The organism is Brevibacillus parabrevis (assembly GCF_022701015.1).
In the GTDB taxonomy this organism is placed as follows: Bacteria; Bacillota; Bacilli; order Brevibacillales; family Brevibacillaceae; genus Brevibacillus; species Brevibacillus parabrevis.
This window is the reverse complement of sequence record NZ_CP064090.1, coordinates 1,338,871-1,567,500: the sequence shown is the minus strand read 5'-3', so window position 1 is coordinate 1,567,500 and position 228,630 is coordinate 1,338,871. Positions and strand designations below refer to the sequence as shown.

The following is a 228,630-nucleotide window of genomic DNA, read 5'->3' as shown; positions in this document are numbered from 1 at the left end:
CCAAAATCGCGATGCCAATCGTCGCTGTCCGCGTGACCGGATTGACATTGCGATAGTCACAATTGCCAATGTGAACACCTTCAAGCGTGTAAATCGAAAAAGCGAACCGATTCCATTTATCATCCAAACGAGACGTTCTCACGCTTTCCTCATACAAAGCCCGCAGCGTATCAAGCGAGACATTGCTGTACACCGCCATAGACGTTCCGGCGGCCAATGTTGCTGCCTCTTCGTCATTGCGCCACAGATACATTCTCTCCATATCCTCCGCCGCTACCGGGCGCAGTTCCACTACATTTCCTTTGATCAAATCGTTCCCTGCCTTTCAATCGGTGATTGTTTTCGTTACCAAGTCGTTCATGCTTGACGCTTGTTGTCTTCATAAGACATCACACCTTTCGAAAGTCAGATATTGGAATCTTAACAAAAAACCACCCTACTGTACATAGAGTGGCTTCCAAACAAACTCAGGTGAGCGCCTGGAACGCTTAACGCCTGCCCCGCAACTCAGCAAGCACATCATCCAAAGGCAGCTTCTGTTCCCGCAACAAGACAAGCAAGTGAAAAAGCAGGTCGGAAGCTTCGTAGCGCAATTCCTCGTGGCTGCGATTTTTGGCCGCAATAATGACCTCCGCTGCCTCTTCCCCTACCTTTTTCAAGATTTTGTCGACGCCTTTTTCAAACAAGTAAGTCGTATACGAACCTTCCGGCCGCTCCGCTTCACGCTTCGCGATCAATTCCTCCAATTCGCCCAGAATCGCAAACCGCTCGCCTGCTTCTCCCTTTTCAAGCTCCTTTTCTCCTGCCAAAAGCTCTCCGGAAAAACAGCTGTAGGCCCCGGTATGACAAGCCGGACCATTCGGCACTACTTGCACGACGAGCGCGTCGCTGTCGCAATCCACCTGCATGGAAACAATCCGCTGGGTATTTCCCGACGTCGCTCCCTTATGCCACAGCTCTTGCCTGGATCGGCTCCAAAACCACGTTTCTTTCGTCTCCACCGACCGCAAAAACGACTCCTCATTCATATAGGCAAGCGTCAAAACAGCCTTGCTCTGTGCATCTTGAACAATGACAGGAATCAATCCGTTTTCGTCAAACCGCAACTTCTGCGCTGCAAGTGCAAGTTCTACTGTCATGGCCGCACGACAACTCCTTTTGTCTGGAGATACTCTTTCACCGATTGAATCGATGTCTCATCATAGTGGAAAATCGAAGCTGCCAAAGCAGCATCGGCCTTCCCCGCTGTCAGCACATCGTAAAAATGTTCCTTCGACCCCGCTCCCCCAGAGGCAATCACCGGAATGTTTACCGCTTCCGAGACTTGCTTGGTCAATTCAATTCCAAAGCCTTTCTTCTCGCCATCATCATCCATACTGGTCAAAAGAATTTCGCCAGCTCCCAACGCTTCTGCTTCCTGCGCCCAGCTGATGACATCTTTTCCCGCAGAATTGCGCCCGCCGTGCGTATACACGTCCCAACGCCCTTCTCCCACCGCTCTGGCGTCGATCGCAACCACGATGCACTGGGAACCGAACACACTCGCCCCTTCGCGAACCAGCTCCGGTCGAAGCACCGCAGCCGTATTCAACGAGATTTTATCCGCACCCGCCCGCAAAATCCGCTTCATGTCCTCCACGCTGTTGATCCCGCCGCCAACGGTAAAAGGAATCGTAATATTCGCTGCCGTCCGCTCGATGACGTCCACCATTGTCTTGCGCCCTTCGTGGGAAGCGGAAATATCGAGAAAAACAAGCTCGTCCGCCCGCTCCCCGCTGTATTTTTTCGCCAGTTCGACCGGATCTCCGGCGTCGCGCAGCCCTACAAACTGAACCCCTTTTACGACACGACCGTCTTTTACGTCGAGACAAGGGATGATTCGTTTAGCCAACATTGCTTTCACGTCCCTCCATCCGACCAAGCGCTTCTTCCAATGTAAAAGCGTCCGTGTAGAGCGCTTTTCCGACAATCGCCCCGGAAACACCGTCGGCTGCGTGCTGGGCCAACACCAGAAGATCGTCAAGCTGGCTTACTCCTCCCGATGCGATCACCGACTTGCCTGTCGCTTGCGCAAGTGCAGCAATTTCCGCGACATTCGGCCCTGTCATCGTACCGTCACGGGCGATATCTGTATAAATGAACGTTTCCGCGCCATACGTGACGAGCCGCTTGGCCAGCTCAGTCGCTGACACGTCAGTCGTCTCCAGCCACCCCCGCGTCGCCACCATGCCGTTGCGGCAGTCCAGCCCGATGGCGATTTGGTCGCCATAAACTTGCAAAATCCGCTTGGTAAAAGGCTCGTCTTCAATCGCCGCCGTACCGACGATCACCCTCGCCACACCTGCTTCAAGGTAGTCCTTGATCTGCTCTTCCGTGCGGATGCCGCCGCCGACTTGCACAGGTACGGAAATCGTGCGGGCAATTTCCTTGATGATCGCAGCGTTGACCGGCTTCCCTTCCTTGGCGCCGTCCAGATCAACGAGATGTACCCAGGATGCTCCCTGATCCACCCAACGCTTTGCCATGGCAAGCGGAGAATCGGCGTACACCGTTTCCTTTGCATAATCTCCTTGAAACAACCGCACGCATTTTCCACCGCGAATATCAATAGCTGGATAAATGATAAAACTCACGCCAAAACCCCCTCGCATTGAACGGCAAAATTGCGCAGCAGCCGCATTCCGGTCTCGCCGCTTTTTTCCGGGTGGAACTGCATCCCGTACACTTCGCCCTGCGCCACAATCGCTGTCACATCCTGATAGTAGTCGCTCGTCGAAAGCAGCGCCTCTGGTTTGCACTTCACATGATAAGAGTGGACAAAGTAGACATAATCGCCTTCTGCAACTCCCGCCAAAAGCGGATGCTCGCGGTGCAGACGCAACTGATTCCAGCCCATATGCGGCACCTTGTAATCCCCTTGGAAGCGGACTGCTTCTCCGCCAATCAAGCCAAGCCCGGTATTTTCCCCATGCTCCTCGCTTTTGTCGAACAAGAGCTGCATCCCCAGACAGATGCCCAAAATCGGCCTGTTTGTAGCCGCGTACGAACGGATGGCTTGATCCAGCCCCAGCTCTCTGATGTTCGCAATAGCGTCGCCAAAAGCCCCTACTCCGGGCAAAATCAACCCGCTATACTCCTGCAACCGCTCAGGGGCGGACACAAATTCGTACGAATAACCGAGCCGCTCCAGAGCCTTGCTCAAGCTGTACAAGTTGCCCATGCCATAGTCGATGATGCCAATCATGCTACAAAACCCCTTTGGTAGACGGGACCCCTTTGACACGCGGATCGATCGTCGTCGCTTCGTCCAGAGCGCGGCCGAGCGCTTTGAAAATGGCTTCGATCATATGGTGCGTATTGTGGCCGTAATGCAAAATTACGTGCAGGTTGATCCGCGCTTCAAGCGCCAGCTTCCATAAAAACTCGTGCACAAGCTCAGTCGGAAATTGCCCAACCATGTTCGTCGGATAGGCAGCCCGATACTCCAGATGCGGCCGATTGCTAATGTCGATCACCACTTGGGCCAGCGCGTCATCCATCGGAACAAAAGCGTTGCCGTACCGTTTGATTCCTTTTTTGTCCCCCAACGCCTCGCGGATGCAATGTCCGAGACAAATGCCGATATCCTCCACCGTGTGGTGATAGTCGATCTCGATATCCCCTTTTGCTTTTACCGCCAGATCGAAATGCCCGTGACGCGTGAACAAGTCAAGCATGTGATCCAAAAAGGGTACGCCTGAAGCCTGACTGCTTTCCCCGGAACCATCCACCCCAAAGGAAAGGGCGATTTGCGTCTCATTTGTGTTGCGCTCTATTTCTGCTGTACGCAGCGTACGTTCACTCATCATTTGTCACACTCCTGCTCTTCGCGTTCAAAGTCGCGCAGCCTTTCCGCTATGGCGCGCCCATGTCCTGCCAACCCTTCCTGTTCAGCCAGGGTAACGATCTTTTGTCCGTTTTTTCGCAAATCATGCTTGCTGTAGGAAATGACACTGGACTTTTTAATAAAGTCATCCACTGACAGAGGAGAGGAAAAACGCGCAGTGCCATTGGTCGGAATGACGTGATTCGTTCCGGCAAAATAATCCCCGACAGGCTCCGAGCTGTACGGGCCGAGAAAAATAGCCCCGGCATTTTGTACCTTCCCAAGCTGTGCGAATGGCTCGGCAATCATGATCTCCAAATGTTCGGGAGCGATCTGGTTGATGACCGCAAACCCTTCGTCCAAATCCTTGACAAGCAAAATGGCTCCGTAGTCGCGAATGGCTGCCGCGGCGATCGCATGGCGGGGCAAATCCGCCAACTGCCGTTCTACCTCAACAGCTACCTGCTCGGCCAACTCCTGCGACGCAGTGACCAGGATGGCAGCAGACATCGGATCGTGCTCAGCCTGCGACAGCAAATCCGCAGCTACATAACGCGGATTGGCCGTTTCGTCAGCCAATACGGCAATCTCGCTCGGTCCTGCCACCATGTCGATACTGACCAGACCAAACACTTCCCGCTTTGCCAGAGCGACAAAAATATTTCCCGGTCCGACGATCTTGTCTACCGCCCTGATTTGCTCCGTTCCATAGGTGAGTGCCGCAATGGCTTGCGCTCCGCCCACTTTGTATATTTCCGTTACCCCCGCAATTTGCGCTGCGACGAGAATCGCCGGATTTACTTTGCCGTCCGCTCCGGGAGGCGTTGTAATCACTACTTCCGGAACGCCCGCAATTTTTGCCGGAATCGCATTCATCAGCACACTGGAAGGATAGGCTGCCGTGCCCCCTGGCACATACAGTCCCGCCCGCTGCAATGGACGAACCAGCTGCCCCAGCATCGTGCCGCTTTCTTTTGTCACAAACCACGACTGGCGCACCTGACGACTATGATAATCGCGGATGTTCTCTGCCGCTTCCTCCAGTGCAGCTTTGACCTGTGCAGATACTTGCCCGTTCGCTTCGGCAAATTCCGCCTCCGTCACCCGAAACTGTTCCAATCGCACGCGGTCAAATCTCTCTGTATACTCCCGCAATGCTTCATCTTTGCGCTCCCGAACATCCGTCAAAATGGCTCTGACAGCTTCTTGCTGTTCTCTCGTACCCGACTCCACTGACCGCTTCCCGTCAAACTCGCTGGCTGCCATAATTCGCATGGTCGCTCTCCTCTCCCCGTCTCTATTTTCTGCCTGGAATGACCTCCAGAAATTTTCCGGCGATGTCATCGACCGCTTCACTTTTCATCCGATAGCTCGCTCGATTGGCAATCAGCCTTGTCGTAATCTCGCAAATATGCTCCAGCTCCACCAAGCCATTTTCCTTGAGCGTCCGCCCCGTAGAGACAATATCCACGATGCGGTCAGCCAGTCCGATCATCGGAGCCAGCTCAACCGAGCCATTCAGCTTGATAACTTCGACCTGCTGCCCTTGCTCGCGAAAATAACGGGAAGCAATCTTCGGGTATTTCGTCGCTACTCGCGGCGAGTCGGTCGGCTTCCAATCGGGCAATCCTGCCACCATCATGCGACAGTAGCCAATCTGCAAATCCAGCAGCTCGTACACATCCCGTTCTTCTTCGAGCAAAACATCCTTGCCGACTACACCCACATCAGCAACTCCGTACTCCACGTATGTCGGGACATCGGCAGGTTTTGCCAGGATGAACTCAAGACTGGCATTTTCCACCGGAATGACCAGCTTGCGCGAGTCCTGCAACTCAGCCGTTACTTCCAGCCCAGCTTGCTGCAAAAAGTGCACAGCCTCTTCAAAAATCCGCCCCTTGGGCATGGCAATCGTCAGCTTTTGCTCATTTGCGAAAAACGCCATCTGCTAATCCTCCTGTTCCGTCATGCAAATCACCCTGCTGTATCCTTGACCATTTTCTGCCGCGATCTCTGCCCTGCCGCCAACGAGTCTCGTGATAACCACGACTCCCTCCGCCCTCAGTTGCTGTGCCTTTGCCAGCGCTTTCTGGCGCCGTTTTTCCGTATACAGCAGCAAAATTCGTTCGGTAGTTTCCCCTTTTACAGAGGGAGTAACGGTCAAAAGCCGATCCATTTTAATCGCAAACCCGGTGGCAGGAGCGGAACGTCCGAATTGCGCCAAAAGCTGATCATAACGGCCGCCACCCAACAGCGGAGAGCCGAGATCGGCTGCGTATCCTTCAAACACGACACCCGTGTAGTAATTCAGATTGATAATCAAATTGAAGTCCAACAGCAAATCTTCGGTGACGCCGTAAGCTTCCAGTGAGTCCCACAGCGAAGCAATCGTTTCTACCGCCAGCCCCGCTTTTCCATCCCCTGCTAAGGCTCTCGCCTCGGCAATCTTGCCTTTTCCGCCGCGCAAACGAAGCAAGGCATCCAGCCGTTTCTTCGCTTCGAAATCGATCCCGATCGTCTCCAGCAATTGGCGAAAACCAACAAAATCGCGTTCGTACAAAAACTGGCGGAATTGCTGGCGCGTGTCCTCATCGGCAATCACATCCTCCAAAAGCCCGTCAACAAAATCAACGTGACCGATGGCAATGCGGAACGTCTCTACCCCTGCCGCACGCAGACAAAATACAGCAAGCGCGATGGCCTCGGCATCCGCATCAACTGAGCCATCCCCGATCAGCTCAATTCCCGTTTGAAAAAACTCCGCATTCCGGCCAGCTTCCTTTTCCTGCGCCCGAAATACATTGGCCTGGTAAAACAGCCGGATCGGCAGCGGCACATCCTTATATAAAGAAGAAACAACGCGAGCGATTGGCGTAGTCATATCCGGCCGAAGCACAACGGTATGCCCCTGTTTATCCAACAGCCGGAACATTCGGTCCGTCAATGTTGCGCTCGCCGTCCCGACCGTATCGTAATACTCCAGAGAAGGCGTGGAGATTTCCTCGTATCCCCAACGCTCGATACAATGTCGCAACGACCGCTCCAAATGCCGTTGTTTCGCCAGTGATTCCGGTAATATGTCCCGCATCCCCAGCGGTTTTTCAAATCCCAACGGCTTCGCCATCGTCATTCCCTCCACCCATTCGCTTTACTCTGCTAATATGGTAACAAACTAAAGTATTATGAAGAAGATTACCACGAAGCTCCGTTTAAGGTCAACAGAGATAAGAATAGTCGAAAAATTCTTTACTACGATCTTGCGCTACATAAAAATAGAAAAGAAGCCCGCCAATCAACGGACTCCCTTTTCTACCTAATTCTTCTACTCGCTGACGAACAACCCTACTCCCTAATGATCCGCAAGCCCTCCGGCGCGGATCACTTGCATCGGATTGCCGCCGACAAAAGCCCCCGGCGCTACGTCTTTATGTACCACGGTTCCTGCTGCTACGATCGCTCCGTCCCCAATCGTCACTCCTGGCAAGATAGTCGTATTGGCTCCAATCAACACTCTGTCGCCGATGATTACTTCGCCCAAGCGGTATTCCTCGACCAGATACTCATGAGCGAGGATGGTCGTATTGTAGCCAATCACACTGTTCTTGCCGATTTTGATCAACTCCGGAAACATCGTATCCATCATGACCATCAACGCCACGGCAGTCTCATGCCCGACCTCCATACGCAAAAAAGTACGGTACATCCAGTTTTTCCAGGCCGGAAAAGGCGTATAGCGGGCAAGCTGGATGACAATGAAGTTTTTCATGACTTTCCAAAAGCTGACCGTGCGATACATTTGCCAGAGAGGGTTCGCTCCCTGGACCGGATAACGTGTTGTCTTTCTCATGCGCTGCTCCTCGTCCTACAAGTCCGAATCGGCATCTTCCAAAATCGCGTTGGACTGCTTGCGCGAGAAGTGCATCGCCGCATTGTAGCCCATCCGCTTCAAGCGGAAGTTCATCGCCGCCACTTCGATAATGACAGCCAGATTTCGTCCTGGGCGCACTGGAACGGTAATGATCGGAATTTCCGTGTCCATGATCTTCAACGTTTCTTCGTCCAGCCCCAGACGTTCGTACATTTTGTGTGGCTCCCACAGCTCCAGTTGAACCACCATTTCAATATTTTTCACATTGCGGACCGCACCTGCTCCGAACATGGTCATCACGTTGATGATCCCCACCCCGCGAATTTCAAGCAGATGCTGAATCAGTTCGGGGGCGCTGCCGCTAAGCTGACCACCTTGCGTCTGGCGAATCTCGACAGCGTCGTCTGCAACCAGGCGATGCCCGCGCTTGACCAGCTCCAGAGCCGCTTCGCTTTTCCCGATTCCGCTCGATCCCATAATCAGAACCCCGACGCCGTAAATGTCTGTGAGCACCCCGTGAATCGTGGTAGTAGGCGCGAGGCGATTCTCCAGAAAGTTGGTCATTTTGCCGACAAGCGTAGTCGTAGCCAGAGGGGATTGAAGTACAGGCACGCCCCAGTTGTTCGACGCCTCGATCATTTCCTCAGGTACAGGCTGGTTGCGGGTGACGCAAAAACATGGCGTCTGCCCTTGCATCAAAAAGTTCATCCGCTCCAGTCGTTCATCTCGGTTCAACGTTTGGAAAAAGTTGATTTCCGTCAAGCCAAACAGCTGAATCCGCTCTTCCGCGTAATAGGAGTAGTAGCCAGCCAGCTGCAATCCGGGACGGCTCAAATCCGTCACTGTAATCTCGCGTCCCAGCCCTTCCTCGCCACTCAAAATCGTCATATTGAAATGATCCACAATGTGGCTTACATTTGTCCTTCGCATCAAAGCTTCCCCCTTGTCTGGGATAACCGTCCCCGGTAGTTCTTCTATTGTATCGAAACCGTCTTGCCTCCGACAACCTTTGCCAGGCAAGTCCTCGTGTCTATCGGATCAATTTGTCGTATCATTTACATTTTTCTTGTTATTTCATAAGATAGAAAATGAGGTTGGTATCAGGCAAAATCCGAGTTACAGTTCATATATAGACTGTTTTTCCGAATGTCGGACAAAAAGAGGAGGCAACAACTTGGACTTTTTACTCCGTTTCTTACTCGTAGACCTACCCGAAGCCTTCTTGCTACTGACGATTAGTTTAGCTTTTTTCAACCTGTCGGTGTTTGAGAAGAAAAAACAAGCTATTCTCTTTAGCCTGTTGTTTGCCGTGACTGGTGAACTGCTCACTGTGTTGGAGGTATTGTATCAGCCGAAAGTGATGCTGATGTTTGTATGTACAGTTGTTCTCCTTGTTCTTTTCTACCACTTCAATCTTCTCAAAGCGGTTTTTATGGGAACAGTTGCAATCGGTATTATGCTTCTAACCGAGTCAATTATCATTGCCATTTTTAACAGTCAGCAATTATTTTTAGAGGAGATCATGTCCTCTACCACTCTGGCTGTCGTAGCACGTATTTTGTACCTCGGCGTCTTTCTGGCCGTTTGCATACTGTTACGAGCAAATAAGTTCGATATTCGCCAGATGTTCCAGTACAACAATTTGAATCGGTTAAATCGATATCTGTTCCTGCTGATCTTATTGGGCAGTATTGAATTTTTCCTTATCTTGTTCATGAACACATCGTTTTTTCTACGAGGAAACAATTCATCCATATTCGCTCTTTATACTCCACAGTTTCAATTGTTTTTTCAACTGGCCATTTTGGGGCTATTTATTGCCATTGTAATTTTGTTCCGTATTTATTTAAACCTGACTATCAATCGGGTAGAAGAAGAAACAGGCACACCTTATTTGAGCAGCATTCAAGATTTATATACGGCTGTTCGCTCTATCAAGCATGACTCCTTGAACCATTACACTGCCATCAACGGCCTTTTGAAAAAAGAATTGCATAGTCATGCGAAAGAATACGTGGAACAACTGCTGAAGGAAACCGTTTTGATCGAAAAATCTGCGGATTCAAGCTCGCAAATATTGGAGCAAATCAAAAATCCTGCAATCGCCTCTTTGTTGCAATCCAAAATGGTAGTCTGCCTGGCTGAGCGGATCTCGCTCACGATGGAAATAAAAGAAATCAGCCAGTTCTCACAATATAAGACATATGATCTGATCAAAATGTTAGGCAACTTACTCGACAACGCCATTCGCGCAACCTCCTTTGAACTGGAGGAAAATCGTTACATACGCTTGGAATGGGGCCAAACAGACAGCGAGCATTACCTCTATATCGAAAACAGTGGCCCAACAATTCCCGAGAACAAGCTGAATGGAATCTTCCAAATGGGCTATACCACCAAAAAGAATGGAGAAGGCGGACTTGGACTCGCGATTGTCAAAAACGTAATAGAACGACACAATGGCAAAATTCAGGTTAAATCTGCTGATGGCATCACCAGTTTTCGCATTTCGTTTGTAAATCGATAGCAGGGAGGCCCCCAATATGACCTGGACAGGGAAAATGTCAGGGAAAATTGCCCAACGCATCAAGACAGACGATACGCCGTATACTGTGGGACAACTCGCACACGGAATCGAACTTTTCTTGCTTAATGCTCTTAATCTTTTCATCATTCTGCTCGTATCTGCTGCATTAGGATTACTTGTGGAAGTTGTTCCTCTTCTATGCAGTCTCTTTATACTCCGAACGTTGACGGGCGGCGTTCATTTGAAAAACCCGTGGTCATGCCTGGGAGCAACACTCCTACTCCTGTTAGTCGGTGGCGCCATTATCAAATATGTTCCCATGCCTTCTCCCCCTGCCTTGTCACTCCTGACACTTATTACTGCAGGGGCAGGCGCTCTGATCAATTACTTATACGGTCCAGCAAAACATACGTACATGCCTGACAATCCTGCAATTCAAAAAAGACACCGGAAGATCGCAATATTACTAATCACAGTCGGTTGCATTCTTTCACTATTGTTGGTAGAATATTCCTATAAGCACTCTATGACTTACATCCTAGCAGTTTTCTATCAATCTTTATTTCTTACGCCTGCTTCGTTTCGGCTCGTATCTGTTCTGGAAAAAACTTTTTCGAGAGGATGATACTCATGAAGAAAGTGCTTTCGACTGTTTGCAAGTTCTTTGGCGGTCTGTCTAATTTGAATTCCTCAGGCGCTTTAAAAGCTGCCATATTCCATGAACCTCTTCCGCCGCACATGAGAGAAGAAGAAAAATCAAAAGTTCAAGCATGATCCCCTATCACTAACAAACCCGCGCACTCCTCAACGAGCACGCGGGTTTTTTGATGCTTGCTACCTTTTCTCTTTTTTCATGCCGACGACCATTTCAATCAGCCAGCCGAAAATACTCATCAGCGCAGCGGCTACCATCACGATGCCGATGTTGTCTGGCCACGGTCCTACCTCGAAACCGTCGATGAAGTAGGCTGTCAAAGCAAACGTCAGGGCGTTGATGACGAACCAGAACAGCCCCATCGTCAAGATCGTCAGCGGCAAGGTGAAAAACGTCAAAACGGGGCGGATCAACGTGTTCACGACACCCAAAATCAGAATGGCCCACAAGGCCACGGTGAAATTGGCAACATAGATAGACGTAAACCATTTGCTGATCAGAAGCAAGGCCGCGCCGTTCAGCAGCATTTTGATTATCCAACGGATCATTCTCATTCCTCCTTTGGCTGGCGTCACCAGTGTCTACAAGAGCCCTTTTCCTTCCAAGTCCCAGCGCTCAAAAAATCGAACCATGAACTCGTGACGCTCCTCGGCAATTTGCCGGGCTGTTTGCGTGTACAGCCTGTCTTTGATGCGTCTCAGCTTCCATTCGTATTCTTTTGCCGGAGTATGCTGCTCCTCGTCGTCGGATTGGATAGGACCTCCAATAACACCAGTATAAGCAAAAACTCTGGCGACTCCAATAGCGCCTATTGAATCGAGTTTATCTGCATCAAACAAAATTTTCTCCTCCAACGATGCCGGAGGACGGTCTTTGCGAAAGCGATGAGCCAATATAGCCGACTGCACCCGCTTGATCTCTGCTTGCTCTATTCCTCGCTCTTGCAGCCATGCTCCTGCTGCCCTAGCGCTGATCTCGGCATGGCATTCGCTGGTTGCACGCTCTTGTGCCCTTCCGACATCGTGCAGCAACGCTGCCAGCCGCAGTACCTGCATGTCCGCTCCTTCCTCGCAGCCAATCCGCTCGCACATCGCCATGACGCGCAGATTATGCTGCCAGTCATGAGCCGGGTCCTGCCCGTCAAAACAGCGCTCGGCCTCCTGAACCAAATCGGCCGGAAGCGCAGCTATCGCTTGCTTTGCGTAATCCATAGCTTCTCCTCCTCCGTCTCGCCCTTGCATTACCGCACGACCATGTGCCAGTTGCCAGTCACTCGTTTTCTTTTTTAAACAGCAAAAGACGCCCCCCTGAACAATCAGAGAGGCAGTCTTTGGTTTACTTCGATACCAGCTGTTCCAGCTTGGCAATCGTTCTCGCTTTGTCTCTTTCCAAAATCGGCTTGAGGTATGTTCCGGTATACGAGCCTTCCAGCTTCGCCACTTCTTCCGGAGTACCCGATCCGACGATCTGACCGCCGCGCGTACCGCCCTCTGGCCCCAGATCGACGATGTAGTCAACTGTCTTGATGACGTCCAGGTTGTGCTCGATGACCAGTACCGTATCGCCATTTTCCACCAGACGCTGCAACACCTTCAACAGACGATCAATATCGTCTGTGTGCAACCCTGTCGTCGGTTCGTCCAAGATGTACAGCGTACGCCCTGTGCTGCGGCGATACAGCTCGGATGCCAGCTTGACACGCTGCGCTTCACCGCCGGAGAGAGTCGTCGCAGGCTGTCCAAGCTTCATGTAGCCAAGACCTACATCCACGATCGTTTGCAGCTTGCGCTCGATCTTCGGCAGGTTGCGGAAAAACTCCACCGCATCCTCAATCGTCATCTCCAAGACGTCGGCGATGCTCTTGCCTTTGTATTTCACATCGAGAGTCTCCCGATTGTAGCGCTTGCCGTGGCACACTTCGCAAGGCACGTACACGTCCGGCAAAAAGTGCATCTCGATTTTGATAATCCCGTCACCGCTGCACGCCTCGCAACGGCCGCCTTTGACGTTGAAGCTGAAACGGCCCTTTTTGTAACCGCGCACCTTGGCTTCGTTCGTCGAGGCAAACAAATCGCGAATGTCATCAAAAACACCCGTATACGTCGCCGGATTAGAACGCGGCGTCCGGCCAATCGGCGATTGGTCGATGTCGATTACTTTGTCCAAATGCTCCAGCCCGACGATTCGGCGGTGTTCGCCCGGTTTTACTTTGGCGCCGTTCAGATCGCGCGACAGCACCTTTTGCAAAATCTCATTGATGAGCGTACTTTTCCCGGAGCCTGATACCCCTGTCACAGCAACGAACAGCCCCAGTGGAAATTTGGCCGTAACGTTTTTCAGGTTGTTTTCCTTCGCGCCTTCGATCTTCACCCATTTGTCAGATGGCTTTCTGCGCTCCAGCGGAACAGGAATGAACTTTCTGCCGCTCAAATAAGCGCCTGTCAGCGAGTTCTCATCTTTCATCACTTCTTCCGGCGTGCCGGCAGACACTACTTGACCGCCGTGAATACCTGCTCCCGGACCGATATCGATAATATAATCGCAAGCCATCATCGTATCTTCGTCGTGCTCGACGACGATCAGCGTATTCCCCAGCTTGGTCATATGCTCCAACGTTTTGATCAGACGGGCGTTGTCCCTCTGATGCAGTCCAATGCTCGGCTCATCGAGAATGTAGAGGACGCCCATCAAGCTGGAGCCGATCTGGGTAGCAAGCCTGATCCGCTGCGCCTCTCCCCCCGACAACGTCCCTGCCGCACGGCTCAAGGTGAGATAATCCAGTCCGACATCAATCAAAAAGTTAAGCCGTGCCTTGATTTCTTTCACGATCAGATTGGCGATCTTCGCTTCCCGCTCCGTCAGCTCCAGTCCGTCAACGAACTGATGGGCATCGAGAATAGACAAAGTCGTCAGCTCCGAAATGCTGCGCTCGCCGATCTTCACAGCGAGGCTCTCCTGGCGCAAACGATGCCCTTTGCAGACAGGACAAGGCTTTTGGCTCATGAAGCCTTCGATTTGCTCGCGAATGTAGTCGGAGCTGGTCTCCAGATGACGCCTTTGCAGGTTGGGCACGACGCCCTCGAATGGCACGACTGCTTCCCGCACTTGCCCGAACTCATTTTCATAGCGGAACTGGATTTTCTCTCCTTCGCTGCCGTACATCAAAATCTGCACCTGCTCAGGAGTCAGCTCCTCGTACGGGATATCCATGCGAATATGGAAGTGGCGGCAAGCCGATTCCAACAACTGCTGGTAATACGTCGACGACTTCGGCTCCCATGCGCCGATCGCCCCTTCGTGCAACGTCTTGGTGGCATCCGGAACAACCATATCCGGGTCTACTTCCAGCTTTACTCCCAATCCGTCGCACTCCGAGCACGCACCGAACGGGCTGTTAAAGGAGAAAATCCGCGGCTCCAGCTCGCCAATGGAAAATCCGCAAATCGGGCAAGCGTGCTTCTCGCTGAACAACAGCTCCTCTTGTTCCATCACGTCGACGATGACTTTGCCATCTGCCAGACGCAAGGCCGTTTCCAGGGAATCCGCCAGGCGAGACTGCACATCCGGCTTCACGACAACGCGGTCCACCACAACCTCAATGTTGTGCTTCTTGTTTTTCTCCAGCTTGATGTCCTCGGACAAATCGGTAATCTCGCCATTTACGCGCACGCGAACAAAGCCTTGCTTGCGGATATCTTCCAACAGCTTGACGTGCTCGCCTTTGCGCCCCTGAACCATCGGAGCGAGAATTTGCATTTTGGTGCGCTCCGGATACTCCATCAGGCGATCGACCATCTGTTCAATCGTCTGGGATTGAATCTCGATGCCGTGTTCGGGACAAATCGCCCGGCCGACACGCGCATACAACAAGCGCAAGTAGTCGTAAATCTCCGTGACCGTACCAACCGTAGAGCGCGGGTTGCGGCTCGTTGTCTTCTGATCGATGGAGATCGCAGGAGACAGCCCTTCGATCGAATCGACATCCGGCTTGTCCATCTGCCCGAGAAACTGGCGGGCATAAGCGGACAGGGACTCGACATAACGGCGTTGTCCCTCTGCATAAATCGTGTCAAAAGCAAGCGAGGACTTCCCCGAACCGGACAAACCCGTCAAAACGACGAATTTGTCCCGCGGGATCACTACATCAATATTTTTCAGATTGTGGGCACGAGCGCCCTTGACGACAATATGTTCCAATGGCATGAAAATACCTCTCCTTAGAGTTCCGCCTTCAGTTCCAAAATCAAATCACGCAGTTCGGCCGCACGCTCGAACATCAAGTTGCGCGCCGCTTCCTTCATTTCTTCTTCCATACGCTCGATAACAGCCAGTCGATCCTTCTTCGGCATCTTCTTGAAGTCCGCATGTGGCAAATAGTCCGCTTTTTCCTCTGCCACCTTGGTCGCCTCGATCACTTCGCGCACGGCCTTTTTCACCGTTTGCGGCGTAATTCCGTGCTTCTCGTTGTAAGCGATCTGAATGGCGCGCCTGCGTTCTGTCTCGCGAATCGCGGAGTTCATCGAATCTGTCATTTTGTCGGCGTACATGATGACGCGCCCCTCAGCGTTACGGGCTGCCCGGCCGATCGTCTGAATCAGCGAACGTTCGTTGCGCAGGAAGCCTTCTTTATCGGCATCCAAAATCGCCACAAGCGATACTTCCGGCAAGTCCAAGCCTTCCCGCAGCAGGTTGATCCCGATCAGCACGTCAAATTCGCCCAAACGCAAGGAACGCAAAATTTGCATCCGTTCGATCGTCTTGATGTCGGAGTGCAGATAGCGTACCTTGATTCCGATTTCCTTGAGGTAGTCCGTCAAGTCCTCGGACATTTTTTTCGTCAGAGTCGTGACCAGTACGCGCTCGTTTTTGGCAATCGTCGTCTGGATTTCCCCGATGAGATCGTCAATCTGTCCTTTGATCGGGCGAACCGAGATCGTCGGATCGATCAGCCCTGTTGGACGGATGACTTGCTGCACCACTTCCGGGCAATGCTCCAGCTCGTACGGGCCGGGTGTTGCAGAAATGTAGATAGCCTGGTTGACCTTTTCCTCAAACTCCTGGAATTGCAGCGGTCGGTTGTCCTTCGCAGACGGCAGGCGGAATCCGTGCTCAACCAGGACGTTTTTGCGCGCCTGGTCGCCGTTGTACATCCCCCGCACTTGCGGCAAAGTCATGTGCGACTCGTCGATCAGCAAAAGGTAGTCCTCCGGAAAGTAGTCCATCAAAGTGTACGGAGCGTGCCCTGCTGGCAGCCCTGTCAAATGTCGCGAGTAGTTTTCAATCCCGGAGCAAAAGCCCATCTCCAGCATCATTTCGACATCGTAGCGCGTACGCTGTTCCAGTCGCTGCGCTTCCAGCAGCTTTCCCGCCGCTTTAAGCTCGGCCAATCGCTCTTCCAGCTCCACTTCGATGCTTTGAACGGCCAGCTTCATTTTTTCTTCGCGGGTGACATAGTGAGAAGCAGGGAAAATGGCTACGTGGTCGCGCTGTCCCAAAATCTCTCCGGTCAACACATCGATAGAGGTAATCCGCTCAATTTCGTCCCCGAAAAACTCCACACGAATAGCCTGTTCGCTCTGCGACGCGGGAAAAATTTCCACTACGTCTCCACGAACCCGGAAGGTCCCGCGTGTGAAGTTGATATCATTGCGCGTGTACTGAATGTCGACCAGGCGATGCAAAATCTCGTCTCGGCCTTTTTCCATCCCCACTCGCAGCGACAGCAACAGTTCCTTGTACTCTTCAGGCGAACCCAAACCGTAAATACAAGAGACAGAAGCGACAATGATGACGTCCCTCCGCTCAAACAACGCACTGGTCGCCGAGTGACGCAGCTTGTCGATCTCGTCGTTGATGCTGGAGTCTTTTTCAATAAATGTATCCGATTGGGGAATGTATGCTTCTGGCTGATAGTAGTCGTAGTAGCTGACGAAGTATTCCACCGCGTTATTCGGGAAAAACTCCTTGAACTCTGCGCAAAGCTGGGCAGCCAGTGTCTTGTTGTGCGCCATCACCAGCGTCGGCTTGTTCACCTGGGCAATTACTTGGGCAGCCGTAAACGTCTTTCCCGTACCTGTTGCACCGAGCAGTGTCTGGTGCCGCTTGCCTGCCTGGATGCCTGCCACCAGTTCGGCGATAGCGGTCGGCTGGTCACCGGACGGTTGATACTCCGATACCAATTCAAAACGCTCCATTCCCTCGTTCATCTCCTCGTTGCAAGACTGTTCTATTTCCATTATAACACAATTTAAGCTCTGATAAGCCAGAAATTCGAACAAATGTTTGTCTTCATCCTTCGACAGATTATACCGATAATAAGTAGTAGTGCACAAGTATGTACGGTTAGACTCGCCACCTTCAGGGAGGATCGACATGTCAGATATCGGAACCACCGTTAAAAATAATCCTTATATACAGCCACACATGAGCTACCAGGGCAAAAAAGAGTTCTCGGCAGAGCTGGATAACAATGCGTTCATGAAGCTTTTGCTGGAACAGTTGAAGCACCAGGACCCTACATCCCCGATGGATAACTCGCAGTTCATTCAGCAAACGAGCATGATGACCATGGTGGAGCAAATGAAAAAGATGTCCACCTTGATGGAGCAATCCAACAACAGCATGCTGACGCTGGAAAAATACGAAGCGCTGACGGGTCGCACCGCAACCTACTCCCTCACGACCAAAGACGAAGTAACGGGAGAAACTGCGACTCAAACAAAAGAAGGCGTGCTGGAAGCCGTCTACATGGACAAAGGCAAAATATACTTCCGCATTACCGGAGAGACTAACCCGATTCCGCTTGCAGACATCAAAGGACTGGAGTCGCAAGGCATGACGGGGAATGCGCTGGACAGCAGCCTCAAGTTCATGAACATGATCGGCAAAGACGTTTCGTACAAAACGACCAAAGAAATAGACAAAGACGGAAACCCGGCTACTACGGACGACATCACGAAAGTCGACGAAATCGCCAACGCCGTCATCACCGGGTTCACAACAAAAGACGGAATCACTCAGTTCTCGCTGAACAACGGTCAGACGGTCAAGCTCGATCAGGTCGTCGGCATGAGCGTGAAGCCGGAAAACAATGCCATGAGCAACTCGTTGCAATATGCGCAAATGATCGGTTTCAACGTCACTTACACAGAAAGCCAAACCAACACGGACGGTTCAAGCTCAAACAACAGCCTGAATGGCGTCATCAAGGCTGTCAGCATGAAAAACGGCATCGTAGAGTTCGTCTTGGCTGATGACAAAAAAATTGCGCTGAATCAAATCACCGGATTTGAAGCGAGCGCCTAGTCTAGTTACACACAAAAGCCGCCTCTTCTGTAACGCAGAAAGAAGGCGGCTTCTTATTTTTGCTTATTCTTTGATAATGGTCTGCCCCGTCAAAGCATCAACGTACACCGTCGTGTCAATCTTGGCATTTGCTCCGCAGAAGCAGTGCGAGCGAGTTTGCCGGAAAGACAGGTCGTAGCCCAGTTTAAAGGTAATCGCATTCGTCTGCGCATCCCGCTGGTGAATGTAGTTCAGTTCAAGCGGCAATACGCCGAGCAACCGATCCATGGCAGCCTGCTCCTTGATCGCCTTGGAGCTTGCAGGGTACACCACGTTTTCCGGACGGTTTATGCTGACTTCTTCGATTTTGCCCGTCCATGAATTTACTTTGACCGTATACATGCCAGCTTCTTCACTCTGTCCGATTCGGTAGACCGGGACATTTCCCAGCAGTGGATCAAGAGCCAGCGAGGTGTACTTCTCGTCGCCGATATCCGTCACTCGCAGCTGGTTGCTGCCGGAAAGAACAAGCCGCTTCAACAGCATTTCCACTGTTTTGCGATCGCGGTTTTTGTCGGTTTTGGCAGCAGCCCCTGGTTCATTCGCCTGTCTGTAAATAAACTGCTGCATCTGTCCCGTCTTGGCATCTGTTACGAGCATGATGTGCTGCCCCTCAGCCTTACTGACGCCCTCTGGGAACTGGCCGATTTGGTATTTCTTGTCCTGGTCAGTTGCGTCCTTTTGGAAGTGGCCCCAGATAAAATAGCGCACAGCCTCACCGTTGTCGTGTTTCTCCTCCAAAATGGTCATCGGCAATCTTGCCGTTTCCAGTTTGAACAGGATGCGCAGCAAGTTGCGTGCCTCTTTCTCCGTTTGCGCCGTCCATTTTTCTCCTGTACCGGTTACATTTAAAATTTGCGGCAATTTGTCAGGTGCGGCCAACTTTTTACCGCTCGTGGCATCCACTGCGCTTCCTGTATGTTCATTCGCAATGATGCCGCCTTTAACGATATAGGCAAGCTTCGCTTCCGTCCGGTTTGGCTGGTCCTGCTCCGGCAACAAATAGACCAGCTCCAGCGGTCGGCTCGCCTTCCATTGCGTCAGAGCTTGTGCAGGAGACAAGACGCGTTGCGCGGAAGGAATCGTCGCAGGATTTATTTTTTCGTACAAGCGTCCGTCAAATGTTTCAAACGCGATGATCCGTCCCGCTGCGTCAAAGCTGACAAAGTTGTCGTAGGCGTCGTCCAACGCTACATTGTTTACTTTGCGGACGAGTCTGACCGTGAGTTTGCCGCCTGCGTTCGTCACTTCTCTGGCCTGATACGTGCTGCCTGATGCAGCCAAGCCCGCGACAAACGCCTGCGCCCGAGCCTTCGCCTGCTGCTCGGTAGGAAAAGCCGGCTTCGTAGCCGCTTTGGGAGCAAGTTCGAGTTTGAGCAAATTACCTGTGGCCGAATCAAAGATGGCTCCGTCTACTGCCTTGTTTGCCTCAGCAGCGGAAAGCGCAAAAGAAACCTTTGCTCCACTGACTCCGGGACCATCCACATCCCCAACGTACACAACGTGCCGTGCAGACAGTTCAGGCAAAAGGCGAACCAGTGTTTGAACCCCTTTTGTTACAGGAACAGGGACAGCAACAACTTCCTGGGCACGCGCTACTGCTCCTGACGCAGCCGCCTTGTCAGGGCTAGTGCTGGCTCCCGCAAGTGGCACCACGATCAGACTTGTCGCGGCTAATGCTCCAGTCAAGACACACAGGACCGTTTTTTTGATTTCGGACAAATGCCTCACTCCCCTTTTTTCCTCGTACATTAAGACGTTCCAGTTCCGCATAAGTTTCTGAATAGACAAACACATCAAGAAAAAAATTTTTATCGAATCCGTCCCTTTTATGAAAAAAAGGCGTGCAACATCTGTCGCACACCTTCTCTTCCCCTTTGCTCAAGCGCCTACATTCAGTTTTTCAAGCTTTTGCTTGATCAGCTCAACTACGCTGGAGCGTTTCAAATCGACAAATACGCGAGTGGCTGCATCCGGCACTACGATAATGCCCAACTGATGATGGTTGCCAGCGTAGACTGCACACTGCACGAACTTCAGCTCTCCATCGCGCGTGAGCACTTCCATTTTGCAAAAAGCCGAGTTGGCTTGCAAGGCCGGATACAAATCCGTCTTATCCCGCACTGGAATGCCGTTCACTTTGACGATGATCTCCCCTGGAGCAATCCCGATTTCTTCCGCCCGCGTGCCCGGAATGACTCCCATCACCTTGATGCCGCGCGAGGATTGGATGAAATACGGTGACCGCTGCCGCTCTTTTAGCTGACTCCAGAAAAACAACGCTTCGTGTCCGAATAACGCGAACAAAGCGGCGAGCAGAACAAGCGGCATAAACAACACCGACAAGGCACAAAGCGCCAAAAGCCCGATAGCGTACCAGATGAGGCTTTTGGAAATTTGCTTTGCCTTGCTGCGTGGTGTCATCGTTTGGGTCATATCGGAAAAACCGGTGACCGTAGGCAACAGCAACAAGCCAAAGGAAGCAAGCTCACCCGAAAAAAACGGCCAGCCCGGATACAAAGTGCCGCTGATCGTTCCCGGCTCGACCTGAACAAACAGGGCAAGCGGAGTCAGCCAGAAAGAATGCAACAAATACGCACCGACAATGCGCCCGCGCTGCCCTTCGACAAACAGCGGCGAAGCATCTCTGCCTCCGTTCCAGCGGACGAGCATCGCTTCCATCAAATGCATGATCGCCACCAAGGCAAGCAGCGGCACTGGCTTGGCTTGCAGCAACATTGTCCAGACAGGACCGATGACCTCGACGTCTTTCAGCCCCGGAGCTACTTGGGCAATTGTGTGCAAAATCGCGAGCAAGCCTGCGGCATACGCGAAGCAAAGAAAACGTAAACGAATCAGCGCCAACAGCAGAGCCAATCCCCATAAAATCCATAAATCTTGCGCCTGTACAGCTACTCCCAGTCCTGCGGCGAGAAGAGAGATGCAAAGCCCCCCTACTACGCCCATGCCTGCCGCCCGGATTGTCGAAAGGAGCGGTGTTTGCATGCGTGCGGCAAACAGCTGCCTTTCCAGGTTCATTTGCCTGCGATAGTGCAAGTAAATGAAGCCGAGAAACAGGTAAAAGACGGGGTTGAGAAAAAACGCGGCAAAGCCATATGCAATGGAAAGCATATCTGCCTGAATCGCCAAATGCCTCACCTCAAATAGAAAAAAGAAAACCACGACATGTGATTTGCCGTGGTTATCATTTCTACGGAAACAAGGGGATTCCCTGCTTCCATATTCTTGTTATTTTCATTACTTGCCGCTGACAACGTCCAGAGCCTTTTGCAATTGCAGGTCATTCTCCGGTTTGCGCATGGTCTCGCGCAAGCTGTCTTCCAGTTGACTGCGCGTGGCAGCGTCCACTTTCCCGGTTACAGGAAGCTTCTTCGCGGTTTGGAACTGCTTGATTGCCTGCTCCGTCTTCTCATCGAAGTAGCCGTCATCACGACCTGGCGACAAATTCAGTCCGGTCAGGATCAGTTGCAGATTCTTCACGTCGTTGCCCGCCATGTCCTTGGCAAGCTCCTTGTCCGCTGGCAGTTGCGTCGCATTGAAATACTCAGGCTGCGCGACTTTGAAGTCCGGTTCGATCCCTTTTTTGTGAATCCATTCGCCGCTTGGCGTAACCCATTTGGCGATAGTCAGCTTCAACTGGCTCTTGTCTGTCATTTCCATCGTGCTTTGGACAGTTCCTTTGCCGAAGCTCTTTTCACCGACCAGCTTGTAGTGTCCGCTGTCGCGCATCGCGCCCGCCAAAATCTCCGAGGCGCTTGCGCTGCCCCCGTTGATCAGGACGGTGATTGGATACGGTTTGGCCGCATCTGTCGTAGAACGATACTCTTCTTTTTGCTGTCCGCCAGTACCGTACTCAATGGCGACGATGACTCCTTTTTTCGGCACGAGCACTTCGCCGATTTCCTTGACTGCGAGCAAGTAACCGCCCGGATTGCCGCGCACGTCGATGACGAGTCCGCCAATCCCCTTTTTCTCCAGGGAAGCCAATTGATCTTTGAAGTGTTTCGCTGTCTCCGTCGAGAATTGGGTAATGGCGATCACGCCAACCTTTACGCCGTTTTTCTCAAGGATTTGGCTGTTCACTGTCTCGATCGGAATATCGTCACGGATGCACACGATGTTCAGCGGTTCCGCTACGCCTGCCCGAACGACTTTCAGTACAGCCTTCGTACCTTTTGGCCCGCGAATTTTCGTCACGGCCTGGTGCAAATCCAGACCCTCCAGCGATTCGCCGTTGACGCTCAAAATCTGGTCGTTTGGTCTGAGACCTGCCCGTTCAGCCGGGGAGCCTTTGAATGGCGAGACGACGGTAACCCGTCCATTTTGCATCGTTACCTCTGTCCCGATTCCCTGGAAGGTCGAATGCAGTGTAGAGGTAAACTCTTCGGCCGATTTCGGGTCCATGTAATCGCTGTACGGATCTTCCAAAGCCCCAACCATGCCGCCGATTGCGCCTTCTACCAACTGATCGTTGGTGACGGTTTGAATGTAATCTTTTTTAATCGCTGTAAAAGCTTCGTACAGCTTTTTGAACTCCTGCGGATATTCCGAGCTTCCCGAAAACACTGTGCTGGTAGAAGCCGTCAAGGCGCCACTCTGTGTTGCGTTCGCGCTGGCTGAAGTCTTCATCAACGCTATGGTCAAAAAGCTGCTGGCTACCATCGAAATGAGCACAAGCGCTAATACAGTACGTCCTTTCCATCTCACTACTCACGTCACCATCCTTTGTGCTACCGGCAAAAAGATATGCTGCTAGTGTATGCATTCCCCGTTAGCAATATTTGTCTGGCTGCCCGCTGCATGACTATTTCAGGTACGGCATTGGGTTGACAGCAACGTCATTTTTGTAGACGGTAAAATGAACGTGATTTCCGGTAGATCGGCCTGTGGAGCCGACTTCTGCGATCTTCTGGCCTCTCGATACAGACTGTCCCGTAGACACTTTGATTCCGCCCTCGCGAATGTGTCCGTAGAGAGTGACCAGATCAGCGCTGTGCCTGATCATGACCGTATTGCCAAAACCATTGTAATACCCGGCATAAATTACGACACCGTCAGCCGCAGCCATGATCGTCGTTCCTTTATGAGCTGCCATGTCTACACCATTATGCCCAGCTGAACGTCCTGTAAACGGGTCGGTTCGCACCCCGAAGCCCGAGCTGAAGCGAAATTGTCCGTCTGCAACCGGCAAGGCCAGCTTGCCGCCCTTGTAACCCGTGCTAGATGCGCTCATCGCCCGCACACGCTCCGCGTACTTGGCGGATTCTTGCTTCGTGAACTCGATCAACTGCTGTCCATACTGCTCCAGGTCTTCTTCCAGAGCAGCTTCTTTCTTCTTCAGTTCAGCCTTGACCACGAGACTGTGCTTGTACTGCTTGTCCAGTTCGGCTTTGAGTGCTTCCGCCTCGTCAAGCATCCCTGCATAAACAGTCAGCTGGTGCTCGATCTCTTTCTTTTTTGTCTCGACTGTTTCTTTGTCGCGAATATTGTCTTCTAGAATACGCGTATCCTGCTCAAGAATCAACTGCAAACCCTCCATGCGGGTCAGGAAGTCGCCGAAATCGGACGATCCGAGAAGAACGTCCAGATAGGAGACATTTCCGCGCTCGTACATGGATTTTACCCGGGTTTTCAACAAGGTTTCCCGTTTTGCCACCCGATCTTTTGCTTCATCCAGTTCATCTTGCGCATTGGCAGCCTTTTCCTTCGTTTCATTCATTTGCTGCTCCAGCTTGTCCAACTTGCTTTGTGTTTCATTGCGGCGCAAGTCGATCGTCATGAGCTGTGTCTGCAAATCTTGCTGCTCCTTTTGCACGGCACCGATTTGCTGCTCAGCTTGCTTCATTTGCTGTTGCTGCTGCTTTTTCTTCTTTTGTATTTCCTTCAACTCTCGATTGATCTTGTCCAAAGATGCTTTGCTGGCTGCCCAGCTCACGTTAGTCGGGATCGCTGAACCGGCCAAAAGGCCAGTGATCAAGAGTGTTGCTAGGATCATCCTCTTTCTCATGATACTCCTCCCACGTTTTCCAATGTTAAACTCGCAGGAAGCGGCGAACTGACACCAGGCTTCCCCAGATTCCGATAAACGCGCCAATCGCCAGCAAAGCGAGGGCTACCTGATACACCAATGGGAACAATGGCAATAGATTGAACAGTTGGGAAGCTTCAAAGCTGGAATGAATGGCATCCAGCAGGTAGTAGTAGCCAACTGCCAACAAAATGATCGGGATTAATGCCCCGGTTACACCCATGAGCAATCCTTCTACAAAGAACGGCCAGCGAATAAACCAGTTCGTGGCGCCAACAAGCTTCATGATCTCGATTTCTCTGCGCCTTGCTACAATGGTCAGCTTGATTGTGTTGGCAATCAGGAACATGGCGGTGAAGCCCAGACCGATAATGAAGGCGATCCCTACGTTTCTTACCGTGTCAGTGGCAGCAAACAGCTTTTCGACTGTTCCTTCCCCGTAGTTCAAGCTTCTGACCGATTTCATTTGCTTGATTTGATTGGCGACAGCAGGCGTGTCCTGCGGCAGCTTCGTCTTGACGACAAACGAGTCGGGAAGCGGGTTCCCTTTTTCCAAGCCGTCAAAAAGGTACGCCTTGTCCCCCATACTCTCCTTGAACTGCTTCAAGCCTTCGTCCTTGGAAATAAACTCGACAGACTCCACTGTCGGCATGTTGCGCACGCTTTGTTCAAATTTTTGCAAGTCTTCCTTGGAGGTAAGATCCGCCATGAAGACCCTGATTTCCACTTGTTTTTCGACTGATTTCGCAAAATAGTTGACGTTCATCGCCAAAATCAGGAAGACGCCAAGAATGAACAGAGTAAACGTAACGGCACTGACTGACGCGAACGACATCCAGCCGTTCCGGTTGAGGTTTTTGACCCCTTCACGGACGTGGCGTCCCAGCGTTCTAATCTTCATAACCGTAATCCCCTCTCTGCTCATCACGGGCAATTTGTCCTGCTTCGATGGCAATGACCCGTTTTCTCATGGTGTTCACAATCTCCCGGTTGTGCGTAGCCATGACGACTGTTGTGCCGCGCTGATTGATTTCCTCAAACAGCTTCATGATCTCCCACGACGTCTCGGGATCGAGGTTCCCTGTCGGCTCGTCGGCAATGATGATGCCAGGGCTGTTCACCAGCGCCCGTGCCAGTGCCACCCGCTGCTGTTCGCCACCGGACAGCTCGCTTGGCAACATTTTCGCCTTGTGCTTCAATTTGACCAGACCCAGCACATCCATGACACGCGGCTTGATCTGTTTTGGATTGCTTTCAATTACTTCCATCGCAAATGCGACATTTTCGAATACAGTGAGTGTCGGCAACAGTTTGAAATCCTGGAAGACAACCCCGATGCTGCGGCGAACGAGCGGAATTTGCCGCTCCTTGATCCGGCTTACGTTGAAGCCGCCCAGAAAAATTTGCCCTTTGGTCGGTTTCTCTTCGCGGTACATGAGCTTGATAAACGTGGACTTCCCTGCTCCACTCGGCCCAACCACATACACAAATTCGCCTTTTTCAATCCGAATGTTGATACCCTTTAGTGCATTCGTGCCGTTCGGGTACGTTTTCCAAACATCAAACATCTCGATCAAGCAAATCACATCCTACATAGTCAGATCCTTCTATATTCTCTTGATCCTGATTTTTATTTCTCTGCCGAAATGCTGCTGATTCAGGCAAAATCGACAAAACCCCTCTTCCCTCTGGCAACCTCTGTTGTTCGATGTTGAAAAACAGCGAGATTACCCATCTTATTTATTATACCACCCTGTTTCGCGGATGGTATCCACTAAATCGCTTATTTCTTGTCGAAAGCGTCGCGTTTTCTCTTCCATCCGACACGATTTGTTACCGAAAAGTTTACGAAACGCCACCAAGCCAAACTTTTTTGGCTAAGCCTCAGCACATCGCTGGCTGGCATGCATCCGGGCAGTTCGTTAAAATGTAGCTATCTATGCAAGACGATGAAGGAGCTGACGTGATGGAAAACTTCGTTTACTATAACCCGACTCAACTCATTTTCGGCCGAGGCCAACTGGCCCAGCTGGAAGATAAAGCGAAGCAGCTTGGCAGCACGGTTCTGCTCGTGTACGGCGGTGGCAGCATCAAGCGCTCCGGCCTGTATGACAAGGTTGTCTCGCTGCTTCAAGCTGCTGGCAATCGCGTGCTGGAGCTTCCAGGCGTAGAGCCAAACCCGCGTCTTGGCACTGTGCAAAAAGGGATCGACCTGTGCCGCGCTGAAGGCGTCGACTGGATTTTGGCAGTGGGCGGCGGCAGCGTGATTGACGCAGCAAAAGCAGTTGCAGTCGGCGTTCCTTACGAAGGCAACGTGTGGGATTTCTATACGCGCAAAGCAGTAGCCGAAAAAGCTTTGCCGCTCGGCACCGTCCTGACGCTCGCTGCGACCGGCTCGGAAATGAATCGCGGCAGCGTCGTAACCAACTGGGACACACAAGAAAAACACGGGGCTGGAACTACTTTCCCGACCTTCTCCATTCTCGATCCGGAAAATACGTTCAGCGTCCCGCGCGATCAGACCATTTACGGAATCAGCGATATTTTGTCACACGTTTTTGAGCAATACTTCACGCACACGAGCGAAATTCCGCTCCAAACCCGTTTTGCCGAGGCGATCATGAAAACCGTCATCGAAAACGCCGAGCGCGTTCTGGACAATCCGCAAGATTACGACGCGCGCGCCAACATCCTGTACAGTGGGACGATGGCTTTGAACGGAACGTTGCCTGTCGGCGTGACGACTGACTGGGCTACGCACTCCATCGAGCACGCCGTAAGTGCCGTGTACGATATTCCTCACGGCGGCGGCCTGGCGATCATTTTCCCGAAATGGATGCGGTATGTGTATAAGGAGAACGTGGCGCGATTCGTCCGTTTTGCCGTGGAAGTATGGAATGTCGATCCCGCCGGAAAAACGGATGAGGAAGTGGCGCTTGAGGGAATCGCTGCTGTAGAAGCGTTCTTTGCCCGAATCGGAGCCCCTACCCGTCTCGCTGACTATCAAATTACGGACGAGCATCTGGAACTTATGGCCCAGAAAGCAACTCCTTTTGGTCCGATTGGTCAGTTCAAAACATTAACCAGTGCAGACGTCCACGAAATTTTGCGCATGTCTCTGTAAAAAATCATAGCTGCCGACCAAGGAAAAACGCCGCGCTCTCGCAAGAGTCGCGGCGTTATTGTTTCGTGTCGTGGATTTGCGGCCCGGCCAATTTGCTCCTCCACTTGTACACAATCAGCATCAGCACGGGAAGCCCGATCGAATAGGTAAAGTCGTAATACGGCCAGTATTGCGAGATGATGCTGCCATACACAACCATGTTTGGCGTAAAAATATTTGCCATGACCAACAGCATGACCATGTACGGCAACGTAAGCACAGGCATATCTTGAATGCGGAAAACGTGGCGAAGTCCCAGTTGAAAAAACACACTGTAAATCGTGATCTTGGCGTTCACAGCGATGAACCAGACCACGGCGAGAATGACTTCCAGCCGCTGAATGAACGTCCCGATCTTTATTTGCTTCGCCAGGACGTACGACGGGTACATATGGCGCGCTGTCTGGTCAGCGCCCAGTACGAGGATGCACATAAAAATAACGATCGCAAGCACCATCCCGCCCAAAAAAGCCCCTTTCAAAAAATGCCGCATCCGCTTTTGAATGGGTGAAACGTACGGCAGAATCGCCAAAAATATAACCAACTCTGAAAAAGGAAACGCAACGGAAGGGATGGCACCTGCCACAATCGGCTTCCAGCCATTTTCCATCACAGGCTGTAGCCGGGAAAGATCAGCTTGCGGAATCAGGGAAAGGATGAGCAGCACGAACAGGAAAAAGAAGGTGTAAAAATAAATTTGCGCAGAGTAGGCCACCGTTTGCAGCCCGAGCCGCACTCCGAACATGATGAGAATAACGAGCAACAGCTGAATCGCGATGCTCGGCGTGTCATTCAAAAGATACGTCCCGACAAAATCTCCTGTTTCCAAGACGTGAGCTGAGGCTGAAAAAAACGTGTACCAGACGAAGGAGAGCGTAATCATGGTGCCCAGGACACGCCCGAATAATCGATCGATAAACGAAAAAAAGCTTACATTCGGATAGCGCTTGCCCACTGCGATCAGCAGCAGCACATTGCCCAGTCCGATGACAAGCCCGATCATGACTGCAATCCAGGCGTCCTGTTTCGCGAGATCGGCTGAGATAGCCGGCAGGACAAGTACAGAATCTCCAATCGTTACGAGGGTAACCAGCATCATAAATTGTCGGGGACTGATTTTGTAATTGTCCAGCATGATGATTTTGCCCGCTTTCGACCTTATGACCTTTTCACAATTATTTCCCCATACGCCCCCAGCTAAACGCCAAGCCCCGCCTCCGCTCCCCTCAAATTCATTTTTGCATGAAAAAAACGGACAGGCTCGCTGCCTATCCGTCCTCATGCTTTAGTCAAACTGCTCGATTATGCGGGTGATCCGACATCGATCAACGATTCAATCATCACTTTTTGACTGTTTTTATCTACCCAGACGTGCGTCTCTTTTAGCTTGTTCTGGAACCAGGCAATCTGTGCTTCTACCTGATTGCGCGCTGTACCGCCCAGCACGTTGCGGGCATTTACGACCGTCTCTACTGCCAGCGCATCGTACACGTCTGCCCCGATCACGCCCGAGAAGCTTTGGAACTCCTCCAGAGTCAAGTCGAGCAAATATTTTTGCTGCTCGATGCAGTACAGAACGGTTCTGCCCACGACTTCATGCGCCTGGCGGAACGGCATGTTTTTGCGCACCAGGTAATCCGCCAAATCAGTCGCATTGGAGAAATCGTTGGTGACAGCCTGACGCATGCGTTCTGTTCTCACCTGCATGGTCTGGATCATCGGCGTGAGCAGAGCAAGAGCGCCATGAATCGTCGCCACGGTATCGAACATGCCTTCCTTGTCTTCCTGCATGTCTTTGTTGTACGCCAGCGGCAAGCCTTTGAGCACGGTCAACAAACCAAACAGATTGCCGTACACACGGCCCGTTTTTCCGCGCACAAGCTCGGCGACATCCGGATTTTTCTTCTGCGGCATGATGCTGGAACCTGTGCAAAAGGCATCATCCAGCTCGACAAACGAGAACTCCTGGCTGCTCCAGATGACGAGTTCTTCACACAGACGGGACAAATGCGTCATCAACAGCGAAGCGTCAGCCAAAAACTCGACGATGAAATCGCGATCGCTAACCGCGTCCATGCTGTTTTGATAAATGCCGTCAAATTGCAGCATCTCAGCCACAAACGTACGGTCGATCGGGAACGTCGTGCCTGCCAGGGCACCGGCGCCAAGCGGCAGCACATTCACGCGATTCCACGTCTCGGTCATCCGCTCGATGTCACGCTGAAGCATCGAAACATACGCCATCAGGTGGTAGCCGAACAGGACAGGCTGCGCACGTTGCAAATGCGTATAACCCGGCATGACGGTATCAAGGTGCTGACTGGCTTGCGCAAGCATCGCTTCCTGCAGGTACATCGCCAACTGGATGATCTCCATCAGCTTCTCTCTGAGGTACAGGTGCATATCCAGGGCAACCTGATCGTTGCGGCTGCGTCCGGTGTGAAGCTTGCCCCCCACCGGACCGATTTCCTCAATCAGCATTTTCTCGATATTCATATGAACATCTTCGTGCGCGACCAAAAACTCGGCCTGCCCACGCTCGATTTTGTCTTTTACTTTTTTCAAGCCCGCGATGATTTGACGTACTTCCTCCATCGGCAGGATGCCGCACTTGCCCAGCATGGCAACATGAGCCAGGCTGCCGACGATGTCCTGACGCCACATCTTCTGGTCAAAAGAGATAGAAGCTGTATACTCTTCTACGAGCTGATTCGTCGGCTTCGTGAAGCGTCCTCCCCACAGTTTCATTGCGTGATCGCATCCTTTTCATCCAAAATCTTGATCGCCGTATTTTTGTTCTCATGCAATACGCCTTCGTTCACTTGCGCGTATACTTTTGTCGGCAATCCCCACAGCTTGATGAAACCAAGCGCTGCTTTGTGATCGAACTGATCGCCTGCATTGTAAGTAGCCAGCTCGTGGCTGTAGAGTGTCGAAGCAGATTTGCGGCCCACTACAATCGCATGTCCTTTGTGCAGCTTCACGCGAACGACGCCTGTTACGTGCTTTTGCGTTTCTTCGATGAACGCCTGAACGGCATTGCGGATTGGCGAATACCACAGACCTTCATAGATCACTTGCGCCATTTTTTGCTCCACAATCGGCTTGAATTGCGCTACTTCACGAGGCTGCGTCAAAAATTCCAGCTCGCGGTGCGCGAGAATCAGGGTAGTCGCAGCAGGTGTTTCGTACACCTCGCGGGATTTGATGCCCACCAGGCGGTTTTCTACGTGGTCGATGCGGCCTACGCCGTGGTTTCCGGCAATTTTGTTCAGCTTCAGGATCAGTTCGGACAATGGCAGTTCCTCGCCGTTCAGCGCAGTTGGCTTGCCCTGGACAAACGTGATCTCGATTTCTTCCGCTTCTTCTGGAGCGTCTGCGATTGATTTCGTCAGATCGTACGCACCTTCTGGCGGCGCTGCCCACGGATCTTCCAGAACGCCGCACTCGCAGCTTCTGCCCCACAAGTTTTGGTCAATGCTGTATGGATTGTCCAGATCAATCGGGATCGGGATATTGTTCTTTTTCGCATATTCAATCTCTTCGTCGCGAGTCCAGCCCCATTCGCGAACAGGCGCCACGATTTTGATATCAGGATTCAAGGCAGTGAAGGATACGTCGAAACGCACCTGGTCGTTTCCTTTTCCTGTGCAACCGTGCGCTACCGCTACAGCGCCTTCTTTTTCTGCGATCTCAACCAGCACGCGAGAAATAAGGTAACGCGACAAAGCCGACACGAGCGGGTATTTGCCTTCGTACATCGCATTTGCTTTCAGGGCAGGCAGGACAAATTCTTCTGCGAATGCTTCCTTCGCATCAACAACGATGGATTTGAGCGCTCCTACTTGAAGTGCTTTTTTCTGAACGAAATCGAGGTCTTTGCCTTCCCCTACATCCAAAGCAACCGCGATGACGTCAAAATTGTACGTGTCTTGCAACCATTTAATTGCTACCGATGTATCTAAACCGCCAGAGTAGGCCAAAACAATTTTATCTTTTGCCATTATTCTCTCTCCCCGTTTCAAGTGATCTCTTATGTGAGTAATTATACAAACGAGTTAATAAAAATACAACCACTTTTCGCATTTATTTGCGAGATTTTCACAGACAAAATTAGTCAGCCGTTTTTTACCCGAAAAAGCGGCAAGCTACCCGCTTTTTTCACATGTGCCATTCGCCAGTTCCCATCGCATAGGCGTTTTTCGCCATTTTATCGCGCTCTGATCCGATCCAGACTTGCCGCTTGTGCCTTTTGTATAGGCGGAAAATTCTGTTTATTCAAAACCGAATCTGTGTTGCCTCCCGCTCGCTTCTTGCCCGCTTTTTGGCGTGTATAAAACTGTATTTATGCATAGAAAAGTGTATTCATGCGAAATGAAGCTGCGGCGACGATAGGAATGACTCCCATTCAGGGAGAATCCATATAGTTATACGCTTTGGGACTTTCAAAGCCGGATGGGAGGAACAGATGAAGCAAATTTTTCTGGTGCGCCACTGCCAGGCTACAGGCCAAGAACCAGAAGCGGCGCTCACTGAACAAGGAGCGGCCCAAGCCGAGCAGTTGGCATCGTTTTTTGCCGCTTACCCGATCGACCGCATTATCTCCAGTCCGTATCGGCGGGCGCTGGCTACGATCGAGCCATTTGCTCGCAAGCAAGGCATCCTGATAGAAACGGACGAGCGCCTGGAAGAACGCGTGCTTTCCAGCGTGCCTCGCCCTGACTGGTATGAGCGGTTGCGCGATACGTTCGCTGACCTTTCTCTCAAGCTGGAGGGTGGCGAGTCCAGCCAGGAGGCAATGGATCGGGCCTGCGCAGTCATCCACGAACTGTTGCAAAGCGAAAGCGACCAGACTTTTGTGCTTGTCACACACGGCTGTCTGCTCGCCCTCGTCCTGAAAGCTTTCGACGAGCGGATTGGCTTTTCCGACTGGGAGCAGCTTCGCAATCCAGACGTATTTCACCTCACACAAAGACGGGAAAAATGGCAGCTAACCAGGATCGAGCTGTAGCTGAGCGTGCGTCCAAACAAAAAACAGTTACAAGGGCCAGGTTCAAAACACTGTGCCTCTTGTAACTGTTTTTTTTAGTTTGCCGTTTCTTCGGCAAGCGCAAATCACAAATTCACGGCCTGTTCGGCTTCATTACGCGTATCTCTACACGAGCGCTGCCAAAACGGCTTTTTGTGCATGCAAGCGGTTTTCAGCCTGATCGAAAATAACCGAGCTTGCGCCGTCAATGACTCCCGCGCTCACTTCTTCGCCACGGTGCGCTGGCAAGCAGTGCAGGAACAAGTAATGGCGATCCGCGTGTGCTACCAGTTGCTCGTTCACCTGGTACTCGGCGAATGCCTTCAGGCGCACTTCGTTTTCTTCTTCAAAGCCCATACTGGTCCATACGTCTGTGTAAACAGCGTCTGCCCCCGCGACTGCCTCTACCGGGTCATGCGTCACGATCATTTTTCCGCCGCTCTTTTTCGCGTACTCGACCGCTTTTGCTACGATGGCAGCATCCATCTCATAGCCAACCGGCGTTGCCACGCGCACTTCGAGTCCGAGCAAAACGGCTGCCAGAACGAGCGAGTTGGCTACGTTGTTCCCGTCGCCCACATAGGCGAGCTTGACGCCTTTGAGCTTGCCTTTGTGCTCCCAGATCGTCAGCATGTCAGCCAGTGCCTGGCATGGATGGTACAAATCCGTCAAACCGTTGATGATCGGAATAGAGGCGTGTTCAGCCAACTCTTCCACGTAAGAGTGCGAGAACGTGCGAATCATGATCGCATCGACGTAGCGCGACAATACTTTTGCCGTATCGCTGATTGGCTCTCCGCGTCCCAGTTGCAATTCCTTGCCGCTCATGAACATTCCGAGCCCGCCAAGCTGGTGCATCCCCACTTCAAAGGAAACGCGCGTACGAGTCGAAGCCTTGTCAAAAATCATGCCCAACGTCTTGCCTTGCAAAGGCGTAAACGGCTGTCCCAGCTTTTGCAGCTGCTTGATGTGCGCCGCAAGATGGAGCAACTCCATCAATTCTTCACCGCTGAACTCATCGACACGCAAAAAGTCTTTTCCTTTATGCTTTTGCAGGGGCAAGTTTTGAAAGTGTTCCAATATCTTCACTGGCTGCATGAGAGCCACCTCTTTTCATCATAATGGACTTCACATATAACGAGAATGTATCTGTTGCACAGAACAGCGGAACTCCTTGCTGCACCATGCGGCTGCGCAAGGCAAACCCTCTTCTGCCCTGTTGGTTTCCTTTTGTAGCGGTAATCAGCGCAAAGGCTGCCTGCTCTTTTTGCAGCAATTGATTCCAGGCCGCTTCGTCTTCCACGACATGTTTGACCGAAACGCCAGACGCTGCCAGCCATTCGGCCGTACCAGCCGTTGCCGCTAGAGCCGCTCCTTCTGCTTGCAGCTGTCCGATCAGCTTGCCGACTTCTTCCTTTTTGTCCGCGTCAGTTAGCGAGACCATGACCAGCTTGCCTGTTTGCCAGTCGCCGTACAGATTGTCCTTGAAGGCAAACGCTTTTCCGGCCGCTTCCTCAAACGTCCGTCCCAGTCCCAACACCTCTCCGGTAGACTTCATCTCAGGACCGAGAACCGGGTCCACGCCATTCAGTTTGATCGTGGAAAAGACAGGTGCTTTGACGACGGCAAATGGAATGTCCGGCAGCAAGCCTGTTCCGTATCCCATATCCGCCAGCTTTTCACCCAATTGAGCCTTTACAGCCAACTGGACCATCGGGATGCCTGTCACCTTGCTCGTGATTGGCACCGTACGCGATGCACGCGGGTTTACCTCCAGCACATACACGGTATCCGTGTCGATGACGAACTGGATGTTGATCAGACCAACCGCTCCCATTTCACGGGCGATCGCTTCTGTATAGCTGGCGATTTTGCTCTTGATTTCAGCAGATAGGGCTGGAGCCGGGAAAAGCGCCACACTGTCACCAGAGTGAATCCCCGCTTTCTCCACGTGTTGAAAAATTCCCGGGATCACGACAGACTGCCCATCGCAAACCGCATCAACTTCGGCTTCCCGACCTGGTACGTATTTATCGACCAAAAGCGGGAAAAACGCGCTGCTTTGCGGATGATTCAGCCATTCACTGATCGTCGCTTCCAGCTCTGCGATGTCGTGTACAACCACCATTCCTTGTCCGCCGATGACGTACGAAGGCCGCATCAAAACAGGGAAGCCAATCTCTTCTGCGATCGCGGTCGCATCTTCCAGAGACGACACCCCTTTGCCCGGGATGTGCGGAATGTCGAGCTTGCGCAGCATGGCGTAGAACAGCTCGCGATCCTCTGCCCGTTCAATGGCAGCCAGTGACGTGCCCATTACCTTCAGCCCGGCCTGTTCCAGCTTTGCCGCCAGGTTGATCGCTGTTTGCCCGCCAAACTGAACCATGACTCCTTCCACCTGTTCACGTTCGGCAACGTGCAGCACATCTTCCACATGCAGCGGCTCAAAGTAAAGGTGGTCAGCCGTTTCATAATCCGTACTCACAGTTTCCGGGTTGTTGTTTACGACGACAGCGGAAATTCCGCTTGCTTGCAAAGCTTTCGCGGCGTGGACAGAGCAGTAGTCGAACTCGATGCCTTGCCCGATGCGGATCGGGCCGGAGCCGAGCACCAGAACTTTTCGTCCGGTCAATGTCTCGACTTCATCTACTCCTTGCCAATCCGAATAGTAGTACGGTGTCTGTGCGTCGAACTCTGCCGCGCACGTATCCACAATTTTATAAGTAGGCGTAATGTTCGCTGTCTCGCGCTGTTGTTTGATTTGCAAAGGCGTTGCTCCGGTCAGCGAAGCGATTGTTTCATCCGCAAAACCGAGACGTTTGGCAGCCAACAGCAGCTCTGTGGAGAGTGTGCTGCTGTCGTGAGCAGACAGCTCGACTTCCATGTCGACGATTTTGCGCAAGCTCCGCAGGAAAAACGGATCTACCCCTGTCAGGCCGTGCAACTGTTCTTCTGTGAACCCTTTGCGAATCGCTTCGGCAAAAACGAACAAACGGATATCAGTCGCATCCTGCAAAGCTTGAGCCAGCTCTTCATTCGTCCAGGAAGCAAGCTCCGGGCGAGACAGGTGTGTGCAGCCTTGCTCCAGCGAGCGAACGGCCTTCAACAAACCAGCCTCCAGATTGCGGGCGATGGACATGACTTCGCCCGTTGCCTTCATCTGCGTACCCAGCTTGCGGTCAGCGTGCGGGAACTTGTCAAATGGAAAGCGCGGGATTTTTACCACGATGTAGTCCAAAGCAGGCTCAAAGCTGGCATACGTGTAACCCGTAATCGGGTTGATCACTTCGTCCAGCCCATAGCCCAATGCCAGCTTGGCAGCGATCCGCGCAATCGGATAGCCTGTCGCCTTGGAAGCCAACGCACTCGAGCGGCTCACCCGCGGGTTGACTTCGATCAGCACGTAGCGGTCAGAATCGGGATCGAGGGCAAACTGGATATTGCAGCCGCCTACTACGCCCAGCGAGCGGATCACTTTTGTCGAAGCGCTGCGCAACATTTGATACTGGCGGTCTGTCAAAGTTTGCGATGGCGCCACGACGATGCTGTCTCCCGTGTGGATACCCACCGGGTCCAAATTTTCCATATTGCAGACGATGATGCAGGTGTCGTTGGCATCCCGCATGACCTCGTATTCAATCTCTTTCCAGCCTTTTACGCTCCGCTCGATCAGCACTTGCCCGATCGGGCTGGCTGCGATGCCGCCCGCCGCAACTTTGCGCAGAGCAGCTTCGTCCTCGGCGATGCCGCCCCCTGCTCCACCCAATGTATAGGCAGGACGGACGATGACGGGATAGCCGATGGAGTTGGCAAATTGAATGGCCGCTTCTACGGATTCCACTGTGTCGCTCTCGGGAACCGGCTCTCCGATTTGTTGCATCAACTGCTTGAACAGTTCACGGTCTTCCCCGTTTTGAATGGCGGCAAGCGGCGTTCCCAGCAGCTGTACCTGATACTTTTCCAGGACTCCCGCTTCCGCCAGGGAAACGGCGAGATTCAGTCCGGTCTGTCCGCCCAGTGTAGGCAAAAGGCCGTCCGGGCGCTCCTTGGCGATAATCTCGGTCACCGATTCCACGGTGAGCGGCTCCAGATACACTTTGTCTGCTACTTGCTCATCTGTCATGATCGTCGCCGGGTTGTTGTTCACCAGCACGACCTGCACGCCCGCTTCTTTCAACGAAAGGCAGGCTTGTGCTCCGGCGTAATCAAATTCGGCCGCCTGACCGATAACGATCGGGCCAGAACCGATAACCAAAACTTTGTGAATGTGTGGCAATTTAGGCATATCTCTTCGCTCCTACTACACGCATCGATTGCAAGAATTGGTGGAATATATGGGAAGTATCGCTCGGTCCGGGATGCGCCTCCGGATGGTACTGCACGCTGAACACGGGCAGACTCACATGGCGCAGCCCTTCTACCGAGCCGTCATTTACATTTCGGTACGACACGGCCAACTGGCGTTTGTCCAAAGCTTCTTCCTTGACGACGTATCCGTGGTTTTGCGAGGTCATGTATACCTTGCCCGTCATCATGTCCTTCACCGGATGGTTGCTTCCGCGGTGGCCGTAAGCAAGCTTCTCTGTTTTGCCGCCGTACATCAGCGCCAGCACTTGATGGCCCAGACAGATGCCCAGTGTCGGGTACTGCTCAACCGCTTTTCGCCATTCGCTGCAATACGCGAGCAGATGCTCCGGATCTCCAGGGCCGTTGGAAAACAGCAGTCCGTCTGGCGCAAGCGCGTTGATTTGGGCAAATGTCGTATCAAACGGCACCACCGTGACACGGCATCCCAGTTCCAGCAGCGAATCGAGAATCGATTTTTTCATTCCGAGATCGACCAGCACGACATGCTCGCCTGTACCCGGGTAACGCTCGATTTGATTCGTGGAAACGTTCGCTACCAATGATTTTTTCGCATGCTTGTAGCGCAGTGACGCCACTTCAGCCGCTTGCATAGGCTGATCGGAAATCACACCGAAGACCGGACCATTTTGCCGCACGCGCTTCGTAATGGTTCGGGTATCGATTCCGGCCAGGATCGGAAAGCCGAAGTCTTCCGCCGCCTGGGCCAGTGTCTTGGTCGACTCGTAATGGCTAGGCTCTGTGCACAGCTCGCTGACGATCATTCCCGTCAATGCCGGCTTGGCTGCTTCATAATCTTTTTCATTGATCCCGTAGTTCCCGATCAATGGATATGTGAAGGTGACGATCTGTCCCGCAAAGGAAGGGTCAGTCATGACTTCCTGATAGCCCGTCATCCCTGTATGAAAAACCACTTCTCCGAATCCGTTAATGGGAGCACCGTAAAGCTGTCCTGCGAATACCTCGCCGCTCTCCAACGTGAGGTATCCCGTTCCCAGTGATTGATTCTCTCTGTTCATCCGTGAAGCCACTCCTCTCCAATAGGCACGTCTAGACGCCAACTGGCGCATATGATCAGGTGAATAATTCATTCACTTGTATACCGTTCATACCGAGAATTTATGCAACTCTTTGTATTAATATACATTCAGCATTATAAAAATGCAACGAGTTTTTTGACTTCCGCAACTCGTTGCATTTTGGCAGAACATGCAATCTTTGCTGTTAGGCTTGCTCCAAAGCCTCTCCGAATACAGCCATTGCCTGCTTTACTTCCTCGTCCGTCGTAACGAAGGAAGGGAGCAGACGCAAAACTTGCGGCCCTGCCGTCAGGAAGATGACTCCTTTTTCCCGTGCATACGTCACGATATCGCCCGCCGGGATGGTCAGCTCTACGCCCAAAAGCAGCCCTTTTCCACGCACGGTGACGATCTTGTCTGGATGCTCGGCCTTCAATTTTTCCAGCTCTTGCGTCAACACTTGATGGATATGCGCTACCTGATCGAGGATTTGTTCTTCTTCCATCGTCGCAAGCGTAGCGATTCCTGCTGTCGCTGCCAACGGGTTTCCGCCGAATGTCGTTCCGTGCGTCCCTGGCGAAAATGCTTCTGCCACTTCTTTTGTAGCAACGACTGCGCCGATCGGGAAGCCGCTGCCCAAGCCTTTTGCCAAAGAAATCGCATCCGGCTTGACTCCATATTGTTGAAAAGCGAACCATGTGCCGGTTCGGCCAATGCCCGTCTGAATTTCGTCGACCAAGAGCAACAATCCGTGCTCATCGCACAAGTCACGCAGTGATTTCACCCAGGCTTCCTCTGCCGGGTGCACGCCGCCTTCGCCCTGAACCAGTTCCAGCATGATCGCGCACGTCTTGTCGTTAATCGCGGATTGAACCGCCGCGAGATCGTTGTACGGTACTGTGACGAAGCCCGCAGGCAAAGGCAGGAAACCATCCTTGACCTTGTCCTGGCCTGTCGCTGTCAAAGTCGCCAAGGTACGTCCGTGAAAAGACTGCGCAAACGTAATGACCTCGTAGCGATCCTCGCCTTTCACTTTTTGCGCATAGCGGCGAGCAAGCTTGATCAAGCCCTCATTCGCCTCGGCCCCGCTGTTGCAAAAAAACGCCTGATCCAGCCCTGACAGGCGGCTCAGCTTTTCCGCCAAAATTTGTTGCTGCGGAATGTGCACCAGATTAGAACAATGCCACAGCGTATCCAGCTGTTCGTGCAGCTTGGCTGTCACTTTTGGCGGGACATGCCCCAAAGAGGTGACCGCGATGCCTGAGGTAAAATCGAGATAGGCTTTCCCCTGATCATCCCACACTTGATTTCCTTTGCCTTTTACCAGGCTGATTGGCCATCTTGCATAGTTATTCATAACATGCAATGGCGCTGTCACTGTACTCATGTCTTTGCCCTCCTTAATTGGCGTGATTTACATTCATTCTGACCGTTGTACCGACTGTCTCCCCTGTGCAGACGCCGAGCAAGTCTTCCGCTGTTCCCCTGCAAATGACGACCTGATTGACGCCTTGACCGAGTGCATCCAGTGCTGCCTGAACCTTCGGAATCATTCCGCCGGTAATGATTTGAGCCTGGATCATCGCTTGAATCTCTTCTGTGCTTGTTTGCGCGACAACTTCTTTGGTGCCGTCTGCTTGCGGCCGCATGATCCCTGGCACATCTGTTACCATGATCAGCTTTTCCGCAGAAAGTGCTGCCGCGATTGCGCCCGCTGCTACATCCGCGTTGACGTTGTACGTATCCACCCCGCTATCGCTCACGGACAGCGGAGCAATGACCGGAACGTAGCCTTTTTCCAGAATCGCAGCCGGAATGGCCGTATCGGCTTTCGTAATCTCTCCTACCCAGCCCAGCGGTTTGGACGTTTTTTGCGCCACGAGTGTCTGTCCGTCGATTCCGCTCACGCCCCATGCCTTGGCGCCCGCTTGGGTCAAGCGCCGCACGAGTAGCTTGTTGATGCTTCCGCACAAAATCATTTCCACGACGCGCAATGTATCTTCGCAAGTCACACGCAACCCGTCGACAAACTGCGGCGTGATTTGCACGCGGTCCAGCATGCTGTTAATCGCAGGCCCCCCGCCATGCACGATAACGATCTGCTTGCCTTCTTGTTGCAGCTTCGCAATCGCCTGAAAAAAAGAGTCCGGCAACTGATCCATCGTGCTGCCGCCGCATTTGATAACGACTATCCCCTGCATCGCTTTTCCTCCTCTACGGGAATACCGGAACGAGCGGCAAACCCGTTTTTTCTGGCATTCCGAACATGACGTTCATATTTTGCACCGCTTGGCCTGCTGCCCCCTTCATCATGTTGTCGATCACGGACAGCAAAACGACCCGACCCGTACGCTGATCTACATGAATGGCGATGTCGCAGTAATTGGAGCCGTACACTTCCTTCGTATGCGGATAGCTTCCCGCTGGACGTACACGGACAAACGGTTTGTCAGCATAAGTCGCTTCGTACAGCTCCTGTATTTGCGCCTGGCTTACCTCCTGGCTCAGTTGACCGTAAGCCGTGACCAAAATCCCGCGCGTCATCGGCACGAGGTGAGGAGTAAACTGCACGATCGTCTCCACGCCGCTCTGCTTGTGCAACTCCTGCTCAATCTCTGGCGTATGCTGGTGGCTGCCTACTTTGTAAGCATGGATGCTTTCGTTGATTTCGCTGTAGTGAACGCCGAGCGAAACACCTCGGCCTGCCCCGGAAACACCTGACTTGGCGTCAACGATCCAACTGTTCGGCTTGACCCACCCGCTTTTCATCAAAGGAATCAAAGCGAGGAGTGCCGCTGTCGGATAGCATCCCGGATTGGCAATGAGGCTGGCACCTGCGACCTGCTCCTGATTCCATTCCGTCAGTCCGTATGCCGCCTGCTCGACAAAGCTGGCTGGCGCTGGCTCTTTTTTATACCAGGCTTTGTATACATCGCCCTTCTCCAACCGAAAATCGCCGGACAGATCGATCACCTTCACGCCGCTCTCGACGAGTTGTGGAGACAATCCGGCGCTGACCCCCGCAGGCGTGGCCAGAAAAATCAAATCATTCGCTTTGCTCATGCTGTCCGCATCAATAGGCAAAAGCTTTGGCAACCCCAGCCCGCTTACATGCGGAAACGTTTTTTCCAGTCCCTCTCCATCCGCCGAGCTTGAATATACATTTGCTATTTCAACTTGAGGGTGGCCAGCCAGCAGACGAATCAATTCCGCTCCGCCGTAACCAGTTGCCCCAACGATTCCGACCCGAACCATGAACCTCTCCCTTTCTTTATATCCGTTTTTGTATTTTTATACATGAATGATAATAAAAATTCAGATGAAATACAACTGGCAAATCTGTATGCGCTAATTTTTCTGCTGGTGCTCAGCCTTAATTGGTTCTTCGCCAGCATGAATTTTTATAAGTCCCTAGCAATAAAAAAACGCCCGGATATTCTCCGAGCGCTTCGTTCTTGCCGTTATTTACTTTTTGTCAGCAAGCCAAGCTGCGATGTTTTCCGCGTCTGTCCCTTTTACCAGTCCAGGCGGCATCGCGCCCTTGCCTTTGTTCAACACTTCCAAGATTTGATCTTTTGTCAGTTCCGAGCCAATCTTTTGCAGGTTGGGACCAACTGCGCCCTCCAGCGATTGGCCGTGGCACCCGGCACAGGTGTTTTTAAACAGCGTTTCTGCCGTTGCAGCATCGTAGCTGCCGGATGGAGCCGTGGTGGAAGGCGATTCAGTAGCCGGCTTCTCAGCAGGGGGTTGCGTCTGCTGATTGCCGCCGCCACAGGCGCCTAGCGAGAATGTGAGTACAGCCGCAAGCAGGGTGAACGGGATGCGTTTCAAGGCTGTTCCCTCCTTATTTAAGTAGAAATTCTTCGCTAAGTATGCCTCGACGACGACTTCTTCATTCCTCTCCCTGCCGAATTTAGGTCAAAGGCAGTTCAAGCGGGCTCCACTCGCGCAGCTCCAAAGTCCGCGCCCCTTCTACTACGACCGGATCGGCTTCGGCCAGTTTGCGCGCTTCTTCCAAGGACTCTGCCTTGTAGATGACCAGACCGCCCTGCTTGTCCGTGAATGGTCCTGCCATAAACACCTTGTCCTGACGGTACAGATCGTTAATATACTCCAAATGCGCTGGCCTGATTTTGGCATTCAATTCCTGATCAACAATCGGCAAAAAAGCGACATACAACATGCGTGAACCCTCTCCTTATCAGTTCGTGCGTTTGTTTGCAGTATACCATATTTGACAATCAGGACTTTAGCCCGGGTAGGATTTTTTCACTCTACAGCGAACGTTTTGAAATGGAGCAAGAAGCGACAGAAAGGCGGTCAGGTATGGGTACGCAGTTGCAGTTGTACAATTCGCTCTTCCATAACAATCCCGATGCTGTTTACATTATCGACATGCATGGCAACCTTACTGGCGTCAACGCCGCAGGAGAAGAACTGTTGGGCTACTCCGCTCCTGAACTGCTGCGGATGAAAATGTGGGAGCTGATTGCCCCTGTTCCTCAGCCGGACAAGGAAAGACTGGTTAGCCTGCTTAAAGAAGGCGTTCGCAAAAATATACCGTACCGTCTCCGACATCGGGACGGACGTTATTTGGAGATCAGCATCTCCAGCTTCCCAATCTTTCATAACGGAGAAATCGTTTGCCGCTATTCGATTGCCAAGGATGTTACACGCCAAAAGCAGACAGAAGAAGCGTTACTTTTCATGCAAGAAAATTTTCGGCTGATTTCGGAAAACATCATGGATCTGATTTTGATTGTCGACTTGAACGGGCACATTACATATGCATCGCCATCGATTCAATCCGTTCTTGGTCTGTCTGCCTCACACATTTTGCTCCGGCACTTTTCCGTTTTGATACAGCCTGAGCAGCGTCAAGCCGCCAGCCTTGATTTTCAAAAGATGATCGTGGACAAGATACCACTGGAAGCCGAGTATTCGTATCGTCATCCCGATGGCCGGATGCTTATTTTTGAGTTCAAAGGAACGCCGGACATCGGAGCAGACGGCCACGTGAAAAATACCGTAATCGTTGCCCGCGATATTACAGAGCGGCGGCATTCGGAGGAGCTGCTGCGTTACTCGGACAAGCTCTCCGCCCTCGGCGAGCTTGCCGCAGGCATCGCGCACGAAATCCGCAATCCGCTCACTTCATTGAAAGGATTCCTGCAATTGATGGAAAGCGAACCGGCAACAAACCATCAATATGTGCAAATCATGCTTTCCGAAATCGAGCGCATCTCTTCCATCACGAGCGAGCTTTTGCTGATGGCCAAGCCACAGACTCAGCGGTACGCGCCAAACGGTCTGCTGCCGCTGCTTCACTCTGTCATCAAGCTGCTTGCGCCACAAGCGCTGTTAAAAAACGTGAATATCGTGACACATTTTCCGTCAGCTACTTCGCTGATTCCTTGTGAGGAGTATCAAATCAAACAAGTGTTTATCAACATCATAAAAAACGGCATGGAAGCCATGCCGTCAGGAGGAATCCTCTCCATCGCAGTCGTCGAGGACGATCAGAACGTCCTGGTTCGGGTAACCGATCAAGGCCACGGCATACCCGAGGAGCTGCTTCCGCGATTGGGAGAGCTATTTTACAGTACAAAAGAAACCGGAACGGGTCTGGGGCTTCTCGTAAGCTCCAAAATCATTCGCGATCATGGTGGTACGCTTGAAATCACGAGCAAACTCGGCAAAGGAACCACCGTCATGATTACTTTGCCGAAAGTCGTGCAGTCATAAGCGACTCTCTATCGATTGATCTGCGCGCGCAGATACGCGTCGATAAAAGCGTCGATCTCGCCGTCCATGACAGCCTGAACGTTTCCTACCTCCATGTTCGTCCGGTGGTCTTTTACCAAGCTGTACGGATGGAAAACGTAGGAACGAATCTGGCTTCCCCAGGCGATATCCTTCTGCTCGCCCTGAATCGCAGCCAGCGTCTTTTCCTGCTCCTCCCTCTTTTTTTCAAACAGGCGAGCCGTCAGCATTTTCATCGCCCGCTCCCTGTTTTTGATTTGTGAGCGCTCGGTTTGGCACGTAACCACAATGCCTGACGGCAAGTGGGTAATCCGGACAGCGGAGTCAGTCGTGTTGATGTGCTGACCACCCGCACCACTGGAACGATAGGTGTCGATCTTGAGGTCTTCCGTGCGGATGTCGACTGCATTGTCGTCCTCAATTTCCGGGAGAACGTTGCAGGAAACAAATGATGTATGGCGACGCCCGGAGGCATCAAATGGGGAAATGCGCACGAGACGGTGCACGCCTTTTTCCGATTTCAAATATCCATAAGCGTTGTACCCTTTGATCAGGAGGGTAACGCTTTTGACACCTGCTTCATCCCCTGGCAGATAGTCGAGTGTCTCGACCTTAAAGCCTTTGGCATCCCCCCAACGTGTATACATTCGCAAGAGCATGGATGCCCAATCTTGCGACTCCGTTCCCCCGGCACCAGGATGCAGCTCCAGGATCGCGTTGTTTTTGTCGTATTGATCGCTTAAAAGCAGCTCCAGCTCAAAGCTTTCAAACGACTTTCTCAGCTCCTGGGTACTGTCGTACAAATCCTGGATGAGGGAAGTTTCGCCTTCTTCGATGACGAGTTCCAGCATCAACTGGAGGTCTTCGTATTGGGAATCCAGCTTGCCCATCGTCTCGACAAGACTTTTGATGGCGTTCAGCTCGCTGATTGTTTTTTGCGCAGCCTCGTTGTCGTCCCAGAAGTCTGGAGCAAGCATGCGCTCTTCCAATTCGCCGATCCGCTCTTCCTTTACAGGGAGGTCAAAGAGACCCCCTGATATCCGCTAAACGCTTAGCCATACTGGACATCTCTTGTTTGATGTCCGCAATATCGATCAATGCCATTTTTGCGAGTCACCTTCTCTTTACGTAAGCTAAGTTTATTGTAACGTAATTCGCTAGATCCGCAAACCTGGCAACCTGCCGTGCGTAAAAAGTGTGATTCGCCTTTTGTCTGGCGTGTGCTCTGCTATGTGGCCATCGGCGGTGATGGCGAGGATCTCAAGTCTCGGATTTCATGTGGTTGTTTATTATCCGCCTGCGGCGCCACCACCAATGAGAGATGATCCTTGCGCACCTGTACCGCTCGTTTGCGTATCATTTGTTTGCTTCGTTCTACTCTGCGTTTTCTCTGCCCCGCAGCCACCGGACTTCGCTGGCGTTGATCCAGCATGCCTTTTGGCGGAATGAGCACTCCTTGCGTCCAGTTCGGCTCCGGGATCTCTGCTGTCAGCCGTTCTTCATAGAAGACAGGGTCTTCTGCGGTAAAGACGGCCGGCTCCTCCCCGCGCTCTTCCTTCGCGATCCATTTGACTTTTTTATGTTCTCCCGCTGTTTTCAATACCGCTTTGAGTGTAACCCCGATTCTCTCCATCATGTTTTTCGTCTGTATGCCCATCACGTTGACTGTCGCTTTCATGTCCCATTCCCCCGTCCCCGTGTATTTGGTAAAAGTGTTGTACTTATGATTCTATTGATTTTTCCGAACATTTCCACCTGAATCGTTCGATGACTTTTACCAGTGTTAGACAAATAGACCGACCATAACAGGCGGCGAGGAAAAGATCAGGACGAATAGTGTCTATGCGTCAGGAAACAATTTGCAAATTCGGCTTGTTCGAGCTTTTTGGCGACTACATGCTCTCATTGTGTCGAGATGCCACTTCTTTTGAGCAAAGAAATGAAAAAAGCACCCCTCTCGCAGCAAAATGCGGCTGCAAAGAGGAGTGCTCGATTGACCTACTGTTTTTTGTTTTGACGGCGGCGTTCCTGTTCCTGAGCACGGCGCTGTGCGCGGTTTTTCGGGTCCGCATCGTTGGACTCTTCCGCTTCCGGATTTTCCGAAGGGCCGGAAGTTTGCAGCTGGCTTGGATCAATGCCTTGGCCGCGGATGACGTCCTGGCGCTCCAGGTTTTGGCTCACTTCAGCCTTCATGATGTACATTGCCACCTCTTCCTGTACGGAAGCAAGCATGGCTTGATACATCTCGTAGCCTTCAAACTGGTATTCGCGCAACGGATCGTTTTGCGCATAGGCGCGCAGGTGAATCCCTTGGCGCAGCTGATCCATCGCATCGATATGATCCATCCACTTGCTGTCGACAGCGCGCAGAATGACCACTTTTTCGAACTCGCGCATCATCTCGCCGATTTGAGCTTCGCGCTCTTTGTACTGTTTGTTGACTTCGGCTTTCAAAAGCTCGAGAATTTCTTCTGCTTCTTTGCCTTTCAGCATGGAAACGGTAATGTTCTCTTCGTGCAGGAAGCCGTTGTTCGCCGCATCTGCCAATGCTTGCAGATCCCAATCCTCTGGAACCTCTTCTTTTGGACAATGCTGTTCGACGGCACGCTCCAGCACGCTGTAGATCATATTCAACGCGACATCGCTCAAGTTAGCTTGCTCCAGGATGTCTTTGCGCTGCTTGTAAACAACGAGACGCTGCTGGTTCATCACGTCGTCGTACTGGAGTACGCCTTTACGTGCATCGAAGTTAGAGCCTTCGACACGTTTCTGGGCGGATTCAACCGCGCGAGTCACCAGACGGCTCTCGATCGGCATGTCTTCTTCCATGCCCAAGCGATCCATCATGTTCATGATGTTGTCCGCGCCAAAGCGACGCATCAGCTCATCCTGCATCGACAGGAAGAACTGGGAAGAACCCGGGTCCCCTTGACGTCCGGCACGTCCGCGCAGCTGGTTGTCGATCCGGCGGCTCTCGTGGCGCTCTGTACCGATGATGTGCAGACCGCCCAAGTCCGCTACGCCTTCACCCAACTGGATGTCGGTACCGCGACCGGCCATGTTGGTAGCAATCGTCACTGCCCCGTACTGACCGGCACGAGCGACGATTTCCGCCTCGCGCTCATGGTGCTTCGCATTCAATACGCTGTGCGGAACGCCTTTTTGCTTCAACATATGCGACAGGCGCTCAGAGTTCTCAATGGAAATCGTACCAACGAGAATCGGCTGGCCTTTTTTATGACGCTCGACGATATCGTTTACAACCGCACGATACTTGGCTGCTTCTGTCTTGAACACCAGGTCAGGCATGTCTTGACGAATGACTGGCTTGTTCGTCGGAATGACCACGACATCTAGGCCGTAAATCTTTTTGAACTCTTCTTCCTCGGTTTTGGCCGTACCCGTCATACCTGCCAGCTTCTCGTACATACGGAAGTAGTTTTGCAGCGTAATCGTCGCGAGTGTCATGCTCTCGCTTTGCACGCGCAGCCCTTCCTTGGCTTCGATCGCCTGGTGCAAGCCATCGCTGTAGCGGCGGCCGACCATCAGACGTCCTGTGAACTCGTCGACGATCACAACCTCGCCTTCCTGCACCACATAGTCCACGTCAAGCTTGAACAGCACTTGTGCTTTCAGCGCCGCGGTAATATGGTGGTTCAACGTGATGTGCGCCGTGTCGTACAGGTTGTCGATATTGAAAGCTTGCTCAACCTTGCCTACCCCTTCGTCCGTGAGGTTGACGATTTTCAGCTTTTCATCAATGGTAAAGTCTTTTTCCGGCTCCAGCCGCTTCACAAAATGCGAGCAGATGTAGTACAGCTCAGTCGATTTGTTGGCCGATCCGGAAATAATCAACGGAGTACGCGCCTCGTCGATCAGGATGCTGTCCACCTCGTCAATGATGGCAAAAAAGAGCGGACGTTGCACCATCTGTTCTTTGTACAGAACCATGTTGTCCCGCAAATAGTCAAAACCGAACTCGTTGTTCGTACCGTACGTAATATCACAAGCGTAAGCTTCCCGCTTTTCTTCCGGGCTCAGTCCGTTTTTGTTCAGACCGACTGTCAGCCCCAGGAAGTTGTAGAGCTGACCCATGATCCGCGAGTCGCGCTCTGCCAAGTATTCGTTCACAGTTACGACGTGAACGCCTTTGCCGAGCAAAGCATTGAGGTACGTTGCCAGGGTGGCAACCAATGTTTTCCCCTCACCGGTTTTCATCTCGGAGATACGGCCTTCTTGCAGCACCATACCACCAATCAGCTGAACATCGAAGTGACGCATGCCCAAAACCCGCTTGGATGCTTCGCGGACAACAGCAAATGCTTCATTCAAAATTTTGTCGAGCGGCTCTCCCTGAGCAAGTCTCGCTTTAAATTCCGCTGTTTTTTCCCGCAGCTGGTCATCGGAAAGCGCAGATACAGTTGATTCCAGCGCATTGATTGCTTCCACGCGCTTGAACATTTTTTTTACTTCACGTTCGTTGCTGTCGCCAAATATCTTTTTAACGAGTCCTAACATGAGGACACCCCTTCCATATGCTTCCGAACAAACATATCGTATGATTTGGCCTAAGCCTGAAATAAAATAAGATCGATTCTACGAAAATAAGACTTTCTAAAAAGCTATTTTAACAAATAGAAGCTCATATACACAAGTAAAGGGAGTTGCCAAAAGCAACTCCCTAGTCTTATACGAGTAACAAGGTGTAAAGTTTCGTTATTTCGGTTCAATTAATCCATAGCGCCCGTCGTTGCGGCGGTACACCACGCTGACATCGTTGGTGTCGCTATTTTGGAAAACGAAGAAGCTGTGTCCCAGCATATCCATCTGCATGACGGCTTCCTGCGCATCCATCGGTTTTAAGTCGAAACGTTTTGTTCTGACAATATCGATATCAACATCTTCCTCATCGACATCTGGTATTATCACAGCTACGGATTGACTGTCGCGCTGGCCTACTTTCGCAGCGGAATCAACTCGCAGCTTGCGCATCAATTTCGTTTTGTGCTTGCGAACTTGACGCTCGAGCTTTTCTGCCACCAGATCAATAGCGGCATACATATCCTCGTGTGTTTCTTCTGCTCGGATAATGACCCCGGCAAGCGGGATAGTTACCTCGATCGTGCCTTCTCCGCGATGTACATGCATGGTAACTTGTACATCGGCAGGCGTTGTTTCGAAATATTTTTCGAGACGGCCGACTTTCTTTTCCACATACTCTCTCAGTGCTGCGGTGACTTGAATGTTTTCTCCACGAATGTTAAATTTCATGGTTCCAACCTCCTTCCGTCTATATATAGGTATTCGGCACCCCTGTAAATAATCCTGCTCCAATCTCAAAAAAATCTTAGTGAAAATTTTACAATCCGGCAACAGTCGACAGAATTTTACCAATACTTACTAGATGCCCTATGCTATAATAGAAGGGTAATCACTCTATCCTATATATCGCGGTCGTCATCGCACTGGAGGAATCCTCATGGCAGAGGTGAAACCTTCTCATTCCATTATTGGCACAACGCTCGCGCAAGACGTCTACAATGAGTACGGCCTGCTTCTTTTGCCCGCCGGAGCTGTCCTTCACATGAGTGACATTCGCCTTTTGGAAGCGCATCAAATCCAGTCGGTGCATGTCGCTTCTGAACAGGAAACTCCTGAGGTGCCGTTGCCCATGCTGCATTGGAACGAGGCACAGGCTGCCCGTGAGTACATTGCAGCAGTCAAGCAAACCGAGCATTTATTCAAACAGATCGCTACAGGTTCTGTTCCTCCCTTGCAGCAGTTCAACAGCACGTTTTATCCGCTGCTGGATCAGGTTCTCCAGCAAATGGGCTTTCTTCGGTTCATCTACATCAAAGAAGGGACGGAAGACTACACGTACCGCCATTCTCTTCATGTAGGAATCGTGGCTGCCCTGATAGGAAAAATTTTAGGACGACCCCAGGAGGAAATCTATCGCCTGGGACAAGCAGGTCTTTTGCACGACGTCGGGAAAATGATGATCCCGGATGAGATTTTAGCCAAGCCAGACCGCTTGACCGATGAAGAGTATGAGATCATGAAACGCCACACCATCTACGGCAATGAGCTGCTCCTATCGATGGAAGACGCTGACGAATGGATTGCCAGATGCGCCTTGATGCACCATGAGCGTCTCGATGGCAGCGGCTATCCACTCGGCCGCAAAAAGAAAGACATCCCCTTTGAGTGCCAGATCATCAGCGTGGCAGACGTTTTTGATGCCATATGTACGGATCGCGTCTATCGTCGCGGCACCTCTCCTTTTCAGGCTGCCAACGTCCTGTGGGAACTGGCATGCCAGGGCAAGTTGAATCCGCTGATCGTCTCCCGCTTTATCCAGTACATCATTTTGCTGTATGTCGGCTCCCAGGCTTTGCTCAACAATGGCGACCACGTCGAAATCATCATGATTCATACGGATGAACCCATGCGTCCACTCGTTCGCAGAGGAGACGAATTTGTGGATTTGCGCGATTATCGGGAGCTATTCATTACGAGAATGATCAGCTGAACTACAGCTGCCTTACTAAAAATCCCCCTGAGCCGGTAGCGCGGCCAGGGGGATTTGCTGTCATCGATATGTTTTACAGTTTGACGACGTTCGCTGCCTGTGGCCCGCGGTCGCCCTCCACGATATCAAATTCCACAGCTTGTCCTTCTTCCAGTGTGCGAAATCCATCCGTTTGAATGGCCGAGAAGTGGACGAATACATCATCGCCATTTTCCCGCTCGATAAAACCGAATCCTTTTTCTGCGTTAAACCATTTAACTTTGCCTTGCATGAAACAGCACAACCCTTTCTTTTGTAAAAATTTGGATAAAAATCCTTTGTGTACAACCATAGTCTCCCCAATTCGAGGAAACGCATTCTTCTATCTCGTAGAATATTTTTTCTCCAGGCCGCGCACGACGACCCGTGACAAAAACAGTGTCAGCACCAGGTAGACGGCTGCCTCCGTCAAGTAAGGAGGGTAGCGCTCAAATGTGCTCTTCGCCACGTTCATGGCGGCGTAGTTCAACTCTGGGGTCGCGATTACCGCACAAAGGGACGAATCCTTCAAGAGGGCAATAAATTCGTTCCCGATCGCCGGCAGCATGCGCGTAAACGCCTGTGGCAATACAATCAGGCGCATCGCCAGCCCCTTTGTCATCCCCAGCGAGCGCGCCGCTTCCATCTGCCCTGGATCGATCGATTGAATCCCCGCCCGAAAAATCTCGGCGATGTACGCAGCAGCATTGAGCGACAACGCTACAAAACCGGAATATATCGCTTCAGGACTGTTCTCTCCCGGAAAAAACAACGCCCATATCGACGGAATGACGGCGAAGTGGATCAGCAAAATTTGCACCAGCATCGGCGTTCCCCGAAACAACTCTACATAAATGGAGCATGTCCACCGCCAAAAGCGGTTGGTCGACATTTTGCCCAAGCTGATAAACAGCCCGAGGAAAGTCCCGCAAACGGTAGCTACTGCCGTCAGTAAAATCGTATTGATAATGCCGCGGATAAACAGTTCCCTGTACTCATAGATGACGCTCCAGTCCAATGGCAAGTCCTCCCTTCCTGTGTGTCAGCACTGGAGTTCACAAACACCGGGCGCGTCCTCGCGGCGCACCCGGCTTGTTGTCGCTGACTACTTGCTGCCGAAATACTGGGTATAAATTTCTTGGAGCTTGCCATTTTCCTTGATTTTCTTCAGGCCGTCGTTGATTTTGTTCAGAGCGTCTGTGTTTCCTTTTTTGACCATGATGCCGTAAAATTCTTTTTCAAAAGAGTCGTCCTTGATCAGTTTGAATTTCTTGTCTTTGATTTTATTTACGTAATATTGCAGTACGCCATTATCACCTACAACTGCATCGACACGGCCATTGAAGAAGTCGTCCACAGACGAAGGCATGTCGTCATAGCCTTTCAAGCCTTCATACGTATCGCCAAACGCCTTTTTGACCACCTCTTCCCCTGTAGTGGCAGCTTGTACCCCGATCTTTTTGCCTTTCAGATCAGCCAGCTTGCTGACAGGGGAGTCTTCTGCGACCAAAATCAATTGATTCGCCTCGAAGTACGAATCCGAGAAGTCGTATTTCTCCTTGCGCTTGTCCGTGATCGTGATGGACGATATCCCGATGTCCACCGTGCCTTTGTCCAGGCCGTCAAACAGCGGGTCCCAGCCTGTGTTTTTCCACTCGATCTTGAATCCTCCCGCTTCCGCAATCGCATTCATCACATCGATGTCATGCCCGCTGATCTTGTCAGCCTCAAGCATTTGGAATGGCGGGTAAGCCGCATCCGTTCCGACCACGTATACTTTGTCCTGGGAACCGCCACCGCTCGTACCGCTTCCCGAAGACTGCTGGCCTCCCGAACCACAGGCAGAGACCAAAAGCCCCACACCTGCTACCAGCACAAGAGACTTGAACCACTTTTTCCCGAAACCCATTCGAAATCCCCCTTGTTTCTCTCTGTATAGCATACTTTTCCCCAGCACTGTCCACATGGAAATCGTGTGTTTTTTGCGTTCTCCACAAAGTTATCCACATTATCCACATAGCGTTGTGCACAAGCTGGGTATAACTATTTTCCTGCTTGTTCTGCGGCCCTGGTACTATGGTTACGGAAGCGATAGGAGAGATAGAACCGGAGCTGGCAACAAATGGTCAAGACCGTTTGGTTGGCCGCAAAGCGACATATCCGCTTTCATGAAAACCGCCGAGACGTTTTTCACAAGAAAAAACAGGATTCGTATACACCGGATATACTTCTATCCTGTATATAAAAATCCTGCCTAAAAACATTAATTTATCAGAAAAATACGAATTATTCTTTTTCCGCCAAAATAATAATCTCCACTCGCCGGTTGCGCGCGCGGTTCTCATCGTTGGAATTATCCACGAGCGGCTTGTATTCTCCCAATCCCGCGACCGTAAAGCGCGATGCCGGCAAGGAATATGCATCAACCATTTCCCGCATTACTGCAATGGCGCGGGCAGAGGACAGCTCCCAGTTGGATTTGAATGAACTGCGCGAGATCGGCACATCGTCCGTGTAGCCCTCAATCCGCACTTTGTGCTCATAGCGCTGCAACACCTGGGCTACGGTGCCTACGACCTCTTTCCCCTGCTCCTGAAGATCAGCAGAGCCGCTGCCGAACAAAATTTTCTCCGGAAGCCGGATACGCAATCCCTCTTCGGTCTCCTCATAGTCCAGATTCAGTTCCGCCAGAGCAGAGGAGAGCTGGTTGTGCACCGTCTCCATATCGCGTTCACCCGAGTCTGGCATGCCAACAGGCGGCTTAGGCAAGTTCGCCATTTCTTGCTCCTGCGAGCCTTTCTCGTCAATCGTGCCTGTGAGCACCTTCTTTTGCCCCTCCAGCTGATGAATCTCGCGCTCCAGCTCGAGCTTTTGCAAATTCAACAGATCAAGGCTTTGATGCACCTGCTTAAGATTGGCCTCGTGCTCCACCTGCTCCTTTTTGGCAGCCTCGCGCTCGGTCTGAATCCTGGTCAACTGCGTCGCTGCGATGATGATCACGATGACAAACAACAGCGTAATCAAGTCACTGTAGCTGATCAGCCAGCTTTTCTCCAGCTCCTTCTCGTCGTACAACCGATCGTCATGCATAGCGATCCTGCCTTTCAATCGTGCCCTTCATGCTGCCAGGCTCCTTGACGAGCACCAGCTTCTGGTCGCCAGGCAAAAACGAATTGAGCTTCTCAAACAACAGGCGCGGCGTCTCCATCCGCTGCAATCCAACACAGCCTTCGATGTAGAGCCGTTTTTCAAACATTTCCCGGTCATACAAGTCCATCATCCGGTAGTAACACGGCAGAGCGAACAAATTCGCAAGGAGCGCGCCATAGAGCGTGGCGACCACCGCTGCGCTCAGACTGTGCCCAGTGAGCGCCATGTCTTCGAGCGACTTCAATACCCCTGTCATCCCGAGCAGCGTCCCTACCAGCCCCATCCCTGGCGCCAGCAAACTGATCAGCCGGAAGAAGCCAGCTGCCTGCTGATAGCGATACTGCTCGCCCTTCAGCTCGTTTTCCAGAATCATTCGCAGCTCTTCTTCTGGCACACCCTCTACCGCCAGCAGGCTGCCGCGCTGCACGAACGAATCTTTCTCCTGGTGCAGCTCGCGTTCGAGCGCGATATATCCCTGTTCTTTTTGAACGAGCGCGTAATAGTAGAAGCGCTTGATCGTTTCCTCTACGTTGCTGTCCCTGCCGTGAATCAAAAGGCGGACGATTTTTTTTACATCAAGATGCTTGCGCTTGATCGCGTACGACACAACCACGGAGAGCGCGACCAGTTCAATCGCTGTCACGTTCAGCAAATCACCGAGGTTGCCGTTCAAGTAAACCGCGTGTATGAAAATGAGGAGGACGGCTCCGATCAAGACGAGTGAGCGGCGTTTTGTGGACAATGGTGTCACCTTCCTAGTTTTAAAACAGATCACTTTAAATTATAGCAGATAGAGAATGCTCAAAAGACAGACAAATGATTGTAATGAAAGTAACGTTAAAAAATGTCGATAATTAAAAGGTAAGGAAATTTTTGAAAAGAGGTGACCATCTGTGAATGCTATCCAACTGCAACAAGCAGTTAGCATTAGTGTAACCAATCAAGTACAAGAGACGATGCAAGCACAAGCTTCTATCATGCTGGAGGGATTGGCCCAGACCCAGAACAACGTTCAAGTGGCTCAGGCAAGTCATCCTACTCTTGGGAAAGCCATCGATATTCGCGTATAAGATTCGGAAAAGAAAAAGGCCGGTTACCCGGCCTTTTTTTATTTTTTTCGATCGAAAAAAGCCCCGTAACCGTTTGGACCTGCCTCGTTGTAAGAATTCATGGCGAGCTTGCTGCGGTGGAGGTTGTTTAACTGTTGTTGTACGCCTTGTTTACAACCTTCTATCAAAGGAATCAGCCGTTGATTTACTTCATAGATTTGAGTCAATTGAACGCGTTGAGCTTCTGTCAGCACTGATCCAGCACTGAATCTCTCCTGCATTTGATGGATTAACTCTTCACGCTCATCCAAAATTGCCAGCCAATCATCCGGATTCGACTCCTTTACTGCCACAGCTTGCTCCAGACGTTGTGTCGCTTCATGCAAGCTTTCCAAGAGAGTAGCCATCATCTTGTCCATCATGTGCACCTTATCCTTGTTTCTTGGCCAATTGCATGGCTTCTTTCCACGTATCACGGAATTGAACAAACAATTCTTCTACTTCACTTAGAATCGCTATATCTTTGCGCATGTTTGCTTGAATAGTACGTTGGAGCATATACTCGTAAAGTTTGACAAATTCTTTGGAAATAGGATAATCGTTGTTCAAGGTGGACATAAGCTCATACAAGATGTTTTGCACTTTCAGAGAGGCCTCATGAGCCTTGGTTACATTTTTTTCTTCGATGGCATTTTTGGCTTGTTTAATGAACTTAAGCGCACCGTTGTATAACATCAATGTCAAATCTGCAGGAGTAGCGGTCGTTACCTGATTGGATTGGTATGTCTGAGCAGCGTTCTGCAACATCTGCATCACTCCTTTTTAGCTCTTGCCTAGCATTTGGGCGAACCAAGAGCCTTGAGATTGGGCTTGGGACATCGCTTTTTCCATTGCTGAAAATTGTTTCCAGTAACGATCTTCGATAACTTTCAGCCGGTCTTCCCAGCGAGAAATATCATCATCTGTTTGCTGGATTTTCTTGCTCAAAACGCTATTATCCGCGATTGTGCCTGCTGCACCAGCTTCTTTCGTAATTTTGTCCATGACTTGATTCAATTGACTATACAGACGTTCTGCTACGCCACTTTCATTGTATTTCTTTCCGAGATCGGTTTTCTCATCGCTATAATTGGTGAAAAGCTTCAGAACATCATCGCCATTATTTCGAATCGCTTCACGAAGTTTAGTCTCGTCGAGGTATAGCTTACCATTTTCCAAATAGGCATTTTTACCGCTAGGAGCACCTGTAATTCCAATTTCGGAAAGAGTATCGAATGCTTTATTGATACCTGTTGCTTGCAAAGGCGTGCTTATGGCGCGGCGCAGTTCGTTCAATCCGCTCGACAGAATAGGATCCCTTAACAAAATTCCGCTCTTGGCCATAGCCTCCAGTTTCTCTGCGGTTTTTTCCGGGAGTTCTTCTTTTTCTTCGTCAAGCAACGGTTGGTAGCCTTTATTTTTCGGTTCAGAGATTTTCTTGTTGATCGTTTCAATGACCGCATTATATTTATCGACAAAATCTTTTACCATGTTGTAAACGGCATCTTCGTCAGTCTTGGTGCTAACGACTACTGGACCACCTGCGCTTGCCTGTTTTAACGTGATCTCCATACCGTCAAAAGAAATCGTGTTTGTAGGTGAGGTATATTCTACCCCGTTAATTTTAAATTTTGCCTCTTCTCCTGCTGTTCCGGCAGTGGAAGTCTTAACAGCGGTATCGATATCTAAGTTGTTGCTGGCAGAAGCCTGTACCTGGAATGTTTTTCCGTCCTCTGAGGTCATTACTAACTTATTGTTAAATACACTAGCTTTTACACCAGCATTTGCACTGTTAATTTTGTTCACAATCGCCTCTAAAGAATCATTGGCTCCTGCAACTGAAATTGTCACTCCTGTAGCGTCCGATCCATTAATGCTACCATCACCGTTCGTATCCTTGCTAATGGTAAAAGTAAAATCGGATCCCCCAACAGCAGCCTTTGAATCAGTCACCGAGGTATTGAACTCAGCAGTAGGTGGAGTCCCTGCTTTCGCCAACTTGGTAACCTCAACAGTGTAAGATGACAAGGAAGGCTTGCCTACCACTTTGGCAGAGGCAATGCTTTCGTTCTCTGAAGCAGCTATCTTTTTGTTAAAACTACTCGCCATGCGAAGACCCTTAATCGTGTTTTGCAAGTCAACCAGAATACTGTTCATATCCCGGTAAGCGTCGCGTTTCCACTCAGTGCTATACTTGTTCCGCTGCAAGCGATTAACAGGTTCACGCTGTGCTTTCATCAGATCCTTGATAATTTTCTCCGTGTCCATTCCAGAAGCCATACCACTAATTCGAATACCCATCTTTATACCTCCTATCTCTTCTCGTCAACAAGCAGTCCGATCATTTCGTGCATTTTGGCAGCCATATCCATCATTTTCTTTGAAGGTATTTCTCGTATGACTTCATTCGTCTGATCGTTAATAATCTGTACATAATACTCGTTTAGTTCTTCATGGAGGGTAAATTTCACATGCGAGCTGGTAGTTTGCAGCCACTTGTTGATGCCCGCTAACTCCTGCTCAATTTCTCGCTTCGTTTCTACTCGCTCTTGAAGTGGTGCCTGCTTTTCCACTGGCGGATTTTGACTCTGGTTTAACTCTGTGAATGGCTTTGCTTTTCCATAATTGTGAATTGAACCGACATCCATTCCTGATCCTCCTCAAGAATCATTTCTTATGTTAGTTATCGGTTTTTTCACGATAAAGCTTTACTTTCTCTTCGTGCTTTCTACCCAGTACTATTGTTCAATTTCTCGACTAAAGACATTGTATGTACTGCATCATGGATAGACATACTTCCCTCGTAAGTAGCATCTGTTCGATTACTGCTCACGTTGGTAACAAAATACTTAAGTTGTGCAGCGAATCCCGGCTTCGCACCGACATCAGCCTCATCCGGAAGTAATCGATAAGGCTCGCGATTTCGAAAGAAAACAACCGCTTCCTCTAAGTTTGTAAATTGAATCTTACCGTCAGGGATGTAAAGCTCGTAATTCCAATTCCCCAATGCATGCCAATACGCCTGAAAAGTAATCGGTACATCTGTTTGTGATACAATCAGGGCTGCATATCGATGATTCAATGGCTCTGCCTTTAGCGGATTTTGAAACGTATTTACCGCTTTTGTCTCGCCACAATAGTATCGAATTAAGTCAATGCAATGGATACTGTTTCCGGTAAAGAGCATTTCTAATTTTTCCTCTGGATAATTCGCTTCTCGGAGAGTCCGGTACCGCTCAAATACGTCCATCCTCATCCCAAGCAGCCCTCCCATTTCATCAATTAGCAGCTTCGCTTGGCGAACCACGCTGTAAAATCGACGGTTAAAGGCTACCATCACACTGGTTTTAAACTGTCTGGACATCTCTGATAGATGATTGGCTTGCTGTTTCGTTAGTCCGGGCGGCTTCTCTAATAGCACTGGTATTCGGTATGGGATTAATTCAAGTGCAATATCATAGATTGCTGTAGCTGGAACCGCAACTACGATACCGTCCAACTTTTCAAAAGAAAGCATGTCAGAAATGCTCGTATACGTCCGAGGTATGTTTAAATCGCACCGCGCCCTTTGGTTACCAATCTCGGTACGATTTACCGCCGCTACAACTTGAATCTTCTCGTCATGGTTCTCGTTTAGCCAATTGATTGCTTGAATATAAGAAGGAGCAATCGTCCCCGTTCCAATTATGCCCAGAGAAATCATCGAATCGCTCCTTTACGTAAATTTGAATAATCGATTTATGCACTCCTCATCCGCAATCGGTAAGGCAATTTGTTTATTACCCTTTTCATGGGACAGATGAATCCCGATCACAGCTTCTAGAGCCTTGACCGCATACTCGGGGTCAGCAGGTGCCTCATCCTGAAATACAGCTTGCAGCAGATCATGACTTAAAGCGTGAATATCGAGTTCCAATTTCTCTTTTTCAACTCGCCGCAATGGTGTTCCATAACGAGTCACTGGCAGTGCCCAATCGTCCTCGTTTCTTGTTTCAATCAAATAGAAGCGCTCTATTTCGTTGATCGTAACACGCCCGCATTTCCCATTAATAACCATCAACGGAGGAATCCCCAAATCTTCTGCCATCTCAAAAAACATGCGTGCGCCCGCTTCAAAATGGACAATCGCATATCCACCTGGGTCTTTAAAATTAGCCCCTCTCGGGTTCGCTATATTTTCATCATTCAGGAATCCGCAAACTTGTACTACATTTTGCTCCAGCAAATAACCAGCAAGATCGATAAAATGGGTACCGTTGCACCCCATTTGTCCGCCGCCCATTGAAAACATGATACTTTCCACTGAACCGATAATTCCGCTGCGCAGCTTTTCCCGTAACGATACATAATCCTTTGACCATCGTCGCCCATGATTGACAGCCAGGGTAATGCCTTCTGCGCGGGCAATTTCAACCATTTCCCTAGCTTGGGCAATAGAAGTTGCGATCGGTTTTTCGCAGATGATACGTTTCACGCCATGCTTTACCGCATCCAGATAGATGGGGTAGTGGCTGGGGCCGTTCGTTGCAATGATCAGAACGTCAAGTTGCTCATGTTGAAGCATGTCCGCATGAGATGAATAGGCGACGACCTCATGCTTCAATTGCCGCTCTTTCACTTGCTGAATTGCTTCTTGCCTCAAGTCCACTACTGCCAGTTTAATCTGTTCCATTTTTTTCATCACTTCTACGTACCTAAGCCCCATCGGACCAAGTCCAACAATCCCAATTGTTTTCATCACTTCATTTGCTCCTTGATCGTTTCAACAAGCTCAGGTAAAACAGGATGCTGAATTTTATTTTGTCGAACGAATTTGATATATTCAGTGGTTTTCCCAAAGTCGTTCATTTGATACGAAAGAGCAATCAGGTTGTACAAGTTGTCGCCGTAATAAGGGTATGCCTCGAATGATTGGGAAAAATGCATATAACTCCTATGCATATCCTCTTCAAAGCATCGACACCCCAATACGTTCTCATAAAAGGCTCGTGTAATCTGGAGGAGATGCCGACTTACAAGCTCATTTCCTCTTTTATTCAAATGATGGTCATCCGGCAACAAATACGTATGCGGATGATAAGCATCAACATGTGATTCCATATCAATGAAAAATACTTGGTGACGGTTTGCACCACTTTTCAAAACTTGGTTGTATGCAGATATTTGATGCAAGATTCCGGGATAGCGTTGCTCCATCTTCATTGAAGTTTTGCAAATTCCCAAAACAACCAGTTTCGTCTGAGGACGCATCTCAGCAAGGTAGAGAATCTCTCTGTAGAATCTCTCAAAGTCGCCAATCTCAACAAGCTGTTTCCCGCCCAAATTTTCTCGAAACCAACAGTCGACAATCCCTACTTGAAGGACAATTACGTCTGGTTGAAAGAAGAACAAATGGTTTGCAAATTGTTCGTGAATATCCTTGATGGTAGAGAAGCGTTGAGCACGATTCGTTACGCTTATGTCCGCTTCAGGATAGTTGGAACGCAACTCTTTCTCTAAAAGATACCCGTACGTCTCGTTAAAATGAACGGCCAACTCTTTATCAACAACTGGATCAAAGTTGTTAATTCGGTGAGGGCGCGGCAAAGCAAGGGAATCACCCAAAATAAGTATGTTCATGAAATCCACCCTATGTCGATTTTTCCATTACCAGGCTGACAAACCACCGTCAATTACAAATTGCTGACCCGTTACGTAACTCGATGCATCAGAAGCCAAGTACACCATTACCCCTACAATCTCATCTGGTCTTCCCATTCTGCCTAACGGAACACGATTAGAGTATTTCTCAATAAAGACTTCATTTTGGCCGCTTTGAATTCCACCAGGAATCAGAGTATTGACACGAATTTCCTGCGGAGCCCAATAGCTAGCCAAATATTTAGTCAGTCCGACGACTGATGCCTTAGAAGCCGAATAAACGGCAGGGGTGTTAATCTGCCGCCCTAAATAATGGGACCCTTCATAAATTCTATTATCCGGAGCTACGATCCCGTAGATCGATGCCGTTTGAATAATAGATCCCCCTTTTCCCTGCTGTACCATTTGCTTCCCTACTGATTGAGCAACCAAAAACATGCCATCGATATTGACGGACATAATTTCACGCCATTGATCCATAGAATACTCTTCGAACGGCGAGAAAAATGCATCTAAATCTTTGGACTTGCTTGCAGCATTGTTGTGAAGAACATGAATCTCCCCCAACGTTTTGACAACTTCATTTACCATTTCTTTCACAGATGTTGGCGAGGAGACATCACATGCTACCCCCAAACACTTGACACCAAAGGACTCTGAAAGCTCTTTGGAAAACTCTTCTGCTTCCTGTTGATTTAAATCAATAACAGCAACATTGGCACCGAATTCAGCAAGTCCCTGACAAATTTGCTTGCCGAGTATCCCAAGTCCCCCCGTTACAATAGCGGTCTTTCCTTCTAAGCTAAACATATTTTTATACAAATAAGGTTTCATATTTCTCCCTCTTTTCGCTCATTAAAAACTCGACAAATTTAAAATCAATTTCCGAATCAATATCGATCGAGCGATCCTCAGGCATTACATACAGCAACGTCTTTTCATTAAAGAGAGTTTTCTGAGCGAAAAATTCTTCGCGCTTCCACACATAAATAGAAGCATTCATATCAAAACACTTTGGAGAATCCTGTCTTCTAACAACCTGTCGCTCCAATGGCTTCGACAAGCGGACAATATTATTCGAGTCGAGTTCAACCAAGTTAAAATATGGAGACCTTCTGGCAGGGGCACCCGTTATCAAGTTAGCTCCATCTTGTTCTTCCAGAATCCGAATAGCCTCTTGAATGTCCTCTACATATCTCAATGGAGAAGTCGCATCCATATCGACAACAATATCAAAAGTCGTTTTCATCTGTTGCTCCACGGTTGTTACACAATGCTGGATAGCCGGTAATTTCGCTGACTCATCAGTTGCCATCTCGCTGGGACGTTCAATCAGTATGTCTGCACCATACTTTCTGGCTGCCTCCAGTATTTCGCTAGAATCACTGCTGACCGCTACACATTCAAACATTCCAGAAGCCTTCGCCTGCTTAATGCTAAACGCAATGAGAGGATGACCTAGCAAGGGGCGTATATTTTTATTTTTCACCCCTTTTGATCCTCCTCTGGCACAAATGGTACATAACCTCTTCATCTTGTGACCCAACTCCGTTTCTCATTTGCCTCTTCTGCTGCTTTTATCATGCTCATTACTTGCATAGCTTCATCAGATCGGCAAATGTCATGATCCACTCCACTCAAAGCAGCTCTGTGTTGCTCGATATACGTAAAATCACGTGATACGTTAAAATCCGTGTGTTCCTCGTTTACTGTTATCGTATTTTGAATCATGTCCAGCTTTATGGTGCCGTGGTCTGTATTCACTATTACAAAACGTTTCGCAACTCGATCTAAATAATTCACACTGATGGTTACAGCAGGGCAAAGCTTTGTTCTCATCAATAGCGTGTACACATCGTCGCTGCTTATCTCGAGTTCACTGAACTTCCCGCCTACCGCAGTCAGGCTTTCCCAGCCTCCTAGTAACCAATTCGTATAATCAAGTTCATGGCTCAAATCTCGTAAAACACCGCCCCCCTTTTCTTTGCTCGCAGAGTAAGACTCTCTATAATCAGCCTGAGGGCGCCACTGCGGAAGATACTGACCTGTATATACATGAAAAGATAAAACTGTTTTATTGGCTAATAGCGACCGTAATTTTTGAATACCTGGATGAAAGCGAAGATTATAGCCCACATATAATTTTTGAAAAGAGTTGTTGGGCATGTTACATTCATGATCAAATATCGGCTTTTCTATAAGGACTTTCCCTTTAAATCCGTTCGCATTTAATTCTGAGATGGTGGCTAAATGTTCGGATGTTCTGTTAGCTACAATGACATAGTCAGGCTCTTCTCTTATTAACGCTTCCGAAATAGAAGGATAATAACAATCCCATTCAATTTCACGACGACTCACAACAGCTACTTTACAACCAAGACTGGTTAGCACTCTCGCATGCCGCATCCCGATAGACCCGAAGCCAATAACAAGTGCCTTCAACTGAATACCTCCATGTATTCCCTATTCGCTTTCTCAAAGTCTGTGATTCGCCCAATGTCCAACCAATACTCTCGAATCGGGAACGCAATCGTATCTTTTGCTTCTTTCAATAGCTTGTCGAACAGGCTTGGCATATCCAGATATGTGTTATGCGGGATATATTCAAGTACACTTGGATTCAACACATAGATTCCAGCATTCACAAAAAAGCGCTGTATTGGCTTCTCTTCAATGCTTGTCAACCGCTGCTTGTCCAGTCTGACTACCCCGTACGGAATCTGATGATCGTACTCACGAACACACATAGTTGCATGAGCCTGATAGTTCTTATGAAAGTCAAGCAATTGTTCAAAATGTACCTTCGTCAATAAATCGCCATTCATGACCAAAAATGGATCAGTCGGTCTTGCCGGCAACAAGCTCAGTGCTCCTGCCGTCCCTAAAGATTGCTGTTCTTCAATATAGCGAATCGTCACACCCCATCGCTCACCTGATCCAAAATGTTTCTGGATCATCTCTGCTTTATACTTCACTGAGATATAAAATTTATAGAAGCCTTGGTCTACAAAGCTTTGCAAGATCGTTTCTAATATTGGTTTGTCCCCCACCTTTAAAAGCGGTTTAGGGCAATCATGCGTGAGGGGATGTAACCGGGTTCCCAAACCCCCGGCCATTAATACGACCCAGTTTTCCTTCTTCTTCGGCCTAAGCAGTTCATCTAAAATTTCCACATGAACAATCCGACCATCCTCGTCAACAACCGGGATCTGGTGGAGCTGTTTAATTTTCATCAAAGCCAGCACATTATCCCTAGTATCGTAGGGAGAGGCCACAGTAGGGAACGAGTTCATTACTAAAGAAATATGATCGGTCAAAGCTCGTCCCTTTAACAAGCCTCTACGTATATCACCATCGGTTACAGTACCCAGCAAGCGATCTTCTTCATCCACTACAAGTGCAATTTGCCGTGCATTTTTATCTATAATTTCCAACGTATTAATGATAGGAGTTTGAGGAGATACTAGCAGATCTCTCCAGTTCACTATTCCTCACACCTTTCTAGCTGCAAGTCCCAATTATTTTAGCAGGTACTCCCACTACCTTCGTCTGTTCCGGGACATCCCTTATCACTACGGTCCCAGCTCCGATGATGCTCGACGTTCCTACTACGATGCCCTGAATAATGACAGCGCCCGTGCCTATATGAGAACTCGCATGAATTGTTATGCCTCCAGACAATGTAGCCCCAGGTGCAATATGAACGTGCTCTCCTATGATACAATCATGATCTACTGAAGCACGTGTGTTGACGATGGTATTGCATCCCAACTTGGTACCCGCTTGGATAACTGCCCCCGCCATAATTTGCACGCCTTCCCCTACAATTGCATTAGGAGAGATGATTGCACTTGGATGAATTGCATTGATAAACGAATACCCTTTTTCCTTAAAAGAAAGGTAGAGTCGCATTCTGCCCGAATTATCGCCTATGGAACCAAGGCCGTTGGCTAACAAAATCTTGTCCGCTGAGTAGGTCTCCACAACAGAATCATCGCCCAAGTAGTGAATACCCCAAAGCTTTCCTTTATTCGTTACATCTGTGTATCCAACAATTTGATAGCCCTGAAGCATCAACACCTCGGCGACAATTCTGGCATGATCACCTCCACCAAGAATTAGCACACTTTTCATAGTTCAATCACTTCATCAGGCTGATAATCTTTCATTGCTGGCTTTCCAATCAGTTCCCAAAAATGCATTGGCGTAATTCCATTCCCCGGCCGTTTGGCAGTAATATTTTCGCTGGTTAACAGCTCTCCCTTTTTAATACTGTGCGCGGCTACCAAGCTTTTGCGTGCAACATGCTTGTTTTTTAGTTCCGACAATGTCGGCATTTTCACGTTGGTTCCCAACGCCAACTCGATCTGCCTGATGGATTCTATCATTTGTTTCAACTCTTGCGGCTCAAGAGAAGCTTTATGGTCCGGGCCAGGCAAATTTCTGTCCAGAGTAAAGTGTTTTTCAATAATAACGGCACCACGCGCAACGGCTGCGATGGGAACAGCAATACCTTCTGTATGATCAGAGAATCCAACAGGGAGACCAAATGCTGTAGACAACGTATCCATTGCCCTCAAGTTGACTTCCCTAAAAGGGGCTGGATATTCCGTTGTGCAATGAAGCAATGACACTTTCTGTTGTAACGCTCGTTGTCCTTCAGCACTCGCGAACGCTCTCTGAAAGGCTGAAATGGATGAACTCTGATCCGAATGCACATATCCAAACGCAAGGACACCGAGTGCATCCTCAATTTCCCCCAAGGTAGACATTCCTGTGGAAAGAATAATCGGCAAGCCTGTCATCGCAGCTTTCAACAAAAGTGGAGCATTTGTAATTTCCCCAGAAGGCAGCTTGAGTTGATCCACGCGGATTTGCTCGGCCAATAAATCCACACTTTCAAGGTCAAATGGTGTAGACAAAAATTTAATGTTCAATTCTTTGCAGTATGCCACTAACTCCTCGTGCATGTCTGCCGTCATTTCAAGCTTTTCGACCATGTTAAGCTGGGACTCTTGCTCATCAGTCGTCTTCTTTTGATAATCGGCTTTTTCAGCATGTTTGCTGATAATATTTTTCGCCTTAAACGTCTGAAACTTCACTGCATCAGCCCCTGCTACTGCCGCTTGATGCACAAGTTCTTTTGCCATTTTCAAGGAACCATTGTGATTGACGCCTGCTTCAGCAATGATAAAGGTTTTTCTTCTCACAAAATCACCTTCTTTTTACAATATCTCTTTTAAGAGCATGAATGCTTCCGCAGCTTCAACACCAGCAGCCGATCCGCGGACATATGCGAGAGAACGAATAGTTTGTTCACTTCTTGGAAACGGAAAAGTACCCACTTCGCTTTCAAACATACGCATTACTTCTAGTTTTTTTTCTAAGTGGTCGGTAATATCCACAAAAACATTTGGTCGAAACCCGTTCGTATCCGGGTTCAAACCGAATTCCGTTTCAGATAAGGTTTCGTAAGCCAACACTCTTTTTACAAAGGAGTAGCGAAACCATTTAGTACATGAGACGGCAGCATCGAAGACATATTTATGATCGGTGTGGACATCTCCTGGATATGGAATATAGAGCACTTCTGGTTGAATGGCAAGAATAGCTGCACCCATTCTCTCCACAATCAGGCTCATCCCTACTTCATCCAGTTTCGTAGTTGGTAACTTTAGCTTATGTGTACTTGTGAAATTGTACTTCGTGGCAACCGCTTCTATTTCTCGCTCTCTAACCGCAATTTTCTCAGCGGAAAATCCTTGCTCTTCCCTCATCTCCGTAACAATTATCCAATGAACCTGATCGCCCTGTTCACCGTGTTTATAAATCGTCCCCCCACAACCCAATGTCTCATCATCGGGATGCGGAGCAATAAAAAGTACATTTCTGCTCATTAGTATGTAATGTCCTTTACTAAAAGATTGTCATCAATAGGAATATCAGCCAGCACATTTGCTATTTTCTGTGAAGAAAATCCATCGCCATAAGGATTGACACAATTCTTTACCTGTTCTCGATAATTCCTATCTGAGATAGCCTTGATAACAGCCGAACATATTTGCGGAACGGAGTGCGGAACAAATTGAACATTTTCTGCATGTAATCGGCCCTTCTGCCTGTTTCCTATATTAATTACAGGCAGATGCAATAAAGGAGCTTCAAGAATTCCAGCGCTAGAATTGCCAATCATGCAGCTCGCCTCTCTCATGATATTAACAAATTCCAGTCTGGGAATGTTTTTTGCCATATAAAGATACGGAAGATCTTGATATTCTTGTATAGCTTTAATTAATTGCTGGCTACCTGCATCTGAGTTCGGGTAACTTAGAATCGTTTTGATTCCCAGTTCCTTAACCGCTTCCATCGTCTGCTTCATCTGAAAGTAGGCTTCGTTAATTTCTGTCGAGATAATATGCTGAATCAGCAAAAGGAGTGGCTCGTTTTCTTCGATTGTAAAACCCAGTCTTGTAGATAATTCTTTTCTAGAAAGAACTGGTGTCTGTCGAATACGATCCAATCCTGGATTACCTGTATTGTAAACGCGGAAAGATTGTTCCCCCATTTTAAGCAACCGGGTAGCACTCTCTTCGTTTGTAACAAAATGCAAATGAGCTAGCTTGGAAACTGCATGCCTAACCTGATCATCTACGTTACCCACTACGCGGTCTCCTCCAGCAACATGAGCAACAGGAATGTTCATGTATGCTCCCACCAGAGCAGTCGTCATTGATTCTTCACGGTCTCCCAATACTAGTAAAAAATCTGGTTTTATCCGATTTACTGCCTGTACCAGACCTTGCAACTGTATAGCCAAGCCTTTTACTCGCGCAGAAGCCTGGTCACCATTTATCAAACTCTCGATTTCCTCTGCAATAAAAAAGCCGTCTTGTTTGATTTCGTTAACAGTAAGTCCATAAGCATCACTTAAATGGGCTCCAGTCACAATCAATTCCAGTTCCAAGTTAGGATGGGATTCAATCGCACAGTAGACAGAAGACATGATGTCATATTCAGAACGAATTCCGGTCACACCTAGCACTTTCCGCTTTTTCATCTTGACGCTCTCTCCCTTTGCAAACAATGGGTTAAAACAAACTGATATCCAATTCCTTTGGCGAACTGTTCGTCTACCTCTCTATCACCGAAAAAAACTACCTGTCTTGGATTCTTCACATCATGTAAAAGCTTTATTTTGTTTACTATGAGGGGAGATGGCTTCCCATATGCACTTCCATAAAGACCTGTAAAACCAACATTTTCTTCTTCAAACCACTTTGTTAACCCAAGTGCGTGGAATTTGGACCTCTGTAATGGAACCCTACCATCCGTTATAAGAAACATACCGTATTTTTGGTGAAAGTGCTGAAGCAAGTAAGTAACTCTATGTGTCAATGCCAATTTTGGCGAATAATTTCTGAATATATGCAAGCATTCCTCAATGATAGCTGCTTTTTCGCTCTCACTTAATTCACCATTCGAGAGGATTTCGTCAAAAATTCGATTGTACGAGCTTCCTTTCTCCAGCCATCTTTCTAGTAGACTTTGATAGACATCAGTAGCAGGCGAACTGACAAATGGGGCTATCAAGCTGGCAATAGGCTCATACACCTGCCTGATAAACTCCAGTTCATCATATAAGGTCCCATCCATATCAAATCCGACGTATTTCACAATATCCCAATCAATTGTTGGAAACAAAGACTTCAGCATAATACCTCTTCATTTTCAATCCATATTGGATAGGCTTAGGAGTGATTCGTTTTCCATAAATAAAATGATCTACCATCAACGAGATCCAATTTTCTGTGGCCGCAAAACCTAGAGCCATGCCGCCCGCAATTCGAGGATTAATTTCAATAAATTGAATCTCACCATTTTCTTGCAAAAAACATTGCATATTAACCGGCCCGGCAAAAGGGATAGCCCTGCATATTTTTTGCACCCATTCTTCGATCAAGGGTTGCTTCTCTACAATTCCTCCAGTAGACTTCCCTTGAATAACCCCTTCTCTGCGACGTGGTACAATGTATACTGGATGTGACTCTTTATCACAAAAAACATCTACGGTATATTCAATTCCACTTGCAAGCTCTTGTGAAATCATCCCGTCCATTTCCACACTGGATTTTTCCACTCGTACTCCAACTGCCCCGCGACCATTCCTTGGTTTTACCAACGGGAATATTTGCTCAAGGCTCGTAGCAGGAGTCGGTATTCCTTCACGAACAAAAAATTGATAAGTTTGCCACTTATCCTGAAAAGTACGTACCGTTTCTACAGGAGACAAAATTATATCAATACCTAGTTGGGACATTTGCTGTTGGCGCTCTGCCCAGCCACTCAATGTTTCATCTAGCGAGGGAATAACCGCATTCACTTTATGATCTATCAGTTTTTCCACCGTTTGTTCCCAAAGATCAGGGGCATTCTTAGATGGCATCCGAATGAAATCTGTTGCGAGGTATCGCCCGACACAATCCGGGTCGATATCAGATGCAATTGCCGCATGACCAGCTTGTCGAATGGCACGAATGATGTAGGCGGCTGACATGCTCCCGGATGCTTCAGTCAAAATCCTTAGCATAGCGAGTCTCCCCCTATCTTTTTATCTACTACAAGACTATATACGAGATATTTGGCTCAAACGGAAAGCGATTGACTTGTGTTTTTCTAAGGTCCAATGTTTCTAGTAATGCTTGTGTCTCCCCAGGCCACCATGGGTTGTGAATTTCTTCAAAAGCCAAAATTGCTCCTTTTGGCATCCTATGGAGAAAATGATCTAATGCTACTTTTGTCGGCTCATACAGATCAAAATCCAAAAATAACAAGCTTACCAATAAATGTGGATTTTCTTTTATATATTGCGGAATAGTATGAGTCGCATCGCCTTTTACCAATTCCACTTTAGAAAATTGATTCAAGAATCGGTTTTGATCATATTCTTGAATCACATCTGTCAATTCCTGAAAAGAATCGTAACCTGTAGCAAAACCACCTACACGCATTTGACTATTCTCGTTACTAATACTTCCTTGATCGCTCTCATGAATAGAAGGAAATCCTTCAAATGTATCAAATCCAATAACTCTTCGATCAAAAGCATACGGTTCAAGACCCGAAGACAGTTTTGCCCATGCCATTACGCCACCGCCATGATGCACACCACATTCTACTATGCTTCCCTTTATATTGGCTTGTAGTTTAAACAACTCATATCTAGCTAAAAATCTAGTCATCGTTTGTCGCCGAATATATTTCTCAAAATTATCAAGTCTATTCTGTAGAGAACCATATCCTTTTTCAAAAACAGTCGACACTCTGATTCCTCCTTTATAAGGATATCAACCCAGGACTACTTGGAATATTGATCAATTTCCGTTCAATGACTGTCGCTGTGTCGATTTTCATACTCGGGCATCCCTCGAAAATTTGCAGTGTATGTAACAGCTTCCACACAGGCCTTGTCATAATGCCCTCTGAATTAGTTAACTCCAGTATCTCATCGCGAAGCTCCACGTTATCCTGATCCAGCAACAATGCATTGAGCCAAAAATTACTCGAAACGTTTTCTTGCTCCTCCCAAAATGAAATCCCAGCCAATTGGCTAAAAGCATCTCGATATAAATTGGCCAGCTTTCTTTTTCTGCTCAGGAAGTCTGGTAACTGTTCCAGTTGTGCGCATCCCAGAGCTGCGTTTATGTTGGGCAAGCGGTAGTTATAACCGACTTGATCATGCTCGAATTCCCATTTGTGCATTTTTTTGGCCGTGGTGGTTAAATGCTTCGCCAATTTCCCTAATGACTCATCATTGGTTAAAATTGCGCCACCGCCACCTGTTGTAATAACTTTATTCCCGTTAAAACTGAGTGCCGAAACACGTCCCCAGTTCCCGGTATGCTTTCCCTTGTAATAAGATCCTAGTGATTCAGCCGCATCTTCTATCAATTCCAGCCGGAACCGCTCGCATACGCTCACAATCGCGTCTAGGTCCACAGGATGTCCAAAAGTATGCATCGGCACTAACGCTTTAATTCGCCTTCCGGTAATTCGGTTGTAGCAACCATCGCCGCGGACTTCTGCAATTTCCTGCAAATAGCCTTCAAGCTTGTGAGGATCAACTCCCAATGTCTTTTCACATGCATCAACAAAATGAGGAATCGCTCCGCAGTAAACAACTGCGTTTGCCGTTGCAATAAAAGTCAGCGTTGGAATCAACACCTCGTCCCCTTGCTCGACCCCCACCAGCTTCAAGCAAATATGCAAAGCAGCTGTGCCATTTACCACGGCAACAGCACGCTTCACACCTGTATATTCGGCAAGCATTTCCTCAAAACGATCTACATATTTGCCAACAGACGACACCCAGCCAGTATCCAGGCAGTCTTTTACGTACTTCCATTCATTCCCTTGGAAACTAGGTTCATGAAGAGCAACAAATGCTTTATCGGTATCGGCTACTGCTTTTATAGTGGATACTACCGCTTCAACTGAAAATGGTCGCATCATACGTTATATATACCTGCCTTATACTGCGATAGATTCGCTGGATTCGTAAACCACTCGATCGTTTCCTGCAATCCGCGTTTCAACCCGTTTTTGTCCCCATATGCCGGTTCCCATCCCAACAATTGCTTGGCCTTTGTATTATCCGCCCACAAACGCTCAACTTCACTTTTTTCTGGACGAATCCGTTTATCATCTGTTTGGATGTCAATCGATTGCCCCATCAATTCAGCAATGATCTCTGCTGTCTCTCCGATGGATACTTCGTAGTTGCTACCTATATTAATTACCTCTCCTACGGATTGACTCGACTGTGCTATCGCTATAAAGCCACTTACTGTGTCCTGTACATAATTAAAATCACGAGTCGGATGAATGGAGCCCAGACGAATAACGTTTTGCCCACTCGCGATTTGCGTGATAATGGTAGGAATCACAGCGCGAGCGGACTGTCGAGGGCCATAGGTGTTAAAAGGACGAATAATAGCGACAGGTAAATCAAACGAGTTATAGAATGACATTGCCATTTGATCAGCACCAATTTTGCTTGCCGAGTAAGGCGATTGGCCTTGTAACGGATGCTCTTCAGTAATAGGTACAAACTTTGCTGTCCCATAAACTTCACTGGTAGAGGTATGTACAATCTTTTCCACGCTACATTCACGAGCAGCCTGCAGAATATTCAGCGTCCCTTTAATGTTCGTATCCACATAAGTATCGGGTGAATGGTAGGAATATGGAATGGCAATAAGAGCCGCCAAATGCATGACGACGTGACAGTCCTGCATCGCTTTTTTTACTCCATGCGGATCTCGAATATCCCCAGCAAAAACATCCAATTCGCTCAGGATTTCTCTTGGGGAATGATCCAGCCATCCCCATGAGTTAAACGAGTTATAATTCACAAAAGCCTTTACATCTACTCCATCTCGCACTAATTTCTCCGTCAAATGGGAGCCGATAAAACCATCCGCTCCAGTAACAAGCACTTTTTTTCCACTGAGGTTCATCTCAGCGCCTCCAGTCTATACTACAATTGGTTCCCCCAGTATTTTCTCATGAATATCTTCCAAGATCTTTTTGACAAGCACAGAATCACTTTTGCAAGAACTCAAATAGTTACCGAATTGATCAACCACACGACGTGATTTTGTTTTTGGATCAGGCTCTGGCCGTATATCATCAAACATTTTTAGTACCAACTGAAACTCCATATGATTCATCGGTTGAACGATTCGCATATTAAGTTTATTCGCCTGGAGTCGATCAAACAATTTATCAAATTTGGTAAGGCAAACTTCCAACTGCTTGTTATTTTGACTCTCAATAAATCGATCCATATCCTCCAGCAGTTCAGCAAATCGTCGAATGATTTTGCCAAGTTCGTCGCAGGAAGAAAGCAACTCTCGAATCACCTTTTTTAAATACTCCAAGTCGTAGCGATAACCATCTTGTTGGGAGATTACTTCCAGCCAATCTGTCTTTACTACATGCGGGATCGTTAGTTGTTCTGCAATCAACTGTTCCATAGGAAGGAAGACGGTACCCTCTATATGTGCGCCGCCTTTGGTTGTGTTTATAATATCTGTTCTTGCAATCTTTTGAATGAGGGCTTCCATTTCCTCTCTCATTTCAACATGACCCCGACCGCTTAATGTGACATTGCCGTGTACATCTTTTACCTCAACCGCATATTCTTTTTTCTTATCTCCCAAATCAGTACCTGTATATTCGACACCCTGGGCGTATACCTGGCCGCCGCGATAGGCAAGGTTTTGTCCTGTGAAAATGATAGGGGAGAAGCCCAATTGGTCCAGAATCTGCAAAGTTAAGGTAGCAATGCTGCCGAACCTGTCAATATAGTGGAATGGACGATTATCTTCATCCTTCAAAAACAGATCGATGATATAATCATCACGCACCAAAAAATTGCTCATTTTCCCTGGATAATTTTGTACTGTTTCAAATCCCATCGTACTACCAAAAATCAAAGGAACACTGTCAATCTCGTTTTCGAGTACCTTTCGGAAAACTTTCGTGTTCATCGCGCTACCATCGTATGCGAAAGCGGCATCTGGCACTATTCCAGCATTCAGCAATTGGTTGATAGATGATCCAACAGCAAAAATGTATGCTAAACCATTTTCCTTGATATAACGCAGGTTTTCGAATTCGTCGTTGAGCGATGGTCCCGCCCCAACAATGATCGCTGGCTTCCCTTTGAAGTACCCGTTATGTGCAGCAAGGATATTGGGTGTCTTGACGATGGCGGGCAAATTAAACAACCCATTAATTGCCATTCTTTTCGCAAAAACTTTTCCGGTAATAATCCGTTCATGCGCAGCATATACAACATCGCGAAACATTTTGATGAAAGTTTGCGTCTGTTCAGAAAAGATCCGTTTATAACTTGGTAAAATAACGAGATAAATTTCGTCTTCCAAAAGATTAGTCAGTTCTATTAAATATTTTCTGCAATCGTCTGGATTTTCCTCAACCATCAAGTTTTTCAACCTTTTGACAGGAATCCATTCATCAATTTTTTTACGCTCGATCAGATGCTGAAAAATAGCCATATTCGGCTCATAAATGGAAAAGGGCGTATTGGGAAATTTTTTAATGAACGCATCAATATGATAACCAAATCCCGCACCATAAAATAATACATGCCGATCCTGGATCTCTTCCAACGAATCGATAAAACGCTCGGCTTCCTTTTCCGGATTATACTTGCTGTGAACGTAATTCCATCCAGACTCCATAAGAATGGATACTGTCCAACCTTGCATCTGAGTTGGTTCCAATTTCACCTGATCTTTTATTTCAAGCTTCGGGTTTCGACACTTCGCCCAGATTTCTGGATAGTGCTTTTTTAAAGAGTTCACATTATCAATTAGCACCATTCCCATTCACCTCTTGAGAGCCAATATCCTCCAGCGCTTCTTGGATAGCTTGATAGCGAGGGATAATCTCATATTCAATCATGTCGCCAAGCAAACCAGTATCCTGTTGAATTACTGCCGTATTGATGGTTTCCATTTCGCTAGTGAAAGTAAAGAGCGTTTCATACTCTGGATAAAATGGAGTGGTATTTTGGATCCACATCAGTCCTTCTACAAGCTTGCCCAAATCCTCCCACGTTTCAGAAGTGACATTCTCTGTCTGAAAGTGGTAAGCCAACCCATTGAGATACTCTATCGAACGGCTCGTATAATCCTTTATCGATAATAACGTTTCCTTCGCCAACTCTTCTTCTGTCATTAAAATTGGTTCAATCGTTTCAATCGTTTCAATCGATTCGGCGATTTCTTCCTCAAAATCTTTGTATACCTCTCTGCCATCGATTCGCACTCCGCAAAACGTCATTGTTTTTTCTGCCATCGTTGCTTTTATAATAGAAAAAATGTATTCGATAACGTTTTCTTGTGTCCGATCAACATGGTACTCTTGGCCAGCTACTAGTATCTTCATGAGAACCTCCCTTTCATCGCTCTTTATGTATATCGGTTCCTTTTCAACATTCAATTATATGATAAACATGGAAAAATAAAAAAGCATGGGCTTCCAGGTGGAAACCCATGCTTTATTTTGCACTGAAAAATTAGCGGAGCAATTGCAGAACGCCTTGTGGCAATTGGTTTGCTTGTGCCAGCATTGCTTGAGAAGCTTGTGTAAGAATGTTGTTCTTAGTGAACGCCATTTGCTCTTTCGCCATATCTACGTCGCGGATACGGGATTCAGCAGCTGTCAGGTTCTCAGCAGTGATGTTCAGGTTGTTAATGGTGTTTTCCAAACGGTTTTGGTTAGCACCCAAGTAGGAACGAGCAGCAGATACTTTGTTAATGAATGCATCGATGCTTTTCAGCACGCTTTTCGCAGCGCTTTGAGTATCGATTTTCCAAGCGCCAACTTTAGTTGCAACGCTGGTCAGATTGAACTTGGAAGTGTCCAGAGTCAGAACTTGGGCAGCATCTTGACCGATTTGCAGGTCGATGTCTTTATTGGAGTTTCCATCCAACAGGCTGATACCGTTGAATTTGGTGTTAGTTTTGATGTTTGTTACCTCGTTGGACAGCTCTGTCAACTCTTCTTGCAGGCGTTTGCGGTCTGCATCGGAATCGTAAGTACCGTTCGCAGATTGAGTAGCCAGTTCTTTTACACGAACGAGGATGTTGTTTACAGTTTGCAATGCACCTTCAGCTGTTTGTACCAAGGAGATACCGTCTTGAGAGTTGCGGGAAGCTTGCTCCATACCACGGATTTGTGCGCGCATGCGCTCGGAGATGGAAAGACCAGCAGCATCGTCAGCAGCACGGTTGATACGGTAGCCGGAAGACAGCTTTTCAACGTTTTTCGACAGGTTGCCTGTGTTGACACTCAATTGACGGTGAGTGTTCATTGCGGAAATATTGTGGTTGATAATCATTGTTTTTCCTCCTTGATTTATACCCGTCACGTCCATGTGACTGAGATCTATTTAGGACTATTTTACAATCGCGCGCTTGTAACTTTGTCCCTACATTACTTATATCGGTAAATTACTCGTCAACTTTAATGGATTTCAAAAGTTTTTTTCAAAAAAATCTCCTCTTTGTACACCTAACCAAAAAGGAGATTCAAGTTACTTCATATTTCGCAAAATGAGATGATACCTGGAAGAGTAGCCACCCGTATTAACGTTCTCGCGTCTGATCAGATTACATTCCAATATTTCGAAATTACATCCAATCAGCTTTTCAATTTTCCCGTAGTTAAAATAAGACTGGACGGTTCCTTTCTCATGAAGAGTTTCCACGTCTTCTTCTCCCGAAAATTCCCGAGCATGACGAGAATCATCTCCGGAGATTAAATCACAGTAGAATAGCCCGCCCTTTACCAATACTCGCTTAACCTCGTCCATGGTTTGAGTGGCCTCTTCAAACCGCATACTATCCAAGACTCCGTGACTTATAACGAAGTCAAAAAAATCATTTTCCCACGGCAGACTTTGCGTGTATCCTTGTCTAACTTTACTGTCTAAATTTGAAATGCCTTCTTTTTCTGCCCATGTGACCGCTACTTGAATCGCCGTATCAGAAAGGTCGATGCCGTAAGCATCCAGCCCCATCTGATGAGCATATATTACATGCCGTCCAATTCCGCATCCCAAATCCAATATTTTAGGCTTAGACGAATTCGTGTAAACATCTCGAAACTCGAACAGACCTGTTCGCTTGCGAATATACTTCGATGTGAACCTGATAATTTCTTCATGAGGATAAAAAACAAAGTTATCTTTGTTCTGATAGGAAGCTTCCCATTCTGACTTGTAGCTACTCATGTCTCATCATCTTCTTTCTCATGAACATCCTCATGTACAGTCCTCTGTTCTTCTTTCAAAATAGCCTTCATAGAGGACCACGACACTGTGCTTTCAGAGGCTACACGATTCTCTTCTTGAATCGCTTCATATATTTCGGTTCGATAAATTTCTACATCTCTTGGTGCTTCAATCCCTAGTCGAACCGTTTCTCCATCAACAGAAATCACTTTAATGACTATATTGTTATTCAGCATGATAGACTCATTTTTTTTGCGAGATAATACTAGCATTTGAACATCACCTACTCTCTTGTCGAGATTTGCTCGACTAACAACGGCTGGTGAATGGAATATGTGTCGTCCTGTAAAATTACTTGTTTGGCCATACGATTTGCGAGATTAACCACAATAGGTGCCTTCAAGTTCACAGAGACACGCTGCATTTCTCGAATAGTTACAATTGTAAAGATTGCTATGGGGGTTTCATCTTCTATGCGGAGTGAAGTCTTAGCTGCTTCAGAAAGTTCAAATTCGTATCCGCTGAAAAAAACAAATGGATTGACCACCCAAAACCCGATCTCCCTTTCTTCAGCAGACTGAATCAGAAAAAAAGGGCTTTCTTCTTCCTGCATCAACTGAAAAAACTGCAAATGGGAAAACCCCGGAATACCATCTTCAAAAAATAGCTTGCCCAATTCCACTCGTTGACTTGCGTTCATGTTTTCCCCTCGCTTATATCGTTTGATCCAGTTGACCGCCTACAGTATCAATTTTCAGGCTATTGTACTGTATCATATATGGCTCCACCTTCCCCGGCTTGTATGACAGTTCAGGTTGTTTAATCACAGGATCAATACTCATTCCGTTGCGCTCAACATGGATGTTCACAGGCGTCGACTCGACACGGATCTCTACACCTTCATCAGTTGACGCTGCCGGCGGTGTATATCCACTCTCCAACATGCGCAAACCTTTTTCTCTGCCAATAGATGCTATGACATTCTCTTTTGTATAGATCCGCATCATTCTGTCTCCCTCCTGACTTTTCTCCGCAATGGCTTGGAGGGCTTTTTGTTGACCATATGAAGCAAGACTAGCTGTAAATTCCATAGAAGTCATAATACCAATGTTGGTACGCGCCTGACTAGAATCAATGGACAAAACAGTGCGAGCTTGTTCAATTCGCAGCTTTGCAGGTACTTGTCGCAGGTTCAATTCAGCTTGCGGCTGTTTAATCTCCTGGACAGGCTTGTTTATATTTAATCCTAGTTGAGCAAACGTGCTCTCCAATCGAATTTTTGGAATTTGCATCGGCTACTCTCCCTACTTTTTCTAACGCAGAAAATCCAGCAAAGTTGGCTGAATGATTCTGGCGCCTGAACCTAGAGCTGCGGAGTGAACACTCTCCTGTGTTTTCAGATCTGTCATCACCTTTGCCACATCAGCATCTTCATTCTTTGACATTAGCTCATTAATACTTACCTCTTGCGTCTTTAAACGGTCCGCAATTAGTTCAACACGGTTTACACTTGCTCCCAGTGCGGCTCGCTCAGCTAATAATTTGTCAAACTGCTGCTCCATCCCTGTGAGAAACTGAGTAGCATCTCTACCATTTTCTAACTCACCAATAATATTATCCAATACCTTAAACATATTGTTTGCATTATCCGGAAAATTGAATAGGTTTTGCGCATTAATATTTGATGTTACAAAAACATTTTGGCTTACTTCCAAATTGATAGAAGAGCTATTCGTACTGACAAAATCACCTTTGCCCCCATTAGCTGTAAAATCGTACGGCGCTTTATTTGTATCTGTACCAGCAAAAATATACTTTCCATTAATTTGCTGATTGGCTAAAGTTCCTAAGTGGATTTTCAGTTCGCTAACTTCAGACGCCATTGTCTTCAAATCGTCAGGCGAAATAGCTCCATCCCCGGAGTATACAAGAAGCTCCTTAATACGCTTCATGACGTTCCCAATTTCATCCATCGTACTATCCGTCATATCCATCCAGGACTTCGCTTCATCCACGTTCCGCTTATACTGATCATTCTCCATCAATGAGGAACGATAAAACATCCCGCGTGCTGCCACTACCGGGTCATCGGATGGTTTGGCAATTTTGCTCCCCGACGACAGCTGTTGCTGTAGCTTGTCCATGCTGCGCATGGAATTATGCAGATTCCGCAGCATATTGCTGTTCAGCATGTTCTGCGTTACACGTACCGCCATGATCTATTTCCTCCTAACTAGAGGCCAACTCGGCCCATGCCATTGATGACTTTGTCCAAGATTTCGTCCATGCTTGTCATGACGCGGGCAGATGCGCTGTAAGCGTGCTGAAATTTCACCATTTCTGCCATTTCGTCATCGATCGATACGCCTGATACGGATTGCCGCTGGCTGTCTACAGTTCCGACCAGCATTTCCGAGTTCAACTGATTGCGGGTAGCTTCTTGTGCGTCCACACCCAATTGGCTGATCGTATAACGATAGTAGTTATCCAAAGTTGAGCTTTCCGCCAGATCGTTCGAGCCCGTTCCGGCAGCCAACACTTTAAATTTGATGGAGGCAATCGCCAACGCGTTTTCGTTGTTTCCAACCGGTGTATGGACTGCTTCCGGTTTTGCCGCAGCGATAGCATCCAGGCTTCTCATAATCTCGGGATTAACGACAAGACTAGAGGCACTTGTTGGATAATTTTTCGTTGTAGCATCTGCAGCCAAAGCAGTTGCATCTACAAAGAATGGCAGATCCTGTGCGGTGCCATTATTAATATCGTTCAAGCTCCGTCCTGCGCGATGTATATCATTGATTTCCTTAGCCAAATTCACAGCCAAGACATCCAGACGTTTTAGCATATTTGGCACAATCTGATCACGCGATTGGAGAGTGCCTGCCATATAACCAGATGTCGGAACGAAAGCCGCTCCACCCAGCGTGAGATCACTCAAACCCGTGGCGACATTTCGCTGAGCAACTACTGGTTGGGCAGCAATGCCGTTAACAAATTCGCGTCCTTCAATCGTTACGTTCACCATACCTGCAGTGGTTTGCGTCACTCGGATATCTACCAGCTTGGAGAGCTTATCCAAGAGAACATCACGTTGATCATACAAATCGTTTGGCTGGTAGCCATGCGGCACGATATTGGAAATCTGATTGTTCAAGCTGGCTATTTGCTGTCCCAAAGAGTTGATTTCCATCGCCTTCACATTCACTACATTGTCTAGATCAAGTTGCACTTCTTTGATATGGTTCGTCAATGTGTTAAATGTATCTGCGACCGCCTTGCTCCGTTCGCGAACAACAGCGCGCGCTGATGTATCTGTCGGATCTTTAGCCAAGTCCTGCCAAGCTTGCCACATCTGGTCCATGACTTTTTGCAGCCCAGTATCAGAAGGTTCGTTCATTATCCCTTCCAGCTTTTCAAGCGTTTCCAAGCGGCCGTCCCAATACCCCTGCCGCTTATGCTCATTTCGGTATTGGATATCCAGAAACTCTTCTCTCAGCCGCTGAATACTGTCTGCTTGCACACCCGTACCAAGCAAACCCGGCTCGATATTTGCCTGCATTCCCACATAAGGCAACCCGGTAGTAGCCTGCATGTTGACCCGCTGACGGCTGTATCCTTCCGTATTCGCATTCGCAATGTTATGCCCCGTCGTATTCAGCGCAGACTGCTGTGCGAACAGGCCGCGTTTGCTTACTTCAATTCCGTGAAAAGTCGAGCGCATGTCAGCACCTCTTTACGCTTTTTTATTGAAAAAAGTTCGGCTCGCCTGACGGTAGGTGTCCGTGCTCGGATTGCCGTAAATGAAGTCGTCCTCCGGCGTGTCCGTGATCAGGTCGAGTGTCATGTTTACAAAAGAAAGGGATTGCTCCAGCAACTGCTGATTCAGCTCGTTTGCCTCACGCAGTTCGGCGACAATCCGGACAAGCTCGTCTCGATAGGATGCAAGCCGCGTCTTCTCTTCCGCACTGGTCGTCAACTTGATCAATTCAGCCAGTGTGCCTTCCTGAAGCGCAAAGCCTTTCTTTTCGGTCAGTTCTTGCACCAAGGTTTGGCGGGCTGCTTCAGCAGCAGTGACGCCCTTGATCAGCTTTTGTTCCTGGCGGGTAATCGCCACCAGCTCATCGACATCTCCTTTTACCAGCACGTCTTTTTTGTGTGCGGCCAAAGTGTACAAGGCTTTGTGCAACCGGATCAAGTTGTCGAGCAGATCGTAGAGTCTATCCATGTTCGCGCTTCTCCTCGTCTTCCCTAGAGAACTGGTTTATAGCTTTTTCCAAAAGGACAGGAGCTTCTCTGCAATTCGCTCGCTGGAGACACGATACGTGCCTTCCTCCACTTGCTTCTTCAATTGCTCCACCTTTTCACGACGCTGTGGCGCGTTCGTGTCTTCCACCTGGCGCTGCATTTCCAACGCTTCCGTAGAAATGTTTACTTCATCCTTGCCCATCGGGATTTTCCCACTTTTGCCTACCTGGTTGTTGCTCGTCTTGTTGTAGGCGTTGATCATCCCGACACGGTTCGGTTCATTAATCCGCATCTGATTACCATCCTCTCAATCCACCGGACATTTTCATGGGAACACGTCCCTTTATCAAAAGAAAAACCGATGATACCTCTTAGTAGTATCATCGGCAATTTCCTGATTGACGATTAGTTTTTTTGCGCAAAACTATTCGTCAGTATTCTTCCTTCTTCGATAAGCGGCTGCTTCCGCCTGACGTGCGCGAGCATCTTCTGCAAGGCGCCGATCCACTTCAAGCTGCTGCGAAATCTCGTGTTTCAAGTCTTTCATGCACGAGTCGCACATGTTTCCGGTACGGATCAAAATTCCACAAATTTCGCATGGGTAACCAAGTTCCGGGTTGCCTTCTACAGAAATGCGCCCTTCCTTGATAAACTTCGTAATTTGCTTCACGCTCACACCAGTAGCTTCACTCACCTGATGAATATTAGCTCCGCGATTCTCGCGCTTGCGCAGAAACCGGGCGCATTTTTCATATTCCTGCTCCACTTGTTGATAGCATTTGGGGCAAATGTCACGGACTGTTTGTACAAATAAAGCATCACACCGCGAGCAGTTTGCCAGTTTGCCCAGAGACATAGAAACAACCCCTTCAACATCCAGAAAGTTCATTTGGTTCGCAACTGCTGATTGCTTCCATGATAACGTAATTTTACCAAACTGGCTATCTGTATATTGTCAAGGAATAAATTTCACAAACTGTTCCCAAGTGTGCTCGCAAAGTGCTGGCACAAGAACGAAGAGTCGAGCCTGTCGTATATATATCGTCGATCAGGAGAACCCGCAGAGGAGTGCCGGACATTACAGGACTATTCGCCCCGCCCTTGACCTTGGCTCGCGCGATCCCGCCAGAGCAAGCGGAGGATAAGTCTGCAAGCACAGCCCCTTGCGCCCACGCAAAAGCATCTCTCATGCTCTCCTCGCGATGCACGCGCCCGCCTTGCTTGCTCAGCTTCTCTGTCGCTTTCGTTCGCTCCAGCAACGTTTTGACCGGAACTCCTATGGCGTGTCCCAAAGCTTTGGCAAGCAACCCCACCTGATTGAAGCCTCTTTCCCGAAGCCTTGTTGGATGAAGCGGAACAGTCGTGATGCAAGTAAAACGCGAAGGCGTATGGTAGCGGTAAATCGCGATGGTTAAAAGCGCACTGAAAAAACTAGCCAATCGCTCATCCCCACGGTATTTGAACAGGCTGACCAGACTTTTTCCTTTCTCGTCATATTGGAGCAGGCTGCGGTTGTTAGACAACGGCACGCTCGCTCGATCTACGCAATCGCGGCACAATCCATCGCGACAAATGACCTCGCTGCACATGTCTCGCCCGCACTGACGACAAATCTGCTCTCCGATGAACGGCAGGGCTTCCAAGCAGCCTGCACACACCTGGAGCTTTTGCAGCAAACGATATACGACCGGGTAAGTAGCGGCTGAACTGGAAAGAGATCGCGCACGCTTGCGGACAATCCCTTCTCTTTGCAGGGCATTCAAATGTCCGCCACAAGCCACACATGACTGGATTGTCACGCATTATCCCCCCCAGCTTCCGCAAGCTTTTTCGCCAATTGATTCATCCGGCTGATTTGCCTGACTGCCAGCTTCGTGGCCGCAGCGCGCTCAGCCTGCAAGAAAAGCACAGAGCCTGCCGTGTCATCGAACGATCTGCCCACGCGCCCCGCAATTTGCACCAAAGAGGCTTCATCGAAGACGGGCGCCTCCGCTCCTACGACAAGCACATCGCTCTTCGGAATGGTGACCCCGCGTTCCAGAATCGTGGTTGTCACCATGAGCGTATAGCGTCTGTTGCGAAAAGCGAGCACCTTTTCTTCGCGCAACGGGTCGGAGGCGTGGACGCCCGCCATCTGTTCCGACCGATCCGGCATCGCCTTTTGCAAATAGGCAAGCACCACGTCCACGTCGTCAATGCGGGGAACGAAGACGAAAACTTGCCGCTCGGCATCCAGTGAACGCTTGACTGCATTCGTCATCTGCGGCACTGCTCGCTTCGTCCGAACGCGCTTGTGCAACCCTTTGATCGTGAGAATCTCAGGCACAGGCAACGGCTTGCCGTGGTAGCGACCGGGTAAAAGCACATGAGTGGCTGAAGCAAGCGGCAATGCCGCGGAACTTGCTGATTTTGAACGATCGTTTGAAACGAGCCGTTTTTGCAAATAGAGCGGGGGAGTCGCGCTCAAATAGAGCAGCTTGCCCGTATCGTGTACGGCTCTCGCCAGCGCCCGATAAAGCACAGGATTGTTGTGATAAGGAAAAGCATCGGCCTCGTCGAGTACAACCAACAGGAAGCGGCGATGATAGCGCATGACTTGATGGGTCGTTGCAATCGTGATATCGCTCTCTTCCCATTTCTCGGCACTGGCGCCATGGACAGCAATTACACGCGCTTCGGGAAACACTCGCCGAATACGCGGAGCCAGCTCCAGCACTACGTCTTTTCGCGGAGTAGCGATCAATACACGCCCTCCCGACGAAAGTGCCTCAGCGACAGAAGGAAAGAGCAGCTCGGTTTTCCCAGCCCCGCACACTGCCCAAATCAAAAACTCCGACCGCCCCGGATGTGAGCCCGCTACGAACCGCCGAGCGCGTTCGGCAGCTCTCGCCTGATCTTGCGAGTAGCGCCCTGTCCACTCCAGCCTGGCCGGCTGCCCCATTCCTTTTTCTCTCCCAATGTCGGCTGAGGCACTTGACGCAATCAACATATACGGCGTGCAGCACTTGCTCCTGCCCATTCCCAGGCATATCGTGCAGTAGGCGCAGCCTTGCTCACACGAATGGCAGTATATCAGCTGCAACGCTCTGCCCTCGCTGCCGCATCGCTCACAGAAAAGCACCAGTCGTTTGCGCCACCAATTGCTGATGACTCCCATGCGCACTCCTGGAAGCCACTGCACTTTGCCAGCGAGGACTCCTTCATGCAGCGCAGCTGCCAAATCGCCAACTTCTACCCCTCGCTTGCACAAAAGCGTCTCGATCTCTTCCCAGAGAAGCGCTCGTCCATCCAGCAGTTTGCCGAGAACGCTTGCGCTCGCTCCATCCGCTGTGAGCGAAGTTCTTCGAAGCAATGAATGGCGCGGGAAAATCTTGTACCCTCCTGCTGATTCAGCATCCTTTTGACAAGCATGCACTTCGCATCTGAACTCTACAACCTTCCATGCAAACCAGTCTTTTGGCGGCTGCCTCATGCAAGCGAACGCACTGGACCAGGAAGCTTGATTGTCATCCCGCTCCCTGTCGGTCATTTCCCGCCCATACAGCCCACTCGCCTCCCGAACCTTCCCCACAGCCAACTGCCGCAGCTCAGCGACCACTCCATCCGTCAGCTTTTGCCGCTCTGGCAGTCGCTTGCGTATGTATTCGTTTATTTGCTCCCGCAAGGAAAAGGCCAAAGCGAGCGATGACGTCTTGCCGATGACGTGCAGAATGCAGCTCTCTCGCTCCTGCCAAAAAGATTGGTCGACAGCAAAGCTCGGTGTCACGTATGTCTGAACCGACGACACTGCTTCTGTGCCCGATTTGATGTACAGCAAAAACTCGCGCATGTGCCTTCCCCCGCTCTCCACCTGTCCTCTTACCATCAGTTTGCAAAAAGACAAGACGGGTCAGCAAATCTTTTTCACGAGCAAAAACGCAGCATAACCGTCTCGCTGACCGCAAGCAGCCCCATCGACTGTCAGGAAAAGGACCGAGACATTTTTTCACACAAACACAAAAAAGACTGCCGATGTCCTCGACAGTCCTTTTCGTTCATCCATATGCCTGAAAACAAAAACATCAGGCTCCTTCTTGCTTGTTCCGCAGATCAACTACAATAGCTCCCACCAGCTCGGCTTGGCTGTCAGCTACAGGCACCCCACAGCAGTACGGCTCGCGAGTCAAAATCGATAGCATCCGGGATGTATCATCGGTAGATCCTTCATCTATCAAAGTAATCCGGACAGGCTTGCCACTCCATTCGGAGCGAAACAGCAAACTTCTGACCGCCCGCTCCAGCACCTGCTCCGAATTGTGCACCAACAAGCGGTAATGCTCGTGCGAAAGCTCTGTCACGCTGTCCATTCGACTGGCCCATCGATCAGCGATCATCACCAGCAATGAGGAGAAGCCAAATGCCGCCAGTAGCCATACAACCAGTTCTTCCATCACGGTCATACCCCCTCCTATACAAAGGTATGCCGAACAGCTTGAACAGGGTGCCAACTGGACGCTCATACGGATTCTACAGTTTTACCCATCCGTTTTTGATCGAGATGACAACCGCTTGCGTGCGGTCTTGAACGTTCAGCTTTTGCAAAATGCTGCTGACGTGATTTTTCACAGTTTTCTCACTGATGAACAAAAATTCTCCGATCGCCCTGTTGCTCTTTCCTTCAGCCATCAGTTGAAGCACTTCCCGCTCGCGGCGAGTCAGGGATTCGATCACTTTTGGATCGATCGTTTGCGAATCATCCACGGAGAAGCTGCGCTCTGTGCTGCCTTCATGCTCGCTGAGACGACGGAACTCCTCGATCAGCTTGCCCGTTACCTTCGGATGGATGTAAGCGCCGCCGCTTGCTACGACGCGCACGGCATCCACCAGATCGCTGGTGCCCATTTCTTTGAGCAAATAGCCCGATGCACCGGAACGCAACGTGCGGTAAACGTATCCTTCATCATCGTGAATAGAAAGCATGATCACTCGCGTAGAGGGACTCACAGAAATTACATTTTCCGCAGCAGAGACGCCATTGATGTTTGGCATATTGATATCCATCAACAAAACATCCGGCTTGTGCTCTTCGGCGAGCAAAGCAGCCTCTCCGCCGTCCGCTCCTTCTCCGACGACCTTGAAGTCATCTTCCATTTCCAAAATGCGCTTGACTCCTTCACGGAACAATTGGTGGTCGTCCACAATCACGATGCGGAGCTCTTGCTGTCTTTTATCCATGTTTCATCCCCCTGTGTACATAATTCTGTATCGGTTCATATTTTTAACGGTATTTGGAAAATAACCTTTGTTCCCTCACCCGGAGCTGATTGCAGGTCCACATTGCCTTCCAGCAGCTGCACACGCTCGCGCATTCCCAACAGTCCAAAGGAATTTCCGTTTGCCATGCGCTTCTCCAGATCGAATCCAACGCCATCGTCTTTGACGACGAGACTCAGCGACTCCTGAAGAAACTCAAGCTTCACTTGTACCGAAGAAGCTCCTGCATGCTTCTCCACGTTGTTCAGGCACTCCTGAACAAGCCGGAAGATTGCAGCCTTGACGGAACTGCGCAGCGGTGGCTCCACACCAAATACTACCAGATCAATCGAAGCCCGGATACGTTCTTCGCACGTCTGAATGTATTTTTGCAAAGTGGGAACCAAGCCGAGGTCGTCCAAAGCCATCGGACGAAGGTCAAAAATGATCCGTCTTACATCAGCCAAACTTAACCGAACCATTTCTTTCAGCTCGTGAAGCTCCATTTGCGCTTCCAGAATACGTTCGTTTTTCAACATGCGCTCGACGATTTCGGAGCGCAAGACGACGTTTGCCATCGATTGAGCCGGACCGTCGTGAATCTCGCGCGCGACACGTTTGCGCTCTTCTTCCTGCGCCTGAATGATCTTCAACCCCATCAGTTGATGCTGCTTGGCCGATTCCAGCGCTTCCCCGATCTTGCTCAGGTCGCCAGTCAGGTAGCCAAGCACCACGCCCATCTGGGATACAAGCTTCTCGGCGCGTACAATCGTTTCTTCCAATGTACGCAATTGCCGCTCCAGATCATTGCGCCGGCGCTTCAAGTTGTTTTCCCGCTCGCGATAGATGGAAAGCTCCACCTGGATGCGGCTCGCCTCTTCATAGGCGATACGGATGTCATCCTCCGTGTACATGTGAAAGTTGCGGCTGACCTGCACAAGCCTGTTGCGCGACTTTCGATAGGCCAATTCCAACGCATCGACCTTTTGGATTACTTTGGAAATTTCTTGCCTCAGCTCATGCAAATCAAACTTTAGCGAGTTGCCTTGTTGTCTTGCATCTTCGGCTATATCAAAAATTTGCGTTTTACTTGTTTCTACTGTTTCAATGGTTCTCTTGATCACCCCATCCAGCACGCTGATGTCGATCGCTTTGTTCATGATTGCTCTCCTTCGAACTCTTTTTTCGCTTTCGTGAACAGCTGTTGGAGTTTGACCTCATCTACGTCTCGCAGACCCACATCATTGCGTGGGATGGCAAAAGGATCTACCTCTCGTTTGGCGAAACCGGGCGTAGAAGTAAACACATACTCATACCCTGCTTGTCGGGCTGTTTCCAAAACGATCGGATTCGTGTAGCCAAAAGGCAGTGAAATCGCCTTAATGTCCTTGCTCATCCAACCGTGCAAACCTGCGCGAGACATACTGAAATCAACATAGAGCCGATCCCTGTATTCCTTTTCATTTTCTAATCGCTTTACATCCTGCAAGTAGACGGGAGCAGTCTCTGGTCCCATCTCTCCCCATTCATTCCGCGCTTCCTCTTCATGCAGGCTGTAGGTATGGGAACCAATATCAGCCAAGCCAGAGTGAAGCATTTCCATGACTTGTTGACGCGTGAGTGGCGTCGTCATGTTCTCCCGTTTTCGTTCGGCTACATCTCGCAAGCGTCCTGCAATCACGAAGTTCACTGACGGGTAGCCGTATGTACGCAATATCGGAAAAGCCTTCGTATAATAACTTTCGTAGCCATCATCAAACGTAATCAGGACAGCATTTTCTGTCGGCAAGCTCCCGGTATCGACAAAGCGCAAAAACTCATCCAGCGTAATGGGATGCAGGTCATTTTCGTGCAAAAATGCCATATGTTCTGCGAATTGTTCGGGCGCAATCACGTAACGTTGGCCTGCAGCATCTGTCACATGATGATACGTCAGGACGACGACTTGATTGTTATACCACTTTTGCGGCTTTACCGTTGCTTTTTCGTTTCGCGTGACGTTTGGCTCAGCGTTTTCCGTCTCGCTTATGCTTATAGACGTATCGACTTGGGGAAAAGGTTGCACTTTTTGCGCATTCTTTTTTGACTGGTACAAATCACCAAGCCCCAATATCGTCACAACCAACAGTAAACAACTGATAAACACTGTCAGGAAGAGCCTTTTGTTCGGCAAAGAAACCCCTCCTTCACTTCCTCACTAGGAGATTCGACACAGTCCTACATTTTCCCTTTGATCAGGATTCACCAATAATTGGAAATTTCTTCCCATAACAAAAAGAGCCCAGTAGCTTTTACCAGGCTCTTTCTTTGCCGTGCTTATTTTGCCAGTTGAGCAGCCTCTTGCTTCAGAACTTCTGCTTTGTCTGTTTGCTCCCAAGGAACATTCAGGTCATTGCGTCCGAAGTGGCCGTAAGCCGCTGTTTGTTTGTAGATAGGACGACGCAGGTCGAGCTGTTTGATGATACCAGCTGGACGCAGGTCGAAATGTTTGCGAACGAGTTTCACGAGATCTTCTTCGGAAACAGTTCCTGTACCAAAAGTATCAACTGCGATGGATACCGGTTGTGCTACACCAATCGCATACGCTACTTGTACTTCGCACTTGTCAGCCAAGCCAGCTGCCACGATGTTTTTCGCAACATAGCGAGCAGCATAAGCACCGGAGCGGTCTACTTTTGTCGGATCTTTACCGGAGAACGCGCCGCCGCCGTGACGAGCGTATCCGCCGTAAGTGTCTACGATGATTTTGCGGCCAGTCAAGCCAGCATCCCCTTGTGGTCCGCCGATAACGAAACGGCCAGTTGGGTTGATGAAGTATTTGGTTTCAGCATCCAGAAGTTCAGCTGGAACTACTGGTTTGATTACATGCTCAACCAGGTCTTGTTTGATTTGCTCCAAAGTTGTTTCAGGAGCGTGTTGAGTAGAGATAACGATCGTGTCGATGCGAACAGGCTTGTCTCCATCGTACTCAACCGTTACTTGTGTTTTACCGTCAGGACGCAGGTAAGCGAGTGTGCCGTTTTTGCGAACTTCGGTCAAACGACGAGCCAGTTGGTGGGACATGCTGATCGGCAATGGCATCAACTCAGGTGTTTCGTTGCAAGCAAAGCCGAACATCAGACCTTGGTCACCTGCACCAATCGCTTCGATCTCAGCGTCAGTCATTTTGCCTTCGCGCGCTTCCAGTGCTTGGTCTACACCCAGTGCAATGTCAGCGGATTGCTCGCCGATTGCTGTGATAACACCGCAAGTGTCAGCGTCAAAGCCGAACTTAGCGCGATCATAGCCGATTTCACGAATGGTTTCGCGAACCAGCTTTTGAATGTCTACATAAGTGTTGGTTGTGATCTCACCCGCTACGAGAACCAGACCTGTCGTTACAGAAGTTTCGCACGCTACGCGAGCGTTTGGATCTTTGGACAGGATGGCGTCCAGGATGGAGTCGGAAATTTGGTCACAAATTTTATCCGGATGTCCTTCGGTTACAGACTCAGATGTGAACAGACGACGACCTTTTTGCAAAGCCATGAGAAAATACCTCCTTTGACCTCATACAAATAGTTTGGTAGCCGAGTCAGGATTTTATCGACGTAAACGCAAATAAAAAACCTTTTCCATCTTTCGGAGGAAAAGGTTTGAGCGCTTTTAGCTTCCTTCATCCTCTTATCGGCCAGAACAGATTTCCGTCCTGCTGGTTAGCACCGCTCTAGTCGGTTGCCGGGCTTCATAGGGCCAGTCCCTCCGCCTGCTCTGGATAAGAGTATCCATTACGGATTATAGAATAATTGTTTTTCGGGGTGGTGTCAATAGACTTTTCCCACAACTCCGGTTCGAAGCAGGCCAGCCTGTACAAAACGTTGATGAAATCGCCTGCGGGAAGCGAGCGATGATGACTGTAGCGCATGGACAGCGCCTTTTGCACAAGCTGGTCAAGCCTCTTTATACTTGGTACGATTTGGCGATCAATACAACAACCTCGGCCCGCGTAGCGGTTCCCTGAGGCTTGAAGGTCTTGCCATATCCGTTCAGCCACTTTTTTTGCGTCAAAGCCTCGATCGCCGGCGATGCCCAATAGTTGACCGGAACATCGCGATAAGAGGACACGCTGCGGCTATTCACAGCTACCCCTTTCGCCCTGGCGATCATGGTGGCCATCTCGGCCCGCGTTACCGCCTGATCAGGCTTGAGTTGACTGTTTGGATACCCCTTCAAGACTCCGAGCTGATAAGCTACCCCAAGGGTGTTGTACGCCCAGTGCTTTTTTGGCAAATCGGAAAAGACGTCCTTGCCCGTGTACATACTGGCTACTTTCGAGCCGGTGACACGCATCGTCGAAACGAGCATGGTCGCAAATTGGGCGCGGGTCACTGCCTGATCCGGCTTGAATGTTGCGTCGTCGAAGCCTTTGATGATGCCTTTGTCGCTGAGCTTGGCGATTTGCGGACGCGCCCAGTGGTTAGAAATATCCCGATAGCCGGAAATGAGCGGCTGCGGGCTGAGCGTCAATTTGTAGGAATCGTACTTGAAAGGCACGATGCTGCTCATGCGCACGAAATACTTCCCTTTAGGCAGCCGTATGCCGAAAATTTCACTGCCTTGGTCTGACCGCTCTGCCACTTCGGTTGTCGAAGCAAGCGCCACGTTCATGTTTTTCTCATTGTAAAGGGCGATGTGAAACCCGCTTGCTACCGGGATGAACGGAGCGCGAACTGTGACGTACGATTCCGCATCCAATGTAAATTGAAACCAGTCTGAATCTGTCGACGCCGGAATGGTTCCTGACATGACTCCTCCACTGGCAAGCGGAGCAGCTTTGCTATACGTATTATTCGGCTCGTTCCCATCTTTTTTCAACGGGGTAAAGGCGAGATCGAGGCGATATTCGCCGTTCATTGCATTTTGCTGATACTCGCTGACGCGAATGTAGTATTTTCCTGGCGAGACGTCCTTGCTTGCACGTTCGGAAGGATTATCCCTGTCGCTGTTATCGTATACCGGGTCCCAGACCGTATTTTTTCCCGGCTCTTGCTTTCCGATGGCAAGTACCAAGTCCACCCGCTTGTTATCAGGTGTGACCGTCACGTCCATATGCCCGTACTCGCGGACATAGTAGGAGAACCAATCCTGATCCCCTTCCTCATGGAAATTGCCCGTCACGCTGATCTGGTTGCCCACCAGCGGCCTTGCCGTAGCCATCGTATTGTTCGGTTCATTCCGATCCGGGTTGATGGTGAATTTGCTCGTCAGCACATAAGTAAACGCATTAACTCCACCGTTTCTCACCAGCTTGATATTCATTCGCCCAGCTTTTGCAGGAACCGTTATCGTATCCCCGTTCCCGATATAGTAAGTGACCGGCTGACGATTTGCCGGATAAAAAGTCGCTGACATGGCTGAAGATACGCCTGAGTTTACGGATGCGGTGAGACTTACTTTTCCATCGTAAGGAACGTCCATCTTGAACCAGTCAACCGTATCGTTTGGCCCCAGATTGCCACGGACTTGCGCTTCGATCGGAAACGCCTTGGCTCTCTCCAAAACGTTGTTCGGCTCCAAAAAGTCGCTGGACAGCGCATTGCGCACTGCCTTGTTTACGTCCAGAAGACCGTAGCCCGCTTGCCGATCCCAGCCGCCTTCGCCAATATCTGTCGCCGTCTGATAAAGCATCTGCCTGACGTCGAGAGCAGACAGCTTGGGATGACGAGCCAGAATGAGAGCAGCCGCGCCTGCTACCTGAGGCGCCGCTACAGATGTTCCGGAAACTGAACCGTATTTGCCGCCGAGCTTGGTTGTATACACATTAAGCCCCGGTGCCACCAGATTCATCTCCGGCCCTGTATTCGACTGGTAAAGGACCTGGTTTCTTCCGTTTATCGCCCCCACCGCAATTACGGTCGGGTACGCTGCCGGATACGCGACACGGCTTGCCTCATTTCCGCTCGCCGCCACCAGAACCGCTCCGTTTCGTTCCGCGCGGTCGACCGCATTTTTCATAGCCCGGGAGTAAGCCATGCTGCTAAAAGACATCAAAATGACCTTTGCCCCCCGATCGAGGGCGGCGTTGATTCCTTTGGCGATCATGTCAACATCCGTAGTAGATGCGTTTTTGTTCAAGACTTTGACGGGCAAAATTTTGGCGTTCCAGACCACCCCGGCTACGCCGATCCCGTTGTTTCCTTTTGCCCCGAGGACCCCGATGACTTCTGTTCCATGCCCATTGTCATCCTGCGCACTTTTCCCCGGATTGACCAGGTTAACACCAGGGAGCAAATTCCCCTTCAAATCAGGGTGATTGTAATCGGCCCCTGTATCGAGTACAGCAATCGTGATCGCCTGATTGCTGTTCACCACTGACCATGCCTTGTCCGCTTTGATTTGACTCAGGTGCGTCTGGTTGCTCAAGTAGCTGTCATTGGAGGCAGGAGCAGCAGCGAGTGCCTGCCTAACTTCCAAAGGAGCGACGGTGAGCAGCAGCGCCAGTGCGACGGTCACTTGAATTGATTTTTTCATAAAAAACAGTCCTTCCCTCTCTCCCTGCAAATCATGCAGCAAGAAAACCTCTGTCGAAGCCGTTTCCGTCATAAGGCCGCGCTTTAGCGGAAGGTTTTCTTAACGTATGAATACCCGCAAACTTTTGCAATCAATCCCAATACGTTCAAAAAGGTATTCGAGTATGATATTCCTCGTCCTAGCATAGCGGATAAAAAGGGCGAATTGCAACCCTAATTCCCCAATATTTGGAACGTTTTGGCAGTAGAAAAACCCTTTTCACCAGTGGCAAAAAGGGTTTCGTTCATTACTGCAGCAGACCTTTATTGTCTTCGGTTTCAGGCGCTACGTATGTTTCCTGTTTTTTTCTTTGGCGCGCTTGCGGAATGAAAGCAGTCAACTCTGTCACGTCTACTCCTGCTTTTTTAATCGAAGAGGACGGGATGTCAAATGCCCAGACACGCTGGCTGTTCGCTTCCACCTTCATGTTTTGCAAGGTGTAGTTGACGCGGGCAACCGCTTCGCCATCCTTGTCGTGCACCAGGATCGGCACCTCGGTAAACTCCAGGCGCTTCTCCAAACCGTTGCGGAATACAACAACGACTTTCAGACCGTTATCCTCGTTCGGCTTGATTGCGAGAACTTGCAAGTCCACCTGCCCAGCTTCTACCGGAGCTTCTGCCGCTGCTTTTTGCAAATACTGCTCTTGCTCACTGGCACTCAGCCCCATGTTCAGCTCGTGGCTTCCTTCGAGTCGCTGTTTTTGCGGCTTTTTATACACAATCGTCAGCGGTACTTCTTGCTCCGGAATGCGGTCAAACTCTTCCCAACGGAACATAAACTCCGCCGGACGACTGGACATGGAATCGACTGGTCCGCTTGTCATCAAGTCGAACGTCTTTTTCGCCACCTCTTCGCCTTCTGCTGTTACGAGAGAGAGCGGCAGTTTTTGCAACAGTACGTTGCGGTCTGTCGCATTGCGAATGTAGGCAAGCACCAAATAGCCTTCTACGGTCGCCTGTGTGAAGAACGGAATGACACCGACCTCATCACGTACTACAGGCGGCAACTCATCGTGCACATATTGCAGCAATTCCTGCTCGGCCTCGTCCAGCTGCGCGTCCCACGGACCGTTCATCGACAGGAACAGCTCTTTCGACTCCACGCGGTTTGCAGACTGCTGCGGATTTTCAATACCGGATACGCCCAAGTAAAATTCATTGTGCAAATACTCATGAATGTCCTCTCGTACCTGCTCCAAGCTTTCTTTGGAACCAAACCAGTTTTCCAATAACCAACTCATATGTCAACCTCCTCTTTCCCACTTTAGAAAAATCACGCGTCTACTCTACGTCAAGAATCCATCTACGCAGATTGGCATCAGGCTTTTTCACAAATTCCGGCGGGAACACGATCAGCCACGGACGACTGTTGCCAGGCTGGACACAGATCTTTCTGGCGTCAAGAACGCCTCGCGCAACGACATCCCCGTCTGTATCGGAAATCGTTACTTTCAGTTGCTCAGGGCGATACTCCGTCGACAGACCATTGCGGAACAGCATCGCAGCGACCAGTTGCCCTTCTTTCGTTTTGCCGATATCAAAACCCGTAACTTGTACGGTATTCACCGGGATTGGCGGCAAAGAATTGGCGAGCTTCTCCAGACGATCCTTTTGCCGATCGGTCATGCGGTTCTCCATCTCCGGGTCCAGTTCAAGCGTGCGTGGCCAAATATGCGCGCGGTTCCCTGCCTTCATCACGACTTTCCAGCGACTGAACTGGAAGTTGTCGTGCAGATAGGACTCTTCCGGGAACAGCACTTCCCATGGACGGCTCGTATGCGGCGGAATCGAGCCCATCTCGGACAGATCGATTCTGATCCGCGCAAACGGCTTGTCGTCCAGATAGATCGCCAAACCAATCGTTTTAAAACGAACTGGCTTATCTGTCGCATTGCGGAAGAACATCGTCACGATCATGCCGTTCGGTTGGGGAATCATACTGAAGCCCGTCACGCTGATCAAACCGCGCGCGATTTCTGGAAGCTCCTCCTGCAAAAAGCGCAGCGTGTACTTTTTCTCGGAATCCAGCTCTTGCTCCCACAAAGGATGCAGCGACAGCTCTGTCTTGATTTTCTCGCGTTTAGCCGGAGCGCTGGTCTTCGCCTGTTCCTTTTCCACTTCCACTTCGGTTTCTTTCAGTTCGTCAATGTCGAATGCCGACTCTTCCTGAATTTCTTTCTTCAATTCATCCAGAGCTTTCTCGCCCTGTTCCTTGCCAAACAAATTCTTCATAAAAGAAAACATGTGTTACCTCCTCACACACGTCCGAACCCGAACGCAATTTCTCTCTCTTCATCATAAACATTTCTATACGGCTCATGCAAATCTAGGCTTGCTGCGGAACATTCACTCGCCAGCGAGAAAGATCCGGCTGCTCCAGCAAAATGCTTTCCGGAGGATAAATAAACAGCCATGGCTTGCTCGTATTGGCATTCACCGTCAAGCTTCCCAGTTCAAACACTCCTTCAGCCACCTTTTCTCCTGTCGCATCATAGAGAGCAAGCGGCAACGTTTCAAAGGAAAGAGACTGCGGCGAGCCGTTGCGAATCAAAAGCATGACGTGAAGTGCGCCTTCCTCGGAGCGACGAATTTGCACACCCTGGATATTTACTTCTCCCTCATTGAGCGCAGGAAGTGTTTTCGCCAGCTCGATCAAGGAATTTTTTTGTTCATTCGACAGCGCCTTGATCCAGGACTCTTCCAGTTCCAGTTGCTGTGGCAACACCATTTTCTTTTGTGCCATCTCGAATGCAATCTTCCAGTTCGCCAGCAGCACGTTCACTTGCAGGAAGTGTTCACGCGCAAATACAAACGACCACGGTCTTGCAGATCGCGGCGGAATTTCCCCTATCTCGCTAAAGTCAAACGTCTGGCGGGTAAATAGCTGCTGATCCCCGAACAATACCACCAGCGTCATTTCCTTTAGGTTGATTGGATGGTCCGAACTGTTGCGAATAAACGCCGTGATTTCGATTCCATCATCATGCGGAACGAGCGCTGTTCCAGCGAGGGAAATGTTCCCTTCCTGCAGCGGCTCCAGCTCCTGTGCCATAAAGGAAAGCGCGTATTTCTCCTGCGCACCCAGATTCGCTTCCCACGATTCATGCAGGGACAGCGTGGTAATGACGCCGGCAGATGTTTTGTGTAGACCTTGCTTTTCCTGATGAGACTGTTCGGTATCAGAAGCGGACAGAATGGATTCCTCCTGAACCTGTTCTCGCACCTCTTTTGTGGTAGGCGTCTTCCCCATTAAACTCTTCAAGAAGGATAACATAGCACCGCTCCCAACTTTTCTCTACATCTATATAGTGTTTGCGTTCGTCATTCACTATAGCATAGTGACATCCTTTTGCAACATAGAAAACTTGGCATTAACCCGCCTGCTGCAAGCGCGGTTCCCGCGTCTTTGGTCCGGCAACAAACCACCCGCCTTGCCAGGGGAAAGCGGCGAGTAATATTTGTTAGGATACCTGTACGAATCAGTGATGTCAAGGAATGGAAAGATGTCACCAGAACGAGGCCAATTCCATTTGATGAGAAAGTTTACAATATTATTCATTATTGATAAAATGGAAGTGTCTAAACAAATAACTTGGGGAATACCTTTTGCGCCAGCTGACCGATTCAGCTGGTTCTTTTTTTGGGCAAAAACAGTGAAAATGCCGACAAAGCTGCCAGCGTTGGATTATAAAAATTCATAATTGGACAAACTGTCTAGTAACAAAAATTGGCCTCACTGTGTCGGAAAGGAGGACCTCGCTTGAATCGCAACGGACGAAAATGGTGGAGAACAAACAAGCATAAACTCGAACCTGCCAGGCAAAACAGCCCAAGTCCCTACGCTCATTTGACCTTATCAAAAGAGACGAAGGAAAACCTCCAAACGTTGCAAGACATCTACTCCAAATGCTCGGACGTCATTTTTCGGCCTTTTTATATCGGGAAAACAATCAAGGCGCATGTCGTGTTTATTAGCGGTCTGTGTACCGTTCAAGACGTAGATCAGTACGTGTTGACGCCGCTCATGCAAGCAAATGAAAACGAATTTCCTGACATGGAGCAAATGGCTGAGCAGGTTTTGGCTGTCTCTCGCATCAAAAATCTTGCTACGATTGCCGACTGTATTGAAGAAATCGGCAGCGGCAATCCCGTCTTGCTGTGGGAAGGAGAAGAACGGGCGCTGTCGCTTGGTCTGGCCAAATGGGAAAAGCGAAACATCGAGGAGCCCTCGGCAGAGGTGGGGATACGTGGGCCGCGAGAAGGCTTCACGGAAACATTGGACGTGAATACCTCCCAAATCCGCCGCAGAATCAAAGATCCGGCTTTGAAAATGGAACGCATGAAAATCGGGGGATACACGCAAACGGAAGTGATCGTGGCCTATATGGAGGGAATTGTCGACCAGACCTTGGTCGAAGAGGCAAAAGCGCGACTGAATCGCATCCAGATCGACGGGATTTTGGAGAGCGGATATATAGAAGAAATGATTGAGGACAATCCTGCCTCGCCTTTTCCGCAGTTAAAAGATACGGAACGACCGGATACAGCTTGCTCCGCATTACTGGAAGGCAGAGTCGTCATTCTCGTGGACGGCACGCCTTTTGCCCTGATTGCTCCCGTGACGTTTTTCGCTCTCTTTCAGGCTGCGGAAGATTATTACCAACGTTATATCATCAGCACGGCGATTCGCTGGCTGCGCTATCTGTTTCTCGGGATCTCTTTATTGCTCCCTTCCTTGTACGTAGCCATCATTACGTTTCATCAGGAGATGGTGCCGACGTCTCTTCTGATCAGCATGGCGGCTTCCCGGGAGGCTGTGCCTTTTCCCGGCCTGGTCGAGGCGCTCTTGATGGAAATCACCTTCGAAGCCTTGCGCGAAGCCGGAGTAAGATTGCCCAAGCAAATCGGGGCTGCCGTCAGTATCGTTGGGGCGCTCGTCATCGGACAGGCTGCCGTTGACGCCGGACTCGTATCCGCTCCGATGGTCATTGTCGTAGCCATTACCGGAATCGCCAACTTCATGGTGCCGCGGTACAGCGTCGGTACGGCCGTCAGACTGCTGCGCTTTCCGATCATGTTTCTCGCGGGCACACTCGGACTGTTGGGAGTCATGCTCGGACTCATTGCGATCGTGGTTCACCTGTGCACCTTGCGTTCGTTCGGCGTGCCGTATTTGTCCGGGATTTCCCCGCTCAAACCAAAAGAATGGAAAGACATTTTGTACCGCTCTCCATGGTGGGCCATGAAGACGCGCCCCCACTTCACCGGAGAATTTAATCAGTACCGTCAGGCTCCCGACCAAAAGCCTGGCCCCGAACGCTCGGAAGATCCATAAACAGACAAGGGAAAGCGAGGTGTAGGAAGCAATGCTGGAAAAAGGAAAAATATCCGCCTTTCAAATGGCCGTTCTCATGTACCCGACCATCGTCGCTACGGCTTTGCTGACGGTCCCAAGCATTACTGCCGCCTACGCCGACAATGATCTGTGGCTCTCCCCCATCTGGGCTTCCTTGATCGGTTTTGTCACGGTGCTGGTCGTAGACGCCTTGCACAGACGTTATCCGCAAAAGACGATCATCCAGTACAGCGAGCATATTCTCGGGAAGCTGCTCGGAAAAGCATTCGGCGCATTTTTGATGCTGTTATATGTACTGCTGACCGCTCTGGTAGTCAGAATCTACGCGGAGTTTCTCGTAGGCAGTTTTCTCACCCAAACGCCAATCGTAGTCGTCATCTCTACCATGCTGCTGCTTTGCGCTTTTGCCGTCCGCGGAGGCGTCGAAGTAATCGCGAGAGCGGCAACGGCATTCTCGCCCTTTTTTGTCCTGCCGCTGCTGCTCCTGATTGTCTTGCTGTTCACGGACTTTCAGCTCGACCGGATTTTCCCGATCATGGCAGACGGCGTAGGACCATCGCTAAAAGGAGCGCTCATTCCGCAAGGCTGGTTTACGGAGTACATGCTGCTTGCCTTTTTGCTCCCCTTTTTGACCGATCGGGAAAAGGGCAGAAAATGGGGTGTCCTCTCTGTTTTTGCTGTCATGCTGACATTGCTCATCTCCAACCTGATCGTGCTCTTTTTGTTCGGAACCGATGTGGCAACGATGCTTTATCCATTGATGGCAGCCGCTCGCTATGTCAGCTTTGCCGACTTTTTCGAAAATCTGGAATCGCTTGTCATGGCGATCTGGATTATGGGCGCCTTCATCAAAATTTCCGTCTTTTATTACGCCACTGCCCTTGGGAGTGCGCAATTGCTCAACTTGTCAGATTATCGCCCGATCGTTCTCCCGCTAGGTTTTCTCATTACACTATTCAGTTTTTGGAGTATCCCCAGCCTGATGGAAACCAGCAAGTTTGATGTGGCCGTCTTCCCGTTTCTCGGCCCGCTCGTTCTGACTCTTTTGCCTCTGCTGCTCCTCTTGTTGTCCTTCGTGCGTCCTGCCAGACAGGAGGGAAAATCGTCATGAAGCGGATTTTGCTGACGCTTCTCATGATGTCGCTGTTGTTTCTCGGCGGGTGCTGGGACCGAACCGAGATCAATGATCTGGCGATTATTACTGGAGCTGCGATTGATGCAGCAGATGACAATCAGATCGAGCTGTCTGTCCAAGTATTCATCCCCCGCGCCCTTAGTGCGGGCAGAGGCAGCACAAGCAGCGGCGGCAATCTCACGCTTGTAAAGTCGGCGAAAGGTGCCAGTATTGCCGATGCCATCGCTCTGCTGCAAACGAAGATTCCGCGAAAAATTTTTTGGGGCCACTGCGAAGTATTCATTTTTGGGGAGGACATGGCAAAACGGGGAATTACCGAAGAAATGGACTTTCTCGTTCGCCACCCGCAACCGCGCGAAAGAGCTTACATGTTTGTCAGCAAAGGCAAGGCAGCGAAGACCCTGGAGCTTCGTCCCGAGCTTGAACGCTACTCGTCCGAAGTCATACGCGAAATGTCAGATATGCATATCGGAATGCTGGTCACGATCATTCAGTTAAAAGAAATGCTGCGCGGCAAATCAAATGCTGCCGCTCTCCCCCTGATCGATGTCATGCCGCCGCCAAACGAGGCCAAAGGGTTGGAGACAGCGCCATACATCATGGGAACCGCCGTTTTTCGAAAAGGCAAGATGGTCGGAGAGATCAACGAAAAAGCGACGCGCGGCGTCATGTGGATACGCGGAGAAGTAGAGCGCTACACCGTCACCGCCAAGCTCAAAAATGTGCAGGGCACAGTCTCTCTCAACCCCATCCACTCGGATATCAAATTCATCCCTTCGATCCGCAATGGACAATGGCAAATGACGATAAAGGCGAAAACGGAAGGAGACGTTGTGCAAAACGGCACGAACCTGGACATGAGCAATCCCGAGATGATCAAGCTTGTGGAAAAAGCATTTCAACAGGACATCGAAGACCGCATTGAGCTTGCCCTCAAACAGGTGCAGCACGAAATGAAGGCAGACATCTTCGACTTTGCCACGGACTTTTATCGGGAATATCCTCAAGAGTGGAAGGCAGCCAAAAACAACTGGGACGACATTTTCCCCAACGTAAAAGTAATCACGGATATTCATGCGTACGTTCGCCGACCTGGCCTGGTTACGCTTCCTGGCGGCATACCCGAGGAGGAGGTGAGAGAAAAGTGAGATGGGGCGTTACGCTAGGCGTTACATTGCTTGTCCTGCTCATCATTCTCTTTGAGCTTCCAGCTTTGCGGCAGAAGCCGCTTCGAGACAAAATCGCTTTTTTCTCCCTCTTGTTGTGTGGGTGGGTATTGGCCCAATTCGATTTGCCCAATATGGCCGGGCCTGTCACTTGGCTGAATGAACTGTTCAAGCCTTGGGGAAATTTGATGAAAAAATAAATGGCGGCGCGTGTGATCTGCCAGAGGTGATCATCTATGCTTGAAAAAGGCAAAATATCGGCTTTCCAGATGGGCGTCATGATGTACCCCACGATTATCGCCACAGCTATCCTGTCCTTGCCGGCAACGATGGCTACCTATGCCCATAACGATCTGTGGCTGTCTCCCATTTGGGCATCATTCGCCGGTTTTCTGACGGTTTACGTCTCCCATCGGCTTCATCAGTATTACCCGCAGCAAACGCTGATCGAGTACAGCTGTCAAATCGTCGGGTTGATTCCCGGAAAACTGATCGGCTTGCTCTACTGCTTCCTCTACTTGATGTGGACGGGGCAAATCGTCAGAAACTACGCCGAGTTTGTCGTCGGCGCTTTTCTGTTCAACACTCCGATCGTCGTCGTCATCGCAAGCATGATTTTGGTCTGTGTCTTTGCTGTTCGCGGCGGCATTGAAGTAATTGGCCGGGCAGCCCTGTTGTTCATGCCGCTGTTCGTACTTCCCTTATGCCTCATGGTCCTTTTGCTGCTGCCTGATCTGGATTGGCAAAACTTTTTTCCGGTACTGGAAAACGGCATTGTCCCTTCGCTGAAAGGAGCTGTTGTTCCGCACATCTGGCTTGGCGAGTTTTGGCTGACGGCTTTTCTCTTTCCGTTGTTAGCCGACAGTAGCAAAGGCCGAAAGTGGGGAATGCTTTCCGTGCTGGCTGTAACCATCACGATGATTGCCACCAATTTGTTTTCTCTGTTCTTGTTTGGCAGCGATGTTTCCAGCATGCTCTACCCTTTAATGATTGCTTCGCGCTACGTCAGTATTGCCGATTTTTTCGAAAATCTGGAGTCTGTGGTGATGGCAGTCTGGGTGCTGGGCGCTTTTGTCAAAATATCGGTATTTTTCTACGTCATCGTCCTTGGCAGTGCACAACTGATGGAAGTAACTGACTATCGGCCGCTCGTATGGCCAATCGGCTTTTTGATCGTGCTGTTCAGTTTTTGGGGCATCCCCAACATGATTGTTTTTAACTATCTCGACGAAACTTCGCTTCCTTACTACGGCTTTTTCATGCAAATTCTGTTGCCGCTGCTTCTCTTGCTGATTGCCAAACTGCGAAACAAGCCGCAACGAATGAAGTCAGCCGCATAACAACAGAGCGCGACTTTGAGCAAAAGCCAGCCTCAGGTTATGCGGCTCGGTTTTTATAGTTTTATTATTCAGTCAATTAATAACAGGTTTATCCACAGGTTGTGGATAATTTTTTGCTCATTTATGTGTGTAACTGGAGGCATTTTTGGTATTTGACGATATACTCATCCAATTTTTGCGACATATCGATCACAGTCGGATGCAGAAAGCTTCCTTTTTCCAAAACAAGTTCGGATAACTCTTTACGCATGCTCTCGATACGATGCAACAGATCAGTTGGTTGATCCATGCTAATTCCTCCAGAAACAGTTAGATCATAAGTCCTAGGATTATTATATCATTCGATAGACAGGAAATATAAGGGAAATTATATATTCTTATATAGGCAGCCGCTCATCCGCTGTCAGTCTGACAAGCTCAAGCAAATGAGTCAGATCGCGAATCTCGTACGTAGGCTCGATGTCCAACCGATTTTCCTTGCCTTGCGGATTGAACCAGCATGTATCGATCCCGTAGTTGTGTCCGCCTCGAATATCGGAAGTAAGCGAATCTCCTACGATCAAAGCTTTCGACTTGTCTGTCACTTGCAGCTTGGAAAATGCATAGTCAAAAATTCGCGCATCCGGTTTCTGAAACCCGGCCTCTTGGGAAATAATCAACTGTTCGAAAGCATGGCGAAGAGGCGATGCTGCGATTCTCGCTTTCTGCACTTCGGCAAAGCCGTTTGAAATGATAGCCAGGCGGCATCCCGCCAAACTGCTGCATACTTCCTGCGCTCCTTGAATCAGCGGCGTTTCCTGTGCCAGATTGGCCAAAAACTCTTCGTTGAAAGCAACAGCATCATAGGACAGCTCATGCGCTGAAAACAGACGGCTGAACCGCTCCACTCCAAGCTCGTCCAGTGACACGATTCCTTGTTCCAGCTCCAGCCACAGTCTTTTGTTGATTTCACTGTACGTTGCTTGGTAGGCAAGCCAGCCTTCGGGCATTCCAAAACGGTGGAAAGCTTTATCCATCGCATTTTTTTCCGAAATGCCAAAATCGATCAACGTATCGTCCACATCAAAGAAAATCACTTCGTATTTCACAGTTCTCTCCACCCGTCTCTTCCGGCTCGGCACCAGTCGTTTCTTTTTTCATCAATCAATCTATCATCTTATTATAACAGATTTGACATAAGGAACTGCCTATCATCTGGAAGAGTACGGAAGAAAAGTAAAAGAGTCTCCTCTTGCACAGCCCATCAGGTAAAGCGTTGCGTCTTGTACCATCTTCTCTTTCTTTTTGTCACTTTATCAGCCAGCAGTCCCCAAAATGCTTGCACCGAGATGACGATGAACAACTGCGCATACGTAAAATACGAGAGGCAAGACAAGACGAAGTTTCTCGTCGTGCTTTGACCGATATCGGTAGCCAGAGCCAGATTGATTTGCAGCACATACATGGAATACATCAGCGCCCAAGCCACGACCAAGTAGACGTAGATATCCTCGGAAAACTGGAAGGGAGACACGACCTCGGGATGAAACCAGGAGATCACCTTGTATACGAGGTTCGTCACAAAAATGATATCGGAAACAACAATCGCCACCATAAACCAAAAGTAGCTCGCTGCATAATACAACACCTTCAGCTTGATGCGCCAGCTCGTGCTGTCAAATAAATGCGAGATGTTCCCGATAACTGTGTGGTAGTTCCCCATCGCCCAGCGTTGACGCTGCTTCATGTAGACGTCAAGCTTTTCCGGCTCCTGCTGGTACGCCTCTGCCTGCGGTGCGAGAGCAATCAGCTGGCCCCGCTTTAATATTTCAAAAGAAATCGCCGTATCCTCCGTAAGGGACTGCTCGTCCCATCCGCCCAACTCCGCGATCAGCGAGCTTTTGACGATAAAGTTTGTTCCCGGAATAGACCCTAGCTGAAAAAGCTCCCATAGCCCCGTATGATAAACACGATGCATGGTCACCAGTTCCAGATTGATGAATTGGGTGAGTAGAGTTTGGTCGCGATTCCGAGCCTTGTTCCGTCCAAAAACCGCCCCGTACCGCTCCGGCTGCTCCAGCGCTTTTTGGATCAGAAAAGCAAGCGCGTTTTTCTCTGGTGCGGCGTCGGCATCATACACGCAAATCCATTCCCCGGTAGCGAGTTTGAAAGCGTCATTCAACGCTCCCGATTTCCCTCCCTTCCCGGTTCGTTCCAGAACAGTCAGGTTGCGCTGCGAGAACTCTGGCTTGTCATGTACCGCCCGCACGATTTGCGCCGTTTGGTCTGTGCAATTGTCGGCAATGACGATCACTTGCAGCTTGTCCGCCGGATAGTTCAGCCGTAAAATGTGCTCGACTGTCGCGGCGATGACCAGCTCCTCATTGTGGGCCGGAACGAGTATCGTCACGGCTGGAAAAGCGTCCATCTCCGTCGGGATCACCAATTCCTCTTTGCTCTGCCGGTACACAAAGCGTATGGCTCCAGCCATAATCAGCGCAGATTCAAACACCGCGACCCAAATACTGATAATTGCGAGCAACAAGAGCCACTCAGCCACTAATTTTCCTCCGATCGTATTTTTTGCTCACTCTGTCACGAAAAACCAACGTGGCGATCGTCAGAAAAACAATCGTAACGGCGAAGATCATACTGATCGCAATGCACAAGGGGATAAACCAGCTGGTGTATGACATAAGAAGCCCCCTCCCTTTTCCTGGCCAGATCGGCTTACACGTACTCTCCGATCAGATCAAGTTCCGCATTTCGTTCAAGCGCCGCTATGACGCTGTCGATTTGCTCATATTGATTGAATTGTTCCTTTTGAAAAACAAGCGCTCCCGAGCGAATGACCAGCTTCAACTGTCGTCCTTTTTTGTCCGGAAAATCCTTGTCCATCATGGCGTGTTTAATCCGTCCCGTCAGTTGCCGCAAATAGTCCTTGTCCGTCATCGGCAGCAGCACGACAAACCGTCCTTCATCGAGCGAAAACTTGTAATCTTCGAAGCGGAGTTGCTTTTGAATCGTCTGGGACAATTCCAGCAAAAGCCGCGAATACCCCTCTGAGCCAAGAGATTCTTGTACGAACGGCAAAAACTCGATTTTGAACATCGCCAGGCAAAAGCTGTATTTTCCCTCATAACGTTTTGCCAGATTAGACTGTCTGAGCATCGTTTCCGCAAAGGCCATTTTGTTGCCCAGTGTCGTATCGAGATCAATGACCGGGTTGATTTCTTTCAGTTCTTCCAACCGTTCCACGAGTCGCTTGCTGCGCAGCAAGTACGTTTTGATAAACCCTGCAATCAGCACGTTCGCGGGCATGACCAGCAACCAGGCGTACACAATGACACTCGTATTCGCATACGTAGCCAGCCAAACAACATAGCTGACCAAGTAAACAAACACCAAAACGACCGATACCCCCATCGGCAGCACATAACCGAGCAGGAGCGCCAGCAAAATAGCCATGCTCAAAACAAACTCAACCATCGCAAACGACTGATCTATGTAGACATGGACATAAACCAGCGCTTCCTGAAGCACCGTAAGCAGGAGCAAGATGCCGTACCCTATCTCCATCTTGCGTGTCGGAGAATTGTTGTTCATAATTCAGCTCCTCTCATTGCTTATTCGGTTTTCTCATCAGTCCTTATACGTTCGCAGCGCCTCCTCGGCCAAAAGCGGCACCAAATTATCGAAGGCATGCGTATCTTCCTGAAAAACATAGCCGCCCAAAAAGCGGGAGTCATTACTGCGCAGCTGCACCATTCTGGCTTGCAGTTGATTTGCCCATTGCGGATCATCCAGCTTCAGAGCCAGCAAGATTGCCAATCCGTAAACGGCAGGAGATTCATAGGACACAGCTGCTGTGCGACTAGCCCGGTCGTAGCGCCCCGGCAATTGGTGCTGCTGCGCGAACTCCTTTTTCAAAAAAGCAGCCAGCTCCCGAGGCGTACGCCCGGCCTCTGCCAGATTTATCGCTACAATCAGTTGATCAATGAGATTCACCGAGTCAACATAGCTGTACATTTGATTCTCGACGTGGAATATTTTAGGGTAAAATATTCCGTCGTTCGGCATGTTCATTAACAGATCACGGTAGCGCTGGTACACATTCGCATCTATTTTGTTGTGATCCGCCATCCTTTTCAGGGCGGACATGTCGACGTAAACGAGGCTGAGTGTCTGCGGAGACTCCTTTTTTGCGAAGTCATAAAAGTCGACGAGACATCCATGTTGTATGGACGAAGCGAATAACGATTGTGTTACCGCTTCTGCCGCTTTTGCGTATTCCTCATTTTCCCAACTGTCAGCCGCCTTCCAGAGCGCATCGACAATTCGCAGATCATCCCCGAGAGCATTTGTCGTCACATGCGGCTGCCCGTCCGGCGACAGCTTCCAGTAAATTCGGTTTTGTGGAGACAGAAAAAAAGTCCGCAACAACCGAAAGCTGTCGGCAAACAATTGCCGGTCACCTTTCACCCACGCATATTGCATCCATATGCCGAGAGACTCAGACAGCGCTTCTCTGCCTGCCGCTATGTCTTCATTCGTGGAACGGGCTTCCTGCAAATAAGTAGCCAACGTGCCATTCGGATTCGTCATGTATTGCCGGATAAACGTCTCTGTCGGGGAAACAGGCGAAAGCCGCTCTGCAAACACGGCCAAATAAGTAAGGGAAGACACCGTCAGAATGGACAAGCCGGTAACTAACAGCTTTTTCTTGTTCGTAAGCAAAGCATTGTGCAAGCTGGCATCATTCCTGTCCAATAGAAAGGATTATTTCGTTTAATTTACTTTTATTTACTAATTATGTTATTTGTTATTCAGTATAGTATATTGGTTTTTGGCCGTCTATTTATATTGTAAAAAGTAATATAGAAGATGTTTCCATTTGCAATAATCATGGCCATTTGATTGGTCAAAAGCAGTCACATCCCTGCTCATGAACACCCTCGAAACGTTTTTTCACGAAAAAAAAGCCTGTCAGCTTTCCGACAGACTTGCCTATTGAGCGTGAGCAGCCATTACTCTCGCTTCTGTTGCGCCTTCACGAGCTGTTTCTCCCAGTCGATCAGCCGCTTGCTTTTTTTCGAATAAGAGGATGCCCCGACGACTTTGTCCCATTCCTTGCTTCCACACATCGGACATCGATATCGTTGTCGCCTCACTTCGATCTCGATAACCTGACCATCAATCATGTCTTTGAACATCTGGTCTTTATGATCGGTTTTATGCAGCTTTTCATGTCCGCACCCATTGCATTTGATAACAGGGATAATAAAGAAATTCCATACAGGTTTCATCACACTCACCTCCCAGAACTTTGGACATGTCCTGTGGCAGGTACGGCTTTTTTATTGTATCAGGGGCAACTGAACAAATTCTAAACAGGCATCTGCCTTTTGCCTAAAATGTAACGCCATACAAAAAAACCGTTCTATAAAACGAACGGTCTTCTGCTTTGTGTGTGAGTCTATAATTTGATCCATCTGTTGCTCGTCTTCCATCGGCCTTGGCATTCAACCGCTCACTAACATACAGTTCGTCCGAAACGGTGAGCATTAACGCGCTTTTGCCGCTAGAAGAACCAAACTCACTCTTCGTGAAACCCATGCCGGAAAATGCTTGCCGAGCCCATTTCTTGCTTTGCTGAATGCTGCCATCATCAAAAATAACCGTAACGCTTCCGTCGTTCATCGCACTCGTTTTGGCAAAATCCAGCTTGTTCATTTCAGTCCTGCCACCAGCCTTAGCCTCACCTGCCACCACTTGTCTTGCATTCCACTCCATTTCTTTCACGCTATTCTCGCCTTATCCCTGCAACTCTTCGGATTATAGCGAGCCTACACCGCACAGGCGACTTTCATCGCATACGGCGTGTCATCAACAAATAAAGAAGGCAAACATATACAACGGGCATGTTCAGTATATTTATTTGCACTGAACAAACACTGAACAAATCGCCTATACAGTCCCTCCTAACGAAAAATCCCCATATCGAGTGTCTTTCAGCGGCTCGGCCACTAACTGCTGCACTCGCTTTTTACATAACAAAAAGCCCTGCATCTCCGATAGAGAGACAGAGCTAGATTTGGTGCTGCCACCGTTTTTGATTTTTACAACCTTCTTTAAACCATCCTGTTTTACTTCCACTTTCGTTCCTGATTTACATAACAGACGAAACAAACTTGAGCATGTGATTGAAAAATCCAGCCTACAAAATGCTCTTCCTAAACGAAATGAGCTTCTTTCGCCGAATGATAAAAGGAGTAAAATGCTTTCTGACCATTTGCAGCATCGCCGCATTGTCTTTTTCCACAACAAACATCGCGTATCGTATCTCCTGATTCTCCAATACTTTTTTCAAGCCTTCGACGAGAACCACGCCAGCACGGCCCAGTCTGGTAAATTCCTCTCGAACAAACAGACTTTTAAAGAGAGCCATGTTGCTGGCTGCCCGCTTGACCATCAGCCAACCGATTATCTCTCCTTTGTATTGGAGAGCGACACTAAGTTGATGGTCAATGTCGTAGCCTTCCTGCCAAGGGGAGAATTTCTCCGGATACCACCGATTACACCCTTCTTGAATGGAAACCAGCTTTTCTTCAGTCAGTTCCGCCCAACTGAATGTACGAAAATGCAGGGGAGCACGTATCGTATTCATCCATTTGGCAGATTTCAATTCCTCCATGTCTGCGATATACACGGTAGATAAAACTTGCCCGCTATCCCAGCCATCCTCCGGCTGCAAAAACTCCCTGGCAGCATTCTCTGATTCCTGTACAACGATGTCATAAGTGAGATAATGGTAGCTTTGCTCTTTAAGCTTGCCCTCCAGAAATTGCAGCAAAATTGTCTCAAGCCCGTACCCACTGTAACTTTTCTCTACCTCTAGAGCGATAATCGAAGCCTGAGACTGTTCACGCGATATTCGAACCACCATATACGCAATGGGTGTGGATGACTCCCGGACACCTATGCCAATGTGTTCACCTTGCGTTTGGCTTACCAGGTATACATGCTCCGGCCGCATCAATCTCCCGTACAGCTCCAAATCGTTTCTTATGTCGTCCAGGATAAATTTCATCCACGCCCTCCATTTCAAGCTGCCTCATTAAATCATAAGAAAGAGCCAGACTACTTCCAGTCTGGCCATTGGATTTTAAGGTATCAAAAAGCAATTAACGTCTACAGTGACATTTCCTACTTCTACATCTTGAGCATCTTTCAGTGTTGCTTTGAGATGACCAACTGAACCATTAGTCATCGATGCCTGAGGGTCGATGAAAGCACCTTCGCTGAAGTCAAACATCCCATCTACTTTGGTGAATGTGACACTGCCAACTTCTGTTCCGGATTGTTTTACTTTGAAGCTATCGGTTACAGGGTCATATTCATATTGTACAGCATTGGAGTTGTTTGTAACGGTGATGAGATTGCTAACATTTTTTCCAGTTCCTGAGCTGCTTGGATTATTGTTCGAGTCTCTCAATACAACCAAATCCGTGTTGTCAGACTTAACCGTATTAACTTCAACATGAAAAGAACCATTAACAATGTTTAAGCTCGAGCTATTCTTGACTATCCTTTCAGATCAAGGATTTCGTCAAGCCTACACCGTGCAAGCAACTTTCATCGCACACGGCGTACTATCAACGGTAAGGGTATGTACTATTTTACAATGGGCAATTTAAATTGTTGCATAAAACCCGATGATTTTCAATAAAATTGTGACAATTTAACTATTGAAAAAAATGGATTATCCTCGAATAGGATCTCGATAAGGAATACAACTGCATGGATTTTCAAATCGAGCCTACAGCATGCAGGCGATTTTCATTGTACGCGGCTCGGCGTTCCGCCAGCATTTTTAAAAAGATGCAAATTACAATGAGCGTAATAAATAGTAGTTCACACCAGCTAAATATCCAATAAAAACAGTGGCAGAACTTTCGAAACAAGCTATTACTACACATACGTTTTTATAAATAAAAAACAAATAGGATTGCAGAAATCACTCTTCTGCAATCCTATAAAAATCATTAGTAGACTTGAGATACTACAACGCCTATTGTAAGTTCTGTTCTAAAATCCCGTTTGGGAAATTGTGTTTAGTTAGACGCGTTAGTACCTTGATTAGTCTCACTACCATCAAAGCCAGTCAACGCCTTAGCATCTGCTGCGTCCAGCCCCGTAAAAGTGACCGCTACAGTAGAAGTAGCACCAGCAGTCTTAGAAGTAATCACGATTTTGCCATTGCCATCAACAGTTACATTAGCAACTGTATCCAATGTTACGCTTCCGGTGGTAGCGGCTTCAATTGCGGCCTTCAAAGCATCTGCATCTCCCGAACCGTCCCAAGTTGCTAAGTCCGCAGTGTAACTGGCTCCATCAACTGTAACCAGGATGAATGCCATTTTACCACTCAGATTAGTAGTGAGAACTGGAGCATCAGTAGCCGTCACAGTTGCAGCTACTGCATCAATATAGTCGATAACAACAGCTGTATTGTCAACAAATTTGACTACTTTCCCATCTATGCCTACTTCTGCAACACCAATGTGTTGACCGTGAGTAGCAGTAATGGTGCTTCCGTTAGTAACTGGTGTCCATCCAATTGTGGAATCTCCAATATTTGGAGTAGGGACAGCATTACTATCAGCAGACAATTTGTAAACAAAAGAATTGCCTGGTACACTAACTGCTGGAAGTGCCACAGATGTCTTTCCATCATTTGCCTGACCAGTAGCATCAGAGAAAACAACTCCGCTAAGCGGTTGTGCTGGAATTACGCTATTCCTGACTAACCACTCTGCGATCATACTGCACTGCGGTTTTCGTTCAGGCCTACACCGTGCGAGCGACTTTCATCGCACACGGCGTGTCATCAACTTTTAAGAAGGAACCATACTAAAAAAACCGCAAACTAACCTCACTAATCAATGAGGATGTTTGCAGTCTAAGATGTCGATTCATGATGTTAAGCAAACGTGTTAATCACTTACAATGCCCGTTGTAAGTTGCAATATCCTTCTTATCCGCTGACTGGGTTCCTTCGCTCCGGCCAGTTTTCTCCTTCTCGCCTGTGTTGCCACTACGAGTACAAACGGCAGACCATCAATGCTACTACGAACCCGCTGCCATCTTACCAGCCTCTCTGGTGCTACCCCACCTCTTCTGGCAAGACTTCAAACGTTCCACCTTGTCTATCCCTTGTTTTGCTGGCCTTAGGTCCCCACTATACAATCCGAGAAAAACAGGTTTAACAGCCTGAATTATTCCTGTCCCGTCTATGCGATCTCGCGCATATCGACTATTGCCAAACCCCTAGCGCTTGTTTACCTGGCAACAGCTATCTCGCACTGGGTCACCATGGATTCGTCCCCTGACCATAGCCAACTTTTAAAGAGCCCCGCCTTGCTTCCAGCAAGTACGACTTCACCTGACTTCACGGCAGCAATTGGTATAGGACTGCATTCCGTGCAGGAGGATTAGGCACATGAGTGTTAGGCTGTTCTCATGGATTGGACTTGCACCAATCAATTTAACAAGATAGTTAGAGAAGTTCCCCTAGCCCTCTTAAAGAGGACTAGGGGTCGTTCTCCACTTCTTTCACTCAGTTAATGAGTTTATGAAGTAACGTTTCGTGATTTTTTTAAGGAGTAGATGTGAAAGTTGCAGTTACTGGTGTAGCAGCATTTCCAGCAGCGTCAGAAACAGTGTAAGTTACTTTTACTGTGTTTCCTACAACAGCCGCCAGATGATTTCTAGCAGAAACCAAATCAGTTACAGTAGCACCATTGTCATCGCTAGAATAAGCCACATTGACATTAGCAATAGGTCCATCTACGTTATCCAAAGCAGTGGTTGGTGGTGCTACCCATACTGGGATAGTTGCAGTAGGAACATTGGCATCAGCTACAGCCGCAATTACTGGAGGAACGTTATCAGGAGCAGGTGTAATGTCAGTTGCTACTGTACCTGAAGTCTCAGCAACAATTGCATTGCGTTGATCAGATGCATCACGAACCGATTTTACGAGTTGTACTTTAACAGAAGCCCCTACATCATTCGAAGTAAGTTCTTTTACTTTAATTGTAGCTGCAGCACCAGTTACGTTAACATCAAGTACAGTGTATCCTTCAACTGTAAATGAATCGAAAGCAACGGAGCTAGCTTGCAAAGCTTCAGAGAAAGTAACCGTTACTGTATCGTATTTTCCGTTCGCATTTGTATCAGCAATTTCACGGGTTACGATTGTTGGTGCTACGTAATCTGCAACATCTGCTTTTGCTACAGTGATAGTGCTTCCGTTGGAAACGTTTTGATCGTTAGTCAGACCACCTTGTGCAATTTGGATTGCATTTGCATCCAAATCAGACAGGTCAGTTTGCCATTTGTCAGCTGGAGCAGTTACAGTAACAGTGGACTCACCAGCACCATTTACATAAGTTGCACCAGTTGCCTGTACTCCATCGATAGTAAATTTGTTAACATCGATAGCATTCAGGTTAGCACTCAGTTTAAACTGAATAGTGTTTTTGCTGATTGCTTTTACAGAGTCCGCAATGATGCTAGCACCAGTCAGATCAGCTGTAGCAATGGTAACAAGATTAGAAAGGCTGTCAGTTGGATTACCCGCAAGGTCACGTACTTGACCTACGAGAACACCAGCGAGGTTACCAGTTCCCAAACCAGCTACTGCAGTAGGGAAGTTGATTACTACACTCTTACCATCAGCACCGATGCTAATTGTCGTTCCTGCTGGCAAAGCAGATGGGTTAGTACCTGTTGCAGAAGCAAGACGATAGTTGTTAACATCAAGCACAGAACCTGTTCCAGTAGTAGCCATTTTTTCATTGAAGCTTACAAATACCTTCTTCAGATCTGCAGAGAAGGAACCATTTGGAGTTACAATTGGAGCAGCTGTGTCAGCTACAGTAAACGTTGTAGTATAAGCTGCAATTTTGTTTGGTACAAGAGCTGTATCAGTGATGGAATCAGCTTTGATGCTCAGCGTATACGTGTCACCGTTCAATGCAGCAGTGGTCAGACGGTACGTATTAGTAGTACCTTGTTGCACTGCTTGTGTTACCAGTACAGGTGCATTAGCGGAATCCTTCAAAGTGAAGTCAGAAGCATCCACACCAGTAACTGCTTCACTAAATGTTACATCTACGTGTGTGCTGTCTACAGCTTTAACTGCTGTTACAGTTGGCGGAGTTGTATCATTAGTAATTGTAGCTGTCAAAGTGCTGTTAGCAACTTTGTTTCCAAATGCATCCTGCAGTTGCTTTGTTGCATCTGTAGCATTGTTCAGATAAATGCTTACGCTACCTGCTGGAAGCGGTGTTGGGAATGTAACTGTAAGAGTTTTTCCATCCGCAGCAAGAACCGCAGTTCCTTTATAGCTTGGTTGGTTATTGATAGTGTGGAATACAGTAAAGTCTGTATTCAATACACCCGCACCAGCAAAGGAAACAGCTTTATCAAAAGTGATTTCTGCAGTTGTTTGTGTAACAGATTTCAAAGTAGCCACAGGTGCTACAGTATCAGCTACATAATTAAAGCTGACATCTGTCGTTGGTACTGCAAATCCTGCAAAGTCTTTGATTTGGTTACCTGGTGCAGTGCCAGCTGGGTTAACTTTAATTGTGTGTTGACCATTTGGCAAAACAGAACCCAGTGTGATCTCAATCGTATCAAGCGTTCCAGCTACCAAAACAGGTGCCACGCCCAGGGAGTACGTATTGTTATCAACTGAGAAAGCTGCATTTGCAAGAGTTCCTGCAGTTACAGGCTCAGAGAATTTGATCTGAACTTTAGTTGGTCCAGTCAATTTTGCAGATACTACGGATGGAAGAGTTGTATCCAAGAAGGAAATAGACTTGGATGTTTCAGCTACTTTAGCGCCAGTAGCAGATTTAACCTCTTTTACAACCAAAGTACCGTTATCTTGGTTTGTAGCAGCAGTAGTCAGTGTCAAAGTTACAGATTTTTTATCTGCAGACAACACTGGTGTTCCACCCAAGACACCTGTACCAGTTGTAGTGAAAGTGTAATTTGCCAAAGTTGTTGCAGAATCTGCATCCAGTTCTTTGTCAAATGTAACAACAACTTGTTTCAAGTTGATAGCCGTTACAGACTCAACTTTAACTTCACCTGTGTCAACAGGATCTACTTTAGAACGAGCATCTTCAGTACCAGAAATAGTACCATCGTTGTTCACTACGCTGTAGAGGTCAGAGAAGTCGCTTTGTTTCAAAGGATCAGCCATAGCTACTTTAGTACCCAGGTCGATCATTTCTTTGATGGTAGCACCTTGACCTTTGACGTTTACGTAAACGAGGTTTTGGAAACCAGCAGTTTTCAGCTCGTTTTTGTAAGTAGCGCGAGCATCTTTGGTCATGTTGAGCAGAGTGTTATTGGAGTAGAATTTCTTTACATTTCCGCCGATATACAGACCAGTTTTAGGTGCGGCAAATGCGGAAGCAGCCATGCTAGCTACTACAGCGGTCGCGAGGACAGAAAGAACAACTTTTTTATTCACGTACTACCCCTCCGTATTTTTGATAGGAAGTTCTCTGTATATAGGGTATGTAGAGCATAGAGGGGATTAGCCCCCTCTATGCCCAGCAAAAATCCCTACATGATTGTTAGAGGTAATCTTATTCAGCTTCTACAAATTTTACAGTTGCTGTGTCGGATTCACCTTTTTCGTTTTTAACTACCAGTTTGCTGGAAGTTACTTTCTCGTCAGTAGAGTAATCAAGAATTTTCACTTGATTGTCTTTGATTTCGAGAACATATTCATCAGTAGCAACTTTGTTACCGTTGATGTAGAATTCAACTGTTTTGATGTCGCCAGCTTTTACATCTTTGTTGAGGTCAGCAACTACTTGATAACCGTTCATGCCAGCACCGATGGAAACGAATTTACCAGTTACAGTGGAAGGAAGAGCATCCCACTCATCGCCACCTGGTGTGCCTGGATCGTAACCCTCAAGTCCTTGAGCCAGGAACTTGTTGATAGCATCTTCTTTGATGTCGTTCTTATCTGCCCAATCTTCGCTACCTACGATCAGGACATAGTCATAACGATCGCCATCGATGTCTTTGCTATCCATCAGAACGATGTAGTCGCCTTCTTCTACGCCATCTTCACCTTCGAAGTCATCGTAAGTGTCGATGAATGCAGTGGAAGCTTTAGTGTACAGTTTTTGTGTGGTTTCTTTACCATCTTTGTCTTTGAATTCGTAAGTGATGGTGTTGCCATCTACTTTGTCAACGCGAGCAACTGTCATTTTCGCGATGTTAGCAGTGGACCAGTCATCTGGATCCATCAAAGTAGCGGAGTTTTTCTCAGTGTTGCTGATAGCTTTGTTGTTTACTACTTCAACAACATCTTCAACAATCACTTCATCATCGGAGTTCAGTTGGAACGCGATGAAATCACCACGAACGATGCCTGCATCTTGCAGTTCTTCACGATCATCGTTGAGTTTGAATTCTTTAGAAATAACGTTGCCGCTCTCTGCATCTTTAGTCAGAACTTTGATGGTATCTTGTTTGTTGGAAGTGTTATAGTCTTGAACAACACCATAGATAGTGTCGCCTTCAAAACCTTCACCTTCAACTACGAAGATTGCTTCTACTTCATCTTTCTCTTCATCGATGGAGTAGTAAACTTTCAGATCGCTTTCATCCGCAACGTCTTTGAACTTCGCAACACCAGCGTTTTTCAGTTCAGCGCGTTTTCCGGAATCATCCAGTTTACCAGTCATTTTGAAGATAGCAGTTTTGTCAGTTACTTCGTAGTCGCCAACAACATCGTCTTTTTCATCCGCCAGTTTATCCCAAGCAGTTCCGGAAGAAGGAATCAGTTTGGAATTGAGCAGCTTAACTTTGTCAACTTCACCTTTGGAATCGAAAGATACTTCCAGCAATGCGATGGAGTCATCTTTGCTTGGTTGGAAAATAGCTTCGATGTCGTCACCGTTTTTGCCATCTTTGTTGAAGCTCTTGCCATCTTTATCGTAGATGTCTTTCTTCTCCAAAGAGATGGACTTAGCTTTACCTTTTTGAGTCATAACAGTAAAGTCATAAGTGTCTTTGGAAGAGTTGTATACAGCACCTTTTGTGATGATAGCTTTTTGTTTGCGATCGTCGATTGGATCTTTTGTTTCAACGTGACGAACGCGGCCGGAAGCATCCAGGACCAATTTCACTGTTTCGCTATCCAGGTTGCTGATCAGATCCCAGTTGGAATCGTCGAGTTTCTTAACGTCTTTGTTACCGTTGTCGGAGTAAGTAGCTCCTTTGTAGATACGGTAAGTTTTGTCTCCAACAGTCAGACGGTAGTCAGTAGTGCTGCGGCTAACTACTTTGTCAACTTTACCTTCTACTACTTGGCGGTTAGCGAATACCAACAGTTTGTCATCATCGCCATCCGCATAGTAAACGGAGTATACGTCTCCTTCTTTCAGGTCGCTCAATTTAGCTGGTTTGCCATCGAGGAATACCAAGAAGTCTTTACCTTCTTCTTTGTCATCCAGCTCGTTGTATTTACCAGTATCGAGGTTGGTGATTTTCTTTTTCTCAACATCGATTTTACCGATAACTTCAGAACCGTATTTCACTTTGGAATTTTGGTCCATTTGAGTGTCATCGATTACGTGCATGTAAGAAATTTCGTTGTTGTCATCCAATACAACTTTCACACCGAAAGAATCGTTAGCAGCGATGATGTCTTTCAGAGCATCAACTGGATCGTTGTAACGAGTGAAGTTGTAAGTGATTTTTGTGTTTTTGTTTACGCGGTAAGTTTTGCCACTAGCATCCAGTTCGATTTTCAGATCGGACAGGGAAGAAGTGCTCAGGTCTTTACCGTCGGAAATGGATTTGCCTTTCAGGATGAAGTCGCTCAGACGATCCAATACTACTTCTTCGTCTTCGGAACCTTCCATCCAAACGATTACGTTTTCACGGTCTTCTTTGATCCACACTTGTACGCGTTGACCATCGAAATCGTTAGGGTTGATGCCATCAGCTACTTTGTAAGTAGTGTTGCCCAGACCAGCATCTTTACCGTTCAAAGTAACTTCGTTAGCTTTCAATTTGCCCAGACCGATAGCTGGTACGTTAGTCACGAGTGGCAGATCTTCGGAATCACGATCTTTCTTGTGAGCCCACTCCATGTCAACAACGTTAACTTTCAGGTATTTCGTCAGGAGAGTTTTGTCAGTTACTTCGTAACGAATGTCCGTTCCGAATTCAACTTGCTCCATCAGGTCTACGCGAAGAGCGTTGTCGAGCATTTTGAAGATGTCGCCGCGAGTTGCTGCATTGTTAGGAGTAGTGATGCTCTTAGCAATGTTCAGCTCGGAAGCTTTGGAGATCATGTTGTTAGGCCATCCGCTGGAGTTAACAGCTGGACCATATCCCAGAGCGCGAACGATCATAGTTACTGCTTCAGCGTAAGTAACTTGGTTTTGTGGTTTGAAAGTTTTGTCCGGGAAACCTTTTACGATTTCTTCACCGGATGCTACGTTTACGAAACCAGCGAACCAGTCAGTAGAACGAACGTCTGTGTAAGTAGTGTTGAACTGTGCCAGTTTCGCACCTTGCTCCAGTCCGCGAGCGCGAACGATCAGAGTAGCGAACTCTGCACGAGTGATAGTTTTGTCTACACCGTATTCGCCGTTGCCATAACCTGCTACCAGGCCAAGAGCTTCCAAGCGCTTAACGGTTTTTTCCATAGCTGCATCCATTTTTGGAGCTGCTGTAGTAGTTGCATCTTCTGCTGCGAAAGCCATTGGAGCAACGGAAAGTGCGAGTGCACTAGCCAATACACTGTTAACGACCTTTTTCATAACCTTGTGTTCTCCTCCTCTAGTATAAACAAATTGTTCTTGGGGAATATTTGTTGTCAATCTATCTTTCTTTTTAAAGCCCGAATCCTGCAAGCGCGTGTCACCTCCTTTCGCAGGTCAGCTTCGCTTTTTTGCGTTAAAAATCTCTAGTATATTCAGTATTGTGTAAAATGCAACAATCACTAGTGTAACATAACTGCTAGTATTCGTGAATCTTTTTTACACAATTCCCCGTATTTCGTGTGACATCCTATTAAACGCCTGAGCTAATCAAAAGTTGCGGCGCCTTCGAAAAAAATTTAAAGATTTTTTCGTGGGTTCTTATTCACCTGTCAATTATGTACGAAGTGACATCCGCCACAATTCGTATTATAGGGTACGCAGGGCGGACTGTCACGACTGAACCTTTTTCCAATTCCATTCAAAACCTTACAAATCTTTCTTCCCTAACTCAACTTAGTTTCCAAGCGCTGTTTCAAAGTTCACAACCGCCAGATTGTAGTTGAGAATTGCCTTTTGGTACTGGTTCTCACGATCGGACAATTCTTCTTCTGCCTGAATCACTTCGAGCGTGGTTGCAAGTCCATTTTCAAAGCGCAGATTCGTCAAACGATAGCTTTCAGCAGCGGAATCCTTCGCTTTTTTCTGGAATTCAATAGCCTGCTTGGCTGCGTTCAGGTTCAGATAGGCTTGAGCAACTTCCTTGGAAATCGTGCGTTTTTGCTCTTCGATCGCCAATTTTGCCTTTTCCACGTTATTGCGAGCTTGTCGGCCTGGCAATGTGGAAAGCGCGGAATATTCCTCGATCAGCTTCACATTCAGCTCTGCAAGCTTCAGCTCTTCCTGAACTCTTGTCATTTCAATCCGTTTGGAGAGTGCTTGTTTTTGCGCTTCTTCCATTGTCAATGTAATCGGAGCTGTCTGTTTATTTGCAGCTACAATCTTCCACTTTTTCTGCAAATCGACCCCAAGGAAATCATTCAAATCCATACGTGCTACTTCCACGCTGTTTGCGGCACTTGTCAAAGCTGCCTGTGCCCCAGACAAGCCCATTTCTGCCTGCAAAACATCTGTTTTTGCTTTGGTTCCGACATCAAAAGCAGCCTTGGCAACTTTCAGTTGAGTTTCGGCGCGGGACAGACTTTGTTTTTTCAAGTCGTAGTCATCCTGAGCAAAAATCATGTTGTAATAAGCTTGTTGCGCACCCAGCTTAATTTTGCTTTCTGTAGCTGTTACCGCAAGGGCATTCAGCTTCTTGTTCATTTCACCTTGGGCATTTCCGACGTGTTTCGCTTTAGCAAGCTCAAGCGATTCGATCATCTCGGCTGGCATATCTGCAGATGTTTTATAAGAAAGCGACTCGTTAATATCTGCATTTTTGGCATCCAGGCGAGCGTTGTTCAAAGTAACATTTGTTTGCAGCGCTTGCTGTACTGCTTTTTCCAAAGTCAACTCTTCTTCGGCCGTTGCAGGTGCAGTTGTGGTTCCTGTTTCCGCCGCTACTTTGTCAGTGGAAGCCTGAGCAGCCACAGGTGCTTGTGTCGCCGCATTTGTTGCTGTATTCGCAGACGCTGTCAAAGCCCCTGCTCCCAGTGTCGTTGTGAGTACAGCTGCCAAACTGATGCTCATCCATTTTTTGCTTGAGTATGGAAAATTCACGTAATTCCACTCCTTTATTTTGTATTGATCATAAAATTTTTCATCACTTGAAATATTACAGTTTGTCCCAAGATCACTATATCACAGAGTAATGTTTCGTACACGAAAAATTAGTGTCGTACCAGCATTTTCATAAGGGATTATACGCACTCTACCATGTATAGATCATCCCTTTCTGATTTAGTCCTTCATTTCCACATAGATTACTACGATTATGTGTCAAAAACATTTCAGGATTCGCCAACATTATTTTGACATGATATCCTTTTCTTGAGGTGATTGTACGATGTTAACGGAATACAAAACTGTCGCTGGTTATGGAGAGGACTATATCGTCATCGAGCGCTCCCGCTTCATCGGCTATGCGCAAAGGGTTACAACGGAAGAAGAAGCCGTTGCCTTTATCGCCATGATCAAAAAGAAACACTGGGATGCGACGCATAACTGCTCGGCTTTTGTCATCGGCGAAAACGATCAAATTCAACGTTCGAGCGATGACGGCGAACCGAGCGGTACCGCGGGCAAACCGATCCTGGAATGCATCAAGAAAAATGGCGTAAAGGACACGGCTGTGGTCGTCACTCGTTACTTCGGCGGAATCAAGCTGGGAGCTGGCGGATTGGTTCGGGCTTATACAGCAGGAACCGTCACTGCTTTGAAGGCCGCCAAAATCGTCATCCATACTTTGCACCAAACGATCTCTGTGAGCGTGGACTATACGTGGTGGGGAAAAGTCGAAAACGAACTGCGCGTTGGCGAGTATCGGGTGAGTGGTACTGACTTTACAGACAAAGTTACCGCGCATGTCCTCATACCTGAAGGTGAGCAAGATGCGTTTGTGGCTCGCTTTACCGATTTGACGAATGGACAGGCTCAAATTTCTTTGGGTGAAAAAGAGTATGTCGAGGTTCCTGTAGAAGCTGTGGGAGATGAGCAGGGAGAAGCCTGATTTTATTGAGGGAGATAACAAAGAAAAGCTGAAGGGGCAGACGCCGTCTTCAGCTTTTCTTCTATTATATATGCGTAAGTTTGGAACTACTGCTTAGGCAGTTTTTTGAGTTGGACCATCACACGAACAGTGATAACGGCCATCTCGGCACGAGTCAGGTTATTTGTAGGTTTGAAACTGTAAGTTGGCTTTTTCACATTGGCTTCATTCGGCTCGCCGTTCATCAACTTGGCTTTGTTCACAACGAGAACAGAAGGTGCTGCGTAGTAACCAATATCTTTTGCATCTGTAAACAATTTGTTCAGAGCAACTTTGGAAGCATCAAGCGTTCCTACTTTCAAGTTCAAAGCACGTGCAATCATGATAGCAGCCTCTTCGCGAGTCAGTGAGTCATCTGGTCGGAAGTAGCCTGGCTGCTTTCCACGAATAATACCTGCTCTCGCAGCAGTCTCGATGTACTTGTACTGATAATCCCATGTATCACGATTTGGACGTACATCCGAGAATGTCGGCTCAGATGGATCACGTTCATTGCTATCGCGATAAGGACCAGCATTGATTGGCAAAGCCAGAGCTTTTACAAGCATCGTTGCAAACTCACCACGAGTCATGTCCCGATTTGCTCCGAAGCTGCTGCCGCTGTATGCCGGCATGATTCCTTTTGCATACAGTGTTTCGATGGCATCTCGGGCAAAGTCATGGCTCACTACGTCATCATAGGACTCTCTAGTTTTCATGACCATGTAGAAACCAAATCCGGCAAATGGCACTTGTACTGTTTTGGAGCCAGTATTCACAACTCCACCGATGTTTTTCCATTCATTCCCGTTATGGTAGTAAATCGTGAGGATGTTGTTTGCTGCATTTACGATAGAAGAATCGTACTTAATCGTAAGCGTTCCTCTGCGGCTTGGAACCAAATTGTCTTGCCAACGGCTCTTGAAATCTTCCGCATCGCCTTCGTCATAATAAGGATCTCGACCGAATGGCGCTTCCGTATCCCCTGCGTCTACATAGTAGAGTGGGCTTGCGTAGTTGAAGTTGGATTCAAGTACGAGCCTATCTTCCATGTTGTCATCAGCAATGTTTACTTGGCCGGTAGTACGGTCGGCAATACCGAAGTACAGCGGGATATCAACGAAGATATCTCCATTCGGGTTCTTGACCTCTTGACCTGCTCGTCCATCATCTGGCGACAAGAGAACAGTACCTGCCGGGAACTTCAATTCAAACTGCTTTTCAAACACGCTGAATGCTACTTTCTTGCCTAACACATCGCGATACTCAGCACCGTTTACAGACGAGTTTGCGTTGTAAATCTTGATCTCGTCATTGTACGTACTGTCTCCCACCACTACGGAAAACTTCACCGTATTCAGACCCTTTTTCAGCGGGACAGTGGATGTAAATACATAGTATGTCTCTGGAATGGTTTTTCCTTGTTCATCATCGTAGTAGAAGTCAGGGTTTGTTGTATTCGTTACTTTCGCTTCTGTTTTGCCAAACAATACTTTGTTTGCATTCTCAGCGAAGACTTTTACAACAGCGCTGTTGCTGTTTACAATGATGTACTGGTCTGTTTCTTTTGCCTTGACTGGGGAAAGAACTTCCCAGCTGGAATATTTTTGCTCGATATTGATGTCATAACGGATCACAGTACCGTTGTCATCTTCTGCGACGATCGTGTAAACTGTCGTTCCGCCTTTTTTCAGGGTCAGCGGGAAGAGTGCCAGTTTCTTTTCCTGTTCTTTTGCATCCGTCACCGCATCCTGAACTTCCTCAACCAAATCCCCGTACTTCTTCGAGCTCATTTTTCCTTCGAACTTGGAGCGAGAAAGTGAATCGATATTGTGGTCATCGAACAAATCTCTCAAATCATTATTCAGGGCAGCTTCCAAGCGAGTATTTACATACTCTTGGTTCGTCGCATCTTGATCCCAGTCTCCGCTCTTGTAGCGGAAGTCGTTGATACGTTTACCGTTTTTCTCGATGTAAACATGCGTAGCGTCGTTAACGGTAAAGCTCAAGTTGCTCAAGAAGTTTGCTCCCGTACGGTAAGACGGATCAGCAGCTTTCTTCGTCAATTCTTCTGTATCACCGTTGGAGATAATCTCCAGCTTCACATCCTCAATAGATGGTGTCTTGGATGTGTTATAAGAAACATTGTAAGTAAACACGGTTTTAGGGTCGTCCGTCAAAGTAATTTTCAAGACGTTGTTCCCTTTTTTGTAAGGCAATTGATCTTTAAGGATCGAAAACGTTCCCTTATTCGTATTCACGTCAGAAATAGTAACGGGAGTGCCATTCAGAGTGGCTTCAATATTCGCGGATTTCAACACATAATTGTATACTTTTCCATCCAAGTTCCGGATATCATTTTCACTTTTCACTTGATATCCATCTTCAAAGCTTCGAACTTGTCCAGATGCGTCAACATAAGTCAGTTGTGCATACGGTGTAATTCGAATATCAAGTGTATAGGCCGTTGACGTCGGTGTACCTCCCGTATAGTCAATGGTCAACTTCCCAATACCTTGTGGAAGCTTTTTCAAGGTAAGTGTAAATTGATTAGAACCTGTTGTAATCACATAGTCTTCGCTCGCTGTTAATGTTTGATTGTTATACTTGATTGTAATGTTGCCAGTAATATTTTGCGTCTCTACCTTCAATTCCAAAGGCGAGGACACAATGGTGTTTGCTGCTGTTTGGGACAGGACTTGACCATTCGCCAGGTTTGTTACTCGTTCAAAGCTTGGTTTTGTGCTGTCCAGATATTTAAACTCATACTCGTAGTTTGCAATCCCGATATAGCCCGACGGGGATGTAACCGAACCGCTGGAGTCTTTGGACAAATACTGATAGCTCAGTGCAACTTTATAAGTTTTCCCGTCCTGGAATGCTCCTGCTGGTACATTAAGGTTAATCGCATATTCTGTAAATCCGCTTTGTGGATTGCCGATAGGAGTGAACGTTACTCCTTCAGCTGTTTTGTATTCTGTTTTATTTGTTCCTTCGTAAATCGTCACCTTAAATTCCTGGAACAACTGCTGTCCTGCAATGTCCACGTACTTCAACAATGCCGAACCATTCAAGTTCATCGCAGTAGATGTAGAAGCTCCTTTAAGCACCGCCTGCTGATTTGGCTGCAATGCCACTCCACCCAAGCTTACCTTGTAAAATTGATCGGAGCTTCCTGCTGAAGTAGTCGTGACGAGCAATTTCCGCACAAACGTTCCTACTTCTTTGTTTTGGTTAAACACGCGAATTTCCAATGTGTTTTCACCAATCTGCGATGGGATGCTCAGTCCAAATGAACCTGTTCGGTTGACCTGAGTCTTTACTACGTCTCCTGTGCGAACGTTTTTCACTTCAACAGTATCAGCATTGAGCGCTTTCCCGTCCATGTTCAGGTTCAGACGATTTAAAGATGGTACCGTGATATAAGTTGGGTTGCTTGTAACATTCGGATCGTTCAGCACCGTATCGTTAACTCTCAAGTCACTCACGAGCGGTGTATTGTTGTATTGCACGAAAAATTGATAGTGCTCTTTCGTAACATTGCCTACTTTTTCGTAAAAAGAAATCTGATTCAGCCCTGGCTTCAGGCCGATATTGCTGAATGTAAATGTACTGCCGCTAACAGATGGTGCTGTATTGCTCAAATCTTGAATGGTCTGCCCATTGTTGGTTAAAATTTTCAAGCGCAGGCTGCTGCCTGTCACACCGCTTCCAAACGTACCTACGATATTAATCGTAGAATCACCGTAAACAACCGGATTGTAGGCGGTTGTTCCGCCAGAGAAGTTCGTGATCGTGATCGGACTGTTCAGCGAGTTGTACTCGTAATAAATAACATCTCGCTCGCCTGTATTGGAAGCAAACAGTTGAACTGCGTTTAGACCAGGGGACAAATCAAAATCTGGCAGTGTTCCTGCGCCCCCATATACAGTTCGAACTGTAGTGCCGTTTACTTGTACTTCAACAGCCTGTGTTTTATCAACGGTCGCTGCAACCCCGTATGTGTATTTCAGACCAGATACGGTTCGGTTCGTTACTTTTAATGGATCACTAGCATACTTACCTTGACCAGAACTGTTATCAATCTTCAGGGGCCCTGTTCCAGATGCAGCTGGATTGGGGGCATACTGGATGTAAAACTCAGCTGTATCATTCGTTGGATCTGTCGTTACTTTAGGTCTAACTGTAACCCTTGTAACTGCTCCACTGCTGTTTAGATTAAAATCTGGCAAGGTGATGATGTCGTTAGCAAACACTGTATTATTGATGAGCGGAACCCCATCTACCGTGATGTCAACACCTTGCCCATTTTTGGAGGTATCCTTATAGGCCAGTTGGATTCCATATACCAGTTTTGAAATCGTCTTGAAAGGCGCAGCATATGTTTGCCCATTACCACTGCCTGATGCGCTATATGCTGCCGGCACAACAACACCCGTCGTCGTATTCCAATTAGAACCCAGTGCCGCAGACGCAGGCAATGCCGGCAACACTCCCGTAACAACAAGCATCATCGTCAAGCACATTACCAGCCAGCGACGAAATTGTTGAATTGGCTTATTCATTTTTTCACCTCTCCATTTTATTCATAATCTAATATTTGTCCCATTCTCTGTTGAAGTTGAGATGGGCTCGGACCTTCCCCTTTCCTTTATCGGCTAATTTCCTCCCTCAGTTAAGTGCTTCCCCCTAAAAATTGGCGAAAAAAGACCACTGCATAAACCATGCAGTGGTTCCGTTTAACTCATATCCTAATTCGTCCGTCTCTCCTGCTCCGTCTGCTTGATCTTCAACCGTCTGTACGCATTGATCAGCGGACGGTGGCGGCGGCTGACGAGGCCGACGATTTCCGTTCCCAGGTGGATGGCAATCAGGAGTACGACCATGACGATGATGGTCGTCCACTTCGTCGTCTTGGTGAGTAGGATCGCCATCGTACCGAAGAAGATGCTGATCGAGTAGATGGTGAGCACGGTTGAGCGGTGGGACAGGCCCATGTTCAACAAACAGTGATGCAAGTGTCCTTTGTCCGGACTGGAAATCGGCTTTTTGTTGACGATTCGGCGCACGATAGCGAAGAACGTGTCCCAAAGCGGAACGCCGAGCACGACGATCGGGATGATGAAGGAAACGAAGAGCGCTTCCTTAAAGCCCATAATCGACAGCGCGGCCAGGTTAAAACCGAGGAATAGCGAGCCGGTGTCGCCCATGAACAGGCGGGCCGGGTGAAAGTTGAAGTAAAGAAATCCAAGAATAGCTCCGAGAAGCACGAAACAGTAGGCAGAAACTTTGTAATCGCCCATCAGAAGAGCCATGACGCCCATCGTCGCTGCTGCAATTGCCGATACGCCGGCAGACAGACCGTCCAGGCCGTCAATCAGATTGACCGCATTTGTCACACCGACGATCCAGAACATGGTGATCGGAACAGCCAGCCAGAAAAGCCAGCCACTGCTAAAGTCGATACTGCCCGAGTAGGGCAGGTTGACGACTCCGATCTTGAGACCGAACGGAATGACGACGATTGCGGTTGCCACCAGTTGACCGAGCAGCTTCCATTTTGGCGAGAGCTGGTACTTGTCGTCCAGCATGCCTACGGTCATGACGATCGTGCTTCCAATGAATATTCCAAGCATTTCCGACATGCTGGAGTAGGGCACGAACAAGAAAAAGGCGACGAGATAACCCAGGTAAATAGCAAGTCCACCCATGCGCGGCATGATTCGCGTATGTACCTTGCGCTGGTTGGGAGCATCTACTGCCCCGACCTTTTCAGCCAATTTCTTTACATACGGTGTTGCAATAAACGATATGATCAGCGAAGTCAGAAATCCGAGGATTAATGTAGACATCGACTGTTCTCCTCTCTACGGATGCATCTAGGAACGGCTACTCCATTTTTCTTTTAATACGGTCAAAACAAACCGGGGAATAGCCAGCTGACGCTTCCAGCGAGAAGGCTGCGAAGCTAGTCGGTAAAACCATTCCAAATGCAATTTTTGCCAAATTTCTGGCGCTCGTTTTACTTTTCCGGAGATGACATCAAAGCTGCCGCCTACCCCCATCATCATCGAGGCATTCAGCCGATCGCGATATTTTACCATCCACTCGTCCTGCCGTGGCGCGCCGAGCGCAACAAACAGCAACTCCGGCTTGGCTTCTGCGATCTCCTGTACAATCTTTTCCTCGTCCTCTGCCCGGAAAAATCCGTCCCGATACCCAACGAGGCGTGCGTTCGGGTAGCGAGCAGCCAGCTTTTCCGCAGCCAGACTGATGACATCCGGCTTGGCTCCCAGCAGGTAGACGCCCCACTGGTGCTTGTTCGCTTCCGTCATCAATGCTTCCAGCAGCTCCACGCCCGTAACGCGCTCACGAATGGGTTGATTCGTCCATTTCGCAGCGTAGACGATCCCGATTCCATCCGGAACGACATAGGCTTGTTCCACAATCGACTGAAACGCGCGATTTTCCCGCGCCAACATGACGATCTCGGGATTGGCGGTTACGACATGGGTCTTTTGGCCGTTTTCAATACGCTCTGCGATATATGTGACTGTCTCGTGGAAACCACGAGTTGAAAATGGCACACCTAATATGGTTGCGACCTGTTTGGCCAATGTTTTCACCTTCATTATATAAGTTGCCCACTAGCCATTTTACCCGAAAAGAAAAGCACATTCAAGATGATCATGAATGTGCTTTATTTCCTGCAGTCAGCGCAAACATCAATTCGCCTTCTGCGACTACTTTCCCATTAACGATCGCTTTTCCGTATCCTTTGCCTACCGTACCGCGCACGCGTGTAAGCTCAACGTCGAGTGTCAGCGTGTCGCCAGGCTTCACCTGATCTTTGAAACGAAACCCGTCAATCCCGGCAAAAAGTCCGATTTTGCCTTGATGTTCTTCCATGCTGAGCATCGCTACAGCCCCAACTTGCGCCAGTGCTTCCACAATCAGGACGCCAGGCATGACTGGATAACCAGGGAAATGTCCTTGGAAAAACGGCTCGTTGACAGTGACGTTTTTGATTCCGACTGCCCGTTTTCCTTGCTCCAGCTCTTCAATCTTGTCCACCAGCAAAAAAGGATAGCGATGAGGAATGATTTCCTGAATTTGCATGATATCAAGCGGTGCTTTGATTTCCATATGTAATCGCTCCATTTCCATACTTATCTAGACTTGTCCGTGCATGAAGACCAGTTGGCAAACTGAGAATAAACATAACTCCCGCCTCCGACATATCGGCACAGCGGGGTTAAAATAACAAGGGCACTTCCTCCCCAAACGGGAAGTGCTCTTTTATCCATCCCTTACGTGCGGTTTAACAGACGAAACTTCCCCAAGTAGATCGCGCTCGTAATGAACGAGAACGCGATTACCGTCCACAAAATCGCTTCGCTGTATGGGAATCGGTACATAGCAAGCGGGATGACCACATACAAAAGAACCGTTGTCAACTTGCCAAACGCGTTTGCCGGCACCGTTTTTTTGCCCCGGAAGTGATAAACAGCTCCTGTAATAATCATAGCCAAATCACGCAAAAAGAAAAACAGGGCGGCCCAAACGCTGATCCGCTCTGTCAAAAACAATGAGGCGATCACCGCCAACATCATTAACTTGTCTGCCAGAGGATCCAACATCATACCGATTGTGGTTACAAGCTTATGTTTCCGCGCGATGTACCCATCTGCAATGTCCGTGACTCCCGCCAAAATCAGGATAGCCAGAGCGATTTCAACGTGGTACGGAATCCCGGAAAAAAAGACATACAGGTACAAAGGGATGAGCACGATGCGAAAGATCGTAAGCAAATTAGGAAGATTCACGGACATCCCTCCGTAGTAAGAATCGTCGCTTCCTTTTTCAACCACTCGATCTATTATACTCTGTGGACAAACTGTGCAACAAGTCCCTCTAAAAAACAGGCAGCCCCAACCATCAGGTTCGGGCTTGTCCACCTTGCTTTTTCTCTTGGATGCTTACGTGTTTGCAAACAGCAAGTCCCACATGTGTTTGTACGTGCCAAGATCAAATACTTCCGCTGTCGGCTTGTGTCCCACAACTCCGTACCCGATTGCCAAACCGATGACGAGAGAGAAAAACAACAGGATCGGGACCAGCACAATTTTGGCAATCGTCACTCGCCAGTTTCTGCCGCTCCGTTCCCGCTCTCTCGGCTTCGTCCTAACCTCTTCGGTATCACGCGGGAACCTTCTGCCCTTCCCTTGTTCCATGCTCCTCTCCTCCGTCATCACTGATTATCTGCTGCGCAACGAGTTGGCAATGCCCATCATTTGGTCGCTGATGCCAATCGCCCGTGAGTTCAACTGATAGGCACGCTGAATGTTCACCAGTTGCGACATCTCTTCTGTCATCGTTACATTGGAGCCTTCGAGCGCTCCTTGACGCAACGTGGCAATTCCTTCATCAATCGCGTTAGCATACTTGGTCGCAGGATTTTCTCCGGAAGCAAGCTCTGCGTCGAACAAGTTTTGCCCCACCTGTTTCAGTTGATCGGGATTATCCACTTTCCAGATTCCGATGTTGCCATAGGCGACTCCGTTTGCTGTCAGCGCGCCCTCTGGCGTAATCTCGATATTTTGCACTGGCTCAGGCAGCACGATGTTCACTCCGTTGTTGTCGGTGAGAATGTGTCCCGACGGCGTGTGCAACACGTAGCCGCCTTCGTCATCGTCAAACTGCACCTTGAAGGAGCCATCTCGTGTCAGCCGGCTTTCTTCCTGGATAACCGCACCGTTCGCATCTTTGATTTTATGCGTGACCAAAAAATAACCTTGCCCTTCAATGGCTACGTCTGTCGGCACATCTGTCATCTTGACGTTGCCTTGTCCGAGATCCAGCTTCGACAAGCCGAGACGTGCACCACTGCCAACACGCAAGCCTACTGGCGTATTGCGGTTTTGATTATCCGCTGCCGGCTGCTCGGTCATCGAATCGGAGAGAAGCTCGGAAAACGATGCCACCCTGCGCTTGTATCCGTTTGTATCGATATTCGCCAGATTGTTGGCCGTATTGTCCAACGCCTGTTGAATACCGCGCATGGCCGATGTGGAAATATTAAGCGACTGCATCCTTCCTACCCCCTATTATCCGTTCACTCGTCCGATTTCATTAGCAGCCTTGTCCAGCGTACCGTCAATCGTCGTAATGACTCGCTGGTTTGCCTCGTATGCACGCAGTACGCTCATCATGCTTGTCATAGTTTGAGCCGGGTCAACATTGGACCGCTCTCTCCATCCTTGCTGCGTACCGTATCTGCCTGCAACAGTCGGCGTATCGTACTCTCCGGCAGCCAATGCAGCCTGGTCTTCCGCTTCCGCGATGTCGATCGCTTTTACCTCTGCGTCTCCTTCATAGCGGAAAATGTTCGTTCCCTCACGAACCAGCTTCTGAGGGTCTGTCACGACGCTCAGGCCGAGCCTCTGGTGGTTGGCCAACACCTGGTAGTCCTTGCTGACCGAATCCCGGTACAACAGCTCGCCAGCCTGATTGATCTTCAAGTCCTGCCCGACATTGACCCCTGTAAGCGGATCATTGTTCAGCCGAATCGCCTGATTTTGATTGTCGAGAACGTAATATCCGTCTGGCGTCACCAGGTACCCTTCCGCATTGACGCTCCAGTTTCCGTTCCGCGTGTAGCGAATATCTTCTTCTTGGGCTGGCTGGGTCAAATCTTCAATCCGTGCCACGCTGTAAAACAGACGGCGCTCATTTCCGTCCTGATCAGGCTGGAGGTTGTCCAAAAGCGCCACATCGTACGGATTGCGCGTCTCTTCAATATCTCCTTGCGTAAAGGCAGGGATCGCTTCCGACATGTACACCCCTGAGTTCAGCCGTCCGATGATCGCAGGCTGGCCAGGCATGGTCGGAACGCCCGGGAAATCAGGTCCTTCGGAATCGCGCATGCGCGAAAGGAGCTGCTCCGGGAAAGCGCGCATGACACCAACATCCTGTTTGTATCCAGGCGTGTTGATGTTAGCCAGGTTGTTCGCCAGCGAATCTTGCCTGTTTTGCAAGGCAAGCATGCCAGATGCAGACGTATACAAGCCTCTGATCACGTAATCTTACCCCCTGAATAATCGCTTATTCGAGTGAGCCGGCACCTTGTCCAGATAGTCCAGCATCATTCCGGTTCCTTTGGCTACACACATCATCGGCTCGTCCGCTACCAGCACAGGAACCTTCAGCTCCTCTGCCAAAATCTCGTCGATGCCATGCAAAAGTGCGCCGCCGCCAGTCAGGAAAACACCCTTATCAATTATATCGGCAGAAAGCTCGGGAGGTGTTCGTTCCAAAACAGATTTCGAGGCTTGTACAATCGCACTCACCGACTCGGCCAGGGCTTCTTGGACTTCGCCGGATTGAATGGTAATGGTTTGCGGCAATCCGCTTACCATGTCCCGACCACGAATGTCCATTTCGTCCTGGCGCCCGCCGGATACGGTTCCGATTTGAACCTTGATATCTTCAGCTGTACGCTCTCCGATCAGCAGTTTGTATTTATTTTTTATGTACCGCATAATAGCCACATCGAATGTGTCCCCAGCTATTTTGATGGAGGAAGACGTGACAATATCGCCCATCGACAGCACCGCTACATCGGTCGTACCCCCACCGATATCCACTACCATATTGCCGGACGGCTGAAAAATGTCCATACCTGCCCCAACTGCGGCAACTTTCGGTTCTTCTTCGATAAACACCTGTCTTGCGCCTCCACTGCGCTCGGCTGCTTCGCGAATCGCCTTTTGCTCTACCGAGGTAATGTTCGTTGGGCAGCAAATCAGGATGCGTGGACGTGCAAACATGCTTTTTCCACCGATTTTGTTCAAAAAGTGCTTCAGCATCGCTTCTGTAATCTCAAAATCGGCAATAACACCTTCGCGCAAAGGTCGGATCGCCACGATATTTCCTGGGGTTCGGCCCACCATGCGATGCGCTTCGTGCCCCACGGCCAATACTTTTCTAGAATTGCTATCTATTGCCACGACAGATGGTTCGTCTAGGACAACACCCTTGCCTTTTACATACACCAAGACATTGGCCGTCCCCAAGTCGATTCCGATATCTTTGCCAAACATGAAAGGTCCTCCCTGTTACCAGTTACATTTCTACCTAATATCATAGGCTCTTCTACGTGAGAGGACAAGGAAATTCTTTATTGCACGCTCTCCTCCTGTTCAACTCGGACTTTTTTACTACGCCGCTTGTATTTGATTTTAGTCGCTTCGCCTCCCCGCAGATGTCTGATAGCTTTGTGATATTCCAAAATTTCCTTAACTTGGTTAGCCAACTCCGGATTTATTTCAGGCAGCCTTTCCGTCAAGTCCTTGTGCACTGTACTTTTGGAAACTCCGAATTCTTTGGCGATCATCCGAACCGTATTTCGCGTCTCTACAATATATCGGCCAATCTTGATGGTCCGCTCTTTGATGTAGTCGTGCACATTACTCGCCTCCTTGTATCTACATTGTCTGATACAATATATGGGTGGGCAGGGACACATATTCTACGTTTCCAAGCCTGACAAGCCAGCACGGCCGCATCTTTTTTCAATAGTTTGTACCAACAGCAAAAAAACACCCGCAAATCGCTTGATTTTACGGGTGTTTTCCATCATTTCGCTAATTATTGATTTTTCGCTTCCGCTTGAATCAAATATTGTTGTGGATTCACTGGCTTGTCGTCGACACGTACTTCGAAGTGGAGATGCACTCCGAAATCTTTCTCGAACTCGTTGCGGCCTGCTGAACCGATCACTTGGCCCTGGGTCACTTCATCACCTGGTTTGACTGTCGTGTTTTCCAGGCTTTGATAGACCGTCACCATTTTGTCAGCGTGCTCCACTTCAACGGTTTTGCCGACGAGCGGATCGTTTTCCACCTTCACGACTTTTCCGGCGAGGGCAGCCACGACATCAAAGCTCTTGCCATCAGTTGCTTTCAAATCAATTCCGGTGTGCGGGTAAAAAGAGTTGCTGTACTTGACCAGCGCCTTTTGCTGCTCGTCTTTGGACGCTTGTTCGTCGTAGTAGCTCATTCCCATTTCATACTGGACATTTTTCCCTACAGGCCATGCCAACGGTTGAACGCCACTTGTCACAGGTACCGCTTCATCGTTTTGCTTCGGTGTCTCAGGAGTCGCTGGAGTTGTCACTGCCACGTTATCCCCGACATTTGCCACTTTGGATACCGTGTCCATGACGCTGCCCTGATACCACATCACAAAAGCGAGAATGATTGCTGCGGTTCCGATGTAGATTGCGGGGAACGCCCACTTCTTACCCAAAACTTTTTTCCAGGAGCTTGCCTTCTTGAATGGAATCGGTTGATTTTGATTCTTTTGATCTTCCATTTTATTCATCACCTCATCCCTCAGTATCGCCAGAATTTTGGCGTATAAACCTGAGAGAGTAGGGAAAAGTAAAAATTTGCGTTCTTTTTCGCTAGGCGCGCACGATTTGAGAGTAATCCTGGAGGTTGATTCCCTGGTAGAAGTGCTTCACGATCTGCTCGGCATTTTTTCCGCTCTTGGCCATGCCGTTTGCTCCCCATTGGCTCATGCCGACTCCGTGGCCGTATCCTTTGGTTGTAATAAACACCTGGTTGCCTCTCAGCTCCAACGTAAAAGAAGACGAGTTCAAGTTCAGCTTTTCGCGAAATTCCCGCCCGCTAAACTCCTTGCCGCCAATGCTGATTTTCCCCACGCGATTTCCCGTCGTGCGCGACTCAATCCGATACCAGGCTCCGTTGGAGGAAGCCTCCTGCACAAGCTTCACGCCCAATTCCTTTTCCAGCTCAGCCGTGGACTTGACCACTGTTTCCTCGTAGCGCGGGGATTCGATATCCCATGGACTTGCCACACTTTTCAGGTACGGAATCGGCTTTTCCCAATATTCGTTCGAGTTCTCGGTAAAGCCGTTGCTGGTGGAAAAGAACGTGGCGTCAATCGGCTCTCCCTGATAAGTCAGCACGACGCCCGCTGTTGCTTGCACAGCCTGCTCGATGCGCTTGCTTTTCCATTCGTACTGGTCTCCCCAGCGTGCACGGCGCTGTGCTTCATCCATATACACCTGATGAGCGACCGTATCCAGCACCTGCCCTCCTGCGGGCACATCATCGAACTTCCCTTGCTTCAGTCTGCGTACGATATACGTCCTCGCTGCCATCGCCTGGGCCTTCAACGCTTCCAGTTCGAACTCGGCCGGCATCTCAGCCGCTACTACCCCTTCGATGTACGTCTCCAGCGGCAATGTTTCCACAACCTTTTTTTCGGTACGGTACACCTTGATGGGAAGCGATTGGGCAGCTCCTGCTGTCGCCGGTTTGTTCTGCTGCTGAACGGCTTCATGTGGGGATGCTGCGGACTCGTGCGAAGGTGCAAACAGATAAACCAGAGCAGCCGGCATCAGGACGAGCAAGATCGGCAAAGTGATAAACCCTATGAGCAAGTAGCGTTTCATCCAAGTGATCCTCCCCGTTAAGTGCTAGACACTTTCAGTCTATGTATGGCAAAAGACCGATAGAACGAGAGAGTAAGAGAGTAGCGAGGGCGACAACAGCTGCAAGCAGACCTCTGCCGGAGCCGTAGCGGAAGGGGAAGCAGCTTGGCTTGGGTCTTCGCGCTGACCATTTTCACAAACGAAAAAAAAGATCCCCTGCTTTCGCAGAGAATCTTCGTGTTTGTCATATAGCTGACACATTCGTTACGCAAAATTAGGAGAGAAGCTTACCTTGATCGTATCTGGCAAAACCGCTTCCCGCTTTTTCTCCTCAGGAGTTACGCGCTCCACATCCGCTCCGAGTGCCAACAGCTTTTCCGTGAAGTTCACATACCCGCGGTCGATATGGTGAAGAGCCGTTACCTCTGTCTCTCCTTCCGATACCAACCCAGCCAGCACCAGAGCTGCACCTGCGCGCAGATCGGTTGCCGCCACTTTGCTTCCGGTCAGCTTGGAGCCGCCTTCCACAATGGCACTGCGTCCTTCGATTTTGATATTGGCATTCATGCGGCGGAACTCTTCCACGTGCATAAAACGATTTTCAAAAACCGTCTCGGTCACGATGCTCGTGCCTTCGGAAACAAGCAAAAGCGCCATCATTTGCGACTGCATGTCAGTCGGGAAGCCCGGATATGGCAGCGTCTTGAGATCGACAGCTTTCAGAGCACCTGTGCGGCGAACGCGGATGCCGTTTTCCTGCTCGTCTACCTCTACGCCCATTTCACGCAGCTTGGCTGTTACGGATTTCAGGTGATCGCAAATCGCGCCTTCTACGAATACATCTCCACCCGTGATCGCTGCTGCCACCATGAAGGTTCCAGCTTCAATCCGGTCAGGAATGACGCAATGCGTGCAGCCCTTCATCTTTTCCACGCCTTCGATGCGGATAGAGCCTGTTCCCGCACCGCGGATTTTTGCTCCCATCCGGTTCAGGAAGTTGGCCAGATCGACAATCTCCGGCTCCTCCGCTGCGTTTTCAATCACGGTCGTGCCTTCTGCCAAAGCGGCAGCCATCATGATATTTTCCGTTGCGCCGACGCTTGCGATATCGAGGTAAATCTTTGCCCCTTTCAATCGCCCGTCTGCTTTTGCTTCAATAAACCCTTGTCCGATCTCGATTTTGGCTCCCATAGCCTCAAACCCTTTAAGGTGTTGGTCGATCGGGCGGGTACCAATGGCACAACCACCTGGAAGAGCGACACGAGCCTGTCCTTTTCTAGCCAAAAGCGGCCCCATTACCAGGAAAGAAGCACGCATTTTGCGGACCAGTTCATAAGATGCTTCGACGCTGGTAAGCTCAGAAGCATTGATTGTCAGCACTTCATGATCATATGTAAGGGAGATTCCCATCGATTTCAAGAGGTCGCATATCGTCCTGACATCGTCAAGAGCAGGTACATCCGAAATAACGCATGTGCCTTCTTCTGCCAGGATAGATGCTGCAATAATAGGGAGTACGGCATTTTTGGCGCCAGATACTTTCACATTACCCGCCAATGCCTTACCACCACGGACAATAATTTTATCCAATGTGTACCCCTCCGCGTGCTAATATTCCACTGTGATGATTGGTGTACCTACAGTAACCCATGTGCCAGCATTGCCGCTGTCACGGTGAGTCGCTACCTGCAGATTCATCTTTTGCCCGTTTAACGCAATGAATGGTTCCCACATAGGGGTATGTCCAGAAATACTGACGACCGTCTCATCTTGTAAACGTTCCAATTCTGTTGCCTGGAGGGTAGCAAAAATCGACATAATTTTACCCCCCTGTTGGTCAACACTCATCTTAACATTGTACAATCCGCGAATACAAGTGCTAATTTGCGGAATAAAGTCGGCATTTTTCAGGGCTTTCGCGAAGGTTTCCTGTATCTGCTCTATATATAGTAGGGATTCACGGCTTCCCGATAACTGCAGCACTAGATATGTGTCAAATGAACCATTTTCAGGAACACTTGTCATCTCGTAGCGCACGGAGACGCCGTTTTGCTTGTATGTCGTTCGATACATAAGAACATCGTGGTTCCGCGATTCTTCGATGAGCGAAAGCGGAATCTCTAGCTGTTTTGCCCACATCTTTGCCAACTCAGTGACTTCTTCCTGCCGCTGTACTTCCCCCAGCGCCACTCTCGCACGAACCTGAATGGACACGCCCGTCGCTCCCGAATCCTCAAGCGTTTGCAAGAGCTTGCTCGCAACAGGTTTTGCTTCCGACGCCTGCGCAGGCATCCAATAAACAGCGCCAGTGACCAGCAACAAAGCAAGTACAAGAAGGCCAGACCATTTCCCCATTTTATATCCTCTCCCCATGTTTCACGTACATCTCTTTGTACTTCCCATTTTGCACATGAAACTGGGTGGATATACCAGCAAACTGAATGAAGTTTGGGCGATTAGGAAAACAGATTGCCGAACGTCATGGACCAGCCGAGATAATCGAGGAAAAATCGCGATACTTCGTAGCCGATTACGATCGACAGTAAAATTTGCAGCAGCTTCGCTTGCGCTCCCGCCGGATGCTTCAAGATTTTTTCAAAACGAAATGATTGCAGAGCCCACCATGCGAGTGCAATGAATACAATCGACAAGACGATGCTCAATACGCCGTATACTTCTTGCGGCATGCTTGTTCCTCCTCATGCAGATCAGTCAGCCATCTTCGTCAAAAGAAAAAGGGACAGCCCGAAAAGCGAGCTATCCCTTCTATTGTACATGATGTAGCCATCCGTTACGAGTGTCACTGAAAGTTGGGAGGAAGCATATTCCCAAAGTCAAAAGACGGATTGAAATGAACTTGCACATAATCGGTGACCAGACCAGGGAATGCCCCGAACACGACTGTCAGGATGGCCAGCACGAGGACCAGAGTCCAAATGCCTTTTGGCACGGCAAGCGGAGCTTCGCTCGTTCCCTGACGCATGTACATCTGTCTGATAATCCCGAAGTAATAATAGTAGGAAATGACGCTTGTGACGATCATGATTGCCGCCAGCCAGTAATTTTCCTGGGCCAGCGCACCCATGAACAGATAGAATTTCCCGAAGAATCCTGCGGTGACAGGAATCCCTGCCAGCGACAGAAGGAAAATGCTCATCGCAATCGCCATGACAGGAGAACGGTGATACAAACCGGCAAAACCTTTCAGATCTTCTGTTCCCTGCTCACGTGTCACCACCATGATGACGGCAAAAGCACCAAAGCTGACGAGCATGTACCCGAACAGGTAGAAGATCACTTCACCGAAAAACAAAGTCGTCGGCGGCACAAACGGAACGAGTATATACCCCGCCTGCGCAATTCCCGAGTATGCCATCATGCGCTTGACGTTTGTTTGCCTGAGCGCCATCGTGTTCCCGATAATCATGGAAGCAGCCGCCATGATGCCGAGATAGAGACTCGCCTCCTGGAAAAAGAAGCGATCCGTTCCGTTCGAAACGTTGAAAAACGAGATCAGCAAGACTCTGAATACGAGCGAGAAGCCTGCCGCTTTTGACACGACGGCCAGAAAAGCCGTTACGGGAGTCGGAGCGCCCTGGTATACATCCGGGGCCCACATGTGGTTAGGCGCCGCGGATATTTTAAAAGCAAGCCCGACCGCCAGAAACGCAAATGCCATGTATACGAGGAACTGATAGCCCGCCATTCCCGCTTCTGCGAGACGGAACGAAATCTCGTAAATATGTGTCGTACCTGTCAGCCCGTACACGTACGACATCCCAAACAAGATGACGGCCGTGGCGATTCCGCCCGATACCACGTATTTAAAAGCTGATTCATTCGATTGCAGCGACTTTTTTCTCAATCCCACAAGCACGTAGGAGGACAGGGACAACAGCTCAAGTCCGACAAACAGCGTGATCAGGTCTGCCGAAGACGCCATGACCATGGCCCCCAAAAGTCCTGTCAGCATCAAATAGTAATACTCTCCTGTGTGGGTGACCTCCCCCTTTTTCAGATACGAAAGAGAGAGCAAAATCGCAAATGCCGTCCCGGCCAGGAATAGCAGCTTGAAAGCATTGCCGTAGTCATCGATGCGGATCATGTCCGCCATGTAGCTGTACGGCTTGTCGAGCACATTCACATTGACGAAGACAAAGACCGCTGCCAACACTACCCCTGCAAGCGACAGCCAACCGATCACCTGTCTACCGAGACGCTTGCCCGCAAACAAATCCAGCAGCGACAGAAACGTCGCAAATCCGAGAATGATAAACTCGGGCAGAAGGTAGCTCCAGTCATATGAGAATATATCTTTTACGTCCATGGATTACCCTCCTATTCCCGTTACAATCGGTACGATCGTCTTCAGAGCCTGCTGCATCGGATTTCCCAGGACAGCTGGATATACGCCGATGAGGATAATAAACCCGAGAAGCACGACCATCGGAATCACTTCCATCGGCTGTGCATCCGCAAGACCTGTGAAGCGGCTTGGTGTCGGCCCAAATGTCGTTCGCATGATCGCTCGCAACAAATAGACGGCTGTAAGCACGATCCCAAGCGCCCCGATCGCAGCCAGTACAGGCATTCGACCGAACAGTCCCAGGAAAGCAAAGAACTCACTGATAAATCCGGACATGCCAGGCAGTCCGAGCGATGCCATACCGCCAGCCAAAAAGACTCCGCTGACAAATGGCATGGATTTGGACAAGCCGCCAAGATCGTCGATCATCGAAGTTTGCGTCCGGTCCCAAATGACGCCAATCAGGAAGAACAACAGCGCCGAAATAAAACCGTGAGAGACAACCTGGAACATCGCTCCTTGAAAGCCGATCGAGTTCATGGCCGCAAAACCAAGGAGAACGATCCCCATATGGCTGATACTGGAGTACGCCAGAACCATTTTCAAATCTTTTTGCACAAAAGCGAGCACCGCGCCATACAGCACGTTGATGATTCCCAGGATCGCCAGCCATGTAGAGAACTGGTACGCCTGTTCCGGGAAAAATCCGATGCCCATTCGCAAAAGTCCGTATGCCCCCATCTTCAGCAAAATGCCGGAGTGAATCATGACGATGGACGGCGGAGCCTGTACGTGCACTTTCAGCATCCACGTATGGAACGGAAACACCGGAAGCTTGATCGCGAAGGCAACGAACAGGGCCATGAACAAGGCAAAGCGGACTGTTGGCGTCAGCGCTGCTGTGACCGGATGGTCCGGTGTCGTCAAAATCGCGGCAATCTGATCGATATTCAGTGTTCGCATGACGACGAAAATAGCGATGAAGGCCAGCAGCATGATGCCGGAACCGATTCCGTTGTACAACAGGAACTTGTTGGCCGCATGCTCGCGCTCGCCATAGCCCCATATTCCGATCAGGAAGTACATCGGCACCAGTGTCAGCTCGAAGAAAATGAAGAACAGGAACAGGTTGTCTGCTGCGAAAACTCCGAGCATCCCGATCAGCAGCAGGTGGAACAAGATGAAAAATTCCTTCAGCCGCTTTTTGATCTGCCAGGAAGCGACCGCAGCGAGAGTTCCGATAATCGCTGTCAGCAAAATCAACGGCATGGAAATCCCGTCCACACCAAGCTCATAATTGATTTCAAAAGCGAATACCGTACCTGTCTGAGCAAGTCCGATCGGAATGGAAATCCAGTCATGACGCTCGACAAACTGCAGGTTGGATGTATCGTAATTGAACAAACCGAACATCCAAAATGCCAGGATCAACGGCAACAAGGTCCCCAGTATCCCGACCTGCTTGATTGCCGCGAATCGACGACCAGGGATGCAAGCGATCACGAGAATCGCCAGAAGTGGAGAGAACACCAGCGACGACAAAAGGATATTAGCGCCCGAAACCAAAGAGTCCACCTCCCTCGACCGTCAAACTGATGGCAAGGATCAACAGCAGCAGGCCAAACAGAACCATCGCCCCGTAAGACTGGATCTGGCCGCTTTGCACACGTGCATGTAAAGCGCCAATTCCCTGCGTAATCTTGGCTGTCAGCCCAACCAGGCCATCCACCACGTATTTGTCAAACCCGTTCAAAATGATTCCCAGCCAGCCAAGTGGCCGCACAATCACATTCTGGTACAGTTCATCCACATAGTATTTTCGGTAAGAGAGTCGATAGAGCCACGGCATCGCTTCGGGAATGCTGTTTGGCGATACCGACTTTTTGCCGTACATCAGGTAGGCCAAAATGACGCCCAGCACCGAGATGAGCAACGCGACGATTTGCAGCCAGGAAGCGGCATGCTCTGTTCCTTCGCCAAACACGTTGACAATTGCCGTACCTGTTCCTGTTGACAAAAGCCAGTCAGTCAGTAAAGGTGCGTAAGGCGTGTTCACAAATCCGGCGACTACAGCAAGCAGCGCCAAAATTAGCAAAGGCCCAGTCATGACTCCAGGTGACTCGTGTGCTTCGTGCTTGCCCCGAGCTTTTCCCGTGAACGTGAGGAAAAACAATCGGAACATATAGAATGCGGTAAAGAAAGCCGCAACCAGCGCAATAACCAGCAGATCGTAGCGATGCGCTCCATATACAGCGCCCAAAATCGCTTCTTTCGACCAGAATCCGGCGAAAGGAAAGATTCCCGCGATAGCCAGACAGCCGATCAAAAACGTCAGTGCTGTGACAGGCATCTTTTTCCACAAACCGCCCATTTCAAACACATCTTGCGTATGTACGGCGTGGATTACGCTGCCCGCTCCGAGAAAGAGCAACGCTTTGAAAAAGGCGTGCGTCATCAAGTGAAACGATCCCGCCACATAACCGGCAGCACCGGCAACCCCCAGCGCCATCATCATGTACCCGAGCTGACTGACTGTGGAATACGCAAGCACACGCTTGATGTCGCGCTGTGTCAAACCAATGGAAGCGGCAAAAATCGCCGTGATGCCACCTACATAAGCCACTACAGTCAAAGCCGTATCAGAAGCGATGAACAGCGGATAAGTCGCAGCCACCAGGTACACACCGGCAGCAACCATCGTCGCTGCGTGAATCAAGGCAGATACAGGCGTAGGACCTTCCATCGCATCAGGCAACCACGTATGCAGCGGGAATTGGCCTGATTTCCCCATCGCACCGATAAAAATCAAAATCGCTGCGACTGTAATCATCCACGGCTCCAGTCGTCCGAGAGCTACGCTTTCGAAGATCGGCCCGTACTCAAAACTTCCGGTCCACCAGAACAGCAAGCATATCCCGATGAACAATCCCAGGTCGCCAATCCGCGTAACGATAAATGCCTTTTTCGCAGCCGCTTTGGCTTCCGGTTTGAAATAGTAATAACCGACGAGCAGGAAGGAACAGACGCCAACCAGCTCCCAGAAAATGTACACTTGCAAAAGGTTCGGAGAAATGACCAGCCCGAGCATGGAAAACGTGAACAGGGCGAGATATTGGTAAAACACCGGAAAGCGCTCGTCGCCATGCATGTAGCCTTTGGAATAAATCTGAACGAGCAAGCTGACCAGCGTGACGATAACCAGCATCATCGCATTGAGCGGAGTTACCTCAAAGCCCATGTTGATCACGATGTCACCGACATGAAGCCAATCTACCACATAGTTGTAGTCTACTCCCCCATCCCGGAATCTCTGCCAAAAGGCGAGGACGGCGATTCCGAAAGAAACAGCTGTCAGCCCGATGCCGACTATGGCCGCTCCTTCTTTCAACTGGCGACCAAACGAAACGATCACGATGAAAGCAAGAAGCGGAAACAGAGGGATGAGCCAGGCGTAGTGCAAAAAAGTATCCATCTTTGTCCTCCTTATCAGTTCTCCATCTATCGTTTCATTTGGTCTATTTCATCTACATTGACTGTTTCCTTGTTGCGGTAGAGCGCGATCAAGATCGCCAGACCCACTGCGACCTCGGCAGCAGCAACCGTCATGGTGAACAAGGTGAAAATTTGCCCGGCTACAGCGGGGTACAAGCCGTATTTGGAAAACGCGACCAGATTGATATTCACCGCATTCAGCATCAATTCGATCGAGATTAAAACGACAACCGCATTTCGCTTTGTCAGTGCTCCGTACAAACCGACACAGAACAAAATCAATGCGACCATTAAGTAGGAGGTAATGCTCACTGTCATTCGTTATCCCCCTCCTTTTTTGCCATGATGATCGCACCGACCAACGCGACCAAGAGCAGTACGGACAACAGTTCAAATGGAATGACGTACTTCGTGAATACTTCCAGTCCGATTCCTTTGGCGTTGCTCACAGGAGAAGCCACTGGCTGCGGTGGTGCAGGCCACGGTGTGTTTTGGATTCCCCAGAACAACAGGCCGAACAAACCAGCGACAAACAACAGAATGAAGCGGTTTTTCCACTTGCGCCCTGTTCCTTCGTCCTGGGCATCGTGCTTGGTGAGCATGATTCCAAACAGCATCAGAATAGAAATCGCACCAGAGTAGACCAGCACTTGCGCCACGCCTACAAACTCTGCTCCGAGCAAAACAAACAGTCCTGCGATGCTGATAAATGTGACCCCGAGCGAGATTACCATGTGTACAACACGAGTAAAACTGATCATGAAGACTGCGCCGCCAATCGTCAGGAGAGACAGGATAAAAAAGGCTGCAAATTCGCCAGTCATGCTAGTTCTCCTCCCTGACGTTTGTATTGTTGTCATCCAGCCATTTCAAGTTTTTGTACAGTTCGTCCCTGCTGTAAGCTGCCAGCTCGAAGTTGTTGGTCATCACAATCGCTTCGGTAGGGCAAACCTCCGTACAGAGATCGCACAAGATGCATAGCTCGAAGTTGATATCGTACGTATCGATGATCTTTCCCTTTTTATCCGGATCAGGATGGGGCTTCCCTGTCAATTGAATGCACTCGGTCGGACAAATGCGGGCGCATTGGTTGCAAACGATGCATTTTTCCGGGGAAAAGTGTTGGATGCCGCGAAAGCGTGGCGGCATGGGAAAGGGCACATCCGGATAAAAATGGGTAACTTTTTTCTCCGTGAGTTTTTTAAAGGTATACCCAAGGCCTTTAGCCAGTCCAAGCATGTGTGTCACCCCTCAGAATTTGAGTTACTTGACTATCGCCTTGCCAATGGCGAAGCCTGCGCGTAGAAACCCGTAACGCCTAGCAGTTGCTTTCTGCCGCCAAAATCAGAACATCCCGTTTTGATAGGAGACGACGACAGCGGTAAGCAGTATGTTGAACAGCGCGATTGGCAGAAGCACTTTCCAGGCAAACGACATCAGTTGGTCTACTCGCAAGCGCGGCATGGTAGCCCGAATCCAAAACTGAAGGAAGATGTACAGCGAGAACTTGAGCACAAACCAGACGATTCCCGGAATAAAGCCCAAAGCCGGATGAATCGGCAGCCATCCACCAAGGAACAAAATCGTAATCAGCGTCCCCATCCCGAACATGTACACGTACTCTGCCAGCATGAACATGGCAAAACGGAATCCGGAGTATTCGACGTGATATCCGGCTACCAGCTCCGATTCGGCTTCAGGCAGGTCAAACGGCGTACGGTTCAGCTCTGCCTGAGCAGCAATGATAAATACGGCAAATCCGATAAACTGCGGAACAATATTCCAGACATCCCGCTGCGCCTCGACAATTTCCCTGAGATTCATGCTGCCCGTCAACAGAACGACACCAACCACGGACATGACCAGCGGCACTTCATAGCTGATCATCTGCGCAGCAGAGCGGAGACCCCCGATCAGCGAATACTTGTTGTTCGAAGCCCAGCCAGCCGTAATCACCCCGAGCACCGTAATGCCGGAAAGCGCGATATAGTACAGCAGGCCGATTCCCAAATCGGCAAACTGGATGCTTTCCGTAAACGGCATGACTGCCAGGACAGCGAAGGCGGGCGCATAAGCCAAAATCGGCGCCAATGTGAACAAAGCTTTGTCAGCGTGCTTGGGACGCGTATCTTCTTTCAACAGCAGCTTGGTAACGTCAGCAACGGTTTGCAAAAGTCCCAAAGGCCCGACGCGATTGGGCCCAATGCGCAGCTGCATCCAACCGATGACTTTGCGCTCGAAGTAGATAGCGTATGTGACGAATCCCAGCAAAACGGCCAGCAGGATCACCGCCGCCAAAATAAACCAGAGAGTGTTTCCCCATGAGGGGGCTTGCTGCAAAAGCGCATTCATCAACAGTCAACCTCCCCGAGCACGATGTCGATGCTGCCCAGGATGACGATCATGTTGGCAAGGCTTTCTCCCTGCAACAATGTGGGCAGAATTTGCAGATTGGTAAAGGACGGCCGTCTGAATTTCAATCTCCAAGGCTTATCCTTACCCTGGCTTGCGATGTAGCAGCCGATTTCCCCACGCGGAGACTCGATCCGCACATAAGTCTCGCCAGCTGGTGGCCGAATGACACGAGGCACTTTGCCGATCACTTCCCCTTCGCTCGGGAACTGCTCCAGGGCTTGCTCCAAAATGCGCAACGACTGTTCAATCTCTGCCATGCGCACTTGATAGCGCGCCATGCAATCGCCCTCTGTCGCAGTCGGAACATCAAAATCGAAGCGATCATAGATGCAATATGGCTCATCTTTGCGCAAATCCCACTTCACGCCAGTGGCTCGCAGCATAACGCCAGACAGCGAGTAATCCAATGCCGTACTGGTGTCGAATTTTCCGATGCCTTTGATCCTGCTGATAAAAATTTCGTTTCCGGATACGAGCTGGTGGTAGTTGTTCAGTTCCTTCTTCATGTATTGGACAAATTCCTTTGCCTTGTCTACCCAGCCTGGAGGCGCATCCCACTTCACGCCGCCGATCCGCATGTAGTTGAAAGTCATTCGCGCTCCACACAGCTCGTTAAACAGGTCAAGGATCATTTCCCGATCGCGGAACGCATACAGAAACGGTCCCATTGCACCGATGTCGAGCAAATAAGTTCCCCACCAGACCAGGTGACTTGCCACCCTGTTCAATTCCATGGCAATCAGGCGCAAGAATTGGGCACGCTCGGGTATTTCCAGACCCATCATCGTCTCTACCGCGTGACAGAGCACGTAGTTGTTGGTCATGGCAGACACGTAGTCCATCCTGTCGGTGTAAGGAATAATCTGCGTATAGTTCAGATTTTCCGCCAGCTTTTCGGTGCCGCGATGGAGATAGCCCATGACCGGAATGGCTTCCTTGATCGTTTCGCCATCAATTTTGACGACCAAGCGAAATACTCCGTGTGTACTTGGATGCTGCGGGCCGACATTCAGAAGCATCTCTTCCGTGCGAATGCCGTTTTCTGAAGAGGTATCGACACTTGTTGTGAGGATGTTCTGGTTCATCAGTTAAACCTCCTCGTCGTATTGCACATAATCTTTTCGCAGCGGATAGCCTACCCAATCATCCGGCAGCAAAATTCGACGCAAATCCTTATGTCCCGGGAAATGAATCCCCAACAAGTCAAAAGTCTCTCTTTCATTCCAATTGGCGCCGTTCCATACGTCCATGACAGACGGCACAGACGACTGTTCCCGACTGGTTTTGACTTTTACCGCCAGGCTTTGCCGATTTTTGTAGGAGTACAGATGGTAGTAAACTTCCATCCTGTCCTCATAATCGACGCCATGCAAATCTGACAAATATTCAAAGGCCAATTGCTCGTCTTCTTTCAGAAACTGGGCAATCTCGTGCCACCGTTCATTCTGAATAACCAATGTCGGGACTTCCTTGGCCAATTCGTTAATATAACTGGCTTCCAGCACTTCCTTGCCGAACTTCTCTGTAATACGCAGCACGTACTTGTCGAGATACGGTTGGTTTTTGGAGGGAGCTTTTGGCGTTTCTGCTGCTTCCGCTCCATCGCCAGTCGCTTGAGCAGCTTTTGCCTTTGCAGCGGCTGCGGCGGCTGCGGCGGCAGCCTTGGCTTTTGCTGCTGCGGCGGCTTTCGCTTTGGCGTCATCATCCCCGCCATCTGCTGGCGAGCCACCCGCTTCTCTCTCGGCCTTCGCCTTAGCTGCAGCTGCGGCAGCTGCTTTTGCTTTGGCCGCTGCGGCGGCTTTTGCCTTCGCTTCCGCATCTGCCCCCTCTGCTGACGAAGCGCCATCTCCCTGCTGGGCAGATTCTTTCGCTTCCTTGGCAGCTTTCGCTTTTGCCAGCGCTTCTGCGGCGGCAGCTTTTTTCGCTGCTGCTTTTTCTTCCGGTGTCATTTCCGAGACTGGCTTCGCTGCTGGCGCTGCTGCCTCGCTTGGCGCATCTGTTCCGGCTTCCTTCGCAGCTTTGGCTTTGGCAATCGCTTCTGCGGCGGCAGCCTTTTTCGCTGCTGCTTTTTCTTCCGGTGTCATTTCCGAGACTGGCTTAGGCGCTGGTGGTGCTGCTTCGCTTGGCGTATCTGCTCCGGCTTCCTTCGCAGCTTTCGCTTTGGCAATCGCTTCTGCGGCCGCCGCCTTTTTCGCTGCTGCTTTTTCTTCCGGCGTCATTTCTGAGACTGGCTTAGGCGCTGGTGGTGCTGCTTCGCTTGGCGTATCTGCTCCGGCTTCCTTCGCAGCTTTCGCTTTGGCAATCGCTTCTGCGGCCGCCGCCTTTTTCGCTGCTGCTTTTTCTTCCGGTGTCATTTCCGAGACTGACTTCGCTACTGGTGCTACTTCCTCTTGCGAATCTGCGGCTTGTGCCTGAGCTTCTTCTTGAGCTGATGGCAATGCCTCTGCGCCCTGCTCTTCCTGTTCTCTTAATTTTCGCAAAGCTTCAGCTTTGGCGCGCGCCTCGGCTGCTGCCTGCGCCTTTTCTTCCGGCGTTGGCCTGCGTTTTTCTTCGCTCATGGACTGGTCACCCGCTTCCCAGTCTTCGCTTCATAGCGGATTTTTTCCTGAAGTTTGTTGATTCCGTAAATCAGGGCGGCAGGGTTAGGTGGACACCCTGGAATGTATACATCGACGGGAACGATCTGATCGACACCTTTTACGACACTGTACGAGCGCACATATGGTCCGCCCGCCGTCGCACAGGACCCCATCGCAATCACCCACTTCGGTTCAGGCATCTGGTCGTACAAGCGGCGCAGCAATGGAGCCATTTTTTTCGTAACCGTTCCGGCTACGATCATGACATCGGATTGGCGCGGCGAAGCCCGGAAAATTACCCCGAACCTGTCCAGATCGTATCGCGCTCCCCCGGTTCCCATCATCTCAATCGCGCAACAGGCAAGGCCAAAAGTCAAAGGCCAGAGCGAATTGCTTCGCACCCATCCTTTTACCGTTTCCAAAGTCGTAAACATGACGTTTCGATTCAGTTCTTCTTGCAATTCAGGCGCAATGCTTGTCAGATCTAGTTCCATTCCAGCACCTTCTTTCTCCACGCGTAAATCAGCCCTACCACAAGCAAGGATATAAAGATGACCATCTCGACCAGGGCGAACAGCCCCAACTCTTTGTAAGCGACGGCCCACGGGTACAGAAAGAGTGTTTCTACATCGAAAATGACAAACATAAGGGCAAAGATGTAATACTTCACGTTGAAACGTACCCAGCTGTCACCAACAGGAATGTTACCGCTTTCATAAGTGGTTTGCTTCTCCCGTGTCGGTTTCTTTGGACGCAGTAGTGGACCAACGAAGCTGACAGTAGCTACGGGCAACAACACACCGAGAAACAAAAAGATCGCGACAATAACATAATTGTTGGTATAGATGTCAATCACCCACGTTCCCTCCGCTCGTAAGAAAGATATGAATCTGTCTTGCGCTGCCCTCCAGATGAAGTATGAACATCATCAAAAGGGTACTCCTTGCAGCATCGCAGATGAAGGTATGAACGTAGTCGCAGACCGATACTGCTAGAAAAAAATACCTTTATCATTATATCAAATTGCCAATTGGGTGTCTAACGAAAGCCTTCCTGTAGTCCCATATAAAGGGAAAAACTTAGAGATTTTTCCCTAAGTTTTTCCAGCATCATATAATAGCCAAACGAATATGTCCGTCAGGCGTATTTATTTTGTGCATTATTGAACATTGCTTGAAAACTGCTGACCGAGGAAGTCTTCGTAAATGCGCTCCCATACAATGGTGAAATTCAGTTTCTCATCATCCGGAAGTTCCAGTACGTTCTCGATCGCCTCTTCCATATACGGAGTCAGCTTGATCAAAACTTCAGTAAGCATCTGGTCATTCGTATTCAGCATTTCTTTCATTTCTGCCTTGGAGATGCTAAACGTGTTTTCATCGCGTTCATGCAGCATCATGACCAGACGGCTGAAAATAGGGTGTACCAGCGCTTCCAGCTTTACATGCGCCAGGGCGAGCGATTCCGCTTCACTCAGATTGAACAACTGAGGTACATCCGGGAACGGGTGGACAGGAATATCCCACGCGTCTTCGTTGTCGATCACAAGACCCCATTTTACGAAAAGCTCAATCGCTTCCGCACGGGATGCAGGATAAGCGTAATCGGAACGCTTCAGGAATGCCTTGAAGCGGTTCAGCAGGTCTACATAGCCTTCATAGTCTTCTTCCGATTTAAATGCTTCCTTGGCAGGTACAGAAAAGGCGCCTTTCAACGCTTCGATTTCATCCAGTCCTTTTTCCATCTCCGCTTTCGTCTCGTACTCTGTTACGACAAAACACAGAGCCTGAAACAGGACATTCATCTCATGAGACAGCACGTTCGACCAGCCATTGGCCGCGAAGCCGCTCGGAATCACTACGCCATCCTGATTGTGGCGAATATCGCGAATGGTTTGCATCAGTACACTCTCCTTTAATTCCACTAGCCAGTGCCGCGCATTATGCTGTCGCAAAAAATCATGTCAGACGGCAGGGCATTAGGTCTATTATACACAGAAACGATAGGCGATTACCAACTGGAAATATCATGCCCAGCATGCATGTATCGCCATACGCGCTCGTAACCGAAAAATCCCCGCAGCCACATGGGCGCGGGGATATCAAGCTTACGCTTACTTCGTTACGTCGAGACGTGCCATCGCACGTTGCAGCGCACGCTCAGCACGCTGGACGTCGAGCTCGGCATATTTCTCAGCCAAACGCTTCTCGGCGCGAGCTTTCGCTGCCTTCGCGCGTTCAACATCGATGTCTCCCGGCAATTCAGCCGTTTCAGCAAGGATGGTTACTTTATCGCCGCGCACTTCCATGAAGCCGCCGCTTACAGCCATCTTTACTTCTTTCTCGCCTTCTGTCTTGATCCGAACAGGCGCTATTTTCAGCGGGCTCACCAGTGGCATATGGTTCGGCAAAATACCGAGATCCCCTTGAACACCGCGAGCAATGACCATTTCAGCCTGACCGCTATAGACAACCCGTTCAGGAGTTACGACTTCAACTGTCATCTTACTCATTTAATCGTCTCCCCTTTCCAGGGTGTCTTACGCCATTTTCTTCGCTTTTTCTACCGCTTCTTCAATCGTTCCTACATACAGGAACGCGCCCTCTGGCAGGTGGTCGTGCTTGCCTTCGAGGATTTCTTTAAAGCTGCGAACCGTTTCTTTCAATGGCACGTATTGGCCTGGGTTACCAGTAAATTGCTCGGCAACGTGGAAGGACTGGGACAGGAAGCGTTGGATGCGGCGCGCGCGGCCAACCACTTGTTTGTCATCGTCGCTCAGCTCGTCCATACCAAGGATCGCGATGATATCTTGCAATTCTTTGTAACGTTGCAGGATTTTTTGCACGCCACGAGCCACATCGTAGTGTTCTTGACCAACTACGTCAGGAGTCAGAGCACGGGAAGTGGATGCGAGTGGGTCTACCGCAGGGAAGATACCCAACTCAGCGATGGAGCGCTCCAGGTTGGTAGTAGCGTCCAAGTGAGCAAACGTAGTCGCAGGCGCCGGGTCAGTATAGTCATCCGCTGGTACGTAGATCGCTTGAATAGACGTTACGGAACCTTTTTTCGTAGAAGTAATGCGCTCTTGCAGCTGACCCATTTCGGTAGCCAGTGTTGGCTGGTAACCTACCGCGGATGGCATACGGCCCAAGAGAGCGGATACCTCGGAACCCGCTTGGGTAAAGCGGAAGATGTTGTCGATAAACAGAAGAACGTCGCGGCCTTCTTCATCACGGAAATACTCCGCCATTGTCAGACCGGTCAACGCTACGCGAAGACGCGCACCAGGCGGTTCGTTCATTTGACCGAATACCATCGCGGTTTTCGGCAGAACGCCTGCATCTTTCATCTCGTGGTACAGGTCGTTACCTTCACGGGTACGCTCACCTACACCAGCGAATACGGAAATACCACCGTGCTCTTGCGCGATGTTGTTGATCAGCTCTTGGATCGTAACGGTTTTACCTACACCCGCACCACCAAACAGACCGATCTTACCACCCTTGATGTACGGAGCCAAGAGGTCAATTACTTTGATACCTGTTTCCAGGATTTCAACAGTAGTTGCTTGGTCTACGAACTCAGGAGCTTTACGGTGAATTGGGTCGCGACGATCTACTTGACCCAGCTCTTGCAGGTCGATCGGCTCTCCCAATACGTTAAATACGCGTCCGAGGGTAACTGCACCCACTGGAACGGAGATAGCTGCACCTGTATCAACGGCTTCCATACCGCGAACCAAACCGTCAGTGGAAGACATCGCAACGGTACGAACCAGGTTATCACCCAGGTGAGTTGCAACCTCAACTGTCAAGTCGATGTCGCGCTCGCCAGCGCTTTGTGCTTTATGTTGAATCTTGATCGCATTGTAAATGGCAGGCAGGTGTCCGCGGTCGAACTCGACGTCAACAACCGGACCCATTACCTGAACCACGCGTCCATTCGCCATCTTACTTCTTCCCTCCTGTAAAGCTAAATTGGGAGCTATTCGCTGCCACTAAGCCTGTGCGTTTGCACCTGCAACGATCTCGGAAATCTCTTGAGTAATGGCTGCCTGACGGGCACGGTTGTAGATCAACGTGTAACGGTTAATCATATCCGTTGCGTTGTCTGTCGCGTTGCCCATCGCTGTCATACGGGAACCTTCTTCGGAAGCCTTCGCTTCGAGAAGCGCACTGTACACCAGTGTTTCCGCGTATTTAGGCAACAGATCGGCCAGAACTTCTTCCGAGGACGGCTCATACTCGTAATTGATTGTGCGCACCGTGTTGCTCTCGGGAGCTTCCAGTGGCAGCAATTGTTTTACGGTAGGTATTTGCGAAATTGCACTTTGGAACTTGTTGTAGCACAGGTACAGTTCGTCAATTTGTTCGTTCGCGAACATCTGGACTGCCGCACCGGCAATTTTCTTGATATCAGCAAAGGCCGGGCTGGCTGGCAGACCTGTTACCTCTTCCAGAAGCGGATAGTTCCGTTTGCTGAAGAAGTCACGACCTTTGCGACCGATCACAAAAATACCGTACTCATCCTTGGATTTGTGCTTTTCGCTGATGGTGGTAACCACTTTGCGAAGCATGTTGGCGTTGTATCCGCCAGCAAGTCCACGGTCGGAAGTGATGACAATGTAACCAGTCTTTTTCACCGGACGATTTTGCAGCATCGGATGTTTGGAACCAGTTGTTCCGCTCGCAATGCTTGCAATCACTTCCTGGATTTTGTCAGCGTAAGGACGTGCTGCCTCAGCCTTCTCCTGGTTGCGGCGGAGTTTCGCTGCCGCCACCATTTTCATCGCTTTCGTGATTTGGCGCGTATTTTTGGTACTTTTAATACTGCGTCGAATCTCACGTATTCCTTTTGCCACTCGTTTTCACCACCTTGAGAACGCATGCCCGGGCTTTCTTGCCCGGCATGCATCTGATGTCTATCAGGTTAACGATTAGCGAGTTACCGAAAAGCCTTTTTTGAACTCTTCGATCGCTGCGTTCAGTTCTTTTTCATCTGGAAGGTCTTTCGTAGTGCGGATGTGCTCCAACAGTTGTGGTTTGTTGGAATCCAGGAAAGACAGCAGCTCTTTCTCAAAGCGGCGTACATCTGCTACTGGAATGTCATCCAGGTAGCCGCGTGTAGCGCTGTAGATAGAAGCAACTTGCTTCTCAACAGGCATTGGATCGAACTGGCCTTGTTTCATGATTTCCATCAAGCGCTCACCGCGGGTCAGACGAGCTTGGGTAGCTTTGTCCAGGTCGGAACCGAACTGAGCAAACGCTGCAAGCTCACGGTATTGAGCCAACTCAAGCTTGAGCGGACCTGCTACCTTTTTCATCGCCTTGATTTGCGCGGAACCACCTACACGAGATACGGAAAGACCGGTGTTAACCGCTGGACGTTGACCTGCGTTGAACAAGTCTGTCTCCAGGAAGATCTGACCATCCGTGATGGAGATCACGTTAGTAGGAATGTATGCGGAAATGTCACCCGCTTGGGTTTCGATGAACGGCAGAGCAGTAATGGAACCTGCGCCCAGTTCATCAGACAGTTTCGCAGCGCGCTCCAGCAAGCGGGAGTGCAAGTAGAATACGTCACCAGGATATGCTTCGCGACCTGGAGGACGACGGAGCAACAGGGACATTTCGCGGTATGCAGCAGCCTGTTTGGACAGGTCATCGTATACGCACAGAACGTGTCCGCCTTTGTACATGAAGTACTCAGCCATAGTAACACCAGCATAAGGAGCCAGGTACAGCATTGGCGCTGGGTCGGAAGCTGTAGCGGAAACGATGATGGTGTAATCCAGAGCGCCTGCTTTACGCAGGGTTTCTACGATGTTCGCAACGGTCGATTGCTTCTGACCGATCGCCACGTAGATACAAATCATGTCTTTGCCTTTTTGGTTGATGATGGTGTCGAGCGCCACTGCTGTTTTACCAGTTTGGCGGTCACCAATGATCAACTCACGCTGTCCGCGGCCAACCGGGATCATCGCGTCAATCGCTTTGATACCTGTTTGGAGCGGTTCGTGTACGGATTTACGCGCCATTACGCCAGGAGCCGGGCTCTCGATCGGGCGGTAGCCGTCATTTGCGATAGGTCCTTGACCATCGAGTGGTTGACCCAGTGGGTTTACTACGCGGCCGAGCAGCGCTTCCCCTACTGGAACTTCCATAACGCGGCCGGTACGTTTTACAGTATCGCCTTCCTTAATGTCGCGGAAAGGTCCCATAATAACGACACCCACGTTATCTTCTTCCAAGTTGAGTACCATACCCATTACGCCATTTTGGAACTCAAGAAGCTCCCCTTGCATGGCCTTTTCCAAACCGTGAACGCGAGCAATACCGTCACCAACCTGGATGACTGTGCCTACGTCTACAACTTCGATTTCAGATTTAAAATTAGCGATCCGCTCTTTGATGAGGGAGCTAATTTCTTCTGGTCTGATTGCACTCACTTAATTCACCCCATTCATCCAACTTCGTTAAGACCGAGCTTTACGCTTTTTGCGCAAAGGTTTCCAACTTTGTTTTCAGGCTGCCATCGTACAGACGGTCGCCAATTTTGATAACGATGCCGCCGAGGATTGCAGGGTCTACGACCGCTGTCAACCGCAGCTTTTTATTCAAAGTTTGACCGAACTTCTCAGCCAACTCTGCCTGTTCTTCATCAGAAAGCGGCTTTGCGCTCGTGACGACAGCATCTGCGTAGCCACGCGCTTCATTTGCCAGTTGCACAAAGGAGCTGTAGATGTCAGACAGTTGAACTTCCCGTCCGTTTTCAATCAGGACGTTCAGGAAGTTGAAGCTCTCTTCCCCTACATGGCTTTTGAAAAGCTCATCAACCAGCTTGCCCTTTGCATCTGCAGCGATGTGCGGGTGCTGCATGATCTTTTGCAGATCTTCGTTGCCTTCCACAGCCTGCACGATCGCACCAAGGTCAGCTTCCACCTGATCGATCTTGCCACGCTCGCTCGCTACCTCAAACAGAGCGCGAGCATAACGCTTTCCTACTGCGCTACTCATAGGCGATCTCCTACTTGAGCCAGGAATTTGTCAACAGTGGACTTTTGAGCTGCTTCGTCCAGTTCTTTCTCGATAATCTTGGAAGCCAAGAGTACGGAGAGGCTGGTCATTTGTTCACGCAGCTCGGATTTTGCTTTTTCTACTTCACGTGCCAGTTCAGCGCTTGCGTCCGCTTTCATACGCTCGGATGCAGCTTGAGCTTCTGCCACGATTTTCGCCGCTTCATCAGACGCTTGCTTGCTAGCGCGGTCGATGATTGCTTTGGATTCAGCGCGAGCTTCATCCAGTACGCGACGTTGTTCAGCCAAGAGTTTTTCCGCTTCTGCGCGGTTGCGCTCAGCAGATGAAATTTGGGTTTCGATATGCTGACGACGTTTCTCCATGATCCCAACGATCGGGCCCATAGCCAATTTACGAACCAAGAGCAGCAACAACAAGAACACAATTGCTTGGGTTAAAAGCGTTCCCCACTCCAGGGACACCGCTCCAAAGTCGAGCATTCGTTTCACTCCTTCCTGCGAAAAGAAAGATGTATCATCACGGTATATACCGTTTGTTTCAGACACTCTATGACGAAGTTTTCTTGCTTGCGTCGAATGGCAGCTTCATAGACTTCCACTCGATCAAAAATAGAGGCGGGTATCAAGCGCCCGCCTATTGTTACCAATTGCTCGCTGACTACATACGACCGAAGAGAATGAAACCGATCGCTACAGCGATGATCGGAACCGCCTCTACCAGACCGAGACCCAGGAACATGAGACCCATCAGGTTACCACGTGCTTCTGGTTGACGAGCTACGCCTTCAATTGTACGGGAGATTACCAGGGAGTTACCGATTGCTGCGCCAAGAGCAGCGAGACCAAATACGATACCAATTGCAAGAGCCAAACCTTCCATTGTTTAAAAACCTCCTTAGTTTGTAAAAGCGAGTATAAAATCGGGGAAATGCTGATTAGTGATCTTCATTCACCTGCTGAGACAGGTAAACCATCGCCAGCGTAGTGAAAATGAATGCCTGTACAGAGCCGACAAACACCGAGTAGCCCAGCCACAGGAACAACGGAATACTTCCGAAGATCCCTACACCCAACAGGAAGGCGATCAAAACCTCACCCGCAAAGATGTTACCGAATAGACGCAGAGGAAGCGTCAATGGTTTGATGATGAACTCCTCCAGAATGTGAATCGGATTCAGGAATGTATGTTTCAACCATCCACCGAAACTCTTCTTAATGCCCAGGTAGTGAGCGTACAGCAAAACGATGAACGCGAGAGCGAAAGTTACGCTCGGTGTCGCGGTTGGAGATTTCCACCAGCCGATGACAACACCGTGAGAATGCGGATCGTTTGAGTTAAGCTCTTCCTCAAGCTTGGCCATCTTTTGTTGTTTTGCCTCAGGAGTCGTGGAAGCCGTCAACAGGTCTTTAACCTTTTCGCTTACTTGATGATCAGGACCGTTGTGGTGTGCTGTATTTACGTTAAATACGAGACCCAGTTGGTTTCCAAGGAAAATGTAGAGGAACAAAGTCAGCGCCAGCGAGACAAAACCCGCAGCTTTTTTCGGTGAGATATAGCTTTTTGTAATGCCAGTAACGAAATCCACAATCCATTCCATCACGTTTTGCGCGCCGCTTGGTGTAGCGGAGGTCAAGTTGCGGGTCATCCCGATACAGAGCAAAAGCACCACCAGAGAGGTTACCAAAATCATGAGAACAGTGGAGATGTCAAATACCATGCCCAACCATTCAAATCGCAGAGAATAATGCATGTATTTCACCCCTTTCTTCCGCGCGAGTATGTTACTTACGTACATGAAAAAAAGTATTCTGCTATCTATTTAAAGGAGCGATACACAAAAAGGAAACTGAGAACCTGGAAAAGGAACAAGCCGATCAACACTCCGGCAAGCCCAAACAAGTGAGGAAAACGCATAGTCAAAAAGACAGCAAAACCTGCCACGACCAAGCGTTGCAGCATACCTGTCCCTTTCGGACGCACGCCCGGATCGACAGCCATCTGGCCAATTCGCCATGTTTTGCTGAAGAGGACCGTGCCATTCACTAGACTGCCAGCCATCCCGAGCAGGAGGCTTTGCAAAAAGAAACGCGATGATGGCAACAGCGCCCAGAGTATCGCGGCGATTGCCATACAGAAAAAGGCATAGCGAAACGTGGATCGCATTGCCGAAGAAAACGTTTGCATGTCCCATCTCCCTAGAGGTAACCGCGAATGATGCGGTAGACGCTGTACACGCCTATTCCTAATCCCGCGAGCAGTCCAACCATCAAAAACAACGGATTGGTAGCGAAAAGGCCATCCAAGTATTTTCCCAGAAAGACTCCCGCAACCACGCAAACGGCCATATCGACACCAATTAAAGTGACCAACGTGATGGCTCGCCAAGGATTATCAATTTTCGACACGGAACAACATTCTCCTTTCATACATAAGGAGAGGGCTGGTGTCAAGTGCCCCTTTGCCCTCATCCATATTAACGAAGAATTATTCCCTTTGTCAACGTTCGTCTTGTTCTGTACACAAAGCGTTCACAATTGAAAATCTACATTTTTTCAACAATTGTCGAAACCCCTTGTCCGCCGCCAATGCACAAGGTTGCTAGACCATATTTTACCCCTTCGCGCTTTTGCAATTCGTGAACAAGCGTAACTAATATTCTCGCCCCGCTTGCGCCAATTGGATGACCCAGAGCAATCGCTCCGCCGTTAACGTTCAGCTTTTCCCGATCGAAGCCGAGCGCTTTGCCGACAGACAGCGATTGAACGGCGAATGCCTCGTTCGCTTCGATCAGATCGATGTCGGACAAAGACATGCCCGCTTTTTCCAAAACTCGCTTGGTCGCTGGCACCGGACCGTAGCCCATGATGCTCGGATCGACGCCCGCACTGGCATTGGCGACGATGCGCGCGAGCGGTTTTACGCCCAGCTCCTCCGCCTTTTCCTTGGTCATGATTAAAAGCGCAGCCGCGCCATCGTTGATGCCCGAAGCGTTTCCTGCGGTCACAGTGCCGTCCTTTTTAAAGGCTGGCTTCAGCTTGGAAAGCATCTCGGCGGTTACGCCAGCGCGCGGAAATTCGTCGACAGCAAACAGCACAGGGTCGCCTTTGCGCTGCGGAATCGGAACAGGCACGATCTCCTCCTGAAAACGGCCGCTTTCCAAAGCTTTCTGCGCTTTTTCCTGGCTCCATGCCGCAAACTCGTCCTGCTCTTCCCGTCCGATCTCGTATTTGGCGCACAGATTTTCGGCTGTGATTCCCATGTGGTAGTCGTTGAATGCACACCAAAGACCATCGCGGATCATCGAGTCGACCGCCTTTTGATCGCCCATGCGATATCCCGAGCGCGCTCCATCCAGCAAGTACGGAGCCTGGCTCATGTTTTCCATGCCACCCGCCAGCACGACTTCGGCATCTCCGCTCAAAATCGCCTGTACAGCCAAATGAACGGCTTTCAATCCGGAGCCGCATACTTTGTTAATCGTCAAGGACGGCACCTCGTGCGCCAATCCTGCTTGAATGGCAGCCTGACGGGCAGGATTCTGGCCCAGTCCTGCGGAAAGTACATTGCCCATAATCACTTCATCAACCGAGTCTTTGGACACGCCAGCGCGCTCCAAAGCCGCTTCCAGGACGATGCCGCCCAGTTTCGTTGCGGAGATTCCCGCGAGCGATCCTTGAAAACTGCCTATAGCTGTGCGCACTGCGCTTGCGATAACGATTTCCTTTTGACTCATCTTCCATACACTCCTTGAATGAACAGGATAGCCAACCTTCTTAAAATTCCATTTCTTCATGCAGATTCCTGCTGCGAAATCGCTTTCATGAAGAAAAAGCTGCCCATTCTCTCAAAAGAAAACGTCATTGGCTGCGAAAGCCGCTGACAAAAAGCATCTCGTAGGTTACACGCACTCCCTTCTCATCTCCGTACGTCCGCTGATAATAGTCAGCCATGGCAAACAGCAGCCTTTTTCTGCCCAAGCCTGCCGTTTTGTCTTCGCTGGCGCTTGCTCCTACCGCTTTTACGGCACGCAAAAAATCCAGCACGCCCGGGTAAGTCAAAACTACCTTGTGTACAGTCGCCTGCAACGATTCCATTCCCGCCGAATCCAGCAAGGCAAGCCACTGCTCTGTCGTCAAATACGACAGTCCGTGCCGAACTCCTTGCTCTCCCAGGCTGGCATGGGCGCGGGCAAAGGAGTCGTGCAATTCGCAGAAGGTGTTGGGGCCAAACGTCGAAAACAAAAGCGGCGAACCCGGCTTGAGCAGCTTGCACAGACGGCGGATCGTCGGCTCAGGGCGAAGCAGCCATTGAAAGCACGCTCCCGACACGATCAAATCCCTGGTTGCCTCTGGCTGTGTCCAGACCCATTCTTCCGTATCAGCCTGGCGAAAGTTCACTGCCAATCCGTGCTGCTCAAGGTTCGACCTCGCCTGCGCAATCATTCCGGGCGCGATGTCAATCGCTTCGTATGCGGCTTTCGGGTACTGCCCCCTGATCAGACGCGTCAGTCCGCCTGTGCCGCAGCCGATTTCCAGTATGCTCTCGACACTTTTATCCGCCAACGTCGCGGACACGATTGCGCCGAGACGCTGCGCCATCTCTTTTTGCACAATCGCATACTGTTCATAAGATGTCGCCTTGCTGCTGAATCGACGCTTGATCTGTTCTGTGTGCAATGCGCTTCACCATCCTCATGATCGCTTCGCTGACTTGCTCAGGATGAACCAGGTGTGGGGCATGCCCGCAGTCTTTCAGTTGCAAAAAATCGGCTGCCGCCAGCTTGCCCGCAAGCTCTTTTCCCGCGCCGAGCGGACAGATGACGTCGCCTTCGCCATGAATGACCACTGCCGGACAAGACAAGCGCTCAGGGGCAAACCGGCAGTCCTCGCTCGCCAGGTAATCCAGCCCTGCGGACAGCGCCTGCTGGCTCCAGCGGCCCTCTGCCATCCCCACATCGACGCAGTTTTGCCCGCTTTCTTGCCCTGTGAACATCTGCTCTACGAATTGGGCCATGACCCGCTCGCGGTCTTTTGCCAGCTGCCGCTTCATCCGCTGAAGCATTGCTGCGCCAATGCCGCGTTCCCGTTCCGCCGGGTCGCGGACAAACCGCAATGTCGTCCCAATCAGCACCAGTCCGGCTACGCGCTTTTCAGTTGCCAGCCTAAGGGCCAGCATTCCGCCCAGCGACCAGCCAACGACAAGCAGTTCTTTTCCACTCAAGCTTTGAATGGATTGCGCAACCACTTCGTAAAATTCGTCCGGCCGGGAAACTTGCGAATAGTCAGGGACCACATGACGTACATCGGGCAATCGCTCGCGGACTTTGTCCCAGCATGAATCCGCCATTCCCCAGCCTGTCAGCCAAACAATGACTGGCGCCACTTCACATCCCTCCTGCGCATTCATCCCGGACAGCAGTCAATTGCTCGACCGCCCAGACCAGCTCTTCTGGCTGATGTGTAGCCATTACCGTAAAGCGGATGCGCGCTGTTCCATCCGGGACGGTCGGCGGGCGAATCGCGACAGCTGCAACTCCCCGTTCCCACAGCTTCTGGCTGAATTGCAGCGCCCGCTCGTTTTCTCCCAGCGTGATCGGAACAATCTGCGTGTCGTCTGAAGTTACGGCAAAGCCTTTTTCCGCAAGCAACCGCCGAAAAAGCTGCGCGTTGTGCTGCAACGCTTGTCGCCGCCACTCGTCCGCCTCAATCTGCGTCAGGGCGGCAATCGTCGACCCGACGACACCAGGAGGCAGCGCTGTGGAATAGATGAGCGAGCGCGCTTTCGAACGCAGATGGCGAATGACGACCTGATCGGCACAAACATAAGCGCCGTATACGCCAAAAGCTTTGCTGAACGTTCCCATCAATACATCCACCTGCGACGCGATCCCGAGTTCGTGGCACAGACCTTGTCCCCGCTCGCCCCGTACCCCGCCCGCATGCGCTTCATCGACCATGAGAAAAGCACCGTACCGTTCTCGCAGCTTGATCAACTCCAGCAATGGTGCCTTGTCGCCATCCATGGAAAATACGCTGTCCGTCACAATCCACTTCCGTTTCGTTCCCTGATGTTTTTCCATTAGAAACGCCAGATGCTCCCAATCGTTATGCCGATACCGGACGTGCTCGGCACGGCTCAGGACGATTCCGTCCACAATGCTGGCGTGGTTCAGCCGATCGCTGAATACTACGTCGCCCCGACCAGCCAACGCAGCAAGCACCCCCGTATTCGCCTGATAGCCGTTCGCGAAAACGAGCGCTTCCTCACGCTGCTTCCACTGGGCCAGCCGCTGCTCCAACTCGTCGTACAACGGGTAATTGCCGAGGACGAGGCGGGACGCAGTTCCTCCTGCGCCCCATTGCCGCGCTGCCTTTTCACCCGCAGCCATGATTTGCGGATCGTGAGCAAGCCCCAAATAGTTGTTGGAGGACATGTTCAGCATCTTTTTTCCGCCAACGACAATCCACGTTCCTCCATGCTCCGCCAAAGACTCTACCGTCTGCCACTCTCGGCAAAGCGACTGCTCCCGCATCTTGCTCCATTCCGTCTCCAGCCATTCGTACCTTTGCCTCATTTGCCGCACCTCTTCGCTTACAGCGCGCATAGCTCGATTTCAAACCCGAGGTCTTCAATCATCTGATGATCGCTGGTGATTTCCTGCCCCGGTGTCGTCAAATAATCGCCCACAAACAGCGAGTTGGCGGCGTAGAGCGACAACGGCTGCAAGCTGCGCAAATTCACCTCGCGCCCGCCAGCCACGCGAATTTCTTTGTCCGGGCAGACAAAGCGGAACAGCGCCAATACTTTCAATGCCTTTTGCGCCTGCGTGCGTCCTTGATGCTCCAAGGGCGTTCCCGGGATCGCGTTCAAAAAGTTGACCGGAATCGAATCCGCATCCAGGCTCCGCAAGGCAAAAGCCATCTCCGCGATTTCTTCGTCGCTCTCCCCCATGCCGATGATGACGCCGGAGCATGGCGACATTCCCGCTTTTTTCACCGTATCGACCGTTCCCACGCGCTGCTCGTACGTATGCGTGGTGGTGATCGCCGCGTAATGATTCCGGCTTGTGTTCAAATTGTGGTTGTATCGGTGCACCCCCGCTTCCTTCAGCCGCTTGGCTTGCTCGTCGCTGAGGATGCCCAGACAAGCGCATATTTTCAGCGGCATGGTGTCGCGAATTTCTTGCACCGCTTCAATGACCTGGCCCAGCTCCTTTTCCGTCGGCCCTCGCCCGGAAGCGACAATGCAGTATGTACCAGCCTTGCGGTTCATCGCTTCTTTTGCGCCTGCCAGTAACGTCTCTTTGTCGAGCATGGTGTACTTGGCTACAGGCGCGGTAGAGACGATCGATTGCGAACAGTAGCCGCAATCTTCCGGGCACAGGCCGCTTTTGGCGTTTAAGATCATGTTCAGCTTGACCTTTTTCCCGAAAAAATGCTTCCTGACCTGAAAAGCGGCGTGCAACAACGGCAACAGCTCATCGTCAGGCGCTCGCAGCACGCAAAGCGCTTCTTGCAGCGTCAGTGCTTCCTTTTGCACAGCCTTTCCTGCATACTCGTTCCAATTGGCGACAACGGTTCTGCTCATCTATCGAACCTCTCCTTTGCATATTTGCTGTTTTAGCAATCTCGCAATCCATTCCACGTGGACACGCTGCTTCACCAACGCAACCACCTGCTCGCTTGTCAGCTCGTCAGGCGTGTGCGGCAGCGTACCCCAAACCGGAACGTTTCCGTAGCACTCGATCATTTTGGCGTTGGTAGCAACGCTTTGATCGGCAGCAGAAGCCCCCTCATTCAAAATCACTCCTGCCACCACAAGCCCGCGCGAACGAGCGTACCAGACCGATAAAAGCGTGTGGTTGATCGTTCCCAGACCTGCCCGGGCAACCAGCAAAAGCGGCAGTTTCAAGCGCACCGCGAGATCGACCATCATGTCTGTCTCGGTCAACGGAACTGCCAGGCCCCCTGCCCCCTCGACCAGCAGCCAGTCGTGTTTCGCCAGCAACGGGTAACCATGCGCCGTTATTTCCTCCATCGTGAGTGTCTTGCCCTCTGCCTGCGCAGCCAGCCACGGCGTCAAGGGCGCCGAAAAGGCAAGCGGCGCAATCTCCTCGCACCTGTCTGCCACACCGCTCCATGCCCGCAAGCGAAACGCATCGCTCATTTTCTCGTGCGCAAGCGCCCCGGACTGGACGGGCTTCCATACCCCGACATCGCAGCCTGCCTCGCGCAATGCCGCTGCAATCCCCGCCGTCACGACCGTTTTGCCCACCTCCGTGTCCGTCCCGGCAATGAACAGTCCTGCAAACTCCTTGCTCATCGTGCCGCCTGCTCCTTTTGCTCAATCGTGACCTCGCGAATCGATTCGGCCAAAATTCGCACCATGTCCGCAATCTCGGCCATTGTGGAAGCGAGCGGGGGGATGAAGACGATCACATTGCCCAGCGGTCGGGTCAACAGCCCTTTTTCTCTGGCTCGCTGACAGACGCGCACGCCGATCCGTTCATTCCAGTGGTACGGCTCCTTTGTTTGCTTGTCTCTGACTAGCTCAATCCCTGCCATCAGCCCTTTTTGCCGGATATCACCGACATGTGGCTCTCCTTTTAGCGGCTGCAAAAGCTCCTCAAGTCCCGCCGCTTTTTCCACCACTTGATCGACCAGTCTGCGTTCCTCCATCAACCGCAAATTCGCCAAAGCCACCGCACAGCCTAGCGGATTTCCTGTGAAAGAATGACCGTGGAAAAACGTCTTTTGTTCCTCGTAGTCCGCGTAAAATGCAGCGTAAATCTCTTCCGTAACCAAAGTGGCGGCGACAGGCAAGTAGCCCCCTGTCAAACCTTTGGCAACCGCCATAATATCCGGGACCACACCGTCATGCTCACAGGCGAACATTTTTCCCGTCCTGCCGAAGCCTGTCGCCACCTCGTCTGCAATCAGCAGTACGTCATGCGCCCGCAGCAGCTCGGCAATTTGCTTCAAACAACCGTCAGGCATGACAATCATCCCGCTGGCTCCCTGTACGACAGGCTCGACGATCATCGCTGCAATCTCATCTGCCTTCTGCTTTAACAAGCTCTCCAACTGGCGCAAGGTCGCTTCCACAGACGCTTCCTCGCCCCCATCACGGTACGGATATGGGTACGGAACGATGTGCGGCGAGAAGAGCAGCGGCTTGTAAACCTGATGGTACAGCGGGATCGCGCCCACACTGGTAGCTCCAATCGTATCCCCGTGGTAGGCGTTGTTCATCGTAATAAATCCGTGCTTCCCCGTCCGCCCCCGGTTCTGCCAATACTGGAACGCCATTTTCAACGAGATTTCCACCGCTGTCGCACCATTGTCCGAATAAAACACTTTGCTCAGCCCCGGCGGTGCTATACGAATCAATTGCTCAGCCAGCAAAATGGACGGCACATTCGCCATCCCCAAGAGCGTCGAATGCGCGATCTGCTCCAGTTGTTCCGTAATCGCCTGATTCAGTTCCGGGACATTGTGGCCGTGCACGTTCAGCCATACAGACGAAAATCCGTCATAGTACGCTTTGCCGTTCACGTCGATCAGCTTGACCCCTTCGCCCCTGGCGATAATCACTGGCTCCTGGGCGTTGTAGTCCTTCATTTGGGTAAAAGGATGCCATAAAAATCGCCTGTTCTTTTCTGCCAGTTCGGCATAGTCATACATATGTAACAACCAGATCACATCCTTAGTTAACATATATTTGTTAACCAAAATAATAAAACAGTTAACTTATTTCGGCAATGACTTTTTCCCACGCATGGGCAAACGAAAAAGACCAGTCTCTCCAACAGCGGGAGAAGACTGGTCTTCGCGTTTTTACTTGCCTCTACTTATTTGGTTTGGTGCAAAATCCGATAGAGCGCTACCACGCACACTGCGCGAGTCGTAGACTTGTTCGGTTGGTATTTTCCGCTGATCGGATCAATCAGGCCCAATCCGACCATGTTGGTGATCGAACCGGATGCCCAGGATGGCCACGTTCCTTTGTCGGAAACGGTTTTAGCCGCTCCTTTTTTGTTCACCAAACGATCCAGAATGACGGCAGCCTCGGCTCTTGTCACAGGTTTGTCGGGACGGAACGTTTTGTCCTCGTAGCCTTTCACCAGCCCTTTGGAAACGGCAACCTGCACAGCCCCTTGCGCATAGTCAGGCACCTTGTCCTTGAAGCTGAGCTTAGGCGAAGCTGGCAGCTCCCAGTTGAACGTGCGCGCCAGCAAAGTGACGAACTGTGCCCTGGTGAGCGAAGCTTCCGGCCCGAATGTCGTGTCCGTCAAGCCTTTCACGTACCCGTTTTCCGCCATGTACATGATTTCCGCTTTGGCAGGGTGGTTGGCGATATCCGTGAATGATGGACTGAGAGTTCCGACGTCGTCCGAATAGTACGGAACGTATTTGCCGTAGCTGTTCACTTCGTAAACCCATTGTCCCTGAGCGTTTCTTGTGCCCAGCAGCGGGTCGAGCGTTTGATTGGCTTCATTGACGTACAGCAATCCGACGCCTTTTCCGGCAATCCACTTCTTCGGCACAAGGGTCAGCTTGATCGAAGATGTCGAAATCGCGTCTTCTGCGCCTGCTTTGCGCTCGCCAGGCTTGATCGTGAACGAATAGTCGGCAGGTACATATCCCGGAAGCTGTTGGCCGACGATGGAGTCGACCTCCACCAGTGCCGTGTCCAAAAACGGTGTTGTTTTCTCAAACGAGTAACCGAGATCCAGTTCCGCTCCCAAAGACATGCTGCCTGGCAGTTCAGGCACAACCGTCGCATTGCCTGGTTTGCCTGTCTGGTTCGGCAACAGCAGGGAGAACTCGTCGAAGTAGAGCGTTCCCTTGTCTTGTGTAATGCCGTCGTTTGCCTGATCGACTACATAGATGCTTCGAAGCTGCAATGGATAGGCGACATTGCTCGGGAAGTACCCCTTCACTTGCTTCCAGCCGGACCAGTCGATTTCTTTTGCCAGATCGACGTAGACCGTCTTGCCGTTGGCGTCTAGCACTTCTGCGCGCAGCCAGTGTCTGCTGTTGTCTCCGTTCACCCACAGGCCGAGACCGAGCGGTTTGCCTGGAATCGCCACAGGCTGGGCACCCAGTATGCCGTAGGAGATGCGCATGTTGCCCGCTGGCGCACCCGAGAAGTTATAGACGAGCTTCGCCGCTTTTTTCGTGCGGAATACTTGATCTGATACGAGCGAAAACGATCCGGCGGAGCTGATGCTGCTCGGATTCGCCGCATGGTACATTCCTACCTGATTGTCAAACGTCAGCCAAGGCTGTTCGAATTGACCGACAGCAAACGGAACGGTCGTCGATACGCCGTCGTAAGTAATCGTCAAGTTTCCATTGCCCGGCTCATTGCCGGCAATCAGTTGCAGCTTGTCGTTGACAGTAGCGACAGGGGAGTCTACGCTTGCTTTCACGCTAAGCGGAGTCGCCTGAATCGTCGCGCCTTTTTTCGTCTTGATTTTGACATCAAGCGTCAAGGCTTGTCCAGGCGCAATTGAAACTGGGCTTGGGGAAACAACGATTTGCTGGACTTCACTGCCTGCAACGACTTGAACATCTTTGTTTTGCGTGACGTTGCCCAGTCGGCCCGTCAGCGTAATTTTTCCTGAGCGGGCTGGAGTAAAGCGCTGGCCGTCCACTGTTCCGGCGTCCGATTGCGGGATATCCCAGGTGACGTTTGCCGGATTGATCGCGTAAGGCTGGTAATGCGTGTCGTATCCTTTGGAAGCAGTGAGCGCTACCGTTTGCCCGATCAGAATATCGGACGGCACATCAATTTGGAATCCTCGCAATTCTCCTGGCGGAGCGGTGTTGTAAACAGCAAGCCCTGTCGGCACCCGACGCTCGGAACCGCCACTTGGCTTGTTGGACAGATTGGCGTGTGTCTCCCCGAGCATGCGGGCTGCGAGTGTCGTGGAGCCGCCGCCGTCAAAATTCACGGCACGGTAGGAGCCAAGCTCCGCCATGATTTTTGCCAGCTCGTCCAAACTAACCTTGCTGGCCGCATCAATCGTCACCATGTACAAAGTTTTTCCATCCTGGGAAACCCCTACTGCCGTGCGGGCATTGGCCGCGACAATAGACTTGTCCGCCTGAAACGAGGTCAGTGCTTTGCCTTGATTGACCAGCAGCACGTTTCCGCCCACGGCTTGCTTCAAATCGAGGGTTTGCGGTGTGGTTTGGTATTCAACCGCAGCTGTGGCACCCACCGGGAAATTTTGCTTGAGGAAAGCGGCTGCCTCTCCGTGTCCCCACAGCACGTATCCGTTGTAAGGTATGTATACTCCCGGCTGATTGATGCGCACTTCCTTGGCGACGTTGTCGACGAACAAAATCTCGACGACATCTTTGTAGCCTGAGATCGCACCGAGGCTCGTTTTGCCAAAAGAAGGCGTGTAGACGTTCAACTGATTTTGGTGGCTTTTACGGCCTTCGCTCGGATTGTACACTTCTTTATTGACGCCCTGGATCGAATAGACAGCCCCGTTCGGCGCGGTGACTTTTCCCCCGAATCCGAACTTGTCGATGATGGCCATCTTGTCGCCCGTGATTCCGAGGCTGTACCAGTACGAAATCAGTCCCATCGAGGAAATCAGCTGCTCGTCTTTCTGAACGATGCCAAACGGCGCTCCCCGCTTGGACATGTCGAAAAAGTCAGCGTTGATCGCAGCGACTGCCCCTGTCTCCCTGGCCATCTGCGTCACGGTTTGTCTGTCTGTCAGTTTGCCAGCCGTTCCGTATACGGGCTTGACCTCAACATACGGATTGTTCAAATCCACTTTCGTCACCATGATGGTCACGAGCTGGTTGGCGAACGATTTCGTATATTTAAGCAAAGTGGTTCCCTCACCAATCGGGGTTTGCCACATGATATTCAATGCACTGGTTTCCGCCCGGGCGTGCGCGACATTGGTCGCAAGCGGCACAAACGGAACAAAAGCTCCCCAGGCCATAGTCGTGGCCGTGAGCAGCGTCACCATCCTTTGCGCTCTCATGTTAGTAACTCCTCTCCATTTTCCAAACTCTGTCTGTTCGCTATGTAAGTCGGTAACTAATCGTTAGACGCTCCCAAGTAGTGGATAGTTTCGCCAATTTTGCAGATTCTCTCTTAGCAAAACATACCAAATCGTCAGTCTGCCAAAAGCACGAAAACCCGCCCGGATTTACAATCCATACCGGACGGGTCGATTCTAGCTGTATGCCGCTTTTGTTCAAGCGCACTATCCAGATGCTTATTGCCCCGGTTGGAACGGTTCCGGTCGATCGGAACGGATTCCGAAATGATGCAGGATCGCTTCTACAATCCGGCGGGATGCTTCTCCGTCTCCGTACGGATTCGCAGCATGAGCCATCGCATCGTAGGCTGCCTGATTGGTCAAAAGCTCGTTTGCCATCGCGTATACTTGTTCTTCGTCTGTTCCCGCCAGCTTGAGAGTGCCAGCTTCGATTCCTTCCGGACGCTCGGTTGTGTCCCGGAGCACGAGCACAGGCACGCCAAGAGACGGCGCTTCTTCCTGAACACCGCCAGAATCGGTCAGAATCAGATGAGCGCGGCGGGCAAAGTTATGGAAGTCGAGTGCATCGAGCGGTTCGGTCAATGTAATGCGCTCGTGATCTCCCAAAATCTCCTGAGCCACCTCTTGAACAGCCGGGTTGAGATGGACTGGATACACGACGAAAATCTCGGGATGCTCGTCCACCAGTCTTCTGACAGCGCGGAAAATTCGGCGCATTGGCTCACCCAAGTTTTCGCGGCGATGAGCCGTCATCAGTACCAGCTTGTGGTCGCCCACCTGATCGAGAACCGGATGCGTATAATCTTCACGCACCGTCGTTTTCAATGCGTCGATCGCTGTGTTGCCTGTGACGTAAATGCTCTCTTCCGGTTTGGCTTCCCGTCTGAGGTTGTCAGCCGATCCTTCGGTTGGAGAGAAGTGCAGATCGGCCATCACGCCTGTCAGTTGGCGGTTCATCTCCTCCGGGAACGGCGAGTATTTGTCCCACGTGCGCAGGCCGGCTTCCACATGGCCGATCGCTACCTGGTTGTAAAAAGCAGCCAGGCTCGCCACGAATGTGGTCGTCGTATCGCCGTGCACGAGCACAATATCCGGTTTTACATCCTTGATCGCGGCATCGAGACTTTGCAAGGCGCGTGTCGTCACGTCTACCAATGTTTGACGGTCTTTCATGATGTTCAAGTCAATGTCCGGCGAAATATCGAAAATACCCAACACCTGGTCGAGCATTTGGCGATGCTGTGCGGTCACGCATACGATCGACTCGATTTGCCCTTCGTACTTTTTCAATTCATGTACGAGGGGTGCCATCTTGATCGCTTCCGGGCGCGTGCCGAAAACCGTCATTACTTTTACTGTTTTCATCTTGGATTCCCTCTCCGCCTACTTTGTGCCGTACAAGCGGTCACCCGCATCGCCCAAGCCAGGCACAATGTATCCATGGTCATTTAAATATTCGTCAATAGCAGCTACGTAAATATCTACGTCAGGATGCTCGTCCTGCACCATTTTGATGCCTTCTGGAGCAGCAATCAGGCACATCAGCTTGAGGTTTCTCGCTCCGCGTTTTTTCAAAGCCTGGATGGCTGCCACGGCAGAACCGCCAGTCGCCAGCATCGGGTCGATGACGATCAGTTCGCGCTCCGCTACATCGGAAGGCAGCTTTACGTAATACTCTACCGGTTGCAGGGTTTCCGGATCACGGTACAGCCCCACATGGCCTACTTTTGCGGCCGGAATCAGCTTCAACAGCCCGTCTACCATGCCGAGTCCTGCACGCAGGATCGGAACCAGACCTACTTTTTTACCGGCAATCACATTAGACTGACAGGTAGCTACCGGGGTCTCGATCGTGGTTTCTTCCAGCGGCATGTCGCGTGTGATTTCGTAGCCCATCAGGGTCGCTACTTCATCTACCAGTTCGCGAAATTCCTTGGTTCCTGTATTCTTGTCACGAATAAACGTCACTTTATGCTGAATCAGCGGGTGGTCAAACACATATACACGGCTCATGTACGTTCCTCCGTTTCCCTATCAATGCATCTTTTCCATCATAGCGAAGGAGCGGGTCGCCGTCAATTTGCCTAATCTTCGTACTTTTTTCTTTTGCCTGGTGACCAGCTATGGCTGTTGTCAGGAAAAAATCGTTTAGGATGTAAAAGAAAAACAGACCCGCGCGAGCAATCACAGGGTCTGTTTGATTGAAGCCATTTTATCAAAACCTTAAATCGTCAAACCTTCGTACATCGGGAAGCGTTGGCACAGCGCTGCTACGCGTTGGCGAGCTTCTTCGTGTTTGGCAGCGTCTTCCGGGTTTTTCAAAGTCAGGGCAATGATCGCTGCTACTTCTTTCATTGCTTCTTCGTCGAAGCCACGGCTTGTTACCGCTGGTGTACCCATGCGGATACCGCTTGTGACGAATGGGCTTTGTGTATCGTAAGGGATGGTGTTTTTGTTAGTGGTGATGCTTACTTCGTCCAGCAGGTGCTCGGCTACTTTACCAGTCAGGCCGATTTTGCTCACGTCAATCAGCACGAGGTGGTTGTCGGTTCCGCCAGAAACGAGTGTCAGACCTTCTGCTTGCAGCGCTTCAGCAAATGCGCGCGCATTGCTCACGATGCGAGCTGCGTAATCTTTGAAGTCCGGTTGCAGCGCTTCGCCGAAGGAAACCGCTTTTGCCGCAATCACGTGCATCAACGGTCCGCCTTGTACGCCAGGGAACACAGACTTGTCGATCGCTTTTGCAAATTCTTCTTTGCACAAAATCAGACCGCCGCGAGGACCGCGCAATGTTTTGTGAGTGGTAGAAGTAACGAAATGAGCGTATGGAACCGGGTTTGGATGCAGGCCAGCGGCAACCAGACCAGCGATGTGCGCCATGTCTACCATGAAATAAGCGCCGACTTCATCCGCGATTTCACGGAATTTGGCGAAGTCGATTGTGCGCGGATAAGCACTTGCTCCCGCTACGATCAGCTTAGGCTTGTGCTCCAAAGCTTTGGCGCGAACGTCTTCATAATTGATCAGGTGGGATTCTTGATCCACGCCGTATTCTACGAAGTTGTACAGTGTACCGGAGAAGTTAACAGGGCTTCCGTGCGTCAAGTGTCCGCCATGGGAGAGGTTCATGCCAAGTACGGTGTCGCCCGGCTGCAAGATGGTGAAGTACACGGCCATGTTTGCTTGTGCGCCGGAGTGCGGCTGTACGTTTGCATGCTCGGCACCGAAGATTTCTTTTACGCGATCGCGCGCAATGTTTTCCACGATGTCCACGTATTCGCAACCGCCATAGTAGCGGCGTCCTGGATAGCCTTCTGCGTATTTGTTGGTCAGAACAGTACCCATTGCTTCCATTACGGCGCGGCTAACAAAGTTCTCGGATGCGATCAGCTCAATTTTGTCACGCTGTCTTCCCAATTCCAGTTGAATGCCTTCCAATACTTGCGGGTCCTGTTTACGCAAAAAATCTAGCATGATGTATGTTCTCCTCCTTGAAAATGGGCTTGTCCCACATTCTTTTTAGGTACAGCTTTCATTTTGAGGCGCCACTTCGTAGACCGCGCGAGCGCCGCCAATCAGCTTGGGACGTGTCCGCGCTGCCGTGACATGCGCCTCTCCCACAGTCCGTTGAGAAGGGCGTACAGGCACAGCTACCTGTTTCAGGTGCATGCCAATGAACGTATCGCCAATATCGATACCTGCATGTGCGCGAATATTTTCCACGACTACAGCATCGGCAAACTGCGCAAAAGCATGTGCCGCCATGGAACCGCCAGCGGTAGGAACGGGAACGACCGAAACCTCTTCCAGTCCATATCGCTCCATAACCTCGCGCTCCACAACCAGTGCGCGGTTCAGATGCTCACAGCATTGAAAGGCGACAGCAAAGCCGCGCTGCTCCTGCACACTGCGAATGCCGCGATAAATAGCAGCCGCAGCATCCCGACTGCCAGCTTTGCCGATGTGCTTGCCCAGCACTTCACTGGTACTGCACCCGATCACCAAAATTTGTCCGGCTCTAAGCTCGGCCAACCCGGCAATCTCCTCAACCAATTGACGAGCCTGTTGTTCGATAGCGGCCAGTTCCACTTACTTCACTCCCGCGTGTTTCGCTTCGATTTGTGCGATCTTTTCCACACGGCGCTCATGACGACCGCCCTGGAACTCTGTCTCCAGCCAAATTTTCACGATATCCAACGCCAGACCAGGGCCAATTACCCGCTCACCCATAGCCAAAACATTGGTGTTGTTATGCTCACGGGTCGCACGTGCAGAAAACGTGTCGTGCACCAGCGCACAGCGAATGCCAGGCACTTTGTTGGCTGCAATCGACATGCCGATGCCCGTACCGCACACCAAAATTCCCCGGTCGAACTCGCCCGCTGCCACTTTTTCTGCTACCGGCAAGGCGTAATCAGGATAATCTACCGAATCCTCGCAAGAGCAACCGAAGTCTTCCGTCTGGATGTTCATGGAGGAGAGCAGAGTCTTGATTTCCTCTTTCAGCTTGTATCCACCGTGATCAGCAGCAATCGCCACTTTCATCTGTCATCCCTCGCTTGTTTCATGATCTCACTCATTATACATCAAAATCCCATAAGTAAAAAGTGAACATTTTGGTTGGTTGATCAAAAAACGTTCGTACTCTCACACGAAACAAGGTCCTGGCTAGTTACCAGCACCTCTTCAACCTTGTTATTCACGAAAACGGACTTCCGCCAATCGCTCCAAAAGCCTGTCCAGCGACTCCTCAATCTCTTCTGCGCACCTGCGATAGTCCTCAAGCACCCCGCCAAAAGGATCAGCGATATCTCTTATGCCTTCTATTCCCGCAAACTCTTGCAAAGTATGGACTTTGTCCGCCGCTTCCGGGAAGTAGGTCAGAATGGCACGCTTGTGACTGCCCGTCATCGTCAAAATAAGATCGGACCACGCCAAAAGCTCTTCGTTTAGCTGGCTTGATGCGTGGTTGTGAGCAATCCCGCGTTCAGCAAGCACCGACTGGGCATGCGGGGAAGCTGGTTGTCCGGCATACGCCGCCACTCCGGCCGAGCGCACTTCAAATGGTTGTCCGGCTGTCTTTGCGCGAAACATCGCCTCTGCCATCGGGCTGCGGCAAGTGTTTCCCGTACAGACGAAGAGTATCCGTTTCAATGATCGCCCCTCCTTTATGTCAGCATCCTTTTCTAGATGACAAATTTCAATCCGAAGCAAAACAAGATCAATCCCCCTACTAATTCGCTATAATCGCCCAACCATCCTCCCACGCTTCTGCCAAGCAAAAGGCCGAAATAGGACATGGCTGCTCCCATGATACCGAACAGGGAAATCGCCAGGACTTTGTTCACTTCGATTAGACCGAACGAAAAACCGACCGTCAACGCGTCGAGACTGACGCTGAAAGCAAACAGCAACAGCCCGAACCCTTTTGTTTTTAACATGCTTTTTTGATCACTGTGAACCAATCCGTTCCACAGCATATGCAAACCGATCAGCATCAGGACTCCGCCACCGATAAAAACGGCGATATCCCCAACCAAATCGGACAAGTAAGCTCCGACAACTATTCCGACGACAGGCATCATAATATGAAAAAGTCCGATCGTAATGCTGACCTTTACAATTTCTCGCAAGCGAATGCCCACCATGCCCACGCCGATCCCCAGCGAAAAGGCATCCATGCTCAAAGCAAAAGCTATAATGAGCAACGTCAAAAATTGCCCCCATTGAAACAAAACCAGGTCCAAGCCGCCTCCCCCCCGTCCCTTCACTCTATGCGGACAAGGAGGAGTTTATACTGTTTTAAACGGACAAGATGCGACCGCCCGCCGCTTTTTCCAGACGGTTCATGACAGCCATTCCCAGGCCTTCCCGCGAAAAGGTTTCTCCCACGATGAACTGAACCTGCTGATTGTCAAATTCCCGCAAAACAGCGTACAGCTGCTGGGCGACTTGTTCCAAATCAGCTTGGGCACCTACCGTCAGAACGACATCGGCTGCCTCGTGATCACGCCAATAGCCAGCCGACTCTTCCGTTGCCAGCACCCCTGTTTTTTGGCCATCGATTTTGGCTTGCGACAGCAGCTCCGCCATTTTTATGCGAGCCTGCTCTTCGCTTCCCGCCACCAGCCACAGCTCGCCCTCCGGAGCATAATGCGTATATTTCATCCCGGGAGCGCGCGGAGTTTCTACTGCTCCCACTTCAAAAGAAGGATCAAGCTCGACCGGGCCGATTACGCTTTCCAGCTGTTCACGGGTAATGCCGCCGGGACGAAGGATAACAGGCGGCTCCACGGTCACATCAATGACAGTAGACTCGACGCCTACTCCTGTTGCTCCGCCATCGACGATCCCTGCCACTCTCCCGTCCAGGTCGGCTAACACATGCGCGGCTGTAGTCGGGCTTGGACGACCGGAACGGTTCGCACTCGGCGCAGCAATCGGTACGCCCGCTTGTTTGATCAAAGCAAGGGCAACCGGATGAGCAGGCATGCGCACACCGACAGAATCCAGGCCCGCTGTCACCAGGGAAGCAACGCGATCATTTTTCGGAACAATGACGGTGAGTGGCCCAGGCCAGAAGGCATCCATCAGCTTCTGTCCTTTTTCCGGCACTTCCCCGGCAACTGTGGACAGCTGCTGCCGTTCGCCAATATGCACGATCAGCGGATTGTCACTCGGTCGGCCTTTCGCTGCAAATATTTTCTCCACTGCTTCATTAGACAATGCATTGGCTCCCAGGCCATAGACCGTCTCTGTTGGAAAAGCGACAGCTTCCCCAGCGTGCAGCAACCGGGCTGCATCCACAATCTGTGTACAACTCTGGATGTTTTCCACATCGTTATCCACAGACCAGACTTTCGTCACTAAATTGATTTCCATCGTAAAAAAATCCTTTCTCTTGCTCGTTTCTTTGTAATGAGTGCCTTTAGTATAGTTGTGCCTCGAAAAGTTTTCAACAGCCTGTGGGTAACTTGTGAATAACTTCGGGAAAAGCCGTGGAAAACGTGTTTGTTACCATTTTTTAACCTCAACCGTCAAAATGATGTAGTAGAATGAACTCATAGAAACGCAGAACTCTTCCCTTACCTCGAAAGGATTGTGAATGAATATGACATTGCTTAAATCCGTTACTTCCAGCCTGCTCGGCACCGCTGTTCTGCTGACAGCAGTTGCTGCGCCTGTTTTGGCAGCTGCTCCTGCCGCGCCAGCGAAAGCTGCTCCTGTCGTTCAAACCAAACAACCTCAAGCTTCCGGTGTCGTATTCACACCGAAAACCATCACGGTGAAAACAAAAGAATTTGAAGGCAAAGTGACCATCCCGGTCATTAGCGGTTTGAAAGATAAAGCGTTCGAAGCCCAATTGAATGCGACCCTGCTCAAGCAAGCACAAACTGGCCTCGCTGACGGACAACAAGCTGGCAAGGAAGATGCCGCAGATGCAAAAAAATACGGCTGGGAACCTCGCCCGCATGCACTCGACATTTCCTATGAAGTGCATCAGGCTGGCAAGCTCGTATCCTTCTCTGTTCAAACCTATCTGTACACAGGCGGAGCGCATGGTATGACTGACGTGACTTACTACACAATCGACAACCAGCCTAAAGCCAAAACGCTCAAGCTCGGCGATTTGTTCCAGTCCAGCTACAACTACCGCAGCGTGATCAACCAACTGATCAGCCAGCAAATCAAAACACAGACAGATCGCGACGGCTTCAATCCGTACAGCTTCGAGAGCATTACAGATGACCAAGGCTTCTCTTTTGAAAACGGAAATCTCGTCATTCATTTCGGACAGTACGAAATTGCTCCGTATGCAGCGGGAATGCCTTCTTTCGCCATCCCGGCCCACCGCTATCAAAACTTGCTAAAACCGGAAATCCTCGCAGCCCTGACGCAAAAGTAAGCAGCTCGCCAGTCAAAACGACACCTTCGCTATAAGCGGGGTGTCGTTTTTTAGGGAAAGCTCAGGAGAACCAGCTTTCCAGCTTTTCCAGGAGGTAGAACCGTACTTGTACTTGTGGAGCCGGATTTTGCTCGCTCATTTCTGGCGTCTTGTCCGCTTGTCCCTCGGCTTGGGCTTGCTCCAGCGCTTCGTCTTTACTGTTATTCTCTACGGCTACAGCATTTTGTGCGCCGGGCATTTGCGAAACTGCGCCAGTGTCAGCGCTGTCCAAAACTTCTTTGCTGTCCAAACGTCTTTCCAAACGCTCCTGCCGCCAGTCTGTGCGCTCGATTTCTTTTTGATCAAGCTTGAACACCGAAGCCGGTTCTGACTTAGCCACGCTCTGCTCTGTTTCTTTTCCCGCTGCTGTCGTTGCCGCAGCAGCTTGTACAGCATCGCCGTTGGACATATCGATAAAGCAGAGCGGAGGGAAAAGTACGCACCACCAGTTTTGCCCTTTTGCCTCGCCGATCTGCACGCGGAGCGCTTCGTAGTTGCCAGCGGGATAGACGTACGAGCCGTACAGCTTCGTCGGAAACGGAACCTGACCGAAATCGACTACCGCTTTATAGGAAAAGCCGCGTTCACGAATCGTTTTGTCCACTACTTCCTGAAGGACAGGCAACTGGGATGCCACCATGTCCTGTGCTTGCTCAAACGATTTGATATCTTCCGCCCACGTGTTCATTTGCGCAATCAGCGCATCGCGCACTTCCCGCTTCAGCCACTGGTCAGCAACCGAGTCACTGTTGGCAATAATGCGCAGGCGAATCGATTCTTGAGGGATCGGACCATTATCCAGAACATTGGCCGACGTAAGCTGTCCCTCCCAGCACATCATCAACATGAACAGGCTAAATGCGATCAACAACATCCGTTTCATTTTAACCGTCTCCCTCTCGACTGAGTCTTCCAAACCTTTTCTCTGTATAGCCTCAGTATGGACAGGGAGCCCCGGTTTCAAACGGTCGAATCACAAACATTCATACAATTTTAGCAAAACGGCGAGAGGAGCTTGCCGTTACCGCCTGACACCGATAACAACCCGCTCGATTCCCGCCAAATCCGGCACGATCCGCACCTCATCTATTACCCCTGATTCCCGCATCAAGGCAGCCACATCTTTTGCCTGATAAATCCCTACCTCGAAGGCGACAACCGCTTTGTCCTTGAGCAGTTCAGGCAGCGCCTCGCACAGTCGGCGATAGCAATCCAATCCGTCATCGCCCCCGTCCAGCGCCAAACGCGGCTCATGCAAGCGGACTTCTTCGTCCAGCTCGTCCACATCCCGACTCGGTATATACGGCGGATTGGAGACGAGGATGTCCACCTTTTCGCCAGCTATCAAAAGCGGTTGCACCAAATCCCCTTGCAAAAAGCGCACAGCAGCTCCCAGGCGTTCCGCGTTTTCTGTAGCAACTGCGGTAGCATCCGGGGATAAATCTACTGTCGTCACTTGCCAATCCGGCTTTTCCAGCGCGAGCGTGATGCAGATGGCGCCACTGCCTGTCCCAATATCGGCAACAGTCAAACCCTCTTGCTCTGACCAAACAGTTGCGGCGGCCGCCAACACTTGCTCGACGAGTATCTCCGTCTCGGGACGAGGGATAAGAACGCCAGGACGAACGGCAAAAGAGCGCCCGTAAAACTCTTGCTCACCAAACATGTACTGCAACGGCTCGTGCGCACTTCTGCGCTGGCACAACTCATCCAGCTGCGCAAGCGTCTCTTTGGCAATCGGCTCCATCATCGAAATCAAATACTTCGTGCGATCCCAGCCCAAACAGTGGCGAATCATCAGTTCCGCTTCGAATACAGGGTCTTTTGCCCCTTTTTCCCGCAAAAAGGAAGAAGCCCGTGTCAGGGCTTCTCGAATCGTCGTGACATCAGACCAATCAAGCTGAGTGTGCATGGCTCTTCAAAAGCTCCGTTTGTTCATGCAAAATCAGGTTGTCGATCACTTCATCCAGTTCGCCTTCCAGCACCGATTCCAAACGGTGCAAAGTCAGACCGATGCGGTGGTCGGTCACGCGGCTTTGTGGATAGTTGTACGTGCGGATGCGCTCGCTGCGATCCCCGGTTCCCACCAGGCTTTTGCGCGTAGCGTCAGCTTCCGCATTTTGTTGCTGCATATAAAAGTCGTACAAGCGCGCGCGCAAAACGCGAAGCGCCTTGTCTTTATTGGAGTGCTGCGATTTTTCATCCTGACAGGAAACCATGATCCCCGTCGGAATGTGCGTAACGCGAACAGCCGATTTGGTCGTGTTGACGCTCTGGCCGCCAGCGCCGCTGGAGCAGAACGTATCGATGCGGATGTCTTTTTCGTGTACTTCCACTTCCACATCTTCCGCCTCAGGCAATACCAGTACAGTAGCGGTAGAAGTGTGAATACGTCCGCCGGATTCTGTCGCCGGAATGCGTTGCACGCGGTGTGCGCCGCTTTCGAACTTCATTTTGCTGTATGCGCCGCGACCGGACAGCGAAAAGACGATTTCCTTGTAGCCGCCGATGTCTGTCGGACTTGCTTCCAGCACTTCGATTTTAAAGCCGTGACGTTCAGCAAAGCGTGTGTACATGCGGAACAAAACAGCCGCAAACAGAGCTGCCTCATCGCCGCCTGCTGCGCCGCGCACTTCCACGATCACGTTTTTCTCGTCATTTGGATCTTTTGGCAGCAGGAGAATTTTCAGGCGTTCTTCCAGCTGTTCCTTGCGGGCAGACAATTCGCTGATTTCAAGCTTGACCATTTCGCGCATTTCATCGTCCAGCTTTTCTTCCAGCATGGCTTTGGCATCATCCATTTGACTCACAACTGATTTATATTCACGGTAGGTCGTCACTGTCTCTTCCAACGAAGACTGTTCCTTGGACAGTTCACGCAAGCGTTTTGTATCGCTGATGACGTCGGGGTCACATAGGAGATTCGTTACCTCTTCAAAACGCTCTTCAACTGCGGATAAGCGTGTAAACATTGTACTTCACCCCATCGCAAAGAATACTAAAAATCGATTATAACAGATAAATTATAGGAGGAAAGCGAAAATAAGTCAAAGCGCATTATTTGGCTGGAAATTTCTGCTTTTTGCGATGCAAAACAGGCCCGGCGATGCCGAGCCTTGCCATACCAGTTCCAGTCACACGATCAACGGTGAAAGCCCTCATTGGAGGTGACGTGGAAGTCATAGCGCGGGATTTTTTGCTGCAAAAGCGCAATAACTTGCTGCTCCACCGATCGCGCCTGACTCGCCGTAATGTTATGCACAAGGTCAAGAGTAACATATGCATTGCCGCCATTCAGTGTGATACGGGCGTTCTCGACGCCTTTTACCGATTTCGCCATCATTTCCATGTTGTTCATGTCGATTTGCGTATTGCGCACGTTGGACTGGCCGATGATCAAGTTCGGGTTTTGATTGCGCCCCATCAAAGTGTCACGATCGGCGGCAGGCGGCGCAGGATGGTGCAAAACTTCCCCGCTCCGCTCCCCTTTGATCGAAGCAGGGTGCTGACCGTCCAGCGCTTGCGTGTTGGAACCTTTTTCTTGAGTAGTATTGCGGCCGCCGCACCCGACAGTCAAGGCAGAAGAGAGGACGAGAATGCCCAGCACTGTCAGTGAGCTTTTCCCAAAAGACGTGATTCGCACGAAAAAGCCACCTCCTGTTTTGCTTAGTCTGCGCAGTGCCTTTTCGGCTCATGCACAGCGAAAAACAAGGGTGGCTTTTCCTGTTCGGCTTCTAGCGAGCTGCCGGAGGGTTGTAATAATGCTTGCGACAGACGCTGCTGTACGTGTCGTTGCCAGCGATCTCAATCGTCTCTCCGGAGTATACAGGTTGTCCATTTTTGAATTTGAGGATATGCGTCGCTTTTTTGTTGCAGTAAACGCACACTGTTTTGATCTCTTCCACCTTGTCCGCTTCACACAACAACGCGGCACTTCCCGGGAAAAGCTCGTTCTTGAAGTTTTTCAGCAAGCCGTAGACGATGACGGGGATTCCGAGCTGATCGACAATCGCCACCAGCTGGTCCACATGATGGCGGCTGATGAACTGCGCCTCGTCCACCAGTACACAGTGCGGTTTTACCGTTTCGGCCGCGACAATCTCATACAAATTGGTTTCCTCGCCAATCGGAATCGCTTCTCTGCTGATCCCTACCCGCGATGCCACTTTCCCCACGCCGTACCGATCATCGACCGCTGGCGTGAACACCACTACTTTTTTGCCGGATTGCTCGTAGTTGTGAGCGACCGTCAGCAACTGAATAGATTTGGAGGCATTCATTGCCCCGTAACGAAAATATAATTGTGCCACGTCTCTATCTCCCTTTTGCCTAGAACTGATTCATTTTCGCGTCCTGGCGTAGCTGTCTTTCGCCTCTTGAAACAACGACATCGCCAGCTTCCGTCTGCTCGCATGATCGACACAAGGAACAGGATAATCCAGGCCGAGCCTGCATCCCGCCTGCTCCTGCACATGCTCAGGCATCTCCCAAGGCTTATGGATATATTGTAGAGGGACTTCGCTTAGAACGGGAAGATATTTTTTGACAAAAGTCCCGTCCGGATCGAATTTCTCGCCTTGCGCAACTGGATTGAAAATGCGAAAGTACGGCTGCGGGTCCGTCCCGGTAGAAGCGCTCCATTGCCAGCCGCCGATATTGGCCGCCTCGTCGAAGTCGACAAGCTGCTTCGCAAAATAGCGCATCCCCCACCGCCAATCCACCAGCAAATCCTTGGTCAAAAAAGAAGCCGCAATCATGCGCAGGCGGTTATGCATCCAGCCTGTTTCGTTCAGTTGCTTCATCGCTGCATCGACGATCGGATAGCCCGTCTCCCCGTTGCACCAAGCCGAAAACAGCGCTTTGTCATTTTCCCAGGCGACCGCTTCAAACTGCGGCAAAAACGCGTGATCGGTCGTGTGCGGGTGATGATACAGCACTTGCTGATAAAACTCTCTCCAGACAAGCTCCGTGACAAACGCTTCCACGGAGGCGACTTCTTCTCCCCTGGCTTCCTCCATGGCCTCCAGCGCCTGGTGATACACCGTACGAATCGACAACGTGCCTGCATTCAAGGCAAAAGACAAGTGCGAAGTCGCATCCAGTCCGGGGAAATCGCGCCGTTCTTTATATCGATGCACAGCTTCGTGCATAAATTGCTGCAATCGCTCGCGAGCTGTCCACTCTCCAAACAGAGCCGTCGCCCATTCACTGCCAACGGGACGTTTGCGCCCAAAAGCTTCGACCAAAGGAGCCGATTCCCCTGGCAAATCGGCCAGTCCCTCATACATTCGCCATGATGTCGGCTGCGGAAAAGGGCGGTCTTTCGGAAGGGTGAGCCACACCCGTTTATAAGGAGTAAACACCGCATACGGCGTCCGCTGCTTGGTTAAAATGTCGCCTGGCTCATGCATGAGCAAATCTTTGCAAGCATGAACGTACATGCCTTGCCGCTCCAAAGCTTCCGTTACAGTCGCATCGCGTTTTCGCGCTTCGGGAGTGTATGCGCGATTGTAAAAGACTTTGTCTGCCCCCGTCTCGCGAGCGACCTGACAAAGCACGTCAGCCGGATTCCCCCGGCGAATCAGGAGCCTCCCGCCAACTTCTTGCAAGCTGCCCGCCAGGTTGTCCACAGCCGATAAAAACGCATGCGATCGCTTGTCTGCAACAGCGTCAGGCTGGCAAAAGGCATCGTCCATAATGAACAACGGGACAACCGGTTCGCCCGTAAGCGCTGCCATATGTAAAGCCGCGTGGTCGTGCAAACGCAGATCGCGCCGAAACCAGATGATGGCTGTCATCGATTGCCCCCCTTGCTGTCCGCGATAATTTTGTTCCAGAAAAAGACAAAACCAGGCAGATTGCTCTACCTGGTTGCTCCAATCCCGTCTGATTAGGACAGATTGTATTTGCGTTTGAAACGGTCTACACGGCCGCCAGCATCCACGAATTTTTGTTTTCCAGTGAAGAAAGGATGGCAGTTGGAGCAGATCTCCACTTTCAACGCTTGTTTCACGGAACCGGATTCAAATTCGTTACCGCATGCACATGTAACAGTTACTACGTTGTACTTAGGATGAATACCTTGTTTCATCTCACTACACCTCTTTCCGCCCTGAATCGTTTGCCGAAACAGAGTTATATAAACACATAAAAGATAGTAGCATGCTGTCAGCTGAAATGCAACAGGTTGACCGATCAGGCCATGTTTTTCCTGCGGCGCAGTTCTGCCGGCGGAATGTGCGTAAACGATCCGATTACGACATCCGGCAGTTCTTCCTGATAAATCTCAATCGCCTGCTTCATTCCGAAGACTTCGCCCTGCGCTTTTGGAATCATCGCCAGGTAGCTTTCCGGATCGATGTTCAGGTTGCGCATTTGAATCAGCTTGATTCCCGTCCGGCGAATGAAGTTGATCATCGCTTCCATCTCTTCTTCGCGGTCGAACACGCCCGGGAAGCACAAGTAGTTGATCGAGGTGTACACGCCCTTGGAAGCAGCGTATTCGGCCGATCGGGCTACATTTTCCAGCGTGTAGTTGCGCGGACGATAGTAAGCGTTGTAATGCTCGTCAATCGCACTGATAATGCTGACACGCATCAAGTCCAGTCCGGCGTCCACAATCCCTTTGATGTGATCGGTCAAGCCAGCATTGGTATTGATGTTGATGAAGCCCATGTCTGTCGTCTCCCGCACACGACGCATGGCTGGCACAATAATTCCTGCCATGGTGGACGGCTCGCCCTCGCAGCCTTGACCGAAGCTGATGATGCTTTCCGGTGTTTGCAGGTGGTGCAGCATCACTTCGACCAGCTCGTCCTCTGTCGGCTTGAAGTTCATCCGTGTCTGTGGAGACGGGAAGCCGCTGTCGTCAGGTTGCTCGGAAATACAGCCATAGCAACCCGCATTACAGGTGTAGGAGACAGGCAGACTGCCTTCCCAGCGGTTGAAAAAGTTATTGGAGGCGGTCAAGCACTCGTACTCCAGCGCACAGTGAGACAGGTGATTCAAAATCCGGTTTTGCGGAAACAGCTCCAACGTCTTTTCCACACGCTGTCTCAGCTCATCCATCGGGAAATTGAGCGGGTCCCATTTGTAAATATCGTCACTCGCTCTGCCTGCCACCCAAAAACGATTGTCTTTCCACACCACTGCCGAATAGCCGAACAGCGGCAGCTTGCTCTCCCGGTTTGTTTTCACATAGCCAGGCAGCAAAAGACGGGTAATTCCTTGTGGAACAAGCGCTCCAACCGCTGTACAGCCGTCGAGCTTGATCATTTCGCCCGTATCGGGGTCCATCCCGATCGGCACCGTATCTGGCAAACTGACCAACGTCGCTCCTTCCGGCAGCGGAATCAGTTCTTCTTCCAGAATTTCTGTCAATATATCGCCGTTGCGCGCCACCGAGAACAATCCCGGGTGGTCGTAAACATTGCCGTTTTCATCTGCGTATACTAAATACATGGGAAAATCGCCTCGCTTCTTTGCTTTGCCCATTGTAACGCATTGAAAAAGCAATGTAAATTGTGAAGGGTTACCTGCCGAGATACGGGAGCGGGTTGATCGGCACATCGTCCTGTCTGACTTCAAAGTGCAGGTGATACCCGGTCGAATCGCCCGTCTGACCCATGTAGCCGAGGACGTCGCCCGCTTCTACGCTTTGGCCGGACGTGACCAAAATCGTCCGCATATGGGCGTAAAAAGTTTGCAAACCGTCTCCGTGGTCCAGTACGACCATCCGCCCGTACCCGGATCGATTGGCGCCCGCCTCGACCACCTTCCCTGCTTTCGCTGCCAAAATCGGCGTTTTGGCCTCCTGCTCGTTCCACAAATCCACACCTTTGTGCACCTTGCCCCAGCGTGTTCCGAAGCCGCTTGTAATCGTCGCTCCCTCTACAGGCCAATCCATTCGGCCGCGAATCCGCGCCACTACTTGCCTGCTTGCCGCCTGGGTGGTGTTCCGCTTTTGCTGCAGCTCTTCTGCCTGCATCGGCGGCCCTCCGGCAACAGGAATGTACACAACCTGTCCCACATACAGGTTGTCCGACAGCCATTTTAACAGCGGATTGCGATCCAGCAACAATTCCTTGCTGACTCCATACCTTCTTGCTATGTAATTGATCGTCTCTCCTTGCTTCACCATATGGGTCACTTCATCTTTGGCAATAACCAGCTTCATCCCGACCGAAAGCAAGCCCGGGTTGCTGATTTGATTCGTCTCTACCAGCTTTTTCAGCGTAAGGCCATACCGCTCGGCAATTCCAGACAGAGTGTCTCCTTCGCGGACAGAGTACACCATCGCATTGCTTTTAGCCGAAGGCGCTTGCTTGGTCAAACCTGCGTAAGGATTGAACGCTTGAAACAGCGCTTGCTCCACGACAACCTTTTTCGCTTCAACCTGGCTCTCAATGGGCGCAGGAACATGCACATACTCCACAGATTCTCTCCTCCTTTTTCCTCCAACTCTCTTACGGTATGCAAAACAGGCAAAAAAAATGACGGCGAGTCATGAACTCACCGTCGTGCCAGCAGCTTTTCCCCGTCCTTGTTGCTTCGTTTCCAGGGTCTGCAAAAATTCTTCGTTTGTCTTCGTGTCCGCAAGCTTCTTGATGAACGAGTCGACAAATTCGTTCGTTTCGTTCATGTTCTTGCGGATCATCCACAGCTTATCCAGCTCTTCTTTGGTCAGCAGCAGTTCCTCGCGACGCGTTCCCGAACGGCGAATGTCGATCGCCGGGAAAATGCGGCGTTCAGCCAGCTTGCGATCCAGATGAAGCTCCATGTTGCCCGTTCCTTTGAACTCCTCATAGATCACATCGTCCATGCGCGAGCCTGTCTCGACCAAAGCTGTAGCCAAAATCGTCAGGCTGCCGCCTTCTTCGATATTGCGTGCCGAACCGAAAAAGCGCTTGGGACGGTGGAACGCAGCCGGATCGATACCGCCGGACAATGTACGGCCGCTTGGCGGAATCACCAAGTTGTAGGCGCGTGCGAGCCGGGTAATGGAATCCAGCAGGATCACAACATCTTTTTTGTGTTCGACCAAACGTTTTGCCCGCTCCAGCACAAGCTCTGCCACTTTGATGTGATTTTCCGGCAGCTCGTCAAAAGTCGAAGCTACCACTTCTCCCTTGACGGAACGTTGCATATCGGTTACCTCTTCCGGACGCTCGTCGATGAGCAAAACAAACAGATGAATATCCGGCCGGCTTTCCGTGATACTGTTGGCAATCTCTTTCAGCAGCATGGTTTTACCCGCTTTCGGCGGGGCGACGATCAATCCACGCTGTCCGAGTCCAACAGGGGCAAGAAGATCCATCAGGCGGGTGGAAACTCGCTCTGGCGCAGTTTCCAGCACTAGCTTGGTTTGAGGATACAGCGGTGTTAAAGCGGGGAAATGCAGACGCTCCGAAGCAGTCTCAGGGTCTTCTCCGTTCACTGCCTCTACTTGCAACAACCCAAAGTAACGCTCGTTTTCTTTTGGCGGCCTCGCCTTGCCCGACACCACATCCCCCATGCGCAGATCAAAACGGCGAATCTGCGACTGGGAGATGTAGATGTCTTCCGAGCTTGGGAGATAGTTGATCGGACGGAGGAAGCCGTAGCCCTCCGGCAAGATTTCCAGCACGCCCTCCATAAACATCAGGCCATCCCGCTCTGCCCGTGCCCGAAGTATCGCGAAGATCAATTCCTTCTTCTTCAGCTGGGAGTAATACGGGATGTGGTACTCTTTGGCCAGTTTATAGAGATCGGTCAGTTTCTTCTCTTCTAGTTCAGAAAGTAACATACATCCACCACTCTTTATTTACTCTTGAAAGTTCATCTGTCTAAACTCGTTTCTTACAAGCCGAGTGAAGGCTTGCGTTCCAGGCGGTGGTTCCCTTCGATGAAGCGTACCGTTCCCGTTTTTGCACGCATAACAACAGAATGCGTCGTGGCACGGGTTCCTTGAAAACGAACCCCTTTCAGCAATTCGCCATCTGTTACGCCAGTTGCTGCAAAAATGGCGTCGTCACCCTTGACCAAATCATCCATGAACAATACTTGGTGCGGGTTGGTCAGCCCCATTTTGACACAACGTTGAATTTCTTCTTCGCTTTGCGGCAGCAGCTTGCCCTGGATTTCTCCTCCGAGGCATTTCAAGGCAACCGCAGCCAGCACGCCCTCTGGCGCTCCGCCAGAACCGAACAAAATGTCTACACCCGTATCAGGGAATGCCGTATTGATCGCCGCAGCCACATCGCCGTCCGAAATGAGGCGGATGCGCGCGCCAGCCTCGCGAATTTCGTGAATGATGCGGGAATGGCGGTCACGGTCGAGGACAATCGCGACCAGGTCGCTGATATCTTTGCCTTGTGCCGCGGCTACTGCTTTCAGGTTGTCGCGGATCGGAGCGTTGATGTCTACTTTCCCGACCGCTTTTGGCCCTACTGCCATTTTCTCCATATACATGTCAGGAGCATGCAGCAAATTTCCGCGATCGGCAATGGCAATGACAGAAATAGCGCCCCATGTCCCTTTCGCGAGAATATTGGTTCCTTCCAACGGGTCGACAGCCACATCTACCGCTGGCGCTACTCCTTGACCGAGGCGCTCGCCGATATAAAGCATCGGAGCTTCGTCCATTTCGCCTTCCCCGATTACAACTACGCCATCCATCGGAACTTTTTCAAATTCCTTGCGCATGGCAGTCGTTGCCGCATCGTCAGCCTCATCTTTTCGTCCTAACCCCATCCAACTGGCGGAAGCCAAAGCAGCCGCTTCGGTTACACGCACCAGTTCCAGTGTCAAACTGCGCTCCATTCTGGAAGACTCCTCTCCTGATGATTGGTTAACGTTGTGGGCTTTCCGTGTGCTGCAAGCCTACCCGAATCACGTCGGCACCGAGCGTTTGCAGCTTGCCCACCAAATTTTCATAACCACGGTCGATATGCTCAAGACCTTCCAGCTCGGTCGTGCCGCTCGTTGCCAACCCGGCGATAAACAGCGCCGCTCCTGCCCGCAGATCAGAAGCCACGACTTTCGCTCCGTTCAGCTTGCTGCCGCCTTCGATCACAGCCGAGCGTCCTTCTACCTTCAGTGTCGCCCCCATGCGCCGCAATTCATCCACATGGCGAAAACGCGAGCTGTAAATATTGTCTGTGACGATGCTCGATCCTTTGGCAAGAGTCAGAAGCGTCGTGATCGGCTGCTGCAAGTCTGTAGGAAAACCCGGATACGGACTTGTCTTCACATCGATAGAACGGTAAGAATCCCGGCCCATCACCTGAATGCAATCGTCCATTTCCATCACTTGTGCGCCAATCTCACGCAACTTGGCGGTCAGCGACTCCAGATGCTTCGGAATCACGTTTTCCACCAGCACGTTGCCATTCGTAGCCGCTGCCGCGATCATGTAGGTGCCGGCTTCAATCCGGTCCGGAATAATCGTATGACGGCAACCCCGCAGACGCTCCACGCCCTGGACGCGTATGACGTCCGTACCCGCGCCTTTGATGTTTGCTCCCATATTGTTGAGCAGAGTCGCCACATCGACGATCTCCGGCTCACGGGCAGCGTTTTCAATAATGGTCACGCCATCTGCCTTGGAGGCAGCAAGCATGATGTTGATCGTAGCTCCTACGCTGACGAGATCAAGGTATATTCTCGCACCTTGCAGACGACCGCGCTTGGCCCGGATGGTCATCACGCCGTTTTTGTTCTCGACCTCGGCGCCCATCGCTTCAAAGCCTTTGATATGCAAATCGACAGGTCTTGGCCCCAAATCGCATCCGCCAGGCAATCCTACCTGTGCCTCTCCGAATTTGGCGAGCAAGGCTCCCCACAAATAGTAAGAGGCGCGCAGCTTTTTGATTCTGCCGTTAGGCATGAGCATCAGCTTCATCAAGCGCCCGTCGATTTCCATCCAGTCTTCTTCGAACAGCACGTCAGCTCCCATTTCCCGCAGGAGCTCGTGATAGATATCTACATCCTGAATACGGGGCAGATTTTCAATAACAACAGGTCCATCCGCCAACAATGCGGCAGGAATCAGTGCGACTGCGCTGTTTTTTGCTCCGCTGATGGTCACCGTTCCCGCTAGCGGTTTTCCACCATTGATGATCAGCTTATCCATGCATCGCTCTCCTCAGGTGTAATCGGGAAAGAAGCACCTTCCCCAATGAGAAAGGTGCTTGAACTTTCGGTACGTGTCCTTATTTTTGCATGCTTGCCCAGTCAGCGAGGAACTTCTCCAAACCGCTGTCTGTCAATGGGTGAGCAATCAGTTGCTTGAATACTTTTGCCGGAATGGTAGCGAAGTGCGAACCACGGCGAGCGGCTTCTGTCACATGAACAGGGTGACGAACAGATGCTGCGATGATTTCCGTATCGATGCCATGCACAGAGAAAATCTCTGCGATGTCTTCGATCAGCTGCATGCCGTCTTGGCCGATATCGTCCAGACGTCCCAGGAACGGAGACACGAAGCTTGCACCTGCGCGAGCAGCAAGCAGCGCTTGGTTAGCGGAAAACACCAGCGTTACGTTCGTTCTGATCTTGCGCTTGGCAAAATACTTGGTTGCCTTCAGACCTTCAGCCGTCATCGGCAGCTTGATCACGATGTTTTTGGAGAGAGAAGCCAGCTTTTCGCCTTCTTCAATCATCCCTTTGGCATCGGTGCTGATGACTTCCGCACTGATCGGTCCATCTACGATATCGATGATCTCTTTGAGGGTTTCGACAAAGTCACGACCTTCTTTTGCAACAAGAGAAGGGTTCGTCGTTACTCCAGCCAAAACGCCCCATTCGTGAATCTCGCGAATTTCATCTACATTTGCCGTATCAATCAAAAAACGCATGATTATCCTCCTAGTTACGCGCGGTTGCTACTTCCGAACAGGCGCATTTTTCCTTTTACGACTTCCTTGATCGCATCGCGAGCAGGACCCAGGTATTTGCGCGGATCGATTTCGTTAGGTTTCGCAGCCAACGCTTTGCGAACCGTTTCGGTGCATGCGACTTGGCTTTCTGTATTTACGTTGATTTTTCCTACGCCCAGTCTGATCGATTCCACAATCGCATCGTCTGGTACGCCGGAACCACCGTGCAGCACGATTGGCGCTCCGATGTTGCTTGCTACTTTTTCGATAATGTCGTAGCGAATTTTTGGCACGCCTTTGTACATGCCGTGAGCTGTTCCCACTGCAATGGCTACGTAGTCTACTTTTGTTTCTTCCCAGAAGCGGATCGCTTCTTCCGGATTCGCCAGAGTAGCGTCTTCCTCGTCAACAGACAGGTCGTCCTCTACCCCGCCGATGGTACCGAGTTCACCTTCTACAGAAACGCCTACAGCGTGAGCAGCCTCAACAACCTGTTTGGTCAAGCGAAGGTTATCTTCAAACGAATGGTGGGAACCATCGAACATAACCGAAGAAAATCCTGCGCGAATGCACTTCATGACAATGTCAAAGTTGCTGCCGTGATCCAGGTGCAGCGCAACAGGTACTCCTGCGCGTTCTGCCGCCACTTTTGCAATGGCTACCGTGTAATCAAGACCCATGTATTTAAGCGCTCCCTCGGAAACACCAAAAATCACAGGCGATTTTTCTTCCATCGCAGCTTCCGTAATCGCTTGAGTAAACTCGAGATTGTTCAGGTTAAATTGTCCGACGGCGTATTTATGCAATTTGACGTCTTCGGTAAAAGCGGTCATAGGTACCAGTGGCATTTGGGAAATCCTCCTCTGCTAACTTCAATCACGTGGCTTATTATATCACAGACAGGCGTATGTTAACAGGTACGCTTGTCCCCACGAAGACTTGTCCAAAGCACTAGCAGGCAAGCTGCTGCTGAACAGCCATTCGCAATTCGTCGATATCAAACGGTTTGGTGAAATGGGTAAGCGCTCCCAGTTGCGTCGCTTCCTTGATCATGTCCAGTTCGCCATAAGCGGTCATCATGATTACCTTGATTTCCTGATTGATCTTCTTGATATGCTTCAAAATCTCAATCCCGTCCATGCCTGGAATCTTCATGTCGAGAATGACCAGATCAGGCGATTCTTTTTCCACAATCTCCAGGGCCATCTTCCCGTTTGCAGCCTGGAATGTTTTGTATCCCTCTTTGCCCAGTACCTCGTACAACAAAATGCGAATCCCATACTGGTCATCGACAACCAGTACCTTTTTATCATGTTTGTCGAACACGGTTACTCCCCCCTGACGAATCCATTTCCTTAATTAATTATGGTTTCGCCTAAAATCAGGAAACTCCTGCCCGTTTTGCGCTTCGTCTATTGAAAATTTCCCGCAGTGTCCATTTCGAGTATAATTAGGAATACCATTTTTGCACTACGCAAGGAGCCAAAAAACAAGATGGATGCGCTCTGGTTGATTTGCCTGTTAACGTTTGTTATCCATACGACAGAGACACTTTCCTACGCCATTCGCTTCGCTGGCGTACAAACAGGGAGAATCGCGGTCGCCCTGTCGCTTGTCGGCATTACGCTGCTTCTCTCCCGCACCTCCAACCTGATCCAAGGTCCGTTCACTGGCGGATTGATGGATCAGGCTGCCATGCTGCACACCGATCCGAGCTGGCAGCTGCATTTGATTATCGTCGCCTCCTCGGTAGGGACGCTGGCAGCCATCGTGCTGTTTCCTACGTTTGTCCAAATTTCCAAGCGGGTGATTTCCCATCTGGAATTGGCCGGCTCGATCCCGCAAATGCTGCGCACAGCCGTCACGGTAGACAGCATCCGCCGCGTCCGGCACCACGTGCGAATCCCGAGTTGGCAAGGCATCTCCCGCTTTCGCATCAAAGGCATCCCCAAACGCCTTTTGCTGCTCAACTGCCTGGGGACAGCCATCTATACCAGCAGCGTGCTCTCCGTGCTGTATGCAACCCTTTTGACGCCTGACTACAAAGCAACCGTACTGATGTCTTCCGGCATGATCAACGGCTTTGCCACGATCTTCATGACCATTCTGGTCGACCCGCAGGTTGCCCTTTTGACCGAGAAGGCCATGCAGGGAAAAGCGACGCAGGAGTCCATTCGCGACATGTATTTGTGGCTGATGATTTCCCGCTTTTTCGGAACCGTTCTGGCGCAGCTTCTGCTTGTTCCCGCCGCTTATTGGGTAGCCTGGCTATCGCCGCTCTTTCATTGAAAACAGAAAAGACGCGCCGACGATTGATTTCGCCGGGGCGTCTTTTTTATGCAAACATTTATCGATTCAGGTTCAGGGAAGCTTTGACGAAGTCGCGGAACAATGGTTGCGGACGGTTCGGACGGGAAGTGAACTCCGGATGGAACTGGGTAGCCACATACCAAGGATGGTCTGGAACTTCCACGATTTCCACCAGGCGGCCATCCGGCGACGTACCTGCAAAGCGCAGGCCCAATTGAGCCAGTTGCTCGCGATATTCGTTGTTGACTTCATAACGGTGACGGTGGCGCTCATACACCAGTGTGCTGCCGTAAGCAGCTTCAGTCAGCGTGCCTTCTTCCACTTTGGAAGGTCCGATGCCAAGACGCATGGTTCCGCCTTTGTCCTCGATTTCCTTTTGTTCTGGCAAAAGGTCGATAACTGGATAAGCTGTTTCCGGGTTGATCTCGGAGCTGTTGGCACCATCCATGCCTGCCACGTGACGGGCAAACTCGATAACCGCGATTTGCATACCGAGGCAAATTCCGAGGAACGGCACCTTGTTTTCGCGAGCGTAACGGGTAGCGATGATTTTTCCTTCGATGCCGCGATCGCCGAAGCCGCCTGGCACCAGCACGCCGTTCACATCGCCCAGCATCTCGGCTACGTTTTCAGGCGTAACTTCTTCTGCGTGCACCCATTTGATTTCCACTTTGGAATCATTCGCATAACCGCCGTGGTACAGCGCTTCTGCTACAGACAAATAAGCGTCGTGCAGCTCTACGTATTTCCCGACGATCGCAATAGTGGTGGTCTTGGACAAGTTTTTGATTTTGCCAACCAGCGATTTCCACTCCGTCATGTCTGCTTCCTGGCAAGCCAGACCGAGATGGCGGCACACGTAGTCATCCAGACCTTGGGCTTGCAGTTGCAGCGGAACATCGTACAGTGTCTCGGCGTCTACGCACTCCACAACCGCGTTTTTGTCGATGTCACAGAACAGCGCCAGCTTGTCCTTCATTTCTTGTGTCATAGGCTGTTCGGTACGAGTTACGATAACGGTTGGCTGGATGCCCAGGCTGCGCAGTTCTTTCACGCTGTGTTGGGTTGGCTTTGTTTTCATTTCGCCAGCTGCCTTGATGTAAGGAACAAGAGTCACGTGAATGTACATGACGTTTTCACGGCCAATGTCGCTCTTGATTTGACGAATCGCTTCCAGGAACGGCAAGCTCTCGATATCCCCTACAGTTCCACCGATCTCGGTAATGACCACATCGGCTCCTGTTTCACGGCCAGCGCGGAAAATGCGGTCTTTGATCTCGTTGGTGATGTGCGGAATCACTTGAACAGTTCCACCCAGATAGTCTCCACGACGTTCTTTGGCGATGACGGTTGAGTAGATTTTTCCAGTCGTTACGTTGGAGTTCGCGCTCAGGTTGATGTCGATAAAGCGCTCATAGTGTCCCAGGTCCAGGTCGGTTTCCGCTCCATCATCCGTTACGAACACTTCACCATGTTGATACGGGCTCATTGTCCCTGGGTCAACGTTGATGTACGGATCGCACTTCTGGATCGTTACCTTCAAGCCCCTATTTTTCAGGAGTCGGCCCAGAGAAGCCGCTGTAATTCCTTTTCCCAACGAGGATACGACCCCGCCTGTCACAAAAATATACTTCGTCATCGTTAACGTCCCCTCTTTCCCTAACCCTTTAGTAGTAGTAAAAAACGTATGAAGACGGCTCCCAAAAAAAGAAAAACAAAAGCGAGTCCTATCCCTTCATGCAATGGGGTAGGGGCACTTTTGTTTTATAGTTTCCCTTATTTAATCCTTCTTCATGTGAAGCCCAAGGAGTATTTTATCTGTCCCTCAAGCGGAAGTCAAGGACTTATCACTTATCCTCTTCATCTTCCAACTCTTCGTCAGCTTCCTCTTCTTCAAGCTCCTCGTCGAACAGCTCGTCTTCCTCTTCTTCGAGCTCCTCTTCGTCGATTTCAGCATCGATCTCTTCATCCTCGATCTCTGCATCCTCATCAACAAATTCTTCTTCGTCTTCGAAAATGACAACATCGTCGTCTTCGTAATCCTCAACCACTTCGTCTTCGGTGTCGTAATCGTCGAAGTCGTCCTCGAGGATAATTTTTTTCTTTTTGGTTCCGCCGCCTTCTTGCGTCTCTTCAACTGTGTCAGTCGGGTACCAGCGCTTCAATCCCCACACGTTGTCGCCAAGGCATACAAAACGGCCGTCAATGTTAATTTCTGTGTATACTTGCGCGATGATTGCCATGAGTTGTTCGTTTGTCATGTTACGAACGGTAACCAGTTCATCCATCAGCTCGCGGAAGTTGTAAGTGCGGTTGGTTTCACGCAAAATTTCATACGCAATATCAACCAACGCCATCTCGCTCAGTTTCTCGGGATCAATATGAGCAAACAATTGACTCACCCAGGGCACGTCCTTTCCATTAGAAAACTATTGGGTTCAATACCGACCTCGCCCTTTTCTGGTGGACGCAGGCTTTGCATAGGCAATACATAAATGAAGTCCATTTCCTTTTTCGCATGTCGTTCAACATACGAAGGCTAACATACAGTATTCCTTATTTTAGCCGAAAATGCAAGGCTTTCAAACAAGGTGTAACCATTTTCATGTAAGATCAAATAGATAAAGAAAGGAGTGAAGCGAATGGAATGGGCACAGGAGTTTCTTTCATGTACGACAGACAAGTTTTTCGATGTGAAAAAACTCGGGGAAAAGACGATCGAACAGCTCTCCCTGGAGCAGCTTCAGCAAGCACCTTCCAGCGAGTCCAACAGCATTGCAATCATCGTCAAACATCTGTCAGGCAACATGGTAGCCAGATGGACCGATCTGTTCGGAAGCGATGGCGAAAAACCCGGCCGCAATCGCGACCAGGAATTTGAAGGCGGCTTCGCTACGAAAGAGGACCTGATCGCCCGTTGGGAGACAGGCTGGCAAGTTCTGTTTGCCGCTCTGGCCGCGCTTTCGCATGACGACCTGATGAAAACAGTCACGATCCGAAACGAGCCTCACTCCGTCATGAAAGCCATCCAGCGTCAGCTCTCTCACTACTCCTACCACGTCGGACAAATCGTTTACCTCGGGAAACAGTTGCAAAACGAGCATTGGGTGAGTTTGAGTATTCCCCGCGGGAGATCGGTTGAGTATAACCAAGAAGTTTTTCGGCGGCATTCTAGTGAGGGGTAGACCATAACAACCAAAACAAGGACCGCCTCTATACAAAGGTGGCCCTTGTTTCGTTTTGCGCTCCAAACTTGCCGCTACATGTTTCTCCGATACTGACCGCCGACTTCATACAAAGCGGCGCTGATCTGTCCGAGCGAAGCGACCTTCACCGTTTCCATCAGTTCGGCGAAGATGTTTTCGCCCGCCATCGCTACTTCCTGCAAACGGCGCAACGCCTGTGGAGCTACATCGCGATGGCGCTCCTGGAACGCTCTCAGGTTGATGATTTGCTGTTCTTTTTCTTCCTCGGTCGCCCGCGCCAGTTCGATCTCGTAGTCGTCCTCGGAAGCGTTCGGATTGATGAAAGTATTCACGCCAATAATCGGCAGCTCGCCTGTGTGCTTTTTCATCTCGTAATACATCGATTCATCCTGGATTTTGCCGCGCTGGTACTGCGTCTCCATCGCTCCCAGCACGCCGCCGCGAGAACTGATCCGTTCAAATTCCTGCATCACGGACTCTTCGACCAGATCCGTCAGCTCCTCAATAATAAACGCGCCTTGCAACGGGTTTTCATTTTTCGCGAGGCCCATTTCCTTGTTGATGATCATCTGGATCGCCATAGCCCGGCGTACAGAGTTCTCTGTCGGGGTCGTAATCGCCTCGTCGTAGGCATTGGTATGCAGCGAATTGCAGTTGTCGTAAATCGCAATCAGCGCTTGCAGCGTCGTTCTGATATCGTTGAAATCCATCTCCTGCGCGTGCAAGGAGCGTCCGGATGTTTGAATGTGATATTTCAGCTTTTGGCTGCGTTCATTCCCGCCGTAGCGGTTTTTCATCACGGTTGCCCAGATGCGGCGAGCGACCCGGCCGATGACCGTATACTCGGGGTCCAGTCCATTGGAAAAGAAGAACGACAGATTCGGCGCAAAGTCATCAATGTGCATGCCTCTGCTCAAGTAATACTCCACATACGTAAACCCGTTCGCCAGCGTAAACGCCAGCTGGGTAATCGGATTCGCCCCCGCCTCCGCGATATGGTAGCCGGAAATCGACACGGAGTAGTAGTTGCGCACCTTTTGATCGATGAAATACTGCTGGATGTCGCCCATCATTCGCAGCGCAAATTCAGTCGAGAAGATACATGTGTTTTGTCCCTGATCTTCTTTCAAAATATCCGCTTGGACCGTGCCGCGAACCGTCGACAGCGTATACGCCTTGATTTGTTTGGCTTCTTCCTCGGTAGGCTGGCGCCCTTCCTTTTGGACAAACTTCTCGATCTGCTGCTCGATGGCCGTATTCATGAACATCGCCAAAATCATCGGAGCAGGACCGTTGATCGTCATCGAAACCGATGTGCTCGGCGCACACAAGTCGAAGCCGGCATACAGCTTTTTCATGTCGTCGAGCGTGCAGATGCTCACGCCGCTCGTTCCGATTTTCCCGTAAATATCCGGACGATAATCCGGATCTTCCCCATACAAGGTCACCGAGTCAAAAGCCGTACTCAGCCGCTTCGCTTCGTCATTTTGGGACAAGAAGTGAAAACGGCGGTTCGTGCGCTCAGGCGTGCCTTCGCCCGCAAATTGCCGCTTTGGATCTTCTCCCTCGCGTTTGAACGGAAATACCCCAGCTGTATAAGGGAACTCGCCTGGTACGTTTTCCTTCAGCGACCATTTCAAAATCTCGCCCCAGTCATGGAAGTCCGGCACGGCTACTTTCGAAATGCGCGTACCTGACAGCGATTCGCTGAACAGCTTCGTGACGATTTCCTTGTCGCGAATGCGAGTGACAAACTGGTCCTGTCTGTACGCTTCCTTGAGCTTGGGCCAGTTGTCGAGCACTTTGCGGCATTCGGGATGAAGCTTTTCCTCGAACAGCTTGATTTGCTTGTCGAGTACCGCGATCAATTCGGTTACTGCTTCGTCCTTCGCTGCAAGCAGCGTTTCCTTGGCGCCGTGCAGCTGATACAGCTTGCGGGCGATAGCGGACTGCTCATCGGTGTACGCCTGGTATTGGCGGACCGTATTCGCAATCTCTTGCAAATAGTTGATTCTTTCTGTCGGAATCAACGAAGTTTTGTGAATTTTTACAGGAGTAGTATCCAAATTCTCAACAGACCAGTCCACATTCGTCTTTTGCACAATTTTATGCATCAGAGCAGCAAACAGCACATTTGTGCCCGGATCGTTGAACTGGCTGGCAATCGTACCGTAAACCGGGACTTGCTCGTCAGGCAAATCGAATAGCTGATGATTGCGACGATACTGCTTCCGCACTTCCCGCAAAGCATCTTCCGAGCCTTTGCGTTCGAACTTGTTGATCGCGATCACGTCCGCAAAATCGAGCATGTCGATCTTTTCCAACTGCGATGGCGCACCAAATTCACTGGTCATGACGTACATGGAAACATCGCACACTTCCGTCACCTGCGCATCGCCCTGACCGATCCCGCTCGTCTCCACGATGATCAAGTCAAATTGTGCGGCACGCGTTACTTGAATGGCATCTTTCAACGCCGCCGACAGCTCCATGCCTGACTTTCGCGTCGCCAAACTGCGCATGTAGACGCGTGGCGTGTTGTTGGCATTCATCCGTATCCGGTCGCCCAACAACGCTCCACCCGATTTTTGCTTGGATGGATCGACAGACAGAATCGCGACTGTTTTTTCCGGATACGTACGGATAAAGCGGCGAACAAGCTCATCCGTCAGCGAGCTTTTTCCGGCTCCACCTGTACCTGTGATCCCGAGCACCGGAATCGACTCTGGGGCTTCCAGCACGCTTGCTTGCAACGGTTCCTTCCACTCCGGCTGATCCACCGCATACTCCGCGACAGAGATCAGTCGGGCGACAGCCTTGTGATTCTGCTCGCGCAAGCCCTTTACTTCGTCTTCCAACTGTTTGACGGTCGGAAAATCGCTGTTTCTGATCATGTCGTTGATCATGCCTTGCAAGCCCAAACGCCTGCCGTCATCCGGCGAGTAAATTTTACAGACGCCGTATTCCTCCAGCTCGCGAATCTCGCGTGGAACGATTACTCCACCGCCGCCCCCGAAGACACGGATATGCTCCGCTCCCCGCTCGCGCAAAAGATCAATCACGTATTTGAAATATTCCACATGGCCGCCCTGATAAGAGCTGATGGCAATGCCCTGCACATCCTCCTGGATGGCAGCAGTCACGATGTCATCGACCGAGCGATTGTGACCAAGATGGATCACTTCCACTCCCGATGACTGCAAAATACGGCGCATGATATTGATCGAGGCGTCGTGACCGTCATACAAGCTGGCAGCGGTCACAAAACGCACCTTGTTTTGCGGACGATACACTTCGGTTTCCATCGTTCCACTCTCCCCGAGATTCAAGTAAATGACTTAGTCGGAGACACTGATTTCACGAAGCAACAGCGTAATCTGCTTTTCGGTGAACTCCTCCAACGTATAGTGCTTGTGCAGAGCCCAGCGACGGAACACCCACATTTCGCCCAGCACCATGATATTGTCAGCCATCAGCTTGACATGCTTCTCATCAATGCGCAGCGAACCGTCGGCAATTCCTTTTTGCAGGATCTCCACAAAAATTTGGGCAATCTCTTCTTCACGTCCGAGAACGTAACGAAGCGTTTCTTTCGGCAGCGACTTCGACTCCTGATAAATGAGCAGGACGCGGTCGCTCATCTGATCCATCACGCGGATCAAGCTTTTGAGTGCGAGCTTCAAAATTTTCAAGCCTGTGCCGTTAAAATTGATCGCTTCGCGCAAACGCGTCTCCATCTCGGCATGAATCGCATCGCAAACGAGATAAAGCACGTCTTCCTTCGATTCGATGTACTCGTACAAGGTGCCGATACTGAACCCGGAAGCCCGGGCGATCTCCCTCGTCGTCGTTTTGTGAAAACCTTTATTAATGAAGAGATGAACGGCAGCTTCAATAATCTGCTCCCGGCGTTTTTCAATCAACTTCGGGTCCTTTACCAAGGACGGTATGGTTTTTCTTCTTTCGGACACAACAAATCCACCCTTCCAACCGACTGAGCGTTTAGTCAGACACTTTCAGGAAAAGAAAGGCGCAAACGCTCATTGACGATCTTTTCGCAAACAATTATACGCGAGTAAGAGCGCAAAGCCAAACCTTTCTTTTCCACAGGCCTTATCAAAAAATCTTTTTGCGTTCAGCTAGTTGGAACAATCGTGGTTGTCGGTAATGATTTCTCTATTCTTTTAGCAGGTAGTTGCTGATTACCACGCGCTGGATTTCATTGGTGCCCTCATAAATTTGCGTGATTTTCGCATCCCTCATGAAGCGCTCGACAGGGTACTCACGGGTGTAGCCGTACCCGCCAAATACTTGCACCGCTTCGGTCGTAACCTCCATCGCGATATCGCCCGCAAATACTTTGGACATGGCGGATGCTTTTCCGTAAGGCAGGCCCTGGTCTTCCAGCCATGCAGCCTGGTACGTGAGCAAGCGAGCGGCTTCGATTTTGGTTGCCATGTCAGCCAGCTTGAACTGGATAGCTTGCAAGGACGCGATCGGCTTCCCGAACTGGTTGCGTTCTTTGGCATAAGCAAGCGCGTGCTCGAATGCTCCCTGCGCGATGCCAACCGCTTGGGCAGCGATTCCGTTTCGTCCGCCGTCCAGCGTCATCATGGCGATTTTGAAGCCTTGGCCTTCCTCGCCGAGCCTATTCTCTACAGGAACTCGTACATCTTCAAAATTCACCGCCAAAGTTGGCGAGGAACGAATGCCCAGCTTTTTCTCCTTTTTGCCCATCGTGAAGCCGGCCATGCCTTTTTCCACGATGAAGGCGGTAACTCCCTTGTGTTTCAGCTCAGGGCTGGTTACGGCAAAAACGATGTAAATCTCTGCTTCACCCGCATTGGTGATGAAAATTTTGCTGCCGTTCAAAATGTAGTGGTCGCCATCGCGCACAGCAGTTGTACGCATTCCTGCGGAGTCGGAGCCTGAGCCTGGCTCAGTCAAACAGTAAGCTCCCATTTTTTTGCCTTCTGCCAATGGACGCAAAAACTTTTGTTTCTGCTCTTCTGTGCCAAACTTGTAAATCGGCCAGCTTGCCAGCGATACTTGCGCGGACAAAGTCACGCCGATCGACGCATCCACACGGGAGAGTTCTTCGACTGCTATGACGTAGCTCAAGTAGTCCGCGCCAGCGCCTCCGTATTCTTCCGGCCAAGGGATGCCCGTCAAGCCAAGCTCTGCCATCTGTTCAAAAATGGATCTGTCGAAGCGCTCTTCCTCATCGCGCTCGGCTGCTGTCGGAGCCACCTGGTTTTCTGCGAAATCGCGGATCATTTTACGCATCATGTCATGTTCTTCCGTGAGCTGGAAATTCATTTTTTTCACTCCCCCATGTGTTTTCGCCTGTTTTAGTCAGCCCAGTAACCGGGCGGCACAAAAGGCTTTTATTTAGTCAGCAAGCAAATGCTTGGCGATTACGATTCGTTGAATTTCGTTGGTACCCTCATAAATCTGCGTAACTTTGGCATCCCGGAACAGACGCTCAACCGGATATTCTCTGGTGTAGCCGTACCCGCCAAACACTTGTACCGCTTCTGTCGCCAGCTCCATCGCCGTATCCGTAGCGAACCGTTTTGCCATCGACGCTTCCATGCCGCAGGCGATTCCCTGGCTGCGCAGTGATGCTGCGCGATACACCAACAGTCTCGCTGCTTCCGCTTTTGTCGCCATGTCCGCGAGCTTGAACCCGATAGCTTGTTGCTTGGCGATCGGTTGTCCGAACTGCTTGCGTTCTTTTGCGTACTCTGTCGCGTAATGGACAGCAGCCTCGGCGATCCCCAACGCTTGCGCAGCGATTCCGATTCTGCCCGTGTCCAGGTTCGCCATCGCAATACAGAAGCCGTCTCCCTCTTGCCCCAACAGGTTGGCAGCAGGTACGCGAGCGTTGTCAAGCACCAGTTCAGTCGTGTAGGAGCCGTGCAGCCCCATTTTCTTTTCCTTTTTGCCGACGATAAAGCCCGGCGTATCTTTCTCCACGATGAAAGCGGAAATTCCTTTGCTTCCCTTGCTGGCATCCGTGACCGCAAAAGTGATGTACGTATCCGCTTCGCCGCCGTTTGTAATGAACACTTTGTTGCCGTTCAGGATGTATTCATCCCCGCTTCGCACCGCTGTCGTTCTGATGCTACTGGCATCGGACCCGGCATGCGGCTCGGTCAGGGCAAAAGCGCCGAGATATTCGCCACGAGCCAGCTTTGCCACGTACTTGCGCTTCTGCTCCTCCGTTCCGAAGTAAAGAATCGGATTCGTTCCTACAGAGGTGTGCACGGACAAAATGACTCCCACTGTCGCGCTCACTTTGGAAATCTCGTGAATCGCCAAAATGTAGGAGACAAAATCGGCTCCGGCGCCTCCCCATTCTTCAGCGATCGGTATTCCCATCAGCCCCATCTCGCCCATCTTTTTGAGAATCTGGCGGGGAAACTCATCCTTTTCCTCCATAACCGGAACAAACGGCGCAATTTCTTTTTGCGCAAAGTCGCGTACCATGCGGCGCATCATCTCTTGCTCATCGTTCAATCGAAAATCCATGTCCGTCCTACCTTTCTGCCGAATCCTTCAGTTAGTTGTACACGTAGAATCCTCGACCGGATTTTTTGCCTAGCCATCCCGCTTTTACGTATTTGCGAAGCAGCGGGCAAGGACGATATTTGGAATCGCCGAAGCCTTCGTGCAGCACCTCCATGATGTAGAGGCACGTATCAAGACCGATAAAGTCAGCCAACTGGAGCGGACCCATCGGATGGTTCATGCCCAGCTTCATCACTTCGTCGATCGCTTCTGGCGTTGCCACGCCCTCATACACGCAATAGATCGCTTCGTTGAGCATCGGCATCAGCACCCGATTGGACACGAAGCCCGGGAAATCATTTACGCTTACTGGCACCTTGCCCATTTGCTTCGACAAATCTTCGGTCAGCTGGTATACCTCGTCTGCTGTTTGCAGCCCGCGAATAATTTCGACCAGCTTCATCACAGGTACAGGATTCATGAAATGCATCCCGATCACTTTTTCCGGCCGCTTCGTCACTGCGGCAATTTCGGTGATGGGAAGAGAGGACGTGTTGCTCGCCAAAATCGCATGCGGCGGACATACCTCATCCAGTTTGGAAAAGATCGCTGTTTTCACCGCCATATTTTCGGTGACAGCTTCTATAACAAAATCAGCATTCGCCGCGTCTGCCAAATCGGTCGACAGGACGAGCCGGGATAAGATCGCCTGTTTGTCGTCTTCGCTCAGTTTGCCTTTTTCCACGTTGCGCGACAAGTTTTTCGTGATCGTCGCCAGACCGCGCTCCACAAACGGCTGCTGCACGTCGTTCAAATAAACGCGAAAGCCTGCCTGTGCTGCTACCTGGGCAATGCCGCTGCCCATCTGCCCTGCTCCGATGACCATTATCGTTTGTACGTTCATGTAAAAGGCCCCCTACTCCACTTTAATCAGGATAGCGTCTCCCTGTGCGGCACCGCTGCAAATCGCCGCAATCCCTAGTCCGCCACCGCGTCTTTTTAACTCGTATGCGAGGTGCATGATAATTCGTGCTCCACTCGCTCCAATCGGGTGACCGAGCGCGATCGCTCCCCCGTTTACATTTACTTTCTCGTCGTCCCAACCGACGATTTTGCCGCTGGTCAAGGTCACGGCTGCAAACGCTTCGTTCACTTCAAACAAAGCGATTTCGTCCAGCGAAACCCCTGTTTTTTCGAGCAGCTTGTTGATGGCCAGCCCTGGTGTCGTTGCAATGTAAGGCGCTTCTGCTCCTACGTGCGCATGTCCGAGAATCGTAGCGAGCGGCTTGATGCCCAGCTCCTCGGCCTTGGCATCGGACATCAGCACCATCGCTGCTGCTCCGTCATTAATGCCAGGCGCGTTGCCTGCCGTAATCGTTCCGTCCTTTTTGTAGACTGGCGGCAGTTTCGCCAGACCTTCCCTGGTCGTATCCGGGCGTGGTCCTTCGTCTTTTGTCACTTGCAGCGGCTCCCCTTTTTTCTGAGGAATGGAGACGGCTACGATCTCCTCGTCAAAAAGTCCGTTCTCGACCGCTCTCGCCGTTCTCTGCTGGCTGCGCAGCGCCCAATCGTCCTGCGCTTCACGCGATATTCCGTACTCTTCAGCCACGTTGCTGCCGTGAACAGCCATCGGCACCTGATCAAACGGACAAGTGAGGCCATCGTACATCATGAGATCGCGTACAGTCGCATCTCCCATTCTCATGCCATCACGCGCCGCCGGAAGCGCATAAGGCGCATTGCTCATGCTCTCCATGCCGCCAGCAACGATAATCTCCCCGTCGCCTGCGCGAATGATTTGGTCGCCCATCGTGACAGCCCGCATCCCGGAGGCGCACACCTTGTTGATCGTCTCGCTCGCCACGTCCCATGGCAGTCCGGCCTTGCGTGCTGCCTGCCGGGAAGGAACCTGTCCTGCTCCCGCCTGAATGACCATGCCCATGATCACTTCGTCGACTTGATCGCCGGAAATGCCGGAGCGCTCCAAAGCTTCCTTGATCACGATTGCACCGAGGTCTACCGCAGACAACGCTTTCAGGGAACCGCCAAACTTGCCAAACGGGGTACGTGCCGCCCCAACTATCACCGTTTTCATCGCATGCCCTCCATTCTTATGACCGAGCGTTCGTTCATTTTCTGCTATCTTCATTTTGCCGTCTTCAACCCGATTAGTCAATGAATTATTAGAAAAGTTGGGCTATGTTAAAGCTTCTGACGCCCGTGTTTGCTACCCTTATCCCGACGAAAAAAGAACAGCCTGACTTCTTTTCCTAATCAGGCTGTTCGGGGTTCCCAAAAGAACACTTCTCGTCTTCGTCGCTTGTCAGATCGCGTCCGCCAAAATCTCCGCCACATCGCGCGTTTTGACGTCGTCTTCTTTTTCCTTGGTTTTGATTCCGTCGTTCATCATGGTCAGGCAGTACGGGCAGGCGCTGGCAATCGCGGTCGGGTTGACCTCCAATGCTTGCTCGGTACGCGCCACGTTGACACGCGAGCCTTCATGCTCCTCCATCCACATCAGGCCGCCGCCTGCTCCACAGCACATGCTGTCACAGCCGCTGCGCTTCATTTCCACCACTTCGACGCCAGGGATTGCTTCCAAGATGACACGCGGCTTGTCGTAAATCTCGTTGTAGCGACCCAAATAGCAGGAATCGTGATACGTAATCCGCTCCTTGACTTCCTTCGTCGGTTTCAAGCGGCCTTCGTTCACCCACTGGGCGAGCAGCTCGGAATGGTGGTACACTTCCGCGGTCAATCCAAACTCCGGATATTCGTTTTTGAACGTGTTGTACGCGTGCGGGTCGCAGGTGACGATCTTCTTCACTTCGTAGCCTTCGAACAACGCGATGTTTTCCTGTGCCAGCTGCTGGAACAAAAATTCGTTTCCGATGCGGCGCGCCGTATCTCCCGAGTTCTTTTCCTCATTCCCCAGGATGGCGAACTTGACGCCCGCTTCGTGCATGAGCTTCACAAAAGCATGCGAGATTTTTTGGCTGCGCAGATCAAACGAGCCCATGGAGCCGACCCAGAACAAATATTCAAATTCCTCGATCTGCTTGACGGTCGGCACCTCGTATTGACCATTCAGACCTTCAATCCATTTCATCCGGTCCTTGCGGTTGATTCCCCAAGGGTTGCCCTGGCGCTCGATATTGTTCAGGGCACGCTGCGCTTCGGCTGGCATGCTTCCCTCGGTCATCACGAGATAGCGGCGCATGTCGATGATTTTATCCACGTGCTCGTTCATCACCGGACATTGGTCTTCACAGTTGCGACAGGTTGTACAAGCCCACAGCTCCTGCTCGGTAATGACATCGCCAATCAGGTTTTTCTCGTAAATGGACGTCGCGCCCTCGGCTGTGGCTGCCACTTCCGAAGCTTGCACAGCGATCTGGTTGGCGGTCGTTTGCGAAAAAGCAAAGCTTGGCATCCACGGCGTACGCGATGTCACAGCGGCTCCCTTTTCCGTCAGATGGTCGCGCATTTTCGTAATCAAGTCCATCGGCGAGAGCATTTTTCCGGTTCCCGCTGCCGGGCACATATTCGTACAGCGCCCGCACTCTACACAGGCGTACAAGTCGATCAGCTGTGTTTGCGTGAAGTCTTCGATCTTGCCCACGCCGAACACTTCCTGTGTCTCGTCCTCGAAGTTGATGCTCGACAGCTTTCCTGGCGGATCGAGCTTTTTGAACCAGACGTTAACCGGAGCAAACAGCAAGTGAGCGTGTTTGGACTGCGGCACGTAGACGGCAAAGCCCAACAAAATGATCAGATGCGCCCACCAGAAAATATAAAAGAGAACCGCTCCGCCCGTACTTCCTACTCCGATGGCGGAAAAGGCCATTGCCAAGACAGAGGAGATCGGAGCAAAGCCAGATGCTTCATGCCCGAGCCAAATTTGCTCAAAAGCCAGGGAGAGCAATACAGTCGCCATCAGAGAGGAGATCAGCAGCAGGACAATCCCTGACTTGAAGCCGCGCTTCAGCCGTTTCAACTTCTCGATATAGCGACGGTAAAAAGCGTATCCGACAGCAGCCAAAATCAGAAAAGTGGTGATTTCCTGCATGAGCGAAAAGTATTTGTGAGCGCTGCCAAAAGGTAGCTCGAAGCCTGTCGATAGCCCTTTGATCACCAGCTCGATCGCGCCGAATTGCAGCGTGATGAATCCGTAGAACATCACGACGTGCATAATCCCGCTTTTCTTGTCCTTCAACAGCTTCTTGTGGAAAATGACGTTGTCCAGCATCAGGTTGATGCGTGCGCCAAAGTCATTTTTCACATCCGGCTTTTTGCCCAGCTTGATGAACAAATATCTGCTGTACACAACATGTCCGGCCAGATACAGCCCGTAAGCGAGCACCAGGAAAAAAGCGATCAGATTGATAAGTGCCAGCATGTTTCTACTCCCCCACTTTCACGAGTTGTCTTTACTTTCTATCTTATCAGAATCGAAAAGAAAAATGAATGACTATTCAGTCTGTAAGTTTGATTTTTTCAAACAATGCAATAATACTGACTGAACGTTCGCTCATATTACTGTAATCCGATCTTATCACAGAAGCGGGAAATGAACCATCCTGCAAATAAAATTGGCAATATTCTCACCCTCACGCTCACGAAAAAGAAACAGCTGCCCGTTCAATCAGGCAGCTGCTAACACTTTGTTTTTCACGTTTATTTGCCGGACGCTTCTTTTGCTTCTGCAGGCGTCTGTTCTTTTTTCGCTTTTTGCTCCAGACGCACATCTGCCAGCGACTTGACTTTGGTGGCCTTGATGCGCTTGTTGCGCGGCAGATCGGTCGGCTCCAGGTTGTCGACTTCATCCTGCATGAGGGCCGCGATACCGACAGCTTTGCCTTTTGCCGCTGTGCAGTATTCGCAATTTTCCTCGTCATGCTCATGGTAGGTCTTAGGCTCCGGATACGATGTGATTACGCCTTCGAAGTTGCGCAGCACCACTTTATCGGACGCTTGCGAAATAATGTAGTTCGGGCTGACCGGGATTTTTCCGCCACCGTGCGGAGCGTCCACCACAAAGGTAGGGACAGCGTAGCCGGAGGTATGGCCGCGCAGGTGTTCAATAATTTCAATCCCTTTGCTGACAGGAGCGCGGAAGTGACCGATTCCTTCAGACAGGTCGCACTGATAGATGTAGTACGGACGGACGCGAATTTTGACCAGGTCTTGCACCAGCTTTTTCATCGTGTTGGCACAGTCGTTGATTCCCGCGAGAATCACAGCCTGGTTGCCCAGCGGAACGCCCGCATTTGCCAGCATTTCGCAAGCTTGCTTCGCTTCCGGTGTAATTTCTTTTGGATGGTTGAAGTGCGTATTCAGCCATACCGGATGATACTTTTTCAGGATGTTGCACAGGTTTTCCGTAATGCGCTGCGGGAATACGACTGGCGCGCGGGTTCCGATACGGATGATTTCTACGTGCGGAATGTCGCGCAAGCTGCTGATGATGTATTCCAGAACGCGGTCGTTGATCAACAGGCCGTCTCCGCCAGAGAGAAGCACGTCACGCACTTCCGGTCTGCTGCGGATGTAATCGATACAGGCGTCGAGCTGTTTCTTCGGCACGCCCATGCCGATCTGGCCGGAGAAGCGGCGACGCGTGCAATAGCGGCAATACATGGAGCACTGGTTCGTCACAAGGAAGAGCACACGGTCTGGATAACGGTGAGTCAAACCGGGAACAGGAGAATCGGTATCCTCATGCAACGGGTCTTCCATGTCGTACTTTGTCCGAACCATTTCGGAAGACAGCGGAACGGATTGCATGCGCACCGGATCTTTTGGATCATCGACGTCCATCAACGAAGCGTAGTACGGCGTAATATTCAAAGGAATGGTTTGCGTGGAAATACGCACGCCCTCTTCCTCTTCCGGCGTCAGGTTGATTACTTGCTTCAAATCATCTACCGTTTTAATGGTGTGGGTCAGCTGCCACATCCAGTCATTCCATTTTTCTTCCGGAACATCCTTCCAAAGTTCAATCGAACGCCAGTCACGTCTTGTCGCTACTGTCATCTGTGTCACATCTCCTCTCGTCTGTAGTGAACCATCATGCGTTTCACTCGACCAAGTAAAGATGCAAGGGTCGTGCCAATCAAATCAAAAAATTTAGAAAATAGGAAATAGAGCGTTTTGTAAGCGTTTCTTTCCCTTTAAACCAATGAAAGCGCTGCCGAAATTTCGGCATTCAACAGGGCGGGATCATTCGTTGCGAAAGCTTGTATTGCAGCGTTTGCCTTGGGATGCCCAAAAGCTTCGCTGCCCGCAGTACATTGCCATCCGTCTGTTTCAGCGCGTCCCCGATGATCCGCTCTTCCAGTTCCCGCAGAATCTCGGGCAGCGTACAGCCTTCTCTGTCCGCAAGCAACGAGATTGGGATTGGTTCAGGCGTTGAAGGGCTTTGCAGCATATCCGGCTGCACTCGCTCCAGCATATGCGCTGGCAAATGCTCCATCATGATCATGTCATCCTCCACCATGTTCATCGCTGCCTCCACCACATGCTCCAGTTCCCTGACGTTCCCCGGCCAGTCGTAGCGCGCGAAAAGCTGGGCTACTTCCGGGCTAATGCCGCGCACGTTCATGCCGAACACCCGGTTGAACTTGGCCAAAAAATGCTCGACCAGCAAGTCGACATCTTCTCTGCGCTCGCGCAACGGCGGCAAGGAAAAGGAGACGACGTTGATCCGGTAATACAGGTCGGTTCGCATCAAACCTCGCTCGACAAGCAGTTGCGGAGCTTCGTTGACAGCAGCGATCACCCGCACATCCACTTTGACCGACTGACTGCCGCCGATCCGCCTGATTTGCCCATCCTGTAGCACGCGCAGCATTTTTGCCTGCAAATCGAGCGGCATGCTGTTCAGTTCATCCAAAAACAGCGTTCCGCCATCCGCCAGCTCAAACAGTCCCGGCCGATCGTCTGCCCCTGTGAAGCTGCCTTTCACCGTGCCAAACAGCAGGCTTTCCAGCAATGACGCTGGCAGCGCCGCACAGTTTTGCGCGATAAACGGCTTGCTGCTGCGCAGTGACGCGTGGTGAATCGATTGCACAAACAGCTCCTTGCCAGTTCCCGTCTCGCCGTAAATCAGCACGGGTGAAGTCGTGCGCGCGGCCTTTTTCGCCCGTTCCTTCAAGTGATTCATCTGCTCGCTCTTGGTCAAAATGTCTTCGAAGTGGAAAGCAACCTCATCCGCCCCCCGTTTGGCGCGCTTTGGCTTGCTGATTTTCGCCTGCAAGTCAACCAACCGCTCCGACAGCTCTTTCAGCTTGCCGATATCTTTTGCGACCTCAACCGCTCCGACCAGCCTTTTGCCTACTCGGACCGGGAGCGTCGTGTTAATCGTCTCTACGCGCATTCCTTTCCAGTTTTTATACGTCTGTGTCTGATCGTAGATGGCTTCTCCGTTCTCAATGACACGCAGCAGCGTGCTCGAATGCCGGTCGAGCGAAGGAAACACCTCCAATAAAGGCTTCCCCAGCACCTCTTCTGGCGTCAACCCGTCCAGTCTTGCCGCGACGTGGTTGTAGAAAATCGTGATTCCTTCCGCATCGACCACATGAATCCCTTCATCAATGGCCCCCAGTATTGCCTGCAACATTTCTACCGTATCAGACAACGGCATGCTGGCCTCCACCCCTTTCAACCTTGCTGCCAAAAAACCATCACTATGCCGAAAATTCGGCAAAATCAACATCATCCTATCGATTTCGCGCTACTTGTACCGAGAGCATGACGGTGTAAAGCAAATGTCCACATATCCATATGCAAAATGCTGTCCACGTTATCGGAACTTTGCTTAAGAGACTAAACGGCAAGAAGGCGACTGCAAATCCAAGCATCCAGTACAGCAAATAACGGGTCCTTTTGCCGCGATCTTCACGAGGGTAAAAATACATCAGAAAAAAAGCAATGATCACACTGATCAAAAGATGGAGCAAAAGCTCCGCGATTGACGGCAAGTTTTCCATGCCCGGGACATAACTGACGTCGATCAGTACAGGAAACGTACTGGTGTCGAACAAGCCGTCTCCCAGCGCGAGAAAAGCTGCCAAACCCAGACCGGCAATAAGGCCATTCACGAGTACGAACATGCTTGAACCCTCCTTCCAACTCCTGCCGCGAGTTCCTTCTATTGTACGTGCAAAAAACCGCCCTTGCAAAGAGCGGCTTATTTTCCTAACTCCATTTTCAGTTCGTGCTCGCCAGCGTACTGCTCGTTCATCCACGTTTGGTAAAAAATTTCCACCTGTACCGGGGCGTCTTCCGCATAGCGGATACGCAGCTTGCTCGTATGTGTCTCCATGGCGAACGGCCCGTACGGACTCTGGTAAGTGGAATGCGTGCTTGCCCCTTTTTCAAAGTGCTGTCTCGTCGAAACGCCACCCTGGCGCACCAGCGTAACAGCGCTGTCCGTCAGTTTGAGGGTTGTACTGACTTCTCCCGCGCCTTCCAGTTGTTCTTTATATGTCAAATACCAGGCAGATGCTTTTTGCACAAGCTTTCCTTTGTACTCATGCCTCGTTTCATCCCATTCTCCGTCGACGCGATGTCTGGCTGACAGCTTCAGTTGTACTTCTTTCATGACGCTCTCCACACTCCACGATTTCTGCTTGCTTGTCGGACAATCATCCATTCATTTTACGATCATCCTTCTTGAGTTGCAACCGCTGCCTGGTCCTTTGCGTCCGCCAAAAGGAAGCGCATGGTCGCGGCAACACCAACCGCCGCGAGCAAAAGCAATCCCGCCAGGACAAGGTAGCCCATGCCTGCTCCTGTGTAGTCAATCATGACTGTAAACACGCCGATCAGCACCAAACGCATCATCATGCCGAGCGAGTTGAAAAAGCTCATTACCCGCCCCATAAACTGTTTCGGGATCACGGTCATGTAGAGAGATTGGCGGATGAGGCGAACAGAGGCATTGCTCCAGCCGTAAAACATATAGGCTCCGATCAAAGCCCAGCCGTACGGCAAGGCCACCATGACGACGATCATGACAGCGAACAGCAGCGTGTTTGCCACCATCGCAGCCAACTGCCCCATTTTGCGTACGACCACAGAGACGAGTATACCTGCCGCTACCGCTCCCAAAGCATAGGCCATCTCCCCGAACGAGAAGACCGAGACATCTGCTTGCAAAGTTTGGCTGACGTAAACAGGCTTCAGCAAATTGCTCGCCATCACAGCGATAAATGGCATCAAGGCACATATACCGAAGACGAGAAAGCCCTTTTTCTCCTTGATGTAGCTCCAGCTTTGCCCGAACTGGCTGATCCACGATACGCCCTGGCTCAGCTTGGCCTCGCCTTCCAATGTAAACGTATATTTCATCGTGGAAAGCAGACAAAATGCAAACAGGTACGTCAGAGCATTGAACAAAACGACAGTGGAAAGTCCGAATTTGCCCAGCAACAGCCCGGAAAACGCACCTGCGAGAACGGACGCCGTCTGTCCCTCGATTTCCAGCAAACTGTTAATGTCGTTGTAATGTTTCGGTTTGAACGTCTCCTGAACCAAGGCCGATTGGGCCGGATAATGAATCTGGTACATGAAGGTCGTAACCAGGTAAATCGTGATCAGCATCCATTCCTGATACTCTCCGAAAAAGCCCCAGACAGCCAAAACTCCCAACACGCCAAAACCGATCAAGTTTTCAACGAGCAGCATTTTTTTGCGGGAATAACGATCAATCAGCGTCCCGATATAAGGCCCGATAAAAAACATCAACACAGCCGAGACGAACATGGTCGAACCCAACAGCTGGGCCGAACCTGTGGTTTCCACTAGATACCAGGCAATCCCGATCATCGTCATGCCTTGACCGAAGCCGGAAAAAAGATTGGAGAAAAACAGCTTGCGAAACTCAGCATGCGCAAAAACCTCTCTCATGGATAACAACTCCCTCGATAATGCTTCGGCAACTTTTTATTGTCTATGCCAATTTTATCTAATTTTATAAACTTAGTAAATAAAAATGTTTTTAAAGTGCAAATGAATGTCCTGCTCCTGCTCCTGCTCCTGCTCCTGCTCCTGCTCCTGCTCCTGCTCCTGCTCCTGCTCCTGCTCCTGCTCCTGCTCCTGCTCCTGCTCCTGCTCCTGCTCAGGGAGTGTATTACACGTTACGTTACGCGACGCGCGAAAATTTTCTGCATCCATTCAGGTTCAGATAAGAAAAGGTGCGAGCAACGCCATAAAAAAGCCTCCGGTACTTTGTGAGTTCCGGAGGCTTGTCGTTGTATCGATTATTTTACAAAGCTGAGCAGCAGCTCGCGCACGATTTTGGATGCCACGATTTGCGTCATCTCGCTATGGTCGTACACAGGAGCCACTTCCACCAGGTCGCAGCCAATCACATTGGCGCCATTTTGCGCCATGAAGTGAATCGTGTCCAGCAGCTCGCGGGAAGTGATGCCGCCTGCTTCTGTTGTACCTGTGCCAGGTGCGTGCGCAGGGTCGAGAACATCGATGTCGATGCTCAGATAGATCGGACGGTTGCCGATCGTCGGCAGCACTTGCTTCACAGGCTCCAGAACATCGTACTTGTACAGGTGCATGTTTTCTTTTGCCCACTCAAACTCTTCTCTCATTCCGCTGCGAATCCCGAACGAGTAGACGTTTTTGCCGCCAATCAGGTTGCACACCTTTTTGATTGGCGTGGAGTGGGAATACTGGTATCCTTCGTAGTTGTCGCGCAGGTCGGTATGCGCGTCAAAGTGGAATACCACCATGTCCTTGTACTTTTCGTATACAGCTTGGAATACCGGCCAGGAAACGAGATGCTCGCCGCCCAGTCCCAGAGGGAATTTGCCGTCTTCCAACACTTTTGCCACGAAGGTGCGAATCGCGTCAAGGCTGCCTTCCACGTTGCCAAAAGGAAGCGGAATATCGCCAGCATCAAAATACTTGATGTCTTCGAGCAGTCTGTCCAAATACGGGCTGTACTCTTCCAGACCGATCGATACTTCGCGAATGCGGGCAGGGCCGAAACGGGAACCTGGGCGGAAGCTGACCGTCCAGTCCATCGGCATGCCGTAAATGACTGCTTGGCTTTCTTCATAGCTTCCGTGGCTGCGGATGAAGACATTGCCGGAATATGCTTCGTCAAAACGCATAAAGGTTGTCCTCCTCCGATTAGTCGCGGGTCAGCTCAGCCACAAAGTTAGGCAGTTTGAAAGCAGCGTGGTGAACTTCCGCATTGTAGTATTTGGTGCCCAGGTCTTTGATTTTTGCAGGATCTACTTCCAGCGGATCATGTTGTTTGGAAGCGATGGTGAAGCTCCACAGACCGGATGGATAAGTAGGGATGCTGCAAGTGTACAGACGGGTTACCGGGAAGATCGATTTCAGGTCTTTGAACACGCGCTTGATCAGATCGCGGTTGAACCATGGAGATTCTGTTTGCGCAACCATGATGCCGTCTGGTTTCAACGCATCGTGAATGCCTTGGTAAAAGCCTTTTTCAAACAGACCTACCGCTGGGCCAACTGGCTCTGTAGAGTCAACCATGATCACATCGTATTCGCCTTTGTGGTCATGAATATGTTTGATGCCATCGATTACTTGCACATCGACACGCGGGTTGCCTGTCAGTGCGCTCGCAATTTCCGGGAAATATTTTTTGCAGGATTCAATTACGCCACCGTCGATTTCAGCCAGAACTGCTTTTTCCACAGCTGCATGCTTCACGATCTCACGGATTGCCCCACCGTCGCCGCCACCGACAACCAGAACCTTTTTCGGGTTTGGATGCGTATTGAGAGCGATGTGAGAAATCATTTCGTGGTATACAAACTCATCGACATCGGTGGTCATAACCATGCCATCGAGTACTAACATGCGACCAAACTGCTTGGTAGTAATGACATCGATTTGTTGAAACTCGGATTTCTCACTGTATAGGGTATCAGTAATTTTCGTTGTTATCCCGTGATTTTCCGTTTGTTTTTCGGTGTACCACAATTCCATATTCATGGTTATGTAACCTCCTTCAATTAACCGCATGAAAATACAATATAACAAGAAAATTATAGTAGCTGCCAATCAAAAAGCAAGTTTTTTTTCTGGACAGGCCAAAAACCCGTCCTCGCGCTCGTTTTTCATGCGACAGGCAAGTTTATCCAGTACACAGCTGACCCATACTAGAAGTATCATTTGTGTCCCTTAGTATGTCCCGTTTTTTGTGGAAACGTCGCGCTGTTTTTTTATGTCAGAGGACGTGGCTGCTTTTGCTGCTCAGAGCGGATTTTGCGAAAAAACTCGGCAAGGGTTATGGCGGTGGAGGTGTCGTTTTCGCTTGTCAAACAGCTATTTCGTTTCTGTGAAAAGACGCGACGGGGGCTTGACGGCAGATGTGGCGCTTTCGCTTGTCAAACAACCGTCCCCGTTTCTGCGAAAAACGTCTTTTGGGACGTAAAACGCTTGCGACCAACGCTTTTCTCCCCCAAAGAGCGGGGAAACTGTCACGACTATTTTGTTCGTTCAAACAATAGAAAGGAGGAGAGGCAAAATGGAAGTCATTCGTGACCCTTCCCTGTTGCGTTATCTTCGCTGGGCCAAGAAATTTGTAAAATTTTCCATACTCAGCCTTTTATGCTTATCTTTTGCCATCTTGCTCTTGATCTTGTACTTGCGTTCGCAACCGCTTCCTGAAACATTCGTCAAGCAGACGACAACGATTTACGCAGCTACCGGAGACGTGCTGGACACGATGCACCGGGGGGAAAATCGCATTTCCGTGCCCATTCAGGAAATATCGCCTGCCCTCATCAACGCAACGATCGCGATCGAGGATCGTTCATTTCGGGAGCATTATGGCTTTGACTGGAAACGGCTGGCCATGGCTGCCTACGTCGATGTGATCAACATGGACATGCGCCAGGGAGCCAGTACGATTACCCAACAGCTGGCACGAAATCTGTATTTAAGCCTGGATAAAACATGGGAGCGAAAAATCAAGGAAGCCTTGCTCGCGATTCAACTGGAGCTGAATTACAGCAAAGATGAAATTTTGGAAATGTACATGAACCAGATTTACTATGGTCATTCTGCCTACGGAGTTCAGGCTGCCGCCCAAACGTATTTCGGCAAGGACGCCAAAAACTTGTCTCTGGCGGAAAGCGCCATGCTGGCCGGGATTCCCAAAGGACCGACCTATTACTCTCCTTTCGTTGATTTTGAGCGGGCAAAATCGCGGCAAAAGCTGATTCTCGAAGCCATGGAGCGCGACGGCATGCTCACGGCAAAAGAAGTAGAAGCGGCTTATGCGGAACCAATCAAACTAAAGGAGCGCGCTACGGAAAACGTAACCGAACAAGCGCCTTACTTCCGTGATTACATCGCAAGTCTGGTCAAAAACAAGTACGGCATCGACGAAGAAAAATTCATCCATGGCGGTTTGAAAATCCACACCACGCTTGATCCGGTGATGCAAAAAAAGGCAGAGGAAATCATCGCATCCACACTGCCGAAAGACAATCCGAATTTGCAGGTCGCATTGGTCGCCATGGACCCTGCTACCGGGTACATCAAAGCGATGGTGGGCGGACGCGACTATAAAACAAGCCAGTACAATCGCGTGCTGGGCAAAAGACAGCCCGGCTCCTCCTTCAAGCCGATCATGTATTTGGCGGCCTTGCAAAACGGCTACACGCCGCTGACGATGATGAAAAGCGAGCCGACGGTCTTCACCTATGACCATAACAAGCAATATATCCCGAGCAATTTCGGCGGACGATATGCGAACGCGATGATCAACATGCGCGATGCGATCAAGACTTCTGACAACATTTACGCGGTCAAAACGATTGATTTTCTCAGCCCGCAAAAAGTCGTCGAGCAGGCGAAAAGCTTGGGAATCAGCAGTCCTTTGCAAGCTGTTCCTTCTCTCGCCCTCGGCACTTCCCCCGTCTCACCTCTGGAGTTGAATGCAGCCTACGCGGCCATCGTCAACAAAGGAGAAGCGGTTGAGCCAATCGCGATTACATCGATTGAAGACAGCGAAGGAAACGTTTTGGTGCAAGAAACTACGCAGAAAACACGGGTGGCCGATCCTGTCGCCTCTGCTCTGTTGGTGAATATGATGCAAGGCGTGTTTGAACGCGGCGGAACCGGATTCCGCGTCGCCAATGAATTGAATCGGCCAGTTGCCGGAAAGACGGGGTCGACCGACTATGACGCTTGGCTAAGCGGTTTTACCCCTCAGTTAGTCTCCACGGTGTGGGTAGGCTACGACAAAAATCAAAAGGTGGACGATGTAAAGGAAGGGTATTTGTCCAAAAAAGTGTGGGCGAGCTTTATGGAGAGCGCACTGAAAGGCCAGCCTCCCGCCCTCTTCGATATGCCCGCCGGAGTGGTTTCCGTCTACATCGATCCAGCGTCAGGAAAGTTGGCTACCGAACATTGCCCGACTCCACAGCTGTTTTACTTTGCCAGTGGCACGGAGCCACAAGATTACTGCACAGATCATCTGCCTCCCAACCAAACACCTACGCCGCTGCCTGCGCCCGACTCTTCGACGTTCTGGCAACGGATGGGCAGCTGGTGGAAGCCGGATCAATAACCGATAACGAAAAAAGGACGCGCTCGCAAAGAGTACGTCCTTTTTTTGTTTCATCATTTCAATGCCTGGCTCATCACTTTAATGATTGGCTGTCTCCGCCGCCTACGATGCCATCTCCGTCGGTGAAGACATGGTCGTTGACGATACTAATCATCCCGGCCTGATCGAGCTGTTCCAATACTTCAAACAAGCTTTCCCGCTTGCCTGCCGGGAGCTTGCGGATAAAGTTGTTGATTTCAGCAGGTTCCACATGCGTCCGAAAATGAACCCCGCCGTGTTTCACAAAATGATCCTGGGATTGCTCCTGTTCACGCGGATCTTCATTCATGAGTACCGCCCCTTCCGTCAGACAGTTTGGGTCGAGCCTCTTTAGTGTGCCGCTATCAGCGCAAACCATGACCAGTAAAAAAATCTTCTATCGGCAATCACCGGATCATCATGTTCACAATTTGCCTGAACGCAAACAGGGAAAGAGTGACGGCTCTTTCCCTGTTTGTTGACCCAGTGTACATGTACACAGATATGGAAATAAGTTTACCTGACTTCAATTCTGGTAACAATTGATTTCACAATTTGTTCACAGACCGTTCACGATTTCCAGCTTTAGGACAAATTTTGTTTTAATTCCTCCGTGGAATTATCGAACATGGCTGCATTATTTTCGATCAGCAATTTTTTCAAAGCAGCTTTTTCTTTGTCGCCAAGCTCGGTCAACATGATCCGGCGCTTCATGGAATAGTCCATACGATTCACATGATCCGCCAAAATTTTGTAGCCACGGCGCGCTTCCCGATCGATTTCCATGTAACAAGCAGTCGCCCCTGCGTAATACGGGCCATTTTCATTGCGGTCAACGGTTACCCACACCACCCAGTACGGCTTGCCGTTCGGTACTTCTTCTTTGTTCATCGTCCATTTGATGCCTTTTTCAATCGAGCTTTTTGCATGCAGCGCCCCCATGTCGATGTAGGCTTCATCTCCATCGATGATGACGGACGATACAGCCCCCAGATCGAGTACCCCTTGGCCGAATCCGCCATGAACGTCCGTTTTGCCGCTCATGATGGTAAAGCCGCCTTTTTTGTTATCGAAAATATCCATTTACACGCCCTCCAGACACATATTCTCCTTTCTTTATTCTACTCGGAAACCTACAGTGACGCAATTTGCCCATGTGCCCGGTTATTTTTTTGCTTCGTGCCCCTCTGCTTCTTCGTCAAGCGGCTCCCCGTCCTCGGTCGGCTTTTTACGATATCGCTTCATGAGCTTGTCGAACAGCCACATGATCAAAGTCAGCAGCAACGCAGAGTGAATCGCCATCGCTGCCTTGATGATCAGGAGCGATCCCAGCATCGTATCGGAAGGCACGGCAATCATGTAGTACAAAAAACAGCCAAGAAACGCTGCGCCGAACGTCAACCATCCCCGAAATCCGTAAACCGCCCGCAGGTAGCCTGTTACAAGCAACCCGATAATCGGTCCGCCCAACTCAATCGAGTACATAAACGGGCCGAGGAGCAGCCAGATAAACAGATTGTCCATATTTTCGTCCTTCCTGCCTTAGGTGCTTTGGGCGCTCTATTGGAAGTCTTGATCAAGCGATTTTATGGATTCACAAATCCAGACTTCCGCCTATTTATTCATTCATCTATTCATGTATCCCATTTTCAGCTTTCCTCCGGCGCTTCGTTTAAGCCATTTCCGTCCAGGCGATACCGCCTGCCGCTTTCCCCATCTTCTTGTGAATCTTCGGACGAAAAGCGCTTGATGAAAAGCTTCGTCGCTGGCTCGTTTGAAGCTGGCGTTGGAGGTTCAAATTCCAGTTCTTCTTGATCGAGCACATGGATTACTACGATGTTGCCATGGTATTCAATCGACAAATCTTCCACCACTTCTTTTGCATTCGCATCGAGCTTGATCGACTTTCCATTTTTCAGCAACGTCAACTCTGGAAAAGTCCCGTCTTCCTTGGAAATAATGTAGTACAAATACTTGGCGCTTTTGCCCCCGAGCTGGTTGCGTAGACCAGGCTGAACTTCCTCGTTGCCCTTCAGCAATTGCGTCACTTGTTTCATGACTTCCGGATTGGCAGGCAGCTTGGCATGTTCGCCAGCTACATAGTACCTTTTTTTCATATCCTTTTGAGCATAGTTCGCGCTGATGTACGGAACGGTGCCATCTCCAAGACCATTGTCGTAATAAGGGACCCATTCATTGTGGTACGCATCAAAGTAGTAGCCGAGAAACGTAGTTTGACCCGTACCAACAATCGCATACTGAGGTACATTGATCGTCTTTTTGTCCCACTTTTCATGGAGTGCTCCTCCCTGCTTGACCAGCGGAGTGTAGTCGAGACGAATTTTTTTATCTTGCAAAAAGTCTTGATAGCTGTAAGGTTCGTTGCGATTTTTCTTCAAGAAACCCACCGTTTCAAAATACTTTTTGGAAGGCAGCAGTTCATAAACAGCCGGTGCGTATTCCGAGATGATTTTTCCTGTCTCTTCATCCAGCCATGGGATGGAAAAGTTGTACCCGTATTTGATTGCCTGATACGCTCGCGGAGATCCGAGAAATGGCGTTCCCATGTAGACAATGCGCTTGACTTTTGACTGGTACGACACATTTGAGAGCAACGTTTCCCTCGTAAGCAAACCACCCATGCTGTGCGCGACCAGCTGAACTTGCCTCGCCCCCGATCGTTCCAGCGCAGTATCTATTTTTTGTTTGAGGAAAGCTGCGTTTTTCGTGCTGCTGTATCGCCAGTCATACGGCATCGCAAAGATAGTCTTGTGCTTTTTGTAGCCAGCTCTCTCCAATTCTTTGACCATGCTGTAATACTGTTCGGTCATGTCACGCACAGGGCTCAGCGGAGAGTAAGAGAGATACTCAATCGCGCTGAATCCTTCATCGTCAGGTTCCGGATAGATGGATGCTCCCGCCTGCCGTGGGCGCACTTCTACGCTGTTTGTTGTCGTCGGCTCCAACGACAGCAAGCGCCGATGTCTGGGGTCATTGATTCCGACCAAACTGTCTCCAAGACCAAGCCATATTTCCGAAGCTTGACCGCCCTCCTCGGCCATGAGGCGTGACCCGCCAATTCCCGGAATCAATATGACCGGAATGGTCTTTGCTGCTATCTCCAGCTTGTAAGAATTAGGCGTGAAACCGGATCGCTTGCTCGCCATGACTTTAATGATGTAGTTGCCCGGATCGACGTTCATGATGATTTGTTCGTTGGCATTCCTCGGCTTCTCTGATCGGGACAATACCTTCCCCTGCTCGTCCTGTACATACAAGTCGATGTCCATCCCGGCCGGAATTTCTTTGAGATCAATGGTAAAAGTCGAGGCAAGCGAGAACGAGTAGCGATAATAATCGACGTCCGTACTGGCGTGCAAATTTCCGTCCACAGAAGCTGTAAAATTGGCTGGCAGCTCGTACGCTTCTTCGAGCGTATTGTTCGGCTCGTACTCGTCCACTTTTGCTTCTGTCTGATCAGCCAGAAAATCCACCCGCAGTCGATAGTAAAAATCTTTATGGTGAGACTCCATATGTCCTTTTACCATGACATAGTACCACTGGTCTTTTTCCAGGCCGATTCCTTCCACACTTTCATCGTGCTCTCCCGCAAGCTCAGAACGCCCCAGCTCGTTATGCTCATTGTCAAATACGTATACGTGATAGTCCTGGCCCGGAGGAACCTCACGCAAGGAAACATTCATTCGTCCATGCTTCGTGCCTTTTACTTTCCAGTAATCGACGTCGCCTGCTGTGCCAATTTTCCCCCTGCTATCCTTGGCGTCAAACAGCCAATCCGCTTTTTCCTTGGTATTGTTAGGCTCCAGTTCAAAAATCACTTCTCTGCTGCGCAATTCGGCTTCTTGTGGCTTGTCGCTTTCGGCAAAATCTTTGTAAAACGCTTGTGCCAACTCATCCAGTGACCTATCAGAAACGTCTGTGTCCGGCTCCTCTATCTCTGACTCATCCGGTTCTCCAGTCTGGTGCATCTCAGCTTCTTCTGACGCGGGGATTAACTCCAGCAGGTCTTTCCCGTCCTCAACGTACCTGTCCCAAGGTGCACGCCTGAGATCCAACGCAGCCTCATAAGATACATCTAGATCAGCCAAATCCAGTTGCCAGCTTGCCAACAACTCTTCGTCGTCCCGATCTGTCAGACTGATGATCAGCGGGCGATTGCCAGCAGGCTTAACAACAGCGGAAATGCGATCATCGTTGCGGAAGGCCCGGCTTTTTCGCTCTTCTTCCTGAACGACAGCCAGTTCGACCTGCTCTGAAGCTGCTGACAATTGCGCCTGAAAGTGTATCTCTCCCTCTTCCACCCAAGCCCACGCCGTTTCAACGAATAAACGATGCTCTTTTGCCCACCCGGTTCCGCCAGCATTCACCCAGCATATCGCAAGCATAATCAACAAATAGAACAGGCGCTTGGCCGTTGTCATCATCGCGATCCCCCTTGTCTTCTTTCTACTTCAAACAGTAAAAAAAGACAGATAAGGGCTGCAAATATATTTACTGAGTGCTGTGGTTGCGGACACCTTGGCGTTCCCAAGCGTTGGCAATGATTCGGAAAGGCACCCGGTAATCTGCATGCTCATGACCTTGTCCTGTCGTTTTGTTCCAGTAGGAAAAACCTTTGTTCACACCAAACCGGAACTGAACCTGGTAGTAAACCTCATAAGAAGCCCCTTTTTCAAATCCGTACTGCTTGTCTCCCATCAAAGGAGTATCTACCCCTGTCTCACGCTGCCCCAACTTGGCAACCGCATAGGAAGGACCGCCCCATCGCTGGCTGGAAATAGCGCGCAAATCGAGCAAAGACTGCAATGACGTCTGCCTCCGTCCAGTCTCAGATATCCACGCCTTGGCCGAGGCGATGAGGGGAAACTGTCCGCTGACCGGGTGACGATGTCGATCCTGCAGCTCCACGCGCGCCAAGATCCGCTCTCCAGCGTAAAAATCGAGAGGTGTACTGTCCGGATAGCGGTCACGCCCGTGGTACTCAGCCCATTCGGCTGTATGAAGGACAGAGCTTGTCGCATTCGGTTCAAACACTTCAAAAAGCCGCTCTCCGCCTTTGACCGTGATCGTATAACGGCCTGTCATGGTGCTGCCGGCTTGTTGTGCCTCGCACGTCTCGTTGTCATCCTCGTCTTTGGTGCACACGTCATAGCTCAAGGCAAAGTCAATTTTGTAGTTCATCGTGATGACAAAACCGTTAATTTCCGCTTTGTATTTCTGATTTTGCAATACTTGTCTCCATGTCGTTTGAGTCGGAACGGTCGTCCCTGTATAAACAAACTCCCCACCCATGGAAGTGCTGGCAACCTGCCATTGTTCAGGTACGCCGGGTCCCGTTACTTGCAAATCCAACATGGCAGGTGTGTAGACAGCCAAACGTTTTGCATCGGCGATCCAGCCCGGATTTGCTGTCACTTTGACGTTCTTGATTTCCTCTCCACTGACCGACTGTTCAAGCTGTTGCGCGTAATCCGTTATTTTTTGATTGATTTGCTGCTGTGTCTTTTGATAGCCTTCATTGATTTTCGTTTGATCAATCACGACGCGAATTTTGGCTGGCTCTCTCTCCCATACGCCATCTGCATGCACCGGAAGCTTTTGCAATTGGCGTCCATCGCTGTCGTAAATCTCCAGTCCGATCTCCCCGCCTTCGTAATCCTCTCCGCCTCCCGGGGGCTGCGGAATGTTTCCGCCGACGATTTTTACAGGCCATTTTGCCCGGTTGTCTGCCCAGTTCATTTCATTTTCCGGCTGATTTTGGGCCGGGTTCAAATGGGCAATAAAATCCTCGGATTTTTGCGGGTATTGCGTTGGAACCTTGATCGTACGCACCTCGCCCGGCTTAAATCCGTCTACATCGAGCATCGTTTCTTTTGCCGAGCTGTCCCATCTCACTGCCAGCTTTGTATCATGCTTGAGTTTGCCTGCATTTTTAATTTGAAACGTAATGACGCCTGTTGTCCCAGCTGCTTGCGGCTGTTTGGGAGCAATCGCGAAACTCTCTTTGAGAATGAGCAAATTTTCCTTGTCGGTCGTATCCGCTCCTTCAATCTCAATGAAAATATAACCGTCACACGTCTCGTTGGACTCGCCATAAAACGCCACCATGTACAAACCTGGCAACACTTCGTCTGTCACATCATCATCCGGGAGACGTATCCAGTGACTTTCAACCGGAAGCTTATCAGAAGGCAAGCTCCGGCCGTCCCGCGAAAACTTCCACTCCAAAGAAACCGGGTCCAGCCATTGCGTGTTCATTTTCGTGTCCTCGGATGTAAACAACATCAGATCGTACCGCTTGTCAGGAAAATCAGACGCTTGAAGCCGAATGGTTTCCCCACGCTGTATCGGCCTTGTCCATGCCTCTTGACCAGAGAGCGTTTCCATACTGATCAGCATTTTGTAACATCTGCCATAGCCTTGAACAGTAAAGACAAATTCACGGATGCATCCGGTTTCGGAAATGAAAACCAGTTTGATTTGCTCTCCCACTTCGATGTCTTCGGGCAGCACAACGGCTTGCTGCTCACTCGCCCCTAGTTTTTGACCGAGCGGCTTTCTCTCATTGTTTCTCTCCACATACCAGGTTCCCGAGCTGCTGGCAGCCACTCGCATGTGAGTCTGGTATCCTTCTGGCGTCTGCGTAAAGTTTTCCTTGTAAAACGGAATGAATTTGAAATCAGAAAAGCTCTCCCCGCCCGGCGGGAACTGCGAAGGTTGCTCCCCGTATCTTTTGAAACGTATTCGTTCCTGTTCAGCGATTGAGCAGCTGATATCGCGAATTTTGATCGTAATTTGCCAATCGCACTCCGGCCTGTCTCTCCAGAGTGCCTGATTATAGTTCAGTTTCACGCGATATGTTTTTCCCTTGTCCAAAGTCACACCTTCGCCAACCTCATCTGTATAGGGAAGCCGAAATGTATCGGAATTATAAGTAACCCATCCTGCGCGGTCGCCCTTGTCTCGCCTGGGCAATGTCTCGACAGTCCCGTCAGGCTTTGTCACATCCCATAAAATGGACGCCGGGTTGACTTCTCCGGCTGCGTCCCGATAAGTGGACTTGAACCTGATCTCCTCTCCCGGAGACAATTCAATGGTTGCACCGCTTGACAGCGCTTTGCCGTTCACCATAACGATTGGGCATTGATCGACTCCCTGGCCCCCTCTTTTGACGGCAATGCTTTTTTCCCAACATTCTGTTTTGTCTTCGCTCGTATAGGCAATTTTGAATGTGCCAGATTCAGGCGCTTCCGTGATGCCAACTTTGCGATTGTCGCCACTTCCCGTTTGCATAGCGACACCATTTTTCGTAAACGAACCAGGCTTTTTCGCCGTGGCGATAATCGTGGCATACTTCTCGACAGTGATAGTCTCTCCCTGATCGGCTACCCGCAGCAGCTCTCTGACTGTCTTCTCTTCTTCAATGCGCAAGTCCATCGTCGTGCGTTTGCAGCCGACAGGTTCCGGGTCAACAGGAGGCTTCGGGTCGATCGGCGACGCGTCTCCTACTGTGAATTGGTACGTGTAAGGAGTCGATACGTTGATGCTGGGCGAGCCTTGACGGGAGCGGTGGTGCCTGTCGGTTATCGTCAGTGTTACCTCGTAGAGACCCGCTTCCACTGGCTTGTATTGGTAGCTGTTTGTCCATACAAATGGCTTCGGGATGCTAGTTTCGCTTACAACAGGCACGTACCCGCTCTGATCGCGAATTTCTTCGTTGGTCACAAAGGAGTGGTAACCTCGCCCGGTAGTTTTGTTGACAACTGACAAACTCCAAACAAGAATGCCACGGTCATAGTAAGAATAGTCCGTGGCATTCGCCGAAATGGTCACCTGTTCGTTGACCTCGTATTTGGTTTTGTTAGTGCTGACTTGTCCAGTCGGTTGAGGGGTGGTGCGGAAATGGCCTACGGATATGTAGCCATTCCCGGTTGGTTCGAGATTGTCTCCAATGGTGTAGCCAGCTCCGCCGGAGGCTGTGGCTAGTTCGGCTAGGTTGTAGGCTTGGTAAGATATCATACTGGGGTTTGTGATGTTATTGACAGTCCGGCTGTAAACATTGAACCCTCCACCTAATATAAATCCTGGATTGCCATTAAATCTTTGTATCCAATACACAGATTCATCAAAATCTCTATTTGGCTCATTTGGTGAAGGTGCGTATACATAGTACCATCCACGATCAGCTTTTTCATGCAAATCTGCAAAACCAATAACATCTCTTGCATCTCGAATTCCATTAATTTCAATTTTGGAGTTTGTTGCTCCTAAGTTCGCAGTAATCCCTTCTATAGTTAATTCATCAAACTGTTTTAAAGGCCCAATTTTTTTATCTGCGTTAATTACTCCTAGAACTATTCCTCGATTTACAGGCGTTGCTGCAAACAAACTAGGAACAAGGACATCAAACGATAAATAGATAAACAAATACAACACAACAATAATTCTTTTCCATATTTTTTTATTTCGAGCAAAACTCATGGCATGCTCCTTTTTTGTTTACAGAGAGAATTGCTTATTCTTTATCTCTCTTTTTAAAGTGGGTATATCATAGTAAACGATTCCTGCGTCAGTAGAGTCCAGATTATTTCTGATAGATAAAACAAACGTTGTTTTAACAGAGTTAACTTCTACTTGAAAGCTTTCTCCATTTAGAAAGCCCCTTCTCCCGTCATCAGAAGTAACAAAGCTAACCCTTATAGTAAACTGTGTATCTCCTTTCGGCACCTTGCCAATAACCTTTCCATTTAGTATTTTCAAACTTTGTTCAAATTCATTTCTCCACTTCGTCCCCAACTCTAGCTGCCACTTATCCTGCCACAAATACCTCAAAATTTTCGCGGCATCCCCACGTGTCACAGGTAAATCCTCTCGGAACTTCGCTTGTCCCTTCGGTGCGGGCTCCATCCATCCCCATGTGACTAAAGCTCCAGTGTTGGTATAGCCTTTCATTTTCTCCCCCCGAAACGGCTTCCACGCATTAAACACCAGCAGCGCCGCCTCTTCCTTCGTCAACAGCTTGTTCGGATTGACGGGCACATTCGCCAAAATTCCTGCCTTTTGTGCGCGCTCGTAGATGTCTTTGGCCCAATGGCCCGCAGCGAGTGCTGGCACAGACTCTTTTTCGCTTACTTGCCGAATCGCTACCAGACTGGCTACAAATTGCGACTGGGTCACGGTTTGCTCGGGGTGAAATTTTCCGTCCGGATACTTCCAGAGGTAGCCTTTTTGCAGGCCGTGCAAAATGGCATCTTTGGCGGGATGATTGGCATAATCAGAGGCAGGTGCGGATTTTGCCGCTGCTTCCGCTACATGTAGACGAAGAACTTCGCTTTCGCTGCCACCGTTTTGCACCACCGCGATCCCCACTAACAACAAACTTGTCCACACCGTTTTTCCAATCAGCTTCACGCCTATCCCCTCCCTATTACCAGACATTTTACCTATTTTATCCATTTATCGAAAGATCCCGCTCCAGGTTTCTTTGCAAAAAGCTTCGCAGCAACGCCTCCGGCACATCCCCCTCCAGCTTGTCGATGACCCGCTCCCCGTCTACGATAAAAACCGTGGGCGTCGCCTGCGCTCCCAAACGCATGGCTTCATCCAGCTCCCAGTCCCTCTGGATGTCCAGTCGTGCCACCCATTCCTGTGGATAATCTTTTGCCACCTTTTCAAACGTGGGCGTAAACGTTGTGCAATATCCACAACTGTTGCTGAAAACGTAGACGATCTTCGCCTCCTTCGTACCTAGCCCACCACTCCATAAAATCAACGCGCCAAGCAAAATAGCGCCGCCAAGCACACTCCACCACCATCCGTGCCGAACTCTCTTCATTTTCTTCGCTCCCTCCACACGGGCTAAATTGAAAACGGACTGACTATGTTTTTGTCAAAGAACGATGCCCGTATTATGCGGCGTCATTGTGAGACAAAAAAAGCCGACCCGCTTTGTGGTCGACTTGACAGACAGTTCCCTGATTTAAAAACCCGCGAAAAAAGACAAAAAAAATGACGTACCACAACTGTTGGAAGTTCGTACGCCGTGCTGGTTCGTTTATGCAAAACATTTTACATCAGTTCAATTCCGTGCCGTCTCCGTGCATCAAAGAACGCAGTTCCTCGATAAAAGCCTGTCCCTTCCGGATTTCTTCCTCGGAATAGCGCTGTTTGCTCTTAAAAGTAAAAATTTTGCCCTTCATTTCTTCGTAGGGCAAATGGTTGAAGTACAAGATAGTGGATACCAGTTCAAGAAAACGGGAGTTCTCTTCGTTCATGCGCAAGATGGCTCGCTCTCCCAAGCCAAAGTCGACCTCGTGAAACCGGAGGAAATCTCGCCCCGTTTCGTTAAGCGAGTAGCGGTACATGTGAATGGCGCCCTTGCTCTCCACCTGCTCATCCAGAAGCCCCATGTTGCACAACTCATCTACCCTGAGTGTCAGCTCTTCCGAATACGGACCGTACATGTGAAACTCGTAGCGCTCATCGAAATCCATCTCCAGATGTTTTCCTATGTACACCATTTTCTGCAATTTTTTTCGCCCGCTCACTTCGCCGACAATTTCGATCAGACGAATGATCTTGGCGTGACGATTAAGCATCCTCCATCACTCCCAGACGTTCTCGAATCTTCCGGGATAGCTCCCCCGGCAAAGCCATGACTTTATCCAATGGAAAGTACAATTTGTAGTCAAATCGGCGCTTTCCGCTAATGGCCTGTACAATCTCAGACTTCTGCGACAGTTCTACCAGCTCGCCGGAAGGCATCTGGAGCATGATCGGAATCCGCTCCTCTTCTTCTCCGGCACGGTAAAAATCATACGGAAGATCGGAGGTCGTGTCTACCTCCAAATAATACATCGGGTCGATCCCTGCCTCAATGAACTGTTCTTTCAGTTCTGCCAGCAAGCGAAAATCTCTTGGATTATATTCGACGTATTTGAAGAGATTCCTGTCCAAAAAACGGGCGCACAAATCTTTCAAAATAGTGTCTTCTTCCTTGCGCCAAAGCTGCATGTAGAACAAAATCACCGATTCATCCAGCGCCAAATAATCGGCCACCTCCACCTTTTCCGTCAAAAAAGGAAGCAGCATGACAGGCTCCTGGGAAAACTTGTACCCTGTGGCAAACAGCCATTTGGCCCGCTGGAAAATTTTGCAAAGCACAACTTCCGCGCTGCGCGTCACCGGATGGAAATATACTTGCCAATACATTTGGTAGCGCGACATGATGTAGTCCTCAACCGCGTGCATGCCGCTGAACTTGAAAACAATGCCGTCCTCCTGCGGTCGCATGACTCGCAAAATGCGCTCGATCTCAAAGTTTCCGTAATTCACACCCGTGTAGTAGGCATCTCGCAGCAAATAGTCCATGCGATCTGCGTCCAGCTGGCTGGAAATGAGGCTGACAATCAGCTTGTTGTCGTACGTTTTGTTGATCACTTCTGCCAGCTTTTTCGGAAACTCCTCATCGAAACGGCGCAAAATCCGGTTGATTTGCGTATCGCCGAGCAAGATTGCCCGCGTCCAGTCCTCGTGGTGGTACTTGAACACCTTTTCAAAGGAATGCGAAAACGGCCCATGTCCGACATCGTGGAGCAAAGCAGCACACAAGCAGAGCAGCTTTTCCTCGTACGTCAGTTGAATCCGGCCTTCAAACGTCTCCAAAATTCGCCGCATCAGCTCGTACACGCCAAGCGAATGGTTAAACCGGCTGTGCTCTCCACCGTGAAAGGTAAAAAAGCTGGTGCCCAGTTGCTTGACCCGGCGCAGACGTTGAAATTCTGGCGAGTTGATCAAGTCCCATATGAATTTGTCCCGCACATGGACATAGCGGTGGACAGGGTCTTTGAATACCTTTTCTTCATGAAGAAGCTGGGGCTGTTGCATCCTGGACACTCCCTTCCTGTTTGCGTTCTCTCTCTATATTTCTCTGCGTACAGTATCGTCTCACTCTATCATATCACACGTCTGGACGTGTTTCTTGTCACAAGCAAACTCTTAAAAGAATCTGAAGAATGTGCCTTTAGTATAGACCAATCATTGGATAAATAGGAGGATTAAAGAAAATAATCTTGAACAATGTGAGGGTCGCAACATGATGAAAAACGCTTTTCGCTTGATGTCCGCCAATCCGTTACCTGGCAGTTTGCTGCTGATTGTACTTTTGCTGCCGTTGATCGTCTCCTGGGGGCAATTCATCGAGTCAGGCTTTTGGCAAGAAACCGTATCCGTAACGCTCCTGTTCTGGCCAAAATCAGCGTGGAAGCTGGCTGTTCCACTCCCTGGCTGGTTTATTTTTGCTGTCTTTACGCTCGTATACACGCTGAGCATGATTCGTCTGGCACAAAAACGCAGCCTGGTCGAAGCGTTTCTGTTCATTCTGGCCGGATTTTTGCTGGCAAAAGCGGGCGGTGCGACATTTCAGGCAATCAGCGGTTGGTCGAAACTACAGCCAATCGGCTCACAGGAGCTGGCAGGCAAAGCAAACCTGCTCGTGTTTGCCACCTGGCACAATCCTCTGTGGGAAGAGCTGGTCTTTCGCGGCATCCCGTTGCTGTTGCTCGCCCTCCTCTATTCCCGAAAAGAGTGGCCCGGGTATGCCAAATGGCTTTACCTCATCGTTCCGTCGCTCCTGTTCGCTTGTTATCACGTGCCCGGGCATGGACTCGGCACCCTGTTTGAATCTTTTCTGATCGGAGTCCTTTGGGCCTTTGCCGCCTTGCGCTGGGGGTTAGGCGCGCCGATCGTCCTGCACATTTTTGCAGATGCCATGCTAGTCCCGACGTTGCCACTGATGAAAAACATGCCGTTGCATGAAATTCCCTGGCTAGTAGAGTACGGCTGGCTGTTCCAGTCGCTTTCCGCTCTTTGCGCACTCTTGCTGGCCGTGTCGATTCCAATGCTTTTGTTCAGCGGTTGGCGCAGAGCGAAAAGGACACAGGCATCTGAGCTATAACCGATGCCCTCCTGCCCCGCTTGCTTTTGCTTTTGCACGCTTCATAAAAAAAGCAGCGGCACGCTCTTCGCCCAATCGCGCGAGAGACTGCCGCTGCTGTTATTTCCTTACATCATTTCTGCCTCCGGACCGTACAAGTCCGGACGTTTTGCCGCTTTTTTCGCCTGCTTTTTCAATTTGCGCTGAGTCAATACCGTGTAGAAGGACGGCACGACAATCAGTGTCAAAAGCGTTGAGAACAACAGGCCGGAAATAATCGTCACCGCGAGCGGCTTGAACAGGACGTCACCGGAAATAGCCAGTGGCATGAGGCCAGCTACGGCGGTAAACGAGGTCAACAAAATCGGTCTCAATCGTGCCTCGCCTGCTGAAATGACCGCTTGCTTCAACTCTACCCCCGCGTGGCGCGCCTCTTCGATGAACTCGATGAACACGATGCCGTTGCGCACGACGATTCCCGACAGCGAAATCACGCCCATCATCGTCATGAAGCCGAGCGGCGTTTGCGTCACGAACAATCCAATCAGACTGCCTGCGACCGCCAAGTAGACGGTACTCATCACCAGCACCGGAATCGTCAGCGAGTAAAACTGCATCGCAATCAAAATCAGGATCAGGAATACTACGATAATGGAGAGTTTGCCCATATCGATAAAGATGTCCGTCTGCTCGGAAGTTTCTCCGCCGATGTCGATGCGATAGCCTTCTGGCAAAGACATGCTGTTGAGCAAAGGCTGGATTTCCGTCATCACTTCTGTAGCCGTGCGATTTTTCACATCGGCCGAGATCGTAACGCTGCGCGACAAATCGCGGTGCGGGATCGCCTGTGTGCTGAACGTAGGCTTAACTTCTGCAAGCTGCGACAGCGGAATCAGCTCGCCGCGCGCATTGGCGATGCTGAGTCGTTGGAACAACAGCGCCGGGTCTTCGTTGCCTTTTTGCAGGAACATCTTGATGTCGACAAGCTCATCGCCCGTGTCAAACTCGCTGACGGTAATGCCTTCGCTGACCAGTCGCAGCGTCGTGGACAAATCGGTGTAATTGACCAATTTTTGCTCCATTAGCTCTTTGTTGACGACAAATTCGAGCGTGTAGCGCTCTACGCCGAAATTATCCTGCACGTCAAAAGTTCCGGAAATCCCCGCGACCTTGTCTTTGATTTGCGCAGACAGGGAACGGAGCGTTTCAATATCTTCGCCGTAGACGCGGATGACTACCGGCTTGCCGACAGGCGGCCCCGCCTCTAACTGCTTAGGCAAGACAGTCGCTTCCGGGTACAGCTTCTTGAACTCTTCTGTCCAAGGCTCCAATATGGTTTCAACTTTCGTTTCTTTCTCATTGAAATGCACGACGAGCTGACCGACAGTGATACCGCTTCCCGCATCGGTATCTCCACCAAACATCTTCGGTGCGCTGCTCCCGGCATAGGAAGCGACAGATTCAATGCCATGCTGCTTCATAGCCCAATCGGATACGCCGCGCACGACTCGGTCTGTCTCTTCCAGACTGCTTCCCACTGGCATGCGAATATCGACCAAAAATTGCGGACGGTCATCGTTCGGGAACAACTGGACAGGCGTAAGCGGAACCAAACCGTAAGCAGCCGTCCCGATCAAAACGCCAATCATCCCGGCCATAAGCGGACGCTTGAGAATTTTGGGCATCAGCTTGCCGGCGTACCAGCCTGTCAGCTGTGTCAGTTGCTTGCCCAACAGTCCAGCCGGTTTGCGGTATCCTTCGACACCTGATTTTCGCCGCGTCTCGTACCACTGACGGAAAATCGGGATAATGGTCAAAGACATCACCATGGACGCGAGCATCGTCAATGAAATAATCGCGGGTACAGGGCGAATGAATTGACCTGCGTTCCCATTCAAAAACATCAGCGGAGCAAAGGAAGCAATCGTCGCCAAAGTCGCCGTTACGATGGAAATGGACACTTCCTTGGCGCCGTTGACCGCTGCTGCCAGCGGCTTTTCGCCCAACACGGACAGGCGGCGTTCGATGTTGTCATTGACCACCACAGCATCATCGACCAAAATCCCGAGCACGATGATGAGTGAGACAATCGAAATCATGTTCATCGTGATTCCCAGCGACGGCAGGAACAAAAGCCCTACTGCCAGCGAGATCGGGATCGCCAATGCCACGACGAACGAAGTGATCAGATTCAGTCCCAATGTGCAGACCAGCAAGACGGCAATCACGGCGATAATCATTTCCCGGGTAAGATCGCTGAACAGCTCATCTACGCGCTCATTTTGGCTGTAGATCGAATGTCTTTCCGCCCCAGCCGGAAGTGATTTGTCCAAAGTTAGCATCATTTCGTCCACGCGCTTTTGCAGCGATGGCACGTCGCTTCCTGTCTCCGCGTTGATGCTTACGGAGATAGACGGCTTGCCGTTGTAGTAAGACGTCGTTTTGACCGTCTCTGTCGTCATTTTGGCCTGGCCGATGTCCTTCAAATAAATCGGAAAGCCTTCCGGTGTGC

Annotated in this window: 213 protein-coding genes and 1 riboswitch (2 of these 214 cut by a window edge); of the genes, 21 read left to right on the top strand and 192 right to left on the bottom strand. The window is 50.1% G+C overall.

The genetic code is table 11. The features are described from left to right. The 11 genes from IRJ17_RS07465 to hprK all read right to left on the bottom strand — a co-directional run. On the bottom strand, positions 1-310 hold the 5' portion of the coding sequence (locus IRJ17_RS07465) for a GNAT family N-acetyltransferase (protein WP_242774050.1). 251 nt of this gene lie to the left of the window's left edge; the window shows 310 of its 561 coding nt (coding positions 1-310); it begins with the start codon at positions 308-310; the stop codon falls past the left edge of the window. Positions 311-488: 178 nt separating this feature from the next. After that, positions 489-1,139, bottom strand: a complete 651-nt coding sequence (gene hisIE / locus IRJ17_RS07460; RefSeq protein WP_122966118.1) for a bifunctional phosphoribosyl-AMP cyclohydrolase/phosphoribosyl-ATP diphosphatase HisIE — start codon at positions 1,137-1,139, stop codon at positions 489-491. Beyond that, positions 1,136-1,894 carry an imidazole glycerol phosphate synthase subunit HisF gene (gene hisF / locus IRJ17_RS07455; RefSeq protein ID WP_173596445.1) on the bottom strand — a complete coding sequence of 253 codons (759 nt, stop codon included), beginning with the start codon at positions 1,892-1,894 and terminating at the stop codon, positions 1,136-1,138. Before hisF ends, hisIE begins: the two co-directional genes overlap by 4 nt. Next, positions 1,884-2,633 (bottom strand): 1-(5-phosphoribosyl)-5-[(5-phosphoribosylamino)methylideneamino]imidazole-4-carboxamide isomerase, encoded by a 750-nt coding sequence (gene hisA, locus IRJ17_RS07450; RefSeq protein WP_173596444.1) that lies wholly within the window; start codon positions 2,631-2,633, stop codon positions 1,884-1,886. The genes hisF and hisA overlap by 11 nt, the downstream gene beginning before the upstream one ends. Then, the gene (hisH, locus tag IRJ17_RS07445) at positions 2,630-3,244 is read right to left on the bottom strand and encodes an imidazole glycerol phosphate synthase subunit HisH (RefSeq protein ID WP_122966115.1); all 615 of its coding nucleotides are present in this window, start codon (positions 3,242-3,244) and stop codon (positions 2,630-2,632) included. The genes hisA and hisH overlap by 4 nt, the downstream gene beginning before the upstream one ends. Before the next feature lies 1 nt (position 3,245). Further along, on the bottom strand, positions 3,246-3,845 hold the full coding sequence (hisB, locus tag IRJ17_RS07440; RefSeq protein ID WP_122966114.1) for an imidazoleglycerol-phosphate dehydratase HisB: 600 nt from the start codon (positions 3,843-3,845) through the stop codon (positions 3,246-3,248). After that, on the bottom strand, positions 3,845-5,140 hold the full coding sequence (gene hisD, locus IRJ17_RS07435; protein WP_173596443.1) for a histidinol dehydrogenase: 1,296 nt from the start codon (positions 5,138-5,140) through the stop codon (positions 3,845-3,847). Before hisD ends, hisB begins: the two co-directional genes overlap by 1 nt. Positions 5,141-5,162: 22 nt before the next feature. After that, the gene (gene hisG, locus IRJ17_RS07430; protein ID WP_063229311.1) at positions 5,163-5,810 is read right to left on the bottom strand and encodes an ATP phosphoribosyltransferase; all 648 of its coding nucleotides are present in this window, start codon (positions 5,808-5,810) and stop codon (positions 5,163-5,165) included. A gap of 3 nt (positions 5,811-5,813) precedes the next feature. Beyond that, positions 5,814-6,989 carry an ATP phosphoribosyltransferase regulatory subunit gene (locus IRJ17_RS07425; protein WP_242774048.1) on the bottom strand — a complete coding sequence of 392 codons (1,176 nt, stop codon included), beginning with the start codon at positions 6,987-6,989 and terminating at the stop codon, positions 5,814-5,816. A gap of 225 nt (positions 6,990-7,214) precedes the next feature. After that, positions 7,215-7,712 carry an acyltransferase gene (locus tag IRJ17_RS07420; protein WP_122966111.1) on the bottom strand — a complete coding sequence of 166 codons (498 nt, stop codon included), beginning with the start codon at positions 7,710-7,712 and terminating at the stop codon, positions 7,215-7,217. Between the two features lie 15 nt (positions 7,713-7,727). Then, positions 7,728-8,663: an HPr(Ser) kinase/phosphatase gene (gene hprK, locus IRJ17_RS07415; RefSeq protein ID WP_063229308.1), complete on the bottom strand. Its 936-nt coding sequence runs from the start codon at positions 8,661-8,663 to the stop codon at positions 7,728-7,730. A gap of 244 nt (positions 8,664-8,907) precedes the next feature. Here hprK and IRJ17_RS07410 point away from each other — a divergent pair, with 244 nt between their 5' ends. The 3 genes from IRJ17_RS07410 to IRJ17_RS07400 are packed head-to-tail and all read left to right on the top strand — an operon-like array spanning position 8,908 to position 11,034. Then, on the top strand, positions 8,908-10,260 hold the full coding sequence (locus IRJ17_RS07410; protein ID WP_173596441.1) for a sensor histidine kinase: 1,353 nt from the start codon (positions 8,908-8,910) through the stop codon (positions 10,258-10,260). A 16-nt stretch (positions 10,261-10,276) separates the two neighbouring features. Further along, positions 10,277-10,885 carry an accessory gene regulator ArgB-like protein gene (locus IRJ17_RS07405; RefSeq protein ID WP_173596440.1) on the top strand — a complete coding sequence of 203 codons (609 nt, stop codon included), beginning with the start codon at positions 10,277-10,279 and terminating at the stop codon, positions 10,883-10,885. Positions 10,886-10,890: 5 nt separating this feature from the next. Further along, entirely contained in the window at positions 10,891-11,034 is a 144-nt protein-coding gene (locus tag IRJ17_RS07400; protein ID WP_173596439.1) for a hypothetical protein, read from the top strand. 60 nt (positions 11,035-11,094) lie between these two features. Here IRJ17_RS07400 and IRJ17_RS07395 read toward each other — a convergent pair whose 3' ends face one another. From IRJ17_RS07395 to uvrB, 4 genes are all read right to left on the bottom strand, one after another. Continuing rightward, complete coding sequence (locus IRJ17_RS07395) at positions 11,095-11,463, bottom strand: phage holin family protein (protein WP_063229305.1); 369 nt, start codon at positions 11,461-11,463, stop codon at positions 11,095-11,097. Positions 11,464-11,496: 33 nt separating this feature from the next. Further along, positions 11,497-12,126: an HD domain-containing protein gene (locus IRJ17_RS07390; RefSeq protein ID WP_242774046.1), complete on the bottom strand. Its 630-nt coding sequence runs from the start codon at positions 12,124-12,126 to the stop codon at positions 11,497-11,499. A 124-nt stretch (positions 12,127-12,250) separates the two neighbouring features. Further along, complete coding sequence (gene uvrA, locus IRJ17_RS07385; RefSeq protein WP_063229303.1) at positions 12,251-15,118, bottom strand: excinuclease ABC subunit UvrA; 2,868 nt, start codon at positions 15,116-15,118, stop codon at positions 12,251-12,253. Between the two features lie 14 nt (positions 15,119-15,132). Then, entirely contained in the window at positions 15,133-17,109 is a 1,977-nt protein-coding gene (gene uvrB / locus IRJ17_RS07380) for an excinuclease ABC subunit UvrB (RefSeq protein WP_242774044.1), read from the bottom strand. Between the two features lie 178 nt (positions 17,110-17,287). Here uvrB and IRJ17_RS07375 point away from each other — a divergent pair, with 178 nt between their 5' ends. After that, positions 17,288-18,220, top strand: a complete 933-nt coding sequence (locus IRJ17_RS07375) for a flagellar hook assembly protein FlgD (protein WP_122966106.1) — start codon at positions 17,288-17,290, stop codon at positions 18,218-18,220. A gap of 63 nt (positions 18,221-18,283) precedes the next feature. On the opposite strand, the gene IRJ17_RS07370 is transcribed toward IRJ17_RS07375, so the two are convergent. The 6 genes from IRJ17_RS07370 to ftsE all read right to left on the bottom strand — a co-directional run bounded on the left by IRJ17_RS07370 (position 18,284) and on the right by ftsE (position 25,885). Further along, entirely contained in the window at positions 18,284-19,990 is a 1,707-nt protein-coding gene (locus IRJ17_RS07370; RefSeq protein ID WP_242774041.1) for a hypothetical protein, read from the bottom strand. 150 nt (positions 19,991-20,140) lie between these two features. Next, entirely contained in the window at positions 20,141-21,409 is a 1,269-nt protein-coding gene (locus IRJ17_RS07365) for a PDZ domain-containing protein (protein WP_423751957.1), read from the bottom strand. Positions 21,410-21,517: 108 nt separating this feature from the next. Beyond that, positions 21,518-22,987: a S41 family peptidase gene (locus IRJ17_RS07360; RefSeq protein ID WP_242774038.1), complete on the bottom strand. Its 1,470-nt coding sequence runs from the start codon at positions 22,985-22,987 to the stop codon at positions 21,518-21,520. A gap of 97 nt (positions 22,988-23,084) precedes the next feature. After that, positions 23,085-24,287 (bottom strand): murein hydrolase activator EnvC family protein, encoded by a 1,203-nt coding sequence (locus IRJ17_RS07355; RefSeq protein ID WP_122966102.1) that lies wholly within the window; start codon positions 24,285-24,287, stop codon positions 23,085-23,087. 25 nt (positions 24,288-24,312) lie between these two features. Further along, on the bottom strand, positions 24,313-25,209 hold the full coding sequence (gene ftsX, locus IRJ17_RS07350) for a permease-like cell division protein FtsX (RefSeq protein WP_122966101.1): 897 nt from the start codon (positions 25,207-25,209) through the stop codon (positions 24,313-24,315). After that, positions 25,199-25,885 carry a cell division ATP-binding protein FtsE gene (ftsE, locus tag IRJ17_RS07345; protein ID WP_063229295.1) on the bottom strand — a complete coding sequence of 229 codons (687 nt, stop codon included), beginning with the start codon at positions 25,883-25,885 and terminating at the stop codon, positions 25,199-25,201. The genes ftsX and ftsE overlap by 11 nt, the downstream gene beginning before the upstream one ends. A gap of 389 nt (positions 25,886-26,274) precedes the next feature. Between ftsE and IRJ17_RS07340 the strand changes: the two genes are divergently transcribed. Next, positions 26,275-27,432, top strand: coding sequence for an iron-containing alcohol dehydrogenase (locus IRJ17_RS07340; RefSeq protein WP_063229294.1), 1,158 nt, complete (start codon positions 26,275-26,277; stop codon positions 27,430-27,432). Between the two features lie 55 nt (positions 27,433-27,487). Here IRJ17_RS07340 and IRJ17_RS07335 read toward each other — a convergent pair whose 3' ends face one another. The 3 genes from IRJ17_RS07335 to IRJ17_RS07325 form a co-directional block, all read right to left on the bottom strand. Continuing rightward, positions 27,488-28,606, bottom strand: coding sequence for a GerAB/ArcD/ProY family transporter (locus tag IRJ17_RS07335; protein WP_122966099.1), 1,119 nt, complete (start codon positions 28,604-28,606; stop codon positions 27,488-27,490). Between the two features lie 167 nt (positions 28,607-28,773). Next, positions 28,774-30,219, bottom strand: coding sequence for an argininosuccinate lyase (argH, locus tag IRJ17_RS07330; protein ID WP_122966098.1), 1,446 nt, complete (start codon positions 30,217-30,219; stop codon positions 28,774-28,776). Then, complete coding sequence (locus tag IRJ17_RS07325) at positions 30,216-31,475, bottom strand: argininosuccinate synthase (RefSeq protein ID WP_063229292.1); 1,260 nt, start codon at positions 31,473-31,475, stop codon at positions 30,216-30,218. Before IRJ17_RS07325 ends, argH begins: the two co-directional genes overlap by 4 nt. Before the next feature lie 464 nt (positions 31,476-31,939). On the opposite strand from IRJ17_RS07325, the gene IRJ17_RS07320 reads away from it, so the two are divergent. Then, a complete protein-coding gene (locus IRJ17_RS07320) occupies positions 31,940-32,482 on the top strand; it encodes a histidine phosphatase family protein (protein ID WP_242774027.1) in 543 nt (180 codons plus the stop codon). A 144-nt stretch (positions 32,483-32,626) separates the two neighbouring features. Here IRJ17_RS07320 and argF read toward each other — a convergent pair whose 3' ends face one another. The 8 genes from argF to IRJ17_RS07280 form a co-directional block, all read right to left on the bottom strand. Continuing rightward, positions 32,627-33,598, bottom strand: a complete 972-nt coding sequence (argF, locus tag IRJ17_RS07315) for an ornithine carbamoyltransferase (RefSeq protein WP_122966120.1) — start codon at positions 33,596-33,598, stop codon at positions 32,627-32,629. Next, a complete protein-coding gene (gene carB, locus IRJ17_RS07310; protein WP_242774025.1) occupies positions 33,543-36,785 on the bottom strand; it encodes a carbamoyl-phosphate synthase (glutamine-hydrolyzing) large subunit in 3,243 nt (1,080 codons plus the stop codon). The genes argF and carB overlap by 56 nt, the downstream gene beginning before the upstream one ends. After that, entirely contained in the window at positions 36,778-37,884 is a 1,107-nt protein-coding gene (locus IRJ17_RS07305; RefSeq protein WP_122966095.1) for a carbamoyl phosphate synthase small subunit, read from the bottom strand. The genes carB and IRJ17_RS07305 overlap by 8 nt, the downstream gene beginning before the upstream one ends. Before the next feature lie 205 nt (positions 37,885-38,089). Continuing rightward, positions 38,090-39,271, bottom strand: coding sequence for an aspartate aminotransferase family protein (locus IRJ17_RS07300; RefSeq protein ID WP_122966094.1), 1,182 nt, complete (start codon positions 39,269-39,271; stop codon positions 38,090-38,092). A 13-nt stretch (positions 39,272-39,284) separates the two neighbouring features. Then, positions 39,285-40,085 carry an acetylglutamate kinase gene (gene argB / locus IRJ17_RS07295; RefSeq protein ID WP_173596429.1) on the bottom strand — a complete coding sequence of 267 codons (801 nt, stop codon included), beginning with the start codon at positions 40,083-40,085 and terminating at the stop codon, positions 39,285-39,287. 13 nt (positions 40,086-40,098) lie between these two features. After that, positions 40,099-41,139, bottom strand: a complete 1,041-nt coding sequence (argC, locus tag IRJ17_RS07290; protein WP_122966092.1) for an N-acetyl-gamma-glutamyl-phosphate reductase — start codon at positions 41,137-41,139, stop codon at positions 40,099-40,101. Positions 41,140-41,349: 210 nt separating this feature from the next. Then, positions 41,350-41,715 carry a cytochrome c551 gene (gene cccB / locus IRJ17_RS07285; protein ID WP_063229284.1) on the bottom strand — a complete coding sequence of 122 codons (366 nt, stop codon included), beginning with the start codon at positions 41,713-41,715 and terminating at the stop codon, positions 41,350-41,352. Between the two features lie 82 nt (positions 41,716-41,797). After that, positions 41,798-42,067, bottom strand: coding sequence for a YciI family protein (locus IRJ17_RS07280; protein ID WP_122966091.1), 270 nt, complete (start codon positions 42,065-42,067; stop codon positions 41,798-41,800). 143 nt (positions 42,068-42,210) lie between these two features. Here IRJ17_RS07280 and IRJ17_RS07275 point away from each other — a divergent pair, with 143 nt between their 5' ends. Next, positions 42,211-43,629: a PAS domain-containing sensor histidine kinase gene (locus tag IRJ17_RS07275; protein WP_242774015.1), complete on the top strand. Its 1,419-nt coding sequence runs from the start codon at positions 42,211-42,213 to the stop codon at positions 43,627-43,629. A gap of 8 nt (positions 43,630-43,637) precedes the next feature. Here the strand turns inward: IRJ17_RS07275 and prfB are convergent. The 4 genes from prfB to hpf all read right to left on the bottom strand — a co-directional run bounded on the left by prfB (position 43,638) and on the right by hpf (position 48,918). Beyond that, positions 43,638-44,751, bottom strand: a protein-coding gene (gene prfB / locus IRJ17_RS07270; protein WP_122966089.1) for a peptide chain release factor 2 whose coding sequence is annotated in 2 segments (ribosomal slippage) — positions 43,638-44,669 and positions 44,671-44,751 — 1,113 coding nt in all. Because the reading frame shifts where the segments join, the coding sequence is not laid out codon by codon here. 124 nt (positions 44,752-44,875) lie between these two features. Continuing rightward, positions 44,876-45,325 (bottom strand): hypothetical protein, encoded by a 450-nt coding sequence (locus IRJ17_RS07265; RefSeq protein WP_063229281.1) that lies wholly within the window; start codon positions 45,323-45,325, stop codon positions 44,876-44,878. Between the two features lie 320 nt (positions 45,326-45,645). After that, a complete protein-coding gene (gene secA / locus IRJ17_RS07260; RefSeq protein ID WP_122966088.1) occupies positions 45,646-48,165 on the bottom strand; it encodes a preprotein translocase subunit SecA in 2,520 nt (839 codons plus the stop codon). A gap of 198 nt (positions 48,166-48,363) precedes the next feature. Continuing rightward, entirely contained in the window at positions 48,364-48,918 is a 555-nt protein-coding gene (gene hpf / locus IRJ17_RS07255) for a ribosome hibernation-promoting factor, HPF/YfiA family (RefSeq protein WP_122966087.1), read from the bottom strand. 208 nt (positions 48,919-49,126) lie between these two features. Here hpf and IRJ17_RS07250 point away from each other — a divergent pair, with 208 nt between their 5' ends. Continuing rightward, a complete protein-coding gene (locus IRJ17_RS07250) occupies positions 49,127-50,179 on the top strand; it encodes an HD-GYP domain-containing protein (RefSeq protein WP_217022142.1) in 1,053 nt (350 codons plus the stop codon). 73 nt (positions 50,180-50,252) lie between these two features. On the opposite strand, the gene IRJ17_RS07245 is transcribed toward IRJ17_RS07250, so the two are convergent. The 5 genes from IRJ17_RS07245 to IRJ17_RS07225 form a co-directional block, all read right to left on the bottom strand. Next, positions 50,253-50,450: a cold shock domain-containing protein gene (locus tag IRJ17_RS07245; protein ID WP_063229318.1), complete on the bottom strand. Its 198-nt coding sequence runs from the start codon at positions 50,448-50,450 to the stop codon at positions 50,253-50,255. Between the two features lie 90 nt (positions 50,451-50,540). Beyond that, a complete protein-coding gene (locus IRJ17_RS07240; protein ID WP_063229277.1) occupies positions 50,541-51,215 on the bottom strand; it encodes an amino acid ABC transporter permease in 675 nt (224 codons plus the stop codon). Positions 51,216-51,302: 87 nt separating this feature from the next. Then, the gene (locus tag IRJ17_RS07235) at positions 51,303-52,106 is read right to left on the bottom strand and encodes a basic amino acid ABC transporter substrate-binding protein (protein ID WP_063229276.1); all 804 of its coding nucleotides are present in this window, start codon (positions 52,104-52,106) and stop codon (positions 51,303-51,305) included. A gap of 377 nt (positions 52,107-52,483) precedes the next feature. Further along, positions 52,484-53,287 carry an OmpA family protein gene (locus IRJ17_RS07230; RefSeq protein ID WP_173599937.1) on the bottom strand — a complete coding sequence of 268 codons (804 nt, stop codon included), beginning with the start codon at positions 53,285-53,287 and terminating at the stop codon, positions 52,484-52,486. Beyond that, complete coding sequence (locus tag IRJ17_RS07225; protein WP_122966083.1) at positions 53,280-54,089, bottom strand: motility protein A; 810 nt, start codon at positions 54,087-54,089, stop codon at positions 53,280-53,282. Before IRJ17_RS07225 ends, IRJ17_RS07230 begins: the two co-directional genes overlap by 8 nt. 151 nt (positions 54,090-54,240) lie before the next feature. Between IRJ17_RS07225 and IRJ17_RS07220 the strand changes: the two genes are divergently transcribed. Continuing rightward, positions 54,241-54,417 carry a putative motility protein gene (locus tag IRJ17_RS07220; RefSeq protein WP_173599936.1) on the top strand — a complete coding sequence of 59 codons (177 nt, stop codon included), beginning with the start codon at positions 54,241-54,243 and terminating at the stop codon, positions 54,415-54,417. Positions 54,418-54,455: 38 nt separating this feature from the next. On the opposite strand, the gene fliT is transcribed toward IRJ17_RS07220, so the two are convergent. The 43 genes from fliT to IRJ17_RS07005 all read right to left on the bottom strand — a co-directional run bounded on the left by fliT (position 54,456) and on the right by IRJ17_RS07005 (position 95,203). Then, a complete protein-coding gene (gene fliT, locus IRJ17_RS07215; RefSeq protein WP_242774005.1) occupies positions 54,456-54,818 on the bottom strand; it encodes a flagellar protein FliT in 363 nt (120 codons plus the stop codon). Between the two features lie 7 nt (positions 54,819-54,825). Then, positions 54,826-55,203: a flagellar export chaperone FliS gene (gene fliS / locus IRJ17_RS07210; RefSeq protein ID WP_242774003.1), complete on the bottom strand. Its 378-nt coding sequence runs from the start codon at positions 55,201-55,203 to the stop codon at positions 54,826-54,828. Between the two features lie 15 nt (positions 55,204-55,218). Continuing rightward, positions 55,219-56,736: a flagellar filament capping protein FliD gene (gene fliD, locus IRJ17_RS07205; RefSeq protein ID WP_173596420.1), complete on the bottom strand. Its 1,518-nt coding sequence runs from the start codon at positions 56,734-56,736 to the stop codon at positions 55,219-55,221. 11 nt (positions 56,737-56,747) lie between these two features. Next, complete coding sequence (gene flaG / locus IRJ17_RS07200) at positions 56,748-57,083, bottom strand: flagellar protein FlaG (RefSeq protein WP_173596419.1); 336 nt, start codon at positions 57,081-57,083, stop codon at positions 56,748-56,750. A gap of 80 nt (positions 57,084-57,163) precedes the next feature. Further along, positions 57,164-58,138: a Gfo/Idh/MocA family protein gene (locus IRJ17_RS07195; RefSeq protein WP_173596418.1), complete on the bottom strand. Its 975-nt coding sequence runs from the start codon at positions 58,136-58,138 to the stop codon at positions 57,164-57,166. Between the two features lie 12 nt (positions 58,139-58,150). Beyond that, entirely contained in the window at positions 58,151-59,173 is a 1,023-nt protein-coding gene (locus IRJ17_RS07190) for a Gfo/Idh/MocA family oxidoreductase (RefSeq protein ID WP_242775242.1), read from the bottom strand. Then, complete coding sequence (locus IRJ17_RS07185; protein WP_173596416.1) at positions 59,173-60,054, bottom strand: SGNH/GDSL hydrolase family protein; 882 nt, start codon at positions 60,052-60,054, stop codon at positions 59,173-59,175. Before IRJ17_RS07185 ends, IRJ17_RS07190 begins: the two co-directional genes overlap by 1 nt. A gap of 27 nt (positions 60,055-60,081) precedes the next feature. After that, positions 60,082-60,909 (bottom strand): SDR family oxidoreductase, encoded by an 828-nt coding sequence (locus tag IRJ17_RS07180; RefSeq protein WP_173596415.1) that lies wholly within the window; start codon positions 60,907-60,909, stop codon positions 60,082-60,084. Further along, positions 60,890-61,564: an acylneuraminate cytidylyltransferase family protein gene (locus IRJ17_RS07175; protein ID WP_242774000.1), complete on the bottom strand. Its 675-nt coding sequence runs from the start codon at positions 61,562-61,564 to the stop codon at positions 60,890-60,892. The genes IRJ17_RS07180 and IRJ17_RS07175 overlap by 20 nt, the downstream gene beginning before the upstream one ends. A 41-nt stretch (positions 61,565-61,605) precedes the next feature. Next, the gene (locus IRJ17_RS07170) at positions 61,606-62,517 is read right to left on the bottom strand and encodes a Gfo/Idh/MocA family protein (protein WP_242773998.1); all 912 of its coding nucleotides are present in this window, start codon (positions 62,515-62,517) and stop codon (positions 61,606-61,608) included. Continuing rightward, positions 62,514-63,563, bottom strand: coding sequence for a nucleotidyltransferase family protein (locus IRJ17_RS07165; protein WP_242775240.1), 1,050 nt, complete (start codon positions 63,561-63,563; stop codon positions 62,514-62,516). The genes IRJ17_RS07170 and IRJ17_RS07165 overlap by 4 nt, the downstream gene beginning before the upstream one ends. A gap of 13 nt (positions 63,564-63,576) precedes the next feature. After that, complete coding sequence (locus IRJ17_RS07160; protein ID WP_173596412.1) at positions 63,577-64,209, bottom strand: acetyltransferase; 633 nt, start codon at positions 64,207-64,209, stop codon at positions 63,577-63,579. Then, on the bottom strand, positions 64,206-65,225 hold the full coding sequence (gene neuB / locus IRJ17_RS07155) for an N-acetylneuraminate synthase (protein ID WP_242775238.1): 1,020 nt from the start codon (positions 65,223-65,225) through the stop codon (positions 64,206-64,208). The genes IRJ17_RS07160 and neuB overlap by 4 nt, the downstream gene beginning before the upstream one ends. 75 nt (positions 65,226-65,300) lie before the next feature. Next, a complete protein-coding gene (locus IRJ17_RS07150) occupies positions 65,301-65,972 on the bottom strand; it encodes a PIG-L deacetylase family protein (RefSeq protein ID WP_173596410.1) in 672 nt (223 codons plus the stop codon). After that, positions 65,972-67,132: a UDP-N-acetylglucosamine 2-epimerase gene (gene neuC, locus IRJ17_RS07145; protein ID WP_173596409.1), complete on the bottom strand. Its 1,161-nt coding sequence runs from the start codon at positions 67,130-67,132 to the stop codon at positions 65,972-65,974. The genes IRJ17_RS07150 and neuC overlap by 1 nt, the downstream gene beginning before the upstream one ends. Continuing rightward, positions 67,129-67,788: an HAD family hydrolase gene (locus IRJ17_RS07140; RefSeq protein ID WP_173596408.1), complete on the bottom strand. Its 660-nt coding sequence runs from the start codon at positions 67,786-67,788 to the stop codon at positions 67,129-67,131. The genes neuC and IRJ17_RS07140 overlap by 4 nt, the downstream gene beginning before the upstream one ends. Beyond that, positions 67,760-68,662: an ATP-grasp domain-containing protein gene (locus tag IRJ17_RS07135; RefSeq protein ID WP_173596407.1), complete on the bottom strand. Its 903-nt coding sequence runs from the start codon at positions 68,660-68,662 to the stop codon at positions 67,760-67,762. The genes IRJ17_RS07140 and IRJ17_RS07135 overlap by 29 nt, the downstream gene beginning before the upstream one ends. A gap of 28 nt (positions 68,663-68,690) precedes the next feature. After that, entirely contained in the window at positions 68,691-69,395 is a 705-nt protein-coding gene (locus IRJ17_RS07130) for a TylF/MycF/NovP-related O-methyltransferase (protein ID WP_242773995.1), read from the bottom strand. A 13-nt stretch (positions 69,396-69,408) separates the two neighbouring features. Next, entirely contained in the window at positions 69,409-70,584 is a 1,176-nt protein-coding gene (locus tag IRJ17_RS07125) for a LegC family aminotransferase (RefSeq protein WP_173596406.1), read from the bottom strand. Then, entirely contained in the window at positions 70,581-71,591 is a 1,011-nt protein-coding gene (locus tag IRJ17_RS07120; RefSeq protein ID WP_173596405.1) for an NAD-dependent 4,6-dehydratase LegB, read from the bottom strand. Before IRJ17_RS07120 ends, IRJ17_RS07125 begins: the two co-directional genes overlap by 4 nt. A 15-nt stretch (positions 71,592-71,606) precedes the next feature. After that, complete coding sequence (locus IRJ17_RS07115) at positions 71,607-73,484, bottom strand: motility associated factor glycosyltransferase family protein (protein WP_242773992.1); 1,878 nt, start codon at positions 73,482-73,484, stop codon at positions 71,607-71,609. Continuing rightward, positions 73,471-74,052: a hypothetical protein gene (locus IRJ17_RS07110; RefSeq protein ID WP_173596403.1), complete on the bottom strand. Its 582-nt coding sequence runs from the start codon at positions 74,050-74,052 to the stop codon at positions 73,471-73,473. Before IRJ17_RS07110 ends, IRJ17_RS07115 begins: the two co-directional genes overlap by 14 nt. 130 nt (positions 74,053-74,182) lie before the next feature. Further along, a complete protein-coding gene (locus IRJ17_RS07105) occupies positions 74,183-75,007 on the bottom strand; it encodes a flagellin N-terminal helical domain-containing protein (RefSeq protein WP_173596402.1) in 825 nt (274 codons plus the stop codon). 195 nt (positions 75,008-75,202) lie between these two features. Continuing rightward, the gene (locus IRJ17_RS07100) at positions 75,203-75,901 is read right to left on the bottom strand and encodes a class I SAM-dependent methyltransferase (RefSeq protein ID WP_173596401.1); all 699 of its coding nucleotides are present in this window, start codon (positions 75,899-75,901) and stop codon (positions 75,203-75,205) included. Continuing rightward, on the bottom strand, positions 75,898-76,173 hold the full coding sequence (gene csrA, locus IRJ17_RS07095; RefSeq protein WP_173596400.1) for a carbon storage regulator CsrA: 276 nt from the start codon (positions 76,171-76,173) through the stop codon (positions 75,898-75,900). Before csrA ends, IRJ17_RS07100 begins: the two co-directional genes overlap by 4 nt. An 11-nt stretch (positions 76,174-76,184) precedes the next feature. Further along, a complete protein-coding gene (locus IRJ17_RS07090) occupies positions 76,185-76,601 on the bottom strand; it encodes a flagellar assembly protein FliW (RefSeq protein ID WP_173596399.1) in 417 nt (138 codons plus the stop codon). A gap of 13 nt (positions 76,602-76,614) precedes the next feature. Further along, complete coding sequence (locus tag IRJ17_RS07085) at positions 76,615-77,193, bottom strand: DUF6470 family protein (RefSeq protein WP_173596398.1); 579 nt, start codon at positions 77,191-77,193, stop codon at positions 76,615-76,617. Between the two features lie 21 nt (positions 77,194-77,214). Continuing rightward, positions 77,215-78,117, bottom strand: a complete 903-nt coding sequence (gene flgL / locus IRJ17_RS07080) for a flagellar hook-associated protein FlgL (RefSeq protein WP_173596397.1) — start codon at positions 78,115-78,117, stop codon at positions 77,215-77,217. 17 nt (positions 78,118-78,134) lie between these two features. After that, positions 78,135-79,622, bottom strand: coding sequence for a flagellar hook-associated protein FlgK (flgK, locus tag IRJ17_RS07075; protein WP_173596396.1), 1,488 nt, complete (start codon positions 79,620-79,622; stop codon positions 78,135-78,137). 12 nt (positions 79,623-79,634) lie between these two features. Then, on the bottom strand, positions 79,635-80,126 hold the full coding sequence (locus IRJ17_RS07070; protein ID WP_063230725.1) for a flagellar protein FlgN: 492 nt from the start codon (positions 80,124-80,126) through the stop codon (positions 79,635-79,637). Positions 80,127-80,162: 36 nt separating this feature from the next. Next, complete coding sequence (gene flgM / locus IRJ17_RS07065) at positions 80,163-80,438, bottom strand: flagellar biosynthesis anti-sigma factor FlgM (protein ID WP_063230724.1); 276 nt, start codon at positions 80,436-80,438, stop codon at positions 80,163-80,165. Positions 80,439-80,570: 132 nt separating this feature from the next. Continuing rightward, the gene (locus tag IRJ17_RS07060) at positions 80,571-81,002 is read right to left on the bottom strand and encodes a TIGR03826 family flagellar region protein (protein ID WP_122962640.1); all 432 of its coding nucleotides are present in this window, start codon (positions 81,000-81,002) and stop codon (positions 80,571-80,573) included. Positions 81,003-81,087: 85 nt separating this feature from the next. Then, entirely contained in the window at positions 81,088-81,945 is an 858-nt protein-coding gene (locus tag IRJ17_RS07055) for a ComF family protein (RefSeq protein ID WP_242773989.1), read from the bottom strand. Continuing rightward, positions 81,942-83,975 (bottom strand): ATP-dependent helicase ComFA, encoded by a 2,034-nt coding sequence (locus IRJ17_RS07050; RefSeq protein WP_242773986.1) that lies wholly within the window; start codon positions 83,973-83,975, stop codon positions 81,942-81,944. Before IRJ17_RS07050 ends, IRJ17_RS07055 begins: the two co-directional genes overlap by 4 nt. Positions 83,976-84,207: 232 nt before the next feature. Beyond that, on the bottom strand, positions 84,208-84,585 hold the full coding sequence (locus IRJ17_RS07045; protein ID WP_229049761.1) for a glycosyltransferase: 378 nt from the start codon (positions 84,583-84,585) through the stop codon (positions 84,208-84,210). Positions 84,586-84,652: 67 nt separating this feature from the next. Then, positions 84,653-85,360, bottom strand: coding sequence for a response regulator (locus IRJ17_RS07040; protein WP_063230720.1), 708 nt, complete (start codon positions 85,358-85,360; stop codon positions 84,653-84,655). 35 nt (positions 85,361-85,395) lie between these two features. After that, positions 85,396-86,538, bottom strand: coding sequence for a sensor histidine kinase (locus IRJ17_RS07035; protein ID WP_122962636.1), 1,143 nt, complete (start codon positions 86,536-86,538; stop codon positions 85,396-85,398). Further along, the gene (locus tag IRJ17_RS07030; RefSeq protein ID WP_242773983.1) at positions 86,535-87,551 is read right to left on the bottom strand and encodes a polysaccharide deacetylase family protein; all 1,017 of its coding nucleotides are present in this window, start codon (positions 87,549-87,551) and stop codon (positions 86,535-86,537) included. Before IRJ17_RS07030 ends, IRJ17_RS07035 begins: the two co-directional genes overlap by 4 nt. A gap of 143 nt (positions 87,552-87,694) precedes the next feature. After that, positions 87,695-88,906: a methionine adenosyltransferase gene (gene metK, locus IRJ17_RS07025; protein WP_122962634.1), complete on the bottom strand. Its 1,212-nt coding sequence runs from the start codon at positions 88,904-88,906 to the stop codon at positions 87,695-87,697. A 132-nt stretch (positions 88,907-89,038) separates the two neighbouring features. After that, a riboswitch (SAM riboswitch) is annotated at positions 89,039-89,139 on the bottom strand. A 178-nt stretch (positions 89,140-89,317) separates the two neighbouring features. Then, on the bottom strand, positions 89,318-91,888 hold the full coding sequence (locus tag IRJ17_RS07020) for a S8 family peptidase (RefSeq protein ID WP_242773978.1): 2,571 nt from the start codon (positions 91,886-91,888) through the stop codon (positions 89,318-89,320). Between the two features lie 286 nt (positions 91,889-92,174). Further along, positions 92,175-93,170: an SLAP domain-containing protein gene (locus tag IRJ17_RS07015; protein ID WP_122962633.1), complete on the bottom strand. Its 996-nt coding sequence runs from the start codon at positions 93,168-93,170 to the stop codon at positions 92,175-92,177. Positions 93,171-93,210: 40 nt separating this feature from the next. Then, the gene (locus IRJ17_RS07010; protein WP_122962632.1) at positions 93,211-94,173 is read right to left on the bottom strand and encodes an SLAP domain-containing protein; all 963 of its coding nucleotides are present in this window, start codon (positions 94,171-94,173) and stop codon (positions 93,211-93,213) included. Between the two features lie 82 nt (positions 94,174-94,255). Then, positions 94,256-95,203, bottom strand: a complete 948-nt coding sequence (locus tag IRJ17_RS07005) for an accessory Sec system S-layer assembly protein (RefSeq protein ID WP_122962631.1) — start codon at positions 95,201-95,203, stop codon at positions 94,256-94,258. 229 nt (positions 95,204-95,432) lie between these two features. Here IRJ17_RS07005 and IRJ17_RS07000 point away from each other — a divergent pair, with 229 nt between their 5' ends. Genes IRJ17_RS07000 through IRJ17_RS06975 form a run of 6 tightly spaced genes read left to right on the top strand, consistent with a single transcriptional unit; the run spans position 95,433 to position 100,926 of the window. After that, positions 95,433-95,630: a hypothetical protein gene (locus IRJ17_RS07000; protein ID WP_173596393.1), complete on the top strand. Its 198-nt coding sequence runs from the start codon at positions 95,433-95,435 to the stop codon at positions 95,628-95,630. 59 nt (positions 95,631-95,689) lie between these two features. Further along, the gene (locus IRJ17_RS06995) at positions 95,690-97,264 is read left to right on the top strand and encodes a spore germination protein (protein WP_122962630.1); all 1,575 of its coding nucleotides are present in this window, start codon (positions 95,690-95,692) and stop codon (positions 97,262-97,264) included. Between the two features lie 31 nt (positions 97,265-97,295). Further along, entirely contained in the window at positions 97,296-98,396 is a 1,101-nt protein-coding gene (locus IRJ17_RS06990; RefSeq protein ID WP_122962629.1) for a GerAB/ArcD/ProY family transporter, read from the top strand. Further along, a complete protein-coding gene (locus IRJ17_RS06985) occupies positions 98,393-99,568 on the top strand; it encodes a Ger(x)C family spore germination protein (RefSeq protein ID WP_242773969.1) in 1,176 nt (391 codons plus the stop codon). The genes IRJ17_RS06990 and IRJ17_RS06985 overlap by 4 nt, the downstream gene beginning before the upstream one ends. After that, positions 99,565-99,786: a hypothetical protein gene (locus IRJ17_RS06980; RefSeq protein WP_122962627.1), complete on the top strand. Its 222-nt coding sequence runs from the start codon at positions 99,565-99,567 to the stop codon at positions 99,784-99,786. The genes IRJ17_RS06985 and IRJ17_RS06980 overlap by 4 nt, the downstream gene beginning before the upstream one ends. 36 nt (positions 99,787-99,822) lie before the next feature. Beyond that, the gene (locus tag IRJ17_RS06975) at positions 99,823-100,926 is read left to right on the top strand and encodes a GerAB/ArcD/ProY family transporter (RefSeq protein ID WP_173596390.1); all 1,104 of its coding nucleotides are present in this window, start codon (positions 99,823-99,825) and stop codon (positions 100,924-100,926) included. A 121-nt stretch (positions 100,927-101,047) separates the two neighbouring features. On the opposite strand, the gene IRJ17_RS06970 is transcribed toward IRJ17_RS06975, so the two are convergent. From IRJ17_RS06970 to IRJ17_RS06910, 13 genes are all read right to left on the bottom strand, one after another. Then, entirely contained in the window at positions 101,048-101,215 is a 168-nt protein-coding gene (locus tag IRJ17_RS06970; RefSeq protein ID WP_063230709.1) for an aspartyl-phosphate phosphatase Spo0E family protein, read from the bottom strand. A gap of 88 nt (positions 101,216-101,303) precedes the next feature. After that, entirely contained in the window at positions 101,304-102,014 is a 711-nt protein-coding gene (locus IRJ17_RS06965) for a YjjG family noncanonical pyrimidine nucleotidase (protein ID WP_173596389.1), read from the bottom strand. A 155-nt stretch (positions 102,015-102,169) separates the two neighbouring features. Further along, positions 102,170-103,465, bottom strand: coding sequence for a glycosyltransferase family 2 protein (locus IRJ17_RS06960; RefSeq protein WP_217022129.1), 1,296 nt, complete (start codon positions 103,463-103,465; stop codon positions 102,170-102,172). A 170-nt stretch (positions 103,466-103,635) separates the two neighbouring features. Further along, entirely contained in the window at positions 103,636-104,511 is an 876-nt protein-coding gene (locus IRJ17_RS06955) for a GGDEF domain-containing protein (RefSeq protein ID WP_242773966.1), read from the bottom strand. Positions 104,512-104,547: 36 nt separating this feature from the next. After that, the gene (locus IRJ17_RS06950; protein ID WP_242773963.1) at positions 104,548-105,654 is read right to left on the bottom strand and encodes a glycosyl hydrolase family 8; all 1,107 of its coding nucleotides are present in this window, start codon (positions 105,652-105,654) and stop codon (positions 104,548-104,550) included. A gap of 278 nt (positions 105,655-105,932) precedes the next feature. Next, positions 105,933-106,211 (bottom strand): transposase family protein, encoded by a 279-nt coding sequence (locus IRJ17_RS06945; protein WP_122962621.1) that lies wholly within the window; start codon positions 106,209-106,211, stop codon positions 105,933-105,935. 103 nt (positions 106,212-106,314) lie between these two features. Further along, the gene (locus tag IRJ17_RS06940) at positions 106,315-106,707 is read right to left on the bottom strand and encodes a hypothetical protein (protein ID WP_173599015.1); all 393 of its coding nucleotides are present in this window, start codon (positions 106,705-106,707) and stop codon (positions 106,315-106,317) included. Positions 106,708-107,122: 415 nt separating this feature from the next. After that, on the bottom strand, positions 107,123-107,941 hold the full coding sequence (locus IRJ17_RS06935) for a GNAT family N-acetyltransferase (protein ID WP_242775236.1): 819 nt from the start codon (positions 107,939-107,941) through the stop codon (positions 107,123-107,125). Positions 107,942-108,070: 129 nt separating this feature from the next. Further along, positions 108,071-108,400 carry a hypothetical protein gene (locus IRJ17_RS06930; protein ID WP_141254115.1) on the bottom strand — a complete coding sequence of 110 codons (330 nt, stop codon included), beginning with the start codon at positions 108,398-108,400 and terminating at the stop codon, positions 108,071-108,073. Between the two features lie 619 nt (positions 108,401-109,019). Continuing rightward, positions 109,020-109,730, bottom strand: coding sequence for a hypothetical protein (locus IRJ17_RS06925; RefSeq protein WP_217022123.1), 711 nt, complete (start codon positions 109,728-109,730; stop codon positions 109,020-109,022). 833 nt (positions 109,731-110,563) lie between these two features. Next, the gene (locus IRJ17_RS06920) at positions 110,564-113,458 is read right to left on the bottom strand and encodes a beta strand repeat-containing protein (protein ID WP_242773954.1); all 2,895 of its coding nucleotides are present in this window, start codon (positions 113,456-113,458) and stop codon (positions 110,564-110,566) included. Between the two features lie 118 nt (positions 113,459-113,576). Continuing rightward, complete coding sequence (locus IRJ17_RS06915; protein ID WP_217022165.1) at positions 113,577-116,780, bottom strand: S-layer homology domain-containing protein; 3,204 nt, start codon at positions 116,778-116,780, stop codon at positions 113,577-113,579. A 456-nt stretch (positions 116,781-117,236) separates the two neighbouring features. Next, on the bottom strand, positions 117,237-118,439 hold the full coding sequence (locus IRJ17_RS06910) for a TolC family protein (RefSeq protein WP_217022121.1): 1,203 nt from the start codon (positions 118,437-118,439) through the stop codon (positions 117,237-117,239). 286 nt (positions 118,440-118,725) lie between these two features. Here IRJ17_RS06910 and IRJ17_RS06905 point away from each other — a divergent pair, with 286 nt between their 5' ends. Further along, a complete protein-coding gene (locus IRJ17_RS06905) occupies positions 118,726-119,388 on the top strand; it encodes a YigZ family protein (protein ID WP_122962614.1) in 663 nt (220 codons plus the stop codon). A gap of 86 nt (positions 119,389-119,474) precedes the next feature. Here IRJ17_RS06905 and IRJ17_RS06900 read toward each other — a convergent pair whose 3' ends face one another. The 53 genes from IRJ17_RS06900 to IRJ17_RS06640 all read right to left on the bottom strand — a co-directional run bounded on the left by IRJ17_RS06900 (position 119,475) and on the right by IRJ17_RS06640 (position 172,615). Further along, positions 119,475-123,971, bottom strand: coding sequence for an S-layer homology domain-containing protein (locus tag IRJ17_RS06900; protein ID WP_122962613.1), 4,497 nt, complete (start codon positions 123,969-123,971; stop codon positions 119,475-119,477). A gap of 186 nt (positions 123,972-124,157) precedes the next feature. After that, complete coding sequence (locus IRJ17_RS06895; RefSeq protein ID WP_063229025.1) at positions 124,158-125,258, bottom strand: glycosyltransferase family 4 protein; 1,101 nt, start codon at positions 125,256-125,258, stop codon at positions 124,158-124,160. Between the two features lie 27 nt (positions 125,259-125,285). Continuing rightward, positions 125,286-126,038: a WecB/TagA/CpsF family glycosyltransferase gene (locus IRJ17_RS06890; protein ID WP_122962612.1), complete on the bottom strand. Its 753-nt coding sequence runs from the start codon at positions 126,036-126,038 to the stop codon at positions 125,286-125,288. Between the two features lie 55 nt (positions 126,039-126,093). Further along, positions 126,094-126,552, bottom strand: a complete 459-nt coding sequence (gene fabZ, locus IRJ17_RS06885; protein WP_063229023.1) for a 3-hydroxyacyl-ACP dehydratase FabZ — start codon at positions 126,550-126,552, stop codon at positions 126,094-126,096. A 164-nt stretch (positions 126,553-126,716) separates the two neighbouring features. Further along, positions 126,717-127,238: a CDP-alcohol phosphatidyltransferase family protein gene (locus tag IRJ17_RS06880; RefSeq protein ID WP_063229043.1), complete on the bottom strand. Its 522-nt coding sequence runs from the start codon at positions 127,236-127,238 to the stop codon at positions 126,717-126,719. 147 nt (positions 127,239-127,385) lie between these two features. Continuing rightward, on the bottom strand, positions 127,386-127,640 hold the full coding sequence (locus IRJ17_RS06875) for a DNA-directed RNA polymerase subunit beta (RefSeq protein ID WP_063229022.1): 255 nt from the start codon (positions 127,638-127,640) through the stop codon (positions 127,386-127,388). A 24-nt stretch (positions 127,641-127,664) separates the two neighbouring features. Continuing rightward, a complete protein-coding gene (locus IRJ17_RS06870) occupies positions 127,665-128,498 on the bottom strand; it encodes a flagellar hook-basal body protein (RefSeq protein WP_122962610.1) in 834 nt (277 codons plus the stop codon). A 15-nt stretch (positions 128,499-128,513) separates the two neighbouring features. Next, positions 128,514-129,485: a flagellar hook-basal body protein gene (locus IRJ17_RS06865; RefSeq protein WP_173599022.1), complete on the bottom strand. Its 972-nt coding sequence runs from the start codon at positions 129,483-129,485 to the stop codon at positions 128,514-128,516. Between the two features lie 6 nt (positions 129,486-129,491). Beyond that, positions 129,492-130,508 carry a rod shape-determining protein gene (gene mreB / locus IRJ17_RS06860; protein ID WP_122962608.1) on the bottom strand — a complete coding sequence of 339 codons (1,017 nt, stop codon included), beginning with the start codon at positions 130,506-130,508 and terminating at the stop codon, positions 129,492-129,494. A gap of 77 nt (positions 130,509-130,585) precedes the next feature. Then, positions 130,586-130,873 carry a sporulation transcriptional regulator SpoIIID gene (spoIIID, locus tag IRJ17_RS06855; RefSeq protein ID WP_005831806.1) on the bottom strand — a complete coding sequence of 96 codons (288 nt, stop codon included), beginning with the start codon at positions 130,871-130,873 and terminating at the stop codon, positions 130,586-130,588. 182 nt (positions 130,874-131,055) lie between these two features. After that, positions 131,056-131,781, bottom strand: coding sequence for a M23 family metallopeptidase (locus IRJ17_RS06850; protein WP_063229018.1), 726 nt, complete (start codon positions 131,779-131,781; stop codon positions 131,056-131,058). 91 nt (positions 131,782-131,872) lie between these two features. Then, positions 131,873-132,889: a stage II sporulation protein D gene (gene spoIID, locus IRJ17_RS06845; protein WP_122962607.1), complete on the bottom strand. Its 1,017-nt coding sequence runs from the start codon at positions 132,887-132,889 to the stop codon at positions 131,873-131,875. Positions 132,890-133,132: 243 nt separating this feature from the next. Next, the gene (murA, locus tag IRJ17_RS06840; protein ID WP_122962606.1) at positions 133,133-134,458 is read right to left on the bottom strand and encodes a UDP-N-acetylglucosamine 1-carboxyvinyltransferase; all 1,326 of its coding nucleotides are present in this window, start codon (positions 134,456-134,458) and stop codon (positions 133,133-133,135) included. Positions 134,459-134,476: 18 nt separating this feature from the next. Continuing rightward, positions 134,477-135,223 (bottom strand): YwmB family TATA-box binding protein, encoded by a 747-nt coding sequence (locus IRJ17_RS06835; protein ID WP_122962605.1) that lies wholly within the window; start codon positions 135,221-135,223, stop codon positions 134,477-134,479. Between the two features lie 101 nt (positions 135,224-135,324). Further along, on the bottom strand, positions 135,325-135,555 hold the full coding sequence (locus tag IRJ17_RS06830) for a DUF1146 family protein (RefSeq protein ID WP_063229014.1): 231 nt from the start codon (positions 135,553-135,555) through the stop codon (positions 135,325-135,327). A 113-nt stretch (positions 135,556-135,668) separates the two neighbouring features. Then, positions 135,669-137,195, bottom strand: a complete 1,527-nt coding sequence (gene nuoN, locus IRJ17_RS06825) for an NADH-quinone oxidoreductase subunit NuoN (RefSeq protein WP_122962604.1) — start codon at positions 137,193-137,195, stop codon at positions 135,669-135,671. A gap of 3 nt (positions 137,196-137,198) precedes the next feature. Then, positions 137,199-138,740 (bottom strand): complex I subunit 4 family protein, encoded by a 1,542-nt coding sequence (locus IRJ17_RS06820; protein WP_173596375.1) that lies wholly within the window; start codon positions 138,738-138,740, stop codon positions 137,199-137,201. After that, positions 138,724-140,646, bottom strand: a complete 1,923-nt coding sequence (nuoL, locus tag IRJ17_RS06815) for an NADH-quinone oxidoreductase subunit L (RefSeq protein WP_122962602.1) — start codon at positions 140,644-140,646, stop codon at positions 138,724-138,726. The genes IRJ17_RS06820 and nuoL overlap by 17 nt, the downstream gene beginning before the upstream one ends. A gap of 26 nt (positions 140,647-140,672) precedes the next feature. Beyond that, positions 140,673-140,984 carry an NADH-quinone oxidoreductase subunit NuoK gene (nuoK, locus tag IRJ17_RS06810; RefSeq protein WP_122962601.1) on the bottom strand — a complete coding sequence of 104 codons (312 nt, stop codon included), beginning with the start codon at positions 140,982-140,984 and terminating at the stop codon, positions 140,673-140,675. Then, entirely contained in the window at positions 140,981-141,490 is a 510-nt protein-coding gene (locus tag IRJ17_RS06805; protein ID WP_173596374.1) for an NADH-quinone oxidoreductase subunit J, read from the bottom strand. The genes nuoK and IRJ17_RS06805 overlap by 4 nt, the downstream gene beginning before the upstream one ends. A gap of 1 nt (position 141,491) precedes the next feature. Further along, on the bottom strand, positions 141,492-141,905 hold the full coding sequence (gene nuoI / locus IRJ17_RS06800) for an NADH-quinone oxidoreductase subunit NuoI (RefSeq protein ID WP_063229008.1): 414 nt from the start codon (positions 141,903-141,905) through the stop codon (positions 141,492-141,494). Between the two features lie 105 nt (positions 141,906-142,010). Further along, complete coding sequence (nuoH, locus tag IRJ17_RS06795) at positions 142,011-143,021, bottom strand: NADH-quinone oxidoreductase subunit NuoH (protein ID WP_173596373.1); 1,011 nt, start codon at positions 143,019-143,021, stop codon at positions 142,011-142,013. Then, entirely contained in the window at positions 143,018-144,166 is a 1,149-nt protein-coding gene (locus IRJ17_RS06790) for an NADH-quinone oxidoreductase subunit D (RefSeq protein WP_063229006.1), read from the bottom strand. Before IRJ17_RS06790 ends, nuoH begins: the two co-directional genes overlap by 4 nt. A gap of 3 nt (positions 144,167-144,169) precedes the next feature. Continuing rightward, positions 144,170-145,435 carry an NADH-quinone oxidoreductase subunit C gene (locus tag IRJ17_RS06785; RefSeq protein WP_242775233.1) on the bottom strand — a complete coding sequence of 422 codons (1,266 nt, stop codon included), beginning with the start codon at positions 145,433-145,435 and terminating at the stop codon, positions 144,170-144,172. Positions 145,436-145,635: 200 nt separating this feature from the next. Beyond that, positions 145,636-146,154 (bottom strand): NuoB/complex I 20 kDa subunit family protein, encoded by a 519-nt coding sequence (locus IRJ17_RS06780; protein WP_063229004.1) that lies wholly within the window; start codon positions 146,152-146,154, stop codon positions 145,636-145,638. Then, positions 146,145-146,516 (bottom strand): NADH-quinone oxidoreductase subunit A, encoded by a 372-nt coding sequence (locus tag IRJ17_RS06775; RefSeq protein WP_063229003.1) that lies wholly within the window; start codon positions 146,514-146,516, stop codon positions 146,145-146,147. The genes IRJ17_RS06780 and IRJ17_RS06775 overlap by 10 nt, the downstream gene beginning before the upstream one ends. 303 nt (positions 146,517-146,819) lie before the next feature. Further along, on the bottom strand, positions 146,820-147,560 hold the full coding sequence (locus IRJ17_RS06770) for a DUF6042 family protein (protein WP_063229002.1): 741 nt from the start codon (positions 147,558-147,560) through the stop codon (positions 146,820-146,822). Positions 147,561-147,773: 213 nt separating this feature from the next. After that, the gene (locus IRJ17_RS06765) at positions 147,774-148,172 is read right to left on the bottom strand and encodes a F0F1 ATP synthase subunit epsilon (protein WP_122962597.1); all 399 of its coding nucleotides are present in this window, start codon (positions 148,170-148,172) and stop codon (positions 147,774-147,776) included. A gap of 27 nt (positions 148,173-148,199) precedes the next feature. Further along, entirely contained in the window at positions 148,200-149,609 is a 1,410-nt protein-coding gene (atpD, locus tag IRJ17_RS06760) for a F0F1 ATP synthase subunit beta (protein ID WP_122962596.1), read from the bottom strand. Between the two features lie 48 nt (positions 149,610-149,657). Continuing rightward, on the bottom strand, positions 149,658-150,521 hold the full coding sequence (gene atpG / locus IRJ17_RS06755) for an ATP synthase F1 subunit gamma (protein ID WP_063228999.1): 864 nt from the start codon (positions 150,519-150,521) through the stop codon (positions 149,658-149,660). Positions 150,522-150,596: 75 nt separating this feature from the next. Then, on the bottom strand, positions 150,597-152,108 hold the full coding sequence (atpA, locus tag IRJ17_RS06750; protein WP_063228998.1) for a F0F1 ATP synthase subunit alpha: 1,512 nt from the start codon (positions 152,106-152,108) through the stop codon (positions 150,597-150,599). A 40-nt stretch (positions 152,109-152,148) separates the two neighbouring features. Further along, the gene (locus IRJ17_RS06745; protein WP_122962595.1) at positions 152,149-152,676 is read right to left on the bottom strand and encodes a F0F1 ATP synthase subunit delta; all 528 of its coding nucleotides are present in this window, start codon (positions 152,674-152,676) and stop codon (positions 152,149-152,151) included. Beyond that, complete coding sequence (gene atpF, locus IRJ17_RS06740) at positions 152,673-153,176, bottom strand: F0F1 ATP synthase subunit B (protein ID WP_122962594.1); 504 nt, start codon at positions 153,174-153,176, stop codon at positions 152,673-152,675. The genes IRJ17_RS06745 and atpF overlap by 4 nt, the downstream gene beginning before the upstream one ends. A gap of 178 nt (positions 153,177-153,354) precedes the next feature. Continuing rightward, complete coding sequence (gene atpE, locus IRJ17_RS06735) at positions 153,355-153,576, bottom strand: F0F1 ATP synthase subunit C (RefSeq protein WP_005831752.1); 222 nt, start codon at positions 153,574-153,576, stop codon at positions 153,355-153,357. A 55-nt stretch (positions 153,577-153,631) separates the two neighbouring features. Continuing rightward, positions 153,632-154,447: a F0F1 ATP synthase subunit A gene (gene atpB / locus IRJ17_RS06730; protein WP_063228994.1), complete on the bottom strand. Its 816-nt coding sequence runs from the start codon at positions 154,445-154,447 to the stop codon at positions 153,632-153,634. A 65-nt stretch (positions 154,448-154,512) separates the two neighbouring features. Beyond that, positions 154,513-154,881 carry an ATP synthase subunit I gene (locus IRJ17_RS06725; RefSeq protein ID WP_063228993.1) on the bottom strand — a complete coding sequence of 123 codons (369 nt, stop codon included), beginning with the start codon at positions 154,879-154,881 and terminating at the stop codon, positions 154,513-154,515. A gap of 11 nt (positions 154,882-154,892) precedes the next feature. Further along, positions 154,893-155,102 carry an AtpZ/AtpI family protein gene (locus IRJ17_RS06720; RefSeq protein WP_005827760.1) on the bottom strand — a complete coding sequence of 70 codons (210 nt, stop codon included), beginning with the start codon at positions 155,100-155,102 and terminating at the stop codon, positions 154,893-154,895. 137 nt (positions 155,103-155,239) lie between these two features. Next, on the bottom strand, positions 155,240-156,430 hold the full coding sequence (locus IRJ17_RS06715; RefSeq protein ID WP_063228992.1) for an acetyl-CoA C-acetyltransferase: 1,191 nt from the start codon (positions 156,428-156,430) through the stop codon (positions 155,240-155,242). 124 nt (positions 156,431-156,554) lie between these two features. Next, positions 156,555-157,373, bottom strand: coding sequence for a malonyl-ACP O-methyltransferase BioC (gene bioC, locus IRJ17_RS06710; protein WP_242773951.1), 819 nt, complete (start codon positions 157,371-157,373; stop codon positions 156,555-156,557). Continuing rightward, on the bottom strand, positions 157,321-158,079 hold the full coding sequence (locus tag IRJ17_RS06705) for an alpha/beta fold hydrolase (RefSeq protein WP_242773948.1): 759 nt from the start codon (positions 158,077-158,079) through the stop codon (positions 157,321-157,323). The genes bioC and IRJ17_RS06705 overlap by 53 nt, the downstream gene beginning before the upstream one ends. A 1-nt stretch (position 158,080) precedes the next feature. Next, positions 158,081-159,271 carry an 8-amino-7-oxononanoate synthase gene (gene bioF, locus IRJ17_RS06700; protein ID WP_242773945.1) on the bottom strand — a complete coding sequence of 397 codons (1,191 nt, stop codon included), beginning with the start codon at positions 159,269-159,271 and terminating at the stop codon, positions 158,081-158,083. A gap of 17 nt (positions 159,272-159,288) precedes the next feature. Next, positions 159,289-160,284: a biotin synthase BioB gene (gene bioB, locus IRJ17_RS06695; protein ID WP_242773942.1), complete on the bottom strand. Its 996-nt coding sequence runs from the start codon at positions 160,282-160,284 to the stop codon at positions 159,289-159,291. After that, positions 160,285-161,019, bottom strand: a complete 735-nt coding sequence (gene bioD / locus IRJ17_RS06690; RefSeq protein ID WP_242773939.1) for a dethiobiotin synthase — start codon at positions 161,017-161,019, stop codon at positions 160,285-160,287. It lies immediately after the preceding gene. After that, the gene (gene bioA, locus IRJ17_RS06685; protein WP_242773931.1) at positions 161,016-162,413 is read right to left on the bottom strand and encodes an adenosylmethionine--8-amino-7-oxononanoate transaminase; all 1,398 of its coding nucleotides are present in this window, start codon (positions 162,411-162,413) and stop codon (positions 161,016-161,018) included. Before bioA ends, bioD begins: the two co-directional genes overlap by 4 nt. A 134-nt stretch (positions 162,414-162,547) precedes the next feature. Continuing rightward, entirely contained in the window at positions 162,548-165,712 is a 3,165-nt protein-coding gene (locus tag IRJ17_RS06680; protein ID WP_242773928.1) for a phosphodiester glycosidase family protein, read from the bottom strand. 237 nt (positions 165,713-165,949) lie between these two features. Then, complete coding sequence (gene wecB, locus IRJ17_RS06675) at positions 165,950-167,098, bottom strand: non-hydrolyzing UDP-N-acetylglucosamine 2-epimerase (RefSeq protein ID WP_173599030.1); 1,149 nt, start codon at positions 167,096-167,098, stop codon at positions 165,950-165,952. Between the two features lie 18 nt (positions 167,099-167,116). After that, the gene (gene upp / locus IRJ17_RS06670; protein ID WP_122962586.1) at positions 167,117-167,746 is read right to left on the bottom strand and encodes a uracil phosphoribosyltransferase; all 630 of its coding nucleotides are present in this window, start codon (positions 167,744-167,746) and stop codon (positions 167,117-167,119) included. 210 nt (positions 167,747-167,956) lie between these two features. Further along, the gene (locus IRJ17_RS06665; RefSeq protein WP_122962585.1) at positions 167,957-169,207 is read right to left on the bottom strand and encodes a serine hydroxymethyltransferase; all 1,251 of its coding nucleotides are present in this window, start codon (positions 169,205-169,207) and stop codon (positions 167,957-167,959) included. A gap of 45 nt (positions 169,208-169,252) precedes the next feature. Beyond that, a complete protein-coding gene (locus IRJ17_RS06660; protein ID WP_242773925.1) occupies positions 169,253-169,822 on the bottom strand; it encodes a TIGR01440 family protein in 570 nt (189 codons plus the stop codon). Continuing rightward, complete coding sequence (rpiB, locus tag IRJ17_RS06655; RefSeq protein WP_063228980.1) at positions 169,823-170,278, bottom strand: ribose 5-phosphate isomerase B; 456 nt, start codon at positions 170,276-170,278, stop codon at positions 169,823-169,825. A 150-nt stretch (positions 170,279-170,428) separates the two neighbouring features. Continuing rightward, positions 170,429-170,887, bottom strand: coding sequence for a low molecular weight protein arginine phosphatase (locus IRJ17_RS06650; protein ID WP_242773922.1), 459 nt, complete (start codon positions 170,885-170,887; stop codon positions 170,429-170,431). A gap of 32 nt (positions 170,888-170,919) precedes the next feature. Further along, positions 170,920-171,480, bottom strand: coding sequence for a manganese efflux pump MntP (locus tag IRJ17_RS06645; RefSeq protein WP_063228978.1), 561 nt, complete (start codon positions 171,478-171,480; stop codon positions 170,920-170,922). 55 nt (positions 171,481-171,535) lie between these two features. After that, positions 171,536-172,615 (bottom strand): L-threonylcarbamoyladenylate synthase, encoded by a 1,080-nt coding sequence (locus IRJ17_RS06640; RefSeq protein WP_122962582.1) that lies wholly within the window; start codon positions 172,613-172,615, stop codon positions 171,536-171,538. A 229-nt stretch (positions 172,616-172,844) separates the two neighbouring features. On the opposite strand from IRJ17_RS06640, the gene IRJ17_RS06635 reads away from it, so the two are divergent. Then, the gene (locus tag IRJ17_RS06635; protein WP_122962581.1) at positions 172,845-173,639 is read left to right on the top strand and encodes a DUF3298 and DUF4163 domain-containing protein; all 795 of its coding nucleotides are present in this window, start codon (positions 172,845-172,847) and stop codon (positions 173,637-173,639) included. A gap of 61 nt (positions 173,640-173,700) precedes the next feature. Here IRJ17_RS06635 and spoIIR read toward each other — a convergent pair whose 3' ends face one another. The 15 genes from spoIIR to IRJ17_RS06560 form a co-directional block, all read right to left on the bottom strand. Further along, positions 173,701-174,561, bottom strand: a complete 861-nt coding sequence (gene spoIIR, locus IRJ17_RS06630) for a stage II sporulation protein R (protein ID WP_242773919.1) — start codon at positions 174,559-174,561, stop codon at positions 173,701-173,703. Between the two features lie 138 nt (positions 174,562-174,699). After that, a complete protein-coding gene (prmC, locus tag IRJ17_RS06625; RefSeq protein WP_242773911.1) occupies positions 174,700-175,590 on the bottom strand; it encodes a peptide chain release factor N(5)-glutamine methyltransferase in 891 nt (296 codons plus the stop codon). Beyond that, a complete protein-coding gene (gene prfA / locus IRJ17_RS06620; RefSeq protein ID WP_063228973.1) occupies positions 175,574-176,650 on the bottom strand; it encodes a peptide chain release factor 1 in 1,077 nt (358 codons plus the stop codon). Before prfA ends, prmC begins: the two co-directional genes overlap by 17 nt. A gap of 170 nt (positions 176,651-176,820) precedes the next feature. After that, the gene (locus tag IRJ17_RS06615) at positions 176,821-177,321 is read right to left on the bottom strand and encodes a sporulation protein (RefSeq protein ID WP_122962578.1); all 501 of its coding nucleotides are present in this window, start codon (positions 177,319-177,321) and stop codon (positions 176,821-176,823) included. A 91-nt stretch (positions 177,322-177,412) separates the two neighbouring features. Continuing rightward, complete coding sequence (locus IRJ17_RS06610) at positions 177,413-177,988, bottom strand: thymidine kinase (protein WP_122962577.1); 576 nt, start codon at positions 177,986-177,988, stop codon at positions 177,413-177,415. A 30-nt stretch (positions 177,989-178,018) separates the two neighbouring features. Further along, positions 178,019-179,476, bottom strand: a complete 1,458-nt coding sequence (locus tag IRJ17_RS06605) for a cryptochrome/photolyase family protein (RefSeq protein WP_242773900.1) — start codon at positions 179,474-179,476, stop codon at positions 178,019-178,021. Positions 179,477-179,568: 92 nt separating this feature from the next. Next, entirely contained in the window at positions 179,569-179,769 is a 201-nt protein-coding gene (rpmE, locus tag IRJ17_RS06600; RefSeq protein ID WP_005827805.1) for a 50S ribosomal protein L31, read from the bottom strand. 104 nt (positions 179,770-179,873) lie between these two features. Continuing rightward, entirely contained in the window at positions 179,874-181,139 is a 1,266-nt protein-coding gene (locus IRJ17_RS06595; RefSeq protein WP_173596359.1) for a radical SAM family protein, read from the bottom strand. A gap of 70 nt (positions 181,140-181,209) precedes the next feature. Continuing rightward, entirely contained in the window at positions 181,210-182,112 is a 903-nt protein-coding gene (locus IRJ17_RS06590; protein ID WP_242773887.1) for a M23 family metallopeptidase, read from the bottom strand. 69 nt (positions 182,113-182,181) lie between these two features. Next, positions 182,182-183,462, bottom strand: coding sequence for a transcription termination factor Rho (rho, locus tag IRJ17_RS06585; RefSeq protein ID WP_063228969.1), 1,281 nt, complete (start codon positions 183,460-183,462; stop codon positions 182,182-182,184). A 53-nt stretch (positions 183,463-183,515) separates the two neighbouring features. Further along, positions 183,516-184,478, bottom strand: a complete 963-nt coding sequence (glpX, locus tag IRJ17_RS06580) for a class II fructose-bisphosphatase (protein WP_063228968.1) — start codon at positions 184,476-184,478, stop codon at positions 183,516-183,518. A 28-nt stretch (positions 184,479-184,506) separates the two neighbouring features. Next, positions 184,507-185,790, bottom strand: coding sequence for a UDP-N-acetylglucosamine 1-carboxyvinyltransferase (locus IRJ17_RS06575; RefSeq protein WP_122962573.1), 1,284 nt, complete (start codon positions 185,788-185,790; stop codon positions 184,507-184,509). 79 nt (positions 185,791-185,869) lie between these two features. Further along, positions 185,870-186,514: a fructose-6-phosphate aldolase gene (gene fsa, locus IRJ17_RS06570; protein WP_122962572.1), complete on the bottom strand. Its 645-nt coding sequence runs from the start codon at positions 186,512-186,514 to the stop codon at positions 185,870-185,872. Positions 186,515-186,528: 14 nt separating this feature from the next. Further along, positions 186,529-187,383: a class II fructose-1,6-bisphosphate aldolase gene (fba, locus tag IRJ17_RS06565; protein WP_063228965.1), complete on the bottom strand. Its 855-nt coding sequence runs from the start codon at positions 187,381-187,383 to the stop codon at positions 186,529-186,531. A 103-nt stretch (positions 187,384-187,486) separates the two neighbouring features. After that, positions 187,487-187,861: a response regulator gene (locus IRJ17_RS06560; protein WP_023555166.1), complete on the bottom strand. Its 375-nt coding sequence runs from the start codon at positions 187,859-187,861 to the stop codon at positions 187,487-187,489. Positions 187,862-188,029: 168 nt separating this feature from the next. Between IRJ17_RS06560 and IRJ17_RS06555 the strand changes: the two genes are divergently transcribed. Further along, positions 188,030-188,824, top strand: a complete 795-nt coding sequence (locus tag IRJ17_RS06555; protein ID WP_063228964.1) for a lipid II flippase Amj family protein — start codon at positions 188,030-188,032, stop codon at positions 188,822-188,824. Positions 188,825-188,882: 58 nt separating this feature from the next. Here IRJ17_RS06555 and IRJ17_RS06550 read toward each other — a convergent pair whose 3' ends face one another. Together IRJ17_RS06550 and rpoE are read right to left on the bottom strand one after the other, a co-directional pair. Then, positions 188,883-190,484: a CTP synthase gene (locus IRJ17_RS06550; RefSeq protein WP_122962571.1), complete on the bottom strand. Its 1,602-nt coding sequence runs from the start codon at positions 190,482-190,484 to the stop codon at positions 188,883-188,885. Positions 190,485-190,692: 208 nt separating this feature from the next. Further along, positions 190,693-191,247, bottom strand: coding sequence for a DNA-directed RNA polymerase subunit delta (gene rpoE / locus IRJ17_RS06545; protein WP_122962570.1), 555 nt, complete (start codon positions 191,245-191,247; stop codon positions 190,693-190,695). 240 nt (positions 191,248-191,487) lie between these two features. Here rpoE and IRJ17_RS06540 point away from each other — a divergent pair, with 240 nt between their 5' ends. Then, complete coding sequence (locus IRJ17_RS06540) at positions 191,488-192,030, top strand: DUF1572 family protein (protein WP_242773884.1); 543 nt, start codon at positions 191,488-191,490, stop codon at positions 192,028-192,030. Between the two features lie 74 nt (positions 192,031-192,104). On the opposite strand, the gene icmF is transcribed toward IRJ17_RS06540, so the two are convergent. The 15 genes from icmF to speE form a co-directional block, all read right to left on the bottom strand. Further along, positions 192,105-195,356 carry a fused isobutyryl-CoA mutase/GTPase IcmF gene (icmF, locus tag IRJ17_RS06535; protein WP_122962566.1) on the bottom strand — a complete coding sequence of 1,084 codons (3,252 nt, stop codon included), beginning with the start codon at positions 195,354-195,356 and terminating at the stop codon, positions 192,105-192,107. Between the two features lie 33 nt (positions 195,357-195,389). Beyond that, positions 195,390-196,022 carry a TetR/AcrR family transcriptional regulator gene (locus IRJ17_RS06530; RefSeq protein WP_063228957.1) on the bottom strand — a complete coding sequence of 211 codons (633 nt, stop codon included), beginning with the start codon at positions 196,020-196,022 and terminating at the stop codon, positions 195,390-195,392. 205 nt (positions 196,023-196,227) lie between these two features. Continuing rightward, a complete protein-coding gene (locus IRJ17_RS06525) occupies positions 196,228-197,370 on the bottom strand; it encodes an acyl-CoA dehydrogenase (protein WP_242773881.1) in 1,143 nt (380 codons plus the stop codon). 72 nt (positions 197,371-197,442) lie between these two features. Next, positions 197,443-198,585 carry an acyl-CoA dehydrogenase gene (locus IRJ17_RS06520; RefSeq protein ID WP_173596356.1) on the bottom strand — a complete coding sequence of 381 codons (1,143 nt, stop codon included), beginning with the start codon at positions 198,583-198,585 and terminating at the stop codon, positions 197,443-197,445. 31 nt (positions 198,586-198,616) lie between these two features. Beyond that, the gene (locus IRJ17_RS06515) at positions 198,617-199,468 is read right to left on the bottom strand and encodes a 3-hydroxybutyryl-CoA dehydrogenase (RefSeq protein ID WP_063228954.1); all 852 of its coding nucleotides are present in this window, start codon (positions 199,466-199,468) and stop codon (positions 198,617-198,619) included. 12 nt (positions 199,469-199,480) lie between these two features. After that, entirely contained in the window at positions 199,481-200,659 is a 1,179-nt protein-coding gene (locus tag IRJ17_RS06510) for an acetyl-CoA C-acetyltransferase (protein ID WP_173596355.1), read from the bottom strand. A 228-nt stretch (positions 200,660-200,887) separates the two neighbouring features. Further along, positions 200,888-202,963 (bottom strand): (Fe-S)-binding protein, encoded by a 2,076-nt coding sequence (locus IRJ17_RS06505; protein ID WP_242773878.1) that lies wholly within the window; start codon positions 202,961-202,963, stop codon positions 200,888-200,890. Between the two features lie 278 nt (positions 202,964-203,241). Then, the gene (kamA, locus tag IRJ17_RS06500) at positions 203,242-204,600 is read right to left on the bottom strand and encodes a lysine 2,3-aminomutase (RefSeq protein ID WP_122962561.1); all 1,359 of its coding nucleotides are present in this window, start codon (positions 204,598-204,600) and stop codon (positions 203,242-203,244) included. 172 nt (positions 204,601-204,772) lie between these two features. Next, positions 204,773-206,209 (bottom strand): sigma-54 interaction domain-containing protein, encoded by a 1,437-nt coding sequence (locus tag IRJ17_RS06495; protein WP_122962660.1) that lies wholly within the window; start codon positions 206,207-206,209, stop codon positions 204,773-204,775. A gap of 76 nt (positions 206,210-206,285) precedes the next feature. Further along, positions 206,286-206,678 (bottom strand): hypothetical protein, encoded by a 393-nt coding sequence (locus IRJ17_RS06490; RefSeq protein ID WP_122962560.1) that lies wholly within the window; start codon positions 206,676-206,678, stop codon positions 206,286-206,288. A 77-nt stretch (positions 206,679-206,755) separates the two neighbouring features. Further along, a complete protein-coding gene (locus tag IRJ17_RS06485) occupies positions 206,756-207,169 on the bottom strand; it encodes a YwiB family protein (RefSeq protein WP_242773876.1) in 414 nt (137 codons plus the stop codon). Positions 207,170-207,231: 62 nt separating this feature from the next. Next, the gene (locus IRJ17_RS06480; protein ID WP_122962558.1) at positions 207,232-208,476 is read right to left on the bottom strand and encodes an MFS transporter; all 1,245 of its coding nucleotides are present in this window, start codon (positions 208,474-208,476) and stop codon (positions 207,232-207,234) included. 72 nt (positions 208,477-208,548) lie between these two features. Continuing rightward, a complete protein-coding gene (locus IRJ17_RS06475) occupies positions 208,549-208,743 on the bottom strand; it encodes a hypothetical protein (protein ID WP_242773865.1) in 195 nt (64 codons plus the stop codon). Between the two features lie 86 nt (positions 208,744-208,829). Further along, on the bottom strand, positions 208,830-209,699 hold the full coding sequence (gene speB / locus IRJ17_RS06470; RefSeq protein WP_122962557.1) for an agmatinase: 870 nt from the start codon (positions 209,697-209,699) through the stop codon (positions 208,830-208,832). 19 nt (positions 209,700-209,718) lie between these two features. Beyond that, positions 209,719-210,552, bottom strand: a complete 834-nt coding sequence (gene speE, locus IRJ17_RS06465) for a polyamine aminopropyltransferase (protein WP_063229042.1) — start codon at positions 210,550-210,552, stop codon at positions 209,719-209,721. A gap of 541 nt (positions 210,553-211,093) precedes the next feature. Here speE and IRJ17_RS06460 point away from each other — a divergent pair. Then, the gene (locus IRJ17_RS06460) at positions 211,094-213,145 is read left to right on the top strand and encodes a transglycosylase domain-containing protein (RefSeq protein WP_242773863.1); all 2,052 of its coding nucleotides are present in this window, start codon (positions 211,094-211,096) and stop codon (positions 213,143-213,145) included. Between the two features lie 73 nt (positions 213,146-213,218). Here IRJ17_RS06460 and IRJ17_RS06455 read toward each other — a convergent pair whose 3' ends face one another. The 9 genes from IRJ17_RS06455 to IRJ17_RS06415 all read right to left on the bottom strand — a co-directional run bounded on the left by IRJ17_RS06455 (position 213,219) and on the right by IRJ17_RS06415 (position 225,070). Next, on the bottom strand, positions 213,219-213,473 hold the full coding sequence (locus tag IRJ17_RS06455) for a hypothetical protein (protein WP_122962555.1): 255 nt from the start codon (positions 213,471-213,473) through the stop codon (positions 213,219-213,221). A gap of 275 nt (positions 213,474-213,748) precedes the next feature. Next, entirely contained in the window at positions 213,749-214,246 is a 498-nt protein-coding gene (locus IRJ17_RS06450; protein WP_122962554.1) for a YwhD family protein, read from the bottom strand. Between the two features lie 81 nt (positions 214,247-214,327). Further along, positions 214,328-214,687: a hypothetical protein gene (locus IRJ17_RS06445; RefSeq protein WP_242773861.1), complete on the bottom strand. Its 360-nt coding sequence runs from the start codon at positions 214,685-214,687 to the stop codon at positions 214,328-214,330. Positions 214,688-214,812: 125 nt separating this feature from the next. Further along, positions 214,813-217,605, bottom strand: a complete 2,793-nt coding sequence (locus IRJ17_RS06440) for a lipase/acyltransferase domain-containing protein (RefSeq protein ID WP_242773859.1) — start codon at positions 217,603-217,605, stop codon at positions 214,813-214,815. Between the two features lie 70 nt (positions 217,606-217,675). Further along, positions 217,676-221,203 (bottom strand): ABC transporter permease, encoded by a 3,528-nt coding sequence (locus IRJ17_RS06435; RefSeq protein WP_242773851.1) that lies wholly within the window; start codon positions 221,201-221,203, stop codon positions 217,676-217,678. A 480-nt stretch (positions 221,204-221,683) separates the two neighbouring features. Beyond that, positions 221,684-222,595, bottom strand: coding sequence for an S-layer homology domain-containing protein (locus IRJ17_RS06430; protein WP_242773847.1), 912 nt, complete (start codon positions 222,593-222,595; stop codon positions 221,684-221,686). 37 nt (positions 222,596-222,632) lie between these two features. Further along, on the bottom strand, positions 222,633-223,019 hold the full coding sequence (locus IRJ17_RS06425) for a thioredoxin family protein (protein WP_242773838.1): 387 nt from the start codon (positions 223,017-223,019) through the stop codon (positions 222,633-222,635). Between the two features lie 238 nt (positions 223,020-223,257). Beyond that, complete coding sequence (locus tag IRJ17_RS06420; RefSeq protein WP_063228939.1) at positions 223,258-223,782, bottom strand: YwgA family protein; 525 nt, start codon at positions 223,780-223,782, stop codon at positions 223,258-223,260. Further along, complete coding sequence (locus IRJ17_RS06415) at positions 223,775-225,070, bottom strand: HD domain-containing protein (RefSeq protein ID WP_173599043.1); 1,296 nt, start codon at positions 225,068-225,070, stop codon at positions 223,775-223,777. The genes IRJ17_RS06420 and IRJ17_RS06415 overlap by 8 nt, the downstream gene beginning before the upstream one ends. A gap of 208 nt (positions 225,071-225,278) precedes the next feature. Between IRJ17_RS06415 and IRJ17_RS06410 the strand changes: the two genes are divergently transcribed. After that, entirely contained in the window at positions 225,279-226,139 is an 861-nt protein-coding gene (locus IRJ17_RS06410) for a CPBP family intramembrane glutamic endopeptidase (protein ID WP_173599044.1), read from the top strand. A 107-nt stretch (positions 226,140-226,246) separates the two neighbouring features. Here the strand turns inward: IRJ17_RS06410 and IRJ17_RS06405 are convergent, their stop codons facing one another. After that, on the bottom strand, positions 226,247-228,630 hold the 3' portion of the coding sequence (locus IRJ17_RS06405; RefSeq protein WP_173596347.1) for an efflux RND transporter permease subunit. 727 nt of this gene lie beyond the right edge of the window; 2,384 of the gene's 3,111 nt are visible here — the last part of the coding sequence; the start codon falls outside the window, past its right edge; it ends in the stop codon at positions 226,247-226,249.

What these genes read in the sequence shown, in the direction of transcription:
- bioF (WP_242773945.1), bottom strand. Translation starts at nt 159,271, where the DNA reads ATGAGGCAAAGGTACGAATGGCTGGAGACGGAATGGAGCAAGATGCGG.
- argB (WP_173596429.1), bottom strand. Translation starts at nt 40,085, where the DNA reads ATGCAGGGGATAGTCGTTATCAAATGCGGCGGCAGCACGATGGATCAG.
- IRJ17_RS07110 (WP_173596403.1), bottom strand. Translation starts at nt 74,052, where the DNA reads ATGAAGATACTAGTAGCTGGCCAAGAGTACCATGTTGATCGGACACAA.
- IRJ17_RS06485 (WP_242773876.1), bottom strand. Translation starts at nt 207,169, where the DNA reads ATGAAAGAAGTACAACTGAAGCTGTCAGCCAGACATCGCGTCGACGGA.
- IRJ17_RS06880 (WP_063229043.1), bottom strand. Translation starts at nt 127,238, where the DNA reads ATGTCCGTGAATCTTCCTAATTTGCTTACGATCTTTCGCATCGTGCTC.
- IRJ17_RS07250 (WP_217022142.1), top strand. Translation starts at nt 49,127, where the DNA reads ATGGCAGAGGTGAAACCTTCTCATTCCATTATTGGCACAACGCTCGCG.
- IRJ17_RS07160 (WP_173596412.1), bottom strand. Translation starts at nt 64,209, where the DNA reads ATGAAAAGTGTGCTAATTCTTGGTGGAGGTGATCATGCCAGAATTGTC.
- prfA (WP_063228973.1), bottom strand. Translation starts at nt 176,650, where the DNA reads ATGTTTACACGCTTATCCGCAGTTGAAGAGCGTTTTGAAGAGGTAACG.
- IRJ17_RS06955 (WP_242773966.1), bottom strand. Translation starts at nt 104,511, where the DNA reads ATGAACAACAATTCTCCGACACGCAAGATGGAGATAGGGTACGGCATC.
- fliS (WP_242774003.1), bottom strand. Translation starts at nt 55,203, where the DNA reads ATGTTGCAGAACGCTGCTCAGACATACCAATCCAATCAGGTAACGACC.
- fabZ (WP_063229023.1), bottom strand. Translation starts at nt 126,552, where the DNA reads ATGGAAATCAAAGCACCGCTTGATATCATGCAAATTCAGGAAATCATT.
- hisH (WP_122966115.1), bottom strand. Translation starts at nt 3,244, where the DNA reads ATGATTGGCATCATCGACTATGGCATGGGCAACTTGTACAGCTTGAGC.
- hisG (WP_063229311.1), bottom strand. Translation starts at nt 5,810, where the DNA reads ATGGCGTTTTTCGCAAATGAGCAAAAGCTGACGATTGCCATGCCCAAG.
- IRJ17_RS07325 (WP_063229292.1), bottom strand. Translation starts at nt 31,475, where the DNA reads ATGGCAAAAGATAAAATTGTTTTGGCCTACTCTGGCGGTTTAGATACA.
- IRJ17_RS07300 (WP_122966094.1), bottom strand. Translation starts at nt 39,271, where the DNA reads ATGAGTACAGTGACAGCGCCATTGCATGTTATGAATAACTATGCAAGA.
- IRJ17_RS06970 (WP_063230709.1), bottom strand. Translation starts at nt 101,215, where the DNA reads ATGGATCAACCAACTGATCTGTTGCATCGTATCGAGAGCATGCGTAAA.
- IRJ17_RS07190 (WP_242775242.1), bottom strand. Translation starts at nt 59,173, where the DNA reads ATGAAAACAATTGGGATTGTTGGACTTGGTCCGATGGGGCTTAGGTAC.
- spoIIR (WP_242773919.1), bottom strand. Translation starts at nt 174,561, where the DNA reads ATGAAACGGATGTTGTTGATCGCATTTAGCCTGTTCATGTTGATGATG.
- fba (WP_063228965.1), bottom strand. Translation starts at nt 187,383, where the DNA reads ATGCCACTGGTACCTATGACCGCTTTTACCGAAGACGTCAAATTGCAT.
- IRJ17_RS06640 (WP_122962582.1), bottom strand. Translation starts at nt 172,615, where the DNA reads ATGGAAATCAATTTAGTGACGAAAGTCTGGTCTGTGGATAACGATGTG.
- hisIE (WP_122966118.1), bottom strand. Translation starts at nt 1,139, where the DNA reads ATGACAGTAGAACTTGCACTTGCAGCGCAGAAGTTGCGGTTTGACGAA.
- IRJ17_RS06805 (WP_173596374.1), bottom strand. Translation starts at nt 141,490, where the DNA reads ATGACTGGCGAATTTGCAGCCTTTTTTATCCTGTCTCTCCTGACGATT.
- IRJ17_RS06410 (WP_173599044.1), top strand. Translation starts at nt 225,279, where the DNA reads ATGATGAAAAACGCTTTTCGCTTGATGTCCGCCAATCCGTTACCTGGC.
- hisD (WP_173596443.1), bottom strand. Translation starts at nt 5,140, where the DNA reads ATGCGAATTATGGCAGCCAGCGAGTTTGACGGGAAGCGGTCAGTGGAG.
- IRJ17_RS07195 (WP_173596418.1), bottom strand. Translation starts at nt 58,138, where the DNA reads ATGATTTCTCTGGGCATAATTGGAACGGGGACGATTGCTCCTTCTTAT.
- IRJ17_RS06680 (WP_242773928.1), bottom strand. Translation starts at nt 165,712, where the DNA reads ATGAGAGCGCAAAGGATGGTGACGCTGCTCACGGCCACGACTATGGCC.
- IRJ17_RS07035 (WP_122962636.1), bottom strand. Translation starts at nt 86,538, where the DNA reads ATGAACAAAGCGATCGACATCAGCGTGCTGGATGGGGTGATCAAGAGA.
- wecB (WP_173599030.1), bottom strand. Translation starts at nt 167,098, where the DNA reads ATGAAAACAGTAAAAGTAATGACGGTTTTCGGCACGCGCCCGGAAGCG.
- IRJ17_RS06915 (WP_217022165.1), bottom strand. Translation starts at nt 116,780, where the DNA reads ATGAAAAAGGTCGTTAACAGTGTATTGGCTAGTGCACTCGCACTTTCC.
- IRJ17_RS06525 (WP_242773881.1), bottom strand. Translation starts at nt 197,370, where the DNA reads ATGAATTTCCAGCTCACGGAAGAACATGACATGATGCGTAAAATGATC.
- rpiB (WP_063228980.1), bottom strand. Translation starts at nt 170,278, where the DNA reads ATGAAAGTGGCGATTGCTGCTGATCACGGTGGATACAAGCTGAAAGAG.
- IRJ17_RS06480 (WP_122962558.1), bottom strand. Translation starts at nt 208,476, where the DNA reads ATGAGAGAGGTTTTTGCGCATGCTGAGTTTCGCAAGCTGTTTTTCTCC.
- IRJ17_RS06870 (WP_122962610.1), bottom strand. Translation starts at nt 128,498, where the DNA reads ATGCAGTCGCTTAATATTTCCACATCGGCCATGCGCGGTATTCAACAG.
- argC (WP_122966092.1), bottom strand. Translation starts at nt 41,139, where the DNA reads ATGGTTCGGGTCGGAATCGTTGGGGCAACTGGTTACGGCGGAGCGGAA.
- IRJ17_RS06555 (WP_063228964.1), top strand. Translation starts at nt 188,030, where the DNA reads ATGGATGCGCTCTGGTTGATTTGCCTGTTAACGTTTGTTATCCATACG.
- IRJ17_RS06990 (WP_122962629.1), top strand. Translation starts at nt 97,296, where the DNA reads ATGCTGGAAAAAGGAAAAATATCCGCCTTTCAAATGGCCGTTCTCATG.
- IRJ17_RS06935 (WP_242775236.1), bottom strand. Translation starts at nt 107,941, where the DNA reads ATGCGGCCGGAGCATGTATACCTGGTAAGCCAAACGCAAGGTGAACAC.
- IRJ17_RS07265 (WP_063229281.1), bottom strand. Translation starts at nt 45,325, where the DNA reads ATGAAAGCGACAGTCAACGTGATGGGCATACAGACGAAAAACATGATG.
- uvrB (WP_242774044.1), bottom strand. Translation starts at nt 17,109, where the DNA reads ATGGAGCGTTTTGAATTGGTATCGGAGTATCAACCGTCCGGTGACCAG.
- fliD (WP_173596420.1), bottom strand. Translation starts at nt 56,736, where the DNA reads ATGGGTATTCGAATTAGTGGTATGGCTTCTGGAATGGACACGGAGAAA.
- argH (WP_122966098.1), bottom strand. Translation starts at nt 30,219, where the DNA reads ATGAAACTGTGGGGAGGACGCTTCACGAAGCCGACGAATCAGCTCGTA.
- IRJ17_RS07090 (WP_173596399.1), bottom strand. Translation starts at nt 76,601, where the DNA reads ATGAACGCAAGTCAACGAGTGGAATTGGGCAAGCTATTTTTTGAAGAT.
- IRJ17_RS07400 (WP_173596439.1), top strand. Translation starts at nt 10,891, where the DNA reads ATGAAGAAAGTGCTTTCGACTGTTTGCAAGTTCTTTGGCGGTCTGTCT.
- IRJ17_RS06445 (WP_242773861.1), bottom strand. Translation starts at nt 214,687, where the DNA reads ATGGACAATCTGTTTATCTGGCTGCTCCTCGGCCCGTTTATGTACTCG.
- IRJ17_RS07180 (WP_173596415.1), bottom strand. Translation starts at nt 60,909, where the DNA reads ATGAAACCTTATTTGTATAAAAATATGTTTAGCTTAGAAGGAAAGACC.
- IRJ17_RS07000 (WP_173596393.1), top strand. Translation starts at nt 95,433, where the DNA reads ATGTCACCAGAACGAGGCCAATTCCATTTGATGAGAAAGTTTACAATA.
- IRJ17_RS06785 (WP_242775233.1), bottom strand. Translation starts at nt 145,435, where the DNA reads ATGACACCGGAAGAAAAAGCAGCAGCGAAAAAGGCGGCGGCCGCAGAA.
- IRJ17_RS07375 (WP_122966106.1), top strand. Translation starts at nt 17,288, where the DNA reads ATGTCAGATATCGGAACCACCGTTAAAAATAATCCTTATATACAGCCA.
- rpmE (WP_005827805.1), bottom strand. Translation starts at nt 179,769, where the DNA reads ATGAAACAAGGTATTCATCCTAAGTACAACGTAGTAACTGTTACATGT.
- IRJ17_RS06575 (WP_122962573.1), bottom strand. Translation starts at nt 185,790, where the DNA reads ATGGATAAGCTGATCATCAATGGTGGAAAACCGCTAGCGGGAACGGTG.
- IRJ17_RS07280 (WP_122966091.1), bottom strand. Translation starts at nt 42,067, where the DNA reads ATGTTGTATGTCGCTTTTTTGCCGATTGTTGATCAGGAATTGAATGCC.
- mreB (WP_122962608.1), bottom strand. Translation starts at nt 130,508, where the DNA reads ATGTTTGGCAAAGATATCGGAATCGACTTGGGGACGGCCAATGTCTTG.
- IRJ17_RS06745 (WP_122962595.1), bottom strand. Translation starts at nt 152,676, where the DNA reads ATGAGTAGCGCAGTAGGAAAGCGTTATGCTCGCGCTCTGTTTGAGGTA.
- flaG (WP_173596419.1), bottom strand. Translation starts at nt 57,083, where the DNA reads ATGGATGTCGGTTCAATTCACAATTATGGAAAAGCAAAGCCATTCACA.
- IRJ17_RS07185 (WP_173596416.1), bottom strand. Translation starts at nt 60,054, where the DNA reads ATGAACATACTTATTTTGGGTGATTCCCTTGCTTTGCCGCGCCCTCAC.
- uvrA (WP_063229303.1), bottom strand. Translation starts at nt 15,118, where the DNA reads ATGCCATTGGAACATATTGTCGTCAAGGGCGCTCGTGCCCACAATCTG.
- IRJ17_RS07040 (WP_063230720.1), bottom strand. Translation starts at nt 85,360, where the DNA reads ATGGATAAAAGACAGCAAGAGCTCCGCATCGTGATTGTGGACGACCAC.
- IRJ17_RS06515 (WP_063228954.1), bottom strand. Translation starts at nt 199,468, where the DNA reads ATGAACGTACAAACGATAATGGTCATCGGAGCAGGGCAGATGGGCAGC.
- kamA (WP_122962561.1), bottom strand. Translation starts at nt 204,600, where the DNA reads ATGACAGTAGCGACAAGACGTGACTGGCGTTCGATTGAACTTTGGAAG.
- IRJ17_RS06520 (WP_173596356.1), bottom strand. Translation starts at nt 198,585, where the DNA reads ATGGATTTTCGATTGAACGATGAGCAAGAGATGATGCGCCGCATGGTA.
- IRJ17_RS07390 (WP_242774046.1), bottom strand. Translation starts at nt 12,126, where the DNA reads ATGGATTACGCAAAGCAAGCGATAGCTGCGCTTCCGGCCGATTTGGTT.
- ftsX (WP_122966101.1), bottom strand. Translation starts at nt 25,209, where the DNA reads ATGAAGATTAGAACGCTGGGACGCCACGTCCGTGAAGGGGTCAAAAAC.
- IRJ17_RS07235 (WP_063229276.1), bottom strand. Translation starts at nt 52,106, where the DNA reads ATGGGTTTCGGGAAAAAGTGGTTCAAGTCTCTTGTGCTGGTAGCAGGT.
- flgL (WP_173596397.1), bottom strand. Translation starts at nt 78,117, where the DNA reads ATGGCGGTACGTGTAACGCAGAACATGCTGAACAGCAATATGCTGCGG.
- IRJ17_RS07085 (WP_173596398.1), bottom strand. Translation starts at nt 77,193, where the DNA reads ATGCAAATTCCAAAAATTCGATTGGAGAGCACGTTTGCTCAACTAGGA.
- IRJ17_RS07060 (WP_122962640.1), bottom strand. Translation starts at nt 81,002, where the DNA reads ATGTCTCTGGGCAAACTGGCAAACTGCTCGCGGTGTGATGCTTTATTT.
- upp (WP_122962586.1), bottom strand. Translation starts at nt 167,746, where the DNA reads ATGAGCCGTGTATATGTGTTTGACCACCCGCTGATTCAGCATAAAGTG.
- nuoN (WP_122962604.1), bottom strand. Translation starts at nt 137,195, where the DNA reads ATGGACGTAAAAGATATATTCTCATATGACTGGAGCTACCTTCTGCCC.
- bioA (WP_242773931.1), bottom strand. Translation starts at nt 162,413, where the DNA reads ATGTTAACTAAGGATGTGATCTGGTTGTTACATATGTATGACTATGCC.
- atpB (WP_063228994.1), bottom strand. Translation starts at nt 154,447, where the DNA reads ATGCATTATTCTCTGCGATTTGAATGGTTGGGCATGGTATTTGACATC.
- IRJ17_RS07340 (WP_063229294.1), top strand. Translation starts at nt 26,275, where the DNA reads ATGGAAAACTTCGTTTACTATAACCCGACTCAACTCATTTTCGGCCGA.
- IRJ17_RS07305 (WP_122966095.1), bottom strand. Translation starts at nt 37,884, where the DNA reads ATGAACAGAGAGAATCAATCACTGGGAACGGGATACCTCACGTTGGAG.
- IRJ17_RS06605 (WP_242773900.1), bottom strand. Translation starts at nt 179,476, where the DNA reads ATGACAGCCATCATCTGGTTTCGGCGCGATCTGCGTTTGCACGACCAC.
- IRJ17_RS07120 (WP_173596405.1), bottom strand. Translation starts at nt 71,591, where the DNA reads ATGAACCTCAGTGGAAAAAAAGTGCTTGTTACTGGAGCGGATGGTTTT.
- IRJ17_RS07045 (WP_229049761.1), bottom strand. Translation starts at nt 84,585, where the DNA reads ATGACCGTGATGGAAGAACTGGTTGTATGGCTACTGGCGGCATTTGGC.
- IRJ17_RS07005 (WP_122962631.1), bottom strand. Translation starts at nt 95,203, where the DNA reads ATGTTATCCTTCTTGAAGAGTTTAATGGGGAAGACGCCTACCACAAAA.
- IRJ17_RS06550 (WP_122962571.1), bottom strand. Translation starts at nt 190,484, where the DNA reads ATGACGAAGTATATTTTTGTGACAGGCGGGGTCGTATCCTCGTTGGGA.
- flgM (WP_063230724.1), bottom strand. Translation starts at nt 80,438, where the DNA reads ATGCGGATTAATGAACCGAACCGTGTCGGGATGATCAACGCCTACAAC.
- IRJ17_RS07020 (WP_242773978.1), bottom strand. Translation starts at nt 91,888, where the DNA reads ATGAAAAAATCAATTCAAGTGACCGTCGCACTGGCGCTGCTGCTCACC.
- IRJ17_RS06415 (WP_173599043.1), bottom strand. Translation starts at nt 225,070, where the DNA reads ATGCAACAGCCCCAGCTTCTTCATGAAGAAAAGGTATTCAAAGACCCT.
- fliT (WP_242774005.1), bottom strand. Translation starts at nt 54,818, where the DNA reads ATGATGGACAAGATGATGGCTACTCTCTTGGAAAGCTTGCATGAAGCG.
- IRJ17_RS06540 (WP_242773884.1), top strand. Translation starts at nt 191,488, where the DNA reads ATGGAATGGGCACAGGAGTTTCTTTCATGTACGACAGACAAGTTTTTC.
- IRJ17_RS06770 (WP_063229002.1), bottom strand. Translation starts at nt 147,560, where the DNA reads ATGCAAACCATTCGCGATATTCGCCACAATCAGGATGGCGTAGTGATT.
- IRJ17_RS06945 (WP_122962621.1), bottom strand. Translation starts at nt 106,211, where the DNA reads ATGAAACCTGTATGGAATTTCTTTATTATCCCTGTTATCAAATGCAAT.
- IRJ17_RS06635 (WP_122962581.1), top strand. Translation starts at nt 172,845, where the DNA reads ATGACATTGCTTAAATCCGTTACTTCCAGCCTGCTCGGCACCGCTGTT.
- IRJ17_RS06875 (WP_063229022.1), bottom strand. Translation starts at nt 127,640, where the DNA reads ATGGAACAAGGGAAGGGCAGAAGGTTCCCGCGTGATACCGAAGAGGTT.
- hisF (WP_173596445.1), bottom strand. Translation starts at nt 1,894, where the DNA reads ATGTTGGCTAAACGAATCATCCCTTGTCTCGACGTAAAAGACGGTCGT.
- IRJ17_RS06765 (WP_122962597.1), bottom strand. Translation starts at nt 148,172, where the DNA reads ATGAGTAAGATGACAGTTGAAGTCGTAACTCCTGAACGGGTTGTCTAT.
- IRJ17_RS06830 (WP_063229014.1), bottom strand. Translation starts at nt 135,555, where the DNA reads ATGCCGCAAGAAGTATACGGCGTATTGAGCATCGTCTTGTCGATTGTA.
- speB (WP_122962557.1), bottom strand. Translation starts at nt 209,699, where the DNA reads ATGCGTTTTGACGAAGCATATTCCGGCAATGTCTTCATCCGCAGCCAC.
- IRJ17_RS07140 (WP_173596408.1), bottom strand. Translation starts at nt 67,788, where the DNA reads ATGCTGAAGTCTTTGTTTCCAACAATTGATTGGGATATTGTGAAATAC.
- atpE (WP_005831752.1), bottom strand. Translation starts at nt 153,576, where the DNA reads ATGGAAGGTTTGGCTCTTGCAATTGGTATCGTATTTGGTCTCGCTGCT.
- nuoL (WP_122962602.1), bottom strand. Translation starts at nt 140,646, where the DNA reads ATGGATACTTTTTTGCACTACGCCTGGCTCATCCCTCTGTTTCCGCTT.
- atpF (WP_122962594.1), bottom strand. Translation starts at nt 153,176, where the DNA reads ATGCTCGACTTTGGAGCGGTGTCCCTGGAGTGGGGAACGCTTTTAACC.
- IRJ17_RS06850 (WP_063229018.1), bottom strand. Translation starts at nt 131,781, where the DNA reads ATGGAAGATCAAAAGAATCAAAATCAACCGATTCCATTCAAGAAGGCA.
- glpX (WP_063228968.1), bottom strand. Translation starts at nt 184,478, where the DNA reads ATGGAGCGCAGTTTGACACTGGAACTGGTGCGTGTAACCGAAGCGGCT.
- hpf (WP_122966087.1), bottom strand. Translation starts at nt 48,918, where the DNA reads ATGAAATTTAACATTCGTGGAGAAAACATTCAAGTCACCGCAGCACTG.
- hprK (WP_063229308.1), bottom strand. Translation starts at nt 8,663, where the DNA reads ATGCGAAGGACAAATGTAAGCCACATTGTGGATCATTTCAATATGACG.
- nuoK (WP_122962601.1), bottom strand. Translation starts at nt 140,984, where the DNA reads ATGACAGTGAGCATTACCTCCTACTTAATGGTCGCATTGATTTTGTTC.
- IRJ17_RS07015 (WP_122962633.1), bottom strand. Translation starts at nt 93,170, where the DNA reads ATGAGTTGGTTATTGGAAAACTGGTTTGGTTCCAAAGAAAGCTTGGAG.
- neuC (WP_173596409.1), bottom strand. Translation starts at nt 67,132, where the DNA reads ATGAAAAAGCGGAAAGTGCTAGGTGTGACCGGAATTCGTTCTGAATAT.
- IRJ17_RS06505 (WP_242773878.1), bottom strand. Translation starts at nt 202,963, where the DNA reads ATGCTGGCACTTATCAATCTGATCGCTTTTTTCCTGGTGCTCGCTTAC.
- prmC (WP_242773911.1), bottom strand. Translation starts at nt 175,590, where the DNA reads ATGCACACTCAGCTTGATTGGTCTGATGTCACGACGATTCGAGAAGCC.
- IRJ17_RS06495 (WP_122962660.1), bottom strand. Translation starts at nt 206,209, where the DNA reads ATGCCGTTGTCTGATACGGTAGAAATGTTGCAGGCAATACTGGGGGCC.
- IRJ17_RS07135 (WP_173596407.1), bottom strand. Translation starts at nt 68,662, where the DNA reads ATGCTAAGGATTTTGACTGAAGCATCCGGGAGCATGTCAGCCGCCTAC.
- bioB (WP_242773942.1), bottom strand. Translation starts at nt 160,284, where the DNA reads ATGAGCAGAACCGTTGTCGCCAATTGGAACGAGTATGCAGGAAAGGCT.
- IRJ17_RS06665 (WP_122962585.1), bottom strand. Translation starts at nt 169,207, where the DNA reads ATGCTAGATTTTTTGCGTAAACAGGACCCGCAAGTATTGGAAGGCATT.
- IRJ17_RS07420 (WP_122966111.1), bottom strand. Translation starts at nt 7,712, where the DNA reads ATGAGAAAGACAACACGTTATCCGGTCCAGGGAGCGAACCCTCTCTGG.
- IRJ17_RS06905 (WP_122962614.1), top strand. Translation starts at nt 118,726, where the DNA reads ATGTTAACGGAATACAAAACTGTCGCTGGTTATGGAGAGGACTATATC.
- argF (WP_122966120.1), bottom strand. Translation starts at nt 33,598, where the DNA reads ATGCAGCCAGTGAAGATATTGGAACACTTTCAAAACTTGCCCCTGCAA.
- IRJ17_RS07395 (WP_063229305.1), bottom strand. Translation starts at nt 11,463, where the DNA reads ATGATCCGTTGGATAATCAAAATGCTGCTGAACGGCGCGGCCTTGCTT.
- IRJ17_RS07405 (WP_173596440.1), top strand. Translation starts at nt 10,277, where the DNA reads ATGACCTGGACAGGGAAAATGTCAGGGAAAATTGCCCAACGCATCAAG.
- bioD (WP_242773939.1), bottom strand. Translation starts at nt 161,019, where the DNA reads ATGAGCAAGGAGTTTGCAGGACTGTTCATTGCCGGGACGGACACGGAG.
- secA (WP_122966088.1), bottom strand. Translation starts at nt 48,165, where the DNA reads ATGTTAGGACTCGTTAAAAAGATATTTGGCGACAGCAACGAACGTGAA.
- IRJ17_RS06435 (WP_242773851.1), bottom strand. Translation starts at nt 221,203, where the DNA reads ATGATATCTTACCAAGCCTACAACCTAGCCGAACTAGCCACAGCCTCC.
- icmF (WP_122962566.1), bottom strand. Translation starts at nt 195,356, where the DNA reads ATGGAAACCGAAGTGTATCGTCCGCAAAACAAGGTGCGTTTTGTGACC.
- carB (WP_242774025.1), bottom strand. Translation starts at nt 36,785, where the DNA reads ATGCCTAAATTGCCACACATTCACAAAGTTTTGGTTATCGGTTCTGGC.
- rho (WP_063228969.1), bottom strand. Translation starts at nt 183,462, where the DNA reads ATGTTACTTTCTGAACTAGAAGAGAAGAAACTGACCGATCTCTATAAA.
- IRJ17_RS07010 (WP_122962632.1), bottom strand. Translation starts at nt 94,173, where the DNA reads ATGTTTTCTTTTATGAAGAATTTGTTTGGCAAGGAACAGGGCGAGAAA.
- IRJ17_RS06725 (WP_063228993.1), bottom strand. Translation starts at nt 154,881, where the DNA reads ATGCAAACGTTTTCTTCGGCAATGCGATCCACGTTTCGCTATGCCTTT.
- IRJ17_RS07115 (WP_242773992.1), bottom strand. Translation starts at nt 73,484, where the DNA reads ATGGTGCTAATTGATAATGTGAACTCTTTAAAAAAGCACTATCCAGAA.
- atpD (WP_122962596.1), bottom strand. Translation starts at nt 149,609, where the DNA reads ATGGCGAATGGACGCGTGGTTCAGGTAATGGGTCCGGTTGTTGACGTC.
- flgK (WP_173596396.1), bottom strand. Translation starts at nt 79,622, where the DNA reads ATGCGCTCGACTTTTCACGGAATTGAAGTAAGCAAACGCGGCCTGTTC.
- IRJ17_RS07335 (WP_122966099.1), bottom strand. Translation starts at nt 28,606, where the DNA reads ATGCTGGACAATTACAAAATCAGTCCCCGACAATTTATGATGCTGGTT.
- IRJ17_RS06440 (WP_242773859.1), bottom strand. Translation starts at nt 217,605, where the DNA reads ATGACAACGGCCAAGCGCCTGTTCTATTTGTTGATTATGCTTGCGATA.
- IRJ17_RS06985 (WP_242773969.1), top strand. Translation starts at nt 98,393, where the DNA reads ATGAAGCGGATTTTGCTGACGCTTCTCATGATGTCGCTGTTGTTTCTC.
- IRJ17_RS07275 (WP_242774015.1), top strand. Translation starts at nt 42,211, where the DNA reads ATGGGTACGCAGTTGCAGTTGTACAATTCGCTCTTCCATAACAATCCC.
- IRJ17_RS06790 (WP_063229006.1), bottom strand. Translation starts at nt 144,166, where the DNA reads ATGAACCAGAACATCCTCACAACAAGTGTCGATACCTCTTCAGAAAAC.
- IRJ17_RS06595 (WP_173596359.1), bottom strand. Translation starts at nt 181,139, where the DNA reads ATGTATTTAGTATACGCAGATGAAAACGGCAATGTTTACGACCACCCG.
- IRJ17_RS06420 (WP_063228939.1), bottom strand. Translation starts at nt 223,782, where the DNA reads ATGCTTAATCGTCACGCCAAGATCATTCGTCTGATCGAAATTGTCGGC.
- IRJ17_RS06450 (WP_122962554.1), bottom strand. Translation starts at nt 214,246, where the DNA reads ATGGATATTTTCGATAACAAAAAAGGCGGCTTTACCATCATGAGCGGC.
- IRJ17_RS06455 (WP_122962555.1), bottom strand. Translation starts at nt 213,473, where the DNA reads ATGAATGAAGATCCGCGTGAACAGGAGCAATCCCAGGATCATTTTGTG.
- IRJ17_RS07125 (WP_173596406.1), bottom strand. Translation starts at nt 70,584, where the DNA reads ATGATGCGACCATTTTCAGTTGAAGCGGTAGTATCCACTATAAAAGCA.
- IRJ17_RS06475 (WP_242773865.1), bottom strand. Translation starts at nt 208,743, where the DNA reads ATGGATGCAGAAAATTTTCGCGCGTCGCGTAACGTAACGTGTAATACA.
- IRJ17_RS07050 (WP_242773986.1), bottom strand. Translation starts at nt 83,975, where the DNA reads ATGCGCGAGTTTTTGCTGTACATCAAATCGGGCACAGAAGCAGTGTCG.
- IRJ17_RS06780 (WP_063229004.1), bottom strand. Translation starts at nt 146,154, where the DNA reads ATGGAACTAGATCTGACAAGCATTGCGCCTGAATTGCAAGAAGAACTG.
- speE (WP_063229042.1), bottom strand. Translation starts at nt 210,552, where the DNA reads ATGGAATTGTGGTACACCGAAAAACAAACGGAAAATCACGGGATAACA.
- IRJ17_RS07355 (WP_122966102.1), bottom strand. Translation starts at nt 24,287, where the DNA reads ATGAGAAAGAGGATGATCCTAGCAACACTCTTGATCACTGGCCTTTTG.
- IRJ17_RS06510 (WP_173596355.1), bottom strand. Translation starts at nt 200,659, where the DNA reads ATGAAAACGGTGATAGTTGGGGCGGCACGTACCCCGTTTGGCAAGTTT.
- IRJ17_RS06895 (WP_063229025.1), bottom strand. Translation starts at nt 125,258, where the DNA reads ATGTCTACATTAATCCTCGGATTTCTGACTTCGCTGATCATATCGTTT.
- spoIID (WP_122962607.1), bottom strand. Translation starts at nt 132,889, where the DNA reads ATGAAACGCTACTTGCTCATAGGGTTTATCACTTTGCCGATCTTGCTC.
- IRJ17_RS06490 (WP_122962560.1), bottom strand. Translation starts at nt 206,678, where the DNA reads ATGTTCGTACTCGTGAATGGCCTTATTGCCGGTCTGGGTTTGGCAGCT.
- IRJ17_RS06975 (WP_173596390.1), top strand. Translation starts at nt 99,823, where the DNA reads ATGCTTGAAAAAGGCAAAATATCGGCTTTCCAGATGGGCGTCATGATG.
- metK (WP_122962634.1), bottom strand. Translation starts at nt 88,906, where the DNA reads ATGGCTTTGCAAAAAGGTCGTCGTCTGTTCACATCTGAGTCTGTAACC.
- IRJ17_RS06925 (WP_217022123.1), bottom strand. Translation starts at nt 109,730, where the DNA reads ATGATCGCAGAGTGGTTAGTCAGGAATAGCGTAATTCCAGCACAACCG.
- IRJ17_RS06835 (WP_122962605.1), bottom strand. Translation starts at nt 135,223, where the DNA reads ATGGGGAAATGGTCTGGCCTTCTTGTACTTGCTTTGTTGCTGGTCACT.
- hisB (WP_122966114.1), bottom strand. Translation starts at nt 3,845, where the DNA reads ATGAGTGAACGTACGCTGCGTACAGCAGAAATAGAGCGCAACACAAAT.
- nuoI (WP_063229008.1), bottom strand. Translation starts at nt 141,905, where the DNA reads ATGCTTGGACTGGCTAAAGGCCTTGGGTATACCTTTAAAAAACTCACG.
- csrA (WP_173596400.1), bottom strand. Translation starts at nt 76,173, where the DNA reads ATGCTAGTATTATCTCGCAAAAAAAATGAGTCTATCATGCTGAATAAC.
- IRJ17_RS07230 (WP_173599937.1), bottom strand. Translation starts at nt 53,287, where the DNA reads ATGCATGACGATCGGTTGTACGACGAGAAGGAGCTGGAGAAAAGCTGG.
- IRJ17_RS07320 (WP_242774027.1), top strand. Translation starts at nt 31,940, where the DNA reads ATGAAGCAAATTTTTCTGGTGCGCCACTGCCAGGCTACAGGCCAAGAA.
- fsa (WP_122962572.1), bottom strand. Translation starts at nt 186,514, where the DNA reads ATGCGTTTTTTGATTGATACGGCAAATGTAGATGAAATTCGCGAGATT.
- IRJ17_RS06425 (WP_242773838.1), bottom strand. Translation starts at nt 223,019, where the DNA reads ATGAAGAGAGTTCGGCACGGATGGTGGTGGAGTGTGCTTGGCGGCGCT.
- IRJ17_RS06900 (WP_122962613.1), bottom strand. Translation starts at nt 123,971, where the DNA reads ATGAATAAGCCAATTCAACAATTTCGTCGCTGGCTGGTAATGTGCTTG.
- IRJ17_RS07245 (WP_063229318.1), bottom strand. Translation starts at nt 50,450, where the DNA reads ATGCAAGGCAAAGTTAAATGGTTTAACGCAGAAAAAGGATTCGGTTTT.
- IRJ17_RS07100 (WP_173596401.1), bottom strand. Translation starts at nt 75,901, where the DNA reads ATGAGTAGCTACAAGTCAGAATGGGAAGCTTCCTATCAGAACAAAGAT.
- IRJ17_RS06460 (WP_242773863.1), top strand. Translation starts at nt 211,094, where the DNA reads ATGGAAGTCATTCGTGACCCTTCCCTGTTGCGTTATCTTCGCTGGGCC.
- IRJ17_RS06890 (WP_122962612.1), bottom strand. Translation starts at nt 126,038, where the DNA reads ATGAAGGTGAAAACATTGGCCAAACAGGTCGCAACCATATTAGGTGTG.
- IRJ17_RS07425 (WP_242774048.1), bottom strand. Translation starts at nt 6,989, where the DNA reads ATGGCGAAGCCGTTGGGATTTGAAAAACCGCTGGGGATGCGGGACATA.
- IRJ17_RS07070 (WP_063230725.1), bottom strand. Translation starts at nt 80,126, where the DNA reads ATGGATAGACTCTACGATCTGCTCGACAACTTGATCCGGTTGCACAAA.
- IRJ17_RS06715 (WP_063228992.1), bottom strand. Translation starts at nt 156,430, where the DNA reads ATGAGTCAAAAGGAAATCGTTATCGCAAGCGCAGTGCGCACAGCTATA.
- neuB (WP_242775238.1), bottom strand. Translation starts at nt 65,225, where the DNA reads ATGGCAAAAGAACTTGTGCATCAAGCGGCAGTAGCAGGGGCTGATGCA.
- IRJ17_RS07150 (WP_173596410.1), bottom strand. Translation starts at nt 65,972, where the DNA reads ATGAGCAGAAATGTACTTTTTATTGCTCCGCATCCCGATGATGAGACA.
- IRJ17_RS07105 (WP_173596402.1), bottom strand. Translation starts at nt 75,007, where the DNA reads ATGATTATCAACCACAATATTTCCGCAATGAACACTCACCGTCAATTG.